Here is a 225,682-nt window from a genome sequence, read left to right as displayed (position 1 = left end):
TGTTTGGCGCTAGCGTGTGGTTAGAGTTGCCGCTGTGACTAACGAGCATTATGGCAACGACCGTCGCCCCCGCGGGGAGCAGACGGGATCCACGCGATACTCCAAGTACTCCGCCGGCGACGGTGGCGCCTCGGATGCCGGTTACGACGGTGCCGGTTACGACGGTGCCGGTTACGACGAACCCCTCGACGCCGAGATCGTCGAGGACGATCGCACCGCCGACCTCTACGCGTCGGACCGCGCCGCTGACCGGTACGCGGACGGCGCGGCGACCGACCCGGGCTACCGCGGCGCCCACCGTCGCGACGACGACGCCGAATACGACGACGCCGACCACACCGAGTACCTCGACCGCGATTACCGCGACGAGCGTGGTTACCGCGACGGCCGTGACGGCGCCGCTGCCGTGTCCGGGTCCGAGCGCGTGGCTGCCGGCGAGGCAGGCGCGGCCGGCGGGTCCAGCGCTGCCGGCGCAGCCGAGGGCGGCCTGCCGAAGCGCGGACTCGCCATGATCCTCATCGCCGTCGCCGCACTCCTCGCGCTGTGGGGCATCTGGAAGATGACGCAGAACGGCGACGACGACAACGCCGCGGCCCCGACCTCCGCCACCCTCTCGGCGTCCGCGCCGGCGTCGGCACCCGCGGCGCCCGCAGCACCGGCGGGCCAGCAGGATCCGGCGGCGCAGGGGTCGGCCGCGCAGGGTTCGGCCGCGCAGGGTTCGGCCGCGCAGGGTTCGGCCGCGCAGGGCTCGCCGGCGCAAAACACCGCAGCACCCGCTGGCCAGGGCGCTGGCCAGGGCGCTGGCACTCCGAACTCGGCCGCGCCTAGCACTGCGGCGCAAGACCCTGCGAGCCAGTCGGCCGCTCCGAACGCGCAGAACGGACAACAGGGCCAGCCGGCTCCGGCGGGCGCGCCCATCGACAACAGCTCGGCGCAGGTCTTCGTCTACAACAACTCGGGTGTGCCGGACCTCGCCAGCCGCACCGCAGACCAGCTCAAGGGCCAGTACAACGTCGTGAACAACTCGCCGGACTCCGCGGTGATGAACATGCCGGAGCAGCAGTACGGCGTATTCGACGGTACCTACGTCTTCTACGACCCGTCCGTGCCTGGCGCGGAGAAGGTCGCCACCGACCTTGCCCGTCGCGTCGGGGGCACCGCCCGCGTCAAGGGCGACATCCCGCAGGGTGCGGTGAGCTTGCCGGAGCAGGCTGCGAAGGATCGCAGCGCTGTGGCGGTCGTCCTCGCCGGCTAGGCCCGGCGGGGCACACCAACTCTCGACGCAAAAACCGGCTACCTCGAACCGGCTATCGGGCCTAAAGGGAGCGCGGACAAAAAGTTGGAGTGTTGGGGGCTGGAAGGTATTCCAATGCCCGCAGGGTTTCCATCTGATATCCGCGATGGTGCGGTTGAGAGGTTTTTGGCTGGGGCGTCTGCCCGTGAGGTCTGCGACTGGGCTGAAGACGTATGTGGTCGCCGACCATCAGTGGACACGGTCGGCAACTGGGTTGCGGCCAAACGCCGCGGCCAGTCCTTTGATGGCACGCGACGCGCCTACGACGCTGAGACCATCGCGAAGGTTGTAGCACGCAGGTTGACCTCGCAGGCGACGGTGCGTGAGATTGCCGTGGAGTTCGATGTCAACGACACCGCAGCACTGACCTGGACGAAGCGGTACTGGCCAGACGATGACGACCGCGATTCGGCAGCGTCGATGACCTTCGACGAGGCGTTTGCGGCGACAATGGAACGCGTGAGCAAACACCGCAAAGTCCAACGCAACCATCAACAGCAGCGAGTCGATGAAGCAGCCGATGCGAAAAGGCCACCCCGGCCAGTCAACGAGTGGCTGCCAGGGCCTGGACCGATAGACGACATCGCTGATTTACCCAGTGACATGGACGAGCTGAAAAAGCTCGTTGTCGAGATGCGCGACCGGGAAACAGTCAAAGACGCCATTATCCAAGTGCTCATGAGCGACGGTGAGCCGCAGGGAAAAGGCAACGTCCGTGGCGGTGAGTCGCGGGGAAAAGACGACGTCCGTGACGGGGAACTGTCCACCGCGGCGAAAGCCGCAGTGGTGGTTGCCCTCACGGACGCCCACGGGTTTTCCATCGCCAAAGCATGCGCGGTTGTCGGGATTGCGCAGTCGACGTTTTACTACCACCGACACACCCACACGAAGGTGGTGCACCAGCGCGAACAGCGCCGCGCTGCACTCAAACCGCTGATCTTGCAGGCAGCAGCCGAATCCGGGCAAAGCTACGGCTACCGGCGCATCCACGCCTGGCTGAAGATCATGGGGCATACAGTGTCGGAAAAGATCGTGCGTACCCTCATGGAAGAGCTTGGGTGCCGCCCGCCGGCGAAAGCGTCGGGCAAATACTCCTCCTACACCGGTGAAACCGACCACAAACCCGCGAACCTGCTGCTGATCGCCCCAACCGACAACAGTGACGATGATGGGGATGCGGATGTGGATGTGGCCCGGCCGGTTGTTGCACCGTCGCAGTACTTCATCGACCACGCCGACGCTCAGGGGCTGACCCACGATTTCCACGCGGATGCCCCGTGGGAGAAAATCGGCACCGACGTCACCGAAATCCACTGCCCAGACGGCAAATTGTTTCTGTCGGCAGCGATCGATTTCTACGACGGGATGCCGATTGCGGTGACCATGTCAACATCACCGAACCACGACTTGGTCGCCGAGATGATCGCGCGAATCGACGAGGTAAAACCCGACGAGGCACAACCGATCATCCATTCCGATCGTGGTGGGCTCTACCGCAGTGAACGCTGGGTCAGTCTGATTACCGACCACACCCACAACATCTTGGATTGCCCCGACTGCCAGGCCGATACATGGTGCGGCAACCGGTGGCGATACATCCCGTCACTGTCGCGCAAAGCCACCAGCGGCGACAACGCGCGCACCGAAGGCTTCTTCGGCACGATGAAACAAGAACTGCTCAAAGGCAGGCCTGTGGTGTCGACGATGACGGTGGCGCAAATGCGCGACTATATTGATTCCTACATCGACTTCTACATCAACACACGATTGAAGTCGACACTCGGCGAGGGCTACACCACCATCGCCGAGCACCGCAAGGCACTGAGTGCATAACAACGAGACAAAGTCCCCCAAAACGCACTCCAACAAAAAGACCGCATCCCCAAAAGCGCCCCTTAGCCGGATCCAGGTAGCCGGTTTCGCTGTAAGGGGGGGGCGTTGGCGGCCCGCAGGGTGCGGTGAGCTTGCCGGAGCAGGCTGCGAAGGATCGCAGCGCTGTGGCGGTCGTCCTCGCCGGCTAGGCCCGGCGGGGCACACCGCTTCTCGACGCAAAAACCGGCTACCTCGAACCGGCTATCGGGCCTAAAAGCGCCCCTTAGCCGGATCCCGGTAGCCGGTTTTGCTGTAAGGGGGGGGCGTTGGCGGCCCGCAGGGTGCGGTGAGCTTGCCGGAGCAGCCGGTTTCGCCGTAAAGGGGGGCCGGCCGGGCGCGGTCGGAGGCTGGCCCACGCGCATAAAAACCGCCCGCCGGGGCCAAACCCGGCCCGCGCACGAGATAGGCTCGGGAACCATGGATCCATTCCGCGACTTTGCCAGGTCGAAGGACAACACTCTCGGCGTCGAGTGGGAGATCGCCCTCGTCGACCCGGTAACGCGCGACCTCGTGCCCCGCGCCGCCGAGGTCATCGACGAGGTGCACGCCCGCCACCCCGACATCCACCTCGAGCGCGAGTTCCTCCAGAACACGATTGAGCTGGTCACGCCCGTCTGCGTCAACACCAAGCAGGCCACGCAGGCCCTCCAGCGCAACCTCGACGCCATCAAGGAGGTCGCGGACGAGAAGGGCCTCAAGCTCTGGGCGAGTGGCGGCCACCCGTTCTCGGACTTCCGCACGAACCCGCTGAGCCCGAAGCACACGTACGAGGAGATCGTCAACCGCACCCAGTACTGGGGCCAGCACATGCTGCTCTGGGGCATTCACTGCCACGTCGGCATCAGTCATGAAGACAAGGTCTGGCCGATCATCAACGCGGTGATGACGAAGTACCCGCACCTGCTCGCCATCTCCGCGAGCAGTCCGGGCTGGGACGGCATCGATACGGGTTACGCGTCCAACCGCACCATGCTTTACCAGCAGCTTCCCACCGCAGGCATGCCGTACCAGTTCCAGAACTGGGACGAGTGGGTCGGCTTCATGCGCGACCAGCAGACGTCGGGCGTGATCAACCACACGGGCTCCATGCATTTCGACGTCCGCCCGGCCGCGAAGTGGGGCACCATCGAGGTCCGCATCTCTGACGCGACGAGCAACCTGCGCGAGCTCGCGGCCGTCGTGGCGCTCACGCACTGCCTCATCGTCCACTACGACCAGATGCTCGAGCGCGGCGAGCAACTGCCCACCCTCCAGCAGTGGCACGTCGCCGAGAACAAGTGGCGCGGCGCCCGCTACGGCATGGAGGCGCTCGTGATCACCAGCCGCGAGACGGACGAGGATTGGGTGACCAACGAGCTCAGATTGCTTATCGACGAGCTGACGCCCACCGCCGCCGACCTCGATTGCCTGGGCGAGCTGCGCCTGGTCGAGGAAATCATCGAGCGGGGCGCGGGCTACCAGCGCCAGCGCGCCATCTACGAGCGCACCGGGGACTGGAAGGACGTCGTCGACGCGACCTGCGCGGAGATGTGGGATCTCACCCTTTAGCGAGACCCCCTAGCGAGGTTATCCCGCGCGTCGTCAAGAAGCCGACCAATTTCGCTCGGCGGATGCGCGAATCTCACACCGACACCACCATTGATCAGCTCGAATTGCCGATGTTGTGCCACCGCGCTCACCGCGGGGACGGCGTAGGTGAGGAGGAACTGCGATAGCTGGTCTGCTGTAAGCGATGCCCAAAACGACTCGTCTGCATCTTTCGCCCACTGCGCCTCGCAAGTCACTTCCAATTGCCATGTTCGCTCGATTTCGGCGGTCAGACTGATCCGGGCGTATAGGTACGAGGACGTCCGGATGTCCTCGATGTCTGGAACCGAAAGTGAGGTTGTCCCTTCGAGGGTGTTCGAGGGCTCAGTTTCGTCCCCGGAAAGTTCGGAGAGTTGCTGATGGGGGAAGAAATATCGCGCGTTGGTGAGGTGGGAAAGCACACGAGCATTCGTGGTGAGGTCGATCATCGGGTCACCGCACGAACTTCAAACGTGTGGGAGTAACGGCGCGCCGAATACACATCACCCGGTTCCGGTGCGCTGGTGCATACGAAGTCATGACTGAACTTTGAGACGAGGTCGGTCGCCGGGGTGTCCTCCTCCTTCGACACATCAAAGCGAAGAAACCCGCGGACGGCGGAAAGGTAGTCAGCGACAAAGTCGAGGTTCACTACCCCGAGGTGGGCGTCGCTTTCAAACCGGACAATATCCTTCGCTGAGCACCCGAGTGCTTCTGCGAGCTCTCCGACGTCCATGCCCCGACTTATCCGAAGCGTTCGCAACTGCTCGATGAGGCGGAGGATCTCGACCTGCTGATTGACTTCGAGGGCGTCTTCCCCGATGAGTTCTTCCAAGCTGGACATACTTAAACCTCCTTCGTTTGCGATGGCACGTAAGAGTAATCGTCTCGGAGTCTAAACGGCACGCTAGTTGCCCGGCAATAGCCCGCCACGGACACCATCGTTCTCCCGATTGCGTCGGTCTGTTGGCGAGATGTGCTCCGAGCGGTTTTGATGCTGCCTCCCCCAGCAATCATCCGATAGTGAGGCTCACCGGCGCAATTAGCAACGTCGCCGAAGTAGAGGCGGTAACCCTCTGAGCTTGACACAGTGACAACTAGTTCGCCCAACCATGGTCGGCCATCCGGGGGAACGTCGCGGTCAGGAACGTGGTCGCCGACGGGTTCCTTGAATCCTTCCGTGCTATAGGCGTCGTTGTCTTCGAGGCGCAAGCCGTGGCTCTCTGCACGCCGGGCCAGACCGAGCAATTTTAACCGACTCCTGTTCGATTGCTTGCCGACCCGCTCGAGGAACGCTTCAGCTTCGCCGGTGAATATCCAACGCTGCGCGCCGTCATCCGCAGGCCGGGGCGGATGGTAGCAGTGTGGCAGCCGATCGAAACTGCCATCACATTCGGGCATGCCTTCCCCCTTGTCGTCGACAAGACAGTATACGACCTCACCCCTTAGGGTTCATGCGGCGCGGGTGGTAGCTGGCCGGGCGGTCGTTGCGGGTGAGCTGCTCCTCCCCGCCGTAGAGGCCCTCGCGCCGGGCAATGCGGCCGAGGCGCTGGGCGGTGACCGGGCTGGTCATGAGGGCGAAGACGACAAGCAGCAGCATCATGCCCATGTCGCCTTTTTCGTGCACGCCGAACCCGTCGGATGTGGTGACGCGGATGATGGTGCCGGTGATCATGAGCACCAGGCCGGTGGTCTGGGGCTTCGTGATGGCGTGGATGCGGTTGAGCGTGGAGTTGAAGCGGGCGGTGCCCACGGCGGCCGAGAAAACCATGAAGGCGCCGGGGAGGATGAACAGTAGGGAGAGGATGTCGGCGATCACAGGGAACCGTCCCTCTTGCGGAAGCGGGCGACGGACAGGGTAGCGATGAAGCCGAGGAGCGCGATGACGATCATGACGTTGACCACCGTGGTGTCCAGGCTCCAGCAGATGTAGAGCGCGAGGGCGCACTGCAGCGAGGCGGTGATGCCGTCGTTGGCCAGGACGCGGTCCATCGAGTCGGGCCCGACGACGACGCGCCAGGCGAAGATGAAGAACCCGGCGGCGAGCATCACCGCGGCGATGGTGAGGAAGACGGTGTAGACGGTGGCGTTCATGTCAGCGCCCTCCCTCGAAGATGTCGATCATTTGTCGCTCCAGTTTCTGCACGTTGGCGATTTCGCGTTCGATGTCGGCGTCGGTGTCGGCGTCGAGGACGTGGATGGTCCATTCGCGGTTGGCCAGGTCCAGATCCGTGACGGCGCCGCCCGGCTGCAGGTTGTAGGCGCAGGTGGCGAGATAGAGCACGAGCTCGTTGTCTAGGCGCATGGGCACCCGGAGGATGGCGTTCTTCGGCGGGTCGGCCCGGCGCAGCGACAGCCACGCCACCTTTGCCGACGCGGCAAGGAGGTCCCAGGTCCACTCGCCGAGGAAGCCGAGGAGCTTCCACCAGTTGACGCGGTTGCCGCTGCGCGGCACGCGTGGCAGGGGCAGCCCGAGCACGATGACGAGGCCGAGTAGCACGCCGGCGAGCGCGTTGCCCCAGGTGAGCTCGCCCATGAGGAGGACCCACATGAACGCCAGCCAGGCGACGGTGAGCGGGCGGAAACGGTGGGAGAATCCGGAGAACATTACTTGTCCACCTCGTTCGATTCGGCGTCCGCGGGGGCGGGGACGCGCTCGGTGGTCACGCCGGTGGTGGCGGGGCCGGTGGGGCGGTGGTTGTTGTCGCGGTGCTCGAGGGCGTCGCGGCCGCCGCCGGCGTCGTCCGGGCGGGTGAAGGCGTCGAGGTTTCGGGTGGGCTCCCGTTGGTCGTCGCCAAGCACTGCCGCCCTGTAGATGGAAAGATCCTGGGCGGACTGTGCGGCGCGGTCCGTGACGTTGGAGATCGGGCCGGCGAGGAAGGTGATGGAGGTGGACGCGGCGACGAGGAACGCCGTGGCGAGGAACATGCCGGCGGGGATGCGGCCGACGTCGGTGCGCTCCTCGACGGCGACGGTCTCGTCACGGGCGGCGAGGTTCGCGGGCCGCGCCTGGACGACGTTGCCCTCCGGCGCGTCGGCGCGGTCGCGGAGGAAGGCGTTGGACCAGACGTTCATCATCGCGTAGAGGGTGAGCAGCGAGGTGACCACGGCGCCGCCGATGAGCACCCACGCCAGCCACGAGCCGTCCTCGGCGCCGGCCTGGATGAGCATGACCTTGCCCAAAAAGCCCGACAGCGGCGGGATTCCACCGAGGTTGAGCGCGGGCACGAGGTAGAGCAGGCCGATCACCGGCGCGGTGTAGAGCAGCGAGCCGAGGCGGCGCAGCTGCGCGGAGCCGGCCTGGCGCTCCACGAGGCCCACGACGAGGAAGAGCGAGGTCTGCACGAGGATGTGGTGCACGGCGTAGAAAATCGCGCCGGACAGGCCCGCCACCGAGCCGAGGGCGACGCCGAAGATCATGTAGCCGATGTGGCTGACCAGGGTGAAGGACATCAGGCGCTTGATGTCGTTCTGCGCGATGGCGCCCATCACGCCGACGACCATGGTAAATAGCGCCACCCACATGAGCATCGAGTCGAGCGAGCCGTCCGTGAACACCGTGGAGCGCACGCGGATGATGGCGTAGACGCCCACCTTGGTCAGCAGCCCGGCGAAGACGGCGGTGACGATGGAGGCGGCGGTGGGGTAGGAGTCCGGCAGCCACGCGTCGAGCGGGAACACCGCCGCCTTGATGCCGAAGGCGACGAGGAAGGTGGCGAAGATCGCGGCGCGGGTACCGGTGGGCAGCTCCTCCATGCGGATGCCGGCCTGCGCCATGTTCATCGTGCCCACCGACGCGTACACGAGCGCGAGGGCGAAGAGGAACACCATCGACGACGCCATGGAGACCATGACGTAGCCGATGCCGGAGCGCACGCGCTGGGGCGACGCGCCGAGGGTGAGCAGGACGTAGGAGGCGACGAGGAACACCTCGAACCCGACGTAGAGGTTGAACAGGTCACCGGCGAGGAACGACAGGTTCACGCCCATGGTGAGCAGCATGTAGGTGGGCAGGAAGACGGCGACCGGGTCGTCCTCGTCGCCGTCGCGTAGCCCCTGCGAGATGCCGTACCACATCACCGCGAACAGGACGATCGAGGAGACGAACAGCATGATCGAGCTGAGCCGGTCCGCCACGAGCGTGATGCCCACCGGCGCGTCCCACCCGCCCATCTGCACGGTCTGGATGCCGTGCGTGTCCGCCACGACGATCATGGCCGCGGAGATCACGGTGAGCGCCGCGAGCGTGGTCAGGGCGACGGCGCGCTGCAGGTTCACCCCGCGAAGGAGGAAGATGAGCCCGGCCGCGGCGGCGGGCAGGATGAGCGGCAGGACGGTGAGGTAGGGCATGGCGGGCAGGGCCCACTCGGCGAAGCTCATGGCGCTAGTTCGCATCGTCGGCCTCCTTCACGGGCTCCTCGAACGCGGGCGGGCCGAACTGGTCGCCGGTCGAGCTCGCCTTGCCGGGCACCGGGTCGTCCGACTTGTCGCGCTCGGGCGCGGCCTCCGGGGTGGCGGGCCGCGCGGCGACGGCGCGATCCTCCTCGTCGCGCTCCACGACGTCGTCGGTGCGGTAGCGGTACTGCCGGTACGCGAGGGCGACGAGGAAGCCCACCATGGCCATCGAGATCACGATGGCGGTGAGGATCATCGCCTGCGCGAGCGGGTCCGCGGCCTGGTCGGCGGCCTCCGACTCGCGCCCGAGGATCGGCGGCGAGCCGGCCGGGCCGCCCGACTGCAGCAGCAGGAGGTTCGCGCCGTTGCCGATGAGGGTCACGCCGAGGATCATGCGCGTCATCGCCCGGTCGAGCATGAGGTACACCCCGCACGCGATGAGCACGCCCGCGCCGATGAGTAGGAACAAGTTGGCTTCCATTTATTCGCCCCTTTCGCGCGAGTTGCGTATCGACGAACCGGAGGCGGCGACGGCGGAACGTTCGTCGTAACGCTGTCTGCGCCCCTGCTCCTGCGACCTGCGGCGCCGCTCGTTCTTGGCCTGGAGCTCGCGCGCGCGGTCGCGGGCGCGCTGCTTGCGGGTGTCCTCCTCGCGGTCGAGGTAGGCGCCCATCGAGCCGATGACGTGCATGATGAGGCCGACGACGATGATGTACACGCCCGCGTCGAAGACGAGCGCGGACGGCGCCGAGACCTCGCCGATGAGCGGGAGTTCGACGTCGAGGTACCCGGAGGTCAGCGGCGGGTAGCCGAGGAACATGGGCACCACCGCGGCGGTGCAGGTGAGCAGGATGCCCACACCGAGGACCCGCCCCGGGTGCACCGGCAGCGTCTCCTCGGCCTCCATGCGCCCGCCCGCGAGGTAGCGCAGCGTGAACGCGAGCGCGGCGACGAGACCGCCCGCGAAGCCGCCGCCGGGGGCGTTGTGGCCGGAGAAGAAGAAGTAGGCGGAGAGCAGCATCATCGACGGGAAGAGCAGGCGGGTGACCACCTCGACGAGGATGGAGCGGTTCTGCACCGTCTCCGTATCCACGCCGGAGGCGAGCCAGCGCGCCTTCGTGGTGGACAGGGTGGGGCGGCGCGAGTCGCGCTCGAACCTGCCGGTGCCGTAGATGAGGCTGGCCACGCCGGTGGCGGCGATGACGAGCACGAGCGTCTCGCCGAACGTGTCGCCCGCGCGCAGGTCCACGAGCAGCACGTTGACGGTGTTGCGGCCGTGGCCGATCTCGTACGCGAGCTCGGGCATCTTCGTCGAGATCGGCTCGGCGACGCGCGCCGACATCGCCGTCATGGCGACGGTGACCACCGACACGCCCGTGCCGATGGAGAGCCAGGCGCGCAGGCGGTTGTCCTCGCCGCGGTGCTCGGTCTCCGTGGGCATCTTGCGCAGCACGAGCATGAACACGACCATGACGATCGTTTCCACGAGGGCCTGCGTGAGCGCGAGGTCGGGCGCGCCGTGGAGGACGAAGATGAACGCCATGCAGTAGCCGGTCAGCCCCACCATGATCACGGCGGAGAGGCGGTTGCGCTGCAGGGTGGCGAAGTAGGCGATGCCGGCCATGAGGGTGACGGTCAGGCCCTGCCAGACGTTGTCCCAGACCACCATGCGGATGTTGTTGGAGTCGCCAAGGATGAGCGCCGCAAGGGGCACGACGGCGAGCACAGCGAAGATAACGGCGAGGTTGATCACGAGCGAGCCGCGCTGCGTCGACGCCGTGAGCTTGAGCGACCAGCGGTGCAGGGTGCCCAGGATGGTGTCCCACACCGCGTTCGCGTCGCCGAGGGCCGGGCGCTCGAACTGCGCCTTGGCCACGACGTCGCGCTGCCAGAACATGATCGCGCCCGCGCCGATGATCACCGCGGAGAGGGCGAGCGGGACAGTGAAGCCGTGCCACAGTTCGAGCGGGGCGCCCTCGACGTCCGGGAAGCGCACGTCGAGGTACTCGTTGATGGGCTGGGAGAGCACGCCCGGTACGAGGCCGAACGCGACGGTGCCCGCGGTGAGCACGGCGGGGGAGCACCACAGCGTGGGCCCGACGTGGTGCATCTCCCGCACGGCCTTCGACTCGCCACCCTTGTTGGCGAACGCCCCGTAGAGGAAGTACAGCGAGTACGCCATCGTGAGGATGGAGCCCGCGACGAGCACGACGAGCGTGATGTTGCCGGGCATGCCGGTGAGCAGCTCCTCGTGCAGGATCGCCTCGAGCGCCGTCTCCTTGGCCACGAAGCCGAACAGGGGCGGGATGCCGGCCATCGACGCCGCCGAGACCACCGCGAGCGTCGTAAGCCACGGCTGCTTCCGGCCCAGCCCCGACAGCTCGTGCGCGTCGCGGGTGCCGGTGGTGTGGTCGATCGCGCCGACGATCATGAACAGCGTCGCCTTGAACAGAGAGTGCGCGAACGTGATGGCCAAGCCCGCCATCGTCGCCGCGCGAGAGCCGACGCCGATGACGGTGATGATGAAGCCGAGCTGGCTCACCGTGCCGTAGGCGAGGATGAGCTTGAGGTCGCGCTGCTTGAGCGCCATCCACCCGCCGAGCAGCATGGTGAACCCGCCGGTGGAGAGCACGACGAGGTGCCACGTGGTCACCGCGGAGAGGTCGGGCGCGAGCCTGGCGACGAGGTAGATGCCCGCCTTCACCATCGCCGCCGAGTGGAGGTAGGCCGAGACCGGGGTCGGCGCCGCCATCGCGCCGGGCAGCCAGAAGTGCCATGGCGCCTGCGCGGACTTGGTCAGGGCGCCGAGCATGATGAGCACGATCGCCGCGGAGATTGCCGGGGTGTTCTCAATGTCGGTGATCTGGGAGACCTCGGAGAGCTTCCAGATCCCAGCCTTGAACCCAAGCAGGTTGATGCCCACGAGCATGGCGAGCCCGCCCATGGTGGTCACCATGAGCGCCTGCATGGCGGCGCGTCGAGACGAAGCCCGCTCCCCGTAGTACGACACCAGCATGTACGACAGCACCGAGGTGAGCTCCCAGAACACGTACATGAGCAGGAAGTTGTCGGCGATGACAAGGCCGTACATCGTGGTGGCGAAGAACGTCAGCTCGAACCCGAACTTGGCTAGGCGGCGCGGGTTTGAGTCGAAGTAGCCCCAGCAGTAGAACAGCACGAGCGCGCCGACGCCGAGGATGATGAGGCTGAACAGGCCCGAGAGGGCGTCGAGGCGGAACTCGAGGTTGAGGTTGACCGAGGGCATCCACCCGAACGACGCCTTCACCTCGCCGCCGTGGCGGAACACCCCGGTGTGGAACAGGCGCGCGACCCAGACGAACCCCGCCAGGGGGACGAGGGCCGTGAGCGCGAAGGCCGGGCGCCCGATGATCCGCAGCAGCACCGGGGCGGCGAGCGTGGCTGCGGTGAGCGCAATGAGCAGAATGAGCACGGGGTGGGCAGCCCTCCTCGGACGGGTCGGGTACGTGTCGTGCCGCGCCGGGGGCGGGGGAGCTCATTGAGTTCACACAAAAATACGTGTCAACCGGTGGCGCAGCCGTCTCGAAATGTAACTGTACAGTTATTTACTGTACCGCTGCAGAAATGCCGCCTCCGCTGCTGCGATGCGTTCGATCTCGGCCGGGTCCACCGACTCGTCGACGCCGTGGATGCCGCACAGCGGCTCTTCGACGCCGAACAGCGCGATCTCCGCGTCCGGGAACTGCTCCTGCAGCGTGATGGTGAGCGGGATCGAGCCGCCGGAGCCGATCACGGCGAGCTCGTCGGCGCCGTACGCCTCTTTGAGGCATTGCCCCAGCGTGGCGACGGCTGGCGCCTCCGGATCCGTCGCAAAGGGTTCGTTGACCCCGCTCACCTCGACCGAGACTTTCGCGCCCCACGGCGTGTGTGCCTTGATGTGCTCAACCATCTTGTCCGCGATCTCGGCGGCGTTCTGCCCCGCCGGGACGCGCAGGTTGAACTGGGCCTCGGCGCGCGGGTTCACCGCGTTCATCGCCTCGGCGACCGGGGTGGAGGTGAAGCCGATCATGGTCACGGACGGGCGCGCCCAGACGAGGTCCGCCGGCTCGTCGTCGACGGTGCCGAGCAGCTGCACGCCCTCGAGCACCGTCGCGTCGGCGCGGAACGCCTCGCGGTCGTACGGGTCGCCGTCCCACTTCGCGGTGGTGTCCACGCCGTCGATCGTCGTGCGGCCGTGCTCGTCGAACAGCGAGTTCGCGATGGCCACGAGCGCGTGCGCGGCGTCGGGCGCCCCGCCGCCGAAGCTGCCGGAGTGCACCGGGCCCCGCAGCGTCTCCACCGTGACGTTGATTTGGGCACCGCCGCGTAGCGACGTCGTCACCGTCGGCACCCCAGCCGCCACATTGCCCGAGTCCGCGATGAGGATCGCGTCGGCCGCGAACAACTCCGGCTTCTCTTCGATGAGCTTGCCCAGCCCGTCCTCGCCGCCGAGCTCCTCGGAACCCTCAACCACGACCCTGAGGCCCAGGTCGGTGCCGCCGTGCTCTTCGATGAGGCGCAGGGCCTCGAGGTGCATCGCGAGGTTGCCCTTGCAGTCGGCGGCGCCGCGGCCGTACCAGCGACCCTCGCGCTCGGTGAGCTCGAACGGGTTGTTCGTCCACGCCTCCGGGTTGTTCGCCGGGACGACGTCGTAGTGCGCGTAGAGCAGCACCGTCGGGGCGCCGTTCGCGGGCGCCTTCGTGGCGATGATCGTGTCCGCGTCGTCGACGGTCGCGTGCCTGGTGACGTCGAGGCCCCGCTCCTTCAGGGCGTTGACCGTCCAGGCGCAGGCGGCCTCGTGCTGGTCCGCGAGCTCCGGGGTGGAGTGCGGGGAGTTGAACGAGACCAGCGTGGACAGGTCGGCGAAGATGCGGTCGCGTTGCGGCTGGTAGCTCTGGGCGTCATTTGGTGTAGTCATGGCCCCACGCTAGCAGCAGCGCAGGGGCCTGATGGCCGGCTTGGTGGGTGGCGCGGGGGACAGCCTTGCGCTCCTTGCACTCAACCCCCATGAGTGCTAAACATGGAGCTGGCACTCATGTAAACCGAGTGCCAGATAAACGAAGAAGAGCGGGTGAGGCTGAGACCACTCGTCAGCCGTGCCGTCGCGGGCGCCTGCTTGCACCGACGACCTGAGTGATCGTCCACAAACCTATTCAATAAGGAGTGACACACTCGCATGGCAAAGATGATTGCATTCGACGAGGAAGCGCGCCGCAGCCTCGAAAACGGCCTGAACACGCTGGCTGACGCGGTCAAGGTCACGCTCGGCCCCAAGGGCCGCAACGTGGTGCTGGAGAAGTCCTGGGGCGCCCCGACGATCACCAACGACGGCGTGACCATCGCCAAGGAGATCGACCTCGAGGATCCGTACGAGAAGATCGGCGCCGAGCTGGTCAAGGAAGTTGCGAAGAAGACTGACGACGTCGCCGGCGACGGCACCACCACCGCCACCGTCCTCGCTCAGGCGCTCGTGCGCGAGGGCTTGCGCAACGTCGCGGCCGGCTCCAACCCGATGGGCATCAAGCGCGGCATCCAGGCCGCCACCGACAAGGTCTCCCAGTACCTCCTCGACAACGCCAAGGAGGTGGAGACCCAGGAGGAGATCGCCTCCACTGCGGGCATCTCCGCGTCCGACCCGGAGATTGGCAAGAAGATCGCCGAGGCGATGTACGCCGTGGGCAACGGCACCGTGAACAAGGAGTCCGTGATCACGGTCGAGGAGTCCAACACCTTCGGTGTCGACCTCGAGGTCACCGAGGGCATGCGCTTTGACAAGGGCTTCATCTCCGCCTACTTCGCCACCGACATGGAGCGTGGCGAGGCCGTGCTCGAGGATCCGTACATCCTGCTGGTCTCCGGCAAGATCTCCAACGTTAAGGAGCTCGTGCCGGTGCTCGAGCAGGTGATGCAGTCCGGCAAGCCGCTGCTCATCATCGCCGAGGACGTCGAGGGCGAGGCACTGTCCACCCTCGTGGTGAACAAGATCCGCGGCACCTTCAAGTCCGTCGCCGTGAAGGCCCCGGGCTTCGGCGACCGCCGCAAGGCAATGCTGCAGGACCTGGCCATCCTCACCGGCGGCCAGGTCATCTCCGAGGAGGTCGGCCTCTCCCTCGAGACCGCCGGCATCGAGCTGCTCGGCCAGGCCCGCAAGGTCGTGGTGACCAAGGACGAGACCACCATCGTCCAGGGCGCCGGCGACCAGGCCCAGATCGACGGCCGCGTGAAGCAGATCCGCGCCGAGATCGAGAACTCCGACTCCGACTACGACCGCGAGAAGCTGCAGGAGCGCCTGGCCAAGCTGGCCGGCGGCGTTGCGGTGATCAAGGTCGGCGCGGCCACCGAGGTGGAGCTCAAGGAGCAGAAGCTGCGCATCGAGGACGCCGTGCGCAACGCAAAGGCTGCCGTTGAGGAGGGCATCGTCGCCGGTGGCGGCGTCGCGCTCCTGCAGGCCGCGCACGAGCTCGAGAGCGACCTCGGCCTCGAGGGCGACGAGGCGACCGGCGTGAAGATCGTCCGCGAGGCGCTGTCCGCCCCGCTCAAGCAGATCGCGCTCAACGCCGGCCTTGAGCCGGGCGTCGTCGCCGACAAGGTGGCCAACCTGCCCGAGGGCCAGGGCCTCAACGCCGCCACCGGCGAGTACGTGGACATGCTGGCCAACGGCATCGCCGACCCGGCCAAGGTTACCCGCTCCGCACTGCAGAACGCGGCCTCCATCGCCGCGCTCTTCCTCACCACCGAGGCTGTCGTCGCGGACAAGCCGGAGCCGGCCGGCGCTGCCCCGGCCATGGATCCGGATGCCATGGGCATGATGTAAATCGGCCCTGAGCTGGAAGCGCGCCCTTCGGGGTGCGCTTTTTTGTTGCGCTTTCCCGTATCGACGTCCACCTCCGGCCCACCCCCGAATTAGTGTAAATCCGACGTGGCTGGCTGGCCACGTGGGCGTGTACAGATCGTTCTCGGAGGCGGATGAGTTACACACCTGCACGGCAATTCAGATGACGTTTACTTTTCCGTGACAATTTGGGCAGGTGACGCTGTCGGGCCCAAAAAGGTTACGTGTTGGTGAACAGACACCGCCTGTGAGCGCGCTGAACGCCATGAAGCTCATTTTGAGATTCCCCTTGACCTGAGACGTCGGTGTGGCAAAATAACCGCTGTGACGCCCGCAGGGTGTCAGTACCTGTCAAGTATTGCCAGACAAACACTGGCACCTGATCGAATAGGGGAAAAACTATGCCCGTGGATCTCAAGGCTGTGAAGAAGGCTCTCGGCGACTTCTCCACCTTCGCAAAGAACATCGTTGGCCTCTTCCAGGACCTGCCGAAGGGCCTGCTGGACTTCGCTACCAAGATCAAGTAAGTCCCCCAACTCCACCCACACCTAGAAGAAGGAAAAGAACATGGAATTCCTGACCAACTGGAACGCACTTTCCTCCGGCAACGGCGCTAACGGCGTCACCAAAATTCCGGGCGCTCTCCTCGGCCTGCTGAAGACCCTCGGCGGCCTCGCTGAGAACCTGCAGAAGCTCATCGGCCTCGTCGCCTAGTCTTCTCGCAGCAACAAGCCCTGTCGCGCGAACGCGGCGGGGCTTTTCGCATGCCTGGGGGTGCCTCGCGAGGGAATGAGGACACATCTGTCCTCATTCCCTCTTTCGCCTCCCCCCGCCCGCCCCGCAGCCACCCGGCGCGCCCCCAGAATCCCGAATACACTGGTGCGCATGGCTGACAATAACGACGAACTGCCGATGATCGACCTCGCCCAGACCGAGGGCTGGGTTGTAGACGACTCCGATGAAGACGACCCGGTTCTGCTCATGCCGGACGGCACCGCCATCCAGACCTGGCGCGAGAACTACCCCTACGACGAGCGCCTCTCCCGCGACGAGTACGAGAAGGAAAAGCGCGCCCTGCAGATCGAGCTGCTGAAGTGGCAGAACTGGACCAAGGACACCGGCCAGCGCCACATCATCCTCTTCGAGGGCCGCGACGCCGCCGGCAAGGGCGGCACGATCAAGCGCTTCAACGAGCACCTCAACCCGCGTGGTGCTCGGACGGTGGCGTTGGAAAAGCCGTCGCCACGCGAGAGCACCTCCTGGTATTTCCAGCGCTACATTGAGCACTTCCCGGCCGCCGGCGAGATCGTCTTCTTCGACCGCTCCTGGTACAACCGCTCCGGCGTGGAGCGCGTCATGGGCTTCTGCACCGAGAGCCAGCACGCCGAGTTCCTCCGCGAGGTGCCCATGCTGGAGAACATGATCCTCGGCTCCGGCATCTCCCTGACCAAGTTCTGGTTCTCCGTGACGCAAAAGGAGCAGCGCACCCGCTTTGCCATCCGCCAGGTGGACCCGGTGCGCCAGTGGAAGCTCTCGCCCATGGACCTCGCCTCCCTGGACAAGTGGGACGACTACACCCGCGCCAAGGAGGAGCAGTTCCGCTACACGGATACCGACGAGTCCCCCTGGATCACCATCAAGTCCAACGACAAGAAGCGCGCCCGCCTCAATGCGATGCGCTACATCCTGTCGAAGTTCGAGTACACGAACAAGGACCACGAGGTGGTTGGGGAGCCCGACCCGCTCATTGTGAAGCGCGGGCGCGACCAGATCGGGGACTAGGGCTCTTCGCTTATCGACGCCCCTTCGGCCCCCTCCGTCTCCCGCTTTGCCCGGGAGCGGAGGGGGCCGCTTGCGTGACATATAAACATGTGTTAATCCATTCTCTGTATAGTTGAAAACTGATCCGGAAAGGGGATCGCATGACCCGCACCGTTTCCAGCCGCGTGGCTGGTGTGTCCCTCGCCATTGTCCTTGCGGCGGGTGCCGCAGCCCCCGCGCCGTTCGCGCGCGCCGCCGATGCGGGCACGGACTTCGCCAACGCCACGACGACCATCACGAACACGGATGTGCAGCAGCTCATCGCCAACGTGGCTTCCCAGGGTGAAAACCCGGTGACCCTGAACCTGCACAAGTACATCGGCGACCCGGTGGCCACCCAGCCGGAGTACACCGGCGGCCAGGCCAATAACGCGGCGGATGGGCTGACCCCGGCAAACGGGGTGCAGTTCAGCGTGCGCCGCGTGAACAACATCGACCTCACCACCGTGGCGGGCTGGCAGCAGTACTCGCAGCTGCGTAATGCTCAGCGTCCCGATCCGGCAAACCTTGGTCCGGCAACCACGCTGACCACGGCGGACGGCACGGCAACTGGCAGCTTCCCTGTCGGCGTGTACTACGTGGAGGAGACGGTCACGCCGGCGGGTGCCACCGCCGTGGCGCCGTTCTACATCGCGCTGCCGCTTCCGCTCACCAGTGGGTCTGGGGCGGAACGGGTGGTCACCGGCTGGAACCGCGACGTGCACGTGTACCCCAAGAACCAACAGGTCACCGGTGAGAAGACGGTGGATGATTCGCGCGTGTACGCGGGCGAGAACATCAAGTACACCGTGAGCGGCTCCGTTCCGGCTGTGCCGGCAACCAACACGTTCGACGGCTACGACATCGTGGACGATTTCGACGAGACCCGCCTCGACGTTGTGGACAGGACCATTTCGGTCACGCTCACCGGCGGCACCACGCTGGTCAACGGCACCGATTACCAGGCGGACAAGGGTGCCGGGAAGTTTGGCGTGTCGCTGACCAAGAGTGGCCTGGACAAGCTGGTCGCCGCGCGCAAGGCAAACGGGGAGCAGACCCGCGTGGTGCTCACCTACCAGGCGAAGCTGAAGGATGGGGCGACCCCGGGCGAGGCGACCAACTCCGCGCAGCTCTTCCCGCCGAACACCGCGAACACGGACGCGGATTTCACCCGCCAGCCAATCAACGTGGACAACCCGGACCGTAACGTCACCCCGGTCGACGTGCCGGCGGTGAAGACGGTGCTGGGCCAGATCACCATCAACAAGGTGGGCGAGAACGACGCCGCGCTGTCCGGTGCGAAGTTCCAGCTCTACCGCTGCGCCCCCGGCACGACCCAGACTAACGCGGGCCCGATCACGGTCAACGGCACCGACACGTGGACCACCGGCAACGACGGCTCGGTCACGCTGCCGGCGATCCAGGTGGAGGACTTCTACAACAACGCCGCGCAGCAGGACAGCTTCGACTACTGCGTGGTGGAGACCCAAGCGCCGCGCGGGTACGCGTTGAACCCGCAGCCGGTGGCGGCCTCCATCACGAACGCCAACCGCACGAACGCGGTGAAAATCACCAACGTGAAGGACAACACGGCCATCAACCTGCCCATCACGGGTGCGCGCGGCACCTTGTTCGCGGTCATTGGCGGTGGCCTTCTCGCACTGCTGGCCGCGCTGTACTTCGCACGCCGTAACCGCACGGCGTAGGCCGGTCGGGTGAGGAGGGCCGTGGCGGGGGAACCGGAGGTCGTCGAGAAGCAAAAGCGCTCCTGGAAAGACGCGTTCTGGGCACTGGCGCTGATCCTCGGCCTTTTGGGGATGCTGTACCCGGTGACCTCGACGCTGGTGAACAACCGCTACCACGCGATCATCGCGGAACGCACCCGCGCGGAGACGGCGCAACTGCCGGATCAGGAACGCGACGGGCTTTGGGAGGCGATGCTGGCGTACAACCGGGACATCACCGCACAGCCGGTCTCGGAGTTGAGCATCGGCGGCGACCACTCCTCACCCGACTACCGCCGCTACCTGGGGACCGGTCTGGCGCCAGGCCAAGACCAGCTCGCGCAGATAGTCATCCCCTCTGTCGGGATCGCGCTGCCGGTGTACCACGGCACGTCCGATCGCGTGCTGGCGAAGGGTGCGGGCCACCTGTTCGGCACCACCTTTCCCACGGGAGGGGAGGGGTCGAACACGGCGATCTCCGCGCACACGGGGCTGGTCAACGCGTCGATGTTCGACAACCTGCCAAAACTGAAGAAGGGCGAGGACATCTACATCCACGTCCTCGGGCGCACGCTGCGTTACCAAATGGTTGGCTCGAAGGTGGTGCCGCCCGACTCGCTGGATGCGATCCCGCTCCCCGGCGAGCCCGGCGACCACCTCTACCTGATCACCTGCACGCCGTACGGGCTGAACTTCAACCGGCTCGTGGTCGACGCGGTCCGCGTGCCCATGGATGAAGAGGCGCCGAGCCCGCAGACTTCGAACACGATCATCGGCTGGCAGTGGTGGATGTGGCTCTCCGTGGGATTTGCCCTGCTTGTTCTGCTGCTACTACTTATTCCGCTGCTTCTGCGGCGCAGGAAGGATGAAGAGCATGAGGATGATTAAGCGCCTCGCATCCGCGCTCACCGCCGCGGCGCTTCTCACCGTGCCCGCGTTCGCGTCCGCGCAGACCACCACTCCGCAGCCGGAGCCTTCGCGTATCGACGCCTCCGTAACCACCCCTCCCTCAACCACCACCGCCCCGGTCAGCACGCCGGCGACCACGCCGACCACTGTTGCGACCACGCCGACCACCTCGCGCCAGATCACGCCCTTCGCCGCGCTCACCCCGCAGCCGGCCCAGATTGTGACCAAGTGCGACTACCGCTCCGGCGCGTCCACCGAGCAGGGGCCGTACGCGAACAACATCTGCTGGCTGGACTTCGGGCCGATCTTCAGCGGCGCCGCGACCAGTGGCAACGCCCAGGCCGGCGGCACCCGTCTGCCGGATCTCGCGCCCGCTGCGACGTCTGCCGGTCAGCCGGTCTTGGTTAACGTCGGCGGCCCCCGCAATGTGCAGCTCACGTTCAACCTGAAGGTGCAGACGGTCCCTGCGACCCCCGCGAATAAGCAGCAGCTTGCCGACGGCACCACGTTCACCCGCGACACCCTCACCCGCATCGGCGCGTACTCCAACGTGATGTGGAAACAGCAGTTCTGGGGCAACCCCGAGAAGAACCCGGGGTATTACTTGGCAACGGACCCGAGTGCGCAGTCGGCGCGCCCGATCATCGGAGCGTCCAAGATCAACGAACCCGTGGTGTTCCGCTTCGACAACATCACCATCTACGAAGACGGGGTGCCGCTTACCCGCGACTATTCCTTCGTGATGGCGGATGCGGAGTCCGTGAACGCTAACGAGGAGATCGGCATGGTGGCTGACACCGCCGTCAGCTCGCTTGCCCTGGTTAACCCGGCGGGAAGCAACCGCGCGTGCTCCGGTTCGGCGACGCAGTTTGGCACTAGCCCCACCGGCGGCTACTTCAACTGCGTAGGCGGCGGCAGTAGCGCGTCCGCGTTCTACGTCGCCCAGGCGCTTTCCCCCAAAACGGTCGAGGCGGCGATCTGGCGCACGAACGGCGCGCAAGGCTTCGCCGTTGGGTTGGGCACCAGCGCGGTGGAGGAACAGCAGAAGGTCGAGGCCGTTACCCTCCCGGACACCGGCGCGCGCGACGACACCACCTTCACCATGAACGTACAGCGCGCCGAGCTAAACGGCACGGCGGCACAGGAAGCGCCGTTGATCACCGCCACCCAGCAGGCGAATCAGCCCGTGGAGACCAAGAAGAGCACCTACCTTTACGACGGCTCTTCGCCCGTCCTCCGCTTCACCTCCCGCATCGACGCGGGGCCCGACCTGCTCAACCGCGCCGCCCGCTACGGCGAGCCGCAGTGGACCTGTTATAGCCAGGCGGGTGCCACACGCACCCCGATCACGCCCACCGTCACGCGCGAGGGCGCAGGCGGGCTCACCACCGGCTCCGTCGCCGCCATCACCACCACCGGACCGGGCGACTACCACTGCGAAGTGAAGTGGCCGGTGTGGCAGACGATCGGCCAGGTGAACGTGGCAAAGCAATTGCTTGGCGACGCCTCCGGCCCCCTCACCCAAACCCCCTTCACCATCAACACCGTGTGCACGCTTCCTCCGGGCGCTGACCCCCGGCGGTACACCCAAGCGTTCGGCGTGCCCGTCGACGCGCAGAATCGCGTCTCGGTGCCCGTAACCGTGCGGGCAGGGCAGGCGGCCGTGCCCGTATACGCGCCGGTGGGGAGCAACTGCACCTTCTCGGAAGCCCCCGCCGTACAACCAGGCACGACACACACGCTGAGCTGGCGTGTGGACTCCGGCGCCGCGACCGCAGGCCCCACCGTGACGGTGCAGCCGGCCGCCGCGCCGAAGACCGTCACGGCGATCAACACTTATGCCCCGATCCTCACCTCGGCCTCGGTGCGCCGGAACGTGGTCGCCCCTGCCGATGCCGCCGGCCTCGCCGGCGCGTCTAGCCCCGTCGCGTTCGACTGCGGCACCCGCACCATCGGCGGGACGACGGTGAGGCTGACCGGCGTGGTGAATGCCGGGTCCGCCGCAACTGCGCTTCCCGCCTCCGCCGTTGCGCCCCCAGCAGGCGTGACTGCAGCCCAGCTCAGCCTCCCCGGCAACCCCGGCGTGCTAGCCATCCCCGCGGGCAACACGTGCACCTTCAGCGAGACCGCGAACACGGTGCCCGCGCCGGGTAAGTACGAGTGGACGTTCGCCGGCGCAACCGTCACCGCTACCGAGGGCCAGCGTGCCGACGCCGCAGTGACCCTCACCGCGGTCGGTGCCTCCCAGGTGATCAAGATGCTTCCCCTGCCCGCGACCGGAAGCAGGCCTTACCTTGTGCTAGTCACCTTGCTCAGCGCAGCGTTGCTGCTGGCCGTCGTAGTGCGGAACTTTCGGCGGTAGGGGAGCGGAACTGAGGTCTCAGCGGGATAGCTCCGACAGTAGTACCCCCGCGGAAAGACAAGCTGAGAAGGTATGATCTTCAGCTCGCTCAGCGGCTTCTTAGGCGGTCTATGGCATCCGCCACAATCTTGGAAAAGTAGCGAGGTGGTGGCGCTCCCTCTTCCTGAGTTTTTGTTTATCGTCACTCCTCAGATTCCGGACCCCCGCGCCGTTCCTAAGAACCTGCAAGCTGGTTAGCAGTATCTATGGACAATCGCATAAGGCGCCAATTATTTTCAGAGGTGGCGCCCAAGCTGGGCCCAGAGGCCATCGAATGCGGGGGTAGGCCCCTCCTGGCTTCTCTGACCTCTACTCGCTGACCACATCACGGGCCCAGCGAACACCGAATCTCCGAAAGGATTTCCCATGGCAGTTGCCATCAAGAAGACCGCCGCGATCGCCATCGCTGCGGGCCTGACCTTCGCCGGCTCGGCCGGCATCGCTGCGCAGGACGCGCTGGCGCAGACCCGCAACACAACCGCGGTGACCACTGCCGCCGGTGTACCGGACGCGAGCACCATCAACTTCACCGACGCGAAGCTCACCATCAACAAGCTTGTCAACCCGACGGAACTGCGACCTGCCTCAGGTGCGACCGACGAGGGTGCCACCGGCGCACCTCTGGCAGGTGTGAAGTTCAATGTGACCCGCATCAAAGGCGATATCACGGACCAGGCTATCTTCAATACCATCGCGCAGTTTGCGAATGAACGCGACGTCGAGGGTGCCAAAGGCCTTGGCACCGGTGATACCGTCGAGCTGACCACCGACGAAAACGGTCAGGCATCCACGAGTCTCCCGGTCGGTGCTTATATCGTTGAAGAAATCTCGGCTCCGGCCCCGGCTACGACTGAAACCTACGTCTTGGCAGAACCGTTCATTGTGTTCTTGCCGATGACCAACTCCCAGGGCACCGGCTGGAATCGTGACGTGCAGGTCTACCCGAAGAACTCGATGGCCAAGGTGACCAAGACGGTCGCTGATGCGGACAAGAACACGCTGAGCAACGGCCAGGGTAACGAGAATGAGCCTGGATACCTTGGGCCACGCCCTGCGGACAACTCCGTGGTGAGCTACACCCTCGACGGTGTCGTTCCTGCTGCTCCGGAAGGCCGCGAGCTCAAGACTCTGACCCTGACCGATGCTTCCAAGAAGGAAGAATTGCAATGGGGCGACAACTTCGTCGAGGGCGTTTACGTTGTCCGTGAAGGCAAAGAGGTCGCGATTGACACAGCGAACTACACCGTGAACAAGGCAGCCGCTGTTCCTACCACCAATGTTGCGGGCCTTGCCGCGGGCGCCAACCAGGCATTCACCGTGGCAGTGGATGCACAAAAAGCAGGTTTGAAGCCGGGCGAGACTGTTCGCGTCAAGGTCAAAGCCACCATGCTGAAGGATGATGCTACTTCTAAGGGCGTCGAGAACTCCGTCCGCGAGTCCTTTGTGTTCCGCAATCCGTCCACGGACACGGACGACGCGCCTAAGGAAACCCCGGATGACAAGGTCGTCACCTACGTGGGTGACATCAAGATCTACAAGCGCGGCGAGAACAATGCTGCTCTTGCCGGCGCGGAATTCCAGGTCGGTAAGTGCAACACCGCAAAGGACGGTTTTGAAGGCGGCGTCATCCAGACCGGTGTGACCGACAATGAGGGCAACCTAACCTTCCCGGGTCTGCACGTCACCGACTACGTCAACGACGCAGAAGTCACGGACACGGTTGCGAACTACTGCGTGAAGGAGACGAAGGCTCCGGCAGGCTACGCGCTCCCGACCGGTGCGAATGCTGTTCGCGAAATTCCGTTGACTCGGTCCACCACCAACGCGCTCAACACAGAGAAGACCGCTTTCGAGGCGGTGGTTAACTCCAACGTCATCGCCAACGGTGAAGTGATCGACAACGTGAAGAAGACCACGCCGACTCTCCCCGCAACTGGTGGCATGGGTATCTTGATCGTCGCCCTCGCGGGTCTGGCCATCATCGGCGGCGGTGTCTACGCGGCACGTCGCAACTCCCAGTCCGCATAAGCGCACTCGCGTAGACGGACACACGGTTCAGCGCGCATAACGCCGCGTTGAGTCGGGCGCTGCCCCGGTGAACAACCGGGGCGCGCACGCCCGCCGGCAGGAGGGCGAAAAATTCCTGCCCCAGTTTGAAACCGGAGGACGTCGATAGGCGACGGCCCTAAAGAAAGGACCAGTTAGGTGACTACGGCAGTGAAGGCGAAGCATCGGCGGCAGCCGGCGCAAAAGTCGTTCTTCCAGCGTGTTGGCCTACCGGTCCTGATCATTCTCGTTGGGCTGCTGGTGCTGATGTACCCGGTGATTTCCACGCAGTGGAACAACCGCGTGCAGGAGCAGGTGGCCAAGCAGTACGAAGAGCAGCTGTCGGTCGCGCCGCCGGAGCAGATCAACCGCGCGTATGAGGCGGCAGTGGAGTACAACCGCACGCACACGGACGGTCCGATTCTGGACCCGTGGCTGGCGCGCATCAGCGAGGACAACGCCGAGTACAAGGAGTACGAGCGCCACCTTTCTGGTGTGTCGGCGATGTCGCAGCTGGCCATCCCCTCGATCGGTGTCCGTCTGCCCGTGTACCACGGCACCAGCGACAACACGCTGCAGAAGGGCTTGGGTCACCTGTACGGCTCGGCGCTGCCGACCGGCGGCAAGGGCTTCCACTCCGTGATTACGGGCCATACTGGGCTCACCACAGCGACGCTTTTCGACGACCTGATCGACGTTGAAGTCGGCGACGCGATCTATATCTCCACCTTCGGCGAGCGGCTGAAGTACCAGGTGTACGACATCGACATTGTGCTGCCGGACGAGACCGACAGCCTGCGAGCCGAGGCGAACCGCGACCTGCTCACGCTGGTGACCTGCACCCCGTACGGCATTAACACCCACCGCCTGCTGGTGCACGCGGAGCGTGTGCCCATGGATCCGGACGAGGCGCAGGTGCTCGACGAGTCCACCTCCACCCTCCAGTGGTGGATGTGGGTCCTCGGCGGCGTGGCGCTGCTGGTGCTGTTGACCCTGATCTGGTGGCTCATCCGCGAGAAGAAGAAAAGCGACCGCAAGGACGCCATGAATAGAGAGGCCCTGTCCTAATGCGCACTTCGAAGTTTGTAGCGGCACTCGGCGCGGCGTCGGTGCTGGTGTACGGGCTTGGCGGGTTTACCGCAGACGCCAAGGTGATCAGCGGCAACGACCGCAACATCCCGGCCGCAAGCGTGGATTCCGCCCGACCGATCTCGCTAGTAGTGAAGAAGACCGCCGCCAACCCCTTCGACGACGTACCGGCAGGGGAGAAGCCCCCGGCAGTCGCCGGCGCGACCTTCACGTTGTCACAGGTGAAGGGTATCGACGTCACCACAGACGAAGGCCGCGAGGGGGCAAAGCAGTTGTCGCTTGCCGACGCTAAAGCCAAAGGCCTTACCCGAGTAGCCACCGCTACTACAGGCGAGACCGGCACAGCAGGTTTTGACGACCTCAAGCCCGGCCTATACGTGCTGGAGGAAAGTGCGCCGAACGACGGCCGCGAGTACCACGTGTCGAGCCCCCAGCTGATCATCCTCCCGCTGGCGGACGTGCGCGGCATCGAGTTCAAGTACGACAACGTCGTGGTGACGAAGTGGGGTGGCGGTGAAGGTCATGAACCTCCGACATCCACCCCGACCCCTCCGCCGTCCACCTCCACGAGCACGGAGCGCACGACCGAGCGCACCACGGACAGGACGACAGAGCGCACAACCGACAGGACCACGGAAACGTCCTCGGAGCGCACGACGGTGTTCACCCCGGTGGAGTCCACCATCACCTCCACGATGCCCAACGGCTCGACCACGGTGATCACCACCCGGCCGTCCACCTACGTGACTACGCAGCCCAACGGCTCTGTCACCACGGTGACGCAGCCGCCGTCAGATAAACAACGCAGCGGCGACCTGGCCTCCACCGGCGCGAATGTCCTGTGGGCGGCAGGCCTGGGCGGCCTGCTGATCCTGGTCGGGTTCTTCCTGGCCCGACGCAGCAAAAACGAAGAGCAATCACGGTAAGACAGCGGATTTAGGAAAACGATTATGCGAAACATTTTGAAGCCTGCAGCGCGAACTGCGAGCTCGCGCGCACGTCGCTCGGTCCGCGGCGTCGCTGCCGTGGTTGCCTCCGTGGCACTCGCCGCCGGTCTGGGTTCGTACCCGGTGGACGCGCAGGAGACCAGCGCCGAAACCACGACGAGTGCGACGGCCGAGACCGTAGCTTCCACCACGACTGCGGCAGAGACAGCTACTTCTTCTCAAACGTCTTCCGAGGTGCCTAAGCCGGTCGTGGTTGAGCCGAACTCTGTGACGGTTGAGCGTGAAGACGATGTCGACCACATCACCATCCGCGACACCGACGACAACCCCTGGGACTCCGGCCGCAAGGCTTCCGACGAGTACATCTGGGGCGTGAAGCGCACCGGCGACGGCGACATAACCCGCATCGTGAAAGTTGTCGCTGACGGCGAAGAGCTGGACCCGCAGTACTTCGGCTACGTCAACGGCGAGGACTTTGACGTCATCGGTATCGACGAGGACGCTTTCTGGACAATTCCGCCGATGAAGCTCGAGATCGAGGTCGAAACCACCGAGGCCGGCGAGTATGCGATTGCAGAACCGGAAGAGGTGCCGACGGCACGCGAACTTTCGGAAACCGGGTACGGCCGCACCGACCAGGCCGCCGCCACCGTGAATCCGGAGGGCGTGGGCATGGCGCGTGCCGCGGCACCTGGAAACATTCCTGGGGTTCCGGGTGAACAAGATCAGGAGCTGAACCTGTCGTCTCCGAAAGCGGAGTGGGTCAATAGCAATCCACAGCTTCAGTTCAAGGTGAACGAGAGCGGATCTTGGCGGATGACCAGGTTTGCCATCAAGAAAGACAAGAATGACACGAACTCGAAGGATATTACGGGGCCTGTTCGCATTCAGGTGATCCGTGATGGAGCTGTTGTCTCCGACCGCACAATCGATCCGGAAAAAATCTTTTGGGGGAAAAATGCGAAAGGAAAGTCATACGACACAGAGTTTCAGTTGATCCCCGACACGATGGATCTGTTCGTTCAGGGAGGTGACACTGTCATTCTTAACCCCGTTGGCCCGCCAAACGGAACTTACCGGGTCCAAATGTGGGGGCAGGACTTGGACAATGAGCCACAAGACCATGATGTAACTGTGATCGGAGAGGGCATTCCGGTCTCTGATCCGAAGACGGTTGGTTCCAATCCGTACGAGACAACTTTCAACATCGGGTCGCGATCCAACTTCTCGAGCGCGAAGGTCACGTTAAGCCCCTCTGTTCGTCTCGAGGACGTGTTTCTCTCTGTGCCGATTGAAGCAGCAGACGGCGTTCGACTCGAGCACGAGGTCAAAACGTTTTCGGATCGTGTGGAGATCACGTGGTATCCCACTAAAAACGGGGTGCGTGTCGATTCGGTCGTCGTGCCGGCTGGATCGACTGCAACACTTCGTACCTCGTACAGGTCCCAGCCCACGAGGGAAGAGCTCCTAGCGCTGAAAGGCAGTGCCGCAGACCCAATTGAAACTGGTTCGCGCCTGCCGATTGCCCCAATTGAGGAAAGCGACGTACCTCCTATCACTAGCCCGGGGGATCGTTGTGTACACCGCGACACTAGCCCAGTGCAGCGTAAGCCTCGTCGAGAACTTACTCAGGCCGAGGAGGATTACGGGTTTAGACGCTATATCGTTGCCAGCCCAGTAAGTACGGGGTCGCGAATCTCATCTCAGCTCTATCTGTTGGTAGATGGCGAGGACGGACGAATGCAAACGCATGAGGTCGGTCCGAAGTCGGGCTGGGTGTACAACGCCCTAGCTTTCAATAAAAACGACAATTATCTCTACGCGATCAGTGAGCCCCGCTACTACACCAACAATGGCTATGTTGATGATCCCTGTTTCCGGGCGGGCCACTTGCTGCAGATTGATCCCTACACTGGTGAAGTATTCGACTTGGGTAAAGTCAGCGGTTTCCAAGGGCAATTACCAGAGAATAAGAACTCCAATGTTGCGAATGACCTCGGCAGTGGTGTGAACTCTGGTTCCTTCGATGAAGGAGGAAACTATTGGGTCTCTGCCTCGTCGAATTGGGGCACTGGCATGCTTTACCGGATTGACCTCGACAGGAAAACAGCTTCCACAAATGCGAAGCTCCAGAATGCAGATTCAAGCCAGCCATTTGCGGAAAAGACCCCGTATCGCACCGTTTCTGAGGATCTAGTCAGCTTGCCAGGTGCTCCGGGGTACCTCTGGGGGTTGCAGAGTAGTTGGGCAAACCCGAGTGAGCCGGGCCGAGTATTCCTCGAGCGGGTCAGCACTAACGGTGAATCGGCTGTCAGGATAGATATAACCAATATGCTAGTACCGGGCACGCAGCAGACCGTAGGCGAGTTCATGGGCGCTGCACCCAACAAGTTTCATGTGTTTGGGCAGGCGTGGTTGGAGAAGGACGGGTCGATGGCTTTTGGCCTAGGTGGAGGATCGGTAAGCGCTGGCACACATGAAGCACAGGTTCTAAAGCTTAAGGTTGAAAACGCTTCGGCATCCTATTCTGACCGCAAGAAGATCGCGGTCAAGATAACTGGAACCTCCTGGGGTCCAGTTTCGTACAACACAGATGGCACGTCAGCCCAAGCTATCGAGAACCCTCGTCCGCCGGTTGAGCCGAACATCACTAAGCGAGCAATTGGAGCGGCAGAAAAGCTCAATGACGGCACGTACCGAGTCAAATACTTGGTGGAGGTTCAAAACCCAGACACTTCTCGTGACGCTACCTACCGGCGAGTAATTGACCAACCTGCAGTTCCATCGGGTGTTTCGATTTTGAAGGCATCGTGGGTAAAAACTGACGAGTTTGGTTCTGAAGGTCGAAGGATCCAGCAAAGCGGAAGCGGGCCGTTTGTGCTTTCCGAGCAAGACATCATTCGTCCTCGAGGAGCGACAGAAGCCGGTCGCTCTAGCAGTGGATCTCACTCGTTTGAACTGGAAATGATCGTGGCTATTGAAGATTCGGTCACCGCTCCAGAGAGTGAGGTATGTAGTGTTAATTCAGGATTTATTTTTAACGCTGCAACCGTCGGCTCGAAGACTGCTACCGCGTGCGTGCCTCCTCCAGAAAATGCGTCTGAAACCGTAAAGCTCCATCTCGTAAAGGTGTCGAAGGATACGTTTGATCACGGAGACATTGCTGGCGCTCTGATTGAGGGTGCTGAGTTTGAGCTTCACGAGGTCTCGGATGTATCTGAGCAAACCGGTGAGTCAACGGTTCTGCAGTTTGACCCAGAATCAAACAAATTCTCTACGGAAGAGCTGACACCAGGGCGGTATCGTCTGGTCGAAACGAAGGCGCCGAAAGATGTAGACGGCCGGTCATACAGCCTTCTTGTTGCACCGATTGAGTTCGAGATAAGGATTGTGAAGGAAAACGGTCACTCCAAAGTTCAGGTCGATTTTGATAGCGGAGAGATAATGGCTCGCCAGATTCCGACTGAAGATTCACCTGGGCAGTGGAATTTGAGCTCATCAGATGCCGTCATTGCGGTTGCCAACGTCCGTCAGGGCGATCTGCCGAAGACCGGTGGCATGGGTGTCCAGCTCCCGATCCTGTTCGGCAGCGCGCTCATCGCCGCGGGTGCGCTGATGGGCAGGCGCAAGGTCGCAGCCTAAGCGCTGGAGCTCGCTCTAAACGCGCACCGAAAGGGCCCGGCTCAATCGAGATCGATTGGGACGGGTCCTTTTGTTGCGCGAGACCTTTGTTAGCAGCGGCCCGGGACGAGTTCGCGCTGCGGGATCTCTCAGGTGGCGCTAATTTTTGACGCATGATGTCCCGCCGCGCACTCGCCGTCACCACCGCTGCCCTCCTCGCCACAGCCACCACCGTCGCCGTTCCCGCGGGCGCTGCCCAGCCGGAGGCGTTCCCCGAATCCACCCGCCCGTACCTGTACTTCCAGAGCTTCGACGGGGTGGACAACCCCGCCCACTTCACGCACGACCTGCCTAAAGGCTGGTCGCAGGACGTCGACGGCGTGACCTCGGGCGAGGCCCGCTGGAACGGCTGGACCATCTCGGACGTGCGCCACTGGACCTGGGCAGCCGGCACCGACCAGCGCCACTACTTCACTCAGGGGCACGACCAGTTTGCCATCATCGATTCGAAGCAGCAGCGCCTTGCCGAGCGTGACTCCATGGACGCGCGCATGACCACCGAACCGATCGACATCGCCGGCCAGAGCAAGGTCGCCCTCGAGTTCGACCAGCACTACCGGCAGGGCAAGAAGGGGCAAACCGCACAGGTTGCGGTGGGGTTCGATGGTGGGGAACCGGAGGTCGTCGATAGGCTAGCTAGCAACCGCTACTCCTCCCACGAGTACTTCGAGCTCGACGTGCCGGAAGGCGCCAAGACGATGCAGGTGACGTTTAGCTACCTCGGCGGCAACGACGACTACTGGTGGGCCGTGGACAACGTCGCGGTGCGCGCGCCGTTCACCCAGGCCGCGGAGAAGCCGGAAACCGTCATTGATGTCATCTCCGATACGCAGGACGACCCGGAAGACTTCAAGCTGGCCGTGCGGCGCCTCAACGCCATGCAGGAGAAGGCAAGCGCGCTGGTGATCAACGGCGATCTGGTGGATAACGGCAGCCAGGAGCAGTGGGACAAGTTCCTCGCCGCGCGCAAGGAGGTCCCGCATGATTCGGGCGTGGAGCTGTGGACCATCGGTAACCACGAGATGTACGGCAAGGAAACCTCGGAGGTGCACATGCAGCGCTTCCTCAAATACTCCGGGCAAGACAAACCGTGGAACGAGGTAGTGGTGGACGGCACGCCGCTGATCTCCATCAACACGGAGTACTACTCGGACGTTGACCGCGACGGCAAGGAGCCGTTCCAGCGCATCTCCGCCGAGCAGCTGCAGTGGCTGGACGAGCGCCTCGCGCACTGGGACAAGCAAGGCGTGACCGCGCTGGTGTTTACGCACCCGCTGCTGCCGGGGACGGTGTCCATGAGCCATTCCGCCTGGTACCAGAACGATTTCGAGGACGAGCAGGCCATCTCGGATGTGCTGTCCAAGTACAACGACATCGTGGCGTTTACCAGCCACTCGCATTCCTCGCTGAAGCAGAACAACTGGTGGGGCACCAGGCGTTACGACGGCACCCCGCAAGGCGCCATCGGCTTCCCCGTGGTGAACACCGGCGCGATCCTCAACGAGTACCTGCCGGACGGTGACCACGACGAGGAGATCGTGGCCCGGCCAACCCCGGGGGGAGGCGAAGATGCTCAAGTACCAGGACTTTGCCAAGCAGCACCGCCTGTCGACGCCTCCGGTACAGTCCCCATCAGATCCCACCCCGGAGGCAGAAGCTGATTCCGTTTCGGTGGGCGAGGACAGGCGCGTGTCGACGCAAATAAAAAGCCCGCCTCCGAAGAGGACGGGGGAATTATATGGCCTATTTTACCTGTCGGCGGCAGTTTGTCAACACTAAAGCTCAGCGCCGTCGGGGTCGCTTTCACCAAAGGGCGGGTTTCGAAGCAGTCCCAACGGTTGTAGGCATCTGAGACCGGCTGAAAAGCGTTTGGTTCAAAAAGCTGAACCAGTCTCCTTTACTCGGGTCGTTGCCTTTCGTTAACGAATAGTGCGGCCGGGTAGGGAAGGGGTTCACTACACCAATCGGAATTTTTCCGCGCGCAACCTCCACCGGTAGCGACAAGTCCGAGTCGTTAGAGAAAACGATTGCTCCATCGATCCGGCCCTCGAAAGTGTCTTTGAGGAGGTGCGTAGCCAGGTTGACGTCGCTCCCCTTTTCTTCACTATGGAAATGAGAAACCATGAATCGAGCCGATGGAACTGGGTTTCCTAGTTGGTCTTGAATCATGAGTGGCCACTGGGAAGTTACAACCTCCGGGCTTCCAGAAGCGCCAATGGTAGCGAGTGGGGACTGCTTAACACGAGCAACGTAGTGGCCGAGCTCTAGAAGATCGATGTGGTTGCCTCCGTCAATGGCATTGATGAAAGCCAGCTGGTCGTAATACGCCTGATGGTCTCTGTCTTGCGAAATTTTCGCCGTGCAGAACACCACGCGATCGATGGAACAACCCTCCCAAATCGATTGGATATCTGGTGTCGCGTGTGGCCCCGACAAGAAAGCTTGCAGCGTGTTAGTAGCCAGGTTCCGTGGCGAAAACCACTTCCAACCAGCAGCACCCGGTCCGAACTGCTTCTTCCCTCCGTAATAGACGTTAAAGCCATCGAAGTAGACACCAACCGATAAGCCAGCCATTTCATCCCCCTCAATTAGAGCTAGTGCCGAACATCATAGCTGCTGAAAGTGGTTTTCGGTGGTGGGTGCCTAAAATACCAGCTGGTCCAGGAAACGCAGCGCACGTTCCGACTTCGGCGCGGCGAAGAACTCATCCGGCGGGGCGATCTCAACAATCCTGCCGGCGCCCATGAATGCAACCCGGTCGGCGACCGCGCGGGCGAACGCCATCTCGTGGGTGACCACCAGCATGGTCATGCCGTCCTCAGCCAGCCCAACCACCACCTCCAGGACTTGGGAGGTCCGTCGCCCCATCCAACCGGGAGGGGTACGACGTAGCATCACATTCTGGGCGGTCCGTGGTTGGGCCTTTGGTCGTTGTCAGACTTGTGACTCTTGGGTGGGTGTTGTAGACCGGCAAAGATCAGCCGACGACGAGCACGCGCCCGAGAGGATACCTGTCCGAGGTTAAGAACTGGATGCCCCTCGATCAAGTGCATTGGGATCATCCTGGCTCGCAAGGCGGGTTGTATTTCTCCCTACCGAATCCGGGGCGTACCGTTGAATAATGTCTATGACCGAGTCGCACTATCGAGCACAGCGAGAGCGCCGTACTTGCGCGTGCTTGCCGTTGGTGCGATCGCTGGGGCGTTCATGCAGCTCGTAGCCTTGCTCGTCACCCCGGGGGTGGAAGAGGCGGCGCCGGTGGGCGTCGAGAAGCCAGCGCCCGCTCCCGCGCCGGACGGGCAGATCATTGTCCCGGATGGGCGACCGGTGGAAATGTACATACCGGCCATCGGGCTAGTTGCCGGGTTCGAGCAGGGGGAGCTGCAGGCTTGTTGATGGCCTGCTAGACCCCGCGACTCTGAACCTAGCCTGCGCTTACACTGCGCCGGATCGCCCCTACCGCCTGCCCGGATCAAACGACGAAGGTATCGTTGTCATCGCGGGACACGCGGGTGCCGGGACTGACGCGGTTTTCGACCCGTTGTATAACCAGACGCGGATCACCACAATGTTCAAGTTGGTGACGTGATGTAAATCCGCACGGAGACGTCCGGGGAACACTGGCTCAAGTACACCGTGAGCGATTTGCATAGCCCGGAGAAGGCACGCCTGTCTCAGGACGTCTCGATCTGAGGCGAGGGCCCCAACCCGGGTCGGTTGCTCACGATCAGCTGCATTCAACCTGCGTTTGCGCCGTCTGTAAGAAATGCGGTGGTGGGTGGCAATTTGCTGGCGTCGCGGGGCCAGGCGCGGAACTACCGGCTCCTCTATTACCGCCAGAGAATTGAATTCGTAAAGGCGGGTAGCTGCGTCCCGATGTAGTACTGCTCACTGTTATCGACGTGCTGGACGAGCGGCTCGCGCACTGGGATAAGCAAGGCGTGACCGCGCTGGTGTTCACGCACCCGCTGCTGCCGGGGACCGTATCCATGAGCCATTCCGCCTGGTACCAGAACGATTTCGAGGACGAGCAGGCCATCTCCGACGTGCTGTCGAAGTACAACGACGTAGTCGCGTTCACCAGTCACTCGCATTCCTCGCTGAAGCAGAACAACTGGTGGGGCACCAGGCGTTGCGACGGCACCCCGCAAGGCGCCATCGGCTTGCCCGTAGTCAACACCGGCGCGATCCTCAACGAGTACCTGCCGGACGGCGACCACGACGAGGAGATCGTGGACGACAAGGCTGCCACGGGTCTGCGCGTGAAGGTCTACGACGACCGCATCCGCGTCGAGGCCTGGGACTTCAAGGACGGCCACGGTCCGGCCAACCCCGAGGGGGAGGCGAAAATGATCAAGTACCAGGACTTAGCCAAGCAGTACCGCCTATCAACGCCTACGGTGCAGCCCCCGGCAGAGCCCACCCCGGAGACAGATGCTGATTCAGTTTCGGCGGAGGGATCCTCTGCCGGAGCGAAGGCCGCCCTGGTCATCGGCATCGTGGCCGCGCTCGGCGGCGCCTTCGCGTTTATCGCCTCGCAGTTTGGCGACCAGCTGCGCGGGTTGCTCCCGGCTCCGATCGCGGGGCTCCGGTAGCGCTGAGTTAGAATACACGGCTGCGCGTCGACGCCGCGTTTGTTAGGGTTTGACCCGACATCAAGGGGGAATGGTGGGGAAACGGAAACGGTTGAAAATGCGCGAAGTGTCTACACCGCGGCTTTCGTCCGACGCATCGCACTCGGTCGAGTTCTTCATGCGTCCGAACAACGGTGCAGTTCCATCACTTGAAACGTTTGCTACCTGGCCAAATAAAGCAGCGAGGAAGCTCTTACCTGTCCTCGCTGCTGTAGCAGAGGCTCCTCCGACAAAGTTCGCTGGTGGTGGCAAGTGGGAAGCAATGCATGGCACCTGCACTGGGATGTACGAGGTGAGGGCGAGGATCGACGGTGTGCACTACCGATTGTTCTGCGTGTTAGATGTGTTTGCGGAGAACGTAGACCGGCCACTGTTAACAGTTATCGACGCAGATTCGAAGCCGAATGGCGAGGTATTCGCGGAGAGCCGTTATGTGGAATTAAGTGCACTTCGCGACGAATACTTCAGGCCCGACGATTACGGTCGGCCAGTCCGATCTCTTGCCCCAGCAAGCCTGGTTGCGCGCTATATCTCGCGGACCTAAACCTACGAATTTGTTTCTAAGCGTTCAATATCAGGTTCTAGCGTGAGACGTAGATTGACAGACGCTGCCAAGTCCGCGAGCGTACCAACAGTTGGATTCACTTCGCGTCCAGACGAGGTAAGCAATCGGCGAACGGAAGAGTACGGGATGCCGGAAACCTGAGCCATGCGCTTTTTGGTGAGTCCCAGATTTTCGCGGTGCTCCTCAATCGTGTTGACGATCCGGTCGTAGGTTTGGATCCGTTTCAGCTCACGCTCATAAGCTTCAGCGAACGCTGGGTCCTTCTCTGTTTGTGCCCGCAGCAGTGCGTTGAATGTATCGCTCACAGGACTCCCCCTTCTTGTCACGGTTTGTATCATTTATGGTACAGAAGTTGACGGTCTAGGGCAACGGCTTGGCATGCTTCGGGCCGGCACTGACGCGCCCACGCTCGAGCCTCCCACCGCCGAGGCCCCGCGCCGGACCGCTTGATTCCGCTGTGGGTGCAGCAGTGGGGACTAGAAAGGCGCAGCGGCGTGTACCCCGGGCTACATCAGGTCGCATCTGCGTTGGACGGTGAGGACTGGTTGCTCGTAGGCGGGGCAATGACCCAGCTGCATTGCACCTTAAATGATGTTGGCTACGGAAGATCCACGGAAGACGTGGACGTCGTCGTTGATCCGATGAACCATTCGACGCTGGTCGGCGTGGCGGAAGCGGTCAGCGCGGCACATACGGTCAGGTTGCCTAACGTCTGGTCCGCCCTTGCGATGAAGGGCCATGCCCTTCGGCTCCCCGATGCGAACCGGGAGCGCCATGTCCAAGATGCGCTCGCCTTACTCGCGTGCGCGGATAGAACTGAGGCGAAACGAGAGCTGACAAAATCTGAACGCGCTGGGGTAAACAAGATCCTCTCCAGCTCGTACCTGTCCGCGGTTGAGAATTGGATGCCCCTTGATCAGACGCATTGGGGCGAGGCGCTGCAAGAGATGAGACGATTACGGCCCCAGGGGGTCATCCCGGTACCACCGCTGCTCCAGACCGAGATGCCACTCGGACGATGAAGAAAACACAACCGCCCTAGGTTTCCGGCCTCTCACCCCGCGCACTACGATCGCACCCACACCGAACCGGGAAGGAGGCCTGTCATGGCGGCTCGCCATTCCCACGCGCCACGGCGCGGCGGGTCCGTGGTTGGACCTTTGGTCGTCGTTACGCTGGCTGCACTTGGGTGGGTGCTCTGGACCGACAACCAACCCGACGAGCCCCCGACTCCGCCGCCCGCCGCCGAGGCCCCCGCGCCCGCGCCGCAGGCGGATCCGCCGTATATCGCGGCGAGCCGCCCGGTGGAGATGTACATCCCCTCGATTGGTCTGGACGCGGGGTTCGAGCCGAACGACTGCCGCGCGATTGACGGTGCGATCAACCCCGCGACGCTCAACCTTGCGTGCGCGTACACCGCGCCGGACCGCCCGTACTCGCTGCCGGGCTCGAACGCGGAGGACATCGTGGTCATCGCGGGCCATACGGGCTCGGGGGTGGAGGCGGTCTTTGACAAGCTTTACGACGGCTCCGCCGACCACCACAACGTCCGCATCGGCGACGTGCTGTACCTGCGCACGGAGACCTCCGGCGAGGCGTGGCTGAAGTACACGGCGACGGATTTGCATGACCCGGTGAAGGCGGCGCTGAGCAGTGATACCTCGATCTGGGGGGAGGGGGCGACGCCTGGGAGGTTGTTAACGATTAGCTGCATCCAGCCGCCGTTCTATCAGCAGTCGGTGCGAAATGCCGTCGTGGGCTGGCAATTCCAGGGGGTCGTGGGGCCGATCGAGGGGGCGATGGGGCCCGCGCCCGCGGTTCCTCGGGGCTGAGAAAGGTGCCCCTATAAGCGGGGATTGTTGTAACACAAGTTACGTAAGGGGTGGATGTTACATACGCTCGCAGGTGCTGCGAAGCACGTAGTTGTAACGTGGCCCCGTCCCTATGGCGATCTGTCATAAGGGTGGGGCAAACCGAGAACGCGAAAGTGAAGGAGCAGAACAATGCGTATGAACAAGACTGCAATCGCACTGACCACCGCGGCGGCCCTGGGTGTGGGTATCATGCCGGCCGCGAACGCGCAGGAGGGATCGCGCGTGAACGACCCGTCGATCCAGCGCGCGGGCGACTCCGCGAACGACGCCGGCACCAGCATCTTCGGTAACGGCACGGGTGAAGGCGAAGCGAACGTGCCGGGCAACCGGCCGGCGGATCCGGTCGAGGGTGTCTTCCCGGGCCAGCCTCAGCCGGGCTCTGAGCCGACCCAGTCCAACTCGTTCGGCACGAAGGAACCGTCGTCGCCGGTAGAGTCGCCGAAGCCGTCCTCGACTAAGACGCCGGAGACGAACACTCACACCACGACCACGACCTCGACGGCCCCGGCAACGAACACGGCCACGGCCACCACCACCTCCACCATGGACCCGGAAAAGAAGCGCGCCATCATCCTCGGCTCACTCGGTGCGGTTGCGGGCCTGGGCCTGATCATCGCGGGCGTGCGCTACTTCGTGAACAAGGACGGCGACCTGGTCAAGGACCAGAACCGCGTGAACGAGCCGGCCTCCCCGGAGGAGAAGGCCGAGTCCGACCGTCTGAAGCGCGAGCACGGCGACGAGATCGCTAACCAGGTCGCGGCCAAGGGCGGCGTGAACAACGCGGGCACCGGCAACGCTGGCACGGCCGGTACCGGTAACGCTGCCGCCAACAACGGCACCGCCGCCAATGGCGAGCGTGGCATGAGCGCCTCCACCGGCGTGACCAAGCTGCCGGCCGGCCTGGTCGCCCTGCTCATCCTCTCGATCGTCGGCGCCGCGGGCTACGCCTTCACCCGCCGCCAGACGGTCTAGTTCGGGCCTGCCCTAGCAACTTCAGTCGGCCCCGCTCTGCGATTCGTCGCAGGGCGGGCTTTCCATTTGCGCCGAGACGATATGTGTGTACACTGTGCGTACAAACTAGAGGGGAGTGTCAACGTGACAGTGAAAGACCGCCGACTGAATCTGCGGACCACGGCGCTGCAGGATGATCGGCTGCGGCAAGCAGCAGAGGCGATGAACAAATCCGTTTCAGAGTTCGTGCTGGAGAGTGCGGTGGAGCGGGCGGAAATGGTGCTCGCTGATCAGCGCTGGTTTGTTCTGAGTGAGGAGAATTTCTCGCGGGTCGAGCAGTTGCTGGAGCGCCCGGCGGATCTGGCCAAGCTTGCTGAACTGTTTGCCGCGGATAGCCCGTTTGGAAAGGAATTCGACTTTGGCCGGTGACGGTGTCCTCAAGGCACCGAGAAAACTGGAGAGGGTCGACGAACGGGCGTCGTTTCGGTGTGGAGTCGACTCGTTGGATGTCTGGTTTCACCGGTATGCCCTGCAAAACCAACGAGTGAAAAATTGCGTCGTGTACGTCTCCACGTGGAACGAGCGAGTGGCCGGCTACTACGCAATCTGCACGGGGGGTTTGGACAAGCTTACCGCGCCGGGCAGCTTTGCGCATCGGCGTCCGGACCCGATTCCGGTGATTATCCTCGCTCGTCTTGCCGTGGACGGGAACGCCCAAGGCCGGGGAGTGGGCAAGGCGCTTCTGCGGGACGCGTTGGCGCGGTGTTTTACGGCTGCGGAGGTAATCGGCGTAGCTGCAGTCGTAGTCCACGCTTTGGACCAGCAGGCGAAAGACTTCTACCTTCGGCACGCCGACTTTCAGGAGCTGCCAGGAGAGCCATTGCACTTGCTACTGCCGATGAAAGGGATCGAGCGGTTTGTACGCGAGTAGCCCCTACCGCGGCTCCACGGGGTTGCCCTGCCACACTGTCATCGCCGGCACCTCGTCGCCACGCATGACCAGCGAGCCCGGTCCGACGGTCGCGCCGGCGCCGATCACGGAGCCTGGCAGCGACACCGAGTGCGGCCCCAGGGTGGCGGACTCGAGTATGCGCACCGTGTCCAGGGACATCACGCGGTCCTGGAACAGGTGCGTCTGCACCACCGTGCCTGGGCCCACAGAGGCCCCGCGGCCCACCACGCACAGGTCCGTTTCCGGGAACCAGTAGGACTCGATCCACGCGCCGCGGCCGACGCACACACCGAGCGCGCGCAGCGCCAGGTTCATCTCCCCCGCGCCGGACGCCCAGTTGAAGAACCACGGCGCGGCCACGACCTCGATGAACTGGTCCTGCAGTTCGTTGAGCCACACGAACCAGGAGTACAGCGGGTGCTCGCCCGCGCGGTGCCGGCCCACGAGCACCCACTTCGCCACCACGGCGGACAGCACGGCGAGCACGCCCACCGCCATCCAGACCAGGCCGCCGAGCAGGTACGCCCAGAAGCCGACGCGCTGCAACAGCGAAACCACAGCAGCCGCGAACACCGCCGCCAGCACCGCCTGCGTCATCGGAGCGAGCAGGCGCAGGGTCTCCACGAGGCCGCGCTTGCGCATGAGCGCGCGCGAGGGGGCGTAGGTCGCCTCGCCAGCGGCCTCGACCTCGACGCGGCGCATGCGCTCCGGCGGCGAGCCCCACCAGTTCGACCCGGCCTTCGACTTCTTCGGGCTTGCGGAGAGCACCGCCACCAGCGACTGCTTCGCCAGCTTGCGCCCGGGCGCGACCATGCCGGAGTTGCCCACGAAGCTGCGTTTGCCCACCACGGAGCGGTCGGTACGGATCCAGCCGCCGCCGAGTTCGTAGGTGGCCACCATGGTGTCGTCGGCAAGAAACGCCCCGTCGCGCACCTCCGTGAGCTTCGGCACCATCACGGCCGTGGACACCTCCGCGCGCTCGCCGATGGTCGCGCCCAGCGAGCGCAGCCACACCGGCGTGGCCAGCCCGGCGTAGATGGGGAAGTAGCGGGTGCGGGCGTCGTCCATGAGCCGCGTGACCGTCCATAGGCCCCAGCCGCGCACGCTGCGCACGGGGAACACGCCGGGCTTCACGCTTATCGACGCCACCCTCACGGCCACCCACGTCAACCCCAGACCGATCCCGAAGTACACCAGCCCGCCCACCGGCGCGAACACGAGCAGGCCCCAGACCGACGACGTGTGCGCGAGCGGCGCGAGCCCGAGCGCCGCCGCCGCGCCCGCGATCGCCGCCACGGCCGGCAGCAGCGCCAGGACCAGCGACGTCAGGCCGTAGCCCAACGCCCAGAGCGGACGGCGCGGCGGGCGCTCGTCGGGGAAGCGGTGCTTCGAACGGCCCACCTTGCGCGCGGGGGAGCCGGCCCAGCGCGCGCCCTTCTTCACCGGCTTGTCGCCGGTAACCGTGGAGCCGGCCTCCACGTGCGCGCCGGCGCGGATCTCCGTGCCGGGCATGAGCGTGGAGCGCGCGCCGACTCGGGCGTCCTCGCCGATGACCACGGTGCCCACGTGGAGCTCGTCGCCGTCGAGCCACGCGCCGGCAAGGTCCACGCCCGGCTCGATCGCCGCGCCCTCGCCCACGGTGAGCAGGCCGGTGACTGGCGCGAACGTGTGCATGTCCACGCCCCGCGCCACGGTGTTGCCCAGCAGGCGCGCGGTCACCTTCGCCGCGTTGGCGCTGGAGATGTTTAGCGCGCCGGACGCGGCCAACCAGCGCTCGGCTGCCCACAGGCGCAGGTGCTTCATGCCGCCGCGCTTGTACACCCCGGGGGCCACGCGCCCGCGGATCGCCCGCGCGCCGAGCGCCCCAATGGGGATGCGCCCGAGCGGGGTGCACAGGACGACGAACGCCACCGCCAGCCACGCCCAGTTCAGCTGCGTCAGCCCGAGCACGTTCGCGGCCACGGCCACCCAGGTCACCGCGGTGGCGGCCTTGAGCGTCATCACCGGCACCATAAGTAAGGTCTGGGCGATTCTCGTGCCGGCGCGCACGGGCCGGACGGTGCGGTCGCGGGTGGTGGTGCGGTTGGTGAGCGTGAGCTCGTCGATAAGCGAGGCGAGCGTCTCCAACCTGGGGTGGTCGTAGAGGTCGCGCACCGCGATGGTGGGGACGCGCTCGCGCAGGCGCGTGACCAGCGACGCTGCGGCGAGCGAGGATCCGCCGAGCTCGAAGAAGTCCGCGTCCTTGCCCGGCACGTCGAGGCCGAGGACGGCGACCCACTGCTCGGCGACCCACGTTTCGGTTGGCGTGAGCCCGACCGCGTCGATGCTGGCGGGCAGTGGCCACGGCAGCGCCTTTTTGTCCACCTTGCCGGACGTGCGGATGGGCAGCTCGTCCATGACGTGCAGTCGCGGGACGAGCGCGGCCGGCATGACCTCCGCGAGGCGCTCGCGCATCTGCTGGACGTCGAGGTCCGCGCCGTCGTTGGGCGAGACGTAGCCGACTAGGACCTTGTCGCCGGCGGGCAGCGTCTGCACCGCGACGGCGGAGTTGTACACCCCGTCGAGCGCCGCGACGTTCGCCTCGACCTCGCCGAGCTCGATGCGGCGCCCGCCGATCTTCACCTGGTCGTCCGCGCGGCCGACGAAGGCGAGGCCCTGGTCGGTGAGCTTGACGTGGTCGCCGGTGCGGTAGGCGCGCTGCCAGTCGCCGCGCGGGGCGTACTTCTCCCTGTCCTTCTCGGGGTCGAGGTAGCGCGCGAGGCCGACGCCGCCGATGATGAGCTCTCCTTGCTCTTCCTCGCTGTTGCTTGCAACGGCGAGATCCCAGCCGTCGAGCGGCCAGCCGATGGTCACCGGCTCGCCGGGTTTGAGCCGCTTCGCGCTGGCCACGACGGTCGCCTCCGTCGGCCCGTACGTGTTCCACATCTCGCGCCCGTCGGCGAGGCGGTCCGTGAGCTCCTGCGAGCAGGCCTCACCGCCCACGATGAGCAGGCGAATGTTGTCCAGCGCCTCCTTCGGCCACAGCCCGGCGAGTGTCGGCACGGTGGAGACGACCGTGATGTCGCGGCGGATCAGCCACGGGCCCAGGTCCTGGCCGCTGCGCACGAGTGCGCGCGGCGCCGGCACGAGGCACGCGCCGTGGCGCCACGCCAGCCACATCTCCTCGCAGCTCGCGTCGAACGCCACGGACAGGCCCGCCAGCACGCGGTCCTCCGGGCCGAGCGGGTTGTCCTGGCAGAACAGGCGCGCCTCCGCGTCCACGAACGCCGCCGCCGAACGGTGCGTCACCGCCACGCCCTTCGGCTTGCCCGTCGAGCCCGAGGTGAAGATGATCCAGCAGTCGTGGTCCGGCGTGACCTCGCCGAGCTGGGTTGGCGCCGCCGGCTTGAGCACCCGCAGCCCGTCGTCGGTCCAGATCGCGTCGACGTCCGCCTCGCCGAAGACGGTCTCGGCGCGCTCGTCTGGGTCGTCCGCGTCCACCGGCACGTACGCGCAGCCCGCGCGCATCGTGGACAGGATGGCGAGGTAGAGCTCCTTGCTTCCCGACGTCATCCTGACCCCCACGCGCCCCCCATCCGGCACGCCCTGGGCGCGCATGTCCGCGGCGCGACGTTCGATCTCGTCCACGAGCTCCGCGTAGGTGAGCACGCCGTCCTCGGTGTCGCCCGCGCTGGCGCTTGTGCCTGCGCTTGCGCCGCCGTCGTCGATCGCCGCCGCGTCGGGGTGGGCGGCGGCGGTGGCCCGGAGGACGTCGATAAGCGTCCGCTCGGGCGGGGCGAGATGGCTGCGTAGCAGGGGGTGGGTGCGTGTGTCTGGCGTGGGCTGAGACATGCCGATAAGGCTAGCGAGCTGCGCCGTCGACGCAAATCGTGGGCGGTTCCAACGGTTTGTGCGCGCCCAGCATTGCCGCTTGGACGCGTTGCCAGCTGGAAATAGCTCGAAAGGGCAGGGCCGGGGGTCGGGGCAGGGGCGCCGACGCCACAGTTACCGAGCGGGCGCGGCCAAACGCTGCTACGGTAGCCACGACGCTTCGGGGGAGGCGACAGAACAGGGGGAATAATGGATCAGGCAGGGCTGGTTGGGCTGTTGGTGGGCCGTGGGGACGTCGAGAAGCAGGCGTGCCTCAAGCTCTCCGCGACGCGGTTCATCCCGGTGGAGGCGTGGGCGGGGCTGCAGCGCCACGAGCAGGAGTTTTTGCGCTGCTACGCCGCGGGAGTGGCCGCGCACAAGTCGGTGCTCGTGGGGCGCTCGGCGGCGCGCGCGACCGGGATGTGGGTGCTGCGCAAGGAGCCGGAGCTCGTCGAGCTCGCGCAGCGCGGCGGCCACCCGCCGTCGAAGTCGCAGTGGCCCGACGGGGTGGTCTACCGCAACGTGCCGGTCCCGGACATCGACGTCTTGGAGGCGGAGCTCGCAGGGCACCTTCGCTTCACGACGCCCTCCCGGACCGCCATCGACATCGCCCGATTCCACGGCGTGCGCGACGGCGTCGTGGCGATGGACGGTCTGTTTCATGGGAAGACGCCCATCGCCCAGCACACAGCGCGGGCCGGCCTCGCCGAGACAATGGAGCGCCTCGCCGGCAAGAACGGCATCGGGCTGGCGCGCCGGGCGTTCGAGCTGTGTTCCGAGAAATCCGAGTCGCCCTTTGAGACGCTCTTCCGCATCATCCTGGCAGAGCACGGGATTGTGGTGCTGGAGCAGATGTGGATCGGGAAACGGTTCCGCGTGGATCTGCTGTGGGGGACGCTGGTCATCGAGATCGACGGGTACATCAAGTTCGAGGACATGCCCCACGCCGAGGTGATGAAGATGACCCGGCGCGAGAACTGGATCAAGGAGCAGGGCTACGAGGTGCTGCACCTGTTTCCCATCGAGATCCTCACCGACGAGGCGGAGTGCGTGCGCCGCGTTCGCGCCGCCAAGGCCCGGGCGGATAACCGCGGGCCGGTGGCGGTGCCGGCGACGTCGCGCCGCCCGTAGCTGGCGCTGGCGCGGGCGCTGGCGGCGGGGTGGCGCTGGCGCTGGCGGCCCAGGCTGCTCGGACGGCCCAAACGGCCAAATCCAGCTACTAAGACCCAGCTAATCGCGTCAGGGGGGATGCGGTCTTTTTGTTGGAGTGCGTTTTGGGGGACTTTGTCTCGTTGTTATGCACTCAGTGCCTTGCGGTGCTCGGCGATGGTGGTGTAGCCCTCGCCGAGTGTCGACTTCAATCGTGTGTTGATGTAGAAGTCGATGTAGGAATCAATATAGTCGCGCATTTGCGCCACCGTCATCGTCGACACCACAGGCCTGCCTTTGAGCAGTTCTTGTTTCATCGTGCCGAAGAAGCCTTCGGTGCGCGCGTTGTCGCCGCTGGTGGCTTTGCGCGACAGTGACGGGATGTATCGCCACCGGTTGCCGCACCATGTATCGGCCTGGCAGTCGGGGCAATCCAAGATGTTGTGGGTGTGGTCGGTAATCAGACTGACCCAGCGTTCACTGCGGTAGAGCCCACCACGATCGGAATGGATGATCGGTTGTGCCTCGTCGGGTTTTACCTCGTCGATTCGCGCGATCATCTCGGCGACCAAGTCGTGGTTCGGTGATGTTGACATGGTCACCGCAATCGGCATCCCGTCGTAGAAATCGATCGCTGCCGACAGAAACAATTTGCCGTCTGGGCAGTGGATTTCGGTGACGTCGGTGCCGATTTTCTCCCACGGGGCATCCGCGTGGAAATCGTGGGTCAGCCCCTGAGCGTCGGCGTGGTCGATGAAGTACTGCGACGGTGCAACAACCGGCCGGGCCACATCCACATCCGCATCCCCATCATCGTCACTGTTGTCGGTTGGGGCGATCAGCAGCAGGTTCGCGGGTTTGTGGTCGGTTTCACCGGTGTAGGAGGAGTATTTGCCCGACGCTTTCGCCGGCGGGCGGCACCCAAGCTCTTCCATGAGGGTACGCACGATCTTTTCCGACACTGTATGCCCCATGATCTTCAGCCAGGCGTGGATGCGCCGGTAGCCGTAGCTTTGCCCGGATTCGGCTGCTGCCTGCAAGATCAGCGGTTTGAGTGCAGCGCGGCGCTGTTCGCGCTGGTGCACCACCTTCGTGTGGGTGTGTCGGTGGTAGTAAAACGTCGACTGCGCAATCCCGACAACCGCGCATGCTTTGGCGATGGAAAACCCGTGGGCGTCCGTGAGGGCAACCACCACTGCGGCTTTCGCCGCGGTGGACAGTTCCCCGTCACGGACGTCGTCTTTTCCCCGCGACTCACCGCCACGGACGTTGCCTTTTCCCTGCGGCTCACCGTCGCTCATGAGCACTTGGATAATGGCGTCTTTGACTGTTTCCCGGTCGCGCATCTCGACAACGAGCTTTTTCAGCTCGTCCATGTCACTGGGTAAATCAGCGATGTCGTCTATCGGTCCAGGCCCTGGCAGCCACTCGTTGACTGGCCGGGGTGGCCTTTTCGCATCGGCTGCTTCATCGACTCGCTGCTGTTGATGGTTGCGTTGGACTTTGCGGTGTTTGCTCACGCGTTCCATTGTCGCCGCAAACGCCTCGTCGAAGGTCATCGACGCTGCCGAATCGCGGTCGTCATCGTCTGGCCAGTACCGCTTCGTCCAGGTCAGTGCTGCGGTGTCGTTGACATCGAACTCCACGGCAATCTCACGCACCGTCGCCTGCGAGGTCAACCTGCGTGCTACAACCTTCGCGATGGTCTCAGCGTCGTAGGCGCGTCGCGTGCCATCAAAGGACTGGCCGCGGCGTTTGGCCGCAACCCAGTTGCCGACCGTGTCCACTGATGGTCGGCGACCACATACGTCTTCAGCCCAGTCGCAGACCTCACGGGCAGACGCCCCAGCCAAAAACCTCTCAACCGCACCATCGCGGATATCAGATGGAAACCCTGCGGGCATTGGAATACCTTCCAGCCCCCAACACTCCAACTTTTTGTCCGCGCTCCCGGAGGCCGATTAGCTGGGTCTTAGTAGCTGGATCTGCGGAAGAAGGGGCGGAGAAGGGGCGGAAGAAGGGGCGGTAGAGGGGCGGGAAAGGCGGGATAGAGGCGAAAAACGCGCACCAGGCACCCCACCCCCGCCCTAGTCCTCGCCCTCGAGCGCCTGGGACAGCTTCTTCAGGCTCTTGAGCTGCTTGTTCGAGGACGCCTCGAGTGCGCGGCTCTCGGCGTTCGCGACGTCCTCGGCGAGTTTGGTCAGCGCCTTCGAGCCTTTCTTCGTCGCGGCGACGATCTGGCGGCGGCGGTCGTCGGGGTCGCGCTCGCGGGTGACCCACCCGTGCTTCTCCAGGGAGTCGATGATGCGGACCATGTCGGAGGCGTCGATGAGCAGGAGCTCGGACAGCTGCCGCTGCGACATCGGTTCGCCGTCCACGCAGGTGAGGATCCAGAACTCGCGCATCGTGGAGTCCTGCTTCGCTAGCGTCCGCTCGACCTCGTCCTTCGTGTGCCGGCGGACGCGCTCGATCTGGAAGTGGGGCGACTTCGCCAGCGCGCTGGGCAGTTCGGGAAGCGTCGACATACGGCCCATCTTACGTACCTGCGGTCGCCCAACTGTTGGGGCGTCCTATTTTTCGTGCGGCAGGCCCGCCTCCACCCACGCGGTGGTACCCCCGGTCACGTTGTGCACCCCGTCCCAGCCGTGCGCCTGCTCGAGGTACTCGCCGGCCTGGGCGCTGCGCCCGCCGGACTTGCAGATGAGGTAAATGTCCTGGTCGGGATCGATTTCGCCGGCCCGGGCCACGAACTCGGACAGCGGGATGTTCGTCGCGCCGGCCGCGCGGACGGCGGCGTACTCGTCGGGCTCGCGGACGTCGATGAGCTGGGCGCCGGCGGGGACTTCGGTAACGGAGACGTGCTTCATGGCTCGTATGATAACCGCCGTGAAGTACCACATCCGCCGCATTGTGGCGCTGCTGCTCATCGTCCTGCTTCTTCGCGCGTTGCTTCACGACGACCATTCGGCCCCCTCCGAGCCAGAAACCCCGACGGGGGAAACGACGTCGGCGCAGGCGGAGCCCCGTCGTCACGCTGCTGCAACTATCGGCGCCTCGCGCCCGGAGGAGATGGTGGTGCCCGCGATCGGGCTGCGGGCGACGTTCGAGGGCGCCGACTGCCGTGTGGTCAACGGCGCGATCGACCCGAAGACGATGGATAAGGCGTGCGCGCTCACCGGCGAGGGCTACCCGTACTCGCTGCCCGGCACTGACGCGCAGGACATCGTGGTGGTGGCGGGGCATACGGGCGCGGGGGTGAGCGCGGTATTTAACAAGCTTTACGACGGCAAGAACGAACGCCACAACATCGGCATCGGCGAGCACCTTTACCTGCGCACCGCGTCCTCCGGCGACGACTGGCTGCAGTACCGCGCGACCGACCTGCACGACCCGCAGAAGGGGACGCTGGCGGCGGACACCTCAATCTGGGGCACCGGGCCGATGCCGGGGCGGCTGCTGACCATCAGCTGCATCCAGCCGGCCAACCCGCTCGCGGACTCCGTGCGCAACGCCGTGGTGGGCTGGCAGCTCGTGGGCACGGTGACGGGGGAGCAGGTGGAGAAGGCGTTCCAGCCGCGCTAGCTGCGCGTTTGCTGATTCGTGGCAGGAGTTTTCCAAAAAGTCTCAAGTTTTTCTTGAGACTTGTGTGAATCGTGTCTACTGTTGTGGCGTAACCTTCCACCTGAGGTTGAGACTTTTCCCGATTGGAGCCCCACATGAAGCGCACCACCCGTTCCCTGACCGCCGCCGTCATGGCCGGCGCCATCGCCCTCGCCGCAACCCCGGCCGCCCACGCGGAGACCCTCCCGCCGGAGGTCAGCGCCGCGTGGAAGGGTGACCTCCCGGCCGCGTACACCGACGCCGCGGGCAACTACTTCGTCCTGCGCGGCACCGAGTACGTGAAGAAGGAGCTGCCCGCCACCACCGCCGAGATCGAGGCCGCGCCGCGCCTGGTGCAGAGGGAGGACGGCACGTACGCCCTCGAGGTCGGCGTCAACGCGCAGCCGGCCAACCCGGCCGAGGCCACCGCGATCTCCGACCTCACCGGTAACTCCACTGCGAGCGTCACCGTCGATACGTCCGGCAACCTCCCGGTCGATGTGACGATCAAGCAGACCGGCGAGACCAACACCGGCACCGCGGCCCAGGCCCCGGTGCGCGACGCGAAGTGCGTTGACAAGGCCCAGGGCGACCAGGCCCGGAAGGAAACGACCTGGTACGCCACGAAGGATGGCAAGCACTACGTTTCGGACAAGGCGCTTGTCGACGCCGAAACGTTGCCGAACGACCCGGCCAAGGTGCGCACCCTCGAGTCCGTGCAGCAGGACTGCGTCTTCGTCGAGGGTGCCGCCGGCAAGAACGGTGCCGCGGCCACGGCCACCACGACCGCCGAGGCCGCCGCGCAGCTCTCCGGCGGCGCCATCGCCGCGATCGCCGCTGCCGCCGTCGGCTTGCCGATCGTGCTCGCCGGCGTGACCTACTTCCTTAACCAGGACGGCCAGACCCTCGTGGGCTCCTCGGACCGCGTCCACCAGGAGCCGACGCAGCAGGAGAAGGCCGAGTCTGACCGCCTGCGCGCGCAGCACGCCGACGAGATCGCCGCCCAGGAGGCCGCCGCGGCCACCCGCGGTGTCGAGGCGGAGACCGGCTCGAACACCCTGGCCCGCACCCTCTTCGCGCTCGTGCTCGCGCTCGCCCTGGGCGCCGCCGCGTTCGTCGCTGGCCGCCGTTTCCTCGTCTAAGCCTGAGCGCTTGCCCTTCGCCCTCCCCGCCGCACGCGCGGGGAGGGCGTTTCTTGTGCAGAAACTTGCGTGACTTAAGTGAACATTGTGCAGGAAGTGTGTAGACTCTCAACCAGTACTCGAGACTTCCTTTACCGAGCGTCCCAGGAGGCCGCCATGAACCGCCGCATCGCACACGCCGCCGTTGCCGCTACCGCCGCCGTCGCGCTGACCGCCGCGCCGGCCGTCACCGCTTCCGCGCAGGAGAGCCTGCCCGCGCAGACGCAGGACTCGCGCGGCGACACCTACTACCTCAACCAGGAGGGCACCTACTACGTTCGCACCCTGCAGGAGGCGGCCAAGCCCTACGCGCAGCTCGACTCCGCGCAGCAGGAAAAGGCCGTCGCCGTGCTGGACGCCGCCGTGGCAGGGTTGATCGGCACGGGCGTCATCCGCGACCAGCCCGCCGACCAGCCGACGGGCGCAACGCCGGCACCGGCCACGACCACCGCGACCGCGACCACCGCGACCGCGACCACCGCCACCACCGCCAGCCCCGACCCGGCGACGACGGCGAAGGCCCCCGAGCAGGCCGTCGGCACCTCGGACGTCGACCCCTCTAACCCGGCGCCGGTGGCCGCCGGCCTGGTGAAGTTCCCGCCGGTTCTCGTGCTCGCGGGCACCACGTACTACCTGAACAAGGACGGCCACACCTTCGTTGCCGACATCTCGCGGGTGAACGCGGATGTCACGCCGGAGGAGACCGCGCAGTCCGAGGCGCTCGTGCAGGCCAACGCGGGTGAGGTGGGCAAGCAGGGGCTTGAGGCGGCGCGTGCTGGGGGCGAAGCTGACGTCGCTACGCCGTATGCCGCCGCTCGTGGCCTCGAGGCCGAGACCGGCTCCAACACGCTCGTCCGCGCGCTGTTCGCGCTTGTGCTGGCCGGCGCGCTCGGGGCGGCATTCTTCGGCTTCGCGCGCCGCCGCCTCGTGTAGCGAGCGCGGGCTGGGGGAATGGTAATCTCTCCGTCCGTGAACGCTCGTAATCTCATTGCAACCGCCTGCGCAGCCGCTGTCGCCGCGGGCTCCCTCGTCGCCCCGGCGCAGGCCGAGACGCGCGTCGACCCGATTGGCAAGGAGTGCAAGGCGGCTACCGCCGCGGCGCGCCTGGGACAGCCGATCCCGAACCTGGGCAACTACGTGTTCTCCAGCAACTACAACGCCCTCGACGGCAACACGCTGCGTCTCTACAGCCCGGAGAAGTACAAGCCGTACGTGGCGCAGGCCATGGATGAGTGGGTCCAGGCGACCGGCGGGCTCGTACGCTACGAGTTTGTCAGCCAACCGGGCTACAAGGTGGTCACGGTCGAGGAAGCGAACCTGGGCACGTACATCGTGGGCCGGGTGACCGGCAATGTGAACACCATGAAGCTGCTGCTCAACCCGGACATCCTGCGCAACGGCTACGTCAGCAGTCTCGTCATGACCTCGGCGCACGAGCTCGGCCACGCCATGGGCCTGGCCCACTCCTGCGACGGTGCGCTGATGAAGGACGGCACGAGCCGCGGCAAGGGCGCGAATTCGCCGCAGGCGCTTGACGTCCAGGTGCTCATCCAGGCGAACAACCTGCGCGAGGTGGCGAGCCGCCCGACGCCGACGTCGAAGCCCGCCGGCAGCAACGTCATCGAGGTCGCCGGCGACCACAACGCCACCACCGTCGTCCTCCAGCCCACCGTGGCCACAACGACCACGGCGACCACCCAGGCGCCGCAGCCGGAGTTCACCATCGTGTGGCCGCCGCGCGAGCAGCCCACCCCCATCGACACCACCATCTCCGTGGCGCCGAAGCCGGCGGAGCCGACGCCCGAGCAGCCGAAGCGCGTCAACCCGCTCGCGGTGATCCTGCCCATCGCTGTGTTCGGGCTCTCCGTGCTCGGCGCGGCGGGGTGGGCGTACCTCAACCACCTGGTGTAGGTGAAATGGATTGAGGTCAGATTTGTCCTCAATCCTTTTTGGGCACACCCACCCCCAAAACACCACAAGCCGGGCCCGCTATCCACAGCGGCCCGGCTTGAGTCGTCGAGAAGCGAATTAGTTCTCGGTCTTCGTTTCCTTCTCCTCGGTGAGGCCCTCGCGGGAGTTGTCGCCCACGCGCTCAAACGCGTCGAGGGAGGCCTGGAGGATGGCCTCCGCCTCGGCCTTGTCGCCCCAGCCGGAGCCGGTCACGGACTTGCCAGGCTCGAGGTCCTTGTAGTGGACGAAGAAGTGCTCGATCTCGTCCTTGACAAAGTCTGAGACGTCGGAGATGTCCTGGTAGGACTCGTAGCGCACGTCGTCGATGACGCAGAGCAGCTTGTCGTCGCCGCCGGCCTCGTCGGTCATCTTGAACACGCCGATCGGGCGCGCGATCACGGTCACGCCCGGGAAGACGGGCTCCGGGGTGATCACGAGCGCGTCGAGCGGGTCGCCGTCGTCGGCGAGGGTGTTGTCGATGAAGCCGTAGTCCGCCGGGTACGCCATCGGGGTGAACAGGTAGCGGTCGAGGAAGACCTTGCCGGTCTCGTGGTCGACCTCGTACTTGTTGCGCGAGCCCTTCGGGATCTCGATGATGACCTCAATAGCCATTGCTGCTCCTTTGATCGGTTGTTGTCCGCCAAACATCATACGTGGGCTACCATTTTGGCCGATGAAGGTATGGACATGGGCCGCAGGCGCGCTCGCCCTCGCGGCGGTCGGCGGCGTCGCGGGCTTCGGCATCGCCGCGCACGAGCAGCTCGGCGAGATCACGCACGCCCCGCCGTTCGAGCTCCAGGCCGCGCCGTCCGCGCTCGTCCCCGCGGAGCCGTCGCGTATCGACGACACTTCGCTCACCAACGCCCTCACCACCCTCGGCGCGAACCCCGCTCTGGGCACGTACGGCGCCCGCGTGTCGCGGGCGAGCGACGGCGCGACCGTCTTCGAGCACGCCCCCGGCGATGCGCTGCGCCCGGCGAGCGTGACCAAGGTGCTTACCGCATCGGCGGCCCTGCTCTCGCTCGGCGCGCAGGACCGCGTGACCACGCAGGTGGTGCGCGGCGCGGATCCGGCCGAGGTGACCATCAAGGCCGCCGGCGACGTCTGGCTCGACGCCGACGCCCTCGACGACCTGGCGACGCAGATCGGCCATGCTGACCGCGTACTCATCGACACGTCCGTCTGGGATGGCATGGAGGAGATGCTGCCGGGCTGGAACCCGCTCGACATCGACGGCGGCTTCGTCGCGCCCCTCCAGCCCGCGATGCTCTCGGGCGGGCGCCTCAACGGGGAGACCACAGGCGACGTGCCCCGCTCCCACACCCCGGCACTCGACGTGGCGCAGGCGCTCGCGAACCGCGTCGGCGCCACCGAGGTAGGCGTGGGCACCGCGCCCGCGGACGGCCAGGTCGCCGCCGCCGTGGAATCGCCGACGCTCGCCGAGCGCCTGGAAATGATGATGAAGCACTCCGACAACGTCTACGCCGAGGCGATCGGGCGCGAGGTGGCGCTCAAACGCGGGACGAAGGACGCCCCGGGCGCGGCCCTGTCCGTGCTCGCCGAGCGCGGCTTCGACACCGCCGGCGTCACCCTCGTGGACAACTCCGGCCTGTCCACCGACGACCGCATCCCCGCCCAGCTCCTCGACGCGCTCATGCTCGACGCCACCACGAAGCCCGAGCTGCGCCCGCTGCTCGCCGCCCTGCCCGTCGCCGCCGCCGACGGCACGCTCGCGGACCGCTACGGGGACCTCCCCGGCCGCGGCTGGGTGCGCGCGAAGACGGGCACCCTCGACAACACCGCCTCGCTCGCCGGCACCGTGACCAGCGTGAACGGGAACGTCTACACGTTCGCGGTGATCTGCAACGACGCCGACGTGCTCGCCGCGCGCCGGGCCATGGACGAGCTCACCTCCGCACTGCGCGACTACTGATGGACCCGTTCTGGCCCCGCCGCTCCCCGCACTTTCTTGCTTGTCGACGAGCCGTCCGGTCCTTCAACGGCCCAGCAGTGGTTGGCCTCTCAGGCGGGCCCGACTCCTTGGTGCTGGCAGCCGCGGCCGCCGCCGAGGGGAAGGACGCGCTCTGCGTGGTGGTGGACCACGGGCTGCAACCTGGTTCGGCCGAGGTTGCCGAGCGGGCGGCACAGGCAGCTACATCGTTCGGGCTGGCCGCGGAGGTGGTCCGTGTCGAGGTCGGCGCCGGCAACGTGGAGGCCGCCGCCCGCAGCGCCAGGTACGACGCGCTGCTCGCGTACGGGCGAGACGTGTGGGTCGCCCACACTGCCGACGACCAGGCCGAGACGCTCCTCCTCGGCGCCCTGCGCGGCAACCCGTCCGGGATGAGCGCGAGAAATGGCAGAATCGTCCGGCCGTTCTTGGGCATCCGCCGCGCCGACACTGTGGGCGCGTGCGAGGAGCTGGGGTTAGAACCCTGGCACGACCCGATGAACGCCGACCCCACCTTCCGGCGTGTGGCACTACGGAAGCAGGTGGTGCCCCTGCTCAGCGAGCTGCTCGGCGGCGACGCCGTTCCCGCCCTCGCCGCCACCGCGGACCGGATTGCGGCGGACCAGGCGTTGATTGCGTCGCTGACGGACCTGGCGCCGACCACCTCCTGCGCGGAGCTTGAGGGGGATGCGGGGCCGGTCCGGAGGCGTCGATTAGCAGCGTGGCTCCTGAGCGAGGGCGTGCCGGTGCAAGGCGACCAGCTCGACGCGGTGGAAGCCTTGGTCGTCGATTGGCATGGGCAAGGGCCCGTCGCCGCCGCGGGCGGGCGGGCCGTGGTGCGCGAGGGCGAACGACTGGCTATTTTAAGACCCTAGGTGCGAGAAGTTGGGAGCAAAATGACTCAGGGGGAGATCCGGTATCCGGATTACATGAAGTTCAAGCAGCAACGCCAAGAGATAAATACTGCGATGATGGCTTTGCTCGCCGGGTCGCAACTTGCGGCTAATACACTTACCCTCACTGCGGGGGCGGATCGGACGCTCAGAGAAATTTTCCCGCGCGTAAGTCACATCGAGAGATTCAACCTTCGATCCGATGTCGCGCAACTGAACCTCCAACAGGCGGAAGCTCACCTTGCACACATCGGAATTCCGTATGTGCTCGCACTGCAGGAGGCGTACGTCAAATCCGTCCTCGATCTGCTTCGGCAGGACGGGAGGACGATTACCGATTCGAGTGGAGCTGTCGACCCACCCGTGAAGATGGTCAACATGCACGAGGTTTTTATGGCTTCGTGTGGAATCAGTTCCCTTCCGGGGCCATTGGGCATGTTAGAACTGTTTCACGTTCTACGCCTTATTCGAAATTGCATCATTCACAGCAACGGAAGCTTCAACCAGACACTGCAAAGCGCCTTGAACGGGTTGTCGACGGAGGCGGCGAACTATTGGGAGAAAGTGACCGGACAACAGCCAGCCAGTGTTTTAGGGGTAAACGGTGAATTGGCGCTTAACTCTGGGGAACTCGTATTGAGTTTTGGTGTGAATAAGTCGCTGGCTCTTAGTCTCAATTCGTCTTTAGCCACTGCGTTATCCGCCGGAAAATGGGCAGAAATCGCAGTAGAGCATTTCCAAGGAACTTCCACCGCGGCTAAAAATTCAAGTAGCTGGGCTCGTTCGTTGCGTGGATTCGCGCGCCACAACTACGGGCCAGTGCAGCTCTCTTCAGAACAGCTGCACATCGCTGCGATGAATCTCGGCTACTGGACGATTTCGTATTGGGAATAGCAAAGAGGGGCTCTGCCACTGAGCTACACCACTTTCGTGGGCCGGGAATCGAACCCGAGTCTCCCTCTTTCGTGGAAATCTTGGTCACGAACCATCGGAGTCTGTCTCGGAAATCCTAGGGCCTATCCTCGCACGTTATTACAAACTTTGCAATAACAGAATCGAGAACTGCCCAAACCCCGCAGGTGGTTGTACCTTCTCGCGGGCAGGTGGCAAGATGTGGAAGTTACGCGCACGTGAAGGCGAATCTTAGGCGAGAGGGAAGGGCCAGCCCATGACCGAGTTGCACGACACCAAGGACTTCAACGTTCCGCCGCACCGCTATGGCGACGACGTGGAAGCGATTCTGATCAGTGAAGATGAGCTGCAGAACCGCATCCAGGAGCTGGCGGACATGGTCTCGGAGAAGTACCGGGACACGGAGGAAGACCTCATCTTGGTGTGCGTGCTCAAGGGCGCGGTGTTCTTCCTCACCGACTTCGCCCGCAAGCTGTCCATCCCGGCGGAGATGGAATTCATGGCGGTGTCGTCGTACGGCAACTCCACGACGAGCTCCGGGGTAGTGCGCATCCTGAAAGACCTGGACAAGGAGATCGCCGGCCGCGACGTGCTCGTCGTCGAGGACATCATCGATTCGGGCCTGACGCTGTCCTGGCTGCTGCGCAACCTGCGGAACCGGAACCCGAAGAGCCTCGAGGTCGTTACCCTTCTGCGTAAACCGGACGTGCAGACCGCGCAGATCGAGCTCCTCGACATCGGCTTCGACATCCCGAACGAGTTCGTCATCGGCTACGGCCTGGACTACGCGGAGCGCTACCGGGATCTGCCGTACGTGGGCACGCTCCACCCGCGCGTGTACACGGAAGCCGAGTAAATAGAACACAGGTTTATGAGCAAAAATAAAAACGTCATGCGGTGGGGCCTCATCGGCGCCATCGCACTCATCGTCCTCTACCTGCTCACGCTGATCGGGGACGATTCCCGCGCCTACCAGAGCGTGGACACCTCCGTGGCTATGGAGCAGCTGCACAACCACAACGCGAAGGAAGTGCAGATCGACGACCGCGAGCAGCGGGTCCGCATCGACCTGCGCGAGCCGATCTCCGTCGACGAGCGCGAAAACATCGAGTCCATCTCGGCGCAGTACCCCGCGCGGACCGCGCCGGAGATTTTCGACGCCGTCCGGGAAGCCGAGCCGGACAAGTACAAGACGAACGTGACGCAGGACTCGTTCCTCATGTCGATGCTCGGCTTCATGCTGCCGATGATCCTGGTCTTCGGCCTGCTGTCCTACTTCATGTACCGCATGCAGACCAGCGGCGGCGGCCCGTTCGGCATCGGCGGGTCGAGGGCGAAGCAGCTGACCAAGGACAACCCGACGAACACGTTCGCCGACGTCGCCGGCGCCGACGAGGCGGTGGACGAGCTGCAGGAGGTCGTCGACTTCCTCACCGACCCGGGCATCTACGAGAAACTCGGCGCGAAGATCCCGCGCGGCGTGCTGCTCTACGGCCCGCCCGGCACCGGTAAGACGCTGCTCGCGCGCGCCGTCGCGGGCGAGGCGGGCGTGCCGTTCTACTCCATCTCCGGCTCGGACTTCGTGGAGATGTTCGTCGGCGTCGGCGCCTCCCGCGTGCGCGACCTGTTCAAGCAGGCCCGCGAGAACAGCCCCTGCATCATCTTCGTCGACGAGATCGACGCCGTGGGCCGCCAGCGCGGCTCCGGCATGGGCGGCGGCCACGACGAGCGCGAGCAGACCCTCAACCAGCTCCTCGTGGAGATGGACGGCTTCACTGGCCGCGAGGGCGTGATCCTCATCGCGGCGACAAACCGCCCGGACATCCTCGACCCGGCGCTGCTGCGCCCCGGCCGCTTCGACCGCCAGATCCCGGTGACCAACCCGGACCTCGCCGGCCGCGCCCAGATTCTCAAGGTCCACGCGAAGGACAAGCCGCTGGCAAAGGACGTCTCGCTCGACTCCCTGGCCAAGCGCACCGCCGGCATGTCCGGCGCAGACCTCGCCAACGTGCTCAACGAGGCGGCGCTGCTCACCGCCCGCATCGGCGGCAACGTCATCACCGCGGACGCGCTCGAGGAGGCGACGGACCGCGTCATCGGCGGCCCGCGCCGCTCCACGAAGATCATCTCCGAGCACGAGAAGAAGGTCACCGCCTACCACGAGGGTGGCCACACCCTGGCTGCCTGGGCGCTCAAGGACATCGAGCGCGTGTACAAGGTGACCATCCTCGCGCGCGGGCGCACCGGCGGCTTCTCCATGACCGCCGACGAGGACGACAAGGGCATGTACACCCGCGACGAGCTCTTCGCGCGCATGGTCTTCGCCATGGGCGGGCGCTCGGCGGAGGAGCTCGTCTTCGGCGCGCCGACCACCGGCGCGTCCAACGACATCGAGCAGGCGACGAAGATCGCCCGCGCTATGGTCACCGAGTACGGCATGACCTCCTCGCTCGGCCCCGTGAAGTACGGCCAGGAGCAAGGCGACCCGTTCGCCGGCATGGGCGGCGGCGGCACGCTCGAGTACTCGCCGGCCGTCGCGGCGAAAATTGACGAGGAAATGCAGCTGCTTCTCGACGAAGCCCACAAGGTCGCCTACGCCACCCTCGAGAAGTACCGCGACCAGCTCGACCTGCTCGCCTCGAAGCTGCTGGAAAAGGAGACGCTGCGCCGCGGCGACCTCGAAGCGATCTTCGAGGGCGTCGAGCCGGAGCGCCCGGCGCTGCCCGCGCACGACGCCCGCTTCCACCGCCAAGACGGCCGCGAGCCGGTGAAGACGCCGGTGGAGCTGGCCAAGGAGCGCGGTGAGGAGCCGCCGAAGCACTTCTCCATCCTCGAGGCGTCGAAAGCCACGCGCGAGCGCCGCCGCCGGGAGCGCGAGGGCAACCAGAACCAGCCGGGGTCGTCGCGCTGGCAGCCGCCGGCGGGTTCGGCCCCGCAGTACGGCGGGCCGAAGCCGCCGGAGGGCTGGACCTACACGGGCGGGCCCGCCGGCCAGACGCAGCCCGCACAGCCCCCGCAGCCCGCGCAGCCGCAGCCCCAGCAGCCCCAGCAGCACCCGGGCGCGCAGCACTACCCGGCGCAGCCCCCGGCGGGCCAGACCGAGGAGATCGGCTTCCGCCTGCCCGAAAACGAGCGCCCGGACCACCCGGCGCGCGGCGACGAGCCGGAGACGACGCCGGCGAACCCGGAATCGGAGACGACGCAGCTGCCACGCGAGCCGCGGGAGCCGAGGCATAGGAGGGGCGAGGATGACTAACGCGAGCTTCGACCGCGAGCGCGCCGAGGCCGCCGTGCGCGAGCTGCTCATCGCGGTGGGCGAGGACCCGGACCGTGAGGGGCTCGTCGAGACGCCGGCGCGCGTCGCACGGGCCTACGAGGAGGTCTTCGCGGGCCTGCGGGAGGACCCGAAGCTGCACCTGGAAAAGTCGTTCGCGGAGAACCACCGCGAGCTCGTGCTCGTGCGCGACATCCCGATCTACTCCACGTGCGAGCACCACCTCGTGCCGTTCTACGGGGTGGCGCATATCGGCTACATCCCGGGGCCGGAGGGCAAGGTGACCGGCCTGTCAAAGCTGGCGCGGCTCGCCGACATGTACGCGAAGCGCCCGCAGGTCCAGGAGCGGTTGACGGCGCAGATTGCGGACGCGATCGTCGAGAAGCTGGATGCGTCTGCGGTTATCGTGGTCATCGAGTGCGAGCACCTGTGCATGGCGATGCGCGGGATCCGCAAGCCCGGCGCGACGACGACGACGTCGGCGGTGCGCGGCGGGTTCGAGCGGAACGCGGCTTCGCGCGCGGAAGTCCTCAGCCTGATTAGGGGGTAGCGATGACGACGGTGGCCGATCTGACGGTGCCCGGCCGCACGGCCGTGATGGGCATTGTCAACGTCACGGAGGATTCTTTCTCGGACGGCGGGAAGTGGCTCGCGGCCGACGACGCGATCGCGCACGCCCACGAGCTCGTGCGCCTCGGCGCGGACATCATCGACGTCGGCGCCGAGTCGACCCGCCCGGGCGCCACGCGGGTGCCGGCGGAGCTTGAAGCCGAGCGCATCCGCCCGGTCATCCGGGCGCTGCACGCCGACGGCATCCGCACCTCTGTGGACACGATGCGCGCGTCGACGGCGCTCGCTGCGGCGGAGGAAGGCGTGGACCTCATCAACGACGTCTCGGGCGGCCTCGCCGACCCGGACATGTACCGCGTGATGGCGCAGACCGGGCTGCCGGTGTGCCTCATGCACTGGCGGACGACGGCGTTCGGCGACGCGGCGGGCGCGGCCGATCACGGCGGCGACGTCGTGCGCGACGTGCACGAGGTGCTGGGGGCGCTCGTGGACAACGCGCTCGCTGCGGGCGTGGCGCACGACCAGATCACGCTCGACCCGGGCCTCGGCTTCGCCAAGACCGCGGCCGACAACTGGGCGCTGCTCAACGCGCTGCCGGAGTTTATCGGCGGGGAGTTCCCGGTGCTCGTGGGCGCGAGCCGCAAGCGCTTCCTCACCGAGATCCGCGCGGACCGCGGGCTCGAGCACTCGCCGCTCGACGCTGACCCGGCGACCGCCGCCGTCACCGCGCTGTCCGCCCACCTGGGCGCCTGGTGCGTGCGGGTGCACGAGGTGGCCGTCTCGCGCGACGCGGTGGACGTCGCGCAGCGGTGGAGGGCCGGGCGCGATGGCTGACCGCATCGAGCTCAAGGGGCTCGCCTTCCACGCGAACCACGGCGTGCTCCCGCACGAGACGGAGTACGGCCAGGCGTTCTCGCTGGACATCACGTGCTGGCTCGAGTTCCCCGGCGACGACGACCTCGCGGGCACCGTGAACTACGCTGAGCTCGCCGAGCTGGCCCTCGGAATCGCCACCGGCACGCCGCGCCAGCTCATTGAGACGGTCGCGTCCGAGATCGCCGAGGCCGCGATGGTCGCCTACAGTCTGCTCCACGCCGTGGAGGTCACCTTGCACAAGCCGCACGCCCCGATCCCGGCCGTGTTCGAGGACGTCGCCGTGGTGGCGCGGCGCTCGAGGAAGCGGGGGTAGGCGATGCGCGCGGTGCTCTCGGCAGGCTCGAACATGGGCGACGCGCGCGCCCACCTGCGCAGCGTCGTCGACGAGTTCGCGGGCGAGACCGTCGCCGTGAGCTCGGTCTACGCCACCGCGCCGTGGGGCAAGACGGACCAGCCGGACTTTCTCAACCAGAGCTTGCTTGTCGACGTCGACGCGTCCCCGCACGAGCTCCTCGCCCGGTGCCAGCGCCTAGAGCAGGCCGCCCACCGCGTGCGCGAGGAGCGCTGGGGTCCGCGCACCCTCGACGTGGACGTCGTCTGGATCGACGGCTACACCTCCGACGACCCGGAGCTCACCGTGCCGCACCCGCGGGCGCACCTGCGCAGGTTCGTGCTCGAGCCGTGGCTGGAGATGGACCCGGGCGCGGAGCTCCGTGGGGCGTCGATACGCAACCTGCTCGCGGACCTCGACGGCCAGGGGGTGCGCAAGCTGTGAGGCGCACGCCGATCGACGGGCTCATCGCCGCCGCCGGGTTCAGCGCCGCGGCCGCGCTCATCCTCGTGCGCCGCTTCTACGGCGCGCTCGCGTCGCTGGATCTCGTGGTGCCGCTGTCGCTGTGGGTGATCGCGGTGGTGGCCGGGTGGATCGCCTGGGTGGTCAAGCGGCGCCGCGAGGAGGGGCGCGTGGGGCTGGACCGCAGCCAGCTCAACCCGGTGACGGTGGCGAACTGCATGGTCTTCGGCAAGGCGTGCGCGTGGGCGGGCGCGGTGTGCGGCGGCGCGTACGCCGGCGCGCTCATGTACACCCTGCGCAAACTGCACGTCCTCGACGCCGCGGCGGGCGACGTCGGGCCGCTCACCGCGGGCGCGCTCGGGGGGCTCGCGCTGTGCGTGGCGGGGCTGGTGCTGGAGAAGATGTGCGAAGTGTCGCCACCGAATGAGGGGCAGGGTGTTAGCTAGAGTGTTGGGCATGAGTGCCCAGAAACCGTCCCGTGACACCGCAAACCTGTGGGTTTACGTGCCGTTTGTCGCGGCGGTGATCGGCACCGTGGTCATGCTGTTCACCAACTCCGCCAACGCGCTGAAGGTCGCGCTCATCTTTGCGCTCTGGGCGGGCGCGGCCGGCATCCTTCTCAACTCGAAGGTGCGCCGGGACCGCGACGCCGCCGAGGACGAGGCGCGGGCGGCCGAGCAGCGCGCCCGAGAGCAGGAGGAGCGCCACCGCGCCGAGCTGCAGGCGGCCCCCGCGGCGCCGGCCGCCCCGGCGGTGGACGTCGAGGCGCTGCGCGAGCTGCAGGACCAGATCCAGGCGCTGCGCAACCAGCTCGAGGAGCTCTCCGGCCGCGTCTTCGAGTACGAGCCGGCCGCCGTGCGCGCGTCGGCCCGGCGCATCTCGGAGCTCGAGGCGGTGCAGGAACCGAAGCAGGAGCCGGCGCCGGCACCCGAACCGGCCCCGGAACCCGAACCCGCGCAGCCTGAACCGAAGCCCGCCACGGAGTCCGCGCCCGCCCCGAAGCCGGGCCCGTCCTCCGACGACACCGTCGTGATCACCAGGGTGCGCCCCGCCCGCCCGACCGGCGCGCCGAGCTCCGACGCGATCGCCGGCCGCATTGGCGCGCAGCCGTCGTCGCGCCCGGCGCGCAACCCGCTGTCCGACCTCATCAGCGAGCGGGAGGCGGAGAAGAACCGCGCGCCGGAACCGGCCCCGGCTCCGGAACCCGCGCAGGCCCACGGGGAACACGAGGCCCCCGACGCCCCGCGCTCGGGCCGCCGCCGCCGCGACGAGCGCGGCGAGACGAGCGTCTCCGTTGCCGAGCTCCTCGCGCGCCAGGGGAAGTAGATGGCCCCGCGCCTTGCCGTGGGCGCGGTGTTCGGCCCGACGCCGCTCGCGCTCGAGTTCGAGCGCGCCGGCCACATCGTCCGCCCGGTGGACGCGGAAGCCGACCCCGGCGCGATCGCCCAAGTCGACCTCGTCCTGCTCGACGCCCCCGCCGACCAAGTGCGCCTCGCCGCCGGGCTGCTCGCGAGCCACGCCCGGCCCCGCCAGATGTTCCTCCACACCGTGCTCGAAGAGGGGCCGCAGCTCCTCGACGACGTCGAGACCGCCCAGGCGATCGTCATGTGCGCCCACAACGTCTTCGCCGACGTGTGGGTCACCTCCGCCGCGGACGAGCTCGGCGAGACGGTCGTCGGTCTCCTCGTCGCGGAGGTCGGCGGGGTGAGCATGCGTATCGACGACACCTCCCGGCCCGTCATCGCCGCCGCCCAGGAGCTGCGCGCACTGGAGAGCGTCGTCCGCGGCGACGCGTTCGAGCTCCTCGTCCAGGCCGTGCCGGACATGGAGGCCGTCGCCGCGCAGTTCCGCGACGCCCCCGCGGGCGCGCCCCGCGCCGCGACCCCGGCGCAGCTCGACGTGCTCGCGGACGCGCTGCCGGAGCCGGGCGTGCGACGCCTGCTCGTCGACCTCGAGCGCAGGCGCGGGCAGCAGCTGGGCGATACTGACACGGAACTCTGGGCGATGCAGAAGTACGAGGGAGGATAGATGGCGTTCGAACCAGGCCAGGCCGTGGTGGTCACCGACGAGGCGCTTTTGGCCACGTACGGCCGCGCGTTCCGCAAGATCGGCAAGTCCGTGGTGGTGGTGCCGCTGGGCACCGACCTCCACGCCGGGCACGTCGAGCTCATCCGGGCGGCGAAGTCGCTGCTTGGCGCGTACGTCGTGGTCACCTACTCCGGCGCGGAAGTGCCGGATGTCTTCGCCCGCGAGCACGTCGACGTCGTCTTCCACGGCGCCTTGGAGACGCGGGTGGGCGTCGACGCGGGCGTGGACCCGCTCGAGCCGGCGGAGGAGACGCAGCGCGCCGTCGCCACGATCCTCGCCGCCATCAACGCGTCGCACGCCACCGACGTCGTGCTCGGCGAGAAGGACTTTGAGGTGCTCGTGGCCGCGCAGTACGCGGTCTCCGGCCTGCGGATGGAGTGCAAGCTCCACAGCGTGCCCACGGTGCGCACCCCCGACGGCATCCCGGTGTCGAACAGGAACGCGCGTGTCGCCGTCGAGAAGCGGGAGGCCGCCCTCGCCCTGTCCGCGGCGCTCACAGCCGGGGCGCACGCCGCCGAGCGCGGGCGCGACGCCGTCCTCGAGACGGTGCGCGGGGTGCTCGCCGCCGCCGGCGTGGAGCCGGAGTACGTCGAGCTGCGCGACCTCGCCATGCGCCCCGCCCCGGACGAGGGGGACGCGCGCCTGCTCGCGGCGGTGGACCTCGGCGGGGTGCGGCTCATCGACAACGTGGGGCTCCCCCTGGGCGTCGGGTTCAAAAACATAGACAGCGAGTAGTCGGTAGACTTTCGCGCATGTCCAACGCCAACATCGCCGGAATCCTCGCCGACCGCTTCGGCTTCACCTTCACGCCTGAGCAGGTCGCAGAGACGGGGCGCACCGAGACGTCCACGCTCTACACCGCGACGGACGACACCGGCCACGGCGTCGAGGTCGAGGTCTTCTACGATGCCGTCGGCGCGCAGCTCGGCGACGAGGTGAACACGCTCAACAGCCGGCTCGCGCTCGCCGCGCACCCGGGCGCGTTTCAGCCGCGCAGCGTGGGCACCACCGACGATGGCAAGCTCTTCGTTTTGCGCGAGGCGCCGAGCGGCACCCCGCTGTCGGACCTCATCGCGGAGAAGGGCGCGACGTTCACCCCGCAGGAGGTGCGCGACCTGCTCGGCCCCGTCGCCGAGGCGATCGACGACTATGACCTCAAGGGACTGTCCGGCTTCGTCGCCCGCTCCATTACTCCGGAGCGCCTCCTCGTCCAGCCGCAGTGGTCGACCACACCGGTGAAGCTCACCCTCGTCGGCCCGTCGACGGACCCGGCTGGCACCGACGAGGAGGCGGCGAAGGCGAACGTGGAGAAGTTCGCCAACGTCGTCGCGCTCATGACCGGCGAGCAGCCCCGCGAGGGCGCTCGCACCTGCGCCGGCGTGCTCGAGACCGCCCCGGCGGAGCAGGTGGAGATGCAGCAGTCGAACGAGTCGGTCGCCCCGCGCCCGCAGGACGGCTACCGCAAGCCGCCGGAGCCCTACGCGTACAGCGCGGATGGCACCTACGCGCGCCCGGCTGAGCCGAAGAAGAAAAAGAGCCCGTGGCCGTGGATCATCGCGATCCTCGCGCTGCTGCTCGTCGCCCTCGGCGCGCTCTGGTACTGGAGCACCCACCGCGGTGAGGAGTGGGCCGGCGCGGAGGCCGAGATCGCCGAGGCCTACCCGAAGGTCGTCTCCGAGCGCTCCGGGCAGAAGGGCTGGAAGGACCTCAAGTGCGAGTCCGAGCCGACCGAGGGCGACCAGGAGGGCAAGATCCGCTGCGCGGACGAGAACCTCGGCGTGTCGGTGGTGAAGTACGCCGACGAGTTCGACCGCGACGACGCGGTACCGGACCCGAGCGAGGCGGTCGTCCTCGGCTCCGGAGAGTGCACCATCAACTCCTACGAGCTGCCGGACGCGAACCCGCAGGCGTTCGTGATGACGCCGAAGGACAAGCCCGAGTACCTCTTCATCATCAACGGCTCCGACGCGGAGTCCCAGCGCCTCGATCTCCCCGTCTGCGAATAAGCTACGATTATTCGCCGTGAGTACGCAGGATCTTTCAGAGCAGCAGCAAATCCGCCGGGAGAAGAGGCAGAGGCTTCTCGACGAAGGGCGCGACGCCTACCCCGTCGAAGTCGACCGCACGACGTCGCTGAAGGACCTGCGCGCGAAGTACGACGGCACGCTCGAGCCGGGTGAGGAGACCCAGGACGTTGTCGCCGTCGCCGGGCGCATCATGTTCCAGCGCAACACCGGCAAGCTCTGCTTCGCCACCCTGCAGGAGGGCGACGGCACCCAGCTGCAGGTCATGCTCTCCTTCGCCGAGGTGGGCGAGGAGACGCTGGCGCAGTGGAAGGCCGATACCGACCTCGGCGACATCGTGTCGGTGCGTGGGCGCGTCATCGCGTCGAAACGCGGTGAGCTCTCCGTGATGGCCCAGTCGTGGCACATGGCGTCGAAGGCGCTGCGCCCGCTGCCGGTGGCGTTCGCGGACATGAACGAGGAGCAGCGGGTCCGCCGTCGCTACACCGACCTCATCATGCGCGAGGACGCGCGCGTCAACGCCATGACCCGCATCAAGGTCATCGCCGCGGTGCGCAAGTACCTCACGGGCCTGGACTTCGTGGAGATTGAGACCCCGATGCTGCAGACCCTGCACGGCGGCGCCGCCGCCCGGCCGTTCATCACCCGCTCGAACGCGCTGGACATCGACCTCTACCTGCGCATCGCGCCGGAGCTGTACCTCAAGCGCGCGGTGGTCGGCGGCATCGAGCGCGTCTTCGAGATCAACAGGAACTTCCGAAACGAGGGCGTCGATTCCTCGCACTCGCCGGAGTTCACCATGCTGGAGACCTACCAGGCGTGGGGCACCTATAAAGACGGCGCGAAGACGATCAAGGGCCTCGTGCAGTTCTGCGCGGAGGAGGTCTTCGGCTCCCAGAAAGTCACGCTCGCCGACGGCACGGAGTACGACTTCTCCGGCGAGTGGAAGGTGCTGGAGATGTACCCGAGCCTGAACGAGGCGCTGCAGCGCAAGTTCCCGGGCCAGCCCGAGGTCACCGTCGATTCCTCCGTCGAGGAGCTCAAGGGCATCGCCGAGGTCATCGGGCTCAAGGTGCCGGAGAACGCGGGCTGGCTGCACGGCAAGCTCGTCGAGGAGGTCTGGGAGGAGCTCTGCTCCGACCAGCTCTACGAGCCGACGTTCGTGGTGAACTTCCCGGTGGAGACTTCCCCGCTCACGCGCGACCACCGCGAGAAGCCCGGCGTGACTGAGAAGTGGGACCTCTACGTGCGCGGTTTCGAGCTGGCCACCGGCTACTCCGAGCTGGTGGACCCGGTGATCCAGCGTGAGCGCTTCGAGGATCAGGCGCGCCTGGCCAACGCCGGCGACGACGAGGCGATGGTGCTCGACGAGGACTTCCTCGCCGCGATGGAGCAGGGCATGCCGCCGACAGCCGGCACCGGCATGGGCGTCGACCGCCTGCTCATGGCCCTGACCGGCCTGGGCATCCGCGAGACGGTGCTCTTCCCGATGGTGAAGCCGGAGGTGTAGCCGCCATGCGCCGCGCCCTGCCCCTTGCCGCCGTGGTCGTGCTGGCGCTCGCGGGTTGTGCCTCCGAGCCCGAGGTGGTCGAGGTGACCCAGACGTCGTGGGTGGCGCCGACCGAGGGGTCGGCGACTGCAACGACGGAGTCTGCTACGGAGTCTTCCGCGGAGTCAGCCCCTGGGGCGTCGACAAGCAACGGCTCCACCTCCGCCGCGGCGGCCCCGCCGGACTGCTCTGACGCCGCCCTGCAGCGCTCCCCGGGGTACGAGGACTTCGAGATGCGCGGCGAGTGCGAGGGCGGGTTCGCGCGGCCCGGCGTGCCGAACTCCGACGTGATCAAACTCGTGCAGTGGGACGGCAGCATCTGGCGCCGGGTGCCCGCGGACGGGGAGTGGGACGGGCTCGGGATGAGCGCGCCGTGCTACAACCCGGGCCGCCTCGAGGAGCTCGGGGTGCCGGAGCGCTTCGCCAACAAAGAGAAGCAGTGCGGGGTGTACGGGCCGGGCGAGACCCCGCCGAACAAGGTGAGCGCGGCGCCGGCGGGCGCAGGATACATCCCGTACGTGGGGCTGGGGGAGTCGACGCCGAAGTACGCGTCGCAGCCGGCGTGCGACGGGCGCGGCATCCTCATCGTGGACTCGATCGTGGACTACGGCGACCGGGACGACACGCAGCGGCGCATCGCGTTCGAGGCGTTGACGGCGGACCCGTCCGGCAAGACCCGGGAGTACACGTTCCCGGGGCAGTGCCCGTCGCTACGCAAGCAGCTCGACGGCCACGACATCTACCCCGTCTACCTCGACTACGGCTCGGACACCGACGCGCTGTGCCGGGCGAAGGCGAACTACGGCGGCAACGCGCGCGTGCTGTCCAACCGCGAGGAGTACGTCGACCCCTGCTAGCCCTCAGCGGGGTGTATGCACAATCGAACTGGGGATTCGCGGGCCCGGGTGACGCCGATGCGCGCTGAGAGCTAGCGGGGGGATATGCGCAGGTGAGAATTGTGTCCGGTGGTTATAACCAACTACAGTTCGAGGCGAATGCACTGCGGTTGGAAGGAGCACCGGAATGTCAACCACCAAGGCGAGCCTGCAGGACCAGGCCGCCGACATCCTCGCCGGGGTCGGAGGGCCCGGCAACATCGCCTCGATGACGCACTGCGCCACGCGCTTGCGCTTCGAGCTTAACGACGCCTCCCTCGCGGACAAGGAACGCCTCGAGGCGAACCCCAAGGTGATGGGCGCCGTCCCGCAGGGCGGCAACCACTACCAGGTCATCGTCGGCGGCGACGTGGCCACGGTGTACAACGCCATCAACAAGCTGCCCGAGATGGCGGATCGCAGCGTGTCTAACGAGGAGCTGAAGAAGCAGCAGCGCGACAAGACGAAGGGCAAGATGCCCTGGCTCGACGCGTTCTTCGAGTACCTCTCGGACTCGTTCCGCCCGATCCTCGGCGTGCTGCTCGGCGCGTCGCTCATCATCGCGTTCACCGCGGTGCTCGACGCGTTCAACATCGTCGACTTCCGCGCTGACGTGAAGTCGCCGGGCTGGCAGTTCGTTGACGCCATGTGGCGCTCGGTGTTCTACTTCCTGCCGGTGGCGGTGGCCTACAACGCGGGCAAGAAGCTCGACATCGACCCGTGGGTGCCCGCCTCGATCATGCTGGCGCTGTTCACCCCCGAATTCCTCGGGCTGGCCACGCACCCAGACGTGCGCGTCATCGACAACTCGGTGCTGGGCACGCAGACGAACATCATCGACGTGTTTGGCCTGCCGATGGTGCTCAACGACTACGGCGGGAACGTCTTCGTCCCGCTCATCATGGCCGCCATTACCGCGCTGGTGTACAAGGGCTTCCAGAAACTCATCCCGTCCTCGGTGCACATGGTGTTCGTGCCCTTCCTCACCCTGCTCGTGATGATCCCGCTGACGGCCTTCCTCATCGGCCCGTTCGGCTACCTGCTCGGCGCCTGGATCGGCTCCGGCCTCGCGTGGATGAACGACAACGCGCCGTTCATCTTCGCGCTGCTCATCCCGATGCTCTACCCGTTCCTCGTGCCGCTCGGCCTGCACTGGCCGCTCAACGCGCTCATGCTGGTGAACATCAACACCCTCGGCTACGACTTCATCCAGGGCCCGATGGGCGCGTGGAACTTCGCCTGCTTCGGCGCCACCGCCGCGGTGCTGGCCATCTCCGTGCGTGACCACGACCCGCTCATGCGTCAGACCTCTGGCTCCGCGCTCGCCGCGGGTCTGCTCGGCGGCATCTCGGAGCCGAGCCTCTACGGCATCCACCTGCGCTACAAGAAGATCTACCCGCGCATGCTCGTCGGCTGCTTCGCTGGCGGCCTCACCATCGCGATCCTGGGCACCCCGTTCGGTGGCGTGAAGACGGACGCGTTCGTGTTCACCTCCATCCCGACAATCTTCGTGTTCGACCCGATGTGGGTCTACATCGTCGCCATCACGGTGGCGTTTGTCACCTCCTTCCTCATCATCTTCATCACCGACTACCGCACGCCGGAGGAGAAGGCGGAGGCGCTCGCCCGGGCGGCCGCCGCGCGCGAGGAGGAGGGTGCTCCGGTAGCGGCTGAGTCTGTTGAGCCGGTTGCGGCCGCTCCGGCTGCTCCCACTGCAACCGCCGCTGCAACCGCAACGGCGGTGGCCACCGCTACCAAGACTGAGGTGCTTGCCCCCATCGCTGGCGAGGTGGTCGCGATGGAAGCGCTCGCAGATGCAGCTTTCGCCTCCGGTGCGCTCGGCCAAGCTGTGGGCGTGAAGCCGGCGAATGCAACCGCCACCGTGGTCGCGCCGGCATCCGGCAAGGTCATCTCGGTGGCCAAGACCAACCACGCGTACGGCATCAAGACTGACGGGGGCGTGGAACTGCTGGTGCACATTGGCATCGACACGGTGAAGTTGGGCGGTGAGGGGTTCACGCCGCTCGTCGAGAAGAAGCAAATGGTGCAGGCGGGCGAGCCGCTCGCGGAGGTGGACTTCGCCTCCATCGACGCAGCTGGCGTCGACACCACCGTGATCACGTCCGTGGTCAACTCGAAGAAACTCGCATCGGTCACCGATGTTGCGCAGGGGTCCGTCGGCCCCGGCGACCCGATCATGGAAGCAACGAAGGAGCAGAAGGATGACTGACCGTCGCGTTTTGCACGGAATTGGAGTGTCGGCGGGGACGGCGTCGGGACCTGTGGCCGTCGTCACGCAAGCTGTCGGCATTGATGAGCACGAGGCTGCCTCCGTCGACCCTGCAGCCGACGGCGAGCGCGTGCGCGAGGTGCTCGAGGGCGTCGCTGCGTCGCTCAGAGAGCGCGCAGAGCGCGCGAACTCCGAGTCGTCGAAGGCCGTGTTGGAGGCGACGGCCGTCTTGGCCACAGATAAGGGGCTCATCCGCGGCATTGACAAGGAGCTGAAGAAGGGCGCGGGCGTGACCAAAGCTATCCACGACGCCGTCGAGGTGTACGCGGGCAAGCTGCGCAAACTCGGCGGCTACATGGCCGAGCGCGTCACCGACCTCTACGACATCCGCGACCGCGCCACCGCCCGCGTCCGCGGCCTGCCCGAACCCGGCGTGCCCGCGCTGTCGCAGCCGTCCATCCTGGTGGCCGAGGACCTCGCTCCCGCCGAGACCGCGACGCTCGACCCGGAGCAGGTCCTGGGCATTATCACCGAAGCCGGCGGCGCGACGTCGCACACCGCGATCCTCGCGGCGCAGCTGGGCATCCCCGCCGCAGTGCAGGTCAAGGGCATTGCCGAAGCGATTATCGACGGCCCCGTGGTCGCCCTCGACGGCGGCGTCGGCGAAGTGATCGTTGCCCCCACCGACTCCGACGCGACCGAGCTCGCGGAGCGTTCCCGCCGCCGCGCCGCGGCTCTAGCCGGGTCCTCCGGCGAGGGGGCGACGCGCGACGGCTCCCGGGTGAAACTGCTGGCCAACATCGGTACTGCGGAAGACGCGGAGAAGGCGGCGAAGTATGACCTGGAAGGCTCCGGCCTCTTCCGCTCCGAATTCCTCTTCCTCGACCGCGATTCCGCGCCGTCGCTCGAGGAGCAGACGGAGACCTACACCGCGGTGCTTCGCGCCTTCGGCGAGCGACGTGTCGTTGTGCGCACCCTCGACGCGGGTGCAGACAAGCCGCTCTCCTTCGCTGACCTGGGGGAAGAGGAGAACCCCGCACTCGGACGCCGCGGCCTGCGCCTTTCGCAAGCCAGGGAGGACCTGCTGGATACGCAGCTTGAGGCGTTGGCGCAGGCGCACCGCGCGGTGCCCGAATCCGAGCTGTGGGTCATGGCGCCCATGGTTGCCACCGTGGAGGAAGCCCGCTGGTTCGCCGCCCGCGCCCGCGCCACCGGCCTGCCCAAGGTTGGCGTGATGGTGGAAACCCCCGCCGCCGCGATCCGCTCCGCCCACGTGCTGGAGGAGGTCGACTTCGCCTCCATCGGCACCAACGACCTCTCCCAGTACACGATGGCCGCCGACCGCATGCAGGGCGAGCTCGCCGAACTGCTGTCCCCCTGGCAACCCGCCCTGCTGGCGATGATCCGCGAGACCTGCCGCGGAGGCGAAGCCACCGGCAAACCCATTGGCGTGTGCGGCGAGGCGGGCGGCGATCCGCTCATGGCTCTCGTGCTCGTCGGCCTGGGTGTGAAGTCCCTGTCCATGGCGCCGGGCAAGGTCCGCGCTGTCCGCGCCGCCCTACGCATGCACGATTTCGACACCTGCCGCCAGATGGCCAACTACGCCGTCGATGCGCGAACTGCCCGCGACGCCCGCGAGGCCGTGCTGGCCATCGCGGACCCGGTGCTGCGAGATCTGCTGTAGGGCTGGTTTGTGGCCCACCACTCGGCATGCAAATGGAATCCGAACCGTGCGGTTCGTTTTTCACTCAAACCTGAGTTGGATCATTTTAGTGCGGAAGTCAGGGTTCGGTGATGGCGTGGATGAGGTTTTGCACTTCGGCTGGTAGTGGCGTGGCCGCGTGGATTGTTGTGTCTTCGACTCTGAGTTCAAAACTGCGATACTTTTTGAAAGTTCGCACGAGTCGTTTAATGCTTCGTCCGGTTGCTGATTCCATCATTCGACTTACTGCGAGTGTTGCCATGACGATATTGAGGTGCGCATTAATCGAGCCCTCGGTTCGGGCATAAATTGGTCGCGCCTTGAGATCGGATTTCGACATCCGATTGCCCGCGTGTTCGTTCGTGACTACCTGGACAGCTGTAGCCCCAGAAGCAGTCGTCACAGTACGGATAGACGGGCTCACAAAAGATCACACTACCGTCCGCCCCCCACCCCACCCCTTAGTGCGGAAAAATACCCAACCCCAACACCAAACCAGCAGGTCTACGCGTCAAGAGTTAAGTCGGTCACACCATAGTGAGCCAAGTCAGGTTATAATGCAAGTGTATTGGTATTATAATACAAATTTATTGGTAAGGTGATAGCTCATGGCCCTGGTCGGGAAAAGGGTCCTGAAGGTGGCGGGACTTATCGTGACGGCAATCGTTGCACTTGCGGCAGCCGGTGCTGGCGGTTGGGCATGGTACACAACCACGTATCACTCGCGTCTTGTGAGATCCCTGGAAAAGGCTGGCTATCAAGAGCACCGGGTGAGCGTGGATCATGTGAAGCTCAATGTAGGGGTAAGCGAGCCAAGGGACGGTTCCCCTATTGTCCTTATCCATGGTCAAGCGAGCGGATGGCGCCAGTACGGTTACGCTTTACGTGACCTCAGCAAGGATCGCCAAGTGTATGCCATCGACGTTCCAGGGCATGGCAAGTCTGATCGCCTTGAATCTTATCGAGCGGTGGAGGTCGCAGACGTCCTATCTCGTTATATAGAGACAATTGGCCAACCCGTCGTATTAAGTGGGCATTCGTCTGGGGGTCAATTGGCCGCGTTGATTGCTGCGCGTCATCCAGAACTGGTTAGCTTCCTGGTGTTAGAAGATCCGCCGCTATTTGCCACAGAGCTGCCTGAGGCGCGCAATACGTGGAATTATCAGGACCTAGCTGTCAGCGCTCATGAGTTCTTGTCTTCAGGAGAGACCGACTGGCAGGCTTATCAGTGGCGCAGCCAAAAAATGTGGCAATACTTTGGGGACTCTGCTCAGGGGTTCATCGGTGATGGACTCGCATATCACTGTCGGCATCCGGGCGCCCCGATAGCTCTGTGGACCATGCCTCCCGAGATGAATGAGGCACAGGTGTACATCATGGATTATGACCCAGCGTTTGGTGATGCCTTCTTTACGGGTCTCTGGAACGAAGGGTTTGATCAAGAAGCAACACTTGCGGCGATTCAAGCGCCAGTTACCTATATTCATTGTCAAGCGCGATACGACGGGGAAGTCCTTCAAGCTGCGGCCAGTGATGAGGACGCCGCCAGGGCCATGGATTCTCTTCCCGCCGGTGCCGTTAAAGTCGAGGCTGACTCGGGCCACAACTTCCATGTAGAAAAGCGCAAGGAGTTCGTAGGAATTCTGCTGGCCGGCGTAGGTTAATCCGCGTGCGCTTCTCCTGAGTTGGATCATTTTAGTGCGGAAGTCAGGGTTCGGTGATGGCGTGGACGAGGTTTTGCACTTCGGCTGGTAGTGGCGTGGCCGCGTGGATTGTTGTGTCTTCGACTCTGAGTTCAAAACTGCGATACTTTTTGAAAGTTCGCACGAGTCGTTTAATGCTTCGTCCGGTTGCTGATTCCATCATTCGACTTACTGCGAGTGTTGCCATGACGATATTGAGGTGCGCATTAATCAAGCCCTCGGTTCGGGCATAAATTGGTCGCGCCTTGAGATCGGATTTCGACATCCGATTGCCCGCGTGTTCGCTCGTGACTACCTGGACAGCTGTAGCCCCAGAAGCAGTCTGTTGCGCGGTCGTATCTAGTAACACCGTGGTGAGTATCGAGTAACGCATTGGTGAGCATCCAGTAACGGTCCGGGGGAGGATTCTGGTGACCGCGTGACTTCAGGGCACGCGGCGTTACCAGAGGAGTCTGATTGTGACCGACTACCGGGCGGTAATGGATCGAGTGCTGAAAGGCTGGTCTGTCCGCCAAATCTGTTCAAATGAGCGGTGCTCGCACACCACCGTGCAAAAAGCCCGCGATGCGCTGGTGGAACACCACATCACAACGCGTGAGCAACTTCGCGGGGTTGCAGATCATGAGCTGGCGGACTGGTTCGTCGACTGTCGACGGGCGCAGCCATGCTCAGGGCGATTTCGTCCCGATCGATTTCGACGCAGTTGCCAAGGCGCGCACCGGGCGTAACAAGGTGACCCTGCAGGTGCTGTGGGGCCGCTACACCGCACAGCCTGCGGGCACAGGCCAGCGGTATTACAGCTACGAGCGGTTTCGCCAACTTGTGGCCCAACACGTTGATGCAGCCGGGCTGACCGCCAGGATCACCCACGCCCCGGGCCATACGATGCAGGTGGACTGGGCAGGCACGAAGATGCGGCTGTGTGATCCCACCGGCGGGCAAGGGACGAAGGTCAGCATCTTTGTCGCCTCGCTGCCGTATTCAGGGATGGTGTTCGCCTGCGCGTGCGTGGATGAGCGCCAGGACGCGTGGCTTGCAGCTCATATCCGCGCGTTCGAGTACTTCGGCGGGGTCGCCGAGGTTATTGTGCCGGATAACGCCTCGACAGCCTCGAACGCGATTAGTGCCGCGGATAAAAATCGCCGGGTCAACTCCACCTACGAGGAGTTTTTAGAGCATTACAACACCGCTGCGTTGCCGGCTCGGGCGAAACGGCCCAAAGACAAGGCCAGCGTCGAAGCCGCAGTCAAGATCGTCACCCAAAACGTCATCCACGCACTCGACGGCCACCAGTGCGTCGGGATAGACGAGCTCAACGCGAAAATCACCGATCTGGTCGATGGGATTAACGCTGCCACGCCGTTTCGCGGCAATGCGACAAGCAGGCGCGCATTGTTTGATCAGTTCGAACGCGACGTGCTTACCGCGCTGCCTGCAACACCGTGGCAGCGCACCGAATGGAAACGCGCCAAAGTCGCGCCCAATTTCCACATCAGAGTGCACAACGCGCATTACTCGGTACCGCACCAGCTGGTGGGCCGCACCGTGGATGTGCGTATCACCGGTGACAGCCTCGCCGTCTTCGACGCCGGGCAGCGTGTGGCCACCCACCAACTCGCACGTGCCCGCGGGGTGTACGTCACCGACACCGACCACATCCCGGCGAACATGGGTGATACCCGTGGGTTGTGGACAAGCGAGTTCTTCCTGCGCGAAGCCGCCAAAATCGGGCCGGCCACCCGCCAGGTGATTGCCGAGCTCATCGAAGCCAAAGCGATCCCTGCCCAGGCGTACCAAGCGTGACGCAACGTGCTCAACATGGGCAAACACGCCAACAAGCCAATCCTCGAAGAAGCCTGCCGGCGTCTGGTGTCCACCGACGGCGCCAGGCGTGCCGTGTCGTATACCGCGGTGAAAAACATGATGGCCGCCGTGCGCAAAGACACCTCCACACGACCCACCGGCACTGACCTGCCAACCGATCAACTAACCGGCAGACCAGCTGACGGTGCGCCTGCCCCGACAGCGCGTGACACTCGCGGCGCCTACCTCGGTGGTGCTGCTCAGTTCAGCCTCGAAAACCTCACCAAGAAAGGATCTGCATAACCCATGGACCACCCACAGCCAGCATCAGCATCCGCCCGCTTCCTCGACGAATCAGTCCTGCCGATCTTTACCGATCTACGCATGACCGCCTTCGGACAAAGCGTCATCGACATCGCCGCCGATCCCGCATTCGACGATTGGAGCTTTTCCGGCAAAGTCCTCTACGCACTCGATAAAGAGGTAGCGGCCAAGCGTGAGAGGCGAGTCAACAAACTGCTCAAAGCATCCCGATCGCCAAATCCCGATGCTTGCATCGAAGACATCACCTACACGCCCGGCCGCACCATCAACAAAGAGCAAATCACCCGACTCGCTCACTGCCAATGGTGCCAAAGCGCGCAAAACATCGTCATCCTGGGCAAATCCTCCGTCGGCAAAACCTACCTCGCCCAAGCACTACTCACAGCGGCGTGCAGAAACGACTACTCCGCACGCTTCTTCCGCACCGACACACTCGCCAACCACCTCGCCGTGCTCAAACACGACGACCCAGCCCGCATTACATTCCTCGAAGACCTCCACAACACAGACGTGTTAGTCCTCGACGACTTCCTCACCACCCCAATCGATGCCGCTACCGCACACCAACTGCTCAATATCCTCGCAGAACGCGAACCCCGCGGATCGACCATCGTGACATCCCAGTTCACACCCGACGAGTGGTACAAATCCATCCCCGACGCCGTCATCGCCGAATCCATCCTCAACCGACTCGTCGCCGGCGCCGAAATCATCACACTCGAAGGCACCAACATGCGACTGACCCAATAACCCCACCGAAACCCTAAAACGCCCGGGTGACTTTCCGGTAGCGCTTCAGTGGGTTTCCGGTAGCGCGTTGGTCGGTGTTGCATGACGCTTTCTGGTGGCCGCATCAAAAGGGTGCGGTCGATTACCGGCAGGAGTCCGCCGTTGACGGATTACTGAGCGTGAAGGCTGCGGAGCAGCCATCGTGACATCGCAGTTCACCCCGGACGAGTGGTACAAGTCCATCCCGAATGCCGTCATCGCCGAATCCATCCTCAACCGCCTCGTCGCCGGCGCCGAAATTATCACCATCGAAGGAGAAACCTTGCGACTGACCCCCAGCCAATAGATCAACATCCCGCGGGGGCACCGTTACCACAAACCCACGCGGGCGCTACCGGAAAGCCACCACACCGCTACCATTTACGTGGTCTAAACAAACCGGGCGGTCTTATCACGACCGATGTCCCAGCCAGCGCGCTGCATGGCCTTCCACATCTTGCGCACCCTGTAGACGCTGAAGTTGTCCTCGTAGACCTTCGCGAGTTCGGGGATGAGCATCGCATCCGTAAGGCTCCTAGCTGACGGGGGCTCGTGTTTTCGCTGCCCGATAGCCCCGAGAAGTGATAAACTCACACTCTGTCTGCCTCAAGGCGCGACAGATGGCCTCGACCCCGAAGCGATCGCGATACGTATCGATGTATTCGATCATCTTCTGGTGGGACGGTCGAGTTCCGCTGCAAAAAAGCCGACGCGGTCTTTAGAATCTCGTTCGCCCTGCGCAGCTCTTTCGTCTCTCGCCGCAGACGCTTCAGTTCATCGTCCACTAACTCGCCGGAGCTGACCTCGACGCCGTGTGACGGCCCTGAAGGCTTCAACCAATTATTAAGCGGCTCTTCGTGTTTTAGAGTGCGTTGATCTTGGGTTGGAGGCCGCCGGAGTGAATCAGGCAACGCAAGATGTAGTGGTTGATGTTGCGGAACCCTAGCGCGATGCCGCGGAGGTGTTCGAGACGGCCGTTGATGGCTTCGACCGGCCCGTTGGAGGCGCCGATATCGAAGAACGCGAGGATGTCGGTGCGGCGTTTGTGCAGGCTTCGCCCGAGTTGGGTCAGCTCTTGAAGCCCGGCCTGACGAAGCCCGCGGAGCCGGTTGATCAGCCTGCGCATCTTCGTTTTCGCACGGCGCTTGTTGGGGTCTTCGTAGCAGTCGATGATCTCCTGGTACACCAGCCATGTCTCTTGCAGCACCGCGTAGTCATCGTCGTAGTTGAACAACACATCCAAGCGGTGCTGCTGCTCGCCATTAAGCAGACCGGTGCGGGTGAGCATGGTGCGACGGTTTTTATATAACGGGTCGTTGGTCCTGCCGCGCCTGCCGTAGGTTTCACGCTGCAGCCTCTGACGGCACGCGGTGACTTTGTCGCCGGCAAGACGCACCACGTGAAACGGGTCCATCACCCGGGTTGCGTGAGGAAGCGCCTCGTCAGCTGCGGTGGCGTAGCCCTGGAACCCATCCATGGTGACCACTTCCACCTCGTCGCGAAATGCTTTCGGCTGTTGGTTGATCCAGCATGTGAGCACGTTCGCGCTTCTTCCCGGAATGACATCGAGCAACCTCGCTGGTTGGCCTGTGTGGTGGCGGGTCATATCCACGATCACGGTGACGAACCCGCCGCCGGCCGCACGTCGATCGTGGGCCCATTTGTGCTCATCAACCCCGATAATGCGCACCCCGGCCAAGTGGTCGGGGTCGGCGACGAGTTCCCTGGCCATGGACAATGCGAGATCGCATGTCAGCTGCCAGCTGATCCCGAGTGCTTTGGCGGTGGCGGCGATACTCATCCGGTCAATCGCTAAACGCTGCAAGATCCAGCGCACCACCCGATGCGTGACCTTCGAGCGATCGTCAGCACATGCCAGGCCAGCCCGGAAGATCTTCTGCGAACAGAGGCGGTTCACACACCGAAAGCGCGGCAGACGCACCCGTAACCGGGTGGGAAACCCGACAACAGGAAGATCCACCAACTCCCGGCAGACGTGGTCACGCAGCACACCTGGCTGTCCACACGATGGGCAGGAGTTGATCGGGTCGAGCGCTTCACAGTCGATGACGGTGAGCGTGTCGTTGTGGGCGGCATTCGTAATCGCCAACCCAAGCTCCGCGGTGCGGCAAATGGTATCGGCGACAATGTTGGAACTAGGCTGCATTACAGGGTCCTTGTTGAGTTCGGATTGGCTTGAACACCTAAATCCTTAACCCAGCAAGGACCCCCACATCTTGTGCCACACCCAAGCACCCCGAAAAACGACCCACGCACTCCCAAACACGAAGAGCCTATTAAGCGTGTGCGCGGAGGCGCCGAGCTTGTCACCGATCTCAACCGCCGCACCCCACTTCGAGCACCCTTCGAGCTCAACAAGTTCCTCAGCCAGACGCACCGCCTTGGCCTTGAACTCATCACTGAACTTCCTTGGCATGATCCCAATCCTTCTCTAGAATCGATCGGAACCAAACCCAGGACGCTTCAACCTCGCCCAAGCCAGATAAGGGACGCGGTTGGTCGCTTAGGCCCGAGGGTGGGTGGCCGATGGCGTGCCCAAGGCAGAGGCGGCCCGTCGGCTCGGGATCAGGCGGACCACCTTGTATAAAATACCTCGCGGGAAGCGCAGGATAAACACCTTCTCCTAACGACCGCTCCTACTCCCGCGCTTCGCTGGGGCCATCCGCAATACTGCGCCACAGAAAACTTATGATGACTGCGGTAATTAGGTAACCGCTGACCGCATAATTGAAAAGGCCGCTACACATCTCATCGCTGAGTATGTCGTAGATCAGAAAAACGGGTGCTAGTAAAACCATCACGACTAAGAAACGGTATGGAGAAAGCACCTTCCGCTTAGCTGAAAGGTGGACTAGGTACCCCATTGCCATGATGCATAAGGAGATGAATAGCGCGACTACAGCACCCAAAACCACATAGATCATGTTTCTCTCTGAATTCTTTTAGGGGGTGGCCACGACATCCGTTGCGCTTGATCTCATTCTGGAGCCTCGGTTCCCTGTGTTGCCTGACTGGGATTCGGCTGACTATCGGTCGTGGTGTCGCTTGGTGTGGGGGACTCTCCTTCTCGGATTGCTGGAAGTGAAGTGGGCATGCTACCACCCTTCAGTGCCGCTTCAATTTCCTCCGAGGATGTTCCTGCCGGGAAAAGCGGGACGAGATCCATACTTTCGCTCAACTGGTAGTTTGTCGTGTCAACCACTTCAGCATCCGCAAGGGCAGATGCGGCGTCCGAATTGCGGACACTAAACGTTCTAACGGAGGGAGTGTTCTTATCTGCGGTGATGTAAGTGGCTGATGCAGTCGAGGTTCGCTTCCGCAGATTGTCTGCCAGTCGGGACCATGAATACCGAGCGACAGTCTGAGTGTTCAATGGACCTAAGAGAGATCCATTTGAAACGGGCCCCCATGCTTGCACATTCAATCTGATGGTAGTGATCCCTGTGACGGTAGTCGGGACAAATCTAAAGTTGATCAACCGGCCGGCACCTTCGGGGTGTCCCTCCAGGGATTTAAGGGTGAAACCATCTGGAGAGATGGCCTCTACTCGTACTGGGTCATCCAGTCCTACTGCCGTCTCAAGATTGCAAGTATCTCCTACGCGGAGAGTGTCGGGGCAGCCCGTGAAAGTGAAGTACTGATTAAAGTGGGTGGTCAACTCTCGATTTAGGGCCTGCGGGGTCCACTGCTCACTGATATTGAAAATATCGTAAAACTGGTTATAGCTACCATATGCGGAGTCGTAGGTTGGTAGGGATGCGGGCTTAAAAGGAACCCATTGAAGGGCATGGCCTTGGAATTCTTGTTGAACTGCGCCGTCGTTCAAACGTCGTTCCTCGGATACGGGAAAACCGAATCTACTCTTTTCCCACCCGTTCTTACCCCAATAGTTTCTAATTCCACCTAGCACTTTATGCGCACCGGTGGACGGGCTCCAATAGATCGAGCCTCCTTGGAAGTGATTGAACTTCCCTTCTCCGCCAGGAGTGTTGATCTCGTCAGTCGTAGGAAAGCCAAGTGGGCCCATTTCTCAGTCGCTCAAACCCCATTGCTTTTTAATCTCGCCTTGGACATTATGCGCGCCGGTGGACGGGCTCCAATAGATCGAGCCTCCTTGGAAGTGATTGAATCGCCCTCCTGGCTGCCGAGTGGGAAGTTCATCTGTGGCGGGATAACCGAGATACTCCCGTTCCCACCCCAGCTCCGCCCATTTGTCCCTGATTGCCCCTCCAACTTGGTGGGCGGTTCCGCCATCGACGTTCGGGTGCCAATAAATAGAGGACCCGCGAGCGAAAACCTGAAAACGGCCATTCCGCGCCGCCACACTTTCGGGGGTCAAGGCATCCCCAAATGTGGGCCAGCCGCCGAGGCGCTGATACGTTTCTTCAATTCGGCCTCCGATCCAATACCTATGAAAGACATCGGCGGTAGCTGTGGCCGTACCTAAACTGCACGCGATAAGAAATGCGGTGGCCGAAGAGAGAATTCGATTACTATACTTCAATTTTGCCTTTACTTAGCGGGGGGAAATCGTCTTTCTCGTGAGAGTAACTTATCGCCTTAGCCTTTGTAGGACTTTCGAACATCCGATATTGGGGCAGATGAATCTCTATCGCGCATGCAGCTCTGCGACTTACAATCCCGCCAACTAACTCGAAGTAAGGACGAAATAAAAGGGCGATCCCAAGAGCAGTAACCGCCAGCAGGTTTCACTGACTGTGTGGGTCTCGGGTTTTGTCTCGCTCTTAGCGATCGCCTTCCCTTATCTCTTTCCTTCCATCTTCCCGGACGGGACGTTGCCGTACTACATGATCACTATCTCCTTGGGGATCGCGGCGGGGATTTTTGCGTACCGTGCGGGTAGTGGATGGCTCATTACCCCAGCTGGTATTGTGGCCCTCTCACCACTACTCGCGATGGGGGCGGTGTGGGGAGCGCTGCGCACGAAAAGTTCAAGTCCCGTGTAGTGGTGTAGCCGTTGGTGCTTTCGGCTCGGTATGAAGTTGGGGGTTTGTTAGGCGGTTAGCTGGTGGTAGTCACCATGGTGGTCTCCTGTGCGGTGCATGAGGTGTTTGGTCTGTTCGAGTGCGGACAGTGACATGTAGCGTTTTTGTTGGATCCAATCGTCGTGCTGCTCGGCAAGCACCGCCCCGACAAGCCGGATGATCGATTCCCTATTCGGGAAGATGCCCACGACATCGGTGTGCCGGCGGATCTCCCGGTTTAACCGCTCGGTGGGGTTATTGGACCAGACTTTCGTCCAGACCGGTTTCGGCGCTGCGGTAAACGCCAGCACCTCATCGAGTGATTCCTCCAGATACGCCGCAACCTGCGGGAACTTCGGCTCCAACAGGTCAACGACTTCGTGGGCTTGAGCCCAGGTGGATTGGGCGTCGGGTTGTTGGAAGATCGTCTGGAACATCGCAGAGACCATCGGCCACTGTGTCTTCGGGACCTTCTCGTAGAGGTTCTTCGCGAAGTGGGTGCGGCACCGCTGCCACGACGCATCGGGCAGCACTTCGGATATCGCGTGCTGGATGCCCTCATGAGCATCACTGGTGATAAGGAATACACCGCGAAGTCCGCGGGCCTTGAGGTCTTGGAAGAAGCCTTTCCACGATGCGTTGGATTCCGCGGTGGCGGCATGCATGCCGAGCATTTCCCGGTAGCCGTCGGCGTTGACCCCGGTGGCAAGTAGCACCGAGCATTTGACCACCCGGCCGCCTTCGCGGACTTTGATCGTGAGCGCGTCGCACGACAGGTAGGCATGCCCGCCGGGGTCGAGTGGGCGGTTTCTGAAGTCGGCGACCATCTCGTCGAGTTCTTCCGACATGCGCGAAACTTGCGATTTCGACAGGTTAGAAATCCCAAGGGTTGCCACCAGATCGTTCATTCTGCGGGTGGAGACCCCCTTGAGGTAGCACGTGGCAATCACAGTCGATAGTGCGCGTTCTGCTCGTGAGCGGCGCTCTAGCAGCCAGTCCGGGAAGAACGCGTGCGTGGCGCAGCTTCGGCACCGCGACATCGATCGTGCCGACACGGGTGTCGAGGTCGCGGTGGCGATACCCGTTGCGGTGGTTGACCCGCTGTTCAGAAGAGACGCCGTATTCGGCGCCGCAGACGGTGTCGGCCTGGGCGGAGAGGATCTGGTTGATAAACCCTTGCAGCATCTGCCGCATCAGGTCAGGGGAGGCCTGAGCGAGCAGATCATCCAAGTACGTTGCAGGGTCGATAGAATGCGGTGCAGCGGTCATCGTCATGTGCCTTTCGGTGAGATGTGGTAGTTGAGTCGAAAGGTTACCGACGGTGGCCGCCCCTGTATTTCCCAGGGCCCACCATCAGCAAGCGTTACACCACACTAAGGGACGCAACCGCGGGGTTTTGGTGGTCTGCAAATGTCGATAACAAGATGCCGATATCAGGATGCCGAGTTGGTTGGATATTGGTCATCAACTCGGCGTCGGGGTATCGGCATTTGGGTCTCGTCGGGTTTGGTCAATTAGTTGGTGTGGACCCAGTTGTCCGCAATGCGGAGTAAAGCCCGAGCGGCAACAAAGGCGGAAAGTGGTGTTCGCTACCGGTGAACATCCCTTTTGAACTGGGGAAATCATGAATTCCCGCGAAAACGAAAGAAAACGCGGGAAGAGACGGGAAACCCCGGCGTTATGGTGGGGGACAACAAAAGTGAGGTTTAGGAAGGGGTCCCCCAACCATGTTCGAGCGGTTTACGGACAGGGCACGCCGCGTCATCGTGTTGGCGCAGGAAGAGGCGCGCGAGCTCAACCACAACTACATGGGTACCGAGCACATTCTGCTTGGCCTCATTAAGGAAGGCGAGGGCGTGGCCGCGAAGGCCCTGGAGTCCATGGGCATCAACCTCGAGGACGTGCGCCGCGAGGTCATCGACATCATCGGCCACGGCACCCAGCCGGTGACCGGGCACATCCCGTTCACCCCGCGCGCGAAGAAGGTGCTCGAGCTGTCCCTGCGCGAGGGCCTGCAGATGGGCCACAAGTACATCGGCACCGAGTTCCTGCTGCTCGGCCTCATCCGCGAGGGCGAGGGCGTGGCCGCGCAGGTGCTGATCAAGCTGGGCGCCGACCTGCCACGCGTGCGCCAGCAAGTGATCCAGCTGCTCTCCGGCTACGAGGGCGGCGAGGGCGAGAACCCGGAGCTGCCGCAGCAGGGCAGCCAGCCCGGTTTCGCCGGCGCGGGCGCCGGGGCCGCGCGCAGCGGTGGTGGCCCGCAGGGCGGTGAGCGCTCCAACTCGCTCGTGCTCGACCAGTTCGGCCGCAACCTCACCGCCGCGGCCCGCGAGGGCAAGCTCGACCCGGTGGTCGGCCGCGACAAGGAAATCGAGCGCGTCATGCAGGTGCTCTCGCGCCGCACGAAGAACAACCCGGTGCTCATCGGCGAACCGGGCGTGGGCAAGACCGCCGTCGTGGAGGGACTCGCCCTCGACATCGCCAACGGCAAGGTGCCGGAGACGCTCAAGGACAAGCAGGTTTACTCCCTCGACCTCGGTTCGCTCGTCGCGGGCTCGCGCTACCGCGGTGACTTCGAGGAGCGCCTGAAGAAGGTGCTCAAGGAGATCAACCAGCGCGGCGACATCATCCTGTTCATCGACGAGATCCACACCCTCGTCGGCGCGGGCGCCGCAGAGGGCGCCATCGACGCCGCCAGCCTGCTCAAGCCGAAGCTGGCGCGCGGCGAGCTGCAGACCATCGGCGCGACCACGCTGGATGAGTACCGCAAGCACATCGAGAAGGACGCCGCCCTCGAGCGCCGCTTCCAGCCCGTCCAGGTGGACGAGCCGAGCGTGGACGACACCGTCCAGATCCTCAAGGGCCTGCGCGACCGCTACGAGGCGCACCACCGCGTCTCCTACACCGACGACGCGCTGCGCGCGGCGGCCACGCTGTCGGATCGCTATATCAACGACCGCTTCCTGCCGGACAAGGCCGTCGACCTCCTCGACGAGGCCGGCGCCCGCATGCGTATCAAGCGCATGACCGCGCCGGAGGAGCTGCGCGAGGTGGACGACCGCATCGCCGAGGTGCGCAAGGAGAAGGAAGCGGCGATCGACGCCCAAGACTTCGAGAAGGCCGCCGGGCTGCGCGACACCGAGCGCAAGCTCGGCGAGGAGCGCTCCGCGAAGGAGAAAAAGTGGCGCTCCGACGACCTCGAGGACATAGCGGAGGTCGGCGAGGACCAGATCGCGGACGTGCTGGCGAACTGGACCGGCATCCCGGTGTTCAAGCTCACCGAGAGCGAATCCTCCCGCCTCCTGCACATGGAGGACGAGCTGCACAAGCGCATCATCGGCCAGGACGAGGCTGTCAAGGCCGTTTCCCGCTCCATCCGCCGCACGCGCGCCGGCCTCAAGGACCCGAACCGCCCATCCGGCTCGTTCATCTTCGCCGGCCCGTCCGGCGTGGGCAAGACCGAGCTGTCGAAGGCGCTCGCGGAGTTCCTCTTCGGCGACCAGGATTCGCTCATCCAGGTGGACATGGGCGAGTTCCACGACCGCTTCACCGCCTCGCGCCTCTTCGGTGCCCCTCCGGGGTACGTCGGTTACGAGGAGGGCGGCCAGCTCACCGAGAAGGTGCGCCGCAAGCCGTTCTCCGTCGTGCTCTTCGACGAGATTGAGAAGGCGCACAAGGAGATCTACAACACGCTGCTCCAGGTGCTCGAGGAGGGCCACGTCACCGACGGCCAGGGCCGCAACGTGGACTTCAAGAACACGGTGCTCATCTTCACCTCGAACCTGGGCACCTCCGACATCTCGAAGCCGGTCGGCCTGGGCTTCTCCGGCGACGGCGCGGTCGACTCCGAGGCGCAGTACGAGCGCATGAAGGGCAAGGTTCACGACGAGCTGAAGAAGCACTTCCGCCCCGAGTTCCTCAACCGCATCGACGAGATCGTGGTGTTCAAGCAGCTCACGCAGGACGAGATCGTCCAGATGGTGGATCTGCTCATCGGCCGCGTGGACAAGAACCTCGAGGCGCAGGACATGGGCATCGAGCTCACCGAGAAGGCGAAGAGCCTCCTCGCGGTCCGCGGTTTCGACCCGGTGCTCGGCGCCCGCCCGCTGCGCCGCACCATCCAGCGCGAGATCGAGGACGTGCTGTCGGAGAAGATCCTCTTCGGCGAGATCGGCGCCGGCGAGATCATCACCGTCGACGTCGAGGGCTGGGACGGCGACGTGGAGGCGGCGCGCAAGGAGCGCGGCAAGGCCGCCCCGGACGCCACGTTCACCTTCACGCCGCGCCCGAAGCCGCTGCCGGCCGAGACGCTCGACGTCGAGCCCGAGGACGAGGTGCGCGACATCGAGCCGCAGCGCACCGAGCCGGAGACGCAGGCCTCCGAGTTCCCGGACGAGCGCGAGACCGACCCGGAGCAGCCCGAGAACCCCGAGCAGGGCAACGAGGGCAACGGGCCGGAGCCGGTCTAGAGCTGCAGCTGCGGAAGGTAGGGCGCGACCAGCGGGTAGGCCCACCACGCCGCGGCCCCGGCGGCGCCGAGCACCGCGAGCACGAGCGCGGTGATCTCGACGGCGTTGAGCCCCTCCACGACCTGGTAGTCAGGGACGTCGGAGGGGCACACCTGTGTCATGGGCTTGCCCGCGAAGCGGTCGTCCATCCACTCGATGGCGTTGCCGGTCTGGAGCACGAGCGGCACCGCGTGCCCGGAGCCGGGGGACTTCGGGGTGAGTTCGACCTTGCCTCTTGCCAGCGGCTGGGTCGGCGAGCCCGGGATGACCACGCGGCGGTACTCCACCGGGGCGCCGACCTTGCAGTAGTCGGCGGCGAGCTGGGTGGCCTGCGGCTCCGGCACGAGGTCGTCGTCGAGGTTGGTGAGCACCATGATCGGCGCGGAGGTGGGCACCTTGCCCAGCTTGTTGCGCTCGAGGTATTTGCCGATCCGCTCGTCCTCCTCCGCAATCTCCGCGAAGGACTTCCCGTCCTTGAACAGGGTGGCAAAGCTGGTGGGGGACTTCAGCGATGCGTCGACGACGCAAGCCGTCTTCAGCCCCTCGAGCCACGTCTTGCCCTCGTCGGTGAGGTGCTCGTCGAGCGCCTCCTTGAACTCGGGGTAGGTCTCCGCGTAGCTCGCGGCGGCGAAGCCCGCGACGGCGGTGAGCATCGGGGCGCTGCCCTGCTGCAGCACGCCGAGCGGGTCGGCCGGGGGAGCGCCGGCGAACGTGCCCACCACGTTGAGTTCCGGGGCGTAGTCGGCGACGAGCTCCGCGGCCGCAGCCGCCGCGCCGCCGCCCTGCGAGTAGCCCCAGAACGCGACATTCTCGTGCGGCTTGGCGGTGGCGCGAGCGGCGTCGATAAGCGCGTGCCCCTGGTCCACACGGTTGAGGTAGGTGTGCAGGCCCTCGGTGCCCAGGCCGATGTAGTCGGTGACCACGACGCGGTAGCCGGCGTCGAGCAGCATCTGCACCATCGGCGCCTCGTAGTTGACGTTGAGCGTGGTGCCCGGGCCGACGGAGGAGAGCATCGAGGACCCGGCCGAGGGCGCGCACTGGTCGCCGAGGCCGCGGGTGCCGGGGGCGAGGACGACGAGGCCCTTCGCGAACGGCCGGTTGTACAGCGCGCCGGTGACGGGGACCTTCTCGCCCTGCTCGTTCACGGAGGTGTAGCGGATGCGCTTGCCCTGGGAGCCGGGGACGCGGCGCTTCGCGTCGAGCTCGCCCGCAGTCGCGCCGGCGCTGCCGCGCAGCGCGTGCGAGGACAGCTCGGGCAGGGAGGAGAGCGATGAGGCGTCGTCGACAACCTCGTGGGTCGCGGAGCCGACCTCGGCGAGCGAGGACAGTGACTCCGCGCTGAGGTCCTCCGCATGCGCGCAGGGGGCTAACAGGACGGAGACAGCCAACAGACACCATCGTTTACGCATACGTGGCAGTGTAGGCTCCGTGCCATGGGTATCGAGTACCGAAAGCGCCAGAAGATCAGCGACGACAGCTGGCTGAACTACTCCAAGTCCGGCGTTTCCGCATCGAAGAAGATCGGCCCGGTGACGTTCAACTCGCGCGGCGGCGTCTACGTCAAGCTCCCGGGCGGGCTGAACTACCGCGGCAGGTGGAAGTAGCCCCGCTCGTCCTGCTCGGCAAGACCGTCGTCGAGCAGTGAGAACAGGGCGCGGGAGCGCTGGGCGGGGTCGGGCCAGAGGGCGTCGATACGCGACTGCTCGACGGGGGACTCCGATTCGCGCAGCAGCCGCATGATCTTGCCGCGGACCTGCCGGTCGGTGCCCGCGAACGTCTGCGTGCGGGGGCGCGCTACTGGGGCGGGCCTGCCGGCGGCGAGCCACGCGCAGCGGGCGGCGATGGGGCACGCCTCGCACGCGGGCGCTTTCGACGTGCACACGAGCGCGCCGAACTCCATGAGCCCCGCGGAGAACGCAGGCCCGCCGCGCCGGGGCAATAGGTCCGCGACCTCGGCGAGCTCCTTCTTCCCCGGCGTGCCCAGCGCGCGGCCGTGCTCCGCGCGCGCCACCACGCGCCGCACGTTCGTATCCACGACCGGCACGTTCTTCCCGTACGCGAAGCACGCCACGGCCCGCGCTGTGTAGTCGCCGATGCCGGGCAGGGCGAGGAGCTCGTCGACATCGTCGGGCACGACGCCGCCATGCTTCTCGACGATCGCCAGCGAACACTCCCGCAGCCGCAGCGCGCGGCGCGGGTAGCCGAGGTTGCCCCAGGCGCGGAGCACGTCGCTCGTCGGTGCCTTGGCGAACGCCTCCGGGGTGGGCCAGCGCTCGATCCACTCCCGCCAGACCGGAGCGACGCGTTCGACCTGGGTCTGGTGGCTCATCACCTCGCTGAGCAGCACGCCCCACGCGGTGGTCCCGGGCGCGCGCCACGGCAGGTCGCGGGCGTTGGCGCGGTACCAGGCGATGATCTTGTCAGGGGGGATGTTCGTCACAATGCGTGCCAGAATAGTGGGCATGACGAATGCAACTGATTTGAAGTCCGCCGGCTCCCCGCGCGAGGTGTGGGAGCGACTGCGCGAAGGCAACGAGCGCTTCGCCGCAGGCAACGCTGAAGCCCCCCACCGCGACGCCGCGACCCGGGAGGCGCTCACGTCCGGCCAGCAGCCCGCCGTGTGCGTCGTGGGCTGCTCCGACTCGCGCGTGCCGGTGGAGCTGCTGTTCGACGCGGGGTTCGGCGACATCTTCGTCGTCCGCACCGCCGGCGGCTGCGTCGACGCCGCCGTCGCCGCCTCCGTCGAGTACGCCGTGGCCGGACTCGGCGTCAGCCTCCTGGTGTTCCTGTCCCACGAGAAGTGCGGCGCCGTCGGCGCGGCCGCGGGCGCGTTCGAGTCCGCCGAGATCCCGACCGGTTTGACCAGGGAGTTCGTGGAGAAGATCGCGCCGTCCGTCATCGAGGCGAAGGCGCGCGGCGAGCAGGTCGAGCAGGCCCACGCCCGCAACGGCGCGGAGCTCCTCGCCTCGCGCGTCCCCGCGGTCGCCGCCGCGCTGGGCGACGGCACCCTCGGCGTGGTCGGCGCCCGCTACCGGCTGTCCGACGGCCGTGTCGAGACCACCTACGAAAACTTCGGTGGCTAAGTTATAGGCATGTCGAACCAGCGCCCGTTGCCTCCGGAGATCTACATGCGCCGCCGCGTGGCGGCACTCGTCATCCTCCTGCTGGTTGTGGCACTGCTGGTGTGGGCGCTCACGGCTGCGGCGCGCGGGGGCCGCGGCGACGGGGGCTCGAGCGAGACCGAGACGGCGGAGTCCACGCCCACGACGACCCTGGTCACCGAGCCGACCGTGACGGTGCCGGGGGAGAGCGAATCCGCGACTGCCCCCTCGACGGCCCCCACGACGGCCACCGCCACGACGCAGGTCACCGTGGGGGCAACCGCGTCGGCGACCTCCGCCGTCGCCGCCCCCGCCCGCACCGGCGCGTGCGAGCTGAAGGACCTGGTGATCACCGCGATCACGGCGCAGCCGAGCTACGCGGCCGGCGTCCAGCCGGTGTTCCAGATGGAGGTGGACAACCCCACCGACACCGAGTGCGTCATCGACCTGAACAAGAACCTCCTGCGCTTCGAGGTCTACGACATGGGCACGAACGAGCGCATCTGGTCCGACACCGACTGCTACGAGCCGGTGGCGACCGGTATCCAGAACTTCCCGCCCGGCGCGAAGCAGCGCTGGGAGGCGCGCTGGTCCGTGACCGCGTCCCAGCCGGGGCAGTGCTCCAACCGCCCCGCGGTGAAGCCGGGCGCGTATTTCCTCCACGCCGTGATCGGTGACAACGCCTCCGAGGCGACACCGTTCAACATCACCTAGACACCAGCGCGATGGCCTCCCCGAGGGTTGCGGCGGGGTGGACCGCCAGGCCGTCGATACGCAGGCGCTCCCCGGCGGGGACGATGGCGCGCTCGTAGCCGAGGCGCGCGGCCTCCTGCACGCGGCGCCCGAGGTTGGGCACGCGCCGCAGCTCGCCGGCGAGGCCGACCTCCCCGATGACCACCGTCTTTGGCGGGAGCGGCTGCTCGTGGAGGCTCGACCACGTGGCGAGCGCGACGGCGAGGTCCGTCGCCGTTTCCGTCACGCGCATCCCGCCGACCGTGGCCACGTATGCGTCCTTGTCGTTCGTGCGCTCGCCGCAGCGCGCCTGCAGCACCGCGAGCACCATGGGCACGCGGTTGAAGTCGAGGCCCGTGACCACGCGGCGCGGGCTTTTGTTCACCGGGTCGACCGTGAGCGACTGCACCTCCGCGAGGATGGGGCGCACCCCGTCCATCGCCACGGTCACCGCGGACCCGTCCGGCGTCTTCCCGCGGTGCGAGAGGAACAGCCCCGACGGGTCGGGCACCTCCCGGATGCCGTCCGCGGTCTGCTCGAAGCAGCCCACCTCGTCCGTCGCGCCGAAGCGGTTTTTGATGCCGCGCAGCATGCGTAGCGACGACTGCCGGTCGCCCTCGAAATTCAGCACGACGTCGACGAGGTGCTCGAGCACGCGCGGGCCCGCGACGTTGCCGTCCTTGGTCACGTGGCCGACGAGCAGGACGGGCATGTTCGTCGTCTTCGCCAGCGTGGTCAGCGCGGCCGTGACCGCCCGGGACTGCGCGACGCCGCCGGCGACGCCCTCGACCCCGGCGGCGTGCATAGTCTGCACCGAGTCGACGATGAGCAGCGAGGGCTTGAGCTGCTCGACGTGGCCGAAGACGACGTCGAGGTTGGACTCGGCGGCGAGGTAGAGCGACTCCTTGAGCGCGCCGGTGCGCTCGGCGCGCGCCCGCACCTGGCCGGCGGACTCCTCCGCGGTGACGTAGAGCGCGGTTCGACCCAGCCCGGCCCAGCGCGAGGCGACCTCGAGGAGCAGGGTGGACTTGCCCACGCCCGGCTCACCCGCCATGAGCACGACGGAGCCGGGCACCACGCCCGAGCCGAGCACGCGGTCGAGCTCACCGATGCCGGAGGCGACGGTGTGCGTGGCCGCCGCGTCGATCTTCGTGATCGGGGTGGCGGGGGAGGTGGGCGTGAGCGCCGCCGCCCGCACCGGGCCGGCGGCGGCCGCGACCGGCGCCTCCTCCTGCAACGTGCCCCACGACCCGCACTCGGGGCAGCGGCCGAGCCACTTGGGGGAGAAGTAGCCACACTCGGAGCAGGTGTGGATCACGCGTGGTTTCTTTGCCATGCCGGACACCGTATAACACGCCGCCGACACGGCCCTCGAACACGAAAAAACCGCTGGCCAAGGCCAGCGGCTGCGCGGGGCGGTTCGTGCTCCGGAAGCTTAGTGCTCCGGGCCGCCCTCGCTCGGGTCGCGGTCGAACTGGCCGGACGCCAGGGTTGGCGCGCCCACGGTCGCCTGGACCTCGATTGAGCCCGAGTCGAAGTTGAACTTCACCGGGAGGGTGCCGCCGTACGCGAAGCTGTCGTTGTTCAGCGAGGTGGCGGTGTAGTTGATGCAGTTGTCCGAGTCCTGCGGCATGCGCTTGATGCCGTTCGCCGAGTCGGCCACGAGCACGCAGTTGTAGCCGATCTTCGCCTCATTCGCGATGGTGACCGGCTTGCCGTCGACGGTGACGGACTTCAGCTCGTGCTCCTTCATGGAGGTGTCTTGGTTGGTGGCGGAAAACTTCACCGCAGCGGAGCCGTCCTCGTCGAGGACGACCGTGACGTCCCGGACAGCGAGCCCGCCGTCCTCGGTGGCGCCGCTCGCGCCGTCGACGGCCGCGACCTGGCTGGAGGTCTGGGTGATCTGGCCGGCGGAGCAGCCGGCGAGGGCCAGGGTGGCACCGGCGACGGCGACGACAGCGGCGCGGTTCAGGGACTTCACGGGAGTGTCCTCCATCATTTCAACTCATTCGAGGGATTTCTCCGCCTAACCATAGCGCTAGCACAGCTACTTTTCCCACTTTCTCCCCCTATTCGGAGAGAAAGCCTTGGGTCGTCGATACGCAAATGCCCGGTGGTAGGGTGATGTGGTTCGAACGACGCCGAGTGTGAAGGAGCCGCAATGGAATTCAAGGTCGGAGAAGTGGTCGTGTACCCGCACCACGGCGCGGCCCGCATCGCCGACATTGAGCAGCGCGAGATGCGCGGCGAGACGCTCGATTACCTGGTGCTGCAGATCCTCCACTCCGACCTCGAGGTTCGCGTGCCGGTGAAGAACTCCGAGCTCGTCGGCGTGCGCGACGTGGTCAACGAGGAGGGGCTGCAGAAAGTCTTCTCCGTGCTGCGCGAGACCGACGTCGAGGAGGCCGGCAACTGGTCGCGGCGCTACAAGGCGAACCAGGAGCGGCTCGCGTCCGGTGACATCAACAAGGTGGCCGAGGTTGTGCGCGACCTGTGGCGCCGCGACCAGGGCAAGGGCCTGTCCGCCGGCGAGAAGCGCATGCTGGGCAAGGCCCGCCAGATCCTCGTCGGCGAGCTCGCGCTGGCCGAGCCGGTCGACGAGAAGAAGGTCGAGGAGATGGAGGCCGAGATCCAGCGCATCATCGACGAGCAGGTCAAGGCGGGTATCTCCGAGGAGCCGGGCCAGATCGACGACGATGACGACGTGGATCTCGACGAGCTGTCCTTCGACGACGAGGGCGACGACGAAGGCGACAACGAGGACTAATTGGGCCGCGAAGTAGTCGCGGTCGTCGCGGCCGCGGGGCAGGGCACGCGCCTCGGTGCCGACGTGCCGAAGGCCTACGTCGAGCTGCGGAGGCGCACGCTGGTGGAGCGCTCCGTCGCGGCGATGGAGGCGGCCGGGATCGGGCGCGTCGTCGTCGTGGTCAGCCCGCCCATGGAACCCGAGGCGCGGCGCATCCTCGCCGGCCACGACGTGCAGTTCGTCCACGGGGGCGCGGAGCGCGCCGACTCCATCCTCGCCGCGCTCGAGGCGATTTCGCTTGACGACGGCTGCGTGCTCGTCCACGACGCCGCCCGAGCGCTCACCCCGCCCGCGATGATCGAGCGGGTGGTGGGCGCGGTCCTGGGCGGGGCGGAGGCCGTCGTGCCGGTCGTGCCGGTGGCGGACACCGTGAAGCGCGTCTCGGGGAGCGACATCGAGGAGACCCTCGACCGCTCGGTGCTGCGCGCGGCCCAGACGCCGCAGGGCTTCGACCTGCGCCTGCTGCGCGAGGCGAACGAGAGCTACTTCTCCACCGCCCCGGACTTCGTGGCCACCGACGACGCCTCGCTCATGGAGTGGTTTGGCGTGCCGGTGGTGGCGGTCGAGGGAGACCCGCTGGCCTTCAAGATCACGACGCCGCTGGATCTGCGCCTCGCCGAGGCCGTGGTGGACGGGGTGGCCGTGGTGGACGGGGTCGACGGGGTGGACGGGGTCGACGGGGGTGCGGGGCGCTAGGCGTTCCCGTACCGTCGGGGGCATGACGAACCTGCGCGTAGGCACCGCGTTCGACGCCCACCAGATCCAAGCCGGCAAGGACTGCTGGATCGCCGGCATCCTCCACGAGGGTCAAGACGGCTGCGAGGGCCACTCCGACGGCGACGTGGTCAGCCACGCCATCGTCGACGCGGTGCTTTCCGCCGCGGGGCTCGGCGACCTCGGCTCGTTCGTCGGCGTCGACCGGCCCGAGTATGACGGCGTGCGCGGCGTTGAGCTCCTGGGCGAGCTGCGGGAGCTTCTCGACGCCCACGGGCACGCCGTCGTCAATGTCTCGGCCCAGCTCATCGGCCAGACGCCGAAGATGGGCCCGGTGCGCGAGGAGGCGGAGCGGGTGCTCTCCGAGGCGCTCGGCGCCCCGGTGTCGGTCTCGGCGACGACGACGGACCACATGGGGTTCACAGGCAGCGGGGAGGGCCGCGCGGCGGTGGCGACCGCGCTGGTGGAGCTCAAGAAGGTCTAGCGCGGGCGTTCCGCCTGGTGAGACGGCATCCTGGAGATTTGTACGCGCGTCCAGGCGTTTCTTACGTTATTGTGATCATATGCACACCAGGACAAAAGCGATTTTCGCCGCGGTGACGGCGGTGGCGGTGGCCCACGCGCCCGTCGCCGCCGCCGTCCCCGCCATGCCCCAGGGATACCCGATTGAGCGCCTGGACACGGCGTGCGAGGTGGAGGCGAACCCCGACTGGCACTACGGGGAAATTGCCCGCCGCTACCTCCCTGACGGCTCCCTCCAGTTCACCAACCGCACGAACCAGACGGTGCCGTACACGGCGACGGTGGAAACGGGCACCAACCGCAAGATCGAGGCGAACTCGAAGGCCGCGCTGCCGAGCGGGTGGGACACCACCGCGAAGGCGGAGATCGGCCTGAAGGAGTCAAACGGGTGGATCGAGGGCGAGACCTTCGGCCCGATCAAGCTCGGCCCTGGCGAGTCCTTCCGCGTGGACTACGGCGTGGTGGAGAAGGACTTCATCGCCATGTTCCTCAACTGCGACAACGGGGTGCTGCGCAACGCGCCCGGCTCGAGCATCATCCGCGGCACGGGCCCGGCGGAGCGCTACGCGTTCGCCTACATCATCAAGGCCGACGGCACCGTGTCCGACCTCGCGCTTGAGATCCCGACGCGGGGTCAGGGCGCGAACTCGAAGCCGAGCGACGACCAGACCTACACGGCGACGTCGGGCCCGAGCCTGGAGAAGGTCGCGAGCGAGCGCGACGTCGCGGTCAAGCCCGACGCGAGCTACCAGCGCAGCCCCGAGTGGCCCGAGCTCAACCAGCCGGCGCGCCGCGGCGACAAGTCCTACTACCCGTACGACATCGAGGCGGTGGCGCCGACGTACCGCAAGCCGGGGTACTCCCAGGACTTCCTCAACTGGACGAAGGGCGACTACACGTTCACGCCGCTGACGGACTACATCGTCGGCGCCGAGAACAACCAGTACCTCAACTGGATGGGCAACGACGGCAGGCTGCCGGACGGCTGGCTCACCTCGGTCGGCGCCGTGAAGCGGGCGTACATGCCGGTGGGCACGAAGCTGAAACCCATCGACCTCAAGCCGGGAGAGCGCGTCCACGTTGAGTACGGCACCACGATGACGCGAATCAACTACCGCGAGATCTCCGCCGGGCGCGACGGTAAGTACTCGCGCGTGACCGCGCAGCCGCAGTCCAGCGCCCCGAGCGGGTTCTGGGCAGAGGCCGTGATCACTGGCAAGGACGGGGCGAAGCGCACCGTCGACGTCACGCCGGACCGCTACCGCACTCTGCCGGTTCCCACCCAGACCTACCTGTAACCCCAACACTGCAAAGGACTCACCCATGAAGCGCACCATCGCTGCCCTCACCGCCGCTGCCACCCTCGCTCTCGCCCCCGCCGCGAACGCCCTGCCGCAGCGCACGTACACCGCCACCAACCCGACGACCATCGGCGCGAGCTGCGCCAACCCGGGCGACCGCGGCCAGACCGTGGACATCGTCCGCAGCTACTTCGACGGCTCTGCCGGGACCTGGACCGTCTCCAACTACAACGACGAGCCGCTCCCGCTCACCCGCACCATCAAGGAAACCAAGACCAAGACGTGGAACGTCACCGCGGGCCTGAGCTTCGACGTGGCAAAGCTCGTCCAGTTCACGTTCTCCACCAGCTACACCAACGAGCAGTCCTACGAGGTGGGCGAGCAGATCGGGCCGTACAATGTCGCGCCGGGCAAGACCGCCGTGATGCAGGCCGGCTGGATCGTCTCCGACTTCGAGGGCCAAGAGACCGTCTGCGGCGCCGACCACACCTGGCAGGGCGCGGGCAACACCTTCACTGCCACGATGCCCAAGGAGCGCCACGTGCGCGTGAGCACCCGCGACAACATCGACTGGGGCGCGTAGATGAAGAAAGTCACCGCCGCGCTCGTCGCCGCGGCTGTCGCCCTCGCCCCGACGGCGCGCGCGGACAGCTACGACTTCGAGCTCCCGCAGCGCTGGAGCGACGACCTCGCGCCGGGTAGCCACTGCGCCACGCCGGGCCGGAAGGACACCTACGTCGAGGCCACCCGCCGCTGGTTCAAGCAGACCGACGCCACGAGCGTCGCCAACGACACCGAGGAAGCGGTGCCGGTTACGCACACGGTGAAGGAGAAGCGGGTGCAGACGCTCGAGGTCTCCGGGACGGTCACGCCGAAGGGAGACCTAGTGAAGAACGTCTCGCGCGCCTACGGGTGGAAATACGTCCACCAGGTGAGCTGGGCTGTGAACCAGAAAGTCGGGCCGTACACCCTCGAGCCGGGCACGTGGGGGCGGCTGGTCTGGGGCTTCACCATGCTCGATGGCGACGCGCAGGACGTGAAGTGCAGCCCGCAACAGACCTGGGAGGCGGTGGGCAAGCCCTACACGTTCACCGTCCCCGAGGCCCGCTACTCGGAGCTGAGGGTAGAGAACCCGCAGCTGTAGACTGCGGTGTTGTGAACCAACGCATCTACGACACTAAGACCCGCACGCTGCGCGACTTCGAGCCGGTCACCCCCGGCCACGTCTCGATCTACCTGTGCGGGGCGACCCCGCAGGCGAAGCCGCACATCGGCCACCTGCGCTCCGGTGTCGCGTTCGACATCGTGCGCCGCTGGTTCGCGGCCAACGGCAATGACGTCGCCTTCGTGCGCAACGTCACGGACATCGACGACAAGATCCTCACCAAGGCGAAGGAGCACGGCCGCCCCTGGTGGGAGTGGGTGTCCACGTACGAGCGCGAGTTCACCCGCGCCTACGACACGCTCGGCGTGCTCCCCCCGTCGGTCGAGCCGCGCGCGACCGGCCACGTCACCCAGATGGTCGACTATATGCAGCGGCTCATCGACGCCGGCTTCGCCTACCCCCGCGAAGGCTCCGTCTACTTCGACGTCAAGGCTTGGGTGCGCGCGGGCGGGGACTACGGGTCGCTCTCCGGCAACCGCCTCGAGGACATGGCGGGCGAGGATCCCGACTTCGCGCTGTGGAAGGCCGCGAAGCCGGGCGAGCCGAGCTGGCCCACCCCGTGGGGGCCGGGCCGCCCGGGGTGGCACCTCGAGTGCTCGGCGATGTCCACGTGGTACCTGGGCGACACGTTCGACATCCACGGCGGCGGGCTTGACCTGCAGTTCCCGCACCACGAGAACGAACAGGCGCAGTCCCACGCGGCCGGCGACGGGTTTGCCCGGTACTGGATGCACAACCACTGGGTGACCATGGCGGGCGAGAAGATGTCGAAGTCGCTCGGCAACGTGCTCTCCATCGACAACATGCTCGAGCAGGTCCGCCCGGTGGAGCTGCGCTACTACCTCGGCAGTGCGCACTATCGCAGCGTGCTCGAGTACTCGCCGGAGGCGCTGCAGGAGGCGGCGGCCGGCTACCGGCGCATCGAGGAGTTTGTCAAACGCGCCGGGATGCCCGAGCCTACGACGTGGACGGAGGGCTTCGAGCAGGCGCTTGACGACGACTTCGCCGTGCCCAAGGCGCTGGCCGAGATCCACACCCTGGTTCGCGAGGGCAACAAGGCCGCGGACCCGAAGCCGTTCGCGGCCCAGGTGCGCGCGATGGCGGCCGTGCTCGGGATTGATCCGGGGGCGTGGGGGACCGAACGGGCGCAGTCAAGCAATCATGCCCTCGACGTCCTCGTGGCCGCCGAGCTCGAGCGGCGCGCGACCGCGCGCGCGGAGAAGGACTGGGCGACCGCCGACGAGGTGCGCGACAGGCTCGCCGCAGCCGGCATCGAGGTGACGGATACGGCCGACGGGCCGCAGTGGCAGGTGAAGGAGTAGATCATGGCGAAACCGTACGAGCGGCCCGACAAGCAGAAGAAGAACAAGAAGGGCCCGACGAAGGGCTCCGGCGGCCAGCGCCGTCGCGGCCTGCGCGGCAAGGGTGCGACCCCGAAGGCGGAGGACCGCGTCTACCACGCGGCGCACAAGCGCAAGCTGGAGCAGCAGCGTCGGGCGCAGGGCCGCCACGACCGAGAGGTCGCCGACATGGTGGTGGGCCGCAACCCCGTCATCGAGTGCCTCAAGGCGAAGGTTCCGGCGGAGGCGCTCTACGTTGCGCAGGGCACGGGCCACGACGAGCGGCTCAGCGAGGCGGTCGGTCTGGCCAACTCGAAGAACATCCCGGTGCACGAGGTGCCGCGCCCGCAGCTCGATGCCATGACGGGCAACGGCATGCACCAGGGCATCGGGCTGAAGATCCAGCCGTACCAGTACGCGGACTTCGACGAGCTGCTCGAGTCCGTCGACGGGCCCGGCATGTTCGTCGTGCTGGACAACATCACGGACCCGCGCAACCTCGGCGCCGTCATTCGCTCGACCGCGGCGTTCGGCGGCAACGGCGTGATCATCCCGGAGCGCCGCTCCGCGCAGGTCACGGGCGTGGCGTGGCGCACCTCGGCGGGCACGGCGGCGCGGCTGCCGGTGGCGCGGGTGACCAACGTGACGCGCACCGTGAAGCAGTTCCAGGACAACGGCTACACCGTCGTCGGACTCGACGCGGGCGGGGAGCACACCCTGGACACGTTCGACCAGGCGACGGGCCCGGTGGTCATCGTCGTCGGCAGCGAGGGCAAGGGCATCTCCCGGCTGGTACGCGAGAACTGCGACGTCATCATGTCGGTGCCGATGGAGGACTGGGTGGAGTCCCTCAACGCCTCCGTGGCGGCGGGCGTGGTCTTAAGCGAGTTCGCTAGGCAAAGAAGAATTCGCTGAGGAGCTCCCCGCCCGTCGGGGCCTGCGGGTTGGGGCCGAGTCGCGCGTCGAGCTCCTTGCGCACCGGCACAAGGTGCCCGGCGCCCTCGAGGGTGACCAGGCGGACGGAGTGCTCGCCGGCCCAGTCGTCGACGCGGACGCCGCCTCGCTGCTGCGTCTCGCGGCCCGCGCACCCGTTCAACCCGGCGAAGAACGCGGCGGAGTCCACGGCGCTGCGAGTTTCTCCCCGGTTGGCGCCCCCGATGCCGGCCTCGCCGCCCTCGTAGGGCACGAGCGGGTCAGCGGTGCCCTGCACGGAGAGGAGCTTCGTCGGGCGGTAGTTGCCAGTCGGAACCATGGTGTTGTCCGGCGTGGGCATCGACGCGCCGAACGTGGCGGCGCCGGCAAGCAGGCCCGGGGCGTCGAACAGCAGGCGCAGCACCATCTGCCCGCCGTTGGAGAAACCGCAGCCGATGGTGGGCATGGCGTAGCGCTCGACGATTGCGGTGAGGAACCCGACGTCGTCCACCTTGAGGCGGCGCGCGTCCTCGTTGAAGCCGGTGCGCAGGTCGTTGAAGTGGTGCTTCACGCCGTCCGGGTAGACGACGGTGGGCCCGAGGCCCTCAAAGGTGCGGTCGGTGAAGTTGCGCATGACGCTGCCGGACTGCAGCGAGCCGTGGAGGACGAGCAGGAGGGTGCCGGAATCCCCCGGGACCTCAATCCAGCGGCGCTCCCGCCCCTGGTGGACTAGCGTGTGGCGCTCCATGCCTGCCTTTCGTCTGCGAGTTGGGTGAGGAAGTCCGCCATCGCGTCGACATCCGCGAGGCGCAGCGCGGCGGCGGACGGCTTGTCGCCCACCTTGATGCCCAGGTCGCCCGGGCCGAGGACGGCGAGCGCGGTCTCGTCCGTGTCGTCGTCGCCCGCGAAGACGGTGGCGTCGAAGGCGCGTTTGTGCTCGGCCAGCCACGTCCCCTTCGTGATGTCCACGGCGGAGAACTCGAGGACGTTCTTGCCCTCGGTGACCGTGCGCGCGTCGAGGCGCCGCGCCCCGTCGAGGATCGCCCGCGCCTGCTCCGCGTCCTCGACCGGTGCGACGTGGAGCACCCGCTGGTAGGGCTTAACCTCCACGTAGGCGGGCGGCGCCGCGATGGCGTGCAGCTCGCGCTCGATCCTCTCGAGGTAGCGCTGATCCGCGGGGGAGAGCTCCGGACCCGGCTCCGCCCCGTGCGAGCCGACGAGGGTGGCGGGCAGGTCCGGGGGCAGGACGCGCCGAATGCCGGCGAGGTGGCGCCCGGTGAGCACGGCCACCTCCGTGCCCGGCAGCGCGGCGAGGCGGCGGATGGCGTCCTCCGCGCCCGGGTGCAGGCGCACGGCGTACGGGTCCGGGTCGAGCTCGGCGAGGGTGCCGTCGAAGTCGAGGCAGACGAGGAGCGTGGCGGCGCGGGCGATCATTCCTGCATCAGCCTCACGGTCTCGCCGAGATCCCCGACAAGCACGATCTCGAAATCGGAGGGGTGCCGCATGCGAAACGTCGCCCCGTCGACGATGAGCGGCGCGAGCTGGTCGTGGGTGTGGCGCGCCCAGCCGGTGCAGTCGCCCGGGTCGCCGAGTGCGACGTCGCGCAGCGTGATCGTGTCACCCCCGTCGGAACCGCCGTCGGAACCGCCGTCGAACTCGCCCGCGACGTCGGCGCAGCCGGTGGTGCCGGAGAACCTGTGGTCGTCGATACGCAGGCGCGACAGGCCCGTCTCCGTGGCGGGGTCTGCGGAGGTGCGCACCGAGACCACCTGCCACACTGGCGCGGGCGAGCAGGCGGCGAGGGCGAGGGCGGGCAGGATGATGAGGACGCGCTTCACAGCGCCTCCAGGAACGCGCGCGCCCAGGCGGCGACGTCGTGCTCGACCACCCAGTCGTGCATCTGGCGCATGCGCGCCGGGTCGGGCTCGGTGGCAGCCATGATGGCGTCCTTGACGGATTCGAGGTCGAACGGGTTGCACAGGTACGCCTGGTGGAGCTCGACGGCGGCGCCGGCGAACTCGGAGAGCACGAGCGCCCCGTCCCCGCCCGGGTGGGCGGCGACGTACTCCTTGGCCACGAGGTTCATCCCGTCCTTGAACGGGGTGACCAGCATGATATCGGCGGCGGCGTAGTACGTGCCCAGCTGCTCCCTCGGGATGCTGCGGTGGACGTAGTGCACCACCGGCCGGCCCACGTCGCCGAAGCGGCCGTTGATCCGCCCGATCGCCTCCTCGACCTCGCGGCGCGTGGTGCGGTAGTGCTCGATGCGCTCGCGCGACGGGGTGGCCAGCTGGATGAACGCGATGTCGTCGAGCTTGCCCTCCTCGAGCAGCGACTCGATCGCGAGCAGCCGCTGGAGGATCCCCTTCGTGTAGTCGAGCCGGTCCACGCCCAGCAGGAGGTGTTCCGGGTCGCCGACGCGTTCGCGCAGGTTGCGTATCGACGCCTCCGGCGCCGCCTCGATCTCCCCAAGATCAATCGAAATGGGGAAGGTGCCCGTGCGGATCTCCGTGGTGAGCAGCCGGAAGTTGTCCTCGTCCGCGTGGCGCTGGAACCCGATGAGGTCGCAGCCCTTCAGCCCCTCGAGCACCTCGTTGCGCCACGGCAGCTGCTGGAACAGCGCGGGCGCGGGGAAGGGGATGTGGAGGAAGAACCCGATGGTGAGGTCGGGCCGCAGCGCCTTGAGCATCCCCGGCACGAGCTGGAGCTGGTAATCCTGCACCCAGACGGTCGCGCCGTGGGCGGCGGCGCCGGCCGCGGCCCGGGCGAACTTCTCGTTCACCGCGACGTAGCGCTCCCACCACTCCTGCTTGTACTCGGGGGTGACAATGAGGTCGTGGTAGAGCGGCCACAGCGTGGAGTTGGAAAAGCCCTCGTAGAAGCCCTCGAAGTCCTCTTGGTCCAGGGCAACGGGCACGAGCGAAATCCCGTTGAACATGAACGGCTCGAGCTCCACCCCGACGTCGCCGGGCCAGCCCACCCAGCACCCCTCCCGGGAGCGCAGTACCGGCGCGAGCGCGGCCACGAGGCCACCGGGTGAGACCTCATAGCGCCCGCCCACGCGGTCCACCGGCAGGCGGTTGGCCACGACGACGAACGCGTTGTCCCCCATCAGGCCTTCTTGGCGGTCTTCTTCGTGGACTTCTTGGTCGCTTTCTTCGTGGCCTTCTTGGCGGCCTTCTTCGTCGCCTTCTTCTTGGTCGCCTTCTTCTTCGTGGCCTTCTTGGTGGCCTTCTTCGGCGCTTCCTCTTCCTTCTCCAGGTCTTCGACGTAGCGCTTATAGACGAAGCCCTTCGGGGCAACCCCGAGCATGGACATCAGCGTCACGCCGTCGAGGAAGTCCTCGGCGTAGGTGGCCACGATCCGACGGGCGCCCGAGGCCGTCTGCTCCTCGACGGCGTGCGTCGCTTCGGCGTTGGGGCGCGAATCGGTGATCTTCGGTGGCACTACGGGTTCCTCCCTGGGGTGAAGCGTCCTGTTATTCCAAGGCCTCCGAGTTTACGCGATCGCGCTACCGGCGTCCGCGCACCCTCCGCAGCTGCTCGAAGGTGGAACGGCCCGCGCGCTTGAAGGCTTGGTAGGGGACGTAGAGCTGCGGGGCGCGGATGCGGCGGGCGATCCACTCGCCGAACACCACGCCGCCGGCCAGCGCCAGGCAGGTGCCGATGGCGGTGAAGAGGTTCATCATGCCGAGCAGGATCTGCTCGTTCATCAGCGCGTACATGCCGCGGTAGATCCACGAGCCCGGCAAGAACGGGGTCACGCCCGCGACCGCGGTGATCACCGGGTTGATGAGGAAGCGGCGGGCGATGAGGCCGCCGGCGAGGCCGACGGCGATGGCGCAGGCCGCCGTGGCCATGAGCCGGCCCGCGCCGAGCGGCGTGAGCACGATGTAATACATCGCCGAACCGATGGCGGCGGTGACGAACGAGAGGAAGATCGCCGGGCGCTCGGCGAAGCAGGTTACGGCGAACGACGCCGCCGCCATGCCGCCGCCGAGGACGGTGAGCAGGCTGCTCGAGTAGGCGGCGGCGCCGGGGAGCAGCTCGACCGGCGGCAGCGGCATGCCCACCACCTCGGAGGCGACGAGGCCGGTGGCGACTCCTGCGACGATGCCGCCGGTGTTGAGCATGGCCGAGAAGAAGCGGGCCGAGGCGTTGAGGGGGGACCCGGTCACGCCGTCGAGAAGCGACTGCACGAGCGTGAGGCCCGCGAGCAGCACGATGATGCCCGTCGCGATGAGCTGGCTGGGCACGATCGTGCGGCCGGCGGTGGCGGAGAAGTCGTAGAAGATCGCCGCCGGCACCGTGGCCAGGAATCCGCCGATGACGTTGTGGAAGAACGCGGGCAGGCCGCCGCGGGAGAGGAGCTTGTTGAAGCCCATGATGAGGAAGGCGGTGAGGCCGCCGATGACCATCATGAGCAGGTCGCCGCCGAGGAGCATGGCGACGAAGAAGCCCATGACCGTCCAGCCCAGCAGGTTGCGGGAGTTGCGGTGGGGGATGGGGGAGGTGTCGATGTCGTTGAGGATCTTCTCCGCGAGCTCCGGCGGGGTGGCGCCCGAGCGGATGGAGCGGATGAGGCGGTCGACCTCCTGCAGCTTGTGGTAGTTCTCGCTGATCATGGTGACCACGCGGAACACGTTCACCGGGGTGCGCTTTTCCACGCCGATGATGGTGTTGAGCGTGATGGTGTTCACCGTGATGGAGACGTGCACGTAGTGCAGGCCATAGGAGGAACACACGGTCTGGATCTGCTTGATCGCGTCGGAGCACGTCGTCGCGTTGGCGATGAGGATCTCACCGATGCGCGCCGCGATGTTCATCACCGCGGCGACCTCCGCCGGATCAGCCAGGTTTACCGGGGCGAGGACGGATGGCGGCGGCGAGGTGCGCGCCTCGTCGATCGTTGCCACGCGCTGCCGCGAGCCGGAGATCCTCTCCCACAGTGTGTTCCCGTTTGCCACACCGCTCACAGTAACGGTTAGGGAGTTGTCGCGCAGTCGCGGGCCGTGTGTAAGATTCTGCGCATTGCTGGAGTGGCGCAATTGGTAGCGCAACGGTCTTGTAAACCGTAGGTTGCGGGTTCAAGTCCCGTCTCCAGCTCCACTTTTTTGCTCGCACCGTTTTCGGGGCAACGCCGTCGGGGGAATACAGCGCACGTACAGCAAACGCTCAGTAAGGTGAGGTTAGATCGCTTGAGTAATGCTTGGGCGCGACTGATGCTCGGGCCAGAAAACCTGTTGAAACGGAGTGCAGACCATGACTGAGACCGCCCAGAACCTCAAGGTGCTCGTCGTCGACGACGAACCGAACATTGTGGAGCTGCTGACCGTCTCCCTGAAGTTCCAAGGCTTCGAGGTGGAAAGCGCCAACTCGGGTTCGGCCGCCCTCGAGCTTGCGCGGACGTGGAAGCCGGACGCCTACATCCTCGACGTGATGATGCCGGAGATGGACGGGTTCGAGCTGCTGAGCAAGCTGCGCGCGGAGGGCCTCGACGCGCCGGTGCTGTTCCTCACCGCGAAGGACGCGGTGGAGGACCGCATCCACGGCCTGACCATCGGCGCGGACGACTACGTGACCAAGCCGTTCTCCCTCGAGGAGGTGGTCACCCGCCTGCGCGTGATCCTGCGCCGCGGCAACGTTACGGACGAGGGCGAGGGCGATTCGACGCTGCGCTACGCCGACCTCACGCTCAACGACGACACGCACGAGGTGACCAAGGCCGGCGAGATCGTGGAACTCTCGCCCACCGAGTTCAACCTGCTGCGCTACCTCATGCTCAACGCGGAGGTGGTCGTGTCCAAGGCGAAGATCCTGGACAACGTCTGGCACTACGACTTCGGCGGCGACGGCAACGTCGTGGAGTCATACATCTCCTACCTGCGCCGCAAGGTGGACACCGGCGACGTGCAGCTCATCCACACCGTCCGCGGTGTCGGCTACGTGCTGCGCACCCCGCGCCAGTAGCCGCCCATGGGGTACTCCGTACTGACGGCGACGTCCAAGAAGCCGCTCAAGCGCCAGCTGGTCACGGCGGTGATGGCGGTCTCCGTCATCGGCACCGCCCTGAGCTCCCTGCTCACGTTCTACGTCATGCGCCACCTGCTCATTGGCCGCGCCGACGACCAGCTCGAGGAGGGGTTGAGCACGTGGGCCCTGCAGAGCGCGGGGTGGCAGTTCAACTTCGGCTCGCTGCCGAGCGAATTCAACCAGGCGACGCAGTACCCCGGCATGAGCGACCGGATCCCGCGCCGCGGCGAGTCGAGTCCGCCCGACTACGACCAGCTCACGGCCCTGGACACGCCGCAGACCGTGACCTCGCTGCCGGGTTCTGAGCAGCCGCAGAAGCGGTGGCGCGCCGTCGCGCACATGGAAACCAACGGCACCATCCAGTACGTGGCCAAGTCCCTCGAGCCGGAGTCGCGCATGCTACGCGCGCTCGCGTGGGTCGAGGGCAGCGTCGGTGTGCTCGCGCTGTGCGGCATCGGCGTGGGGTCGTACCTCCTCGTCGCCCGGGCGCTCGCGCCGCTGAAGACGGTGGAGGACACCGCGCTGGCTATCGCCAACGGCGACCACGACCGCCGCGTGCCCGCCTGGCCGAAGGACACGGAGGTGGGCAAGCTCTCCTACGCCATGAACACGATGGTGAGCAGGCTGCAGGAGTCCCTGGAGAACGCGCAGACGCAGGAGGAGCAGATGCGTCGGTTCGTCGGCGACGCCTCCCACGAGCTGCGCACCCCGCTGACGAGCATCCGCGGCTACGCGGAGCTCTACCGCATGGGCGGCGACCCAGAGATGGTGCTGTCAAAGATCGACGAGGAGTCCGCCCGCATGCAGCTGCTCGTCGAGGACCTGCTCGCCCTCACCCGCGCAGAGGGCGCGCGCCTGAACAAGAAACCTGTCGACGTGCTCGAGCTGGTCATGTCGGTGAAAGACACCGCGCGCGGCGCGTTCCCGGACCGGAAGCTCGAGGTCGTGGCGGACACGCCGGAGGTCGCCATGGTCAACGGCGACCCGGACCGGCTCTACCAGGTGCTGCTCAACCTGGTTACCAACGCGTTCAAGCACGGCGGGCCGGAGGCGGAGGTGACCGTCACGGTGCGCCACAACCTCGACCGCGTGGTCATCGACGTCGCCGACAACGGCCGCGGCATGGAGGCGAAGGACGCGGAGCACATCTTCGAGCGCTTCTACCGCGCCGACACCTCGCGCACCCGCTCCACGGGCGGCTCGGGGCTGGGACTGGCCATCACCAAGTCCCTCGTGGAGGCTCACGGCGGCACGATCAGGGTGGAAACCGCGCCGGGCCAGGGCTCGACGTTTACTATTTCGCTGCCGTCTGCTGCGTAAGCCCCTCGCGGATGGCTTCGGCGGCGGCGTCCATTTTCGCGTCGTCCGTTTCGTCGTGACGCATCGCGCTCGAAAGGTTGTAGCCCGACATGTCGTCGGCGGGGAAGACGTGGATGTGCGCGTGCGGCACCTCGAAGCCGGCGATGAGGTAGCCGGCGCGCTCGGCGTCGAACTTCTCCACGATCACCTTGCCGACGTTCTGCGCGACCTCGTTCATATGCGCCCAGAGGCCGGCCGGGATGTCGGTCCACTTGTCGATCTCCTCGACCGGGGCGATGAGCGTGTGGCCGTACGCCACCGGCTCGATGGTGAGGAACGCGGCGACCGTGTCGTCCTTGTACACGATGCGCCCCGGGATGTCGCCTGCGATGATCTTGCTGAATACGGTGCTCATGTGTTCTGACGGTACCGGTAAATTGGGGGACATGCGCATCCTTGTCATCGGCTCGGGCGGCCGCGAACACGCCCTGTTGCACGCAATGCACGGACACGAGCTCACGGTCGCGCCGGGCAACGCGGGCATGGCTCGCTTGGCGACGGTCCGTCCGGTGGACGTCGCCTCCCCGGAAGCCATCGTGGAGCTGGCCCGCGACGTCGCCGCGGAGCTCGTCGTTATCGGCCCCGAGGTACCGCTCGTGGCGGGCGCCGCGGACGCGCTCGCCGAGGCTGGGATTCCCGTGTTTGGCCCCACCAAGGCGGCCGCGCAGCTCGAGGGTTCCAAGGCGTTTGCGAAAGACGTCATGGCCGCCGCCGGCGTGCGCACCGCGGCGGCGACGCGCGTCGAGTCCGCCGACGACCTCGCGGCGGCGCTGGACGAGTACGGCCCGCGCTACGTGGTCAAGGACGACGGGCTCGCCGGCGGCAAGGGTGTCGTGGTCACCGAGGACCGCGCAGAGGCGCGCGCCCACGCCGAGGCCGTGCTGAACGCCGGCAACCCGGTGCTGTTCGAGAGCTTCCTCGAGGGCCCGGAGGTCTCCCTGTTCTGCCTGGTGGACGGGGAGACGGTCGTACCGCTCAAGCCCGCGCAGGACCACAAGCGCGCCTATGACAACGACGAGGGCCCGAACACCGGTGGCATGGGCGCCTACGCCCCGCTGCCGTGGCTGCCGGAGGACGGGGTGCAGACGATCGTGGACGAGATCGCCCACCCCGTCGCCGCCGAGATGGTGCGCCGCGGCACCCCGTACCAGGGGCTGCTCTACATCGGCGCCGCGTGGGGGCCGGAGGGCCCGGCGGTGGTGGAGTTCAACGCCCGCTTCGGGGACCCGGAGACCCAAGCGGTGCTCTCGCTGCTGGAAACCCCGCTCGCGGACGTGCTGCTCGCCGTCGCCGAGGGGCGTCTGGGCGAGGTTGGCCCGCTGGAGTGGAAGGACGGCTACGCCGCCCTCGTCGTGCTCGCCGCGGAGGGCTACCCGCAGGCGGCGAAGACCGGCGGCGTGATCACCGGCGACGCGCTCGACGACGCCTCGAAGGTGCTCCACGCGGGCACGGCACTCGAGGGCGGGCTCGAGGGCGGGAACTACCTCGCGTCCGGCGGCCGGGTGCTCGGCGCGGTCGGCCACGGCGCGACCCTCGAGGAGGCGGTAGCGGACGCGTACGAGGTCATCGGCGGCATCGAGCTGCCGGGCTCGTTCTACCGCAAGGACATCGCCCGCCCCGCGATCGAGGGGGCCATCTCCCTATGATGAAGCCCGTGAAACCGAACAACGCAAACGTCCTGAGCAACCGCTACGCCTCGCCGGAGATGGCGACGATCTGGGCGCCGGAGCACAAGATCGTGCTCGAGCGCCAGCTGTGGATCGCGGTGCTCAAGGCACAAAAGGAGCTCGGGGTCGAGGTGGCCGAGGGCGCCATCGAGGACTACGAGCGGGTCATTGACCACGTGGATGTGGCGTCGATAAGCGAGCGCGAAAAGGTGACCCGCCACGACGTGAAGGCGCGCATCGAGGAGTTCAACTCGCTCGCGGGGCACGAGGAGATCCACAAGGGAATGACCTCGCGCGACCTCACCGAGAACGTGGAGCAGCTGCAAATCCGGCAGTCGCTCGAGCTCACGCGCGACAAGGCGGTCGCGCTGCTCAAGGCCGTGGGCAACCGCGCAGGGGAGTACAAGAGCCTGGTCATGGCGGGGCGCTCCCACAACGTGGCGGCGCAGGCGACGACGCTGGGCAAGCGCTTCGCCTCCGCCGCGGACGAGATCCTCGTCGCGGTCGAGCGCATCGAGGAGCTCCTGGAGCGCTACCCGCTGCGCGGCATCAAGGGTCCGATGGGTACCGCGCAGGACATGCTCGACCTCATGGGTGGGGACGAGGCAAAGCTTGCGGAGCTGGAGCACGGCATCGCGGACGGCCTCGGGTTTGACCGGATCTTCGACTCCGTCGGGCAGGTCTACCCGCGCTCGCTCGACTTCGACGTCGTGTCCGCGCTCGTGCAGCTCGGCGCGGGCCCGTCGTCGCTGGCCACCACGATCCGGCTCATGGCCGGCAACGAGACGGTCACCGAGGGTTTCAAGGAGGGCCAGGTCGGCTCCTCCGCCATGCCGCACAAGATGAACGCGCGCTCCTGCGAGCGCGTCTGCGGCTTCCAGGTGATCCTGCGCGGCTACCTCACCATGGTCGCGGATCTCGCCGGCCAGCAGTGGAACGAGGGCGACGTGTTCTGCTCCGTCGTGCGCCGCGTGGCGCTGCCGGACGCGTTCTTCGCCATCGACGGCCAGCTGGAGACCATGCTCACCGTCCTCGACGAGTTCGGCGCGTTCCCCGCGATGATCAACCGCGAGCTCGACCGCTACCTGCCGTTTTTGGCCACCACGCGCATCCTCATGGCGTCGGTGCGCGCGGGCGTCGGGCGCGAAACGGCGCACGAGGTGATCAAGGAGAACGCCGTCGCGATGGCGCTCGACATGCGCGAGCACGGCGCGGAGCAGAACCTCGTCGAGCGCCTCGCCGCCGACGAGCGCCTCCCGCTCGATCAGGCCCAGCTCGAGGCGGCGCTCGCCGACCGCCACGCGTTCATCGGGGCGGCGGAGTCCCAGGTGGACCGGGTGCTCGCGCGGGTGCAGTCGCGTATCGACGCCCATCCGGAGGCCGCCGCCTACACCCCCGGCGACATCCTGTAGCGCCTGGTTCCGGCGCCTACTTCCAGGTGAGCGTGGTCTCCGGCGTGGACAGCTCGACGCCGGAGCCCACGATCCCGCGGTCGGCGGTGCCCGACCACGACGCGACGTAGCCCGTGTAGTGCTCCCCGGCCTTGAGGTCGGGCGTGTAGCCGGAGATGTCGGACTCGCCGCAGTAGGCCGGGTCGGCCTCGTTCGCGGCGAGGTCGCCGTCGATAGGCGAAAGCTTCGGCAGGGCGACGGTGACGTCGACGGGGAAGTCCCCGACCGCGACCGGGGTGAACGTGACGGGGAAGCAGACGATGTCCATTGCTTCCTTCGCGCTGCGGGGTGCGCGCTCGGAGTCGGGCGAGTCGACCGTAATTTCCCACTGGACGGGGACGTGGTAGCGGACGTCTTCCGTGACCACCTTCGCGGTCTGCCCGAAGCGGAAGGTCGCCCCGTCGCGCGAGGCGGTGAAGTCCGGCATCTCGCCGTCGAACGCCGAAGGCGCAGCGCACGCGACCAGCGCGAGGGGGAGCAGGACTGCGGTCGCGCGTTTTATCACGCCGAATATACTAACGCGCATGCGTCCAGAGCTTTCCGATTACGCACACATCTCCGGCGGCAAGGTCCGCGAAATCTACGAGGTGGATGACCAGACCCTGCTCATGGTGGCCACCGACCGCATTTCGGCGTTCGACTTCTCCCTCGAGCCAGCGATCCCGGACAAGGGCCGGATCCTCACCGCCACCTCGATGTTCTTCTTCGACCTGCTGTCGGACGTGCCGAACCACCTGGCCGGCCCCATCGACGACGAGCGCATCCCGGAGGACGTGCTCGGCCGCGCGATGGTGGTGAAGAAGCTGGACATGGTGCCGTTCGAGTGCGTCGCCCGCGGCTACCTCACCGGCTCCGGGAAGAAGGAGTACGACGCCACCGGCCGCATCTGCGGCGTGAAGCTGCCCGAGGGGCTGAAAGAAGCATCCAAGCTGGACGAGCCGATCTTCACCCCGGCGACGAAGGCGGAGCAGGGCGAGCACGATGTCAACGTGACGTTCGAGCACGTCGCCAGCAAGCTCGGCGCGGACCTCGCCGGCCGCCTGCGCGACGCGACGCTGGACATCTACACCCGCGCCGCCGAGTACGCGGAGTCGAAGGGCATCATCCTCGCGGACACGAAGTTCGAGTTCGGCCTCGACGGGGACGGCCAGCTCGTGCTCGCCGACGAGGTGCTCACCCCGGATTCCTCCCGCTACTGGCCGGCAGACGGCTACGAGGAGGGCAAGGACCAGCCCAGCTTTGACAAGCAGTACGTGCGCAACTGGCTCACCGGGCCGAAGTCCGGGTGGGACCGCTCGGACGGCAGCATGCCGCCGGAGCTGCCCGGATCCGTGGTGGAGGCGACCCGCGACCGCTACATCGAGGCGTACGAGCGTCTCAGCGGCCGCCGCTTCTCCGAGTGGCCGGGGCAGGCCGCGTGAGGGAACCACAGGCAGCGAAGCACCCCATCACCAGGACGTTCCACGGCCGCGAGTTCGTGGACGACTACGAGTGGCTGAGGGATAAGGACAACCCCGAGGTCATCGAGTACCTCGAGGCGGAAAACGCGTACACCGAGTCCCGGACCGCAGCCTGGTCCGGGCTCGTGGACGACGTCTACGGCGAGATCAAGTCCCGCATCAAGGAAACGGACATGTCCGTGCCGCAGCGCCAGGGTGACTGGTGGTACTACGGCCGCACCCTCGAGGGCAAGGACTACGGCATCTCGTGCCGCGTGCCGGTCGCGGGCGACCCGTGGACCCCGCCCGAAGTCGGCGAGGAGATGCCGGGTGAGCAGGTGCTTCTCGACGTCAACACGCTCGCCGCGGGCCACGAGTTCTTCTCCCTCGGCGCGTCCTCGGTGTCCACGTCGGGCCGGCTGCTCGCCTACTCCTACGACACCGCGGGCGACGAGCGCTTCACGCTGCGGATCAAGGACCTCGAGACCGGCGAGCTGCTCGAGGACCGGCTCGAGGGCGTGTTCTACGGCGCGACCTGGGCGGGGGAGGACTACCTGTTCTACGTGCGCGTCGACGACGCCTGGCGGCCGTACCAGGTGTGGCGCCACCAGGTGGGCACGGACGCCGCCGAGGACGTGCTGGTCTACGAGGAGGCGGACGAGAAGTTCGGCGTCGGCGTCGGCGCCGACCGCGCGGAGCGCTACCTGTGCATCGCCGCGTCCTCCTCGCTGACCTCGGAATACCGCGTGCTGCCGATGTCCGACCCGGCCGGGGAGTTCAAGGTGATGTGGCCGCGCGAGGAGGGCGTCGAGTACCACCCGGACCTCGCCGTCGTCGCGGGCCGCGAGCACTGGGTGGTCACCCACAACGCGCACGGGGCGAACTTCTGCGTGGCTACCGTGCCCGTCGGCGCGTACCCGCCGCTGCGCGAGCTCGACGTGCTGGTGGAGCACTCCGACAGCGTGCGCATCGAGGGCGTGGACACCTACCGCGACTTCATGTTCATGGGGTACCGCCGCGGCGGCATCCCGCGGCTCGCCGTCGCGATGCTTGGCGACGCCTTCGGGGACTTCACCGAGCTCGAGTTTTCCGAGGAGCTCTACACCGTGGGCCTGGGCGGAAACCCGGAGTGGGACGCGCCCGTCGTGCGCATCGGCTACTCCTCCTTCACCCAACCGTCGCAGGTGCTGGACTACACGGTGGCCTCCGGGGAGATGACGCTGCTCAAGGAGAAGGAGGTCGAGGGCGGCTACAACGCGGACGACTACGAGGCGTTCCGGGTGTGGGCGCGGGCCGAGGACGGCGCGGAGATTCCGGTGAGCGTGGTGCGCCGAAAGGGCGTCGATACGCCAGCGCCGACCCTGCTCTACGGCTACGGCTCGTACGAGTCTTCGACCGACCCGGGGTTCTCCGTGTCGCGGCTGTCGCTGCTGGACCGCGGCATGATTTGGGCCTGCGCCCACGTGCGCGGCGGCGGCGAGATGGGCCGCGCGTGGTACGACAACGGCAAGATGCTGCACAAGGCGAACACGTTCACCGACTTCATCGCCTGCGCCGACGCGCTCGTGGAGCAGGGATACACCACCTACGACCACATGGTGGCCGAGGGCGGGTCCGCGGGTGGGCTGCTCATGGGCGCGGTGGCGAACATGGCGCCGGAGAAGTTCGCCGGGATCCAGGCGATCGTGCCGTTCGTCGACCCACTGACCTCCATCTTGAAGCCGGAGCTCCCGCTCACCGTCGGCGAGTGGGAGGAGTGGGGCGACCCGTACCACGATCCCGAGGTGTACGACTACATGGCGGCGTATGCCCCGTACGAGAACGTCGTGGCGCAGGACTACCCGGACATCCTCGCCGTGACCAGCCTGAACGACACGCGCGTGCTGTTCGTGGAGCCGGCGAAGTGGGTGGCGAAGCTCCGCGAGGTGGCCACCGGCGGCGAGGTGCTGCTGAAAACGGAGATGTCCGCAGGGCACGGCGGCGTGTCCGGCCGCTACGCGAAGTGGAAGCAGACCGCGTTTGAGTACGCGTGGACGCTGGTGAAATCCGGGGCGGTGGAGGCGTAGCCGCTCGCCGACAACCGCGCGCGCGACCCCGCTCTGTGCGATAATTTCCCTTATGCCCGGCCGCCTGCTTGTCTCCATTTCCTCCATCTTCGACGCGACGCTGAAGGACGTGGCGGGTTTGGTCCGCGACCTCGACCGCGAGGAGGTGCCGGTGTCGCTGCTGGTGGCGCCGCATATCGACAAGAAGTGGCACCTGGCCAAGGACACGACCACCCGCGGGTGGCTCACCGAGCAACGCGCCGGGCGCGCTTTGCTGCTCAACGGCTTCGACCAGCCCGTGCAGGGGCGCCGCTCCGAGTTCGCGAACCTCGGTGCCCACGAGGCGCGGCTGCGGCTCAAGGGCGCGACCCGTCAGATGTCGGCCCTCGGCTTCGACCTCGACATGTTCGCGCCGCCGCGCTGGCGCATGTCCGACGGCACGCTCGAGGTGCTGCCGGAATTTGACTTCTCCGTGGCGGCGTCCACACGCGGCATCTACAGCCTGGACACCGGCGGGTTCGCGCGAGCCCGCAACCTGTCGGTGGGCGAGGGCTACGGCGCCGCGAAGTGGTGGCGCCGCAACGTGATCAAGGCCGCCGAGCGCGGCGCCGCGAAGGGCAACACGATCCGCTTGTCCGTCTCCGGCCGCGAGCTGGGGGAGAAGAAGGTGCGCCGCGACTTCCTCGCCGCGGCCGTCGCCGCCGTGGGGGCGGGCGCGCAGCCTGCGGACTACCGCGACTTCAGGTAGCCGATCACCCGGGAGACGAGGTAGATCCCGAACGAGAGAAACGCGACGAACACGCTCACCGGCACGCCAGGGGCGAGGGAGAGGACCACGCCGCCGACCGCGGCCACCTCGGCGAAAAGCACCGACAGCCACACCGCGCGCACCGGGTTCGCCGTCACCTGGGCGGCGGCCGCTCCGGGCGTGATCAGCAGCGACATCACCAGCAGCGCGCCGACGATCTGCACCGACTGCGCCGAGGCGATGCCCACGAGCATGGCGAACAGTAGCGCCATCGCGCGCACCGGAACCCCGCACGCGGCGGCCATGACCGGGTCCGCGGACGAGAACAGCAGCGGCCGCCACAACGCCAGGACGACGCCCACCACGAGCGCCGTGGTCACCCCGAGCAGCACGACGTTCTGCCCGGACACGCCCACGACCTGGCCGGTGAGCAGCGCCAGCGCGCGGTTCGAGTTGCCCGGGTAGAGGTGGATGAACAGCACGGACAGCGCCATGCCGAAGCTCATGGCCACGCCCACCGCGGAGTCCTGCTGCCCCTTCAGCCCGAGGGCCGCCAGCATGAGCGCCGCGACCACTGCGCCCGCCACCGCCCCGAAGCCGACGTTGAGCCCGAACAACAGCGCCGCGGAGGCGCCCATCAGTGCCAGCTCGCTCGTCGCGTGCACCGAGAACGACATCTGCCGGAGCACGATCAGCGGCGCCATCACGCCGGAGAGGATCCCCAGCAGCGCGCACGCGAGGAGCGTCGTCTGCACGAACCCCTGACTGAGTAGGTAGGACGTATCCGCCCAGAATGCGCTCACAGGACCACCATCCTTCCGTCGACCTCGAGCACGTCCACGCGTGTGCCGTAGAGCTCGCTGAGCACCTCGGAGCGCATCACCTCGCCCACGCTGCCCACCACGTGCCCCTCCGGGCCGATGTAGAGGACGCGGTCGACCACGCCGAGCACCGGGTTGATCGAGTGGGTGACGCACACGACCGCTGCGGGGTGCTCGCTCAGCCGGGCTACGGTCTCGCGCGCGCGGGCGGGGTCGAGGGAGAGCAGGGGCTCGTCGCAAAGCAACAGCTCCGGATCCTGCGAAAACGCCTGCGCCTGGCGGATGAGCTGCTGTTGGCCGCCCGAGAGCAGCCCCGCGCGGCGGTCGGCGAAGGCCTTAGCGCCCACGGAGGCGAGTTGCTTATCGACGTCCTCCGGCCGCGCCCGCCGCCCCATCGCCAGTGAGACGAGGTCGCGCCCGCGCACCGGTAAGTCTTTCGGGAACATGTGCTGCTGCGGGATGAAACCGACGCGGCCGCGGACGCTCACGGACCCGCCGGTGAGCTTGCGCGTGCCCATCATCGTGCCCAGCAGCGTTGATTTGCCCACGCCGTTCGGGCCGAGGACCGCGAGGAATTCGCCCGGCTCCACGGCGAGGTCAATGCCGTGCCAGAGCGGGTCGACGGAGGCGCTGCGAAGCTCAGCGATCAAGGGGGCCTGCCTAGTGGTCGTGGTGGCCGCTCGGCTCGGCGTGCGCGGCGATGTCCGCGATCTGGTCCACGATCTGCTCGAAGTAGTCGAGGAAGTTTTGGCCGGCCGGGGGCGTCTCCCGGATTTCAACAACGGGAACATTATGCTCCCGCGCGGCGTCGGCGAGCCGCTGGGTCGCGCTGTTCGTGCTCTGGGGGTTGACAAAGAGCATGTCCACCTCACCGTTTTCCAGCTGCTCGAGGAAGGCGGCGACGGCCGCGGCGGATGGCTCCTGGTGGTTCAGGCTCGCCTTGAGGTAGTCCTCGGGCGTGATGTCGTGCAGCTCGGTGCCCCAGATCAGGCCGCCAGCGATCGGTTCCGTCATCGCGACGTGCACGTGCGGCAAGCTCTTCAGCTTGGCCTCCGCATCGCGCATTCGCGTATCGACGCCTCCGGCATCCCCACCCGCCTTCTCCGCCACGCCGTCAGCGACCTCGCGCACCTTCTCCGGCGAGAACCAGGCGTGCTCCAGCTCGTCGAGCGAGTCGGGGAGGTGGTCGCCGTGGTCGTGCTCGTGGTCGTGCTCGTGGTCGTGGGCCTCTTCAGCGTCGAGAAGCGGAATGGCGTGGACGATGCGGTCCTGCTCCGCGACGGTGTACAGGGAGGCGTCGTAGGCGCCGCCGTTGGCCACGACGGTGCCCGCGTCGCGGATGCGGGCGAGGTCCTTGGCGGACGGCTCGAAGTGGTGCGGGTCCACCGCGTCCCCGGTGATGATCGCTTCCACGTCCTTGCCCGTCACCGCCGAGGCGACGTCGGCCCAGACGTTCGTGGTGGCGACGATGTCCGCGGCGCCGGAGGGGTCGTTGCCATCGCTTGTCGACGAGCACGCGGCAACCGAAGCACCAGCCAGCGCAAGGGCGGCTGTGAGGGTAATGGGACGGAAATGAAAACGATTTCGCATAAGGAAGAGTTAAGCATTAATGGAAATAGTTTTCAATTCGCGCGCGGGTAAAGCAAAACCCCGCCCCGGAAGCCCGGGGTGGGGTTGCGTTAGGTGGGGCTACTTAGAGGAGCCGCTGTTCGGGTTGCAGATCGCCGCGAGGGCCGCGATCGCCGCAATGGCGAGCGCCGTACCTGCAACGCCGCCAGCCATCTGCTGCGTCTCCTCGGAGATGTTCAGCTGCTCGCGCACCGAGGCACCGGCGCGGTCGAGCTGCTCCTTCACCGGGGCGAGCTCCGGGATGTCCATCGTGGTGGCGAGGCCGAGCGGGATGAGCGCCAGCAGCGGCAGGGCCATGAGGCCGACTGCCGGGAGACAACGGTCGCTCACGCTGGAGCCGTCTGCGGCCGGGGCGTTAGCGCCGTCCTTGCCATCGGCACCGTTCTTTCCGTCCTTGCCGTTTTGGCCGTTCTTGCCGTCGGCACCCTTCTCGCCGTCCTTGCCATTGCGGCCGTCCGCACCTGCGACGCGGCCGAGGTTCTGGGTCTCGCCGTCGGTGAAAGTGAGGACGAGCTCGCCGTTCTCGTTGACAGCAGCTTCAGCGATGCCGCGACCGTCCTTGCCGTCCTTGCCGTCCTTGCCGTCGGTGCCAGGCTTGCCCTGCTGGCCCTTCTCACCGCGCTGGCCGTCCTTGCCGTCGGTGCCATTAACTGCGTCGCCGGTGACCTTACCCAGGTCAGCGGTCGTGTCGTCGGTGTAGGTGACGACCAGGTGACCCTCGTCGTTGACCTCGAACGCCTTCACACCGCGGCCGTCCTTGCCGTCGGCACCCTTGTCGCCCTTGTCGCCCTTCGGGCCTTGGGCGCCGTCCTTGCCGTCCTTGCCGTCGTCGCCCTTGTCGCCCTTGTCGCCCTTCGGGCCTTGGGCGCCGTCCTTGCCGTCCTTGCCGTCGGCACCCTTGTCGCCCTTGTCGCCCTTCGGGCCTTGGGCGCCGTCCTTGCCGTCCTTGCCGTCGTCGCCCTTGTCGCCCTTGTCGCCCTTCGGGCCTTGGGCGCCGTCCTTGCCGGCGTCGCCCTTGTCGCCCTTGTCGCCCTTCGGGCCTTGGGCACCGTCCTTGCCGTCCTTGCCGGCGTCGCCCTTGTCGCCCTTGTCGCCCTTCGGGCCTTGGGCACCGTCCTTGCCGTCCTTGCCGGCGTCGCCCTTGTCGCCCTTGTCGCCCTTCGGGCCTTGGGCACCGTCCTTGCCGTCCTTGCCGGCGTCGCCCTTGTCGCCCTTGTCGCCCTTCGGGCCTTGGGCGCCGTCCTTGCCGTCCTTGCCGGCGTCGCCCTTGTCGCCCTTGTCGCCCTTCGGGCCTTGGGCGTCGCCCTTGTCGCCCTTGTCGCCCTTGTCGCCCTTGTCGCCCTTCGGGCCTTGGGCACCGTCCTTGCCGTCCTTGCCGTCGTCGCCCTTGTCGCCCTTGTCGCCCTTCGGGCCTTGGGCGCCGTCCTTGCCGTCCTTGCCGGCGTCGCCCTTGTCGCCCTTCGGGCCTTGGGCGCCGTCCTTGCCGTCCTTGCCGGCGTCGCCCTTGTCGCCCTTGTCGCCCTTCGGGCCTTGGGCACCGTCCTTGCCGTCGGCGCCCTTGTCGCCCTTGTCGCCCTTGGGGCCTTGGGCACCGTCCTTGCCGTCGGCGCCCTTGTCGCCCTTGGGGCCTTGGGCGCCGTCCTTGCCGTCGTCGCCCTTGTCGCCCTTGTCGCCCTTCGGGCCTTGGGCGCCGTCCTTGCCGTCGTTGCCGTCGGCACCCTTGTCGCCCTTCGGGCCCTGGGCGCCGTCCGCGCCAGTGACCTTGCCGAGGTTTTCCTCGCGTCCGTTGTCGTAGGTGACAACGAGCTCGCCCTCGTCGTTGATCGCTGCCTTCACAATGAAGCGCGCCTTCGGCTTCACATTCACGACGACATCGACGGTGTCGGTGCTCTTGTCCGGGTATGTGACGGTCACCTTGCCCTTCTGGCCATCACCAATCGTATCGGTGTTCTCCGGAGCAGCCCACTCAAACGTGGTGCCTGCCGGTAGTTTGTCCGCGTCCTTGACAGCAGACTTGGCATCGGGCAGTGCGTCACCCTGATCAACTGTGACTTCGTCGCCGGCCTGCGGATCGTACTTCTGCGCATCCGTTTGATCGAGCTTCGCGCTGAAGCCGACCTTCACCGGGTCGTGGTCGGAGGAACGGAACGGGTTGCCGTAGCCGTAAAGCTTCGAATCCGAAATGTTCAGCGGGTCGATGAAGTCCTGGGCATTGTAGTTGCGACGGGAGTACTCGAAGGCGGCCGACTCGTCGCCGTTGATGTTCCACACGGCGGAATCTTGCACCAACCCCCTGGCTGCCTCGTTTGCAAAAACGTGGTCGAGGGTGCCCAGCTGGCCCCCGTACTGGTAGGACTCCTGCGGGAAGTCCTTCTCGCTGCGCACCGAGGTGAAGCCGCCGCCCTCGATCGTGCTCAGCGAGTTCTCCATGGTGTAGCTGTTGAAGTCGCCGATGAGGAACGTCGGCTTACCGGTCCAATCGTCCTGCTTTTCCAAGTGGTCCAGCAGTGCCTGGGCCTGTGCGGCGCGAAGGTTTGCTCCGCCGCCCTGACCATCGCCTCCGTCTGGGTCGCTGTCGATCGCGCGCTTGGACTTGAAGTGGTTGACCACGGCGACGAAGTTGTCATCGTCGTCTCGGTCGACGGTGTCGAATTCCTGGGCCAGCGGCTGGCGCGCGACACCCGTAAAAGCGGAGTCGTCAAAAATACGGGATTCGCCAACCGGCTTCACCTTCGCCGGCTGATAGATAAACGCGACGCGGATAACGTCCTCATCGGTGCCGAGCTGCGTCGGGGACTTGACGTAGTCCCACTTATTAGTGCCCGCAGCTGCATTCAGGGCGTCGACAAGCTTCTTCAGCGAATCGTCGCGCTTGGAGACGTCGCCCGTGACGGACGCGTCGTTTTCAATCTCGGACAGGCCAAGCACTTTGGCGTCGAGCTTGTTGATGGCGGTGACGATCTTTGCCTTTTGGTCGTTGAACGCCTCTTGGGAATACGCACCGCGAACCGTGCAGTTATTCGTGCCGACTGGGGTGCCGTTCTTGTCCGTGTAGGATTTGCAGCCGGATTCGTCCTTGCCCAGCGAGGTGAAGAAGTTGAGGACGTTGAAGAAGCCGATGCTGTAATCGCCCTTCACCTGGTCCGGTACGTCGTACGACGCAGCGCGCGAATCTTCCCACGTGATCGGCAGCTCACCCGCGGTGTTCTTGCCAGTGATCGGCTGGAGCGGCTGGAAGCGCCAGTGGTCGAAGGAGTAGTCCACGACGACGTCCGTCTGGAAGTCGACTTGGTCGCCGGTGCGGATGGACTTCACGCCACCGTCGGAGGTGACGAGGTACGGCAGCGGAGTGTTCTTGTCCGTTCGGAAGTAGTTGCGCGTGCGCCCGTCGTCGAGGTACACAACCTCGGCCTGCTGCTTCGCGTTCATGGCGGCGACGTTGTCGACGTCGGGATTGATCACGTCGGTGGGGTTGCGGTGCGCTTGCGTCCCGGGGGCCAGCCCGAGGTCGCCGGTGGTGTTGAGCTGGTAGTTGTCGGTGACCGTGTACGGGCCCTTGACGCGGACAAGCATGCCCTCGTACGGCTCGCGTGCCTCGTCCCCGGCGGGCAGGGTGTCGATCTCGACGGCCTTCGGCGCCGCGAAGGGCTGCGCAAGCACGGTCTTCGAGGCCTGCGTGATCTGCGTCTGCGAGAAAAACTCGCTCACCTTGCCCGTCACCTGCAGGGACTCGCCGCGTTTCGGATAATCCCCAGGGGCAGGATCCTTGCCCAAATAGACGAAGATGCCGTCCGAGGCATCCCCCGGGTTCTTCGCCGTGCCGGTGCCGCCGGTCTGGAGGAAGTAGCCGTTCTTGCCACCCTCGTCGTACACCGCCGTGACGACGCCTTCGGTGGTCACCGTCTTACCCTGCAGCGGCGACTCGGCACCGGTGCCCTGGATCTCGGCGATCGGGGTGATCTCGGACTGCGGCTTCGGGTCAGCCGGCTGCGGGTCCGTGGTCGGATCGGTGGGGGTCGGGTCGCCAGACTTGCGACGCTCCTTCGGGGTCGGGGCAGCGACCTCAAAATCCGCACTGTTGTCGTCGGTGTCCTTGCCGTCTTCCTTACGCTGAACGGAGGTTGTGTTGTCCGTCGCTCCTGCTGGTTTAGTCTCGGAATTCGCATCGGTTGCGCCACCCCAGGCGACGCGGTCAACCTCGCCCGCTGGGCTAGTCAGGACAGCGATGGCTCCCTTCGCCCCGAAATCCATTCTCGCATTTTCGGCTTCCGCATCGGGCAGATCGCCTGTGCTGTTTGCACCGGCTTTTCCCTTAATCAGGTAGTACCCGCCAGCTGGTACGGCACCATTCAACGACGTCGTCGACCCCGATTTACCCGTAGTGGACTGCTGGTCGAGAACCCACCCGGTGACGTCGATGTCGTGGTCGGTCGGGTTGTACAGCTCGACGAAGTCGTTGGAGTAGGCCGAGCCCGAGTTACCGCCGCCGCCGTAGACCTCGTTGATGACGACGTTGTCGCCTGCCGGGGTAGCGGACGCGGAGGGTGCTGCGACAGTGACCGTGCCGGCAGCGAGGGCAACGATAAACGCCGAGCTCAGCGCTCGGCGGTTGGATGCGCGCATGAAAAGTCCTTTCGGAGGAAAGAATCGGAGAATCCGGAGAACGGAGTGCCGATAAGGTAGCGCCAAAACTGAGAATGCGCTCGGCCAGAAAACAGGGTTTTCTAAGAATTCACCTGCCGTTTACTTTTCGCCGGTCGGCGAGGTTTTCTGGCGGTGTCGGGGCGTCCGATATACTGACGGCCGTACGACAAAGGTCGTTCAACCTCCCGAAACGTGAAGGATTCTCATGGCGCGAGTCGTTGTCAATGTCATGCCCAAGGCCGAAATTCTTGATCCGCAGGGTCAGGCGGTGCTGCGTGCACTGGGCCGGATCGGGGTCGAGGGGGTGACCGACGTCCGCCAGGGCAAGCGGTTCGAGATCGAGGTGGACGATTCCGTCTCGGACGCCGAGCTGCGGCGCATGGCTGAGACGCTGCTGACCAACACCGTGATCGAGGACTTCGAGGTTGTGCGATGAGCGCGACCATCGGAGTCATTACTTTTCCGGGCACGCTTGACGACGTTGACGCGCTCCGCGCCGTCCGCGTCGCCGGCGCCGAGCCACGCCAGCTCTGGCACGCGGACGACGACCTTGCCGGCGTGGACGCGGTCGTCGTGCCGGGCGGGTTCTCCTACGGGGACTACCTGCGCTCCGGGGCGATCGCTGCGCAGGCACCCATGATGGGCGCGGTTGTAGAGGCCGCGAAGAAGGGCATGCCGGTTCTGGGCATCTGCAACGGGTTCCAGATCCTCACCGAGGCCGGACTGCTGCCGGGCGCGCTGACGCGGAACCAGAACCTGAACTTCCACTGCGTGGACACCTACCTCGAGGTGGTGAACACGAACACCGCGTGGACGAGCCAGCTCGGCGAGCGCATTTACGTTCCTGCAAAGCACGGCGAAGGCCGCTTCCAGGCGGCGCCGGAAACCATCGAGGCGCTGGAGAAGGAGGGCCGCGTGGTTTTCCGCTACACGGACAACTTCAACGGCTCCATCAACGCCATCGCCGGCGTGACCAATGAGACCGGCCGCGTCGTCGGCCTCATGCCCCACCCGGAGCACGCCATCGAGGCGCTCACCGGCCCGTCCACCGACGGGCTCGGCCTGTTCACGTCCGCCATCGACGCCATCTCGAAGATCGGAGCGTAACCCGACATGACCGTGCACAACGACACCGTTCAGAACGCCTTCGACACCCCGGACCTCGAGCAGCCGTACGCCGAGCTGGGCCTGAAGGACGACGAGTACGCCAAGATCAAGGCCATCCTCGGCCGACGTCCGACGGACGCGGAGCTCACCCTCTACTCCGTGATGTGGTCGGAGCACTGCTCCTACAAGTCCTCCAAGACCCACCTGCGCTACTTCGGCCAGACCATGACGGAGGAGATGGCCTCGAAGATCCTCGCCGGCATCGGCGAAAACGCCGGCGTGGTGGACATCGGCGGCGGCGACGCCGTGACGTTCCGCGTGGAAAGCCACAACCACCCCTCCTTCGTGGAGCCCTACCAGGGCGCCGCCACCGGCGTCGGAGGCATCGTCCGCGACATCATGGCCATGGGCGCGCGCCCGATCGCGGTGATGGACCAGCTGCGTTTCGGCCCGCTCGACGCGGACGACACGAAGCGCGTGCTACCGGGCGTGGTCCACGGCGTCGGCGGTTACGGCAACTGCCTGGGCTTGCCTAACATCGGCGGCGAGACCGTCTTCGACGCCGCTTACGCCGGCAACCCGTTGGTCAACGCCCTGTGTGTCGGCACGCTCAAGGTGGAAGACCTCCACCTCGCGTTCGCGTCCGGCACGGGCAACAAGGTCATCCTCTTTGGCTCCCGCACGGGCCTCGACGGCATCGGCGGCGTGTCCGTGCTCGGCTCCGCCACGTTCGAGGAGGGCGAGGAGCGCAAGCTGCCCGCCGTCCAGGTCGGCGACCCGTTCGCCGAGAAGGTGCTCATCGAGTGCTGCCTCGAGCTCTACGCCGCCGGCGTGGTCGAAGGCATCCAGGACCTCGGCGGCGGCGGGCTGTCCTGCGCCACCTCGGAGCTCGCGGCGTCCGGCGACGGCGGCATGACCGTCAACCTCGACAACGTGCCGCTGCGCGCGGAAAACATGTCCGCGGCCGAGATCCTCGCCTCCGAGTCCCAGGAGCGCATGTGCGCCGTCGTCGCCCCAGAGGACGTGGACAAGTTCATGGACATCTGCGCGAAGTGGGAGGTCGGCGCGGCGGTGATCGGCGAGGTGACCTCCGACAAGGACCGTCTGCAGGTGTTCCACAACGGCGAGCTCGTCGTGGACGCCCCGCCCTCAACTATCGACGAGGGCCCGGTCTACGAGCGTCCCTACGAGCGCCCGGGCTGGATGGACGAGGTGCGGGCCGGAGGTGACGTCGAGAAGCAAAGCGACATCAAGGACGCATGGCTCAAGATGGTCGCCTCGCCGGCGCTGTGCTCGCGCGACTTCATCACCGAGCAGTACGACCGCTACGTGCGTGGCAACACCGTGCAGGCGAAGTACGCGGACTCGGGCGTGCTGCGCATCAATGAGGAGACGCGCCGCGGCGTGGCCGTCTCCGCCGATGCGTCGGGACGCTACACCTACCTCGACCCGAACATGGGCGCGCGCCTGGCGCTCGCGGAGGCGTACCGCAACGTCGCCGTCACCGGCGCGACGCCGGTCGCGGTGACCAACTGCCTGAACTTCGGCTCCCCCGAGGACCCGGGCGTGATGTGGCAGTTCCGCGAGGCCGTGCACGGGCTCGCGGACGGCGCCGCGGAGCTGGGCATCCCGGTCTCCGGCGGCAACGTGTCGTTCTACAACCAGACGGGCGAGACGCCCATCCTGCCCACCCCGGTCGTCGGCGTGCTCGGCGTGATCGAGGACGTCGAGCAGACCGTCCCGCACGCGCTGACCTCGACGGAGGAGGACTACACGCTGCTCCTTCTCGGCGAGACGAAGGACGAGTTCGGCGGCTCGGTGTGGCAGGACATCTCCGGTGCGGGCCTGTCCGGTCTGCCGCCGCAGGTGGACCTGGCCAACGAGGCGCGCCTCGCCGAGTTCTTCGCCGGCAACGCCGCCGGGTTCGCGGCCGCGCACGACCTATCCGAGGGCGGCCTGTCCCAGGCGCTCTTCGAGCTGCTCCTCGGCTCCGACAAGGGCGCCGAGCTGAGCCTCGAGGCGGTCCACGAGGACGCGTTCACCGCGCTGTTCTCCGAGTCCGCCTCGCGCGTGCTCGCCGCCGTGACGCGCGACCGCGCCGCGTCCGCCGTCGAGCAGGCCACCGCCGCCGGCATCCCGGTCGCGGTGCTCGGCACCACCACCAACGATGGCATCGTGCGTATCGACGGCTCCGCCGAGCTCACCATGACCGAACTCGCCGGCGCGTGGGCCGCGACCATGCCGTCGCACTTCGCCGCTGCGACCGCCCCGAACGCGGCGGTCTAGGTGGTGTAGGGCCCGAAGGGATTGAGGACAAAACTGTCCTCATTCCCTCTCGCACCACCCCCGACCCCCAAAAAGCGCTAAAACGTGCGCTGCACGGCCGGGGCCGGCTCGACGAGCGGCTCCGGCTCGTACTGCCCGCGCAGGTCTTTGAGCGTCTGGGTGTGTTCCCAGAGGCGCTTGTCCTCGTCGGTGACGGGGACGAACTTGCGCGCCGGCAGCGGGTTGCCGTCGATGTCGATGCCGATGTAGGTGAACGTGGCGTGGATCGCGTCGACAAGCGAGTCCCGCCCGCCCCGCGGGTCGCCCGCGCGTAGGTGCACGGAAGTGTGGATCGAGCGCGAGTCGGTGCGCGTGATGCGCGCGTCCACCTCGATGAGGTCGCCGATGTGCACTGGGTGGTAGAAGCGAATGCCACCGGCGTAGACCGCGACGGTGCGCTCCCCGGACCACTCCATCGTGCAGGCAAGGCCGGCCTCGTCGATCCACTCCATCGCGGTGCCGCCGTGGACGTTGCCGCCCCAGTTCACGTCGGTGGGCTTGGCCATGAAACGGTGCACGATGCGCGGCGCGGTGGAGTTGTCGGTGTAGGTCTGGGCCTCCATCTCCGCCTCGATGGCCTTGCGCAGGTCGATGCGGGACTCGGCGGCCTTGGCCACGCGGCGCTCCTCGTCGTTCGTGGGCACGAACGTGGGCACCGGCATGGACTTGCCGGTGTCCGGGTCCTTGGCCACGAACACGACGAGGCAGTCGCAGGCGCGGGTGAACACACCCTCGCGCGGGTCGGCGGAGAGCACCTCGTTGACGATATGCATCGAGGATCGGCCCGTCATGGCGATGCGGGAGCGGACCTCGACGATGTGGCCGGACGGGATCGGGCGGGTGAAGTGGATGTGGCCCACGTAGGCGGTAACGCAGTAGGTGGCGGACCACTGCGCCGCGCAGGCGTAGGCGGCTTTGTCGATCCACTCCAGCACGCGCCCGCCGGAGACACCCTGCGCGCCGTGGTGCAGGACGTCGGTGGGCGATGCCATGAAACGGAGGGTGACGCGCGGGGAGCGCTCTGTGGCGACGGGGGTATTGGGCATGCCGACACCTTAATATGGGCCACCATGGTGCAGAAACAGGACCCGGTGCTCACGCGCGAGGCCGTCCAGGCCGTGGCGGGGTGGTTGGACGGTGGGGAAGCGGAGCCGTCGAGAAGCGAGCTTGCGAACGCCTGCCGCCGCACCGCCCGCACGCTGGCCGAGGAGCTGCCCGGGCACTCCGTGGAGCTGCGCGTGCCGCCGTTCGTGGCGGTGCAGTGCGTCGAAGGACCCAGGCACACGCGCGGCACCCCGCCGAACGTCGTGGAGATGGACGCGCGCACGTGGCTGCGCCTGGCCACCGGGCTGACCACGCTCGACGACGAGCTGAAGCTGGGTACCGTCGACGCCTCCGGTTCCCGCGCAGCCGAGATCGCCGCCGGCCTTCCCGTGATTGCGCTGCACTGACGTGACTCGGATACAGTGAGGGGCGTGCTTACGGAGAGCCCTATGGAAAGTCAGGATCTCGACCCCGCACCGCGCGAGGAGTGCGGCGTCTTCGGCGTGTGGGCGCCGGGTGAGGACGTGGCGAAGCTGAGCTACTTCGGCCTGTTCGCGCTGCAGCACCGCGGCCAGGAGGGCGCCGGCATCGCGGTGGGCGAGCGCGACAAGGTCGTCGTGTTCAAGGACACCGGGCTGGTCAGCCAGGTCTTCGACGAGCCGGTGCTCGAGGCGCTGCAGGGCGACGTCGCCATCGGCCACACCCGCTACTCCACCGCGGGAGGCAACTCGTGGGAGAACGTCCAGCCGATGTTCCGCACCTCGCCGAACGGCACGGACATCGCGCTCGCCCACAACGGCAACCTCATCAACTACATGGAGCTGCAGGCCGAGGCGATCGAGCGCAAGCTCATCCCCGCCTCCGGCGTGAATGGGCAGGGCTCCTCCTCCGACACCGCGGTGGTCTCCGCACTGCTCGCGGACCGGGTCACGGAGGACAAGTCGCTTCTCGACGCCTGCCGGGAGCTCCTGCCCCGCGTCAAGGGCGCGTTCTGCTTCATGATCACGGACGGCCACACCCTCTACGCCGCCCGCGACCCGCACGGCGTGCGCCCGCTTTCCCTCGGCCGGCTCGACGGCGGCTGGGTCGTCGCCTCGGAGACGTGCGCCCTCGACATCGTCGGCGCGTCCTTCGTGCGCGACATCGAGCCCGGCGAGCTTGTGGCCATCGATGACTCGGGCATCCACTCCGAGCGCTTCGCCGAGACCCCGAAGGCACACTGCGTGTTCGAGTACGTCTACGTCGCGCGGCCCGACTCCGTCATCGAGGGCCGGTCCGTGAACTCCTCGCGCATGGAAATCGGGCGGCGCCTCGCCCGCGTGAACCCGGTCGAGGCGGACCTGGTCATGCCCGTGCCGGAATCCGGCACGCCCGCCGCGATCGGGTACGCGGAGGAGTCCGGTATCCCGTTCAAGCAGGGCATGATGAAAAACGCGTACGTGGGCCGCACGTTCATCCAACCCTCGGACACGCTGCGCCAGCTCGGCCTGCGGCTCAAGCTCAACCCGGTGCGCGAGGTGATCGAGGGCAAGAAGCTCGTCGTCGTGGACGATTCGATCGTGCGCGGCAATACCCAGCGCAAGCTCATCCGCATGCTGCGCGAGGCCGGCGCAGCCGAGGTGCACGTGCGCATCGCCGCGCCACCGGTGAAGTGGCCGTGCTTCTACGGCATCGACTTCGCCAGCCCCGGCGAACTCATCGCCAACCACGGCCGCACCGACAGCGACGAGGCGATCGCCGAGTCCATCCGCACCGTCATCGGCGCGGACTCGCTCGCGTTCGTGCCCATCGATGACATGATCGCAGCCTCGAACCAGCCGGAAGAAAACCTCTGCGCGGCCTGTTTCACCGGCCACTACCCGCTCGGCCTGCCCGAGGGGAACGACAACGCCGACCTTGTCCGTCGCATCCAGAAAGGCGCTGAAGCGTAAATGACTACCGAAGACCAGCAGGTTTCCTACGAAGCGGCCGGCGTGTCCATAGAGGCAGGCGACAAGGCTGTCGAGCTGTTCGCCCCGCACGCGAAGCGCGCCTCCCGCCCCGAAGTCCGCGGCGGCCTCGGCGGGTTCGCCGGCTTGTTCGCGCTGGGCAAGTACAAGGAGCCGCTGCTCGCGGCCGGCTCCGACGGCGTGGGCACGAAGCTCGCCGTCGCCCAGGCGATGGACAAGCACGACACCATCGGCATCGACCTCGTGGCCATGTGCGTCGACGACCTCGTCGTGTGCGGGGCGGAGCCGCTGTTCCTGCAGGACTACATCGCCATCGGCAAGGTCGTGCCGGAGAAGGTCGCGGAGATCGTCGCCGGCATCGCCGAGGGCTGTGTGCAGGCCGGCTGCGCCCTGCTCGGCGGCGAGACGGCGGAGCACCCGGGCGTGATGGATCCGGACGAGTACGACGTCTCCGCCACCGCAGTCGGCGTCGTCGAGGCGGCGGACCTGCTCGGCCCGGATAAGGTGCGCGAGGGCGACGCCATCATCGCGATGGCGTCTTCCGGCCTCCACTCCAACGGCTACTCGTTGGCCCGCCACGTCCTGCTCGAGCGCGCCGGGCTGCCGCTGAACGCCGAGATGGAGGAGCTGGGGCGCACGCTCGGGGAGGAGTTGCTCGAGCCGACCCGCATCTACGCCCTCGACTGCCTCGAACTGGCCGCGGAGTGCGACGTGCGCACGTTCTGCCACGTCACCGGCGGCGGGCTCGCCGACAATATGGAACGCATCATCCCCGAGGGCCTCGTCGCGGAGATGCGCCGCGGCACGTGGGCCCCGGGCGCGATCTTCCGCACCATCAAGTCCGTCGGCCATGTGCCGGACGCCGAGATGGAGAAGACGTTCAACATGGGTGTGGGCATGGTGGCCGTGGTCAGCCCGCAGGACCGCGACCGCGCGCTGGCCATCCTCGCCGCCCGCCACATCGAGGCGTGGGAGCTCGGCGAGGTGCGCGCCGCCGCGGCGGGGGAGACCTCCCGCGCGGTGCTCACCGGCTCGCATCCGCAGTACTAGGGCCGCGCGGGACGCGAAAAAGGCACCCCGCAAGGTGCCTTCGTGCGCGCAACTTCGCTAGCGGCGCGCGTCGTCTTCCTCGTCCTCGTCCCAGTCGGCGTAGTCCGAGTACTGGTCGTCCACCTCGGGCTCGTCGTCGTCCCAGTTGCGCTGGGGCGCCTGACCGGACAGTTCCCGCTGCAGGGAATCGAGGTCCATTTCAGGAGTGTTGTACTTCAGCTGGCGAGCAACCTTGGTCTGCTTGGCTTTCGCGCGTCCGCGGCCCATGGCGTGACCCCCTTGAGGTGGTTAGGGCGGCCTGCAAAAAGAGGCGGCCTCATACTTTTTATCGTTATTTTCCTGTAGGACACTATAGCCTGCGCCAACGAAAAATGCGCTTTAGGCCCCTACGCTGCGCCTATGCGCGCCCACAGTTGGCCTACAGTTTTCCGCGTAGCGTATCGACGGCCCTCCGGCCCGCGTGCTCGCCCTCGTCCGCCGGCAGCGACGACGCGTCCACCGACGCGGCCACCCCGCCGGCGTCGAGCGGGGCCTCGAGTGCGGAGCGCTTGACCAGCGCGAGGGCGACAGGCCCCTCGTCCGCGTCGTGCACGACGGTGCCCAGCCTGCCCACGGCGCGCCCGCCGGCGGTAAGCGTGGTGCCCGGGGTCGGCTCGGTGGGGGCGGACCCGTCGAGCTGGAGCTTCACCAGCAGGCGGGGGGAGCGCCCGAGGTTTTCCACGCGGGCGACCGTCTCCTGCCCCCGGTAGCAGCCCTTGGCCAGGTGCACGGCGCGCACGGCGCCGCCCCGATTGATGAGGGAGGGCGCCTCGTGGGGGATCGACTTCTCGTCGAGGTCGGCGCGCAGCTCCGGCTCCCCGGCGGCGACGCGGAAGGCGGTGAACGCCATGAGGCCGGCGAGCGGGAACGCGCGCGCGGCTTCGCCGAGGCGCTCGCGCGGCACCGCGATGTCGGTCCGGCCGATGGCGCCCCAGCCCGGCAGGCGCCGCGTGAACGCCTGCCCGAGCGCGAGCTCGCCCGGCTCCCCGAGGACGGTGAGCAGCGCGAGACCGGTCTCCTCGACGGTCACGTCGGACCAGAACACCATCCTGCGCAGGTAGTCGGCCAAGGAGTCGCGCTGATACGAGGGCACGTCGAGGTAGAACACGCGGTCGACGAACGCGACGTCCGCGTGGTGCAGGATCCGGCCCTGGGCGTCGAGGTCGAGGGCCGCGGCGGCGAACCCGGAGGTGACGTCGTCAAGCTTCTGCGAAAGGAGGTTGTTGAGGAAGGCGGGGGCGTCGGGCCCGGCGACGGCGAGAACGGCGCGGTGCGAGCGGTCGATGAGCGTCGGCTCGGCGATGCGCTGCTCGCCGAGGGGGTCGCCGTAGTGCCAGGCCACCCCTTCGGCGTCGAGAAGCGAGGACCCCTCCAACGCGGCGGCCCCAGGCTGCGAAAGTAGCTCGGATGCGTAACCCATGAGCGCCTATCATAGGGGCATGTCGGAATCCTCCCTGCTCCCGCCCGCGCCCGTCATCTACCTGGTGGAGCCGTTCGGCGGCTCGGTGCGGCGGCAGAACCCGAACATGCCGCACGTGTTCTGGGACGACGCGGCGGTCACGCGCGGAGACGGGATCTTCGAGACCGTCCTCGTGCGCGGCGGGGAGGCGAAGAACCTGGACAAGCACCTCGACCGCTTCGCGCGCTCGGCACGGCTCATGGGGCTGCCGGAGCCGGTGCGCGAGCAGTGGGCTCGCGCGACACGCGAGGCGGTGGCGGACTACTGCGGGGAGCGCGGCGGGGACGCGGGCGACGTCGAGGCGCGCTGCGTGTGGACGTTTACCCGCGGCCGCGAAACCACCGGCGTGCCCACCGCCTGGCTCACCGTCCGCCCGATCGCCGACGAGGTGCTCGACCAGCGCGAGCACGGCGTCGCGGCGGTGACCACCCCGCGCGGCTACAGCATCGACCCGGACGTGCCCTGGCTGGGCGTCGGCGCGAAGACGCTCAACTACGCGCTCACGATGGCGGCGCTGCGCTGGGCGAAAGAGCAGGGCGCGGACGACGTCATCTACGTCGAGCCGGACACGGGCCGCGTGCTCGAGGGGGCGACGAGCTCCGTGCTCATGGTGAAAAAGGGCGGGCGCCTGCGCACCCCCGCGCCAGGCCCGGGGGTGCTCGCCGGCACGACGCAGGCCGCGATCTTCGAGCACGCGGAGCGGCTCGGCTGGAAGTGCAAGGCGAAGAACATCTACGTCGGGGAGCTGTTCAAGGCGGAATCCGTCTGGCTCGTCAGCTCGACGCGCATCGCCACGCGCGTGAAGCGCCTCGACGGCACGAAGCTCGCCGCCCCGGACAACGAGGCCGAGATCCGGCAGCTCATCGCCGACGCCGTCGCGTGACGGCGTTTGGCCGTGACGGCGCTTGTCCGTAACCGCGCCGGTACCGTCTAGCCGGCGACCCGCTTGAGCTCGGCGGACATGTACGGCACCATCTCGCCGTCCACGGCGCGCTCGTCCACCCAGCCGAGGTTGTTGTTCGGCATGAGGCCGTAGAGGCGCTTGCCCGGGCCGTGGCTCGCCGGGCCGGTCTCGGTGGCGATGGTGGAGGCGCTGGTGAGCTGCCACGCGCGCTCGTTCACCGGCTCGCCGTACATGATTTCCACGAGGCCGCGGGAATTCGTGAGCGTCACCTCGATCTCGTCCTTGAGCGAGATGCGCCAGAACCCGACTTCACGCTGGTCGGCCCCGGTGGCGTTGCCCTCCGCGTCGAGGCGCCAGATGCGGGACTCGAAGCGCAGGTAGTTCTCCCCATCGTGGGAAACGACGAGCTGCTGGCCGAACGCGTACTCGTCGCCGTTGTCGTTCGCCTGGCCCGAGCCGGACCACACGCCGACGAGCGGCAGGAGGGCGAGCAGGCCGTCGTGCAGGCTCGGGCCGTAGCGCAGGTTCGCGGTGTCGGCGGCGAGGGGCATGTCCTCGAACCCGAGCTCCGGGATGTTGCGGTGCGCGGTCTCCTTGGACTGCTCCGCGGCGAGGTTGACGGCGTCGTTGCCGTTGAGCGGTGCGCTGTTGTCAGCAGTGTTCTCAGTCATGCTGCCCCAGGGTAGACGCTCCGGCGCGCGGCTCGAGGTCCGCCGCCTCAACGCGGGTGTTCACCCGGTCGCGGGAGAACTCGATGGACCCGCCGTTGAGTTGCACGAGATCCGCCGGCCCGTCGAGCGGGAGCTCGCGCGTGTCCAGGTCGAGCGTGAAGCCGGCGAGGACGGCGTCCTGCTCGCCGGAAGGGACGTCGAGAAGCTGGCTCGGGCGCATGTGGAACACGCCGTCCTCGAGGCGGAGGGTGACCACCGCGGTGGCCGGTTCGCTCGCTCCCGGCACGGTGCCGGTGAGGCGCGCTTCACTGGCGACGCCGCCGGAGGGGGAGATGTCGTACGGGTTGGCCATGTCCAGGTCGGTGATGTCGAGCAGCTTGCCGAAGCCGACTCCGTCGAGGCGCACGCGGCGGCGCACCACGCGCGCGTCCGCCCCGACGAAATCCCCGCGCAGCGCCGCGCGCGGGTCGGCGAGCTCGAGGTTGAACAGCTCGACGCTCACCGTGCCCACGCCGGGTCCCGGGATGTCCTCGTCAATGCGCTGCACCGCCACGCGAGGCACCCGCCCGGTCAGCGCCGACGCCGCGTAGGGGAACCCGGCGACGGTCGCATCCGCGCCGGGCGGGGCGATGCCGCGCTCGACGTGGGAGGCGAGCGCGGTGTCGCCGAGAGCGAGCGCGCCGAGCAGCGCGGCGGCGGCCGCGAGGGCGGGAACGTAACGTGGTGCCATGACTGCCGACATCCTAAGCGCACATCTGCCCGGTGAGCGCGTGCGACCCCTCCTCGCCGCCGCCGCGGAGCACGACGGCATCGCCGCGTTTTCCGAGGCGTTCGAGCTGGGCCTCGACGACGCCCGCGCGGGGCACACCCACCTCACCGTCGAGGACAGCGGCGGCAAGGGCGCGGTGATCGCGTGCGCCGCCCTCGCCCCGGACGGGTCGTGCGAGCTCGTGGTGGACCCGCGGCGCCGGCGCGAGGGGCTGGGGACGGCGCTGGCGGAGGCGGTGCGCAGGCGCGACGGCGGCGCCGGCTTCTGGGCGCACGGTGACCTCCCCGCGGCCCGCGCGCTCGCGGCCGAGCTCGGGCTCACGCCGCAGCGGGAGCTGCTGGTCATGGGGGTCGACGCCGCCGAGCTGGGCCAGCTGCCCGCGATCCCGGACGGGTTCGAAGCGCTGAGCTACCCCGAGGCGGCGCGCCGGTTCGGGCGCGAGCGAGTGGAGGAGCAGTGGCTCGAGGTGAACAACGAGGCGTTCTCCTGGCACCCGGAGCAGGGCGGGTGGGACCTCGACCGCCTGCACCGCGGGATGGAGGCGGAGTGGTTCGACCCGGACGGGGTGCGTTTGCTTTACGACGGCGCCACGCTGGCGGGATTCCACTGGACGAAGCGCCACCCAGACGGGACGGGCGAGGTGTACGTCGTGGGGCTCGCGTCGCGTTACCGGGGGGAGGGAATGGGGGGACCGCTGATGCGGGTGGGGTTGGAGTACCTCATTGGGGTGGGATCACCGCAGGTCATCCTCTATGTGGAGGCCGACAACGAGCCCGCCGTGAAGCGTTACCGGCAGCTCGGCTTCGCTGTGCGGGAGCGGCACGTCGTGTACAAGTAAATGGCGTCTGACGTGCGCGAACACTGCGCTTCCAAGAAGTTAACCCATTATTCACTTAACCGGTTACCAAGGATTAACCAGGATTCCGTAGGTTTGCAATCGTGAGTAATCGGACAGTTGTGCCGATGCTCGACATTGAACTGTTAAGCACCGGAAAGGTATCCCGTGATCCGTAACTTCAAGCGCACCGCCGCGATCGTCGGCGTCGTTGCAGCATCTTCCGTTTCCCTCGTCGCTTGTGGCGATTCCGACGACGACAACGCGTCGTCGACCTCCGTCGAGTCCAACACGGAGACCTCCACCGCGACCGAGACCTCCACCTCCGGCAACAAGGACGACAAGAAGTCCGGCGCGTACGAGCTCTCCGGCCAGACCGGCACCCTCGTCGCTGAGGGCGCTTCCTCTCAGCAGAACGCGATGGACTACTTCGCTTCCGTCTACTCCTCCGAGGTTCCGGGTGCTCAGCTCGCTTACACCCCGTCCGGCTCCGGCTCCGGCCAGAAGAACTTCATCGCCAACCAGGCTGTGTTCGCTGGCTCTGACTCCCCGCTGAAGGACGACCAGATCCAGGCTGCTGCCGACCGTTGCGGTGGCAACGAGGCTTGGCACCTGCCGTTCGTCATCGGCCCGGTCGCCGTCGCCTACAACCTCAAGGGTGTGGACAAGCTCAACCTGACCGTCGACAACATCGTCGAGATCTTCCAGGGCGTCATCACCACCTGGAACGACCCGAAGATCGCCGAGGCGAACCCGGGCGTGAACCTCCCGGACGAGCCGATCAACGTCTTCTACCGCTCCGACGAGTCCGGCACCTCCGACAACTTCCAGAAGTTCCTGGCTGCCGCCTCCAACGGCAAGTGGGAGTCCACCGGCAAGGCGTTCCCGAACGCTGTGGGCACCGGCGCCAACGGCTCCTCCGGCGTTGCCCAGGAGGTTAAGGCGACCGAGGGTGCTATCACCTACGTCGAGGCTGGCTTCGCGGACAAGAAGGCGAACATCGACTTCGGCAACGGCCCGGTCGAGCTCACCAACGAGACCGTTGGCAAGGTTCTGGACGACCTCGCCTTCAAGACCGACGGCCACAACATGGTTGTCGATTCCGACAAGCTGTTCAAGACCAACACCGCTGGCGCGTACCCGCTGGTGCTGACGACCTACGAGATCGTCTGCTCCGCTGGCTACGACAAGGAGACCTCCAACATGGTGAAGGACTTCCTCAACGTCGCTCTCGATCACCAGGATCAGGAGCTCGCTGACGAGGGCTTCATCCCGGTCACCGGCGCTCACGCTGACCGCCTGCGCGAGGCGATCAACGCCATCCAGTAACGCCGCAGCGCGTTTGGTCCTCCGGCCGTAGACCGGAGGGCGGACCGACCCCCCACTGATTCCGATCGATCTGCGGGGGGTCTACGTATGCGGGTACCAGGTCGCCGACCTCGGTTAACCCCCACCTCCAACCGTTTTATTCTCAAAGGATTCGAGCATATGGCTGACAACGAACTGCCGGCTACCGAGCACGACGACCGCGGCGCAGGGCCCGCGACGAAAACCGATCCGGTGGTCCAGTCCTCCACGGGCCGCCCAGTGCGCAAGGGCCAGGACCCGGCGACCGAGGGCACCCCGATCGCCGGCGAGCCCTCCGGCTCCGCGACCGGCGCGGGCGTGAAGCGCCCGGGCGACCGCGTCTTCGAGTTTTTCTCCACCGCCTCCGCGGTGCTCATCACCGTCCTCGTCGCCGCGATCGGCATCTTCCTGCTCATTCAGGCGATGCCCCCGCTCGTGCGTAACGACGGCGGCTTCCTCGGCTTCCTCACCTACGGCGGCGACTGGCAGACCTCCAACCTCGACGCGATGAAGTTCGGTATCCCGAACCTCTTCTTCTCCACGCTGACCATCTCGTTGATCGCGCTGATCATCGCCATGCCGATCGCGCTCGGCGTCGCGCTGTTCCTCTCGAACTACTGCCCGCCGCAGCTCGTTCGCCCGCTGGGCACCCTCGTGGACATGCTCGCGGCCGTGCCGTCGATCGTCTACGGCCTGTGGGGCGCGCAGGTGCTCGGCCCGCTGCTGGGCGACTTCTACAAGTGGGTCAACGGCTGGGGCGGCGACTTCTTCCTGTTCGCCACCTACCAGAACTCCCCGCCGTTCTCCACGGCCCGCAACATGATGACCGGCGGCATCGTGCTCGCGATCATGATCCTGCCGATCATCGCCGCGACCGCCCGCGAGATCTTCGTGCAGACGCCTCCCGGCCAGATCGAGTCCGCACTTGCGCTCGGCGCGACGCGCTGGGAAGTCATCCGCATGACGGTCATCCCGTTCGGCCTCTCCGGCTTCATCGCCGGCGCCATGCTCGGCCTCGGCCGCGCGCTGGGCGAGACCATGGCGCTCTACATGGCCGTGGCCCCGGCGAACGACTTCCGCGGCTCCCTGTTCGACGGTGGCACCACCTTCGCTACCGCGATCGCGAACGCCGCCGCAGAGTTCAACAACCCGGTCTCCGCGGGCGCCTACATCGCCGCCGGCCTGGTGCTGTTCCTACTGACCTTCGTTGTCAACTCGATCGCCCGCGCGATCGTCAACAAGTAAGGGAGCGAAGCAGATATGTCTACTGCAGTTCCGAACAACGGCGCCGCCAACGGCGCTTCGCGCGTCGCAACGCAGGCGACGGGCACCTCGCAGGTGGCCACCGCCGCCACCGACTCGCGCCCCGCGCGCCGCGGCGACAACCCGTTCACCGACATCGCGTCGGGCCGCAAGACCACGAACGCCATCATGGGCGGCCTCATGTGGCTGTGCATGATCCTCGCGCTCATCCCGCTGCTGTGGCTGCTCATCACCGTGATCTCCCGCGGCTGGGGCGCCGTGATCGACCCCGACTGGTGGACGAAGGACATGGTCGGCGTCCGCGCCGCGAAGGAGGGCGGCGGCGCCGCGCACGCGATCGCCGGCACCCTCATGCAGACGTTCATCGCGTCCCTGTTCTCCATCCCGATCGGCATCTTCACCGCCATCTACCTGGTGGAGTACTCCAACGGCAACAAGCTGGGCAAGCTCACCACCTTCATGGTGGACATTCTCTCCGGTGTGCCGTCGATCGTCGCCGCGCTGTTCGTCTACGCCCTGTGGATCACCATCCTCGGCCAGCAGCGCTCCGGCTTCGCGGTGTCGCTCTCTCTCATCCTGCTCATGATCCCGGTCGTGGTGCGCAACACCGAGGAGATGCTCCGCGTCGTGCCGATGGATCTGCGCGAGGCCTCCTACGCCCTCGGTGTGCCGAAGTGGAAGACCATTGTGCGCATCGTGCTGCCTACGGCGCTGTCCGGCATCGTCACCGGCATCATGCTCGCCATCGCCCGCGTGATGGGCGAGTCCGCCCCGGTGCTCATCCTCGTCGGCTCCACCCCGGCCACGAACTGGTTCGACATGTTCGACAAGCCGCAGTCCTCGCTGCCGCTGTTCATGCTCGACATGTGGAAGTCCGGTGCGGTCGGTCCGGCGAACGACCGTCTTTGGGGCGCAGCGCTGACGCTCGTCATCCTCGTCGTCACCTTGAACCTGCTCGCCCGCTTTGTGGCGAAGCGCTACTCGGTCAAGAAGTAACCCACCCCGCGTTTCCCACACCATCCAGGAGAAAACCCAGATGTCTACCAAGCTCGAACTCAACGACGTCAACATCTACTACGGCGATTTCCACGCCGTGCAGAACGTCAACATGCAGATCCCGGCGAAGGCGGTCACCGCGTTCATCGGCCCGTCCGGCTGCGGCAAGTCCACCGTGCTGCGCACCATCAACCGTATGCACGAGGTCATCCCCGGCGCGTCCGTGAAGGGCCAGATCCTCCTCGACGGCCACGACATTTACGGCAAGAACGTCGACCCGGTGGCCGTGCGCAACACCATCGGCATGGTGTTCCAGAAGGCGAACCCGTTCCCGACCATGTCCATCGAGGACAACGTCGTCGCCGGCCTCAAGCTCGCCGGCGAGAAGGACAAGAAGAAGCTCAAGGAGGTCGCCGAGCAGTCCCTGCGCGGCGCGAACCTCTGGGACGAGGTGAAGGACCGCCTGGACAAGCCGGGCGGCGGCCTCTCCGGCGGTCAGCAGCAGCGCCTCTGCATCGCCCGCGCGATCGCGGTGCGCCCCGAGGTGCTCCTCATGGACGAGCCCTGCTCGGCTCTCGACCCGATCTCGACCCTGGCCGTGGAGGACCTCATCCATGAGCTCAAGGACGAGTACACCATCGTCATCGTGACGCACAACATGCAGCAGGCTGCGCGCGTGTCCGACAAGACCGCGTTCTTCTCCCTCGAGGCCACCGGCAAGCCGGGCCACCTCGTGGAGTTCAACGACACGACGACCATCTTCGAGAACCCTTCTCAGAAGGAGACGGAGGACTACATCTCCGGCCGCTTCGGCTAGAGCACTCCCGCTTCTCGACGCCCTCCCGGTGCCGCCCGCAGCAGGCACTGGGAGGGCGCGCGCGTTTAGCCCTCGACGCGGAACTTGCGCTCGATGGTGGCGAACTTCTCGTCCGGGTTGTAGTCCGGTTCGTCGCGGCGCAGCAGGTACGCCTCGGGTTTCAGCCCGGTGATGAGGAAGACCATGCGCCCGGCCACGCCGACGCAGCGGTCCGCGTAGCGCTCGTAGTAGCGGGCGAGCATGGACAGGTCGACGGCCTCGCGGGTGGAGTACTCCCACTCCCGGTCGGAAACCAAACTGCACAGGTAGGCGCGCATGTCGTCGACGCCCTCGTCGATCGTGTGCAGCTCCACCGCGGCGTCGGCGTCCGGCTCGACGAGGAGGTTGCGGGTGGCGGCGCCCATGTCGTCGACAAGCCGCGCGAGCTCCTCGACGTAGCCGTGCAGCGGGGCGGGGTAGACCGGCTCCGGGTAGCGCTGGCGCGCGAGCAGGGCGATGTTGCGGGCGAGCGAGCCCATGCGCTCGAAGTGCTCGACGATGTAGATGGCGGAGAGCACCTGGCGCAGGTCGCTGGCGACGGGGTTCTGCAGCGCGAGGAGGCGCATGCTGCGTTCCTCGCAGCGGTCGCTGATCTCCTGCAGGCTGTCGGCCTCGGTGAGGGCGGTTTCAGCGTCGTCGAGCGACTGCTCGAGCAGCGCCGCGTTCGCGTGCGAGGCGATGCTGCGCACGGTGTCGCACATCTCGAGAAGGTCCCGGTTAAAGGCCTTGAGGTGTTCGCGGTACTGGACGCGGAGCATGTGCTTCACGCTACCCGCGGGCTCGTGGCTATCCTCCGTTATTTTCAATCTCTGCTCCTTCCGGTACGGCCTCGTCCTCCGGGTCGTCGAGCCAGCCCTCGGGCAGGGCGATCTTGCCCGCCGAGCCCTGGCGGCCGCGGGCGTCGTCGGCGTGCTCGGCCCTCTCGTCCGAGTCGGCGATGGGGGCGAGGCGTTCGCGCAGCTCGGCGAGCGAGGTGACCTGGGCGAGCGACTTGCGGAACTCCCCGCCGACGGGGAACCCGCGCAGGTACCAGCCGGTGTGCTTGCGGATGTCGCGGCACGCGTGCTCCTCGCCGTCGTGCGCGGCGAGCAGCTCCGCGTGGCGGTAGATGATGCGCGCGACCTGGCCCAGGGTCGGTTCGGGCGGGATCGCGTCGCCACGCAGCTGCGCCCCGAGCTGGGCGAACAGCCACGGGCGACCGAGGCAGCCGCGGCCGACCTCAACGCCGTGGCAGCCGGTCTGTGCCATCATCTTCGCGGCGTCGTCGGCGGCGAAGATGTCGCCGTTGCCGATGACGGGCACGCCCGTGCCCTCCATGTGCTCGACGAGGCGGCCGATCTCGTCCCAGTGCGCCTCGCCCGAGTAGCGCTCGGCGCCGGTGCGCGCGTGGAGGGCGACGGCGGACGCGCCGGACTCGGCGGCGATGCGCCCGGCGTCGAGGTGCGTGTGGTGCTCGCCGTCGATACCGATGCGGAACTTCACCGTAATTGGCACGCCAGAGCCCTCGGCGGCGCGCACGGCGGCCTCGACGATGTTGCCGTAGAGGCGTCGCTTGTACGGGATCGCGCAGCCGCCGCCCTTGCGCGTGACCTTGGGCACCGGGCAGCCGAAGTTCATGTCCACGTGGTCCGCGATGTTCTCCTCGACGATCATGCGCACCGCCTCGTACGTGAACTTCGGGTCGACGGTGTAGAGCTGCATCGAGCGCGGCGTCTCTACGTCAGCGAACGTGGTCATGTGCAGGGTCTTCTCGTTGCGCGCCACCATCGCGCGCGCCGTGATCATCTCGCAGACGTACAGCCCAGACGCGGTGTCGGTGAGCTCCTCCTCGATCTCGCGGCACAGGACGCGAAACGGCATGTTGGTCACCCCGGCCATCGGCGCGAGGATGACGGGGGAGTTGAGGTCGATGCCGCCGATGGTGAGGGCGGGTTGCTGGGCGGACGCGGCTGTCGTCATAGTGCGCTCCATTCTTCCCGCGGTCCCGCCCGCGCGTCCAATCGCGGCGGCTACGCCCTTTCGGGGGTACCCCAGCCCCGGTATGCAGTTGCTTTACGACGCGTCCCGCACACTTCGTGGCAGTGGGTCCTACGTCACAATAGGGTGGGGTCTGTTATCTACTCGAACGAACAGATATAGGGAGCATCATGAGCGATCGCATCGCCAACCCCCAGCTGCGCGACAAGGTCATGACGGCCGAGGAAGCAGTCCAGTTTGTCAACCACGGCGACAAGGTCGGCACCTCCGGCTTCACCGGCGCCGGCTACCCGAAGGCCATGCCGGCAGCCATCGCGGAAAAGGCGAAGGCGGCCCACGAGAAGGGCCAAGACTTCTCCATTGACATGTACACCGGCGCCTCCACCGCCCCGGAGTGCGACGGTGTGCTCGCCGAGGCTGGCGCGCTGCGCTACCGCATGCCGTACCAGTCCGATCCGACCATGCGTAACAAGATCAACGCCGGCGAGATGAAGTTCCAGGACATTCACCTGTCCCACTCCGGCATGATGGTCGAGGAGGGCTTCTTCGGCGACGTCGACCTCGCCATCGTCGAGGCCGTGCGCATCACCGAGGAGGGCAACATCGTCCCGTCCTCGTCCGTGGGTAACTCCGTGGAGTTCCTCAACGCCGCGAAGAAGATCATCATCGAGGTCAACGAGTGGCAGTCCGAGGAGCTCGAGGGCATGCACGACATCTGGACCGTGCCGCCGCTGCCGAACCGCGTGCCCATCCCGATCACCAAGTGCGGCGACCGCATCGGCAAGACCTACATCGAGATCGACCCGGAGAAGGTCGTTGCCGTGGTCAAGACCGACGCCCCGGACCGCAACGCCCCGTTCAAGGCGCCGGACGAGATCTCCGAGCAGATCGCCGGCAACTTCCTCGACTTCCTGGAGCACGAGGTCAAGGCCGGCCGTCTCGCCTACGACGGCTACGTCATGCAGTCCGGCGTGGGCAACGTGCCCAACGCCGTGATGTCCGGCCTCATGGAGTCGAAGTTCGAGAGCATCCAGGCCTACACCGAGGTGATCCAGGACGGCATGGTGGACCTCATCGACGCCGGCAAGATGACCGTCGCATCCGCCACCTCGTTCTCGCTGTCGCCGGAGTACGCGGACAAGATGAACACCGAGGCCTCGCGCTACCGCGAGTCCATCATCCTGCGCCCGCAGTCCATCTCCAACCACCCCGAGGTCATCCGCCGCACGGGCCTTATTGCGTCGAACGGCATGATCGAGGCGGACATCTACGGCAACGCCAACTCCACCCACATCAACGGCTCGCGCCTCATGAACGCCCTGGGCGGCTCCGGCGACTTCACCCGCAACGCCTACATCTCCACGTTCATCTCCCCGTCCGTGGCCAAGGACGGCGCCATCTCCGCGATCGTGCCGTTCGCCTCGCACATCGACCACAACGAGCACGACGCCATGGTCTTCATCACCGAGTACGGCGTCGCCGACCTGCGCGGCCTCGCCCCGCGTGACCGTCCGGCGAAGATGATCTCCATCGCGCACCCGTCCTACCGCCCGCTGCTCGAGGAGTACGTCGAGCTGGCCTCCAAGTGCAAGTACCAGGCGACGCCGCACGACCTGCGCCACGCCTTCGACTTCCACATCCGCATGGAGGAGACCGGCACGATGATGAAGGGCGAGTAGGCCCTTCGGGGCGCGGCCGCTGCCGCCGCCTCGCCGCTCTGCTCTGAAAGTCGAGTTCGGGAGGTCGAGTTCACCGCGTTTTCCGGCCGGACTCGACCTCCCGGACTCGACTTTTGCGGTGTGGGCCCCGTCCCGCGCCCCGATTACCGCGGCCCAGCCCGCGCGGGCTACCATGATTCCCTGCGGGCCTTTAGCTCAGTTGGTAGAGCTACGGACTTTTAATCCGCAGGTCGTGGGTTCGAGCCCCACAGGGCCCACCGCATGCCTCGGCTTCGGCCGGGGCGTTTCGCGTCTCGACGACCCACAGGAGCACCACCCATGAATGTCGCCATCGCGTTCGGGATGACCCTGCTCGCCGGGCTCTCGACCGGCCTCGGCGGCCTGCTCGTCGCGCTCAAGCGCAGCCCCGGCGATAGGTTCCTCGCCGCGTCCCTCGGGTTCTCTGCCGGGGTGATGGTGTACATCTCGCTGGTGGAGTTGCTGCCGGAGGGCGTCGATACGCTGGCCGGCGAGGGGGCGGACGGCGAGCTGTGGGGGACCGTCGCGTTCTTCGCCGGCATCGCCGTGATCGCGCTCATCGACCGGTTCGTGCCCGAGGGCGTCAACCCGCACGAGGACCATTCCGGGGGAAGCATGGGCCGCGTCGGGGTGGTCACCGGGCTCGCGATCGCGGTGCACAACTTCCCCGAGGGCTTTGCCACCTTCATTTCCGCGCTGGAGGACCCGGTGATGGGCGTGCCCATCGCGATCGCGATCGCCATCCACAACATCCCGGAGGGCATCGCCGTCGCGGTGCCGCTGCGCGAGGCGACCGGTTCGAAGTGGAAAGCCGCCGGCTGGGCGACGCTCTCCGGCCTGGCGGAACCGCTCGGGGCGCTCATCGGCTACCTGCTCCTGCGCTCGTTCCTTGGGCCCGTCACGCTCGGCGCGGCGTACGCGGCGATCGCGGGCGTCATGGTGTTCGTCAGTCTGGACAAGCTGCTGCCCACCGCGATCCAGACGGGCCGGCACCACACCGCGATCTACGGCATGGTCGCTGGCATGGCGGTGATGGCGGTGAGCCTGCTGCTTCTGCCGAATTAGCAGCGTGTTTGTCGCGCCGCGAACGCCCGGTTTATGATCGAACGGCTGTCTTTCAGCGCCCCCATCGTCTAGCGGCCTAGGACCCCGCCCTTTCACGGCGGTAGCACGGGTTCGAATCCCGTTGGGGGTACGGCCCTGTGGCGCAGTTGGTTAGCGCGCCGCCCTGTCACGGCGGAGGTCGCGGGTTCAAGTCCCGTCAGGGTCGCCATCACGCCTCGAGGTTCGCCTCGGGGCGTTGTGCGTATCGACGGCTACGCTTTCGCGGGGGTGGAGGCGCCGCAGGTGGGGCCCCTGGTGGCGTCGATACGCGAGGCGCTCGAGAACTTCGCCGCCATCGGGCTGGGCTACCTCACCCTCGACCGCCCGAGCTCGACGCTCTCGGGCGGCGAGGTGCAGCGCGTGAAGATGATCCGCCACCTCGGCTCCGCGCTCACGGACGTGACCTACGTCTTCGACGAGCCGACCGCGGGCCTGCACGCCGCCGACATCGACCGGCTCAACGCGCTGCTTGCCGCGCTGCGTGACAAGGGCAACACCGTGCTCGTCGTGGAGCACCGCCCGCAGACCATCGCGATCGCGGACTACGTCATCGACCTCGGCCCGGGCGCCGGGTCCGCCGGCGGGCAGGTCGTGGCCACGGGCTCGCCCACCGAGCTTGTGGCGTCTGCCGGCGAAACCGGCTCGGCGACGGGTCGCTACCTTGCGTACGCAGGCGATTTGGCTGCGCGCGAGGGGTCTGTGTAAGGTAACAACTCGTGCAAAGCGCACGAAAAACAACAGAATATGGCCCTGTGGCGCAGTTGGTTAGCGCGCCGCCCTGTCACGGCGGAGGTCGCGGGTTCAAGTCCCGTCAGGGTCGCCGAACAGCTTGTACAAGCCGTTCTGGCTAGATAGCTCAGTCGGTAGAGCACACGCCTGAAAAGTGTGGGGTCGCCAGTTCGATCCTGGCTCTAGCCACACTCTCGCGAGGCCCCTCCCTCCGTCCGCACAGGATGGTGAGAGGGGCTTCGCATTGTATAGTCGTGGCCATGTCTACATCCCCGTCTGCAACCCCCGAAGTCTCAGTGCGTACCAACGAGGCAGAGCACCAGTACGAGATCCTCGTCGGCGGCGAGGTGGCCGGCCTCGCCACCTACACCGACCGCGACGGCGCGCGCGAGCTGCCGCACACCGTGGTGGACCCGAAGTACCGCGGCCAGGGCCTGTCCAAGCCGCTCATCCAGCACGCGCTCGACGACGCGCAGGCGAACGGTCTCCGCGTCATCCCCACCTGCCCGGCGGTGGAGCGCTTCATCGAGCAGCACCCGGAGTACAAGGGCCTCGTCGGCTAGATGATGTAGGAGCCCGGATCCACGTAGTTGTCCGGGTCGACGAGCCGGATGCACTCGTCCGTCTTGCGCGGGCGGGACTTCGCGGGGATGCCCACCGCGATCGAGTTTTCCGGCACGTCCTTGGTCACCACCGCGTTCGCGCCGATGGCGGAGCCGGAGCCGATGGTGATCGGCCCGAGGATTTTCGCGCCCGCGCCGATGGTGACGTTGTCGCCCACGGTGGGGTGGCGCTTCGTCTGGGTGAGCACCTGCCCGCCGAGCGTCACGCCGTGGTAGAGCATGACGCCCTCACCGATCTCGGCGGTCTCGCCGATGACGATGCCCATGCCGTGGTCGATGAAAAAGCGTCGCCCGATGGTCGCACCCGGGTGGATCTCGATGCCGGTGAAGAACCGGTTGGCCTGCGCGAGGATGCGCGCCGGCCCCTTCCAGCCCCGCTCCCACATGGCGTGGCAGATTCGGTGCACCCAGATTGCGTGGAGGCCGGAGTACACGACGGCGTTCTCGAGGTCGCCGCGCGCCGCTGGGTCGTGCTCGCGGGCGTTCGCCAGGTCTTCGCGGATGGTGCTCACGACGGTGGTGGCCAGGGAAAGCATGGGGCGAAGTGTACCAATCTGTTCGTTTTGGGCGGGCAAAAAATTCCCCCGCGCAGCCGGAGGGGTGCGCGGGGGAGTGGCGGAGCTCGCTGCCAAGCAGCCGCTTAGTCGCGGATGTCCTCGTAGAGGATGGTGGAGACGTAGCGCTCGCCGAAGTCCGGGATGATAACGACGATGGTCTTGCCCTCGTTCTCGTCGCGGGCGGCGAGGTCGAGCGCGGCCTTCACGTTCGCGCCGGCGGAGATGCCGCCGAGGATCGCGTCCTTGACCGCGAGCTCACGCGAGGTGGCCACGGCGTCCTCGTTGGAGACGGCGATGATCTCGTCGAGAAGGGCGCGGTCGAGGGTGCCCGGGATGAAGTTCGCGCCGAGGCCCTGGATCTTGTGCGGGCCGGCCTCGCCCTTGGACAGCAGCGGCGACGCGGCCGGCTCGACGGCGACGGCCTTGACCTCGGGCTTCTGCTCCTTGAGGTACTTACCGGCGCCCGAGATGGTGCCGCCGGTGCCCACGCCGGCGACGAGGATGTCCACCTCGCCGTCAGTGTCGTTCCAGATCTCCGGGCCGGTGGTGGTGTAGTGGATCTTCGGGTTGGCCTCGTTCTCGAACTGGCGGGCCAGGACCGCGCCCTCGTTCTCGGCGACGATCTCGTTGGCCTTCTCCACCGCGCCCTTCATGCCAGCCGCGCCCGGGGTGAGCACGATCTCGGCGCCGTAGGCGCGCAGCAGCACGCGGCGCTCGGTGGACATGGTCTCCGGCATGGTGAGGATGACCTTGTAGCCCTTCGCCGCACCCGCGAGCGCCAGGGCGATGCCGGTGTTGCCCGAGGTGGCCTCGACGATGGTGCCGCCCGGCTTGAGTTCGCCGGACGCCTCGGCGGCCTCGACGATGGCCTTGCCGATGCGGTCCTTCACGGAGTTCGCCGGGTTGTAGAACTCCAGCTTGGCCAGCACGCGCGCCTTCGCTTCGTGGGCCTCGGTGATGTCGTGCAGCTCGACGAGCGGGGTGCCGCCGATGAGCTCGAGTACGTTGTTCGCGATATTCGCCATGATGATCCTTCTCCTTGTCGGTGACGTGTCCGGCGCCCATTGTACACCCGCCAGTAGACCGTGCGGTTTGGGCGAAACAGACAGGGTGGTTCGGCAGGGGCGGGCCGGAGGGTCGTCGATACGCAACATGCCCGGGCGTGTGGCACGCGGGTGAGCGGGGCTAAATTTGGCTACCCCCGTTCGGGCGATATGATGAAACCGTTTTGGAGTCCTGTTCAGCTCCGGGTGTGCCCGCACGGGGATGCCGGAACGGTGGAAGGCGACAAGTATGACGATGGATGCGCAGCGCATCAAATACGACGATGACGCGATCCGCGCGGCGTTGACGGCGCTGAAGACCGCCACGGGGATCCCTGTGGCGATGTACGGCACGCTGCTCGCGGACAACCGGCTGCAGATCACCCAGTGGATCGGGCTTCGCACCCCGGCCCTGCAGAACCTCACCATCGACGCCGGGGCGGGCGTCGGCGGGCGCGTGGTGAACACCCGCCGGGCCGCCGGCATCTCGGACTACACCCGCGCGAACACCATCTCCCACGAGTACGACAAGCAGATCCAGGACGAGGGCCTGCACTCGCTCGTCGCCGTGCCCGTCATCGTGCGTCGCGAGATTAGGGGCGTGCTCTACGTCGGCGTGCACTCGCCGGTGCGCCTCGGCGACAAGGTGATCGAGGAGGTCACCATGACTGCCCGCACCCTCGAGCAGGACCTCGCGGTCAACGCGGCGATGCGCTCCGCGGACGGCGAGCGAGCCGGGGCGAAGAGCGGGCACTCGATGAACAGCGCCGAGTGGGAGCAGGTCCGCTCGACGCACTCGAAGCTGCGCATGCTCACGAACAAGGTGGAGGACGAGGAGCTGCGCAAGGAGCTCGAGCAGATCTGCGAGCAGATGGTTTCGCCCGTGGCCGTGAAGCAGACGACGAAGCTGTCCGCCCGCGAGCTCGACGTGCTCTCCTGCGTCGCACTCGGCCACACGAACGTCGAGGCCGCCGCCGAGATGGGCATCGGCGCAGAGACCGTGAAGTCCTACCTGCGCAGCGTGATGCGCAAGCTCGGCGCCCACACCCGCTACGAGGCGGTCAACGCCGCCCGCCGCATCGGCGCGCTGCCCTAAGCGGTTGCGTATCGACGCCTCCTTCGGTTCTGTACCCTGGCTGGTGTGAAAGAACGCTTTTTGGTCACCGGCGGCTCGCGCCTTGAGGGCGTCGTGCGCGTCGGCGGCGCGAAGAACAGTGTCCTGAAACTCATGGCGGCCGCGCTGCTCGCCGAGGGGACGACGACCCTGCGCAACTGCCCAGAGATCCTCGACGTGCCGCTCATGCGCGAGGTGCTCATCGGCCTCGGCTGCGAGGTGGACATCGAGGGCGACGTCGTGCGCATCCACACCCCGGCGGAGGTGTCCCCGCACGCCGACTTCGACGCGGTGCGCCAGTTCCGCGCCTCGGTCGCCGTGCTCGGCCCGCTCGTCGCCCGCTGCACCGAGGCCTACGTGGCGCTGCCCGGCGGCGACGCCATCGGTTCGCGCCCCCTCGACATGCACCAGTCCGGCCTCGAGAAGCTCGGCGCGACTACGCACATCCAGCACGGCGCCGTCGTCGCCCGCGCGGACAAGCTCACCGGCGCCGACATCAAGCTCGACTTCCCGTCCGTCGGCGCCACCGAGAACATCGTCACTGCCGCCGTCCTGGCGGAGGGGCGAACGGTGTTGGACAACGCCGCGCGCGAGCCGGAAATCGTCGACCTGTGCTCGATGCTCAACTCGATGGGCGCGCGCATCGAGGGCGCCGGCACCTCGTGCATCACCGTCGACGGTGTGGACAAGCTTTACCCGACGGAGCACACCGTCGTGGGCGACCGCATCGTCGCCGGCACCTGGGCGTACGCCGCCGCGATGACGCAGGGTGACATCACCGTCACCGGGGCCGCGCCGGGGCACCTCCACCTCGCGTTGTCGAAGCTCAAACTCGCCGGGGCGGAGATTGAGACGTACGACAACGGCTTCCGTGTCCGCATGGACCAGCGCCCGCGGGCCGTGGACTACCAAACGCTGCCGTACCCCGGCTTTCCGACGGACCTGCAGCCCATGGCCATCGCGCTCTCCGCGATTGCCGACGGCGTGTCCGTGATCACCGAGAACGTCTTCGAGGCCCGCTTCCGCTTCGTCGACGAGATGCTGCGCCTCGGCGCCGACGCGAACGTCGACGGCCACCACGTCATGCTACGTGGCGTGGACACGCTGTCCTCCACGGACGTGTGGAGCTCCGACATCCGCGCCGGCGCCGGCCTCGTGCTCGCCGGCCTGGTCGCCGACGGCGTGACCACCGTCCACGGGGTGCACCACATCGACCGCGGATACCCCGCTTTCGTCGAGCAGCTCAACGAGTTAGGCGCCGATGTACGACGCGTAAGTGAGTAGATTTTCGCGTTCTGGCCTGCGGGTTTGTGTTGTTGTTGGGGTGTGTGTAACTTATATCAAGTCAGCGAGACCGACAACGCCCCGCCGGTGAGTGAGATTCTCCTGGTTTGTGTGGCGGGCAGGAAAACGATCGTTGGCGGATTCCAAAGTCACTTGAGGCTGGCTCGCGTTGTGTGGGTTGGTTTGGGTGTGCTGGTGTTGTTTGAGAACTCGATAGTGTGCCAATGTACTTTTGTTGCGTGGGTTGTTTGCCTGCCTTGTGTGCACTGTGTTTTGCATCCTTTGTGTTTGTTTGGGTGTGTGCCGGTGGTGGTGTGGTTGAATCCATTGATGGATCATGCTGCTGTTTGGTTTGGTGTGCGCGGGTTGGTTGATTTTCTCGCGTATTTTTGCTGACCCCTGTTTTTCCCTGTCGGGTGGGGGTTGGTTGTTGAACCTTTGTAATTTTTGGATTTTTTGCCAGGTCTGATGCCGCTGCTTTTGGTGGTGGTGTTGGTTTGGTTTGTTTTTTGGTTGGGTTTTGGGCTTTTCACGGCCTGTTTCACTGGTTTTGTTGAAACGTTTTGTGGAGAGTTTGATCCTGGCTCAGGATGAACGCTGGCGGCGTGCTTAACACATGCAAGTCGAACGGAAAGGCCAGTGCTTGCACTGGTACTCGAGTGGCGAACGGGTGAGTAACACGTGGGTGATCTGCCCTGCACTTCGGGATAAGCTTGGGAAACTGGGTCTAATACCGGATAGGACCGCATTTTGGATGGTGTGGTGGAAAGTTTTTTCGGTGTGGGATGAGCTCGCGGCCTATCAGCTTGTTGGTGGGGTAATGGCCTACCAAGGCGTCGACGGGTAGCCGGCCTGAGAGGGTGTACGGCCACATTGGGACTGAGATACGGCCCAGACTCCTACGGGAGGCAGCAGTGGGGAATATTGCACAATGGGCGCAAGCCTGATGCAGCGACGCCGCGTGGGGGATGACGGCCTTCGGGTTGTAAACTCCTTTCGCTAGGGACGAAGAGGAATTGACGGTACCTGGAGAAGAAGCACCGGCTAACTACGTGCCAGCAGCCGCGGTAATACGTAGGGTGCGAGCGTTGTCCGGAATTACTGGGCGTAAAGAGCTCGTAGGTGGTTTGTCGCGTCGTTTGTGTAAGTCCGCAGCTTAACTGCGGGACTGCAGGCGATACGGGCATAACTTGAGTGCTGTAGGGGAGACTGGAATTCCTGGTGTAGCGGTGGAATGCGCAGATATCAGGAGGAACACCGATGGCGAAGGCAGGTCTCTGGGCAGTAACTGACGCTGAGGAGCGAAAGCATGGGGAGCGAACAGGATTAGATACCCTGGTAGTCCATGCCGTAAACGGTGGGCGCTAGGTGTGAGTCCCTTCCACGGGGTTCGTGCCGTAGCTAACGCATTAAGCGCCCCGCCTGGGGAGTACGGCCGCAAGGCTAAAACTCAAAGGAATTGACGGGGGCCCGCACAAGCGGCGGAGCATGTGGATTAATTCGATGCAACGCGAAGAACCTTACCTGGGCTTGACATACACTGAATCGCTGCAGAGATGTAGTTTCCCTTGTGGTTGGTGTACAGGTGGTGCATGGTTGTCGTCAGCTCGTGTCGTGAGATGTTGGGTTAAGTCCCGCAACGAGCGCAACCCTTGTCTTATGTTGCCAGCGGTTCGGCCGGGGACTCATGAGAGACTGCCGGGGTTAACTCGGAGGAAGGTGGGGATGACGTCAAATCATCATGCCCCTTATGTCCAGGGCTTCACACATGCTACAATGGTCGGTACAACGCGTCCGCGAGCCTGTGAGGGTGAGCTAACCGCTGAAAGCCGGCCTTAGTTCGGATTGGGGTCTGCAACTCGACCCCATGAAGTCGGAGTCGCTAGTAATCGCAGATCAGCAACGCTGCGGTGAATACGTTCCCGGGCCTTGTACACACCGCCCGTCACGTCATGAAAGTTGGTAACACCCGAAGCCAGTGGCCTGTGAAAGGGAGCTGTCGAAGGTGGGATCGGCGATTGGGACGAAGTCGTAACAAGGTAGCCGTACCGGAAGGTGCGGCTGGATCACCTCCTTTCTAAGGAGCTTTATGTTTGCCCGCAGTTGTGGGTGTGGTGGTTGATGTCACCGAGTGTGTGACTGCCACCTGTATTTTGAGAAATCCGGAGTGGATGCGCACCTGCCTCATTGTGTGTGGGGTGGATAGGGAGCAACCACAAAGGGGTTGCGCGTGAACACGGTGTGTGTGTGGTGGGTTGAGTGACCTGGTTGCGTGGCAAAAGTGGTTTGTTGGTGCACTGTTGGGTGTCTGGGGCAGCACGAGTGTGTGTGTTCCTGATTGTGCCCCTGTCGTGGGTGTGCTGCTGCTGTGTTGGTGGTGGTGTGCTTGTGGGGGGTGGTGTTGTGTGAGAACTGTATAGTGGACGCGAGCATTATTTTTCTTTCTTTTTTTGTGTTTTAGTGTTTTGTGCGCTGATTGTGTGTCCGTGTGTTTTGTTACGGGCGTATGGTGGATGCCTTGGCATGCTGAGCCGATGAAGGACGTGTGAGGCTGCGTTATGCCTCGGGGAGTTGCCAACAAAGCGTTGATCCGAGGATGTCCGAATGGGGAAACCCAGCACCAGTTGTGTGGTGTTACCTGCAGGTGAATGCATAGCCTGTGTGGGGGTTGACGCGGGGAAGTGAAACATCTCAGTACCCGTAGGAGAAGAAAACAATTGTGATTCCGTGTGTAGTGGCGAGCGATAGCGGATGGTGGCTAAACCGTGTGCGTGTGATACCTGGCAGGGGTTGCGTGTGCGGTGTTGTGGGGCATGAATGTCGCAGGCTGTCAACTGTGAGCATGATGCGCGTGTGTCAGCGGAAGCATCTGGGATGGTGCACCGGAGTGGGTGATAAGTCCCGTACGTGAAGGCATGTGTGGTTGTGTTGTTTGTGTTCCCGAGTAGCAGCGGGCTCGTGGAATCTGCTGTGAATCTGCCGGGACCACCCGGTAAGCCTGAATACTCAGTGTGACCGATAGTGAATGAAGTACCGTGAGGGAATGGTGAAAAGTACCCCGGGAGGGGAGTGAAAGAGTTCCTGAAACCATGCGCTTACAATCCGTCAGAGCACCTGTATGTGTGTGATGGCGTGCCTTTTGAAGAATGAGCCTGCGAGTCAGCGGCATGTCGCGAGGTTAACCCGTGTGGGGTAGTCGTAGCGAAAGCGAATCCGAATAGGGTGTTGTTAGTGGCATGTCCTGGACCCGAAGCGGGGTGATCTACCCATGGCCAGTGTGAAGCAGCTGTAAGAGGTTGTGGAGGCGCGAACCCACTTAGGTTGAAAACTGAGGGGATGAGTTGTGGGTAGGGGTGAAAGGCCAATCAAACTCCGTGATAGCTGGTTCTCCCCGAAATGCATTTAGGTGCAGCGTGATGTGAGCTTGCCGGAGGTAGAGCTACTGGTTGGTTGAGCGGGACTATCATCTTAGCGACGTCAGCCAAACTCCGAATGCCGGTTGAAGTGGTGCATTGCAGTGAGACTGTGGGGGATAAGCTTCATAGTCGAGAGGGAAACAGCCCAGATCGCCGGTTAAGGCCCCTAAGGGTGTGCTAAGTGGAAAAGGATGTGGGATCGCGATGACAGCCAGGAGGTTGGCTTAGAAGCAGCCACCCTTGAAAGAGTGCGTAATAGCTCACTGGTCGAGTGGTTCCGCGCCGACAATGTAGTGGGGCTCAAGCACACCGCCGAAGCCGCGGCAACAATGTTTTGTTGGGTAGGGGAGCGTCGTGTGTGGGGTGAAGCCGTATCGTAAGGCGCGGTGGACTGCACGCGAGTGAGAATGCAGGCATGAGTAACGAATGGCAAGTGAGAATCTTGCCCGCCGGATGACTAAGGGTTCCTGGGTCAAGTTCGTCTTCCCAGGGTGAGTCGGGTCCTAAGGCGAGGCCGACAGGCGTAGTCGATGGTCAACGGGTTGATATTCCCGTACCCGTATACGCGCGCCCAGTATCGAAGCGGTGATACTAACCACCCTGACCCTCCGGCATGATCATCATTGATGATCAGTTGGTGGTAACGCGTGGGGCCTGATCCGTGGTAGGTCAGTGATGGGGTGACGCAGTGAGGTAGCCGAGCCGCTTATTGGATTGCGGTGCAAGCGTGTGGCACGACAGCATGTCAAATGCGGCTGTCAATAAGTGTGAGGCGTGATGCGTAGCCCAAACGTTGGGTGATGTTGGTGATCCTGGACTGCCGAGAAAAGCCTCTAGCGATGTGCGTGTACGGCCCGTACCCTAAACCGACACAGGTGGTCAGGTAGAGAATACTAAGGCGCTCGGGTGAACTGTGGTTAAGGAACTCGGCAAAATGCCCCCGTAACTTCGGGAGAAGGGGGACCACACTCGGTGGCACCACACACGTGGTGGAAGCTGAGGGTGGTCGCAGAGAAGAGAGGGGAGCGACTGTTTATCAAAAACACAGGTCCGTGCGAAGACGATGAAGTTGATGTATACGGACTGACGCCTGCCCGGTGCTGGAAGGTTAAGAGGACCTGTTAGACCCCTTGTTGGGTCGAAGCGGAGAATTTAAGCCCCAGTAAACGGCGGTGGTAACTATAACCATCCTAAGGTAGCGAAATTCCTTGTCGGGTAAGTTCCGACCTGCACGAATGGCGTAACGACTCCCCTGCTGTCTCAACCACAGGCCCGGTGAAATTGCAGTACGAGTAAAGATGCTCGTTTCGCGCGGCAGGACGAAAAGACCCCGGGACCTTCACTATAGCTTGGTATTGGCATTCGGTGCGGTTTGTGTAGGATAGGTGGGAGACTGTGAAACCGTCACGCTAGTGGTGGTGGAGTCGTTGTTGAAATACCACTCTGACCGTAGTGGATATCTAACCTTGGCCCATGATCTGGGTTGGGGACAGTGCCTGGTGGGTAGTTTAACTGGGGCGGTTGCCTCCCAAAATGTAACGGAGGCGCCCAAAGGTTCCCTCAGCCTGGTTGGCAATCAGGTGCAAGAGTGTAAGTGCACAAGGGAGCTTGACTGCGAGACTTACCAGTCGAGCAGGGACGAAAGTCGGGACTAGTGATCCGGCACCTACTTGTGGATGTGGTGTCGCTCAACGGATAAAAGGTACCCCGGGGATAACAGGCTGATCTTCCCCAAGAGTCCATATCGACGGGATGGTTTGGCACCTCGATGTCGGCTCGTCGCATCCTGGGGCTGGAGTAGGTCCCAAGGGTTGGGCTGTTCGCCCATTAAAGCGGCACGCGAGCTGGGTTCAGAACGTCGTGAGACAGTTCGGTCTCTATCCGCCGCGCGCGTTGAAACTTGAAAAAGGCTGTCCCTAGTACGAGAGGACCGGGACGGACGTACCTCTAGTGTGCCAGTTGTTCCGCCAGGAGCATCGCTGGTTGGCTACGTACGGGAGGGATAACCGCTGAAAGCATCTAAGCGGGAAGCCTGTTTTAAGATGAGGTTTCATTCGAGGTTCCCAGCAGACTACTGGGTTGATAGGCCGGAACTGGAAGCACCGCAAGGTGTGGAGGCGACCGGTACTAATACACCAATAAACACACCAACACGCTCAACCAGGTGTGCAAAACACCAAACAACCAAACACGAAACAAGACAAGAAAACAATCCACCGCGTCCACTGTGCAGTCACTGACACAACACCAACACAATCACACAACCAAATACACACAGACATATCGTGTACACCCCTCATGGATGTGTCGGTGGTTGATAGCGGCGGGGAAACGCCCGGTCCCATTCCGAACCCGGAAGCTAAGCCCGCCCGCGCCGATGGTACTGCCCCCGGGAGGAGGTGGGAGAGTAGGTTACCGCCGACCCAACAACTTCACACCAGCACCCGCCACACACCAACCCTAATGGTGTACGGCGGGTGTTTCTTATACCCAACCCCCAGCACACACCACGCACGCGCATCGCGGACACCGCATTGCAGACACTGCAGCCACCTACACACTCCGCAACGCAGGCTCTCCGGTGGGCAGGGCAGCTCAGCCCCGTTGCGGACAACACCGGTAACGCATTGCGGACACCGCGACCCCGCATTGCAGACACCGCAGGCACCTACACACTCCACAAGGCAGACTTGGTTCGCAGTGGGGGAAGATACTTCGGCCTCATTGCGGACACCGCAGCTCCGCATTGCAGACACTGCAGGTACCTACGCACTCCGCTACGCGGACTTCCCGGCGTGCAAGACGGCTCAACCCGGTTGCGGAGAACAGCGGTAACGCGTTGCGGACCCCGCGACTCCGCATTGCAGACACTGCAGGTACCTGCACACTCCACAACGCGGACTCCACATGCCATAGTGACAGAGTGTGGCCCGCCCCCGTTGCGGACTCCGCGGCTCCACATTGCAGACAACGAAGGTACCTACACACTCCACAACGCGGACTTGCCGGCGGGGAGGCGGCTTTCGGACAACACCGGTAACGCATTGCGGACTCCGCGGCTCCACATTGCAGACAACGAAGGTACCTACACACTCCACAATGCAGCCCCGTAGGCAGATAGGCGAGGCGTGGACTCATTGCGGACGCCCCGCGGACGTAAAAGCCCGCCAGCATTGCGGACGCGTCTCTGCATTGCAGACAATGCAGGTCCCTACACACTCCGCAATGCAGGTTTGTCGTGGCTGCGCAGTCTCCATGCTGCTAGCCCTCAGGGAGTGCGTCGCCACATGAGCAACACGGCTCCTGGCAAAACATCTGGCGAACTACGCTGAGGGCTAGCAATACGAACGCCACTAGCCCTCAGCGCGGAAACCACCACACTAGTCACACGCCACCTGGGCAAACCTGCAGTGCACCACGCTGAGGGCTAGCAACACTGACGCCACTAGCCCTCAGTGCAGAAACCACCACACCAGTCACACACCACCAGGGCAAACGTGCAACGCACCACGCTGAGGGCTAGCAACACTGACGCCACTAGCCCTCAGTGCAGAAACCACCACACCAGTCAAACGCCACCAGGGCAAACCTGCAACGCACCACGCTGAGGGCTAGCACGGGCACCAGCTCACTAGCCCTCAACGACAAAACCGTCACACGAGTAACAGGCCACCAGGGGAAACGCGTGGGCCACAACGCTGCGGGCTAGCAATGCGCCCGCGCAGGAGCACCACTACGTCCGGGCGCCAGGCCGCCGAAGTGCCCAGAACGCACGGAGAAGGCGGCGTCGGGCACGGCGGTATAGTCACGCAAGAACACAGCGCGCTCGGCGAGCAAGAACCGGGTGCGCGGAGCGGAAAGGAATGAGGGGTCGATGGGCGACGGAGGAGCTGCTGCGCGCGCGGCGAACCTGGTCAAGACGTACGGCCGGGGCGAGGCGGAGGTCGTGGCGCTTGACGGGGTGGATGTCGAGTTCGCTCGCAACGAGTTCACCGCGATTATGGGACCGTCGGGGTCCGGCAAGTCGACGCTGATGCACGTGATGGCGGGGCTGGACACGGCGACGAGCGGGTCGGCCTACATCGGCGAGACGGACCTCTCCAAGCTCAACGACAAGGAGCTCACCGCGCTGCGACGCGACCGGCTGGGGTTCATCTTCCAGTCGTTCAACCTCGTGCCCACGCTCACCGCGGCGGAGAACATCGCGCTGCCGACAGACATCGCGGGGCGGAAGGTGGACCAAGCCTGGTTCGACGAGGTTACGCGCCGGCTTGGCTTGGAAAAGCGCCTCACGCACCGCCCCGCGGAGCTGTCGGGCGGGCAGCAGCAGCGCGTCGCCTGCGCCCGCGCCCTCGTCTCCCGCCCGGAGATCATTTTCGGCGACGAGCCGACGGGCAACCTCGACTCGAACGCGTCGCGCGAGGTCCTTGACATCCTCCGCACGGCGGTGGACGAGGACGGGCAGACGGTGGTCATCGTCACACACGACGCGAAGGCGGCGTCGTACGCGGACCGCGTCATCTTCCTGCGCGACGGCAACATCGTCGACGAGCTGCGCAACCCCGATATGGACACGATCCTGCGCGTCATGTCCGGCATGGAGGACTAATGGCCGCGCCCCTGACCAAGGTGTCGCTGCGCAACGTCGCGGCGCACAAGGTGCGTCTCGCGCTCACCGTCGTCGCGGTCGTACTCGGCACCGCGTTCCTCTCGGGCGCGCTCATGTTCACCAATATGCTTTCCTCGACGTTCGATTCGGCGGTGGACACCGCGCTCGGCGACGTGGACGCGGTCGTGCGCCCGGGCGAGGGCGATGGCTCGATCGCGCGGGACGAGGTCGACGCGATCAGGGCGGACGGGGACGCCGCGCGGGTGAATTTGTACGCGGAGCTGCCTGTGGTCGTCGCTACGCAAGACGAAGTCGCGATCCAGACCCAGCGCGGCACCTCGCGCCTCGGCCTGTACTACGGCGAGGGGGAGGCTGTTGGCAGGGCGCCTTCGCTTATCGACGGCTCCGCCCCGCACGCCCCCGACGACATCGCCGTGAACGCGAACGGGGCCGCGCGCTACGGCATCGGCCTCGGCGACAGGCTCATCGTCGTGGACAAGGACGGCCGCCACGAGTTCACCGTGACGGGGCTCTACGACGACCCGCTCGCGCAGGAGACGTCGCTCATGCTGCGCGTGGGCGAGGACGCCTACATAACGGACTACACGAACGGGGAAAGGCTGCCCGCCGTGACGGTGCGGGCGCGGGATGGCGTGGGGGCGCCGGAGGTCGTCGAGAAGCTGAAGGGCGCGCACCCGGACCTGGAGATCCGGACGGGCGCGGACGTGGCCGAAGAGACGTCGAAGCAGATCCGCGAGGCGCTCAGCTTTGTCAGCTACTTCCTCGTCGCGTTCGGGCTGGTCGGGCTGCTGGTGGGGACGTTCCTCATCGCGAACACGTTCTCGATGATCGTGGCGCAGCGGACGAAGGAGTTCGCGCTGCTGCGTGCGCTCGGCGCGTCGAAGGGCCAGATCACGCGGTCGGTGTGCCTGGAGTCCGCGCTCGTCGGGCTGGTGGGCTCGGCGCTCGGCGTCGTTGGCGGGGTGGGGCTCGTCGCGGCGATTCGCGTGGCCATGAACTCGTACGGGATGCCGCTGCCGGACGCGGGGACCGGGCTGTCGGCGCGCGCCGTGGCGGTGCCGCTCGTGGTGGGCACCGCAGTCACGGTGCTCTCCGCGCTGGCGCCGGCCATGCGCGCCGGTCGCGTGCGCCCGGTGGAGGCGATGCGGGCGAGCGAGTCCGCCGCGCCGCAGCCGTTGCGCGGGCGCACGATCGCGGGCGCGGTCCTCGTCGCGGCGGGGCTCGCGGCGGCCGGGGCGGCGATGGCGTGGGACGGCGCCGCCACCGGGCGGCGCGCGGGGCTCGTTGGGCTGGCGGCGCTCGCGGCGGTGACGGGCCTCTTCCTCGCCGGGCCGGCGCTGAGCCTGCCGGTCGTCCCGCCGTTCGGCAGGCTCATCGGCGCGCCGTTCGGGGCGGTGGGCCGCCTCGCCTCGACGAACACGAGGCGCAACCCCCGGCGCACGGCCACGACGGCGTTCGCGCTCATGCTCGGCATTGCGCTGGTGACTGTGATCGGGATGCTCGGCGCGTCCATGAAGCAGTCCGTCGACAACGTGGCCACGAGCGAGGTGAGCGCGCAGTACGTGCTCACCGGGCCGGACAACGGGGCGATTCCGCTTCCCGACGACCTCCCGGACCGCGCCGCCGGCGTCGAGGGCGTCGGCGAGGTGGTCAGCTACCTCCAAGCACCCGTCACCGTGGACGGCGAGTACGGCCACCAATTCGGCTCCGTGGGCACGACCGACGTGCTGCGCGGCAACCCGGCGGACCTCATCTCGCTGCACATGGTCGACGGCAGCCCGGCCCTCGACGGCGACACCATCATCGCCCCGGCCGACGTGGCGCAGGAGCGCGGCTGGCACGTCGGGGAGACGGTGCAGGTCGCGGCGCCGGGGCTGAACGACAGTACCGTCGAGGCCACGGTCGGCGGCATCTTCGACGGCTCGAACATCTTCACGACGTTCGTGGTGTCGGGGCAGGTGGCGGCGGAGCTGACGTCGTCAAGCACGGCCCGGCTGCTCATGGTCGGGGTGAACGGCGACGGCAGCGTCGACGACGAGACGCTGCGCGCGAACCTCGAGCGCGAGGTGCGCCACGACATCGTGGTGCAGGTGCGCTCGACCGACGACATGAGCGGCGAGGTCGCCGCGCTCATCGACCAGATGCTGTTCATCCTCTACGCGCTGCTCTCGCTTGCTGTGGTGGTGGCGGTGCTGGGCATCGTGAACACGCTGACGCTCTCCGTCATCGAGCGGCGCCAGGAGATCGGGATGCTGCGCGCGGTGGGCACGCAGCGCCGGCAGGTGCGCACGATGATCGTGCTCGAGTCGGTACAGATGACGGTGTACGGCGCGGTGCTGGGCATCCTCCTCGGGCTCGGGCTCGGGTGGGCGTTCCTCGACGTGCTGAAAGCGAAAGGCTTGACGACGGTCGCCGTGCCCTGGGACATGATCGGCATCGTGCTCGCCGGGTCCTTCGTGGTCGGGCTGGCCGCCGCGGTGGGGCCGGCGGCGCGGGCCGCGAGGACGCCGCCGCTCGACGCGATCGCGGAGTAGCTACCCGAACGCCCGCACGCCCCACGCCAGCCCGAACCAGGCGCCCGTGATACCGAGCAGCGCGGTGTAGAGCGCGTGGCGGGCGGCCTCGCCGCGCCGGCGCGCCTTCATGAGCTCGCCGAGCTCGCGGGCGAACGTGGACCACGTGGACAGCGCGCCCGCGAAGCCGACGCCGAGCCCGGTCTGCCACGCGTCGGGGGCGGCGGCCACGAAGCCGATGATCATCGACGCGGCGATGTTCGCGGCGAAGGTGGCGGCGCGGGCGTCGCGGATGAGCCGGGTGAGGGCGTAGCGCGCCGCGCCGCCGCAGAATCCGCCGGCGAAGACGAGGGCAACCGCGGTGAGGCTAAGCATGGCGGCGCTCCCGCAGCGCGTCGCCCGCGAACCAGGCCCCGACGGACGTGGCGTAGCTGAGCACGATGATGATGAGCGCGGTGAGCGCCTGGGACTGCATCGCGGCGAGCGAGATCGCGGAGTAGGTGGTCAGCCCGCCGAGAAAGCCGGTACCCCACAGTGGCCCCGGCTTCCACAGGCCCATGGCGAAGCAGCCGGCGATGTTGACAGCGAAGGTGAGCGCGAGCGCCGCCGTGGTCCCCGGCTCGGCGGCGAGGAGGACGAGCTGGCGCGCGACCGCGCCGAGGCCCGCGCCCAGGCCGACGGCGAGGGCGGTTGCGAAAGCGTCGTTGTGCACGGGCGCGAGTCTATCGCGGCGCTAGTGCCAGTCCATGTGCTGCCGCTCCACGAAGTCCGCGACCTCCTCCGGCGACTTCTTCAGGTACGGGTCGAAGGCGAGGTACTCCCGCGTCTCCCGCGTGACGAGCCCGGACAGCATGAGCAGGCCGATGAGGTTCGGGATGGCCATGAGCCCGTTGGAGAGGTCGGAGAACGTCCACACGAGCTCGAGCGAGGTGACGGCGCCGACGAGCGAGAGGATGGTGAAGAACATCCGGTAGGGCACCGACGCCCAGTTGCCCAGCAGCGAGACGATGGCGCGCTCGCCGTAGTAGGACCAGCCGAGGATGGTGGAGAACGCGAAGAAGATGAGCGAGACGGAGACGATGAGCCCGCCCCACTGCCCGGGCAGCGCCTGCTCGAACGCCGCGGCCGTCATCGTCGCGGCCTCCTCGCGGCCCATGTCCCACGTGCCGGCGGTGACGATGACAAGGCCGGTGATGGTGACCACGACGATGGTGTCGATGAAGGTCTGCGTCATGGACACGAGCGCCTGGCGCGCCGGGTGCTGCGTCTTCGCCGCGGCGGCGGCGATGGCCGCGGAGCCCATGCCGGACTCGTTGGAGAAGATGCCGCGGGCCACGCCGAACTGGATGGCGAGCATGATGCCCGAGCCGACGAACCCGCCGGTGGCCGCGGTGCCGGTGAACGCGTCGTGGAAGATCGTGGCGAAGGCCCCCGGTACCCGGTCCGCCATGAGCGCCAGCGCGGTGATGCCGCCGCCGACGTAGACGACGATCATGAGCGGCACGAACGCCGCGGTGATCTTGCCGATGCCCTCGATGCCGCCGAGCACCGCGGCGCCGACGGCGAAGAAGATGATGAGGCCCGCGACGGTGGAGTCGAGCCCGAACGCGTCCTGCATGCCCGCGGCGATGGAGTTGCCCTGCGCGAGGTTGCCGATGCCGAAGGACGCGAAGATGGTGAACAGCGTGAACGCCGCCGCGAGCACCTTGCCGAACGTGCCCGGGATGCCGCGCTTGAGGTACTCCTGCGGGCCGCCCTGCTGCTTGCCCTTTGCGTCGGTGGTGCGGAAGCGCACGCCGAGGTACGCCTCGGTGTACTTCGAGGCCATGCCGACGATGCCGGTGAGCCAGATCCAGAACAGCGCGCCGGGCCCGCCGATCGAGATCGCGGTGGCGACGCCGACGATGTTGCCGGTGCCCACCGTCGCCGCGAGGGCGGTGGTGAGCGCCTGGTAGTTCGACATGTCGCCGGCGCCGTCCTCGGAGTGGTCGATGAACGCGTGGCGGGTGGCCCGCCCGAGCGTGCGGAACTGGATGCCGCGCAGCCGCACGGTGAGGTACAGGCCGGTGCCCAGCAGGAGGGGGATGAGGAGGAACGGGCCCCACACGAACGTGGACACCGCACTCAAGGCGTCGTTCAGCGAATTCATAGGATGAGTAAACCACGCCTGGTTTCTATAGAAAAATAGGTAGCGGGGGCGCGCGCCGCGGGCGATGATGGAGGCGTCACACCAGCCACCCCGAAGGAGCGCCCCATGGCACACGAACGCGCAGGACAGCCCGCCCGAGACGAGGACCTCATCGACATCGCGGAGGTCGTCGCCGCCTACTACACCCGTGACATCGACCCGGACGACCCGGACCAGCAGGTCGTCTTCGGCACTTCGGGCCACCGCGGCTCCTCGCTGGATAACGCGTTCAACGAGGCGCACATCCTGGCCACCACCCAGGCGATCGTGGACTACCGCCGCGGCGAGGGCATCGACGGGCCGGTCTACCTCGGCCGCGACACGCACGCGCTCTCGGAGCCGGCGATGCTCTCCGCGCTCGAGGTCCTCATTGCCAACGAGGTGCCGGTGCGTGTCGACGCCTCCGGCCGCTACACTCCGACCCCCGCCGTCTCCCACGCGATCCTCACCCACGCCGGCGGTACGGCCGACGGCATCGTGGTCACCCCCTCGCACAATCCGCCGCGCGACGGCGGCTTCAAGTACAACCCGCCGACCGGCGGCCCGGCCCCTGCAGAGGCCACGGACTGGATCGCGGAGCGGGCGAACGCGACCATCAAGGCCGGGCTCGAGGGGGTCCGGAGGACGTCGGTACGCGGGGTGCTCGACGAGCGGGCCGAGCGGTTCGACTTCCTCGACCAATACGTCGCCGACCTGGGCAACGTCGTCGACCTCGACGCGATCAAGGGCTCCGGCCTGCGCATCGGGGCGGACCCGATGGGCGGGGCGAGCGTGGACTACTGGGGTGCGATCGGGGAGCGCTACGGGCTCAACCTCACCGTGGTCAACCCGCACGTGGACGCCACCTGGCGGTTTATGACCCTGGACACCGACGGCAGGATCCGCATGGACTGCTCGAGCCCGAACTCCATGGCCTCGCTCGTGCACAACCGCGACAAGTACGACCTGGCCACGGGCAACGACGCGGACGCGGACCGCCACGGCATTGTCACCCCCGACGCCGGGCTGATGAACCCGAACCACTACCTCGCCGTGGCCATCGAGTACCTGTTCAGCCACCGCGACGGCTGGGCGGAGGGCACCGCGGTGGGCAAGACGCTCGTGTCGTCGTCGATGATCGACCGCGTCGTCGCCTCGCTCGGCCGCGAGCTCGTCGAGGTGCCGGTCGGGTTCAAGTGGTTCGTGCCCGGGCTGATCGACGGCACCATCGGCTTCGGCGGCGAGGAATCCGCGGGCGCGTCCTTCCTGCGCAAGGACGGCACCGTCTGGTCCACGGACAAGGACGGCCTCATCATGGACTTGCTCGCCGCCGAGATCACCGCTGTGACGGGCAAGACCCCCTCGCAGCGCTACGCGGAGCTGGAAGCGGAGTACGGCTCGCCGGTTTACGCGCGCATCGACGCCCCGGCCGGGCGCGAGGAAAAAGCGAAGCTCAAGGCGCTGTCTGCCGAGCAGGTCTCGGCGGAGACGCTGGCGGGCGAAGCTATCGTCGATAAGCTGACGAAGGCCCCGGGCAACGGCGCGGCGATCGGCGGACTGAAGGTGACCACGGAGCACGCGTGGTTCGCGGCGCGGCCGTCCGGCACCGAGGACAAGTACAAGATCTACGCCGAGTCGTTCAAGGGCGAGGAACACCTCAAGCAAGTGCAGGAGGAGGCGAAGGCGCTCGTCGCGGACGTGCTGGGGAACTAGCCGGGAAGTAGTTGAAAACACACTGGCACCGCGTGTGTGCCGGCTGGACGGTGCGCTAAGGTGCCTTTGGTGAGCACATCAACAACCGCGGAACCGACGCGGAACACGAAGTCGCTGGTGCTGGACGTCCTGTCCGCGCTGGCGCGGTTTTACATGGCGTACATCTGGATCTCCGCGGGGTGGTCGAAGATCGGCGTGCACCTCGACGTGACCAAGACGATCGAGGCGTACCAGATCTTCACCCCCGACTGGTCGGATCTGCTCGCCCACATCATTGGCCCGCTCGAGATCGCCGGCGGCCTGCTCCTGCTGCTGGGCATCAAGCTGCGCTGGTCCGGCAAGGTGTCCATCATCGTGCTCAGCTTGTTCATCATCGGCATGCTCTCGGCGTGGCAGCGCGGGCTCGTCATCGACTGCGGCTGCTTCGACCCGTCCGCGGCGGGCGAGGGGGAGACCAACCTGCTGGTCACCGTGGCCCGCGACGTGCTCTACATCGCCATCACCGCGTTCATGATGTGGCGTCCGTTTAAAAAGTTTGCCATCTACCCCTAAACTCTTGCGGGTACGCAAGACCCCCGTCCAACAGTTCGCGCTGTGAAGCGCCCGATCCAGGAGACTTTAGTGACCACTCGCAAAGTGCAGAACCCGAACAAGAAGGGCAACAGCGCGTTCATCTGGGCCGTCGTCGCGGTTATCGCGATCGCCCTGCTCGTGATCGGCCTGATCATCTACAACGGCCGCAACAACCGCAGCGCCTCGATGCGCGAGAGCCTCATGGACGTCACCGGCCTCAACGTGTCCTGGAACGAGGACGAGGACATCATCCACATCACCGGCGACAATAAGGACGCGAACAAGGCCGAGCTGTTCGAGGACTTCTCCTGCTCCCACTGCGCGGATCTATACAAGGTCGCCGAGGACTCGATGATGGACAAGCTCAAGGCCGGCGAGATCGCCGTCGACCTGCGCCCGATGACCGCGCTGGACAACGGCCAGATCGGCCACTCCACGAACGCGCTGGCCGCCGAGCTCGCGCTCTTCGCGCACAACGACATCGCCCAGGCGTTCACCATGCGCGACTACCTCTTCCGCGAGCAGCAGACCGCGTACAACAAGTACGACAACGACGGCTTCGCCGACCTCGTCGCCGGCTACGGCGCGTCCAAGGAGGCAGTCCAGGACATCCGCGACGGCAAGTACACCGACACCGCGAAGCGCATGGGCGACAACAACCGCAAGTACCAGGAGGACAAGACCGGCGAGGCCTGGACCCCGCGCGTCCTCGTCGACGGCAAGGACATTGAGAAGATCCAGGGCAACCGCGACGACTGGCCGGAGACCCTCTCCCAGCTCTAAGCCGCCGCACCCCCGACCGCTTTCCGCCGTGATTGGCGGGAAGCGGTGTTGTATCGGGGCAACCTGGGGGTTTGGAGGCCCGCGAGCCCGGCTGTATATTTACGTGAGTTATCCAACGGGGCTATGGCGCAGCTGGTAGCGCACCACACTGGCAGTGTGGGGGTCACGGGTTCGAATCCCGTTAGCTCCACTTCACAACTTCATACGCATTGGGGCTATGGCGCAGCTGGTAGCGCACCACACTGGCAGTGTGGGGGTCACGGGTTCGAATCCCGTTAGCTCCACCGAGAAAACACTGCCCGGCACACCGCCGGGCAGTGTTCGTATTGTGGGGTGCATGGACACGCCGATTGGACCCCTTCGCTTCGCCGCCGGCGAGGCGGGCGTATCTCGAGTGTGCTTCGAGCACGAGCGTATCGACGCACCTTCGGACCCGCCCCTCGCCACCCAGCAGCTCGCCGAGTACTTCGCCGGCGCGCGCCGGGAGTTCTCCGTCCCCCTCGATCTGCGCGGCGTCACCGACTTCCGCGCGGCGGTGCTGCGCGAGCTGATGCAGGTGCCGTACGGCGAGACCGCGACCTACCGCGAACTCGCGCGCGCGGTGGGCAACCCGAACGCGGTGCGCGCGGTCGGCGGCGCCTGCGCGAACAACCCGCTGCCGCTGTTCATCCCGTGCCACCGCGTGCTGCGCAGCGACGGGGCCGTCGGCGGCTACCGCGGCGGCGCGGACGCGAAACGGTTCCTACTTGCATTGGAGGGCATTGATGTCTGACGGTGTTGGACAACGTGGATTTGTCAAGCACGGCAGCGCACCGGGCGCCGCCGCCGCGGAGGCGGCGTACCTGCGCTGGCTGCGGGAGGGCTCCGCCGCGGTGGTGGAGGTCCTCGACCTCGACGAGGAGGCGAACACGCTCACCATCGAGCGGGTGGACAGCGCGCGGCCCACCGTCGACGCCGCCCGCCAGGCCGGGCGCGAGCTCGCGGCCATCCACGCGATGGGGGCGGACGCGTTCGGCGCGCCGGCGGACGGGTGGGACGGCCCGAACTTCATCGGCACGCGCGCGCAGACCTGCGAGCCGACGCAGCGGTGGGCCCGGTTCTACGTGGAGCAGCGGGTGCTGCCCTTCGCGGAGCACGCCGAGAAGGCCGGCAACCTCGGTCGCGGCGGGATCGACGTCGTCAAGCAGGCGTGTGATGCGCTCCTCGCCGAGGACGAGGACGCCCCCCTTGCGCGCCTCCACGGCGACCTGTGGGCGGGCAACCTGCTGTTCTCGCCCGAGGGGCCGCGGTTCATCGACCCTGCGGCGCACGGTGGGCACCCGCTCACGGACATCGCGATGCTCGAGCTGTTCGGCGCGCCGCACTTCGACGCGATCGTGGACGGGTACGTGGCCGCGGGCGGCGAGCTCGGGCGCGACTGGCAGCGGCGCATCCCGGTGCACCAGCTGCACCCGCTCGCGGTGCACGCGTGGACGCACGGCCCGGCGTACGGCTCGGCGCTTGTGCGCGCGGCGGAGGAGACGCTGCGGGTCGTGGGCTAGGCGCGCTTGCGCCACCACTCGTCATTCGGCCCCGGGGGCAGGTGGCGCTTGTGCTGGCCGACGCGCCAGAGGTGCTCGAGGCGGTCGGCGGCTGCCTGCGGGACGTCCTTGCCCTCGAGGTAGTCGTCGATCTGGGCGTAGGTGACGCCGAGCGCCTCCTCGTCGGGCAGCGCCGGGCGGTCCTCCTCGAGGTCCGCGGTGGGCACCTTCTCCCACAGCCGCTTGTCGGCCCCGAGGTGCTCGAGCAGTGCGGCACCCTGGCGCTTGTTCAGCCCGGCGAGCGGCACGAGGTCGGCGGCGCCGTCGCCGTGTTTGGTGAAGAAGCCGGTGACGTTCTCCGCCGCGTGATCCGTGCCCACCACGAGCAGGCCGCGCTCGCCCGCGATGGCGTACTGGGCGATCATGCGCATCCGCGCCTTGACGTTGCCCTTGTTGAAGTCGCCCAGGCCGCCCAGCCCGAGCGCCTCGGCGACGGCGGCGGACATGGCGGTGGTGGCCGGCTCGATGTTCACGTTCGCGGTCTCGTCGGGGCGGATGAACCTGAGCGCGAGCTGGGCGTCGTCCTCGTCGGCCTGCACGCCGTGGGGGAGGCGCACCGCGACGAAGGTGGCGTCCCGGCCGGCGGCGCGCTGCCGCTCCGCCGCGAGCTGCGCGAGCCTGCCCGCGAGCGTCGAGTCCTGGCCGCCGGAGATGCCGAGCACGAACCCCTTCGCGCCGGTGGCGTCGAGGTAGTCTGCGAGGAACGCGACGCGGCGCTCGATTTCGGCTGCCGGGTCGACGGTCGGGGAGACGCCGAGAGCGGCGATGATCTCGGATTGCAGCTCGGAGTGCATGGCGCTCATCGTAGGCTGTTTTCGATCTGTTTTTGATTCAGGGCGGTCGATGTGTAACATTTGTCCCCGTGTTGCGACCCGGCAGCCCGCCGCGCGTCGCTAATTGCAGGTATTCCGAGCAGAAAGGAGCGCCCGATGAAGGTCCGCAAGTCGCTTCGGTCGCTGAAGAACAAGCCGGGCGCTCAGGTTGTGCGCCGCCACGGCAAGGTTTACGTGATCAACAAGAAGGATCCCCGCTTCAAGGCTCGCCAGGGCTAGTCGCGCCGATCCAGGCCCCGTCACCGCGTGGTGGCGGGGCCTTTTGCGTATCGACGCGCACCTGTCGGCCAAAAATTTTCCTAAGAATTACACGCGTGGGAGCATGCGGGCGTCCAGGTTTGGGGCAGTTGTGAACTACATGTGGGTGATTCGCTCCCCCTATCCTGGGAATACCACCCCTGTAACTACTATATGTAGTGGTGGTTGCCGAACTTTCCCCCAAGGTATAGTGTCTTCTGGTGTTGCCCCGGGGGAGCCGGGGAAGTCGCAGAAACTCACCCCCGATGCCCGTTTGAGACCGTAGAAAGAGCCCGAGAATCATGGCGATCACCGTTTACAGTAAGCCGGCCTGCATGCAGTGCAAGGCAACCGAGAAGGCCCTCACCAGAGCCGGCCTGGAGTTCACCACGGTGGACATCTCCATGGACGACGAGGCCCGCGACTACGTCATGGCCCTCGGCTACGTCCAGGCCCCGGTCGTCGAGGCGAATGGCGAGCACTGGTCGGGCTTCCGTCCGGACCGCATCAAGGGGCTCGCGGCGTCCGTCGCGTAGGCGGCTGGCCCGGCCTGTCCCCTTCATCCCAGCTCTCTCTCCATTCCGCGGATCCAGCTAGTAAGAACCAGCTAACCGCCCAAAATCCGGCGAATAGCTGGGTCCTAGTAGCTGGATTTGGGCCCAGGGGCGGGCCACGAGCGGGCTGGGCGGGCCCAACAATCAACGAAAGGCGGCGGCCATGCTGGTGGTCTACTTCTCCTCCGCGACGGAGAACACGAAGCGGTTCGTGGAGAAGCTCGGCCTCCCCGCCCAGCGCATCCCGCTGCGCAAGGCCGACCCCGACCTCACGGTGGACGAGCCGTATGTGCTCGTCTGCCCCACCTACGGGGGAGGGGCGAGCGTGGCCGGCGGGTCCGCGACGAACTCGCGGCCGGTGCCGGGGCAGGTCGTCCGCTTCCTCAACCACGAGGGCAACCGGGGGCTCATCCGCGGGGTCATCGCGGCGGGGAACTCGAACTTCGGGGCGGATTACTGTCTCGCCGGGAAGGTTATCGCCGACAAATGTAAGGTCCCGTACCTGTACAGGTTTGAGCTCATGGGCTCGGCCGAGGACGTTGCGAACGTACGCGGCCAACTCATCCAGCACGCTGGGCGGTTGGGGTTGCGTGGGGGGCCGGAGGTCGTCGATACGCAATGTGCCTCGGATGAGTCCGGGCGACTCGCGGCCTTGCGCGAGAAATACGCAGGAAAATACAACAGATCGAAGGACGAGAAGTGAGCACCCCGACCCCTGAGAAGCTGGGCAAGAACGTCCCGGAGCCGGTGAACGAGCACGACCAGCTGGACTACCACGCGCTCAACGCGCTGCTGAATCTGTACGACGAGAACGGGCAGATCCAGTTCGACAAAGACCGCGAGGCGGCGAACCAGTTCTTCCTGCAACACGTCAACCAGAACACGGTCTACTTCCACGACCTGGAAGAGAAGATCGATTATCTCGTGGAGCACAAGTACTACGAGCCGGAGACGATTGCGAAGTACGAGTGGTCCTTTATTAAGGACACGTTCAAGCGCGCGTACTCCTACAAGTTCCGCTTCAAGTCTTTCCTCGGCGCGTACAAGTACTACACGTCCTACACGCTGAAGACGTTCGACGGGCGCCGCTACCTCGAGCGCTTCGAGGACCGCGTGGCCATGACGTCGCTCTTCCTCGCCGACGGCAACGAGGACCTCGCGAGCGCGCTCGTCGACGAGATCATGACCGGCCGCTTCCAGCCAGCGACCCCGACGTTCCTCAACGCCGGCAAGGCGCAGCGCGGCGAGCTCGTGAGCTGCTTCCTGCTGCGCGTCGAGGACAACATGGAGTCCATCGGCCGCGCCATCAACTCCTCGCTGCAGCTGTCAAAGCGCGGCGGTGGCGTGGCGTTGCTGCTGTCCAACATCCGCGAGTCGGGCGCGCCGATTAAGCACATCGAGAACCAGTCGTCCGGCGTCATCCCGGTGATGAAGCTGCTCGAGGACTCGTTCTCCTACGCCAACCAGCTCGGCGCGCGCCAGGGCGCGGGCGCGGTGTACCTCAACGCCCACCACCCGGACATCATGCGCTTCTTGGACACGAAGCGCGAGAACGCGGACGAGAAGGTGCGCATCAAGACGCTCTCGCTCGGCGTGGTCATCCCGGACATCACCTTCGAGCTCGCGAAGCGTAACGACGACATGTACCTGTTCTCCCCATACGACGTCGAGCGGGTCTACGGCGTGCCGTTCGCGGACATCTCCATCACGGAGAAGTACGCCGAGATGGTGGAGGACCCGCGCATCCGCAAGTCGAAGATCAACGCCCGCGTGTTCTTCCAGACCATCGCGGAGATCCAGTTCGAGTCCGGCTACCCGTACATCATGTTCGAGGACACGGCGAACCGCGCGAACCCGGTGAAGACGGGCCGGATCAACATGTCCAACCTGTGCTCGGAGATCCTGCAGGTCAACTCCCCGTCGACGCTCAACGAGGACCTCACCTACGCCGAGGTTGGCCACGACATCTCCTGCAACCTGGGCTCGCTGAACATCGCGATGACGATGGATTCGGACAACTTCGCCCGCACGGTGGAGACGGCCATCCGCGCGTTGACCTCGGTAGCGGACAAGACCTCCATCGAGTCGGTGCCCCCGGTGCGCGACGGCAACGACGCATCCCACGCCATCGGGCTGGGGCAGATGAACTTGCATGGCTACCTCGGCCGCGAGCACATCGAGTACGGCTCGGAGGAGGGCCTCGACTTCACCAACGCCTACTTCGCCGCGGTGATGTACCAGTGCATCCGCGCCTCCCACGCGATCGCGGTGGAGAAAGGCCGGGCGTTCGCCGACTTTGACAAGTCCGAGTACGCCAGCGGCGAGTTCTTCGACCGCTACGACGCGGCGGACTTCCAGCCGAAGACGGAGAAGGTCAAGGCGCTGTTCGACGCCGCCGACATCGCGGTGCCGACGGCGGAGGAGTGGGCGCAGCTCAAGGCGGACGTCGCCCGCGACGGCATCTACAACCGCTACCTCCAGGCGGTGCCGCCGACCGGCTCGATCAGCTACATCAACAACTCGACGTCCTCGATCCACCCGATCGCCTCGAAGATCGAGATCCGCAAGGAAGGCAAGATCGGCCGCGTCTACTACCCGGCGCCGCACATGGACAACGAGAACATCGAGTACTTCAAGGACGCCTACGAGATCGGCTACGAGAAGATCATCGACACCTACGCCGTGGCCACGCGCTACGTCGACCAGGGCCTGTCGCTCACCCTCTTTTTCAAGGACACGGTGACCACCCGCGACATCAACAAGGCGCAGATCTACGCGTGGAAGAAGGGCGTGAAGACGCTCTACTACATCCGCCTGCGCCAGATGGCGCTCGAGGGCACGGAGATCGAGGGCTGCGTGTCCTGCATGCTCTAGCGGGCCTAGATCTCCATGAAGTCGTTCACGCCGCGCAGGAGGCGTCGGGAGGCGTCCTCCGCGCGGTTCGCATCGTGCTTGACGACGGCGTCCGCCAGCTCGGCGTGGATCTTCATCGTGTCCACGTGCGGGTCGTCCGGCATGATCCCGTAGAGCGCGCGGCCGCGCATGATGTCCATGATCGGCTCGGTGAGCTGCTCGAACATCTCGTTGCGCGAGGCGCGCAGCACGAGCGCGTGGAACGCGAGGTCCGCCTCCTGGAAGGCGTCCGAGTTGCCCTGGTCTTCGCCGGCGAGCTCGACGATGCGCTGGGCCAGGCCGACAAGCTCGCGGGCCTCCGCATCGGTGGCGTTCGTCGCCGCGAGGCGGGCGGCGCCGGGCTCGATGGCGTCGCGCAGCTCCCTGAGGGAAGCGAGTTGGGCGGGACGTTGCTCGTCGCTACGCAAACGCCACGAGATGACGGAGTGGTCGAAGACGTTCCACTCGCTCTGCGGCAGCACGCGCAGCCCGACGCGGCGGGAGGAAGAGACGAGGCCAAGCTGCTCGAGCGCGCGCATGGCCTCGCGCGCGACGGTGCGGGAGATGTCGAAGCGCTCGGACAGGTCGTGCAAGGTAAATGTGTGGCCCTCCGGCATCTCGCCCGAGACGATTTCTTCGCCAAGGGTGTCCAGGATGGACGACAAGAGCGGTTGGGAAGAGCGCTCGCCACTTGCAGCCACTAGGGCTACCTCCTTCGCCGGGCGTTCCTACGGCATCGGGGACACGTGATTCCCGAGTAGTGTAGGCCATGCTCACGCCGGCTCCAACGAGGAGCGTTACTATGGTCGCCATGACTCACCTGAACGCGCCCGTGAAAGCGATCAACTGGAATAGCGTCGCGGACGACAAAGATCTCGAGGTGTGGGACCGCCTGACCGGCAACTTCTGGCTGCCGGAGAAGATCCCGGTGTCCAACGACATCCCGAGCTGGAACACGCTCAAGGACGAAGAAAAGCAGGCCACGATGCGCGTGTTCACCGGCCTCACGCTGCTGGACACCATCCAGGGCACGGTCGGCGCGATCTCGCTGCTGCCAGACGCGACGTCGCTGCACGAGGAGGCGGTGCTCACCAACATCGCGTTCATGGAGTCCGTGCACGCGAAGAGCTACTCCAACATCTTTATGACGCTCGCGGACACCCCGGCGATTAACGACGCGTTCCGCTGGTCCGAGGAAAACGAGTACTTGCAGCGCAAGGCGAAGATCATCCTCGGCTACTACGAGGGCGAGGACCCGCTCAAGCGCAAGATCGCCTCCGTGATGCTCGAGTCCTTCCTCTTCTACTCCGGCTTCTACCTCCCGCTCAACTGGTCAGTGCACTCGAAGCTCACCAACACCGCGGACATCATCCGCCTCATCATCCGCGACGAGGCGGTGCACGGCTACTACATCGGCTACAAGTACCAGGTGGGCCTGCGCGGCGAGAGCGAAGAGCGCAAGGAGGAGCTCAAGGACTACGCGTTCGAGTTGCTCTACGACCTCTATGAGAACGAGAACCAGTACACCGAGGACATCTACGACGGGCTCGGCTGGACCGAGGACGTGAAGCGCTTCCTGCGCTACAACGCGAATAAGGCGCTGAACAACCTCGGCTACGAGGGCCTGTTCCCGGCGGATGAGACGAAGGTCTCCCCGGCGATCCTCGCGTCGCTCTCGCCGAACGCGGACGAGAACCACGACTTCTTCTCCGGCTCCGGCTCCTCCTACGTCATCGGCCGCGCCGAGGATACGCAGGACGAGGACTGGGACTTCTAGGCAGTCGCGTATCGACGAACCTCCGGTTCCCCACGCGCCACATCCGTGTGGCGCTTTTTCAGTTTCACCCCGCACGGGGGCAGCATCCGGGGAGGCTGGAAAAACAATGTGGGGAACGTTATGCTGATCCGGTATCACTCGTGGCAACTGGGTCAGTTTCGGTGAGAACCGAGGTGGCGCGGCTGCTGTAGTCAGGAGGATTCGATGACCGCTGTGGCACCGCGGCTGGACAATTACGTCCCGCCAACACGCCCCGAGCCCACGGGCAACGCCCGCAAGGGTTCGAAGATTTACAAGCTTCTCACCACCACCGACCACAAAGAACTGGGCATCATGTACATCATCATGTCCTTCACCTGGTTCTTCGTGGCCGGTTTGATGGCGCTGCTCATCCGCGCCGAGCTGTTCAGCCCGGGCCTGCAGTTCCTGTCCAATGAGCAGTTCAACCAGCTGTTCACCATGCACGGCACCGTGATGCTGCTCGCGTTCGGTACCCCGATCGTGTGGGGCTTCGCCAACTACGTCCTGCCGCTGCAGATCGGCGCCCCGGACGTGGCCTTCCCGCGTCTCAATGCGTTCGGCTTCTGGGTCACCACCATCGGCGTCGTGGCGATGCTCCTCGGCTTTGTCACCCCGGGCGGTGCGGCCGACTTCGGCTGGACCATGTACATGCCGCTCGCTGACGCGGTGCACACCCCGTCCGTCTCCGCGAACCTCTGGGTCGTCGGCGTCGGCGCCACCGGCGTGGGCACCATCGCCTCCGCCGTGAACATGCTCACCACCGTGCTCACCATGCGCGCGCCGGGCATGACCATGTTCCGCCTCCCGGTGTTCACCTGGACCGTCTTCGTCACCTCGATCATCGCGCTCATGATCTTCCCGCTGCTCACCGCCGCGGCTATGGGTGTGCTTTACGACCGCCTGCTCGGTGGCCACATCTACGACACCGCCAACGGCGGCACCATCCTGTGGCAGCACCTGTTCTGGTTCTTCGGCCACCCCGAGGTGTACGTCCTGGCCCTGCCGTTCTTCGGCGTGATCTCCGAGATCGTCCCGGTCTTCTCCCGTAAGCCGATCTTCGGCTACATCGGCCTCGTCTTCGCCACCCTGGCCATCGCTGGCCTGTCCATGGCGGTGTGGGCGCACCACATGTTCGCCACCGGCGCGATCCTGCTGCCGTTCTTCTCCTTCATGACGTTCCTCATCGCGGTGCCGACCGGCGTGAAGTTCTTCAACTGGCTGGGCACGATGTGGAACGGCCACCTCACCTTCGAGACCCCGATGCTGTGGGCGACGGGCTTCCTGTTCACCTTCCTCTTCGGTGGCCTCACCGGCATCATGCTCGCGTCCCCGCCGCTGGACTTCCACCTGCACGACACCTACTTCGTGGTCGCGCACTTCCACTACACACTGTTCGGCACCGTCGTGTTCGCCTCGACCGCCGGCGTGTATTACTGGTTCCCGAAGATGACGGGCCGCATGCTCGACGAGAAGCTGGGCAAGATCCACTTCTGGTTCACCGTCGTCGGCTTCAACATGACCTTCCTGGTCCAGCACTGGCTGGGCAACATGGGCATGCCGCGCCGCTACGCCGACTACCTCGACACCGACGGCTTCACCACCCTGAACCAGGTGTCCACCATCGGCGCCTTCATCCTGGGCATCGGCATGCTGCCGTTCATCTGGAACGTGTTCAAGTCCTGGCGCTACGGCGAGATCGTCACCGTCGACGATCCGTGGGGCTACGGCAACTCGCTCGAGTGGGCCACCTCCTGCCCGCCGCCGCGCCACAACTTCACCTCCCTGCCGCGTATCCGCTCCGAGCGCCCGGCGTTCGAGCTGCACTACCCGCACATGGTGGAGACCCTGCGCCGCGAGGCCCACACCGGCCACAGTGACACCCGCAAGCCGGATAACCACGAGTTCGTCGAGACCGAGGGCTACGCCAACGCCGCGTCCAACTAACCGGCACCGTCACCCCGGGCTTCGAGCCTCCTGAACGCAAACCCCCGCTCCGGCGGGGGTTTCGTCGTGCTTGCGGCCGCGCACCCGCGGGGTAGCGTGGTGGCGGTGACTTCCCCCGCAATCGAATCCGCCCACGACCTGCTCCGGCGCCGCCTCGCCGACGACGCCCGCGAGCGCGCGAAAGACACCGAGGACCCGGCGGACTCCTCCACCGTCCAGGCGATGCAGCTGGCCATCAACCTGCCGAAGCAGGACTCGCCGAGCCGGAACCAGGTGCTCAATGACGCGGCCCGCGCCGCCGTCGCCGTCTGCCTCGACCCCCGCGCGGGTGAGGACGGCTTTTGGCGCGACGGGCTCGACAACTGGTACTCCCGCCGCATCCGCAAAGTCGTCCGCCGCGCGCGCAACAAGGCGTGGGACGACGTGCAGGCGCTGCCCGGCATCACGGTCGGGGCAGTGCGCGCGTTCGTGCCGTCGGCGGTGGGGGAGGTGCCCCACGCCATCGCCAAGCTCCAGATCAAGGGGACCGACATCGAGCCCGGCCCGGAGCTCCCCTCACAGCCGGGCGCACCGCTCATCGCGGTCGACGCGTCGCTGGGCATGACGGCGGGCAAGGCGGCGGCACAGGTCGGCCACGCCTCGATGCTCCTCGCCGCGGCGCGTGACGCCGCCTGGGCGCTGGCCTGGGCAGCGGCGGGCTTCCCCCTCACCGTGCGCGAGGTGCCCCGCGCCGAGTTCGCCGAGCTGTGCCGCACCCCCGGCGCCGTGCCCGTGCGTGACGCGGGCTTCACCGAGGTCGCCCCCGGCTCCACAACCGTCGTCGCTATTGCGTAGCGACGAGCCTCCGGAGTGCCCCGCGCACCACCTCCGGGTCGGTGGTGTCCCAGAACGCGGGGAGGCTGCGGCGGATGTACGCGCCATAGCGCTTTGTCTTCAGGCGGTTGTCCAGCACGGCCACCACCCCGCGGTCGTCGACGGAGCGCAGCAGCCGCCCCGCCCCCTGCGCCATGAGCAGCGACGCGTGGGTGGCGGAGACCTCCATGAACCCGGAGCGCCCGGCGGCGTCCGCCGCGTTCGCGCGCGCCTGCAGCAGCGGGTCGTCGGGGCGGGGGAACGGGATGCGGTCGATGATGACGAGTGAGCACGCGCTGCCGGGCACGTCCACGCCTTGCCAGAGCGTAAGGGTGCCGAAGAGGCAGGCGTTCTCGTTCTTCGCGAACTGGTCCACGAGCACGCCCGTCGAGTCCTCGCCCTGGAGGAGGATGTCGAAGGGCAGGCGCGCCCGCATCGCCTCGGCGGCCTGCTCGGCGGCGCGGCGCGAGGAGAACAGGCCGAGGGTGCGCCCGCCCGCGGCGGTGATGAGCTCGGCGATCTCGTCGAGGGTCTCGCGCGAGAGACCGTCGCGGCCCGGGGCGGGCAGGTGCGTCGCGGTGTAGAGGATGCCGGACTTGCGCGGGTCGAAGGGCGTGCCGGCGTCGAGGCTGTCCCACGTGCCCTTCGGCAGGCCCCAGGCGGCGGCCATGGCGTCGAAGTTGCCGCCGACGGTGAGCGTCGCGGAGGTGAGCACGACGGTGGTCTCGCCGAAGAGCCGGTCGTGGAGCAGCCCGGCGACGGACAGCGGGGCCACCGAGACGGAGTCGCCGGCGCGGTCGGAGCGGGTGAGCCAGACGACGTCGACGTGCTTGGCCGGGTCCGGCTCGTCGAACACGTCGAGGATGCGCACGACGGCGTCGTGGAGGTCCTCGAGGTGGTTCTTGAGGTTGCCGCGCTCGGCGAAGGTCTCGGGGTCGTTGTCCGCCTCGCCCTCGGGCGAGTCCGCGATGCCGCTGCGCGTCTTCCACAGCGCGTCGCGCAGGGCGGCGAACGCGGCGCGGGCGGGATCCGAGATGGTCTCCCACCGGCCCGGCTCCTCGAGGTCGATGGCCGCGGTGAAGTCGTCGATCACCTCCTCGAGGGCATCCCGCGAGCCGCCGAGCTTGCTGGCGCGGCGCGCGGCCATGGACAACGCGCGGGCGGAGATCTCGGAGGTGGCTACGGAGGTGATGCGCCCGTCGAGCTCGTGGGCCTCGTCGATGATCACGGCGTCGTGCTCGGGCAGGACCGCGATGTCGGAGAGCGCGTCGATGGCGAGCAGCGCGTGGTTGGTCACCACGATGTCGACGTCTTTCGTGCGCTCGCGGGCGAGCTCGGCGAAGCAGTCCGCGCCGTGCGGGCAGCGGGTGGCGCCGAGGCACTCGTTCGAGGTCACCGACACCTGGCGCCAGGCCTGGTCCGGCACGCCGGGCACGAGGTCGTCCCGGTCGCCGGTCTCGGTGTCCTGCGCCCACTCGGCGACGCGCTTGACGTGCTTGCCCACCCAGGAGAGGTCCTCGTCGTCGAGGAGCGGGGCCGAAGGTGCGTCGTCAAGCATGAGCTTGTGGAGGCACACGTAGTTGTTGCGGCCCTTCTGGATGGCAAAGGTGGGGCGGTGCGACAGGAGCGGCTCGAGGGCGTCGGCGAGGCGCGGCAGGTCGCGCTCGACGAGCTGGCGCTGCAGCGCGATGGTGGCGGTGGAGACGACGACGGTGGTCTCGTTCGCCTGGGCGTAGCGGATCGCGGGCACGAGGTAGGCCAGCGACTTGCCGGTGCCGGTGCCGGCTTGGACGGCGAGGTGGCGCTCGGAGTCCAGCGCCCGGGTCACCGCCTGCGCCATCTTCACCTGGCCGGAACGCTCGGCGCCGCCGAGGGCCGCGACGGCAGCCTCGAGGAGCTCCTCGGTGCTGTGGTCGCCCGTGTGCTCGTCTGCCACGCCTTACTCCGGCTCGGGGAAACCGATGAACTTCGTCGGGATGGCCACCTCGCCGCGCGACAGGGCCAGGCCCTCCCACGGGAGGGTGCCGCGGGCGGTGGCGTGCAGCTCGCGGATCTCCTCGATGCTCGGTTGGTTGTCCACGATTTCGCCGTCGCGGATGAGCGGCACGGTCATCTCGCGGTACTCCAGGTTCGGCTTGCGGCGAATGTCCGCGCCGAGCGGGTGGACGATCTCGGCGACGGCGACGCCGGAGGAGCGGTAGGCGCGCAGGGCCGACTTGCCGCCACCGTAGGTGACCTTGCCGGAGGAGCGCTTCGCCACCGCGTGGCCCTCCACCTCCACGAGCTTGTACACCAGGCCCGCGGTCGGCGCGCCGGAGCCGGTGACCACGGAGGTGCCCACGCCAAAGCCGTCGACCGGGTCGCCGCGCAGGCCGGCGATGGCGAACTCATCGAGGTCGGAGGAGACGATGATGCGGGTGTTGAACGCGCCGGCGGCGTCGAGCTGCTTGCGCACGCGGCGCGAGACGATGCCGAGGTCGCCCGAGTCGATGCGCACCGCGCCGAGCTCCGTGCCCGCGACCTCGAGGGCGTTGTCCACGCCCTTCGTGATGTCGAAGGTGTCCACGAGGAGAGTGGTGTCCAGGCCGAGGGAGGCGATCTGCGCCTTGAAGGCGGCCTTCTCGTCGGGCTGGCCCTGGTCGTCGACATGCAGCAGCGTCCACGAGTGCGCCGCCGTGCCCGACGGCGGGATGCCGTAGCGCAGGGAGGCCTCCATGTTGGAGGTGGCGTTGAAGCCGGCGATGTACGTCGCGCGGGCGGAAGCGACCGCCGCCTGCTCGTTCGTGCGGCGCGAGCCCATCTCGATGATCGGGCGGCCGTCCGCGGCGGAGACCATGCGCGAGGCGGCGGAGGCCACCGCGGAGTCCGAGTTGAGGATGGAGAGGATGACCGTCTCCAGGATGACGCACTCCGCGAACGTGCCGCGCACCGTCATGATGGGGGAGTACGGGAAGTACAGCTCGCCCTCGCGGTAGCCGTCGACCTGGCCGGAGAAGCGATAGTTGGCGAGGTACTCGCGGCACTGCGGGGAGAGGAAGTCAGCGGTGGCGAGCTGGTCCTCGGTGAAGCGGAACTTGGTAATCGCGTCGAGGACGCGCTCGGTGCCGGCGACAACGCCGTAGCGGCGCTCGTTGGGCAGGCGGCGGCCAAATACCTCGAAGATGCAGTCTCGCTCCGCAGTGCCGTCCTTAATGGCGGCGTCGAGCATCGTCAGCTCGTACATGTCCGTGAGGAAGGCGGTGGAGCCCTCCGCCTCGGAGGAGTGGCGCTGTGCGTCGTTCATGCTCAGCCAGCGTACCCTCCCGGCACGAGAAGGTAAGGTGATTCACATGTGTGTGTCAGCCGTTTTTCCGACTCCAGCCCGCGCGGCGCAGGCGGGGTCCCCGCTTGCCACCCCGGAGCTGGACGAGGCCGTGGACGTGGACGTGGCCACGAGCGAGAACCTGCCCTGGCTGTGCATCGTGTGGGATGACCCGGTCAACCTGATGAGCTACGTCACCTACGTGTTCCAGACCGTGCTCGGCTACGACCGCAAGCGCGCCACCGAGCTCATGATGCAGGTGCACACCGAGGGCAAGGCCGTCGTTTCCTCGGGGGAGAAGGACAAGGTGGAAACCGACGTGAAGAAGCTGCACACCGCCGGCCTGTGGGCGACGATGCAGCAGGCAGGGTAGGGCAGTTATGCAGCCGTGGCGCAAGAAGAAGGGGCTCATGCGCTCCACCGCCAAGTTCACCACCGTGTTTGACCCGATGGAGCGCGAGGTGATCGGGGATCTCACCGCCACCGTCTCCGAGGCGCTCATCGCCCGCGCCCAGTCCGCGCCGAAGGACGAGTTCGCTGAGATGCTCGGCGTCTCCACCGGCCACACCGAGGCGCCGGCGGATCCCCGGCTCGCCCGCCTCCTGCCCGACTTCGAGCGCGAGGGCGACGAGGAGTTCGACGGCGACAACGGCCTGCTGCGCAGCCTCCACGAGAACGACATCATCCGCGCGAAGCTGACGAACCTGCAGGTGGTTAATGCCGCGCTCGGGCCGACCGGCGGCGTCGAGGTGACCATCGAGGAAGGTGAGGCCCACCAGTTCATCGCCGCGCTCAACGACATGCGCCTCTACGCCTCCGCCGACGATTCCGGCAGCGAGGCCGCCCGAGAGAACCGCCAGACGCTCATCGACTGGCTCGCGTACTGCCAGGACTCCCTCCTCCAGGCCCTCATGGACTAATGCGTATCGACGCACCTTCGGCCATCACCGGCCACACCTCCCTCGGCGACACCGGTGTGACGGCGCTCGTTGCCGCCGACCCGGACGGCATGGCGGCCGCGGTGGACGTGCGCGGCGGCGGCCCGGGCACCCGCGAGACGGACCTGCTCGAGCCGCATAACACCGTCGAGCGCGTCCACGCGATCCTGCTCTGCGGCGGCTCCGCGTTTGGGCTCGCGGCCGCGGACGGCGCGATGGCCGAGCTGGAGCGCCGCGGCCGGGGCTTCCCCGTCTTCGGCGAGGGCGCGCCGGGCCCGCGCGTGCCCATCGTCCCGGCGGCGGTGATCTTTGACCTCGTGGTGGGCGACCCGGCGCACCGGCCCACCGCCGCCGACGGCGCCGCCGCCGTGGCTGCAGCGCTCGACGGCGGCGGTGGGTTGGTTGAGTCTGGGTCTGTCGGCGCGGGCTGCGGCGCCACCGCCGGGGTGCTACGCGGCGGCTTCGGCCACGCCCGCGCGCGGGCCGCCGGCTACACGGTCGAGGCGTTCGTGGTGGCCAACCCGGTGGGCTCGGTGGTGGATCCGGCGACCGGGCTGCTCTACGGCGACCCGGCCCAGCCGGCGGTGGACCTGGAGGCGTTCGCCCAGCTCGAGCGCCCCACACCAAAGCTGAACACCACCATCGGGGTCATTGCCACGGACGCGCCGCTGACGAAGGCCCAGCTCAAGCGCGTTGCCATGACGGGCCACGACGGCATCGCCCGCGCCGTACGCCCCGCCCACTCGCCGCTCGACGGCGACACGCTCTTCGCAGTTTCCACCGCGCCCGCGGGCGCCGCGCCGGTGCGCGACGTTGAGGCGCTCGCCCAGCTCGGCCAGGTGGGCGCCGGGGTGATTCAGGCCGCGATCGTCGACGCGGTGGTGAGCGCCGAGTCCGCGTACGGCGTCACCGCGTGGCGCGACATCGCGATCGTGTAAAAATCCACACCGCCCGAGAACCACCCTGGCACTAAGGGGATCGTGCGGATTTTTACAACGCCTGCCGCCTCGACGCCGCCGGGCCCCGCCCTGGCAGACCCGCTAAGCTTCAGCCTTGATGAGCAACCAACACCACGTTCCAGAGGGCTGGGGCTATGGCCAGACCGGCCAGCCCGGCTATGGCAAGCCGTTCCAGCGCCCGTTCTCGCACCCGGAGTCGCAGCCGCCCGCGTTCGGCGATCCGCGGGGGCCGTACAACCCGTACGCGACGCCCCAGCAGCAGGGCCAGCAACAGGCCCAGCAGCAGTACGGGCTGCGCCCCCAGTACCAGCCCCAGTACCAGCCCCAGCAGCCCGGCTACCCGCAGTACCGGCAGCCGAAGGAGCGGGGCCGAAGGTCGCAGAAACGCAAGCAGCAGCGCAACTCGGGCCTGCGCTTCGCCATCGGCTTCCTCGTCGTGATCTGGGTCGTGTTCGTGCTCGAGCAGGTGTTCCCGGACATCGTCGCACTCGGTGTGCACCCGCTCGACCCGCTCGGGCTGCCGCTCATTTTCACCTCGCCGCTGCTGCACGCGAACCTGGAGCACATCGTGTCCAACTCGCTGCCGGGCGCGCTGTTCGCGTACCTCGTCGGGTACTCCGGCAAGCGCGTGTTCTGGGAGGTGACCACGTTCGTTGTCATCATCGGCGGGCTCGGCGTGTGGCTGTTCGGTGGGGTGGGTACGAACCACATCGGTGCGTCCGGTCTCGTGTACGGGTGGCTCGTGTACCTGCTCGTCCGCGGCTTCTTCAACCGCTCGCTCGAGCAGATCCTCACCGGCTTGGTCCTCGGCTTCTTCTACTCGGGTCTCATCTACGGCGTGCTGCCCGGCACGGAGGGCGTGAGCTGGCAGGCGCACCTCTTCGGCTCGATCGGCGGCTTCGTCGCGGGCATGGTGATCACGTCGGACGACCCGCCGGAGCTCGCGGCGAAGAAGCAGGCCAAAGCGCTTGAGAAGCAGGCCCGCCGGCAGGGATAGGATGGCCGGCGTGAGCAACGACGCCGGCAACAACGCACCCATCGGACTGTTCGACTCGGGCGTGGGGGGACTCACCGTCGCCCGCGCAGTGATGGATCAGCTGCCCGGCGAATCCCTCATCTACATCGGCGACACCGCGCATGGGCCGTACGGGCCGCAGCCGATCGCGGATGTGCGCGCGCACTCGCAGCGCATCGCCGACGAGCTCGTGGAGCGCGGCTGCAAAATGCTCGTCATCGCGTGCAACACCGCCACCGCCGCGTTCCTCCACGACGCGCGCGAGCGCTACGACATCCCCGTCATCGAGGTGATTCAGCCGGCGGTGCGCCGCGCCATCGCGACGACGCGCAACAACAAGGTCGGCGTGATCGGCACCCAGGGCACCGTGAACTCCGGCGCGTACCAGGACCTTTTCTCCATCCACCCGGGGCTCGAGGTCACCGCCGTGGCCTGCCCGCAGTTCGTCCCGCTTGTGGAGCAGGGGGTGACCTCCGGCAAGGAAGTTTTGGATGTGGCCCGGGGGTATGTCGGGCCGCTGCGGGCCGCGGGCGTCGATACGCTTGTGCTCGGATGCACCCACTACCCGCTGCTCTCCGGCGTGATCCAGCTCGCGGTGGGCGACGAGGTCACCCTCGTCTCCTCGGCCGAGGAGACGTCGAAGGACGTGCTCAGGGTGCTCACCGAGGGCGACATGCTTCACGACGCCGTCACCGCCCCCACCCACATCTTCGAGTCCACCGGCGACCCCGAGCGCTTCGACGCCCTCGCCCGGCGCTTCCTCGCACCCCCGGTGCACGCGGTGGGGCGCGACTAGGGCTTGACAGACCGTCAGAGTGCGACTTTAATTAGTGGCAATAGTTCAGCCCGCCTTCCAGCTTGCAAAGTTGGTTGAGTGGGCTGGATCTCTAATTGGGGGATGGCTAGAAGAATAAGATCTTGCTCAAACCTGCGCTTACGACGAGCCAGCACATTGCACTTTTGAGGCAAAGGGGGATGGTGGTCGATTCAGCTCAGGCGGAACAGTGGCTTAATAGCGTCGGGTACTACCGACTGTCAGCGTATTGGTACCCGGCACGGCAGGTAGATCCATCTCCGACAGGCAGGCGGCTCGATCAGTTCGTACCTGGCACAGATTTCGCTAACGTTGCCGAACTTTACGAAGCTGATCGAAAGCTCCGTACGTTAGTGCATGACGGTATGGAGCGGATTGAAGTTGCAGTTCGCACGCAGGTGGTGGAGATTTTGTGTGCACAGCATCCCTCTAACCCTGCCTTCTACCTAAGCTCGGATAGTTTCCGCTCCAAGTTCGCTCATCTTCAGTGGCTCCAAACTGCGTACAGCCGACTAGCACGGGCGGGATCGAAAAGTGATTCAGTCAAACATCACGCAAAACATTATTCGGGAATGTTCCCATTTTGGGCTGTCGCGGAGGTTCTGGATTTCCGCGATGTCTCCGTTTTGTACTCCGGCCTTAAATCCCGAGATCAACGGGCAGTTGCGGAAAACCTGGATATCTTCATCGACTTCAATGTCCTTAGTGACAACCAGAAGTCACAGGTCCAAAAGAGTCACCCTTTCGCAAGCTGGTTAGAGCAGTTAGTGTTGATTCGGAATGTTTGCGCTCATCACAGCCGGTTGTGGAATCGAACATTCAATCCTGCATCGACAAGTTTTATCAGGACAAATGGAAATCTCTCTCCTTCCACCGGGCCAGAATGAACGGTTGTTTGGGGCACTCCAACTCATGTCACACATTCTGCGAAAAGTCGCTTCGGGCACGACCTGGCCGTTGAAAATCCTCGACTTGGTAAACAATGCTTTCCTCCCCAATCCCCTTGTAAGCCCTCCTAGCTTGGGTATCCCGGCGTCGTGGGACGCGAGAACAATCTGACGCCCCGTTCGCACTTGCACGCCGTGGGCGGCGATTCGCACCTCACAACTAGGAGAATTTAAGGATTCACTAGGAAAATGTGCCCCATTCATGGCAGAGTATGTCCATGCAGTTGACCATCCTCGGGTGCTCCGGGAGCCTGGCCGCGCCCGGTAACCCAGCTTCCTCCTACGTCATCTCCGTGCCTGGTGAAACGGATGTGGTGATGGACTTCGGTCCGGGAGCGCTCGCCGCCATGCAGGAGCGGTTCGACCCGTCTGCGGCGCACGTCATCTTCAGTCATCTTCATGCCGACCACTGCTCGGACTTCCCGTCGCTTTTGGTCTGGCGTCGCTACCACCCCACGGCCCCTGCGGAGCAGCGCCACCGCCTGATCGGCCCCTCGTACGCGCCGGAGCACTTGGGGCGCATGAGCGCGGACGCGCCGGGGGAGCAGGATGATTTCACCGACACCTTCGAGTTCACCACTTGGCGCGCCGGGCAGCCGGAGCAGCTCAGTGGGCTGACGATCACCCCGTTCGACGTGGTCCACCCGGCTCAGGAGTCGCATGCGCTGCGCATCGAGGACGCTGCTGGCAAGGTCATCACGTTCTCCGGCGACTCCGGATCCACGCCAACGCTCATCGACGCAGCGCGTGACGCTGATTTATTCCTCTGCGAAGCCGCGTGGGGCGCTACCTCCGAGGGTAAGGCAGAGGGCATGCATCTATCCGGCAAGGAAGCCGGCAGCATCGCTCGCGAAGCCGGTGTGAAGACCCTGGTGTTAGTGCACATCCAGCCGTGGACGGACCCGGAAGACGTCCTCGCTGCCGCTCGCACCGAGTTCGACGGGGAGATCATCCTGGGCAAAGCCGGGGCCACCTTCGAGCCGTAATCCCCTGCGTTCCGCTCGACTACTTCGCGTAGTCAGCCCAGGGCCGGTTTTCAAATACTTGGGGATCCACCGTTAGCCAGCGACACACCCACGCTAAAGCACGCGACTCGAGTGTCACTCGAGAGCACCCTGCTTTTGAGGCGCGGCCCTAGAAGTCGAAATCCAAGATCTTTTGAATATCCATGTGTTTGTTGGTTGCGTCTGGATCGCGACCGGGCTGCCACTGGTCAAGTCCCGTGTAGTGGTGTAGCCGTTGGTGCTTTCGGCTCGGTATGAAGTTCGGGATTGACCGTGTAGCAGTCCGAGGAATCGACACCGCCGAACTGCGTTACGCTTGGACGCATGACTGATTTCTCGCGCCTCGACGGCCGCGCGGTAGACGAGATGCGCCCGGTGCGCATCACCCGCGGCTTCACCTCCAACCCGGCGGGCAGCGTGCTCGTGGAGTTCGGCAACACCCGCGTTATGTGCACCGCCTCCGTGGAGGAGGGCGTGCCCCGCTTTAAGAAGGACTCCGGCGAGGGCTGGCTCACCGCCGAGTACGCGATGCTGCCCTCGGCGACGCACGAGCGAATGGCGCGCGAGTCCATGAAGGGCAAGGTGAAGGGCCGCACGCACGAGATCTCCCGCCTCGTGGGCCGCTCGCTGCGCGCCGCGGTGGACCTTTCCCAGCTCGGGGAGAACACGATCCAGCTCGACTGCGACGTGCTGCAGGCGGACGGCGGCACCCGGACGGCGTCGATCACCGGCGCGTACGTCGCCCTCGCCGACGCGATCACGGTGCTCAAGGAGCGCGGCGTGGTGCCGGGCGAGCCGCTGCTCGCGCCGGTGGCCGCCGTTTCCGCCGGCATCATCGACGGCCACGTCTGTCTCGACCTGCCCTACGAGGAGGACTCGCGCGCGGAGGTGGATCTCAACGTGGTCATGCAGGAAGGCGGCAACTTCGTGGAGATCCAGGGCACCGGCGAGCACGGCCTGTTCGGCCGCGAGCAGCTTGGGCAGATGCTGGACGTGGCACAGCAGGGCTGCGAGGAGCTCATCGCGGCGCAGAAGGCGGCGCTGGGATGGTAAAGGTCCTCGTCGCGTCCCGGAACCAGGGCAAGGTCCGCGAGCTCGAGCAGGTGCTGCGCGAGCTCGCCATCGAAGGCGTGGAGCTCGTTTCGCTTATCGACGCGCCAGCGTACCCCGACCCCGTCGAAGACGGCCTGTCGTTCGAGGAAAACGCGCTGCTCAAGGCCCGTGCGGGCGCGAAGGCGACCGGCCTGCCGTGCGTGGCGGACGACTCGGGGCTGACGGTCGAGGCGCTCAACGGCATGCCGGGCATCCTCTCCGCGCGCTGGTCCGGCAACCACGGCGACGACCAGGCCAACAACGACCTGCTGCTCGCCCAGATGGCGGACATCAACGAGCGCGCCGCCGCGTTTGTGTCCTGCTGCGCCCTGGCCTCCCCGGACGGGCAGGAGTTCACAGCCGAGGGCCGCTGGGAGGGCGAGCTGCTGCGCGAGCCCCGCGGCGAGAACGGCTTCGGCTACGACCCGCTTTTCCTGCCCGACGACGCCGATGGGCGCTCCTCCGCCGAGCTCACCGCCGAGGAGAAGAACGCCCGCTCGCACCGCGGCAAGGCCCTGCGGGCGCTCGCCCCGCACCTCGCGGCGCTGAAGTGACGCAATTCGTTACAGTGGAAGCATGAAGAAATCCATTGCACTCGCAGCAACTGTCCTCGCCTCCGGCGCGCTCTTGACCGCCTGCGGCCAGAAGGGCGACTTCGACGGCACCTGGTCCGGCGACGTCACCGCCACCCAGGAAGGCAAGGGCGGCGGCCACGCCACCGTGACCATCGACGGCAAGGACTGCTCCTGGGAGATGACCGAGACCTCGGGCGAGAAGAACGAGGCAAAGTGCAAGCGCGACGATAAGAGCTTCAAGCTCGAGGACCCGCTGACGCACCAGGACCTCAAGTACGACGCGGAGCGCTCCGGCGACACGCTCACCTTCAGCCCGAAGAACGACCAGGCCGAGAAGGTCGGCGTCATGGTGCTGTCCAAGACGAGCGACAAGTAGGACGGCAATACAGAAGGCCCGGCGGGTACTCCCACCGGGCCTTTTATTATTCCCGCGCTAGTTGAGCTGGAACTTCTCTTTCACTTCCTTGCGCCGCTTCGCCTCCACGACGAAGGACATGAACGGCACCACGCCGGAGATCGCGGTGGTGAACCACTCGAGAGCGGACCAGCGCGCCTTCGACCCCAGGTTCAGCGAGGCGAGCAGGAACGCCATGAACGCGAAGCCGTGCACGCGCGCCACCCAAGACAGGTAGTGCACGTCCATGTGCATCCCGTACTGCATGATCATGCGCGCACACAGGAGCAACAGCAGGGTACCGGTGATCCAGGCGGCGACGGAGAACAACGTGAGCGCCTGCTGTACGCGGCGCTGCCGTTCCGGGTGGATGCGCGGCTGCTGCGCTTGCTGGGTCGGTTGCGTCATGCTGATTTCCCTTCACCTTCGTGTTGGCGCTCGCGGTGCGGCGCCACGAGCTCGTTGTATTCTTCGACGTTCAGCTTCGGCCTGGCGGGCAGGAAATCCTCGTCGATCTGCGTCGGCTGCTTCGACGCGCTGCCGTACTTCGCCTCGTCCGCCTCGTAGAGGTCGTCCATGGTCAGGCCGGCGTTCTCGGCGTCGATCTTCTCGTTCTCCATCCGCATCCCAGCGCGGTACGCGTAGACGAAGAACGCCGCGAAGCACGGCCATTGCAGCGCGTAGCCCAGGTTCTGGAACGTGCCGGAGCCGGACTGGTAGCGGTGCCACTGCCAGCGCGCGAGCAGCAGGCAGGTCACGGCCGCCGCGACGAGCAGCACGATGTGCCACCAACGCACCTTCACGCGCTCGCGTTGCGACGACCCTCCGGCCCCCTCCTGCTTTTCCTCGCTCACACCGGCAGAGTTTACCCGCCTCCGCCCGCAGACCAAACGAAAGTTTGATGCGCCGAACGGTTATTGGCGGCGCGGCGGCGGCGTGTAACATCCTTCGACGACGCGCCCGTGGCGGAATTGGCAGACGCGCTGGATTTAGGTTCCAGTGCCTTATGGCGTGGGAGTTCAAGTCTCCCCGGGCGCACTGTTGCTAAAAGCCTCAGCTAAATGTCCCAGTCGCGCAGGATGCGACTGACGTGGCCGGTGGCCTTGACGTTGTACTGGGCCTGCTCGATGGTGCCGGCGCCGTGCTCGTCGACGTTGACGAGGAACGTCGAGCGGATGACGCCCTGGATCACCTTGCCGTAGTTCTTCTTCTCCCCGTACGCGCCGTAGGCCTCGAGGGTGGCCTTCGACGGGTCGGAGAGCAGCTCCACCGACAGGTCGTGGTCGGCGCGGAACTTCGCCAGGGCCTCGGGTGCGTCGGGGCTGATGCCGAGCACCTTCACACCGGCGCCGTCAAACTGGTCGAAGTTCTCGGTGAAGTCGCACGCCTCGGTGGTGCAGCCCGGCGTGTTGGCCTTGGGGTAGAAGTAGACGACCACCCGGGAGCCGGCGAAGTCGGCGAGCGAAACGGTCTCGCCGCGGTCGTTGGACAGTTCGAATGCGGGGGCGGCATCGCCCGCCTGGAGGTGCGTGGAATCGGTCATACCATCCCGTTTTACACTAGGCTGGGAGCTTGGCGGCGGAAACGCCGAGCAACGAAACTTCACCCAATTAGAGGAGCTAGATCACCCATGGCACGTGACATCCACGACATCGAACGCGACCTCGAGCGCACCCGCGGCCAGCTCGCTTCCACGCTTGACGAGCTCGCGGACCGCACCAACCCGTCCACCCTCGCCGACAACGCGAAGAACCAGGCCCAGGACTGGCTGCAGGATGAGACCGTGCAGAAGGTTTTCGCCGGCATCGGCATCGGCATCGCCGCGCTCATTGGCATCAAGGTCTACAACGGCCGCAAGCGCAAGCACGAGCTCAAGGAGCTGCAGAAGCTCCTCTCCCGTCGCTAACCCGGCAGCGCTACACGATCTCGGCGCCGGCGTCCATCATTGCTTGAAGGGCGTCGGCGCCACCTTTGTCGTCGACAGGCGAGCACATGCCGCGCAGCACGCGCACCTCGAAGCCCTCCTTGAGCGCGTCGAGCACCGTGGCGCGCACGCAGTAGTCGGTGGCGATGCCGCAGACGTCGAGGTGCGTCACGCCCTGCTCGCGCAGCCAGTCGCCCAACAGCGCGCCGTCGGCATTCTTCCCCTCGAAGCCGGAGTACGCGGCGGAGTATTCGCCCTTCTTGAAGAACTGGTCGATGAGGTCCCGCCTCACCGGGCCGCGGATCTCCGCGCCGTACGTGTCCGCGACGCAGTGCACGGGCCAGGAGTCGACGAAGTCCGGCTTCTCCGAGAAGTGCGCGCCCGGGTCGATGTGCCAGTCCTGCGTGGCCACCGTCGCAACGTAGTCGCGGGTGCGGCTGTCCGGGGTGGAGATGAGCTCGGCAATTTTCGACGCGACCTCGTCGCCGCGCGCCGTGGCGAGGTTGCCGCCGGGGCAGAAGTCGTTCTGGACGTCAACGAGCAGGAGAGCGGTCTTCATACGTTTCAGCATACTCTCAGGTGCGCGATGCCCGGGCCGCCGATCCTCGGAACGTGGGAAAAGAAAAAGGCCAGCAGGAAATCCCCGCTGGCCTTTCAATTACTGTGCGCCATCAGGGAATCGAACCCCGAACCCACTGATTAAGAGTCAGTTGCTCTACCAATTGAGCTAATGGCGCGTATTCTATTTTGCTCTGCTGCCTCGGCGTCACGCGCTCTCGGCAACGAAGAGAAACTGTAGCACCGTCGCCCGCAGGCATGAAATCGGCAGGTCAGACCGTTGGTTTCGTCGATACGCGAGAGCCCAACACACGGGCCCGGCGGATAGTGGAATTCTCGGGCGGAGCGGTTAGAGTAGTGGAGATTTATTTGTTCGTCATGTGAGGGGGAGCCAGTGGGTCACCTTCGAATGGTGCGTGGCACCGCCGCGATCGCGCTCGCGGCGGCGTTAGCGTCGTGCACGATCGGGGAGGAGCACCGCCTCGAGCCCGTCGCGCACACCACCGACGCGGCGGGTGTGGAAAAGACCACGGAGAAGGCCTCCCCGCGCCCGCCGAAGGTGTCCGTCGCCAACGGCGCAACGGGCGTCGAGCCGGGGGAGCCGGTGAAGGTGAGCTCGGCTGCCGGGCTGTCCGCGGTGAGCATGAAGAACGAGGACGGCAAGGAAGTGCTCGCCGAGTTCAACGAGGACAAGTCTGGGTGGGCCACCACCGAGGCGCTGGGCTACGGCCGCAAGTACACGGTAGAGGCGCGCGACACCGAGGGGCAGAAGGTCGTGAGCACCTTCACCACCGCGACGCCGAGCACCACGCTCAACGCCTACGTCGGTCCGCTCGACGGCTCGACGGTGGGCGTGGCGCAGGCAGTGACCATCCGGTTCGACGCCCCCGTCAAGGACACCAAGGCGGTGGAGAAGCTGATCAAGGTGCAGACGTCGAACGACACCGACGGCGCCTTCTTCTGGCTCGACCCCTACGAGCTGCGGTGGCGCCCGAAGGAGTACTGGGAGCCGGGCACCGAGGTCAAGGTCGACGTGGGCATGTACGGGCACAAGCTTGGCGACGGCGTCTACGGCGGCGACGACACCCACATCGGGTTCACCATCGGCGACAAGGTGGAGACCGTCGTGGACAATTACGACAAGATGCTGCGCGTCTACAACAACGGCGCGCTGGTGAAAGAGTTCCCGGTCTCGCTGGGCACCGACAACAAGAACGACACGCCCAATGGCACGTACGTCGTCGGCGACGAGAACGAGAAGCTCACCATGGACTCGCGCACGTACGGCCTCGCGCTTGACGCGGGCGGCTACGTCACGGGCGTGGACTACGCGACGCAGCTGTCGTACTCGGGCATCTACGTCCACTCCGCGCCGTGGGCGATCGGCGCGCTCGGCAGCTACAACCAGTCGCACGGCTGCATCAACGCCTCCTACGACAACGCGAAGTGGTACCAGAGCTACGTCAAGCGCGGGGACCCAGTAGTAGTAAAGAACACCGCCGGCGGCACGCTCACCCCGTACGACGGGCTCGGGTACTGGAACCTCGACTGGGAGCAGCGCTCCGGCGGCTCCGAAGCGCCGCTGTACGAGTAGGGGGCGTTCGGCTACCGCGTGTAAAAGGGGTAGTCGGTGTAGCCCTTCTCCCCGCCGGTGTAGAAGGTTGATTCGTCCGGTGCGGCCACCGGCAGCTCCTCCTTCCAGCGGCGCACTAAGTCCGGGTTGGAAATGGCCAACCGGCCCACCACGGCAGCATCCGCCTGCTGTAAGAGCCGCTCGGCCGCGTCATGGTCGGTCAGCTGACCGAACCCGGAGTTGAGGAAGACGCAGGTGCGGCCGTTCTCGCGGGCACGCGCGATCAGTTCGGCCACCAGCTCACCTGCGGGATCCGCGTGCATGATTGAGACGTAGGCGAGGCCGAGGTCAGCGGTGGCGCGCAGAAGCCCGCCGTAGGTGGCCAGCACGTCGGCCTCATCCAGCTCTTCGATGCCCTGAATGTTGTTCTGCGGCGACAAGCGGATAGCCACCCGGTCAGCCCCGATTTCATTCGACACCGCGCGCAGGATCTCCTCGACGAGCCGGAACCGGTTCTCCGGGGATCCGCCGTAGGCGTCCTCGCGCAAGTTGGAATTCGGCGAGAGGAACTGGTGCAGCAGGTAGCCGTTGGCGCCGTGGATCTCCACGCCGTCCATGCCGGCGTCGATGGCGTTTCGTGCGGCGTGGCGGAACTCGTCGACGATGCCCGGCAGCTCAGCGGTGTCCAACGCGCGGGGGATTGGGCAGTCCTTGCGGGACTCGAAGTCTCGAACCGCAGTGCCGGAGGCTATTGCGGACGGCGCGACCGGCTCCGTGCCCTCCTGCAGGCTGGCGTGGGAGAGTCGTCCGCCGTTCATCACCTGCATGAAGATGTGCCCGTCGGCCTCGTGGACGGCGTCGGCGACGCGGCGCCACCCTGCGATCTGCTCAGCGGTGTCGATGCCGGGCTGGCCCGGAAAAGTCCGACGGCTGACCGTGGGGAAGACGCCTTCGGTGACGATGAGCCCAAAGGAGGCGCGCTGCGTGTAGTAGGTCTCGTGCAGCGAAGTAGGCACGCCGTCGCGCCCCGCGCGCGAGCGCGTCAGCGGAGCCATGATGATGCGGTTTGGCAGGGTCATTCGACCCACGTCGAGGGAATCAAAAAGTGAGGTCATGCGCTCCTCAACGCGTACATGGCAACGGCTATTCCGTGCCCGTGCGTACCTCGGAGGGGGCCACGGCCATCGGCTCAGGGGATTAAACGCCCAGGTGGTTGGGGAGTGAAGCATCCGCATGGGAAATGGCCGGGAGACCCGCTGTTCAGAAGAGACGCCGTATTCGGCGCCGCAGACGGTGTCGGCCTGGGCGGAGAGGATCTGGTTGATAAACCCTTGCAGCATCTGGCGCATCAGATCCGGCGAGGCTTGGGCCAGCAGTTCATCCAGATAGGTTGTCGGGTCGATAGAATGCGGTGCAGCGGTCATCGTCATGTGCCTTTCGGTGAGATGTGGTAGTTGAGTCGAAAGGTTACTGACGATGGCCGCCCCACTATTTTCAAGGGCCCACCACCAGCAAGCGTTACACCACACTAAGGGACGCAACCTTTTGATTTCCTCGAACAGCGCGTTATGGACGATGAATTTCGGCAATTCCAGCGTTCGGAGTTTGACGGTACTGACGCTGAGTACTTCGAGCATTTGCTCGCTGACGATGATGCGCTCGCCCTCGACCACGCCGCATACGCGAAGCCTCGCACCCGACTGGTTAAACCGGTAGGCGGTCAACGCGATCGGCTGCTGCGTACTGTCGGCGAGAACCAGCGGCGACTCGATGCGCTGCGTCGCGCCACGGCACGGCGGAGACAACAACAGCAGCAACAGCAACAGCCTTGCCGGGAAGGCGATCGAGATGGTGGCGATGACTAGCGCCTGAGGGTTAAGTAGCAAAAAGTGTGTCTGCTATCGGCGTGTCGGAGGGTTAGATGTGGCCCTTTTGTCGCGCTTTCCGCGGGACCGGAGGGTGTCAGGAAGTTTGTGTGTGAGGCTCTGATCTGAAGGAGTTTCACCGATAATGACTACGGTGTCACCGAAGAAAAGCCATGACCCGGCGAGGGTCAATGCGATTAGCGAGAAGCTGATGGATAACCCCGAGCTCGCAAGGCTCATCGGGGAGCTGTCCACCTCCACCGACGACGCCAGCGAGCTGGTCAAGGGGCTTTTACAGGCGTCGATCAACGCCGGCCTGCAGGCGGAGATGGATGCCCATTTGGGCTATAGCCACTCCGACCGCAAAGCGAAAGCCCAGGTGGAAACCGGGCGGGGCAGCAATCACCGCAACGGGTCGTACACCAAGACCGTCGATTCCGGCTACGGCCCAATCGAAGTGACCATGCCGAGGGATCGTGCGGGAACGTTTCGCCCGCAGATGGTGCCCAAAGGCTCCCGTCGGCTCACAGAGCTCGACGACATGATCATCTCGCTGTACGCCGGCGGGATGACGGTGCGAGATATTCAGCACCACCTTGCCACCACTCTGGGGGTGGATATGAGCCCAGATACGATCAGCACCATTACTGATGCGGTCTTAGACGAGGTCATGATCTGGCAAAACCGCCAGCTCGACGAGTTTTACCCAGTGATCTTCCTCGACGCGCTACGCGTGAAAATCCGTGACGGCCACCGCGTGGTCAATAAGGCCTGCTATATGGCTGTCGGTGTGGACATCGACGGCATCAAGCACATCTTGGGATTGTGGATCGCTGACAATGAAGGTGCCGCATTTTGGGCATCAGTCTGCGCAGATCTGGCCAACCGCGGTGTCCAGGACGTGTTCATTGTCTGCTGCGACGGGCTCAAAGGCCTGCCAGAAGCCGTGGAGGCAACCTGGCCGAACTCTATGGTGCAGACCTGTATTGTGCACCTGATTCGGGCTGCGAACCGGTGGGTGTCGTATCAGGACCGCAAAGGCGTCTCCCGCGCGCTGCGTGAGGTCTACACCGCTCCCAATGAGGAGACGGCACGCGCCAGCCTGGATGCTTTCGAGGCCAGTGAGCTGGGCCTAAAATGCCCCCAGTCGGTCAAAGTCTGGCGCGACGCTTGGGAGCGGTTCGTGCCGTTTCTGCAGTTCCCACCGGCAGCCCGCCGGGTGCTCTACACCACCAATTCGATCGAGTCGCTGAATGCTGAACTGCGGAAAGCCACCCGTAACCGGGGACAATTCCCGAACGATACCGCGGCGCTGAAGACGCTGTGGTTGATGATCTGCAACATCGAGGACAAGCGCGCTGCGCAGCGGGCGAAGAAAGCCAAGCGCGACGTTGAGTGCAACGGCTATATTGAAGGAGCGAAAGCCACCGGGTGGAAACAAGCCATCAATCAACTAGCCGTGGCTTACCCCGACCGATTCGCGGACTACTTGTAAACCAAGCCCCCGCACACAAAGAATCGGACACCCTCCGGGACCGCACATGCAGTAGATACGCCAACGGTCCTACCACGGGTATGAACACCAGAAAGAGCACGATCCAGACATCCGACCATCGTCTGTTAGGTTGCCTGAAAAATACAATGATACTGGCAACTAATAGCACCACAGCCGCCAACGTGAGCAGCATAAAAACGTAATCGACCGGAGATGGTTCTAATGGAGAAACTCCATTGCCTTGCAAAGCGGTTAACTGCATTTGTGAAATTTCCATCACCCCTGGTTCATCACATTGCTTCTGACACGGTGTTTTCGCCCAGGATCCTAACAGGCAGCCACCCTCCGCCATCCCGCGTTAACGCTGTCGCAACACGCCTTCCTGGACACTGAGGTGGTTCAGTCCGTACACACACTCCGAGGAGGAAAAATCATGACCAGCACCACCACCCGTATCGCCGCGTACGCAACCGCAGCAACGCTCGCACTCGGCGCTGTCGCCGCGACCCCGGCGAACGCCGCTACCGTCGCAGCAAAGGGCAAGGACGGCGTGTGCGCCGTGAAGCTTGCGCCGGCCGAGAAGCGTTTCATCGAGTCGTGGTTCGACGAGTCCAAGGCGATCGGTGACTACGAGCAGGCTCGCGACCTCATCGCGGCGATTGAGCAGGTCTACCCGGGCGTTGTCGCGGAGAACGAGAAGGCGCTCAAGGGTGAGAAGGCGGAGTTTGGCAAGTTGTTGCCGGAGGGGCTCGTCGCAAAGTATGCGGATGCGCAGAAGACGATGAAGGAGTCGGAGCCGACGGTGCATCGCACGCTGGAGGCGATTGACACGGATTCGTGGCGCGTTGACCCGGACACGAAGCGCATGGAGACGCCGCTGACCGCGAAGGATGGCGACGTGTACAAGGCGTGGGCGGAAACCCCGTCCGGCAAGGTTGCTGCGAAGCGCATGCTTATCGACGACGCCGACGCCACCGCCGCCGAAACCTGCACCAAGGGCATGCGGGCGAATGTGAAATACCCCACCGCCGAGGCTGACGTAAACGTGCCAGCCATTGTCGGTGGGGTGGTTGCGGCGCTGCTGGTCATCGCAGGCCTGTTCTTTGCGCTGCCCCACTTCGGCATCAAACTGCCGATGTTGGGCATGTAGTTCTGGCTAGAACTTAGCGATCGGGCCGAGGGCACGGTCCACAGCGAACGGTGCCAGCAGGGCAATCAAGGAGATCAGACCCGCGATGCCTGCGATGGCCAGGGTGGCGATGAGGGGTTAAGTAGCAAAATGTGTGTCCGTTCGGTGTGTCGCCGGGCGGACACTTTGCTTGCTATTTCATGGGGCGTTTCCTAATTCCTATCGAGTGGTTGTATTCGGTTGGGATAGCGTTGTCGTAGAAGGCTGGTCGTCCTGTTTCTTGGTCGGCTTTGTTGTGGTCTTCTTCGGCAAGATCGTTAACTTTGGCGAGTTGGTCTTGTCCGAAATTGCACTGACTGGCGATTTTGAGTGGATCGTCTGGATTGAACGCGAATCGGGCGTATATAAGGTTCCGCACCTTATATACGCCCGATTTATGCTGCCTGATCAGTGATAACCCCGAAAATCAGACACACTTTCTGCTACTTAACCCGCGCCTGATTTCTAGAATCTTTAACGTACTCTTTAACGTACCCGGCGATTAAAGCAATTTGCCCCGTAACCTGTTTATGCAGGTCACGGGGTATCTTTGGGGTGGCTGACGGGACTCGAACCCGCGACACCTAGGATCACAACCTAGTGCTCTACCAGCTGAACTACAGCCACCATCGCTGTTTTGCAGCGAGATTTACTGTAGTCCCTCACCGTGTTTTCACAAAAACGGCTGGTACGCGTCGGTTGCGCCCGCGGCCGCCACCGTGGCGGCGTCGGCATCAGGACCGGGTGCCGCCACGAACACCGCGCGACGGTAGTAGTCGAGCTCGCGGATGGACTCGACGATGTCTGCGAGCGCCCGGTGCGCCATGCCCTTTTCCGGCTGGTTGTAGTAGGCCTTCGGGAACCAGCGGCGGGTGAGCTCCTTGATCGTGGAGACGTCGATCATGCGGTAGTGCAGCGCCGCGTCCAGCCGCGGCATCTGCGCGCGGATGAACGTGCGGTCGGTCGCGATCGAGTTGCCCGCCAGCGGCGCGGGGTGCGCCGGGTCGCAGTGCTTTGCCACGAGCTCGAGCACCGCATCCTCCGCCTCCGCGAGGGAGACCGTGGAGGCCTTGATGTCGTCGAGGAGCCCGTTGCCGGAGTGCATCTCGGTGACGAAGTCGTCCATCTCGGCGAGCTGCGCGTCGGTGGCGTGCACGACCAGGTCCACGCCCTCGTCGATGATGTTCAGCTCCGCGTCGGTGACCAGGGCCGCGACCTCGACGATGACGTGGCGGGCGGGGTCCAGCCCCGTCATCTCCAGATCGACCCAGACGATGCGGTTGTCCTTCGCGGCGGTCTCCATCTATTCCTCTCCCATCTGTGCGTAGAACTTGCCCATGATCGGCGGAAGCCACCCGCGCGGGGCGTAGTTGGACACCACGTCCATGGCCTTGGACAGTGGGCCGGGCACAATGCGGCGGCGATTCGCTTTCATGGCGCGGATGGTGTCGGCGGCGCAGGACTCGTAGGTGGTCCACAAAAAATCCGGCACGACCTTGTCCACAATGGTCTGCTCTTCCTCCGGGATGTACGCTTCGCGCACCGGGCCGGGGGCGAGGAGGGTGACGTGCACGCCGGAGTCCTTGAGCTCGTAGTGCAGCGCCTCGGTGAACATGTTCACGCCGGCCTTGGTGAACACGTAGGTGGCGTTGTTCGGGATGGGCAGGTTGCCGGCCGCGGAGCCGACGTTGCACAGCGCGCCCTCGCCGCGCGGCACCATCTGGTCCAGCACGGCCTTGGTGATGCGGAACACCGCGGTGGCGTTCAGGTTGAACTGGTTCGTCTCATACTCCCAGTCCTGGGCCATGAACGGGCCGAAGCTGGCAATGCCTGCCGAGTTCACGCAGATGGAGATGGTGCGGTTGCCAATGTGCCGGATCAGGGCGTCCACGTCGCGCTGCTTGGACAAATCGCCGGCGAAGATTTCGATGTCGACGCCGTGGGTGAGCGAGAGCTCGTCGCCAAGCTGCTGCAGCACGTCCTGGCGCCTCGCAGCGAGGATGAGGTTGTGGCCTTCGGCCGCGAGCTGGCGCGCGATCGCCTCGCCGATGCCTTGGCTCGCGCCGGTGATCAGCGCGAACGAGTCGGGTGCGGGTGCGGGAAAACTCATGGGGACGAATCTACCCGCCGGCGATCTCGCGGAGTGCGGCCGTATGGTTCTCAAAGGCCCGCGCGCCGGCCGCGGTAAGCGTGACCCACACGGTGTCTTTCGCCCTGCTTGAGCCGTACTCGCGGAAGCGCGTGACGTATCCGTGCTCCTCCAGCGTGGCCAGCTGCTTCGACAGCGCAGAATCCGACAGGTCAGCTTGGGCTTTCAGTGCGCTGAATCGCATCTCGTGCCGGGACGAAAGCTTCTCGACGGCGCCAGCGTGATACAACGCAGCACAGATCTTGAGCCTAGCCAGGGGGTGAATGACAGGGTCGATGGCAGGGGCGTTCATCGGTTCTTCTCCGAGTAGACCATCACGGCCGTGAACACGACAGCGGTGACCACGCCGGCGATGATTCCGCCGACCACGCTGCCCTCAGGGACGAGCCAGGTCAGCGGCATGACGATGAGTGGGGCGAGAGCGGCGGCCCAGTTCGTCTGCGGGTCCTCCTGGATCGGCTGCTTCATGCTCGGGCGCACGTTGCGGTTGCTGTCCCAGATCGCCAGCGCGATGCAGGCGACGACGATGAGCAGGAACAGCACCCACCAGTACTTCCAGCCGATGATCGTGCCGGCGATCGTGATGCCGAAACTCGTGCCGAGGATGGCGTAGACCAACGTCGGGATGTGTTTGCGCTGGGTGTCGTGCTCGATGCCGTCGATCTGCTCGAGGGCGGCGCGGGCTTCTTCTTGGGAGATCTGGGTATGCGGTGTGTTGGGCTGCGGTGCGTTGCTTTCCATGTTCGCAAGCATGTCACTTGCTAGACCGGAAAGCAAGGGTTTTCGGAGGGGATGTATGCGCGTTTGGCGGCCTCAGCAAAAACCCGAACTCGCAGCGGCAGTGGTTGGGGGTGGCGTGGGGAACCTTTGGTCGTCGATAGGCAAAAGCTCCCTGAGTTCAGGTTGAAGTGGCTAACCCGAACTCAGCGGGCGGTTGGTGGGGTGGTGGCATGAAAAAGGGCGGCCAAAGCCGCCCGAGTTCAGGTTTTGGCCGACGCGCTAAATTTCGTGCATCTCCTGGTGCTTTGTCTCCGGCGCGGAAATGATGGCGATCAGCGAGATCGCGGTGACGACCACCAAGTAGTAGCCCACGGCCTTCGGGCCGTACTGGGCGTTGAGCGCGGTGGCGATGAACGGGGCGATGGCCGCGCCCAAAATGGAGGAGACGTTGTAGGCGATGCCGGAGCCGGTGTAGCGCACGTTGGAGGGGAACAGCTCCGGCAGGATCGCGGACATCGGGCCGAAGATGAAGCCCATGAGGATCATGCCGATGAACAGGAAGATGCCCAGCGAGAGCATGGTGAACGTGTCCGGGTTGAGCAGCCACTTGAAGCACAGTCCGTAGACGATGATCGCCGCGGACGTCAGGCCCAGCACCGGGCGGCGTCCGTACGTGTCGGCGAGGTGCGCGGACACCGGGATGCCCAGCATGAAGCCGAAGATACAGACGAGCTGCAGCTTGAGGAAGGTCGGGTACGCGATACCCAGGCCGACGCCCTCCTCGGCGGAGCCGATGCCGTAGGAGAGGAACCACGTGGTCACGATGTAGAACAGCGTGTAGCAGCCGACCATGATGAAGGTGCCCTGGATCAGCGGCTTCCACGCCGTCTTGAGCACCTCCGCGAGCGGGGAGGCGGCCTTCTTGTCGTTGGCCTCAACCTGCTGGAACACCGGCGTCTCCTCAACCTGCAGGCGAACCCACAGGCCGATCATCACCATGACGATGGAGAGTAGGAACGGGATGCGCCAGCCCCAGCGCATGAACGCGCCCTCGAAGTCGCCGGAGGTGTGCCCCAGCACGGTGACCAGGATGAGGAACAGGCCGTTGGCCAGGAAGAACCCGAACGGCGCGCCGAGCTGCGGCCACATTCCGGCCCAGGCGCGGCGGCCCTTCGCGGCGGTCTCGGTGGACAGCAGCGCCGCGCCGGACCACTCGCCGCCGAGGCCGAGGCCCTGGCAGAAGCGCAGGATCGCGAGCAGCGCGGGGGCCCAGATGCCGGCCTGCGCGTAGGTGGGCAGCAGGCCGATGGTGAAGGTGGCCAGGCCCATCGTCAGCAGCGCGCCGACGAGGGTGGCCTTGCGGCCGACCTTGTCGCCGAAGTGGCCGAAGAGGATCGAGCCGAGCGGGCGGGCGATGAACGCCAGGCCGAACGTGGCGAACGACGACAGCAGCGCCACCGTGCTCGACTCTGCTTTGGGGAAGAAGAGGAACGGGAAGACGGCGACCGCGGCGGTGGCGTACGCGTAGAAGTCGTAGAACTCGATCGTCGTGCCGATCGTGGAGGCCAGCTTGACGCGGCGCCGCTCCTCGGGCGTGGTCTCGCGGAGCTCGATCGGGTGCGCGTTGTTGGTGTCGGCTGGCGGTGCTGGGTGTTCGACGCTCGCTGTCATGTCCCGGCCTTTCATTCCACTATGCAAGACAATGTCCTAACGGATGGAATGACTGTATCACAGTGTGGGAAGCGCGTTCCGAAGTGGGGTTGGGCTTGCCGGGCTGGCGGACGGCGTTTGTAAAAATCCGCAGTCTGGACGGGTGTCCAGAACTAAACATGTCGGTCAGGAGGATATCGCTGGCGGCGCGCTTTGTGTCAAGTGGTTGTGAACAGTTTCTGGTTTAGGCGACGGTAAGTGTGGGTGGCTGTGGGCGGGTTTTGGTGGTTGTGCGGATGATGGTGACCTCCTTGGGTAGTCCGGTCGGTGTTTTTGGCATAGCGGTGATGAGTCCGGCTTCGAGTGCGGCGCGTGCTGCGTTGATGCGGTTGGTTTCGTATTGTCTCCAGGTGCCGTCGAGCACGCTTTGCGGGGTGTAGCCGTTGATGCCGCTGTGGGGCCGGTTGTTGTAGTGCCTGGTAAACCGGGCTACCCATTGGGTGGCGGCGTCGATGTCGGCGAAGACTTTCGGGTAGTACGCAAATCCCTTCATGGTGTGAAACAGCGATTCCATTTGGGGGTTGTCGTTGCTGATGGCCGGCCGACTAAACGATGCGGTGACGTCGTGTTTGGCGAACACACGCTTTAAGGCGTTGCTTCGCATAGCTGCCCCGTTGTCGGAGTGCACGGTTTGCACTGTGGGGTAGCGCGTCAAGATGTCGTCGAAGAGTTTGGATACACCGCGCGCGTCTTCGCGGTGGGTGACCAGCGTGCCAATCACGGCGCGTGAGTACAGGTCGATAATGGTGTGGCAGGCGTAGGTTTCGTTGACGAACGGGCCGGGCAGGAATGTGATGTCCCAGCACAGCACTTGTGCTGGTGCAGTAGCGACGACATGTGGTGGCTGGTTGTTGCCGCGTTTCGACCTGCGTTTGGTGCTTGTGCAGTTGCGGTGTTTCAACAGTCTGTTGTGCTTGCGGGCGATGCGGTAGAAACTGCTCAAACTGGCGATGTAAGCGCCGTGGTTGTAGGCGTTGTAGAACACATCGTCCACGCTGGACTGCGGATTGGCGTCCAGCTGGGCGAGGATCTGGTCGATGTGTTCTTGTGTGAGCCGGGGGATGTTGCGTTCGTGGTGGGCAATCGGGTTGGCGGTTTTCGGCCGTGGGTTGGATTCGTAGTAGATCCGGCTGCGGCTGACTCTCAGCAACACACACGCCCGGGTTGTGGAGTGGCCTAATCCGACAAGTGCGTCGATGAGTCGTTGTTCTTCTTGTCGACCAGCTTCATAGCGTCGCGTTTCGTCTTCGGATAGGCGTTTTCCTCCGCGTCGTAGTCCACGCCAGGAAGATCGGGCATGGACGCTAAAGCTTTTCCCAACACATCACTGGTTTTGACCCATTTATCCAGTTCTTGTTCTTGCCGGGTGAGTTTGCGGTTGGCTTTGGCGAGTTCTTTTTTCAACCGGTCGTTTTCTCGAATCATCGCCTCAACCTGGCGCCGTGACTGCGTAAGGTCATCGGAGGTGTGTTTTCCCACTGTTCCTGCCTTTCGTGTATGCGTGTAATGCGCGATCGATCCGTCTGCAACCATGGTGGCCCACCGCAGCACTGTCCGGTGGCACAGATCATGCTTGGCTAAAAACGCCTCCTTTTCACCGTAAGGAAGTGCAAGGTAGCGCTGCGCCAGCGACGTCACCGCCGCAGCGTCAAGCACCGCTGGTAGTTCCTCGTCGCCGACCGACGCTGCTTTTTGCTGCGCGCAGGTCAAAAGCCCAAGCTGTTGGCCCCACCGAAAGATCTTGACTCCATACAGCCCATGGCGATCAAGCCAGATACCTTTCGCCCCGTAGGGCAACTGGCGATAGATCGTGACCATCTGCCGCTTCTGAGTGGCAGTAAAATCCAACCCCCGCGAATACGGCTCACACGCTCTAAACACAACCGCGCCAGCCTGCGGCATGACCAGGTCATCCTCGTCGAGGACCTCGCCAGGAGACAGCACCGTCACAGCAAGGGACAACACATCATCAGCACAAAGCCTCCGCCTGGGCAGGCGACCGCTTCGAACCTGTTGACCACCGACCGAAGCTGCCTCGGACAGCGCGTCCGGCTCCGGGATCAACACTGGAACATCGAGCAAAGTCATGAACAAAACCTCCTACGGATCGTTGTTCACAACCAGCCTGACAGAGAGGGGCGCATGTGAATTTTTACAAGGGGAAGGGCACGATAAAACCGGCCCTCCCGGAAACGGGAAGGCCGGTGGCGGCGGGGAGCGACGCTACTCGCCGGCGACGGCGTCGTCAGAGACGCCGCGCTCGACCTGCTCGGTGCGCTCCTCGGTGTTCGGGTGCTCCGCCAGGTGGCCGGAGCCAGTTTCGCGGGTCTCGTTCTCCGCGTTCTCGAAATCGTCCACCGAGCTGAAGTTGGTGGGGGCGTTGCCGATGCGGGTCGTGCTGGCGTCGAGAAGCTTGTCCAGCTCCGATGCCTCGCTGCCGTCGAGGTGAGGGTCCTTGTCAGCCATTAGTTGCGACCGTCCTTTTCAAAGTCGTCATCGTCGCCGGTCTCCTGGATGGAGGCGTCGGCGTCCGGATCGGAGAGGTTGTTGATGCTGTCCTCATTGACTGGAGAGTTCTTCTCGTCAGCCATGTCGTGGCCTCCTTGTGCGATAGGCAATCGTGCCACGCCGATGGTAGCGCTGAACGGCGGGGTGCCGGAGGGAAACGTCGATACGCAGGCGAAAGAAAGCGCCCCCAGCAGGATTCGAACCCGCGACCAGCCGGGTAGAAACCGGATGCTCTAATCCACTGAGCTATGGAGGCAATGCGCGCAATTGTAGTTATGGCCGAGGCCAAGGCGAAAGTAGGGTGATGACCATGACCGAGACTCGCACCCGCACCGTCGCGCCCGCGTGGCCGCTCTACCTCGCCGCGGCGGTGGTCGCCGCCGTCATCGCGGGCGCGGTGGCGCAGTCGTTCTCGGGCGGGTCGCTCGCGGCGCTCGGCATCCCGGACCCCGGCCCGGCGACGACGTTCGGGCTGCCGGCGCTGCGCGGCGCCGCGTGGATCCTCATGAGCCTGGCTACCGGGTCGTTCCTGCTCGCCGCGTTCCTCGTCCCGCCGCGCATGACGGGCGAGGACCTCAACGGTGCGCGGCTGACTGTCGACGGCCACCTCGCGGCCCGCACCGGCGCCCACGCGAGCGCCGGCGTCGCGCTCATCGGGCTCGCGATGATCCCGCTCGTGCTCTCGGACGTCTCCGGCCAGCCGCTGCGCACCGTCTTCTTCGAGGCGGCGGCCTGGTCCCAGGCCCTGGACCAGGTGGCGGACGCCCGCGTGTGGCTCATCGTGGCGGTGCTCGCGGCGGCGGTGGCCGGGTTCGCGTACGCGGCGTCGAGCTGGTGGTCGCAGGTGGCGGCCTTCCTCGGCTCGATCTGCGTGGTCATGCCGCTCGCGCTCACGGGCCACTCCGCGTCCGGCGGCGCGCACGACTTCGGCACCAACTCGCTCATCTGGCACCTCGTGGCCATGCTGCTGTGGGTTGGCGGGCTCATGGCGCTCACGGCGCACGCGATGCGGCGCGGCCCGCACCTGCCGGAAGCGACGCGGCGCTACTCGCGCATCGCGCTGTTCGCGATCGCCGTCATGGCCGTCTCGGGCGTGGTCAACGCGCTCATCCGCGTGCGGCTCGCCGACCTCACGCAGTACAGCTACGGCAACGTGCTCATCCTGAAGACGGTGGGCATCGTCGTGCTCGGGTTCATCGGCTTCGTCCACCGCGAGCGCACGATCCCGCGGCTCGAGGCGGAGCCGCAGGCGTTTCGACGCCTCGCGGCCGTCGAGGTGACCATCATGGCCGCCGTCGCCGGGCTGGCCGTCACGCTCGGGCGCACCCCGCCACCGCCCCCGCTCGACCCGAACCTCACCCGCATGCAGGTGCAGATGGGCTACAACCTCGACGGGCCGCTCACCTGGGGCAACTGGCTCACGCAGTGGCGCCCGGAGCTGCTGTTCAGCGTCATCGCCGTGCTGCTCGCCGTCTACTACGTCCACCTCGCGCGCCGCGTCGACGGCTGGCAGGCCAGCCGCACGGCGTGGTGGCTGGCGGGGTGCGCCTTGGTCGTCGTCACGCTGTGTTCCGGGCTGGGAATGCACATGCCCGCCTCCTACTCCGCGCACATGACGGTGCACATGATTCTCTCGATGGGGGTGCCGGTGCTGCTCGTGCTCGGCGCGCCGCTCACCCTCGTGCGCGCCGCGTACCCGGCCGGCGAGTTCAACCCGCGGCTGTGGGCGGAGAGCTTCCAGCGCTCGAGCTTCGTGCGGTGGATCTCCCACCCGGCGGTATCCACCATCCAGTTCCTCGTGCTGTTCTATGTGCTTTACGTCGTCGAGCCGCTCTATGACCTCATGATTTCCGAGCACGCCGGCCACGTCATCATGAACGCCGTGTTCCTGCTGTCCGGCTACTTCTATTTCTGGGAGCTCATCGGCCCGGACGAGATCGTCGGCCGCGCGAGCGCGAAGGTGCGCTTGGCGTGGCTCTGGATCTCCATGCCGTTCCACCTGTTCATGGGTGTCTACCTCATGCAGCTCGGCGCGGTGATGGGCGAGGAGTTCTACCGCTCGCTCGAGCTGCCGTGGCACCCGGACCTGTTGCGCGTGCAGAAGGACGGCGGCGGCATCGCGTGGGCGGCCGGGTCGTTCCCGCTTGTCATCGTCTTCGGCGAGCTGTTCCGCCAGTGGCTCAAGGAGGACCGCGCCGAGACTGCGGAGTCGGACCGCCGCGCGGAGGAATCCGACGACGAGGAGTGGCGCCGCTACAACGAGATGCTCGCGCGGTTCGAGGGTCACTAGCTGGGGATTGGGGAATTCTCAGGAAAAGTTATCCACAATTCGGGCGAACCCTTTTCAATTCGCTTGTTGCGTGCGATTCTGGTTGCGCAGGGGGCAGTTGCGTATCGACGAAACCCTCGCACCACCAATCCACGCAAGAAAAGGGGACAACGTCCATGAGTAACACCGTCAACACCTACTGCGGCAACCTCGTCGCGGAACCGTACTTCAAGCGCATCGGCAAGGACAACGCGGTGGCGCGCCTGCGCATCGCCTGCTCCGACAGCCGCAAGACCGACGACACCGTCGAGGGCAAGCCCGTCTGGCAGGACTACAACAACCTCTACCTCGACGTGGAGTGCTGGGGGCAGCTCGCCATCAACGCGGCCGCCTCGCTGTGCAAGGGCTTCCCGGTCGTAGTGGTGGGCAAGCTGGTCACCGATACCTGGGAGACGCAGTCGGACGGCAGCGAGGAGACCGTGACGCGCTCGCGGCTCAAGGTGAAGGCCCACGCCGTTGCGTTCGACCTCGCGCGCTTCCAGGTCAACTCCGTGCGCACCTCCAACGCCGGCAACACGCTCGAGGGGCACACGCCCGCGCAGCCGATGGACGCCGACGCGCTCGACCGCAAGCTCAACGGCGAGGGGACGCAGGGCATGGAGGAGCGCCACCTGAGCGCCGAGGACGTCATTTCGCCGTCGTTCGCCGGTGCGCCGGGCGGAGACGCTTCGGGCGCGCCGGGCGGGGAAGCTTCGAGCGCTGACGCGCTTGTCGGCGCTGCCGCGGGGGATGGCCCGGCGCCGTTCTAACCTGCCGCTCGCACCCCCTGCCGCTACCCGAGCGCCCCACCGCTCCAACCGCGGTGGGGCGCGCGGCCCGTGATGTACGCTGAGTGCTGCATTGACGTCCACACACACCAAAAAGGGGAAATGTAGTGGCTGAGTTCATCTACACGATGAAAAACGTCCGCCGGGCCATCGGCGACAAGGTCATCCTGGACAACGTGACCATGGCGTTCTACCCGGGCGCGAAGATCGGCGTCGTGGGCCCGAACGGCGCCGGCAAGTCGTCGCTGCTGAAGATCATGGCCGGCATCGACCAGCCGAACAACGGCGAGGCGTTCCTTCAGCCGGGCGCGACCGTGGGCATCCTGCTGCAGGAGCCGCCGCTCAACGAGGAGAAGACGGTGCGCGGCAACGTCGAGGAGGGCCTGGGAGACCTCTTTGACAAGAAGGCCCGCTTCGAGCAGATCGCCGAGGAGATGGCCACCAATTACTCCGACGAGCTCATGGAGGAGATGGGCAAGCTCCAGGAGGAGCTCGACGCCGCCGACGCGTGGGAGATCGACTCGAAGATCGAGCAGGCCATGGAGGCGCTGCGCTGCCCGCCGTCCGATTCGCCGGTGACGAACCTGTCCGGTGGCGAGCGCCGCCGCGTGGCGCTCGCGAAGCTGCTGCTCTCCGAGCCGGACCTCCTGCTGCTCGACGAGCCGACGAACCACCTCGACGCCGAGAGCGTGCTCTGGCTGGAGAAGCACCTGCAGACCTACCCGGGCGCCGTGCTCGCCGTGACCCACGACCGCTACTTCCTCGACAACGTCGCGGAGTGGATCTGCGAGGTGGACCGCGGCAAGCTTTACCCGTACGAGGGCAACTACTCCACCTACCTGGAGAAGAAGGCGGAGCGCCTCGAGGTCGCCGGCAAGAAGGACCAGAAGCTGCAGAAGCGGCTCAAGCAGGAGCTCGACTGGGTCCGCTCCTCGCCGAAGGCGCGCCAGGCGAAGAACAAGGCCCGCCTCGAGCGCTACGAGGAGATGGCGGCCGAGGCCGAGCAGTACAAGAAGCTCGACTTCGAGGAGATTCAGATCCCGACCCCGCCGCGCCTGGGCAACAAGGTCGTCGAGGTGAAGGACCTGGACAAGGGCTTCGACGGGCGCGTGCTTATCGACGACCTCTCGTTCACCCTGCCGCGCAACGGCATCGTCGGCGTCATCGGCCCGAACGGCGTGGGCAAGTCCACGCTGTTCAAGACCATCGTGGGCTTCGAGGAGCCGGACGACGGGTCCGTCGAGGTCGGCGAGACCGTGAAGATCTCCTACGTGGACCAAAACCGCGAGAACATCGACCCGGAGAAGACGGTGTGGGAGGTCGTCTCCGACGGGCTCGACTACATCCACGTCGGCCAGAACGAAATGCCGTCTCGCGCGTACCTCTCCGCGTTCGGCTTCAAGGGGCCGGACCAGCAGAAGCCGTCGAAGGTGCTCTCCGGCGGCGAGCGCAACCGTCTCAACCTCGCGCTCACGCTCAAGCAGGGCGGCAACCTCATCCTGCTCGACGAGCCGACGAACGACCTCGACGTGGAAACGCTCGGTTCGCTGGAAAACGCGCTGCAGAACTTCCCGGGCTGCGCCGTCGTCATCTCGCACGACCGCTGGTTCCTCGACCGCACCTGCACGCACATTCTCGCCTGGGAGGGCAACATCGAGGAGGGCAAGTGGTTCTGGTTCGAGGGTAACTTCGGGGACTACGAGAAGAACAAGGTGGAGCGCCTCGGTGAGGAGGCCGCGAAGCCGTCTCGCGTCACCCACCGCAAGCTCACCCGATAGGAACCCACCATGGCTGATACCAGCAACGTCCACGTCCACACGATCCCGGTGCGCTGGGGCGACTTCGACCGCTACGGCCACGTCACCAACTCCGCCTACATCGAGCTCGCGCAGGAGGCCCGCCTCGCCTTCGCGCAGGAGTTCTTCTTCTCGCAGGGCCACGAGTTCGTCGTGTTCGTGCGCCGCCTCGAGGTGGACTACGTCCGCCCGATCCTGCCGAACACGACGCAGGTGACGGTGGAGACGCAGGTGGCCAAGGTGGGCAACACCTCGTTTACCACCCGCCAGGAGATCAAGGACGCCCAGGGCAAGGTCTGCTGCGTCGTCGACTGCGTGCAGGTCGCGGTGGACACGGCGACGACGTCGCCACGCGAGATCACGCAGAAGGAGATCGGCATCCTCTCGCAGGCCGCCGACGCGTAGGTGGTCACCTTCCGCATCGAGTCCGGCGCCCGCGGGCTGACCACGCTCGTGGGGCGCGCCGTCGCGCTCGACCCGCAGGCCGCCGCCCGCGCGCAGCAGGTGCCGGGCGGCGTCGACGTCTTCGTCACCACCCCCTTCGACGCCATTGCCTCTCGACGAGCCTCCGGCACCATCGCCCCCGACCGCTCCGCGATGGCCGCGAAGGACCTGCTCGTCGCGCTGCAGTCCGGAAGCGTTGAGGTCGGCCCGGCCCGCCCCGCCGCGTGGCCCGGCGCGCTTCCGCCGGCGGACGGGTTCGTGCTGCGCGAGGAGGTGCCTGTCGGCGTGGCGCGGCGCCTCGCCGACGAGGGCCGCACCCTCGCCCGCCAGTTTGCCGGTCCGGCCGGCCCGCCGCGCTCGCTGCTCGACTCGGTCGTGCTCACCGCGGACGCGGAGGGCGCGGACCCGGTGGACGTCCCGATGCGCATGATTTTCGCCTGCACCGCGCTCGGGCTCGTCCCGGGCTTCGAGGCGCCCGCGGAGATCCCGCGCCACCTGCGCATTTCCACGTGCGGGGGCTGGACGCGCCTGGACGCGCCGTTCGGCTCCGTCTACCGCAACACCCGGCCGAACCTCCTGTTCTAGTAGGCCCTCGGGCCCTGGTTGATCATCATGTACGCCACGCGCTGCATGTGGTTCCACATCTCGGCGCGGTAGGGCGGCGGCAGCTCGTCGTCAGTGAACTGCGCCATCGAGTTGCTCATGAGCGTCAGCCACCGCTCCGCCTCGGGCTCGCCGATGGGGAAGGGGAAGTGGCGCCGGCGCAGCATCGGGTTGCCGCGCTTCTCCTGGTACTCGCGCGGCCCGCCCCAGTACTGGACCAAAAACCAGCGCAGGCGGTTCTCGGCGCCCTCGAAGTCCTGCTCCGGGTACATCGGGCCGATGAGGTCGTCCTCTTTCACCTGCGAGTAAAAGCCGTGGACAAGGCGGTGGAAGAAGGGGTCGCCGCCGACGGCGTCGTAAAGCGTCTGCTCCTGCTTCGGGCTAATGTCCATGGTTCTCCTTGTGTTCGACGAGCACCGAATCCATCGGCGTGAGCACGACGTGCTGCTTGTGCAGGTCCGCGAGGATGCGCTGGTTGAGGTGGCGGGCCACGGCCCACTGCTCGCCGGGGAACGTCTTCACCGTGAGGCGGAAGGAGACGTAGTTGGGGGCGAACTCGCTCGGGCCGAGCATCTGCGGCGGAGCCATGACCTTGTCGCGGATCTCCGGGTCCTTGATCGCGGCCCGGGCGGACTCCTCGATGACGCGCGAGACCTTGTCCGGGTCCGCCATGAGCGAGACGGGGATCTGCAGCCGGGCCGTGGAGAAGCGCACGGAGTGGTTGCCCACCTGGTCGATGTCGCCGTTGCGGATGTACCACAGCGCGCCGTCGATGTCGCGCAGCGTGGTGATGCGCAGCGTCATGTCCTCCACCTCGCCGGTGACGCCGTTGACCTCGATGGTGTCTCCGACGCCGTACTGGTTCTCGAGCAGGATGAACATGCCGGAGAAGAAGTCCTTCACCAGCGATTGCGCGCCGAAGCCGATGGCCACGCCGACGACGCCGGCCGAGGCGATGAGCGGGGCGACGTTGACGCCGAGCTGGTCCAGGATCGCGAGCGCGGCCCACGTCCAGATGATGATCGCGGCGACGGAGCGGCCGACGTTCGACAGCGTCTTCATGCGCTGCTGGCGCCGCGCCTCTCGGGTGCGGATCTGGGGGGAGTCGACCGGGCCGGAGCGCTCCAGGATCGCCTTCTGGCTCTCGATGCCGCGCTTGGTGGCGCGGGTGATGATGCGCTTGGCCAGGCGGCTGAGCACGATGGCGATGACGAGGATGAGCAGGATCTTCAGCGGGCGCGTGACCAGCATCTCGTGGGTGGCGGGGTCGTTCCACCAGGTGGTCACGCCGTTGACGGCGTCGTCGACGTCAGTGCTGACTTTTTCTGTCGCGTCTTGGGCGGTGTACGTTTCCATCGGGGCACGAGTCTAGTGCATAAAAATAACGCGAAAATGAACCGCTTGGTCTAGTGTCTGTGGGCATGAGCGCTAACGGATTCTCCACCGATGCCATCCACGCTGGCTACGAGCCGGACGGCCTGTACGGGCCGATCAACACCCCCATCTACGCGTCGACCACGTTCGCCCAGGACGGGCTCGCCGAGCTGCGCGGCGGGTACGAGTACACCCGCGTGGGTAACCCCACCGTGACGGCGCTGGAGAAGGCCGTCGCTGCGCTCGAGGGCGCCGAGTACGCGGTGGCGTACTCCTCGGGCATGGCGGCTATCGACGTCATCCTGCGCGTCCTGCTCAAGCCGGGCGACCACGTCGTCGTCTCCAACGACGCCTACGGCGGCACCTATCGCCTCATCCAGCAGGTGTTCACGCAGTGGGGCATCGCCAACACGGTGGTGGACATGACCACCCCCGACGAGGTCGCCGCCGCGGTGCAGGACAACACGAAGGTGATCTGGGTGGAAACGCCGACGAACCCGCTGCTCGGCATCGTCGACATCGCGGCGATCGCGGCCGTGAAGCGGCACGCCACGCTCGTGGTGGACAACACGTTTGCCTCGCCCTACCTGCAGAAGCCGTTCGAGCTCGGCGCGGACGTCGTGGTCCACTCCACCACGAAGTACATCGGCGGGCACTCCGACGTCGTCGGCGGCATCGTCTGTGGCGACGACGCCCGCGTCCCCGGCTTCCAGGAGCAGCTGCGTTTCTTCTTCGGCTGGGTCGGCGCGAACCCCTCGCCCTTTGACACCTACCTCACCGGCCGCGGCCTGAAGACCCTCGCCGTGCGCATGGACAAGCACTGCGACAACGCCGAGGCCGTCTCCGAGTTCCTCGAGGCCCAGCCGCAGGTCGCGCGCGTGTGCTACCCGGGCCTGGAGTCCCACCCCGGCCACGAGGTTGCCAAACGCCAGATGCGACGCTTCGGCGGCATGGTCTCGGTGCTCTTCCAGACCACGGAGCAGGCGAAGGCGTTCTGTACGTCCACGAAGCTGTTCTGCCTCGCGGAGTCCCTCGGCGGCGTGGAGAGCCTCATCGAGCACCCCGCCACCATGACCCACGTCTCCGTCGCCGGCTCCGCGCTCGAGGTGCCGGGCGAGCTCGTACGCATCTCGGTGGGCATCGAGGACGAGGCCGACCTCATCGCCGACCTCGAACAGGCGCTGGCCCGGATCTAGCTAGGCCCTAGCAGTCTGATTATTCAGCCTTGTGAACCCACGAGCGTTCCCTCGTTGAATGCGGAAAGATCGACACTCATGCGAGCGCTAAGCCACGAAACCCTGGTACAAGATATTGAGAAGTACTGGGAGGAGTTCTTCGCCAAGGAAATAGCGGAGGCCGAAAGCGAATGTCAGAGGCGGCGAGAAGATGCAGACATCGCACGCCAGCGTCTGGAGCGAGACCAGCAGAAAAAAGACGATTTGGAGCAACAAATACGCTGGAAAGTTGGCGAACAGACGAGATGTCAGCAGCGAAGGCGTACGCACTCTGAACGTGTCCAGGAGAATATGCGCCAACTCGCTGATACAGAGCGTCAGGTAGAAGACGCACTCCTCAGGGTCAACAGGGCCGAAGATGAGGTTACGTACACCAGGCGACGATGCACAGATCTCGAGAGCTCGGCACCGATTGAAACCTCCAACTACGAGGCTGAGTTGGAGGCCTACAACGAATACATATCGATTCTGGATAACAAAATTGAGGAGCTTGAGGCGCAGCTCAAGCGAGTAGAAAAGAGCGCGGATGATGGCCCGGGCAAGTCTGCAGACGTCCAGCGACTCAAACATTTGATTGAGGAAGTGCAACTCAAACGCGACTTGGAAAAGCGGCCGCGTGAAGATCGGGCCTTTCTTGAACAGCGAGAACGATTCGAGAAGACTCTCGCTGACGCGAGAAATGATTATGCCGCTGCGTGCACAGCGCGTGACCAAGCTAAGTCGGAGCTAGACGACGTTCGATCGGATTTGGACTACTACCAAGACCAGGCGGGAGAGCTAGCAAGCGAGCCTGAACGCGACGCGGAGGTTGAAAAGCGAGCCGAGGAAGACGAGCTGGAACTTAGAGCCCTACTCGATTCCATCCAACTCACGCTGACTTCCGAAGAACAGCAGCTCTTGCGTGCCGAGGAAGCGGCGATGAGACACCTCCAAACGGTCAAGGCCACGGTGGGGGAGCGCGTCAAAAGCTCGGTGGCCCGGTTGGACCAAAGCGCCATGTCTCGGAACGGTCATCTTTCTGAACTAGAAACTTTGACAGGTGAGAGGGAATTGGCGCGTGGCCTCTGGGACAGGGCAGTTCAGCAGGAAGAAGCACGGATCCTGCTCGAAGTGTCACCGAATCTGCCTTCCCTCCGTGAGGATCTCGAGTCAGCCGAACGAGAGCTCAAGGCAGTCCGGGCGAACATCACCAACCAATTCGATAACTTCGAGTTGTCCAGTGACGAAGAACGGATCCTCACCGAGACGTTCACTCCCGATCAAGAAGATGTTCTTGATCACGGTGGCGAGCTAACGTACTACTTGGAAACCAGTATCACTGAAAAGCTGCTCTACGCCTTTACCGCAGTGGTTCTCATTCTGGGCGCACCGATAGTGCTGAAGAATGTTTACGCCCCCGACAGCGATTGGGTATGGGCGGGCAGGCTTTCGATCATTTTCGGTGTCGTTCTAGGGTTTATCGGAACTCTTTCGCTCATCGCATTTCGAGAGAGTAAGAGACCCATCCAAACGGTCTCTCGCAGCGCCAGCAAAGATGGTTTCACCAGATTTCGAGATAGCGGCGGAAAGTATAAGCCGTACAAGCTAGCGCTCAAGCACCGGGAGTTGAAGTTGCGTTACGACGAGCTCGAAACACACACTTCGCGCCTCCGCCAGTCCTATGGTGCTGCTCAACAGCGTGGTAATGAGAAGCTGGCCGAGTGGCTCCCCGCAGACGCACTCGGATACCCAATCCTTTCCGATGAAGAACTAGCCCCTGTGGTCGACGATCTTCGCGGACGAATAGTGGCGGCGAGCGTAGACCCAGGCCAATGGCCTGTAGCTGACCTGCGGCCAATGCAGGCACGCTACAAACCGAATGTCAAGGGATACGACGACGTATGGGACACGTGGTCCGCGATGCTTGAGCAAGAACGTCTGACGGCGTTCCTCCCCGGAGTTAACTCGTAGCCCCGTCGACGGTGCGGTTGCGCAGCGCCCGCGCCGCGCGGTCCTGGCCCTCGGACACCACGCGCTTCAACCCCGCGGGCACATCGGCGTTGAGCAGCGAGTTCGCGGACTCGATCGCCTCGGCAGTGACGTCCCAGCGCGGGTACATGCCCTCGAGGGTGCGCTGCGCCATCTCGTTGGTCAGCCGCTCCCACAGGCCGGGCGCTTCGCGGAAGTACTCGTCGGTGAGCCCCTCCAGCCCGTCGTAGGTGAACGTCAGGCCGTCCATGAGGTAGCGGGCCTCGAGGTTGGTCAGGTCGTCTTCGACGAGCTTCTTCCAAGCCCACCGCTTATCGACGACAGCTCTCGCCCGCAACCTCGAAATCGCGCCCTCCGACGTGTTGTCCTGCTCCTCGTCCGCGGCGTCGAGTGGCAGCGCGCCTGCGGCGATGAGGTTGGTCAGGGCCAGCCAGCGCACCTCCTGATTGTCGGAGTGGCCCAGCAGGTCTTGGAAGTACGCGACCGTCTCCTCGGTGGGGGTGAGGCGGGCCAGCGCACGGTCGAAGATGGCGGCCGGCTCGGCGCCGCGGAAGGCGGTGTTGAGCAGGTCCATGCCCTCGCCCTCCCAGGCGGGGTCGACGTACTGGCGCACCGCCTGGGTGGCCTGGGCGAGCAGGCGCTCCTGCACGCTCGGGTGGGTCTCGGCGGCGGCGTGGGCAGCCACGAGCTTCACAAACTCGCGGGCCGGCAGCTCGCCGTCGCGCACGGACTCCCACAGCGAGGACCACACGAGCGTGCGCGCGAGCGAATCCTCAATCTCGCCGAGGTGCTCGACGGCGAAGCGCTGGTGCTCCGGGGTGAGGCGCATCTTGCAGTACGTGAGGTCGTCGTCGTTGACCAGGGCGAGGTCGTGCTCGACGCCGGCGAGCTCGGGGATTTCGGTGCGCTCGCCGTCGACGTCGGTTTCGATTTGCTTGATGCGCCGGACGGTGCCGTCGATAAGCGAGTAGAGCCCCACGCGCACGCGGTGGGGGCGCGGATCCTCCTGGAGCACTGCGAAGGTCTCGCCGATCTCCGGGCGCAAGGTGGAGACGCCGGTGGTGCGCAGCCACTGCTCGGCCCAGTCCGCGAGGTCGCGGCCCGAGGCCTGCTCGAGCGCGCCGAGGAGGTCGGCAAAGGTCGCGTTGGAGTAGGCGTGGTTGTCGAAGTGGGTGCGCACGCCCGCGAAAAACTCCTCGTAGCCCACGTACGCCTGCAGCTGCTTGAGCACGGAAGCGCCCTTCGCGTACGTGATGCCGTCGAAGTTCTGCTCCGCGGTCTCGATGTCGGGGGCGTCCGCGGCGATCGGGTGCGTCGTGGGCAGCTGGTCCTGCTGGTACGCCCACGCCTTCTCGACGGACGCGAACGTCGTCCACGCATCCGCGTACTCGCCGATCGCGGTCTGCGCGGTGGCGGCGGACCAGGTGGCGAAGGACTCGTTGAGCCACAGGTCGTCCCACCACTGCATGGTCACCAGGTCGCCGAACCACATGTGCGCCATCTCGTGCAGGATCGTGTCGTTGCGACGCTCGAGGCGGTACGGGGTGGGCTCGGAGGTGAAGATGTACTCGTCGCGGTACGTCACGCAGCCGACGTGCTCCATCGCGCCCATGTTGTACTCGGGGCAGAAGATCTGGTCGTACTTGTCGCCGAACGGGTAGGTGCGGCCGAAGTTGGCGTGGTAGAAGTCGAAGCCCTCCTTGGTCTGGCGGAAGATGCGCTCCGCATCCAGGTGGGGGATGAGGCTCGCGCGGGCGTAGAGACCGAGCTCAATCGTGCGCTCGGCGCCGTCGTCGCCGGTGCAGCGGTAGGTGTCGGAGACGCGCTCGAACTCGCCGGCGCAGATGCAGATGAGGTACGTCGAGAGCGGGGTGTCGATGGTGGTGGTCCACGTCTTGGTGCCGTCGCCGTTGTCGGTCGCGGTGACCGCCTCGTTGAGGATGACGGTGTAGCGCTCCGGGGCCGTCACGCTCACCGTGTAGGTGGCCTTGAGGTCGGGCTGGTCGAAGCCGGCGAACACCTTCATCGCCATCGCGGGCTCGAACTGGGTGTACAGGTAGTCCTTGCCGTCGACGGGGTCGGTGAACTTGTGCAGGCCCTCGCCGGTGCGGTTGTACGCGTCGTGGGAGGTGACGGTGAGCACGTGCGCGCCGTCGCCAAGCGAAAGCTCCTGCCCGGTCGCCTCGCCGTCGAGGGTGGCCTCGAAGCCGGCGGCGACCAGGTCGAAGTGGGTCTCGCCGGCCTTCGAGTCGAACTCGACGGTGCTCACAGTGGTGAACTCGTCAGCGTCGGTGATGTCCACCTTGATGTCGTAGCGGACGTTCGAAATGAGGGCTGCGCGCGCCTGCGCGTCGTTGCGAGTGAGATTGGTCTTCATGTGTCGCAGCTTACAACGGCACAAATTCGCTATCGTGGACACCATGACTGAACAGGTGACATTCTGGTTCGACGTGGCGTGCCCGTTCTGCTGGCAGACGTCGCGTTGGATGAAGGAAGTGCAAAAGGTTCGCGACATCGACGTCGAGTGGGTGCCCATGTCGCTCGCAGTGCTTAACGACGGGAGGGACCTGCCGGCCGACTACGCCGCCGCGATGGAGGCGAACTGGGGCCCGGCGCGCGTCTTCGCGAAGGTGAAGGAGGAACGCCCGGACCAGGTCGACGCGCTCTACACCGCGATGGGCACGCTCGTGCACCCGGGCGGGGAGGGCCACAAGCAGGGCTACGGCGCGTACGACGAGATCATCGCGAAGGCGCTCGCCGAGGTCGGCCTGCCCGAGCACTTCGCCGAGGTGGCCAACACCACCGAGTGCGACGACCTGCTGCGCGGCTTCCACGCGAAGGCCATCGAGGCCGTCGGCGACGACGTGGGCACACCGGTGGTGGCGCTCAACGGCACCGCGTTCTTCGGCCCCGTGATCACCCGCGTGCCGGAGGGCGAGGAGGCGGGCGAGCTGTTCGACCACGCCGTGGGACTCGCGAGCTACCCGTACTTCTTCGAACTCAAGCGCACCCGCACCGAAGACCCGCAAGTACGCTAGGGCCCATGCGTATTTACCTTGGAGCAGACCACGCCGGATTCGAGCGGAAGAACCAGATCAAGGCCCACCTCGAGGCGCAGGGCTTCGACGTGACCGACTGCGGCGCGCACGAGTTCGACGCCGCCGACGACTACCCGGCGTACTGCATCGCCGCGGCGGAGGCTGTTGTGAAGGACCCGGGCTCGCTCGGCATCGTGCTCGGCGGCTCCGGCAACGGCGAGCAGATCGCGGCGAACAAGGTGAAGGGTGCGCGCTGCGCGCTCGCGTGGTCCGAGGAGACCGCGAAGCTCGCGCGCGAGCACAACAACGCGCAGCTCATCGGCATCGGCGGGCGCTTGCACACGGAGGAGGAGGCGCTCGCGATCGTCGACGCTTTTGTGTCCCAGCCGTGGAGCGGGGAGGAGCGCCACCAGCGCCGCATCGACATCCTCGCCGAGTACGAGCGCACCGGCATCGCGCCGGCGCTGCCCGCGGAGTAGGCGCGATTTACGATCACGATCGTAAATCCTCCCCGCTTCCGCAGCATTTACGATTACGATCGTAAATCGTGAACATTCTTCCCCGGCCCCAGTACCTCGCCGAGCTTCGCGCCGTCGAGGGAAACGACCTCGTCCGGCTACTCACGGGGGTACGGCGAAGCGGCAAATCGACGCTGCTTGAGCTGTACCGCCATGAGCTCGTGGCGGATGGCGTCGACCCGGACGCCATCCTCACCATCAATTTCGAGGATCTGGCCTACGATCCCCTGCGCGACGCCGCCGCGTTCCACGCGCACGTCCGCGACAGCGTCGAGCGGGGTGTCACGCACCTCCACGTCGACGAGGTACAAGAACTCGACCAGTGGGCGAGAGTGATCAACTCGCTGCGCGCGTCGGGCGACCTCGAAATCTGCGTCACCGGATCCAACGCGTCGATGTTCGCGGGGGAGGGGCTGACGTACCTGGCCGGGCGATACGTCACCGTCGAGGTCTTCCCGCTTTCGCTCGCCGAGTTCCGTCTCTTCACCTCCGCGGAAGACGGGGAGAGTGCGGAACCCGTCGAGGAGTCCTACCAGAAATGGATGACGGTCGGCGGGTTCGCGCGCAGCGTCCTCGCAGAGTCGCCCGACATGACCCGCCAGCTGAACCGGGATCTGTTCGACTCCATCTTCACCCGCGACATTGCCATCCGCGGAGGCGTGCGAGACACCTCCGTGTTTCTCAAGGTCGCCGCCTTCGTCATGGATAACGCGGGCTCGCCGCTCTCCGCGAACAAGGTGGCCAACACGCTGACGTCGCAGGGGCACAAGGTCAGTACCGACACCGTCGACCGCTACCTCGCGCTCATGGTCGACGCCCACCTTGTCTACCCGTGCCACCGGTACGACACCCGCGGCAGAGGGTGGCTCAAGTCCACGCCGAAGTACTACTGGGTGGACGCTGGGCTGCGCGACGCGCTGACGGGCCGCCGCGGCTCCAACACCGGGCACGACCTAGAAAACCAGGTCTACCTCGAGCTCCTGCGGCAGCGCTTCGAGCTCTTCACCGGCGTTGGCCCGGGCGGAGAGATCGATTTCCTCGCGCGCAAGGGCGACGAGACGCGCTTCATCCAGGTTGCGCTGTCGGCGCTGGACGAGTCCGTGCTGCAGCGCGAACTCGCCTCGTTCCGCGGCCTTCCCCCCGGGGCGAACTGCGTACTGCTCACCGGCGAACGAATCCCGCTGGCGACCGGGCAGGTGACCCACGTCAACGCGTTCGACTTCCTCGCGCGCCGCGCGGCGCTGTAGCTACCAGCCGGCGAAGTAGCGCTCGAGCTGGAGCGGCCCCTGCACCGGCGTGAGCCCGATGTCCTCGGGGTTCGCGGCCGCCGGCTCGAGCCCGAGCGCCCCGGCGCGCGCGGTGCGCACCATCGTCCCGTCGGGGCAGAGGACGTACTCCTGCGCCAGCAGCGTATCGACGTCCTGCGGCGCCCACCCCGCACCCACCGCCACGTTCACCCGCGCCGCCACGTCCGCGGTGCCCACGCGCGGGTCAGCGCGGAACAGCTGCGGCACCTCGCCGACGCGCACGTACGCGCCGACCTTGAGCCACTCCGCGATGACGAAGTCGCGCACGCCCTCGCCCTCGAGCTCGGGCACCTCGACCTGCATATCGAACGTGTCGAAGATGACGCCCTCCGGCCGCGCGAGCGGGTGCGTGACGCGCCGGGCGAGCGCGAGCGACTCGGCGTTTTTGACGGCGATGGCGTCCGCAGGGTCGTCGAAACGCATGCCGAAGTCCTCCGCCGGGTGGTGCGCGACGGCGTTCGGCTCGTGGACGAACGTCGCGCCGGCGTTCCAGGCGCGGAAGCCGAACTCCCAGTCCTCGCCGCCGTAGCCGACGAACGAGCCGTCGAAGCCGCCGACCTGCTCGAAGAACGCGCGCGAGCACGTGAGCACCGCGGAGATGATGTAGCGCCACGAGGCGTGGTTGGCGTGGCGGAGGTTGGCGGTGGCGTCCCAGGCGTCGAGAAGCCACTGCGGCTCGGTGCCCGCCGCGCCCGTGCGGCGCGACCCGACGACGACGGCGCGCTCGTCGCCCACGATGTGCGGCACCACCGCGGAGAGGTAGCCGGGCTCTGGCACGGTGTCGGCGTCGAGGAACGCGAGCACCTCGCCGGTGGCGGCGGCGGCGCCGAGGTTGCGCGCGGCGGCGGCGCGGAAGCCCTCGTCCGCCTGCCGCACGACGCGCACGCCGTCGATCGCGGGCGGTTCGGCGGAGCCGTCGTCGGCGACGACGATCTCCACCGCGCCCGCGTAGTCCTGCGCGCGCACGGCGTGCACGACCCGCTCCAGCGAGGCGGGGTCGTTGTAGTGCGGGATGACCACGCTTACGTCAGGCCAGCGAAACGCCATTGTTCCTCCCATTGTTCGGCAACCTCGGCCCACCCGTACGCCGGCGGCGCCACCCGCCGGGGCTCATGCGTATCGACGGCGTCCCGCCACCCACCGCCACCCACCAGCGTGAGCCGCCCAGGCAGCCAGGCGTCGATCTCGCGGGCGTAGTCGGAGTCGGTGACTAACACGGCGCGGCCCGCGCCGAGCCACGTCATGAGCGAGCCTGAGGCGGAGAAGTGCCGGTGCGGGCAGGCCGGCACGGCGATGCGCCCCATCTCGCGGGCGAGCTCGGCGTCGGTAAGCCAGCCGGTGATCTCCGCGCTGAGCGTCGCGGCCCACGCCTCGTGGCCTGCTGAGACCGCGCCGAGGAAGCGCAGGCGGCGCTCCGGCAGCGCGGCGATGAGGTCCTCGTGGCCCTTGCCGGGGTAGAGGAAGCCGAGGACGCCGATGGTGCCGGGCTCCGGGTTGAAAGGGGAGTCGATGACCGGGATGGGCAGGTAGATGGACGGGACTGCGCCGCCGAAGAAGCGCGCCTCGTGGCGGGAGTTCACCACGGCAAGCGCGGCGGCGTCGGCGAGCTCGCGGTAGATCTCGGCGCGGCGCTCGTAGCGCTCGCGCCCCTCCTCGGGCTGCGGGATGTCGTGCAGGCTCACCGAGAACGGCCGCGGCCCGAGGCGCTCCAGCAGCGTCTTTGCGGTGTCGCCGAAGAGGTGGTCGGTAAAGGTGACGTGGATGGGCTCGTCGGGAAGCGGGGCGTCGGTGAACGCCTCTTCGCGGATGACGTCGGCGCCGGTGGCGCGCGCGAGCCCGAGCGCGTACTCGGTCACGCCGTGGCCGTCGGGGCCGACGATCAAATGCTTCATGGCAGCAACCCTAGTTTGGCGATGCGCTCCGCGTGGCGCGCAAGCCCGTGCGCGACGAGCGCGGGGCGCTGCCGGTAGAACTCGAGCTGCGCGGCGGCGATCTCGGCGGCGTCGATGGGGCCGGCCTTGCGGTCGCGCCACTCGCCGCGGCCGGCGACGTCCACGCCGAGCGCCGCGGCCGCCGCCGGGTCGACGGGCGCGTCGAGCCCGCCGAGCATCTCGTAGTCCGGCGGCACCGGCTCGCCCGGCAGCCCGAGCGCCTGGAGCACGCGCGCTGCCATGGCCGTAAGCGTCGCGTTGTCCGGGTGGTTCACGGTGTGCCAGACGGGGCTACGTTCCAGGTAGTCCGACACCACGACGGTGCCGTGGGCGCGCTCGCGCACGCGGATCTGCTCGACGGACATGGCCGCCGCGCGCCGCAGGGCGTCGCGCGAAGGCGCGGGGGCCGGGGCGGCGCCGGCGGCGAGGCAGAGCGTGCGCAGGTCGTGGTACGGCACCACCGGCGGGTTGAGCGACGGCTCGTCCGGGTCGCGGATGATGGCCTGGTAGGGCATGAGGCCGTCGAAACGCAGCACCGGCACGACGACGTGGCGCGCCCCGCGGCGCAGCAGCGCGCGCAGCTGGCCGGTGCCCACGGGCAGGCCCCGGTAGCCGTCGCGGATCGGCTGGGTGACCAGCACGTCGGCTCGGGCCACGAGGTCGAGGAACCACCCCATGTCGGGCGCCTCGAGCTCGTGCACCGGCGCGATCCGCTCGCCGGAAAAGTGGCCGGTGGACATGAGCAGCTTGCGGGTGGACTCCGCCTGGCAGTTGCCGACGACGACGAGCAAAGACATACCCTCACAGTATGCGAGAAGGTTTATATTAGGAGAATGCGCGTACTCTCCATCCCCGCCGACCACCCGTACACACGGGCGATCCGCCCCGCGGGCGTGGAGTACCTGCCAGACCCGGACATCGACGGGCACTGGTGGCCGCACCCCGCGCTCGAGCCGGAGTACTGGACGCAGCCGCGCGATGTCGACCTCGTCCACCTCCACTTCGGCTTCGAGCACCGCACTCCGGCTCAGATCGCCGAGCTGTGCGCCGCGCTGCCCGTCCCGCTCGTGCTCACGGTCCACGACCTCGACAACCCACACCTTTCCGACCAGGCCCCTCACCACGAGCGGTTGCAGTTGCTTATCGACGAAGCTTGCGCCCTCATCACGCTCACCGACCAAGCCGCCGCGGTTCTCGCCCGCGACTACGGCGCGAACGACGTCCACGTGCTGCCGCACCCGAGCATCGTCGGGGCCGCGCGCGAGCCGCAGACGGGCGGGCGGGCCGCGGTGTTCCTCAAGTCCCTGCGCTCGAACGTCGTCGCGGACCCGGGGTTCTACGCCGCGGTGGCCGGCGAGGTGCCGCTCGACGTGTATGTGCATGAGGGGGCGGAGCTCGCGTCGATACGCAATGCGAACGTCATCGTCCACGAGCCGATGGATGACGCTGCGCTCTACGCCGCCGTCGGGCGCGCGGGCGCGTGCATCCTGCCGTACACTCGGGGCACCCATTCCGGGTGGCTGGAGATGTGCCGCGACCTGGGAGTTCCCGTCGCCGTGCCGGACGTCGGGTGCTACGCGGGCCAGGCCGACACGCCGGCGGCCGTGGCGGTCTACCGCGCCGGCGACGGGGCGTCTGCGGGCCGGGCGGCGGCCGCGCTCGCCGCGCGCGGGCCGGTGCCCTACGCCGGGGACCGCGCGGCACAGCTCGAACGGGTGCGCCGGGCGCACGAGGAGATCTACAGGAAGGCGGTGGGCGCGTGACGGTCGCTGCGCAACCCCAGACGCGCGCCCCGCGCACCCGGAAGCTACGCATCGCGCTCGTCGGCCCGGCGCGCTACCCCGTGCGCGAGCCGTACGCCGGCGGGCTCGAGGCGTTTTGCCACACGATGGTCGCCGCGCTGCGCGAGGACGGGCACGAGGTGGACTTCTTCGCCGCCGAGGGCTCCGACGGCAACGTGAAGGACTTCGAGCTGCCCGGGGTCGACTGGGGCGAGCGCACCGACGAGGCCACCGACACGAGCTACCCGCCGGGCGGGCGCGAGCGCGAGGACGCGGCGTTTACTGAGCTGCGGCGCCTGCTCGTCGCGCGCGACTACGACGTGGTGCACAACAACAGTCTCAACCCGCGCATGTTCCCGTCGGCGGCGAGCCCGGAGCCGATGCCGATGCTCACCACGCTGCACTGCCCCGCGGTGCCCGAGATGCAGGACGCGATCACCGCCACGGGCCTGCGCGCCGGGCGCTTCGCCGCCGTGAGCCGCACGACCGCGAGCAACTGGCGCCTGCCGAGCGAACCCGTGATCATCCCGAACGGCGTCAACGTGCGCCGCTGGCAGCCCGGCCCGGGCGGCGACACCGCCGTGTGGTTCGGCCGCCTCGTGCCGGAGAAGGGACCGCACCTCGCCATCGACGCCTGCCGCGCCGCCGGCATGCCGCTCGTGCTCGCCGGGCGCAACGGGGACCGCCGTTACTTCCGCGACGAGATCGCGCCGCGCCTCGGCGACGGCGTCGAGTGGATCGGCGAGCTCTCCCACGCCGAACTGCGGGGGCTCGTGGGGCAGTGCGCCGTCGCCGTCGCCACGCCGCGCTGGGAGGAGCCGTTCGGGCTCGTCGCGTTCGAGGCCATGGCGTGCGGAACGCCGGTCGCCGCCTTCCGCCGCGGCGGCATGGGCGAGCTGCTGTGCGACGCGCCGGCGTGCCTTGCGCCGGGGGACGACGTGGGGGCGCTGGCGGCGTCGATACGAAAGGCGCAGACGCTCGACCGCGCAGTGGTGCGCGAATGGGTGGTGCGCAACCACTCGCTCACCCAGACGGCGCGGCGCTACGCCGAGGTGTACCGCCAGGTCGCGGCGTTCAACCGGGTGGTCGGCGCGTGATCGGCATCTACGCCCACCACCACGGCGCCGGGCACATGCACCGAGCCCGCGAGATCCAGCGCGAGCTGCGCGCGATGGGCCGCGAGGCGGCGATCCTCTCGACGGCCGAGGGCGCGGACGTCCCCCTCGTTGACGACGCCGGCGGAGCCTCCCACGGCCGCGCCATGACCGCCGGCGGCACCCTGCACTACGCGCCCACCGGCCTGCCGGCGCTGCAGGAGCGGTTCGCGCAGATCGCGTCGTGGGTGGCGGCGCACCACCCGGACGCGTTCTACGTCGACGTGTCCTGCGAGGTCGCGCTGTTCGTCCGCGCGATGGGTGTGCCGGTCGTCGTGCACGCGATGCCGGGCCACCGCGGGGACGCCGCGCACCAGCTCGCCTACGCGCAGGCCGACGCGATCGTCGCCGCGTGGCCGGACTGGGTGGAGGTGCCCGCCCACCTGCGCGCGCACGCCGACCGGCTCCACGCCGTCGGCGGGATCTCGCGGCTCGTGCCCCGCGCGGGCGTCGAGCGCGACCCGCGCCACGTCGTGGTCATGGCGGGCCACGGCGGCTCGACGTGGTCGCGGGAGGACTGGGCGGCGGTCGAGCGCGTCTGCCCCGACTACCGCTTCACGTTCCTCGGCGGCGCGCGGCGCGTCGCGGACCCGACCGTGCTGCTCCAGTCCGCCGGCGTCGCGGTGACGGCGGGCGGGCAGAACTCGATCGCGGACCTCGCCGCGACGGACACCCCGGCAATCGTCCTGCCGCAGCCGCGCCCGTTCGCCGAACAGGTCGCGGGGGCGCGCGCACTCGCCGGCTTAGCGACGGTCCGCACCGCCTTCCCCGCCCCCGACGAGTGGCCCGCGCTGCTCGAGCGGCGCGAGACGCACTGGCAGCGCTGGCAGACCGACGGCGCGGCGCGCCGGGCCGCCGAGGTCATCGCGGGCGTGGCAGCGCACCCGGACGGGCCGCGCACCTGCGTGATCACGCTCGCCGACGCGAACCGCCTCGACCACCTGGTCAACCAGGTTGGTCTCATGCCGCTCGGCGTCGACCACGTCACGGTCGCGCTCGCCGACGCCGACGCGCTGGAACGGGCGGTGCCGCGCAGCCACGTCGTCGCCGCGCCCGCGCGCAACCTCGCCGCCGCGCGCAACCTCGGCGCGCGCACGGCCATCGAGCGCGGCGCGAAAGCGCTGATTTTCCTCGACGCGGACTGCCTCGCTTCCGACGCCCTCGTGCCACGCTACCTTGCCGCGCTCGCGCGGCGCCCGGACGCCGTGGTCGCCGGGCCGGTGACGTACATGCAGGAGGGAGAGCTGCGCGTCACCGCCCCCGACCCGCACCCCGCGCGCCCCGATCCGGCCCCCGGCGAGCTCGTCGACGCCGAGGACTACAACCTGTTCTGGTCCCTGTCGTTCGCGCTCACCGCGCGGACGTGGCAGCGTATCGACGCCACCTTCGGCGCCTTCGACCCGACCTACGAGGGCTACGGCGGGGAGGACACCGACTTCGCCCGCGAGCTCGAGCGCCACGGCATTCCGCTCGTGTGGGTCGGCGGGGCGCACGCATTCCACCAGTGGCACCCGGTGTCGTCGCCGCCGTGGGAGCACCTCGAGGACATCGTCGCCAACGCGAACCGGTTTTACGCGAAGTGGGGGAGTTTTCCCATGCAAGGGTGGCTGGATGCGTTTGTGGCCGAAGGTGCCGTCGTCAAGCAGGATGCCCCCGAGCGCTATACGATCCGGAACCATGAACTTCGCCGTCCATGAGGGCAGCGCGGACTGCCCCGTGATCATGCACGTGCCGCACGCCTCGCGCGAGATCCCGGCGGAGGTGGCGGCCGATTTCATCGCGACCGACGAGCAGGTGGCGCAGGAGCTCGACCGCGTCACCGACGACCACACCGACACGCTCGCCGCCGCTGCCGCGGAGCAGTCCGGGTGCGCGCCGTGGATGATTGTGAACAACCTTTCGCGGCTGGTCGCGGACCCGGGGCGGTTCTCCAACGAGCGCGAGTCGATGGACTCGACGGGGCGTGGCGCGATCTTTACCAAACTCGCCGACGGGAACCCGCTGCGGCCGCTGGACATGAACGTCGCGGACCTCAAGGCGCAGTACTACTTCCCGTACGCCGACGCGGTGTCGAAGCTGGTGGGCGAGCGGCTGCGGGACTGCGGCTGTGCCGTGATCGTGGACATCCACTCGTACAACAACCAGCCCGAGGAGTACCGCATCCACCCCGGCAAGCTGCTACCGGACGTGTGCATCGGCACGCACTCCGTGCACACGCCGGCCGTGCTCGCCGACGAGGCGGACCGCGCGTTCACCGCCGCCGGGTTCAACGTCGAGCGCAACACGCCGTTCGCCGGCGCCTACGTGCCGGTTGACTACGCGAAGAACGCGAGCGTGCTCGCCGTGATGTTCGAGGTGCGCAAGGACCTGCTCGAGAACGACGAGTCACGCCCGCGCGTCGAGGCGGCGCTCGCCGAGGTGGTGCGCAAGGCCGTGGAGATCTCGCGCACGGACATGGGCCGCCCGCAGTAGTCGGTTTCGGGCGCGCCGAATTGCCCGCCCTGTTGGGCGGGTTTGGGGTGGGGTGGGGGTTAGTCGAAGAGCAGCTCCATGGCGCCGGGGGTGGTCATGGGTACTTCGGCCCCGTTGGGGGCGATCCAGTAGATCCGCCCGCCGCGGGTATCGATGTGGCCGCGCCACGCGCGTTCCCGGTCATCGTCGTTGGCCCCGTTGTGGTGGGGGCACAGTTGCACGAGGTTGTTCATGTTGGTCATGCCCCCGTGTTTCCACGCCCGCATGTGGTGTGTTTGGGTGGTTTCGGCCGAGTGGCGGCAGTCCGGGAACGCGCACGCGGGGCTGAGCAGTTTCGACAAGGTGCGCTGCTTGCCGTTGGCGAGCCGGCTCGTGCGGTAGAGGTTCACCGCCCCTGCCTGCGGGTGGAACGCCGCGACCTCGAGTGTGGCCCCGTACTCCTGTCGCAGAAACTCCGCCCCACTCATCGTCGTGCCGTCCGTGAGCGTCAGCGTGATGTCGTCCCCGGTACCGGAGGTGATGCGCAGGTAGTCCGGGATGGGCACCAACACGATGGGCCGGGGTGCGGCGTTCGGGACGGCAGCCCCGTCGTGCAACAAGGCGCGCAGGGCGTGGGCGAGATCCGCGGCACCGGGGATGTCGGATTCGGCCATGCGTCGTAGCAGGTGTTCGAGGTCGGCGATGTCGCGCTCGTTGTAGGTCCAGATCATGGTGCGCATCCCTGCGACGGACTGAGTAAAGCGGCAGGCGGGTTGCGGTGCGCGCACCGGAATCTTCACCAACCGGGTGATGCGCTTGGACAGGGCGCGATACGAGCCGCGGTGGCGCACGAGGTCGAGGCGGATGCGCCACCGTTCGGCAGCATCGGATACCACCCGCAGTTTCTTCTCGATGAGCACTAACTGGTCGAGGGGCATCCCCGCCGCGAACACGAGCGCATCAGCCTGTTTGCGGGTGAACTTCGTCGGCCCGTAGTAGGCCTCCCACACCCGCCCCAGGTCGCGCACCCGGGTCGTCGACAGCCCGGCGGCCAGGGCGGCGTCGTGGGAGAAACCGGCGAGCACCTCGACACCGGCTTCGCAAAATTCGTTGAACATCATGGCAGCGACGTTAAACGCCGCCTATCCGCAATGGCAAGACCTTGGCCGAAATGTGGATAACGTTTCCTGAGAATCCCACAACCCGCAGCTCAGCGAGCCGGAGGTCGTCGTTACGCGAAGAGCCCTTCGCCGATGTAGCCGTCGTCCCCAACGCCGGGCGGGACGAGGTAGGTGCCCGTGTTGGTGGTCTTGAGGTACTCGGTGAACATCTCGTCGCGCGACATCGACTTGTGCACGCGCGCGAAACGCTCCGGCGTCTGCGTGAACGCGATGAAGAACAGACCCGCGTTCATGCGGCCCTGCTCGTTCGTGCCGTCGACGTAGTTGAAGGGGCGGCGCAGCATGCGGATGCCGTCGTTTTGCGCCGGGTGCACGTTGAACAGGTGGGACGCGCGGTCGATCTTCGGGTTGCCGCGCTCGTTGACCGCCTCGAAATCGGGCTCGGTGAACTCGTCGCCGCCGGACAGCGGCGCGCCGACCGGCTTGTCGCGGCCGGTCACGCGCTCCTGCTCGCGCAGCTGCAGCGTGTCCCACACCTCGATGTTCATGGCGATGCGGCGCACCGTCATGTACGTCCCGCCCGCGGCCCACGGCTGGGAGCTGTCGGCGGGGATCCACACGTGCTCCGCCAGCTCCGCGTCCTCGTCGGCGCGGATGTTGGCGGTGCCGTCCTTCTGGCCGAACAGGTTGCGCGGTGTCGGCTGTTCGGTGCCGGTTGCGCCCGCGCGCCCGAAGCCGAGCTGGGTCCAGCGCAGCGTCGCGGTGGGCACGGCGAGGCGGGTGAGGTTGCGAATCGCGTGGCTTGCCACCTGCGGGTCGTTCGCGCACGCCTGGATGCAGATGTCGCCCTCGGAGAACTCGGGGCGCAAAAAGTCGTTGGTCATCGTGGGCATCTCGGTGAACTCGGCGGGGAGTTTACCGGCGGTGCCCAGCTGATCGCGGAAGAAGGAGCGGCCGAAGCCGAAGGTGAGCGTGAGCCCGGAGGGGCCGTGGTCGACCGCCTCGCCCGAGTCGTCCGCCGGGAACTTCTCCCCGCCGCCGAATGCGCCCTTCGCGCTCACCTCGCCGCCGAGCACGAGCCGGCGGGCAGCGGCGGTCCAGCGCGTGAGCAGGTCGACGACGGCCTCGCGGTCCGCCTTCGGGTCCACGTCGAACGCCGCGAAGTGCAGGTTGTTCTGCATCGGCGTGATAATGCCGGCCTGGTGCTCGCCGGCGAAGTCGACCACGCGCTCCTCGATGTCGTCGGAACCCTGCTTCGACGACGCGCCGTCGCCGCACGCCGCCAGCGTCGCGCCCGCCGCGCCGAGCCCGCCGAGGGCGAGCAGCTGCCGCCTGTTGATCGTCACCGCCGCGCCCCCTTAGCCCAGGCCCAGCACGGTACCGGTGAGCTGCGACAGCGGCTCGCGCAGCGCGTCAAGGGAGCGGGTCAGCTCGGCCTGCTGGGACGCGTCCACCTGGTCGTAGTCGACGAAGCCGCTCTCGAGCGAGCCATACTTCGCCAGCAGCTTCTCGACGTCGTCGTAGCGCGCATTGATGTCGTCGACAAGCTTCTGCCCCTCCTCGCCACGGTCCTTCGCAATCGGGGCGACGAGGTCGAAGGCGATGCGCGAGCCCTGCAGGTTCGCGGCGAAGTCGGAGAGGTCCTTGTGGCTCCACCAATTTTCCTCGCCGGTGACCTTGTTGGTGGCGATCTCCTCGAGCAGCGAGATCGCGCCGTTGGACACCGAGTCGATGGTGATCTGCTGGTCGTCGACGAAGTTCGGGTCGTTCACGAGCGACTCGAGGTCCTTCACGTCCGCGACGAGCTGGTCCGCGAGCTGCTTGCGCTTCGCCGGGTCCGAGGGCTGCCAATCCTGCCAGGCGTCGGCGCCGTCGGCGTTCTTCGCGCCCTTGTCCGGCACCCACAGGTCCTTCTCCATGCGGTGGAAGCCGCGCCACTCGGTGAAGTTCGGGTCCTCCTTCGCGAGCTCGTCGGCCTCGGCGAGGTAGTCGATCTCGCGGTAGTCGATCTTCGGATCGAGGATGCCCAGCGCCTCCGTGATCGGCTCGATGCGCTCGTAGTGCACGCGGGTGGCGGGGTAGAGCTGGCGCGCCTGCTCGTCGTCGCCTGCGGCGTAGGCGGCGGCAAACCTCTCCACCGCGGGCACGAGCTCGCCGACCTCGTTCTTGGTGAAGTTGACGTAGGAGGCCACGGCGTCGTCGAAACGCTGCTGATCGCTCTCGTCCACCGCGACGGCCTCACCGGTGACGGTAAACGGGGCCTGGCCGACGTTCGGCCCGCGCAGGCCCGGCTTGCAGGCGGTGTAGTAGTCGCCCGGCATGAGCGTGACGGTGAGGTCCGCGGTCTCGCCCGGGGCGATGTTTTCGCGCTCGGCG

205 protein-coding genes, 12 tRNA genes, 3 rRNA genes and 7 pseudogenes (1 of these 227 running past the window's edge) are annotated in these 225,682 nt (G+C 66.2%); 141 read left to right on the top strand and 86 right to left on the bottom strand.

Going from position 1 to position 225,682, the window contains the following annotated elements:
- Window positions 1-34 precede the first annotated feature (34 nt).
- The 3 genes from CJEDD_RS10705 (at window position 35) to CJEDD_RS10695 (ending at window position 4,714) form a co-directional block, all read left to right on the top strand.
- A complete protein-coding gene (locus CJEDD_RS10705; RefSeq protein ID WP_042409127.1) occupies window positions 35-1,255 on the top strand; it encodes a LytR C-terminal domain-containing protein in 1,221 nt (406 codons plus the stop codon).
- Window positions 1,256-1,369: 114 nt separating this feature from the next.
- Window positions 1,370-3,127 carry an IS3 family transposase gene (locus CJEDD_RS10700; protein ID WP_273657480.1) on the top strand — a complete coding sequence of 586 codons (1,758 nt, stop codon included), beginning with the start codon at window positions 1,370-1,372 and terminating at the stop codon, window positions 3,125-3,127.
- Between the two features lie 456 nt (window positions 3,128-3,583).
- Complete coding sequence (locus CJEDD_RS10695) at window positions 3,584-4,714, top strand: glutamate--cysteine ligase (RefSeq protein WP_042410313.1); 1,131 nt, start codon at window positions 3,584-3,586, stop codon at window positions 4,712-4,714.
- Here the strand turns inward: CJEDD_RS10695 and CJEDD_RS10690 are convergent.
- The 9 genes from CJEDD_RS10690 to CJEDD_RS10650 form a co-directional block, all read right to left on the bottom strand.
- Window positions 4,711-5,181, bottom strand: coding sequence for a hypothetical protein (locus tag CJEDD_RS10690; RefSeq protein WP_042410317.1), 471 nt, complete (start codon window positions 5,179-5,181; stop codon window positions 4,711-4,713). The two genes, CJEDD_RS10695 and CJEDD_RS10690, sit on opposite strands and share 4 nt — an antisense overlap.
- Entirely contained in the window at window positions 5,178-5,576 is a 399-nt protein-coding gene (locus tag CJEDD_RS10685; protein ID WP_042410321.1) for a helix-turn-helix domain-containing protein, read from the bottom strand. Before CJEDD_RS10685 ends, CJEDD_RS10690 begins: the two co-directional genes overlap by 4 nt.
- Window positions 5,577-6,170: 594 nt before the next feature.
- A complete protein-coding gene (locus CJEDD_RS10680; protein WP_273657715.1) occupies window positions 6,171-6,503 on the bottom strand; it encodes a monovalent cation/H(+) antiporter subunit G in 333 nt (110 codons plus the stop codon).
- Between the two features lie 44 nt (window positions 6,504-6,547).
- On the bottom strand, window positions 6,548-6,826 hold the full coding sequence (locus tag CJEDD_RS10675; RefSeq protein ID WP_042410556.1) for a monovalent cation/H+ antiporter complex subunit F: 279 nt from the start codon (window positions 6,824-6,826) through the stop codon (window positions 6,548-6,550).
- Window position 6,827: 1 nt separating this feature from the next.
- Complete coding sequence (locus CJEDD_RS10670; protein ID WP_042410559.1) at window positions 6,828-7,340, bottom strand: Na+/H+ antiporter subunit E; 513 nt, start codon at window positions 7,338-7,340, stop codon at window positions 6,828-6,830.
- Window positions 7,340-9,127 (bottom strand): Na+/H+ antiporter subunit D, encoded by a 1,788-nt coding sequence (locus CJEDD_RS10665; RefSeq protein WP_273657519.1) that lies wholly within the window; start codon window positions 9,125-9,127, stop codon window positions 7,340-7,342. Before CJEDD_RS10665 ends, CJEDD_RS10670 begins: the two co-directional genes overlap by 1 nt.
- Window positions 9,117-9,608 (bottom strand): Na(+)/H(+) antiporter subunit C, encoded by a 492-nt coding sequence (locus CJEDD_RS10660; RefSeq protein WP_042408993.1) that lies wholly within the window; start codon window positions 9,606-9,608, stop codon window positions 9,117-9,119. The genes CJEDD_RS10665 and CJEDD_RS10660 overlap by 11 nt, the downstream gene beginning before the upstream one ends.
- Window positions 9,609-12,578, bottom strand: coding sequence for a Na+/H+ antiporter subunit A (locus tag CJEDD_RS10655; protein WP_042408996.1), 2,970 nt, complete (start codon window positions 12,576-12,578; stop codon window positions 9,609-9,611). It lies immediately after the preceding gene.
- Window positions 12,579-12,707: 129 nt separating this feature from the next.
- Entirely contained in the window at window positions 12,708-14,063 is a 1,356-nt protein-coding gene (locus CJEDD_RS10650) for a dipeptidase (protein WP_042408999.1), read from the bottom strand.
- 258 nt (window positions 14,064-14,321) lie between these two features.
- Here CJEDD_RS10650 and groL point away from each other — a divergent pair, with 258 nt between their 5' ends.
- The 11 genes from groL (at window position 14,322) to CJEDD_RS10595 (ending at window position 32,235) form a co-directional block, all read left to right on the top strand.
- The gene (gene groL, locus CJEDD_RS10645) at window positions 14,322-15,959 is read left to right on the top strand and encodes a chaperonin GroEL (protein ID WP_042409002.1); all 1,638 of its coding nucleotides are present in this window, start codon (window positions 14,322-14,324) and stop codon (window positions 15,957-15,959) included.
- 585 nt (window positions 15,960-16,544) lie between these two features.
- Window positions 16,545-16,691, top strand: coding sequence for a hypothetical protein (locus tag CJEDD_RS10640; RefSeq protein WP_157034516.1), 147 nt, complete (start codon window positions 16,545-16,547; stop codon window positions 16,689-16,691).
- A 171-nt stretch (window positions 16,692-16,862) separates the two neighbouring features.
- Window positions 16,863-17,759, top strand: coding sequence for a polyphosphate kinase 2 (ppk2, locus tag CJEDD_RS10635; protein ID WP_042410584.1), 897 nt, complete (start codon window positions 16,863-16,865; stop codon window positions 17,757-17,759).
- Window positions 17,760-17,899: 140 nt separating this feature from the next.
- Window positions 17,900-19,483: a SpaH/EbpB family LPXTG-anchored major pilin gene (locus CJEDD_RS10630; RefSeq protein WP_273657518.1), complete on the top strand. Its 1,584-nt coding sequence runs from the start codon at window positions 17,900-17,902 to the stop codon at window positions 19,481-19,483.
- A 21-nt stretch (window positions 19,484-19,504) separates the two neighbouring features.
- On the top strand, window positions 19,505-20,389 hold the full coding sequence (locus CJEDD_RS10625) for a class C sortase (RefSeq protein WP_052333742.1): 885 nt from the start codon (window positions 19,505-19,507) through the stop codon (window positions 20,387-20,389).
- Entirely contained in the window at window positions 20,376-22,772 is a 2,397-nt protein-coding gene (locus tag CJEDD_RS10620) for a DUF5979 domain-containing protein (protein WP_157034426.1), read from the top strand. Before CJEDD_RS10625 ends, CJEDD_RS10620 begins: the two co-directional genes overlap by 14 nt.
- A 405-nt stretch (window positions 22,773-23,177) precedes the next feature.
- Entirely contained in the window at window positions 23,178-24,839 is a 1,662-nt protein-coding gene (locus CJEDD_RS10615) for a SpaH/EbpB family LPXTG-anchored major pilin (RefSeq protein ID WP_042406036.1), read from the top strand.
- 177 nt (window positions 24,840-25,016) lie between these two features.
- The gene (locus tag CJEDD_RS10610; protein WP_042406039.1) at window positions 25,017-25,925 is read left to right on the top strand and encodes a class C sortase; all 909 of its coding nucleotides are present in this window, start codon (window positions 25,017-25,019) and stop codon (window positions 25,923-25,925) included.
- Entirely contained in the window at window positions 25,925-26,872 is a 948-nt protein-coding gene (locus CJEDD_RS10605) for a SpaA isopeptide-forming pilin-related protein (RefSeq protein WP_052333743.1), read from the top strand. Before CJEDD_RS10610 ends, CJEDD_RS10605 begins: the two co-directional genes overlap by 1 nt.
- Window positions 26,873-26,983: 111 nt before the next feature.
- A complete protein-coding gene (locus CJEDD_RS10600; protein ID WP_198132970.1) occupies window positions 26,984-30,535 on the top strand; it encodes a DUF6923 family protein in 3,552 nt (1,183 codons plus the stop codon).
- A gap of 152 nt (window positions 30,536-30,687) precedes the next feature.
- Window positions 30,688-32,235 (top strand): metallophosphoesterase family protein, encoded by a 1,548-nt coding sequence (locus CJEDD_RS10595; RefSeq protein ID WP_052333744.1) that lies wholly within the window; start codon window positions 30,688-30,690, stop codon window positions 32,233-32,235.
- Between the two features lie 142 nt (window positions 32,236-32,377).
- Here the strand turns inward: CJEDD_RS10595 and CJEDD_RS10590 are convergent, their stop codons facing one another.
- Together CJEDD_RS10590 and CJEDD_RS10585 are read right to left on the bottom strand one after the other, a co-directional pair.
- The gene (locus CJEDD_RS10590; protein ID WP_074432491.1) at window positions 32,378-33,148 is read right to left on the bottom strand and encodes a PIN domain-containing protein; all 771 of its coding nucleotides are present in this window, start codon (window positions 33,146-33,148) and stop codon (window positions 32,378-32,380) included.
- Between the two features lie 69 nt (window positions 33,149-33,217).
- Window positions 33,218-33,442, bottom strand: coding sequence for an ATP-binding cassette domain-containing protein (locus CJEDD_RS10585; RefSeq protein ID WP_042406045.1), 225 nt, complete (start codon window positions 33,440-33,442; stop codon window positions 33,218-33,220).
- Between the two features lie 1,034 nt (window positions 33,443-34,476).
- Here CJEDD_RS10585 and CJEDD_RS10580 point away from each other — a divergent pair.
- A complete protein-coding gene (locus CJEDD_RS10580; protein WP_042406048.1) occupies window positions 34,477-35,169 on the top strand; it encodes a hypothetical protein in 693 nt (230 codons plus the stop codon).
- Window positions 35,170-35,754: 585 nt separating this feature from the next.
- On the opposite strand, the gene CJEDD_RS10575 is transcribed toward CJEDD_RS10580, so the two are convergent.
- Window positions 35,755-36,078: a helix-turn-helix domain-containing protein gene (locus tag CJEDD_RS10575; RefSeq protein ID WP_074432493.1), complete on the bottom strand. Its 324-nt coding sequence runs from the start codon at window positions 36,076-36,078 to the stop codon at window positions 35,755-35,757.
- 258 nt (window positions 36,079-36,336) lie between these two features.
- Between CJEDD_RS10575 and CJEDD_RS10570 the strand changes: the two genes are divergently transcribed.
- From CJEDD_RS10570 to CJEDD_RS10550, 5 genes are all read left to right on the top strand, one after another.
- Window positions 36,337-36,795, top strand: coding sequence for a hypothetical protein (locus CJEDD_RS10570; protein ID WP_157034427.1), 459 nt, complete (start codon window positions 36,337-36,339; stop codon window positions 36,793-36,795).
- Window positions 36,796-36,879: 84 nt separating this feature from the next.
- Window positions 36,880-37,605, top strand: coding sequence for a sortase family protein (locus CJEDD_RS10565; protein WP_273657517.1), 726 nt, complete (start codon window positions 36,880-36,882; stop codon window positions 37,603-37,605).
- Between the two features lie 177 nt (window positions 37,606-37,782).
- Window positions 37,783-38,619 carry a hypothetical protein gene (locus CJEDD_RS10560; protein WP_042406052.1) on the top strand — a complete coding sequence of 279 codons (837 nt, stop codon included), beginning with the start codon at window positions 37,783-37,785 and terminating at the stop codon, window positions 38,617-38,619.
- 123 nt (window positions 38,620-38,742) lie between these two features.
- Window positions 38,743-39,027, top strand: a complete 285-nt coding sequence (locus CJEDD_RS10555) for a type II toxin-antitoxin system TacA family antitoxin (protein ID WP_198132971.1) — start codon at window positions 38,743-38,745, stop codon at window positions 39,025-39,027.
- 73 nt (window positions 39,028-39,100) lie between these two features.
- Window positions 39,101-39,529 (top strand): GNAT family N-acetyltransferase, encoded by a 429-nt coding sequence (locus CJEDD_RS10550; protein WP_198132972.1) that lies wholly within the window; start codon window positions 39,101-39,103, stop codon window positions 39,527-39,529.
- A 3-nt stretch (window positions 39,530-39,532) separates the two neighbouring features.
- Here CJEDD_RS10550 and CJEDD_RS10545 read toward each other — a convergent pair whose 3' ends face one another.
- Window positions 39,533-43,381, bottom strand: coding sequence for a Pls/PosA family non-ribosomal peptide synthetase (locus CJEDD_RS10545; protein ID WP_273657516.1), 3,849 nt, complete (start codon window positions 43,379-43,381; stop codon window positions 39,533-39,535).
- 228 nt (window positions 43,382-43,609) lie between these two features.
- Here CJEDD_RS10545 and CJEDD_RS10540 point away from each other — a divergent pair, with 228 nt between their 5' ends.
- Window positions 43,610-44,530: a PDDEXK family nuclease gene (locus CJEDD_RS10540; protein ID WP_042410047.1), complete on the top strand. Its 921-nt coding sequence runs from the start codon at window positions 43,610-43,612 to the stop codon at window positions 44,528-44,530.
- A gap of 164 nt (window positions 44,531-44,694) precedes the next feature.
- Here CJEDD_RS10540 and CJEDD_RS10535 read toward each other — a convergent pair whose 3' ends face one another.
- From CJEDD_RS10535 to CJEDD_RS10525, 3 genes are all read right to left on the bottom strand, one after another.
- Entirely contained in the window at window positions 44,695-46,452 is a 1,758-nt protein-coding gene (locus CJEDD_RS10535; protein WP_273657480.1) for an IS3 family transposase, read from the bottom strand.
- Window positions 46,453-46,635: 183 nt separating this feature from the next.
- The gene (locus tag CJEDD_RS10530; protein WP_042407415.1) at window positions 46,636-47,073 is read right to left on the bottom strand and encodes a MarR family winged helix-turn-helix transcriptional regulator; all 438 of its coding nucleotides are present in this window, start codon (window positions 47,071-47,073) and stop codon (window positions 46,636-46,638) included.
- Between the two features lie 45 nt (window positions 47,074-47,118).
- Window positions 47,119-47,415 carry a rhodanese-like domain-containing protein gene (locus CJEDD_RS10525; RefSeq protein WP_042407418.1) on the bottom strand — a complete coding sequence of 99 codons (297 nt, stop codon included), beginning with the start codon at window positions 47,413-47,415 and terminating at the stop codon, window positions 47,119-47,121.
- Between the two features lie 19 nt (window positions 47,416-47,434).
- Between CJEDD_RS10525 and CJEDD_RS10520 the strand changes: the two genes are divergently transcribed.
- The 4 genes from CJEDD_RS10520 (at window position 47,435) to CJEDD_RS10505 (ending at window position 51,240) form a co-directional block, all read left to right on the top strand.
- The gene (locus tag CJEDD_RS10520) at window positions 47,435-48,130 is read left to right on the top strand and encodes a sortase family protein (RefSeq protein ID WP_157034474.1); all 696 of its coding nucleotides are present in this window, start codon (window positions 47,435-47,437) and stop codon (window positions 48,128-48,130) included.
- Between the two features lie 134 nt (window positions 48,131-48,264).
- Complete coding sequence (locus CJEDD_RS10515; RefSeq protein ID WP_052333795.1) at window positions 48,265-49,290, top strand: hypothetical protein; 1,026 nt, start codon at window positions 48,265-48,267, stop codon at window positions 49,288-49,290.
- Window positions 49,291-49,446: 156 nt separating this feature from the next.
- Complete coding sequence (locus tag CJEDD_RS10510; RefSeq protein WP_052333796.1) at window positions 49,447-50,262, top strand: hypothetical protein; 816 nt, start codon at window positions 49,447-49,449, stop codon at window positions 50,260-50,262.
- Window positions 50,263-50,298: 36 nt separating this feature from the next.
- Window positions 50,299-51,240 carry a zinc metalloprotease gene (locus CJEDD_RS10505; RefSeq protein WP_042407421.1) on the top strand — a complete coding sequence of 314 codons (942 nt, stop codon included), beginning with the start codon at window positions 50,299-50,301 and terminating at the stop codon, window positions 51,238-51,240.
- Between the two features lie 117 nt (window positions 51,241-51,357).
- On the opposite strand, the gene CJEDD_RS10500 is transcribed toward CJEDD_RS10505, so the two are convergent.
- The gene (locus CJEDD_RS10500) at window positions 51,358-51,891 is read right to left on the bottom strand and encodes an inorganic diphosphatase (protein ID WP_042407423.1); all 534 of its coding nucleotides are present in this window, start codon (window positions 51,889-51,891) and stop codon (window positions 51,358-51,360) included.
- 61 nt (window positions 51,892-51,952) lie between these two features.
- Between CJEDD_RS10500 and dacB the strand changes: the two genes are divergently transcribed.
- From dacB to ptsP, 18 genes are all read left to right on the top strand, one after another.
- Window positions 51,953-53,212, top strand: coding sequence for a D-alanyl-D-alanine carboxypeptidase/D-alanyl-D-alanine endopeptidase (gene dacB, locus CJEDD_RS10495; RefSeq protein WP_042407426.1), 1,260 nt, complete (start codon window positions 51,953-51,955; stop codon window positions 53,210-53,212).
- Window positions 53,212-54,102 (top strand): tRNA lysidine(34) synthetase TilS, encoded by an 891-nt coding sequence (gene tilS / locus CJEDD_RS10490; RefSeq protein WP_042407429.1) that lies wholly within the window; start codon window positions 53,212-53,214, stop codon window positions 54,100-54,102. Before dacB ends, tilS begins: the two co-directional genes overlap by 1 nt.
- Window positions 54,103-54,123: 21 nt before the next feature.
- Window positions 54,124-55,014, top strand: coding sequence for a hypothetical protein (locus CJEDD_RS10485; RefSeq protein WP_042407431.1), 891 nt, complete (start codon window positions 54,124-54,126; stop codon window positions 55,012-55,014).
- Window positions 55,015-55,288: 274 nt separating this feature from the next.
- Entirely contained in the window at window positions 55,289-55,888 is a 600-nt protein-coding gene (gene hpt, locus CJEDD_RS10480) for a hypoxanthine phosphoribosyltransferase (RefSeq protein WP_042407433.1), read from the top strand.
- 15 nt (window positions 55,889-55,903) lie between these two features.
- A complete protein-coding gene (gene ftsH, locus CJEDD_RS10475) occupies window positions 55,904-58,288 on the top strand; it encodes an ATP-dependent zinc metalloprotease FtsH (RefSeq protein ID WP_042407436.1) in 2,385 nt (794 codons plus the stop codon).
- A complete protein-coding gene (gene folE / locus CJEDD_RS10470; protein WP_042407439.1) occupies window positions 58,281-58,856 on the top strand; it encodes a GTP cyclohydrolase I FolE in 576 nt (191 codons plus the stop codon). Before ftsH ends, folE begins: the two co-directional genes overlap by 8 nt.
- Window positions 58,857-58,858: 2 nt before the next feature.
- A complete protein-coding gene (folP, locus tag CJEDD_RS10465; protein WP_042407440.1) occupies window positions 58,859-59,710 on the top strand; it encodes a dihydropteroate synthase in 852 nt (283 codons plus the stop codon).
- Window positions 59,703-60,065 carry a dihydroneopterin aldolase gene (folB, locus tag CJEDD_RS10460; RefSeq protein WP_042407441.1) on the top strand — a complete coding sequence of 121 codons (363 nt, stop codon included), beginning with the start codon at window positions 59,703-59,705 and terminating at the stop codon, window positions 60,063-60,065. The genes folP and folB overlap by 8 nt, the downstream gene beginning before the upstream one ends.
- Window positions 60,066-60,068: 3 nt before the next feature.
- Complete coding sequence (gene folK / locus CJEDD_RS10455) at window positions 60,069-60,527, top strand: 2-amino-4-hydroxy-6-hydroxymethyldihydropteridine diphosphokinase (RefSeq protein WP_042407444.1); 459 nt, start codon at window positions 60,069-60,071, stop codon at window positions 60,525-60,527.
- A complete protein-coding gene (locus CJEDD_RS10450; RefSeq protein ID WP_042407446.1) occupies window positions 60,524-60,991 on the top strand; it encodes a DUF3180 domain-containing protein in 468 nt (155 codons plus the stop codon). The genes folK and CJEDD_RS10450 overlap by 4 nt, the downstream gene beginning before the upstream one ends.
- Window positions 60,992-61,001: 10 nt before the next feature.
- A complete protein-coding gene (locus CJEDD_RS10445) occupies window positions 61,002-61,871 on the top strand; it encodes a DUF6779 domain-containing protein (RefSeq protein ID WP_273657512.1) in 870 nt (289 codons plus the stop codon).
- The gene (locus CJEDD_RS10440; protein WP_052333814.1) at window positions 61,872-62,573 is read left to right on the top strand and encodes a 6PGD fold domain-containing protein; all 702 of its coding nucleotides are present in this window, start codon (window positions 61,872-61,874) and stop codon (window positions 62,571-62,573) included.
- Window positions 62,574-63,368, top strand: a complete 795-nt coding sequence (locus tag CJEDD_RS10435) for a pantoate--beta-alanine ligase (protein ID WP_042407702.1) — start codon at window positions 62,574-62,576, stop codon at window positions 63,366-63,368. It begins immediately after the preceding gene.
- A gap of 17 nt (window positions 63,369-63,385) precedes the next feature.
- Complete coding sequence (locus tag CJEDD_RS10430; protein WP_042407704.1) at window positions 63,386-64,639, top strand: protein kinase family protein; 1,254 nt, start codon at window positions 63,386-63,388, stop codon at window positions 64,637-64,639.
- A 16-nt stretch (window positions 64,640-64,655) separates the two neighbouring features.
- A complete protein-coding gene (gene lysS, locus CJEDD_RS10425) occupies window positions 64,656-66,167 on the top strand; it encodes a lysine--tRNA ligase (protein WP_042407709.1) in 1,512 nt (503 codons plus the stop codon).
- Between the two features lie 5 nt (window positions 66,168-66,172).
- Entirely contained in the window at window positions 66,173-67,063 is an 891-nt protein-coding gene (locus CJEDD_RS10420) for a hypothetical protein (protein ID WP_052333815.1), read from the top strand.
- Between the two features lie 166 nt (window positions 67,064-67,229).
- The gene (locus tag CJEDD_RS10415) at window positions 67,230-69,311 is read left to right on the top strand and encodes a glucose PTS transporter subunit IIA (RefSeq protein WP_042407711.1); all 2,082 of its coding nucleotides are present in this window, start codon (window positions 67,230-67,232) and stop codon (window positions 69,309-69,311) included.
- A complete protein-coding gene (gene ptsP / locus CJEDD_RS10410) occupies window positions 69,304-70,995 on the top strand; it encodes a phosphoenolpyruvate--protein phosphotransferase (RefSeq protein ID WP_042407713.1) in 1,692 nt (563 codons plus the stop codon). The genes CJEDD_RS10415 and ptsP overlap by 8 nt, the downstream gene beginning before the upstream one ends.
- 97 nt (window positions 70,996-71,092) lie before the next feature.
- On the opposite strand, the pseudogene CJEDD_RS10405 reads toward ptsP, so the two are convergent.
- A pseudogene (locus CJEDD_RS10405) lies at window positions 71,093-71,356 on the bottom strand (IS1634 family transposase); the annotation flags it as partial.
- A gap of 265 nt (window positions 71,357-71,621) precedes the next feature.
- On the opposite strand from CJEDD_RS10405, the gene CJEDD_RS10400 reads away from it, so the two are divergent.
- Complete coding sequence (locus CJEDD_RS10400) at window positions 71,622-72,677, top strand: alpha/beta fold hydrolase (protein ID WP_074432534.1); 1,056 nt, start codon at window positions 71,622-71,624, stop codon at window positions 72,675-72,677.
- A gap of 43 nt (window positions 72,678-72,720) precedes the next feature.
- On the opposite strand, the pseudogene CJEDD_RS12385 reads toward CJEDD_RS10400, so the two are convergent.
- Window positions 72,721-72,984: pseudogene (locus CJEDD_RS12385) on the bottom strand (IS1634 family transposase); the annotation flags it as partial.
- A 326-nt stretch (window positions 72,985-73,310) separates the two neighbouring features.
- On the opposite strand from CJEDD_RS12385, the gene istA reads away from it, so the two are divergent.
- From istA to CJEDD_RS10380, 4 genes are all read left to right on the top strand, one after another.
- Window positions 73,311-74,519: an IS21 family transposase gene (gene istA / locus CJEDD_RS10395; protein WP_232297720.1), complete on the top strand. Its 1,209-nt coding sequence runs from the start codon at window positions 73,311-73,313 to the stop codon at window positions 74,517-74,519.
- A 15-nt stretch (window positions 74,520-74,534) separates the two neighbouring features.
- Entirely contained in the window at window positions 74,535-74,822 is a 288-nt protein-coding gene (locus CJEDD_RS10390) for a hypothetical protein (RefSeq protein ID WP_232297721.1), read from the top strand.
- Window positions 74,823-74,825: 3 nt separating this feature from the next.
- Window positions 74,826-75,593 (top strand): ATP-binding protein, encoded by a 768-nt coding sequence (locus CJEDD_RS10385; RefSeq protein WP_042407720.1) that lies wholly within the window; start codon window positions 74,826-74,828, stop codon window positions 75,591-75,593.
- Window positions 75,594-75,774: 181 nt separating this feature from the next.
- Window positions 75,775-75,918, top strand: coding sequence for an ATP-binding protein (locus CJEDD_RS10380; protein WP_232297722.1), 144 nt, complete (start codon window positions 75,775-75,777; stop codon window positions 75,916-75,918).
- A gap of 86 nt (window positions 75,919-76,004) precedes the next feature.
- On the opposite strand, the pseudogene CJEDD_RS12380 reads toward CJEDD_RS10380, so the two are convergent.
- From CJEDD_RS12380 to CJEDD_RS10365, 3 genes and pseudogenes are all read right to left on the bottom strand, one after another.
- A pseudogene (locus tag CJEDD_RS12380) lies at window positions 76,005-76,396 on the bottom strand (IS3-like element IS3501 family transposase); the annotation flags it as partial.
- A 77-nt stretch (window positions 76,397-76,473) separates the two neighbouring features.
- Window positions 76,474-77,778, bottom strand: coding sequence for an ISL3 family transposase (locus CJEDD_RS10370; RefSeq protein ID WP_273657482.1), 1,305 nt, complete (start codon window positions 77,776-77,778; stop codon window positions 76,474-76,476).
- 45 nt (window positions 77,779-77,823) lie between these two features.
- A complete protein-coding gene (locus CJEDD_RS10365; protein WP_273657511.1) occupies window positions 77,824-78,048 on the bottom strand; it encodes a hypothetical protein in 225 nt (74 codons plus the stop codon).
- 103 nt (window positions 78,049-78,151) lie between these two features.
- On the opposite strand from CJEDD_RS10365, the gene CJEDD_RS12375 reads away from it, so the two are divergent.
- Window positions 78,152-78,259: a helix-turn-helix domain-containing protein gene (locus CJEDD_RS12375; protein WP_081764545.1), complete on the top strand. Its 108-nt coding sequence runs from the start codon at window positions 78,152-78,154 to the stop codon at window positions 78,257-78,259.
- Between the two features lie 350 nt (window positions 78,260-78,609).
- Here the strand turns inward: CJEDD_RS12375 and CJEDD_RS12370 are convergent, their stop codons facing one another.
- The 3 genes and pseudogenes from CJEDD_RS12370 to CJEDD_RS10360 all read right to left on the bottom strand — a co-directional run bounded on the left by CJEDD_RS12370 (window position 78,610) and on the right by CJEDD_RS10360 (window position 81,886).
- A complete protein-coding gene (locus CJEDD_RS12370) occupies window positions 78,610-79,659 on the bottom strand; it encodes an LGFP repeat-containing protein (RefSeq protein WP_074432535.1) in 1,050 nt (349 codons plus the stop codon).
- Between the two features lie 3 nt (window positions 79,660-79,662).
- Window positions 79,663-79,956 (bottom strand): LGFP repeat-containing protein, encoded by a 294-nt coding sequence (locus CJEDD_RS12365; RefSeq protein WP_420536348.1) that lies wholly within the window; start codon window positions 79,954-79,956, stop codon window positions 79,663-79,665.
- Window positions 79,957-80,646: 690 nt separating this feature from the next.
- A pseudogene (locus CJEDD_RS10360) lies at window positions 80,647-81,886 on the bottom strand (IS256 family transposase).
- A 458-nt stretch (window positions 81,887-82,344) separates the two neighbouring features.
- On the opposite strand from CJEDD_RS10360, the gene CJEDD_RS10355 reads away from it, so the two are divergent.
- Complete coding sequence (locus CJEDD_RS10355; protein ID WP_042407770.1) at window positions 82,345-85,086, top strand: ATP-dependent Clp protease ATP-binding subunit; 2,742 nt, start codon at window positions 82,345-82,347, stop codon at window positions 85,084-85,086.
- Here CJEDD_RS10355 and CJEDD_RS10350 read toward each other — a convergent pair.
- On the bottom strand, window positions 85,083-86,534 hold the full coding sequence (locus CJEDD_RS10350; protein ID WP_081764547.1) for an alpha/beta fold hydrolase: 1,452 nt from the start codon (window positions 86,532-86,534) through the stop codon (window positions 85,083-85,085). The genes CJEDD_RS10355 and CJEDD_RS10350 overlap by 4 nt on opposite strands.
- A gap of 24 nt (window positions 86,535-86,558) precedes the next feature.
- On the opposite strand from CJEDD_RS10350, the gene CJEDD_RS10345 reads away from it, so the two are divergent.
- A complete protein-coding gene (locus CJEDD_RS10345) occupies window positions 86,559-86,729 on the top strand; it encodes a DUF4236 domain-containing protein (protein ID WP_074432537.1) in 171 nt (56 codons plus the stop codon).
- Here CJEDD_RS10345 and CJEDD_RS10340 read toward each other — a convergent pair.
- Complete coding sequence (locus CJEDD_RS10340; RefSeq protein ID WP_042407773.1) at window positions 86,708-87,589, bottom strand: HhH-GPD family protein; 882 nt, start codon at window positions 87,587-87,589, stop codon at window positions 86,708-86,710. The genes CJEDD_RS10345 and CJEDD_RS10340 overlap by 22 nt on opposite strands.
- Here CJEDD_RS10340 and CJEDD_RS10335 point away from each other — a divergent pair.
- Both CJEDD_RS10335 and CJEDD_RS10330 read left to right on the top strand, forming a co-directional pair.
- A complete protein-coding gene (locus CJEDD_RS10335) occupies window positions 87,588-88,208 on the top strand; it encodes a carbonic anhydrase (protein ID WP_042407776.1) in 621 nt (206 codons plus the stop codon). The two genes, CJEDD_RS10340 and CJEDD_RS10335, sit on opposite strands and share 2 nt — an antisense overlap.
- A gap of 9 nt (window positions 88,209-88,217) precedes the next feature.
- Complete coding sequence (locus tag CJEDD_RS10330) at window positions 88,218-88,940, top strand: hypothetical protein (RefSeq protein WP_042407779.1); 723 nt, start codon at window positions 88,218-88,220, stop codon at window positions 88,938-88,940.
- Here the strand turns inward: CJEDD_RS10330 and radA are convergent.
- Window positions 88,933-90,294: a DNA repair protein RadA gene (gene radA, locus CJEDD_RS10325; protein ID WP_042407782.1), complete on the bottom strand. Its 1,362-nt coding sequence runs from the start codon at window positions 90,292-90,294 to the stop codon at window positions 88,933-88,935. The two genes, CJEDD_RS10330 and radA, sit on opposite strands and share 8 nt — an antisense overlap.
- A gap of 99 nt (window positions 90,295-90,393) precedes the next feature.
- Window positions 90,394-90,954 (bottom strand): hypothetical protein, encoded by a 561-nt coding sequence (locus CJEDD_RS10320; protein ID WP_042407792.1) that lies wholly within the window; start codon window positions 90,952-90,954, stop codon window positions 90,394-90,396.
- Between the two features lie 165 nt (window positions 90,955-91,119).
- Here CJEDD_RS10320 and CJEDD_RS10315 point away from each other — a divergent pair, with 165 nt between their 5' ends.
- The 8 genes from CJEDD_RS10315 to rlmB all read left to right on the top strand — a co-directional run bounded on the left by CJEDD_RS10315 (window position 91,120) and on the right by rlmB (window position 97,721).
- The gene (locus CJEDD_RS10315; RefSeq protein WP_042407784.1) at window positions 91,120-91,725 is read left to right on the top strand and encodes a CarD family transcriptional regulator; all 606 of its coding nucleotides are present in this window, start codon (window positions 91,120-91,122) and stop codon (window positions 91,723-91,725) included.
- Entirely contained in the window at window positions 91,726-92,460 is a 735-nt protein-coding gene (gene ispD / locus CJEDD_RS10310) for a 2-C-methyl-D-erythritol 4-phosphate cytidylyltransferase (RefSeq protein WP_420536339.1), read from the top strand.
- A gap of 22 nt (window positions 92,461-92,482) precedes the next feature.
- Window positions 92,483-92,962 carry a 2-C-methyl-D-erythritol 2,4-cyclodiphosphate synthase gene (ispF, locus tag CJEDD_RS10305; RefSeq protein ID WP_042410444.1) on the top strand — a complete coding sequence of 160 codons (480 nt, stop codon included), beginning with the start codon at window positions 92,483-92,485 and terminating at the stop codon, window positions 92,960-92,962.
- 79 nt (window positions 92,963-93,041) lie between these two features.
- Window positions 93,042-94,298: a hypothetical protein gene (locus CJEDD_RS10300; RefSeq protein ID WP_042410441.1), complete on the top strand. Its 1,257-nt coding sequence runs from the start codon at window positions 93,042-93,044 to the stop codon at window positions 94,296-94,298.
- A gap of 25 nt (window positions 94,299-94,323) precedes the next feature.
- A complete protein-coding gene (locus CJEDD_RS10295) occupies window positions 94,324-94,884 on the top strand; it encodes a hypothetical protein (RefSeq protein WP_273657510.1) in 561 nt (186 codons plus the stop codon).
- Window positions 94,885-95,445, top strand: coding sequence for a hypothetical protein (locus CJEDD_RS10290; protein WP_042407053.1), 561 nt, complete (start codon window positions 94,885-94,887; stop codon window positions 95,443-95,445).
- Between the two features lie 11 nt (window positions 95,446-95,456).
- On the top strand, window positions 95,457-96,788 hold the full coding sequence (gene cysS / locus CJEDD_RS10285) for a cysteine--tRNA ligase (RefSeq protein ID WP_042407056.1): 1,332 nt from the start codon (window positions 95,457-95,459) through the stop codon (window positions 96,786-96,788).
- Between the two features lie 3 nt (window positions 96,789-96,791).
- Window positions 96,792-97,721 carry a 23S rRNA (guanosine(2251)-2'-O)-methyltransferase RlmB gene (gene rlmB, locus CJEDD_RS10280; protein ID WP_042407059.1) on the top strand — a complete coding sequence of 310 codons (930 nt, stop codon included), beginning with the start codon at window positions 96,792-96,794 and terminating at the stop codon, window positions 97,719-97,721.
- Here rlmB and CJEDD_RS10275 read toward each other — a convergent pair.
- The 6 genes from CJEDD_RS10275 to thrE all read right to left on the bottom strand — a co-directional run bounded on the left by CJEDD_RS10275 (window position 97,699) and on the right by thrE (window position 102,684).
- Window positions 97,699-98,466 carry a CE1 family esterase gene (locus CJEDD_RS10275; RefSeq protein ID WP_042407062.1) on the bottom strand — a complete coding sequence of 256 codons (768 nt, stop codon included), beginning with the start codon at window positions 98,464-98,466 and terminating at the stop codon, window positions 97,699-97,701. The genes rlmB and CJEDD_RS10275 overlap by 23 nt on opposite strands.
- Window positions 98,448-99,152 carry a trehalose-phosphatase gene (locus CJEDD_RS10270; protein ID WP_042407064.1) on the bottom strand — a complete coding sequence of 235 codons (705 nt, stop codon included), beginning with the start codon at window positions 99,150-99,152 and terminating at the stop codon, window positions 98,448-98,450. The genes CJEDD_RS10275 and CJEDD_RS10270 overlap by 19 nt, the downstream gene beginning before the upstream one ends.
- Entirely contained in the window at window positions 99,149-99,556 is a 408-nt protein-coding gene (locus tag CJEDD_RS10265) for a hypothetical protein (RefSeq protein WP_052333777.1), read from the bottom strand. Before CJEDD_RS10265 ends, CJEDD_RS10270 begins: the two co-directional genes overlap by 4 nt.
- The gene (locus CJEDD_RS10260; RefSeq protein WP_042407067.1) at window positions 99,553-100,830 is read right to left on the bottom strand and encodes an alpha,alpha-trehalose-phosphate synthase (UDP-forming); all 1,278 of its coding nucleotides are present in this window, start codon (window positions 100,828-100,830) and stop codon (window positions 99,553-99,555) included. The genes CJEDD_RS10265 and CJEDD_RS10260 overlap by 4 nt, the downstream gene beginning before the upstream one ends.
- Complete coding sequence (locus CJEDD_RS10255; protein ID WP_042407070.1) at window positions 100,830-101,165, bottom strand: hypothetical protein; 336 nt, start codon at window positions 101,163-101,165, stop codon at window positions 100,830-100,832. The genes CJEDD_RS10260 and CJEDD_RS10255 overlap by 1 nt, the downstream gene beginning before the upstream one ends.
- Before the next feature lie 64 nt (window positions 101,166-101,229).
- A complete protein-coding gene (gene thrE / locus CJEDD_RS10250; protein ID WP_232297707.1) occupies window positions 101,230-102,684 on the bottom strand; it encodes a threonine/serine exporter ThrE in 1,455 nt (484 codons plus the stop codon).
- Window positions 102,685-102,750: 66 nt separating this feature from the next.
- Here thrE and CJEDD_RS10245 point away from each other — a divergent pair.
- The 3 genes from CJEDD_RS10245 to CJEDD_RS10235 all read left to right on the top strand — a co-directional run bounded on the left by CJEDD_RS10245 (window position 102,751) and on the right by CJEDD_RS10235 (window position 105,070).
- A tRNA-Thr gene (locus CJEDD_RS10245) sits at window positions 102,751-102,826 on the top strand.
- A 153-nt stretch (window positions 102,827-102,979) separates the two neighbouring features.
- Window positions 102,980-103,687, top strand: a complete 708-nt coding sequence (locus tag CJEDD_RS10240) for a response regulator transcription factor (RefSeq protein WP_042407074.1) — start codon at window positions 102,980-102,982, stop codon at window positions 103,685-103,687.
- Between the two features lie 6 nt (window positions 103,688-103,693).
- Window positions 103,694-105,070: a sensor histidine kinase gene (locus tag CJEDD_RS10235; protein ID WP_042407076.1), complete on the top strand. Its 1,377-nt coding sequence runs from the start codon at window positions 103,694-103,696 to the stop codon at window positions 105,068-105,070.
- Here CJEDD_RS10235 and CJEDD_RS10230 read toward each other — a convergent pair.
- A complete protein-coding gene (locus tag CJEDD_RS10230) occupies window positions 105,045-105,464 on the bottom strand; it encodes an HIT family protein (RefSeq protein ID WP_042407079.1) in 420 nt (139 codons plus the stop codon). The two genes, CJEDD_RS10235 and CJEDD_RS10230, sit on opposite strands and share 26 nt — an antisense overlap.
- A gap of 31 nt (window positions 105,465-105,495) precedes the next feature.
- Here CJEDD_RS10230 and purD point away from each other — a divergent pair, with 31 nt between their 5' ends.
- Together purD and purB are read left to right on the top strand one after the other, a co-directional pair.
- Window positions 105,496-106,755: a phosphoribosylamine--glycine ligase gene (gene purD, locus CJEDD_RS10225; protein WP_042407082.1), complete on the top strand. Its 1,260-nt coding sequence runs from the start codon at window positions 105,496-105,498 to the stop codon at window positions 106,753-106,755.
- A gap of 59 nt (window positions 106,756-106,814) precedes the next feature.
- Window positions 106,815-108,188 (top strand): adenylosuccinate lyase, encoded by a 1,374-nt coding sequence (purB, locus tag CJEDD_RS10220; RefSeq protein ID WP_420536347.1) that lies wholly within the window; start codon window positions 106,815-106,817, stop codon window positions 108,186-108,188.
- A 16-nt stretch (window positions 108,189-108,204) separates the two neighbouring features.
- Here the strand turns inward: purB and CJEDD_RS10215 are convergent, their stop codons facing one another.
- Window positions 108,205-108,732, bottom strand: a complete 528-nt coding sequence (locus CJEDD_RS10215; RefSeq protein WP_042407083.1) for a hypothetical protein — start codon at window positions 108,730-108,732, stop codon at window positions 108,205-108,207.
- Window positions 108,733-108,751: 19 nt separating this feature from the next.
- Here CJEDD_RS10215 and CJEDD_RS10210 point away from each other — a divergent pair, with 19 nt between their 5' ends.
- Genes CJEDD_RS10210 through CJEDD_RS10200 form a run of 3 tightly spaced genes read left to right on the top strand, consistent with a single transcriptional unit; the run spans window position 108,752 to window position 112,459 of the window.
- Entirely contained in the window at window positions 108,752-109,648 is an 897-nt protein-coding gene (locus CJEDD_RS10210) for a phosphoribosylaminoimidazolesuccinocarboxamide synthase (RefSeq protein ID WP_042407085.1), read from the top strand.
- Window positions 109,645-111,732, top strand: a complete 2,088-nt coding sequence (locus tag CJEDD_RS10205) for a S9 family peptidase (protein WP_273657509.1) — start codon at window positions 109,645-109,647, stop codon at window positions 111,730-111,732. Before CJEDD_RS10210 ends, CJEDD_RS10205 begins: the two co-directional genes overlap by 4 nt.
- Before the next feature lie 52 nt (window positions 111,733-111,784).
- The gene (locus CJEDD_RS10200; RefSeq protein ID WP_042409933.1) at window positions 111,785-112,459 is read left to right on the top strand and encodes a DUF2334 domain-containing protein; all 675 of its coding nucleotides are present in this window, start codon (window positions 111,785-111,787) and stop codon (window positions 112,457-112,459) included.
- Here the strand turns inward: CJEDD_RS10200 and CJEDD_RS10195 are convergent.
- The 4 genes from CJEDD_RS10195 to CJEDD_RS10180 all read right to left on the bottom strand — a co-directional run bounded on the left by CJEDD_RS10195 (window position 112,441) and on the right by CJEDD_RS10180 (window position 119,532).
- Window positions 112,441-113,262: a metal ABC transporter permease gene (locus CJEDD_RS10195; protein ID WP_042409936.1), complete on the bottom strand. Its 822-nt coding sequence runs from the start codon at window positions 113,260-113,262 to the stop codon at window positions 112,441-112,443. The genes CJEDD_RS10200 and CJEDD_RS10195 overlap by 19 nt on opposite strands.
- Window positions 113,259-113,930, bottom strand: coding sequence for a metal ABC transporter ATP-binding protein (locus CJEDD_RS10190; protein WP_042409938.1), 672 nt, complete (start codon window positions 113,928-113,930; stop codon window positions 113,259-113,261). Before CJEDD_RS10190 ends, CJEDD_RS10195 begins: the two co-directional genes overlap by 4 nt.
- A gap of 10 nt (window positions 113,931-113,940) precedes the next feature.
- Window positions 113,941-114,870 carry a metal ABC transporter solute-binding protein, Zn/Mn family gene (locus CJEDD_RS10185; protein ID WP_042409941.1) on the bottom strand — a complete coding sequence of 310 codons (930 nt, stop codon included), beginning with the start codon at window positions 114,868-114,870 and terminating at the stop codon, window positions 113,941-113,943.
- Window positions 114,871-114,969: 99 nt separating this feature from the next.
- A complete protein-coding gene (locus CJEDD_RS10180; protein ID WP_273657508.1) occupies window positions 114,970-119,532 on the bottom strand; it encodes an ExeM/NucH family extracellular endonuclease in 4,563 nt (1,520 codons plus the stop codon).
- A 226-nt stretch (window positions 119,533-119,758) separates the two neighbouring features.
- Here CJEDD_RS10180 and purS point away from each other — a divergent pair, with 226 nt between their 5' ends.
- Genes purS through purL form a run of 3 tightly spaced genes read left to right on the top strand, consistent with a single transcriptional unit; the run spans window position 119,759 to window position 122,946 of the window.
- On the top strand, window positions 119,759-119,989 hold the full coding sequence (purS, locus tag CJEDD_RS10175; RefSeq protein ID WP_074432530.1) for a phosphoribosylformylglycinamidine synthase subunit PurS: 231 nt from the start codon (window positions 119,759-119,761) through the stop codon (window positions 119,987-119,989).
- Window positions 119,986-120,660, top strand: coding sequence for a phosphoribosylformylglycinamidine synthase subunit PurQ (purQ, locus tag CJEDD_RS10170; protein ID WP_042407565.1), 675 nt, complete (start codon window positions 119,986-119,988; stop codon window positions 120,658-120,660). The genes purS and purQ overlap by 4 nt, the downstream gene beginning before the upstream one ends.
- 6 nt (window positions 120,661-120,666) lie before the next feature.
- Window positions 120,667-122,946 (top strand): phosphoribosylformylglycinamidine synthase subunit PurL, encoded by a 2,280-nt coding sequence (gene purL / locus CJEDD_RS10165; RefSeq protein WP_042407569.1) that lies wholly within the window; start codon window positions 120,667-120,669, stop codon window positions 122,944-122,946.
- 77 nt (window positions 122,947-123,023) lie between these two features.
- On the opposite strand, the gene CJEDD_RS10160 is transcribed toward purL, so the two are convergent.
- The gene (locus tag CJEDD_RS10160; protein WP_042407572.1) at window positions 123,024-124,031 is read right to left on the bottom strand and encodes an acyl-CoA thioesterase; all 1,008 of its coding nucleotides are present in this window, start codon (window positions 124,029-124,031) and stop codon (window positions 123,024-123,026) included.
- A gap of 24 nt (window positions 124,032-124,055) precedes the next feature.
- Between CJEDD_RS10160 and CJEDD_RS10155 the strand changes: the two genes are divergently transcribed.
- Genes CJEDD_RS10155 through purM form a run of 3 tightly spaced genes read left to right on the top strand, consistent with a single transcriptional unit; the run spans window position 124,056 to window position 127,028 of the window.
- Complete coding sequence (locus tag CJEDD_RS10155; protein WP_042407575.1) at window positions 124,056-124,436, top strand: sterol carrier family protein; 381 nt, start codon at window positions 124,056-124,058, stop codon at window positions 124,434-124,436.
- A 42-nt stretch (window positions 124,437-124,478) separates the two neighbouring features.
- Entirely contained in the window at window positions 124,479-125,960 is a 1,482-nt protein-coding gene (gene purF, locus CJEDD_RS10150) for an amidophosphoribosyltransferase (protein ID WP_042407579.1), read from the top strand.
- Window positions 125,961-127,028, top strand: a complete 1,068-nt coding sequence (gene purM / locus CJEDD_RS10145) for a phosphoribosylformylglycinamidine cyclo-ligase (RefSeq protein ID WP_042407582.1) — start codon at window positions 125,961-125,963, stop codon at window positions 127,026-127,028.
- A gap of 57 nt (window positions 127,029-127,085) precedes the next feature.
- Here the strand turns inward: purM and CJEDD_RS10140 are convergent, their stop codons facing one another.
- Both CJEDD_RS10140 and ygfZ read right to left on the bottom strand, forming a co-directional pair.
- Window positions 127,086-127,295, bottom strand: coding sequence for a DUF3073 domain-containing protein (locus CJEDD_RS10140; RefSeq protein ID WP_042407583.1), 210 nt, complete (start codon window positions 127,293-127,295; stop codon window positions 127,086-127,088).
- Window positions 127,296-127,446: 151 nt separating this feature from the next.
- Complete coding sequence (gene ygfZ, locus CJEDD_RS10135; RefSeq protein WP_042407586.1) at window positions 127,447-128,487, bottom strand: CAF17-like 4Fe-4S cluster assembly/insertion protein YgfZ; 1,041 nt, start codon at window positions 128,485-128,487, stop codon at window positions 127,447-127,449.
- 19 nt (window positions 128,488-128,506) lie between these two features.
- On the opposite strand from ygfZ, the gene CJEDD_RS10130 reads away from it, so the two are divergent.
- On the top strand, window positions 128,507-129,409 hold the full coding sequence (locus CJEDD_RS10130) for an aminodeoxychorismate lyase (protein ID WP_042407589.1): 903 nt from the start codon (window positions 128,507-128,509) through the stop codon (window positions 129,407-129,409).
- Between the two features lie 47 nt (window positions 129,410-129,456).
- Here CJEDD_RS10130 and CJEDD_RS10125 read toward each other — a convergent pair whose 3' ends face one another.
- The gene (locus CJEDD_RS10125) at window positions 129,457-130,101 is read right to left on the bottom strand and encodes a heme-binding beta-barrel domain-containing protein (RefSeq protein ID WP_042407591.1); all 645 of its coding nucleotides are present in this window, start codon (window positions 130,099-130,101) and stop codon (window positions 129,457-129,459) included.
- Entirely contained in the window at window positions 130,094-130,831 is a 738-nt protein-coding gene (locus CJEDD_RS10120) for an LmeA family phospholipid-binding protein (protein WP_198132999.1), read from the bottom strand. Before CJEDD_RS10120 ends, CJEDD_RS10125 begins: the two co-directional genes overlap by 8 nt.
- On the opposite strand from CJEDD_RS10120, the gene mshD reads away from it, so the two are divergent.
- The 5 genes from mshD (at window position 130,830) to pstB (ending at window position 136,128) form a co-directional block, all read left to right on the top strand.
- A complete protein-coding gene (gene mshD, locus CJEDD_RS10115; RefSeq protein ID WP_273657506.1) occupies window positions 130,830-131,708 on the top strand; it encodes a mycothiol synthase in 879 nt (292 codons plus the stop codon). The two genes, CJEDD_RS10120 and mshD, sit on opposite strands and share 2 nt — an antisense overlap.
- A gap of 165 nt (window positions 131,709-131,873) precedes the next feature.
- On the top strand, window positions 131,874-133,034 hold the full coding sequence (gene pstS, locus CJEDD_RS10110) for a phosphate ABC transporter substrate-binding protein PstS (RefSeq protein WP_042408966.1): 1,161 nt from the start codon (window positions 131,874-131,876) through the stop codon (window positions 133,032-133,034).
- A 159-nt stretch (window positions 133,035-133,193) separates the two neighbouring features.
- Entirely contained in the window at window positions 133,194-134,297 is a 1,104-nt protein-coding gene (gene pstC, locus CJEDD_RS10105) for a phosphate ABC transporter permease subunit PstC (protein ID WP_042408970.1), read from the top strand.
- A 15-nt stretch (window positions 134,298-134,312) separates the two neighbouring features.
- Complete coding sequence (gene pstA, locus CJEDD_RS10100) at window positions 134,313-135,311, top strand: phosphate ABC transporter permease PstA (protein WP_081764582.1); 999 nt, start codon at window positions 134,313-134,315, stop codon at window positions 135,309-135,311.
- Window positions 135,312-135,351: 40 nt separating this feature from the next.
- Complete coding sequence (gene pstB, locus CJEDD_RS10095) at window positions 135,352-136,128, top strand: phosphate ABC transporter ATP-binding protein PstB (RefSeq protein WP_042408973.1); 777 nt, start codon at window positions 135,352-135,354, stop codon at window positions 136,126-136,128.
- Between the two features lie 65 nt (window positions 136,129-136,193).
- Here the strand turns inward: pstB and CJEDD_RS10090 are convergent, their stop codons facing one another.
- Window positions 136,194-136,925, bottom strand: a complete 732-nt coding sequence (locus CJEDD_RS10090) for a phosphate signaling complex PhoU family protein (RefSeq protein ID WP_042408986.1) — start codon at window positions 136,923-136,925, stop codon at window positions 136,194-136,196.
- A gap of 28 nt (window positions 136,926-136,953) precedes the next feature.
- Window positions 136,954-138,126, bottom strand: coding sequence for a tRNA dihydrouridine synthase DusB (gene dusB / locus CJEDD_RS10085; RefSeq protein WP_042408976.1), 1,173 nt, complete (start codon window positions 138,124-138,126; stop codon window positions 136,954-136,956).
- A 188-nt stretch (window positions 138,127-138,314) separates the two neighbouring features.
- Between dusB and CJEDD_RS10080 the strand changes: the two genes are divergently transcribed.
- The 9 genes from CJEDD_RS10080 to CJEDD_RS10040 all read left to right on the top strand — a co-directional run bounded on the left by CJEDD_RS10080 (window position 138,315) and on the right by CJEDD_RS10040 (window position 142,237).
- A complete protein-coding gene (locus tag CJEDD_RS10080) occupies window positions 138,315-139,823 on the top strand; it encodes an acetyl-CoA hydrolase/transferase family protein (RefSeq protein WP_042408979.1) in 1,509 nt (502 codons plus the stop codon).
- A gap of 184 nt (window positions 139,824-140,007) precedes the next feature.
- Window positions 140,008-140,080, top strand: a tRNA-Lys gene (locus tag CJEDD_RS10075).
- Window positions 140,081-140,141: 61 nt separating this feature from the next.
- Window positions 140,142-140,906 carry a zinc transporter ZupT gene (gene zupT, locus CJEDD_RS10070; RefSeq protein ID WP_042408980.1) on the top strand — a complete coding sequence of 255 codons (765 nt, stop codon included), beginning with the start codon at window positions 140,142-140,144 and terminating at the stop codon, window positions 140,904-140,906.
- A 57-nt stretch (window positions 140,907-140,963) separates the two neighbouring features.
- Window positions 140,964-141,036 (top strand) — tRNA-Glu (locus CJEDD_RS10065).
- A 1-nt stretch (window position 141,037) separates the two neighbouring features.
- Window positions 141,038-141,114, top strand: a tRNA-Asp gene (locus tag CJEDD_RS10060).
- A 29-nt stretch (window positions 141,115-141,143) separates the two neighbouring features.
- Window positions 141,144-141,650, top strand: coding sequence for a hypothetical protein (locus tag CJEDD_RS10055; RefSeq protein ID WP_042409923.1), 507 nt, complete (start codon window positions 141,144-141,146; stop codon window positions 141,648-141,650).
- A gap of 41 nt (window positions 141,651-141,691) precedes the next feature.
- Window positions 141,692-141,765, top strand: a tRNA-Asp gene (locus tag CJEDD_RS10050).
- Between the two features lie 25 nt (window positions 141,766-141,790).
- Window positions 141,791-141,863, top strand: a tRNA-Phe gene (locus tag CJEDD_RS10045).
- Window positions 141,864-141,934: 71 nt separating this feature from the next.
- The gene (locus CJEDD_RS10040) at window positions 141,935-142,237 is read left to right on the top strand and encodes a GNAT family N-acetyltransferase (RefSeq protein ID WP_042409921.1); all 303 of its coding nucleotides are present in this window, start codon (window positions 141,935-141,937) and stop codon (window positions 142,235-142,237) included.
- Here the strand turns inward: CJEDD_RS10040 and epsC are convergent.
- Together epsC and cysK are read right to left on the bottom strand one after the other, a co-directional pair.
- The gene (gene epsC / locus CJEDD_RS10035; RefSeq protein WP_042409917.1) at window positions 142,234-142,833 is read right to left on the bottom strand and encodes a serine O-acetyltransferase EpsC; all 600 of its coding nucleotides are present in this window, start codon (window positions 142,831-142,833) and stop codon (window positions 142,234-142,236) included. The genes CJEDD_RS10040 and epsC overlap by 4 nt on opposite strands.
- Window positions 142,834-142,937: 104 nt before the next feature.
- Entirely contained in the window at window positions 142,938-143,879 is a 942-nt protein-coding gene (cysK, locus tag CJEDD_RS10030; RefSeq protein ID WP_042409915.1) for a cysteine synthase A, read from the bottom strand.
- A 274-nt stretch (window positions 143,880-144,153) separates the two neighbouring features.
- On the opposite strand from cysK, the gene ramA reads away from it, so the two are divergent.
- Both ramA and murA read left to right on the top strand, forming a co-directional pair.
- On the top strand, window positions 144,154-144,993 hold the full coding sequence (gene ramA / locus CJEDD_RS10025; RefSeq protein WP_042409925.1) for an acetate metabolism transcriptional regulator RamA: 840 nt from the start codon (window positions 144,154-144,156) through the stop codon (window positions 144,991-144,993).
- A gap of 45 nt (window positions 144,994-145,038) precedes the next feature.
- Window positions 145,039-146,295: a UDP-N-acetylglucosamine 1-carboxyvinyltransferase gene (gene murA / locus CJEDD_RS10020; protein WP_042409912.1), complete on the top strand. Its 1,257-nt coding sequence runs from the start codon at window positions 145,039-145,041 to the stop codon at window positions 146,293-146,295.
- Window positions 146,296-146,630: 335 nt separating this feature from the next.
- On the opposite strand, the gene CJEDD_RS10015 is transcribed toward murA, so the two are convergent.
- Complete coding sequence (locus CJEDD_RS10015) at window positions 146,631-146,840, bottom strand: hypothetical protein (protein ID WP_157034549.1); 210 nt, start codon at window positions 146,838-146,840, stop codon at window positions 146,631-146,633.
- 17 nt (window positions 146,841-146,857) lie between these two features.
- Between CJEDD_RS10015 and CJEDD_RS10010 the strand changes: the two genes are divergently transcribed.
- The 5 genes from CJEDD_RS10010 to CJEDD_RS09990 all read left to right on the top strand — a co-directional run bounded on the left by CJEDD_RS10010 (window position 146,858) and on the right by CJEDD_RS09990 (window position 156,875).
- Window positions 146,858-148,372 (top strand): 16S ribosomal RNA (locus CJEDD_RS10010).
- Between the two features lie 409 nt (window positions 148,373-148,781).
- Window positions 148,782-151,861, top strand: a 23S ribosomal RNA gene (locus CJEDD_RS10005).
- Between the two features lie 156 nt (window positions 151,862-152,017).
- Window positions 152,018-152,135, top strand: a 5S ribosomal RNA gene (gene rrf / locus CJEDD_RS10000).
- The 16S, 23S and 5S rRNA genes sit together here, the layout of an rRNA operon.
- Window positions 152,136-153,585: 1,450 nt before the next feature.
- The gene (locus CJEDD_RS09995; RefSeq protein WP_042404909.1) at window positions 153,586-154,320 is read left to right on the top strand and encodes an ABC transporter ATP-binding protein; all 735 of its coding nucleotides are present in this window, start codon (window positions 153,586-153,588) and stop codon (window positions 154,318-154,320) included.
- Complete coding sequence (locus CJEDD_RS09990; protein WP_042404911.1) at window positions 154,320-156,875, top strand: ABC transporter permease; 2,556 nt, start codon at window positions 154,320-154,322, stop codon at window positions 156,873-156,875. Before CJEDD_RS09995 ends, CJEDD_RS09990 begins: the two co-directional genes overlap by 1 nt.
- On the opposite strand, the gene CJEDD_RS09985 is transcribed toward CJEDD_RS09990, so the two are convergent.
- The 3 genes from CJEDD_RS09985 to CJEDD_RS09975 are packed head-to-tail and all read right to left on the bottom strand — an operon-like array spanning window position 156,876 to window position 159,003.
- Window positions 156,876-157,229 carry a fluoride efflux transporter FluC gene (locus CJEDD_RS09985; protein ID WP_042404913.1) on the bottom strand — a complete coding sequence of 118 codons (354 nt, stop codon included), beginning with the start codon at window positions 157,227-157,229 and terminating at the stop codon, window positions 156,876-156,878. It abuts the gene before it with no gap.
- Window positions 157,222-157,566 (bottom strand): CrcB family protein, encoded by a 345-nt coding sequence (locus CJEDD_RS09980; protein WP_042404915.1) that lies wholly within the window; start codon window positions 157,564-157,566, stop codon window positions 157,222-157,224. Before CJEDD_RS09980 ends, CJEDD_RS09985 begins: the two co-directional genes overlap by 8 nt.
- A gap of 21 nt (window positions 157,567-157,587) precedes the next feature.
- A complete protein-coding gene (locus tag CJEDD_RS09975; protein ID WP_042404917.1) occupies window positions 157,588-159,003 on the bottom strand; it encodes an alanine/glycine:cation symporter family protein in 1,416 nt (471 codons plus the stop codon).
- A 105-nt stretch (window positions 159,004-159,108) separates the two neighbouring features.
- On the opposite strand from CJEDD_RS09975, the gene pgm reads away from it, so the two are divergent.
- The 7 genes from pgm (at window position 159,109) to CJEDD_RS09940 (ending at window position 163,631) form a co-directional block, all read left to right on the top strand.
- Window positions 159,109-160,734, top strand: a complete 1,626-nt coding sequence (pgm, locus tag CJEDD_RS09970) for a phosphoglucomutase (alpha-D-glucose-1,6-bisphosphate-dependent) (RefSeq protein WP_042404919.1) — start codon at window positions 159,109-159,111, stop codon at window positions 160,732-160,734.
- Window positions 160,735-160,803: 69 nt separating this feature from the next.
- Entirely contained in the window at window positions 160,804-161,286 is a 483-nt protein-coding gene (locus CJEDD_RS09965; protein ID WP_052333692.1) for a MauE/DoxX family redox-associated membrane protein, read from the top strand.
- A gap of 69 nt (window positions 161,287-161,355) precedes the next feature.
- Window positions 161,356-162,090, top strand: coding sequence for a DsbA family protein (locus CJEDD_RS09960; RefSeq protein WP_042404967.1), 735 nt, complete (start codon window positions 161,356-161,358; stop codon window positions 162,088-162,090).
- Window positions 162,091-162,207: 117 nt separating this feature from the next.
- Window positions 162,208-162,280 (top strand) — tRNA-Ala (locus tag CJEDD_RS09955).
- Between the two features lie 21 nt (window positions 162,281-162,301).
- Window positions 162,302-162,374 (top strand) — tRNA-Ala (locus CJEDD_RS09950).
- Window positions 162,375-162,427: 53 nt separating this feature from the next.
- Window positions 162,428-162,862, top strand: a complete 435-nt coding sequence (locus CJEDD_RS09945; RefSeq protein ID WP_042404924.1) for a methylated-DNA--[protein]-cysteine S-methyltransferase — start codon at window positions 162,428-162,430, stop codon at window positions 162,860-162,862.
- The gene (locus CJEDD_RS09940) at window positions 162,855-163,631 is read left to right on the top strand and encodes a fructosamine kinase family protein (protein ID WP_042404926.1); all 777 of its coding nucleotides are present in this window, start codon (window positions 162,855-162,857) and stop codon (window positions 163,629-163,631) included. Before CJEDD_RS09945 ends, CJEDD_RS09940 begins: the two co-directional genes overlap by 8 nt.
- Here the strand turns inward: CJEDD_RS09940 and nadE are convergent.
- A complete protein-coding gene (gene nadE, locus CJEDD_RS09935; protein WP_042404927.1) occupies window positions 163,628-164,473 on the bottom strand; it encodes an ammonia-dependent NAD(+) synthetase in 846 nt (281 codons plus the stop codon). The two genes, CJEDD_RS09940 and nadE, sit on opposite strands and share 4 nt — an antisense overlap.
- A gap of 126 nt (window positions 164,474-164,599) precedes the next feature.
- Here nadE and ykgO point away from each other — a divergent pair, with 126 nt between their 5' ends.
- From ykgO to nrdE, 4 genes and pseudogenes are all read left to right on the top strand, one after another.
- On the top strand, window positions 164,600-164,722 hold the full coding sequence (ykgO, locus tag CJEDD_RS09930; RefSeq protein ID WP_005288826.1) for a type B 50S ribosomal protein L36: 123 nt from the start codon (window positions 164,600-164,602) through the stop codon (window positions 164,720-164,722).
- Window positions 164,723-165,042: 320 nt separating this feature from the next.
- The gene (nrdH, locus tag CJEDD_RS09925; protein WP_042404930.1) at window positions 165,043-165,276 is read left to right on the top strand and encodes a glutaredoxin-like protein NrdH; all 234 of its coding nucleotides are present in this window, start codon (window positions 165,043-165,045) and stop codon (window positions 165,274-165,276) included.
- Window positions 165,277-165,457: 181 nt separating this feature from the next.
- Window positions 165,458-165,895, top strand: a pseudogene (nrdI, locus tag CJEDD_RS09920) (class Ib ribonucleoside-diphosphate reductase assembly flavoprotein NrdI); the annotation flags it as partial.
- Window positions 165,896-166,017: 122 nt separating this feature from the next.
- Window positions 166,018-168,168: a class 1b ribonucleoside-diphosphate reductase subunit alpha gene (gene nrdE, locus CJEDD_RS09915; protein WP_074432465.1), complete on the top strand. Its 2,151-nt coding sequence runs from the start codon at window positions 166,018-166,020 to the stop codon at window positions 168,166-168,168.
- 5 nt (window positions 168,169-168,173) lie between these two features.
- Here the strand turns inward: nrdE and CJEDD_RS09910 are convergent, their stop codons facing one another.
- The gene (locus CJEDD_RS09910; RefSeq protein WP_042404934.1) at window positions 168,174-168,887 is read right to left on the bottom strand and encodes a FadR/GntR family transcriptional regulator; all 714 of its coding nucleotides are present in this window, start codon (window positions 168,885-168,887) and stop codon (window positions 168,174-168,176) included.
- Between the two features lie 110 nt (window positions 168,888-168,997).
- On the opposite strand from CJEDD_RS09910, the gene nrdF reads away from it, so the two are divergent.
- The 3 genes from nrdF to CJEDD_RS09895 all read left to right on the top strand — a co-directional run bounded on the left by nrdF (window position 168,998) and on the right by CJEDD_RS09895 (window position 172,762).
- A complete protein-coding gene (nrdF, locus tag CJEDD_RS09905; protein ID WP_042404969.1) occupies window positions 168,998-169,963 on the top strand; it encodes a class 1b ribonucleoside-diphosphate reductase subunit beta in 966 nt (321 codons plus the stop codon).
- 204 nt (window positions 169,964-170,167) lie between these two features.
- Window positions 170,168-171,928 carry an aa3-type cytochrome oxidase subunit I gene (ctaD, locus tag CJEDD_RS09900; RefSeq protein WP_042404936.1) on the top strand — a complete coding sequence of 587 codons (1,761 nt, stop codon included), beginning with the start codon at window positions 170,168-170,170 and terminating at the stop codon, window positions 171,926-171,928.
- 105 nt (window positions 171,929-172,033) lie between these two features.
- Window positions 172,034-172,762 carry a peptidyl-tRNA hydrolase gene (locus CJEDD_RS09895; protein WP_415857845.1) on the top strand — a complete coding sequence of 243 codons (729 nt, stop codon included), beginning with the start codon at window positions 172,034-172,036 and terminating at the stop codon, window positions 172,760-172,762.
- On the opposite strand, the gene CJEDD_RS09890 is transcribed toward CJEDD_RS09895, so the two are convergent.
- Both CJEDD_RS09890 and CJEDD_RS09885 read right to left on the bottom strand, forming a co-directional pair.
- Entirely contained in the window at window positions 172,752-174,716 is a 1,965-nt protein-coding gene (locus CJEDD_RS09890; protein ID WP_042404937.1) for an ATP-dependent DNA helicase, read from the bottom strand. The two genes, CJEDD_RS09895 and CJEDD_RS09890, sit on opposite strands and share 11 nt — an antisense overlap.
- A gap of 3 nt (window positions 174,717-174,719) precedes the next feature.
- Window positions 174,720-176,063 (bottom strand): nicotinate phosphoribosyltransferase, encoded by a 1,344-nt coding sequence (locus CJEDD_RS09885; RefSeq protein WP_042404939.1) that lies wholly within the window; start codon window positions 176,061-176,063, stop codon window positions 174,720-174,722.
- A 52-nt stretch (window positions 176,064-176,115) separates the two neighbouring features.
- On the opposite strand from CJEDD_RS09885, the gene clpS reads away from it, so the two are divergent.
- From clpS to lptM, 10 genes are all read left to right on the top strand, one after another.
- The gene (clpS, locus tag CJEDD_RS09880; RefSeq protein WP_232297650.1) at window positions 176,116-176,454 is read left to right on the top strand and encodes an ATP-dependent Clp protease adapter ClpS; all 339 of its coding nucleotides are present in this window, start codon (window positions 176,116-176,118) and stop codon (window positions 176,452-176,454) included.
- 7 nt (window positions 176,455-176,461) lie between these two features.
- Complete coding sequence (locus CJEDD_RS09875) at window positions 176,462-177,001, top strand: DUF2017 domain-containing protein (protein ID WP_042404942.1); 540 nt, start codon at window positions 176,462-176,464, stop codon at window positions 176,999-177,001.
- Window positions 177,001-177,957: a P1 family peptidase gene (locus CJEDD_RS09870; RefSeq protein WP_042404944.1), complete on the top strand. Its 957-nt coding sequence runs from the start codon at window positions 177,001-177,003 to the stop codon at window positions 177,955-177,957. The genes CJEDD_RS09875 and CJEDD_RS09870 overlap by 1 nt, the downstream gene beginning before the upstream one ends.
- Window positions 177,958-178,075: 118 nt before the next feature.
- Window positions 178,076-178,975: a rhomboid family intramembrane serine protease gene (locus CJEDD_RS09865; protein ID WP_081764453.1), complete on the top strand. Its 900-nt coding sequence runs from the start codon at window positions 178,076-178,078 to the stop codon at window positions 178,973-178,975.
- Window positions 178,976-178,985: 10 nt separating this feature from the next.
- Window positions 178,986-179,789, top strand: a complete 804-nt coding sequence (gene murI / locus CJEDD_RS09860) for a glutamate racemase (protein ID WP_232297651.1) — start codon at window positions 178,986-178,988, stop codon at window positions 179,787-179,789.
- Window positions 179,790-179,911: 122 nt separating this feature from the next.
- Window positions 179,912-180,694, top strand: coding sequence for an Abi family protein (locus CJEDD_RS09855; protein ID WP_273657504.1), 783 nt, complete (start codon window positions 179,912-179,914; stop codon window positions 180,692-180,694).
- Between the two features lie 278 nt (window positions 180,695-180,972).
- Entirely contained in the window at window positions 180,973-181,740 is a 768-nt protein-coding gene (locus CJEDD_RS09850) for an MBL fold metallo-hydrolase (protein ID WP_042404972.1), read from the top strand.
- A gap of 342 nt (window positions 181,741-182,082) precedes the next feature.
- A complete protein-coding gene (gene rph, locus CJEDD_RS09845; RefSeq protein ID WP_042404949.1) occupies window positions 182,083-182,811 on the top strand; it encodes a ribonuclease PH in 729 nt (242 codons plus the stop codon).
- Window positions 182,805-183,404: an RdgB/HAM1 family non-canonical purine NTP pyrophosphatase gene (gene rdgB / locus CJEDD_RS09840; RefSeq protein ID WP_042404951.1), complete on the top strand. Its 600-nt coding sequence runs from the start codon at window positions 182,805-182,807 to the stop codon at window positions 183,402-183,404. The genes rph and rdgB overlap by 7 nt, the downstream gene beginning before the upstream one ends.
- 22 nt (window positions 183,405-183,426) lie before the next feature.
- A complete protein-coding gene (gene lptM / locus CJEDD_RS09835) occupies window positions 183,427-183,801 on the top strand; it encodes an LPS translocon maturation chaperone LptM (RefSeq protein WP_042404952.1) in 375 nt (124 codons plus the stop codon).
- Window positions 183,802-183,858: 57 nt separating this feature from the next.
- Here the strand turns inward: lptM and CJEDD_RS09830 are convergent, their stop codons facing one another.
- Both CJEDD_RS09830 and CJEDD_RS09825 read right to left on the bottom strand, forming a co-directional pair.
- Window positions 183,859-184,227: a DUF3817 domain-containing protein gene (locus CJEDD_RS09830; protein ID WP_042404954.1), complete on the bottom strand. Its 369-nt coding sequence runs from the start codon at window positions 184,225-184,227 to the stop codon at window positions 183,859-183,861.
- A complete protein-coding gene (locus CJEDD_RS09825; RefSeq protein ID WP_042404955.1) occupies window positions 184,224-184,673 on the bottom strand; it encodes a hypothetical protein in 450 nt (149 codons plus the stop codon). The genes CJEDD_RS09830 and CJEDD_RS09825 overlap by 4 nt, the downstream gene beginning before the upstream one ends.
- Window positions 184,674-184,775: 102 nt before the next feature.
- Between CJEDD_RS09825 and CJEDD_RS09820 the strand changes: the two genes are divergently transcribed.
- Window positions 184,776-184,857 (top strand) — tRNA-Leu (locus CJEDD_RS09820).
- Window positions 184,858-184,876: 19 nt separating this feature from the next.
- Here CJEDD_RS09820 and bcp read toward each other — a convergent pair.
- Entirely contained in the window at window positions 184,877-185,362 is a 486-nt protein-coding gene (gene bcp / locus CJEDD_RS09815) for a thioredoxin-dependent thiol peroxidase (protein ID WP_042404957.1), read from the bottom strand.
- A gap of 87 nt (window positions 185,363-185,449) precedes the next feature.
- Here bcp and CJEDD_RS09810 point away from each other — a divergent pair, with 87 nt between their 5' ends.
- Window positions 185,450-185,725: a DUF3618 domain-containing protein gene (locus tag CJEDD_RS09810; RefSeq protein ID WP_042404959.1), complete on the top strand. Its 276-nt coding sequence runs from the start codon at window positions 185,450-185,452 to the stop codon at window positions 185,723-185,725.
- 10 nt (window positions 185,726-185,735) lie between these two features.
- On the opposite strand, the gene CJEDD_RS09805 is transcribed toward CJEDD_RS09810, so the two are convergent.
- The gene (locus tag CJEDD_RS09805; RefSeq protein WP_042404973.1) at window positions 185,736-186,302 is read right to left on the bottom strand and encodes an isochorismatase family protein; all 567 of its coding nucleotides are present in this window, start codon (window positions 186,300-186,302) and stop codon (window positions 185,736-185,738) included.
- 105 nt (window positions 186,303-186,407) lie between these two features.
- Window positions 186,408-186,480 (bottom strand) — tRNA-Lys (locus CJEDD_RS09800).
- Between the two features lie 215 nt (window positions 186,481-186,695).
- Between CJEDD_RS09800 and CJEDD_RS09795 the strand changes: the two genes are divergently transcribed.
- The gene (locus CJEDD_RS09795; protein ID WP_232297653.1) at window positions 186,696-187,895 is read left to right on the top strand and encodes a L,D-transpeptidase; all 1,200 of its coding nucleotides are present in this window, start codon (window positions 186,696-186,698) and stop codon (window positions 187,893-187,895) included.
- Between the two features lie 11 nt (window positions 187,896-187,906).
- Here the strand turns inward: CJEDD_RS09795 and CJEDD_RS09790 are convergent, their stop codons facing one another.
- Both CJEDD_RS09790 and CJEDD_RS09785 read right to left on the bottom strand, forming a co-directional pair.
- Window positions 187,907-188,989 carry an alkene reductase gene (locus CJEDD_RS09790; protein ID WP_074432466.1) on the bottom strand — a complete coding sequence of 361 codons (1,083 nt, stop codon included), beginning with the start codon at window positions 188,987-188,989 and terminating at the stop codon, window positions 187,907-187,909.
- A 132-nt stretch (window positions 188,990-189,121) separates the two neighbouring features.
- Window positions 189,122-189,298, bottom strand: a pseudogene (locus CJEDD_RS09785) (IS256 family transposase); the annotation flags it as partial.
- Between the two features lie 144 nt (window positions 189,299-189,442).
- On the opposite strand from CJEDD_RS09785, the gene CJEDD_RS09780 reads away from it, so the two are divergent.
- From CJEDD_RS09780 to CJEDD_RS09770, 3 genes are all read left to right on the top strand, one after another.
- A complete protein-coding gene (locus CJEDD_RS09780) occupies window positions 189,443-189,739 on the top strand; it encodes a hypothetical protein (RefSeq protein WP_042404963.1) in 297 nt (98 codons plus the stop codon).
- A 145-nt stretch (window positions 189,740-189,884) separates the two neighbouring features.
- On the top strand, window positions 189,885-191,234 hold the full coding sequence (locus tag CJEDD_RS09775; RefSeq protein ID WP_042404964.1) for an IS256 family transposase: 1,350 nt from the start codon (window positions 189,885-189,887) through the stop codon (window positions 191,232-191,234).
- A 433-nt stretch (window positions 191,235-191,667) separates the two neighbouring features.
- A complete protein-coding gene (locus CJEDD_RS09770; RefSeq protein ID WP_042404965.1) occupies window positions 191,668-192,384 on the top strand; it encodes a hypothetical protein in 717 nt (238 codons plus the stop codon).
- A 172-nt stretch (window positions 192,385-192,556) separates the two neighbouring features.
- Here CJEDD_RS09770 and CJEDD_RS09765 read toward each other — a convergent pair.
- The 12 genes and pseudogenes from CJEDD_RS09765 to CJEDD_RS09710 form a co-directional block, all read right to left on the bottom strand.
- Window positions 192,557-192,745: pseudogene (locus CJEDD_RS09765) on the bottom strand (IS1249 family transposase); the annotation flags it as partial.
- 208 nt (window positions 192,746-192,953) lie between these two features.
- Window positions 192,954-193,029 (bottom strand) — tRNA-His (locus CJEDD_RS09760).
- Window positions 193,030-193,075: 46 nt separating this feature from the next.
- Window positions 193,076-193,705, bottom strand: a complete 630-nt coding sequence (gene orn, locus CJEDD_RS09755) for an oligoribonuclease (RefSeq protein ID WP_273657503.1) — start codon at window positions 193,703-193,705, stop codon at window positions 193,076-193,078.
- Window positions 193,706-194,512 (bottom strand): mycolate reductase, encoded by an 807-nt coding sequence (gene cmrA, locus CJEDD_RS09750; RefSeq protein WP_042410226.1) that lies wholly within the window; start codon window positions 194,510-194,512, stop codon window positions 193,706-193,708.
- A 10-nt stretch (window positions 194,513-194,522) separates the two neighbouring features.
- Window positions 194,523-194,843: a transcriptional regulator gene (locus CJEDD_RS09745; RefSeq protein ID WP_042410229.1), complete on the bottom strand. Its 321-nt coding sequence runs from the start codon at window positions 194,841-194,843 to the stop codon at window positions 194,523-194,525.
- Entirely contained in the window at window positions 194,840-195,292 is a 453-nt protein-coding gene (locus CJEDD_RS09740) for a hypothetical protein (protein ID WP_157034547.1), read from the bottom strand. Before CJEDD_RS09740 ends, CJEDD_RS09745 begins: the two co-directional genes overlap by 4 nt.
- Window positions 195,293-195,550: 258 nt before the next feature.
- Complete coding sequence (locus tag CJEDD_RS09735) at window positions 195,551-196,942, bottom strand: MFS transporter (protein WP_081764621.1); 1,392 nt, start codon at window positions 196,940-196,942, stop codon at window positions 195,551-195,553.
- A 223-nt stretch (window positions 196,943-197,165) separates the two neighbouring features.
- Window positions 197,166-198,134, bottom strand: a complete 969-nt coding sequence (locus CJEDD_RS09730; protein ID WP_074432590.1) for a DDE-type integrase/transposase/recombinase — start codon at window positions 198,132-198,134, stop codon at window positions 197,166-197,168.
- A 23-nt stretch (window positions 198,135-198,157) separates the two neighbouring features.
- A complete protein-coding gene (locus CJEDD_RS09725) occupies window positions 198,158-199,069 on the bottom strand; it encodes a hypothetical protein (RefSeq protein WP_273657502.1) in 912 nt (303 codons plus the stop codon).
- 135 nt (window positions 199,070-199,204) lie between these two features.
- The gene (locus tag CJEDD_RS09720) at window positions 199,205-199,447 is read right to left on the bottom strand and encodes a hypothetical protein (protein ID WP_042409861.1); all 243 of its coding nucleotides are present in this window, start codon (window positions 199,445-199,447) and stop codon (window positions 199,205-199,207) included.
- Complete coding sequence (locus tag CJEDD_RS09715; RefSeq protein WP_269745007.1) at window positions 199,447-199,572, bottom strand: hypothetical protein; 126 nt, start codon at window positions 199,570-199,572, stop codon at window positions 199,447-199,449. Before CJEDD_RS09715 ends, CJEDD_RS09720 begins: the two co-directional genes overlap by 1 nt.
- Window positions 199,573-199,671: 99 nt before the next feature.
- Window positions 199,672-199,745 (bottom strand) — tRNA-Arg (locus CJEDD_RS09710).
- Window positions 199,746-199,799: 54 nt separating this feature from the next.
- Here CJEDD_RS09710 and CJEDD_RS09705 point away from each other — a divergent pair.
- The 5 genes from CJEDD_RS09705 (at window position 199,800) to CJEDD_RS09685 (ending at window position 205,410) form a co-directional block, all read left to right on the top strand.
- Window positions 199,800-201,779, top strand: coding sequence for a bifunctional copper resistance protein CopD/cytochrome c oxidase assembly protein (locus CJEDD_RS09705; protein WP_198133027.1), 1,980 nt, complete (start codon window positions 199,800-199,802; stop codon window positions 201,777-201,779).
- Between the two features lie 155 nt (window positions 201,780-201,934).
- A complete protein-coding gene (locus tag CJEDD_RS09700; protein ID WP_052333873.1) occupies window positions 201,935-202,567 on the top strand; it encodes a single-stranded DNA-binding protein in 633 nt (210 codons plus the stop codon).
- A 125-nt stretch (window positions 202,568-202,692) separates the two neighbouring features.
- Window positions 202,693-204,363: an energy-dependent translational throttle protein EttA gene (gene ettA, locus CJEDD_RS09695; protein WP_042409854.1), complete on the top strand. Its 1,671-nt coding sequence runs from the start codon at window positions 202,693-202,695 to the stop codon at window positions 204,361-204,363.
- Between the two features lie 9 nt (window positions 204,364-204,372).
- The gene (locus CJEDD_RS09690; RefSeq protein WP_273657500.1) at window positions 204,373-204,786 is read left to right on the top strand and encodes an acyl-CoA thioesterase; all 414 of its coding nucleotides are present in this window, start codon (window positions 204,373-204,375) and stop codon (window positions 204,784-204,786) included.
- Window positions 204,787-205,410 (top strand): DUF8185 domain-containing protein, encoded by a 624-nt coding sequence (locus CJEDD_RS09685; protein WP_042406811.1) that lies wholly within the window; start codon window positions 204,787-204,789, stop codon window positions 205,408-205,410. It begins immediately after the preceding gene.
- Here CJEDD_RS09685 and CJEDD_RS09680 read toward each other — a convergent pair.
- A complete protein-coding gene (locus tag CJEDD_RS09680; protein ID WP_042406813.1) occupies window positions 205,407-205,820 on the bottom strand; it encodes a globin in 414 nt (137 codons plus the stop codon). The two genes, CJEDD_RS09685 and CJEDD_RS09680, sit on opposite strands and share 4 nt — an antisense overlap.
- Complete coding sequence (locus CJEDD_RS09675) at window positions 205,810-206,784, bottom strand: mechanosensitive ion channel family protein (RefSeq protein ID WP_273657499.1); 975 nt, start codon at window positions 206,782-206,784, stop codon at window positions 205,810-205,812. Before CJEDD_RS09675 ends, CJEDD_RS09680 begins: the two co-directional genes overlap by 11 nt.
- A gap of 53 nt (window positions 206,785-206,837) precedes the next feature.
- Between CJEDD_RS09675 and CJEDD_RS09670 the strand changes: the two genes are divergently transcribed.
- On the top strand, window positions 206,838-207,998 hold the full coding sequence (locus CJEDD_RS09670; RefSeq protein WP_415857853.1) for a cystathionine gamma-synthase: 1,161 nt from the start codon (window positions 206,838-206,840) through the stop codon (window positions 207,996-207,998).
- 78 nt (window positions 207,999-208,076) lie between these two features.
- Window positions 208,077-209,987, top strand: coding sequence for a coiled-coil domain-containing protein (locus CJEDD_RS09665; protein WP_157034456.1), 1,911 nt, complete (start codon window positions 208,077-208,079; stop codon window positions 209,985-209,987).
- On the opposite strand, the gene pepN is transcribed toward CJEDD_RS09665, so the two are convergent.
- The gene (gene pepN / locus CJEDD_RS09660; RefSeq protein WP_042406841.1) at window positions 209,977-212,382 is read right to left on the bottom strand and encodes an aminopeptidase N; all 2,406 of its coding nucleotides are present in this window, start codon (window positions 212,380-212,382) and stop codon (window positions 209,977-209,979) included. The two genes, CJEDD_RS09665 and pepN, sit on opposite strands and share 11 nt — an antisense overlap.
- A 43-nt stretch (window positions 212,383-212,425) precedes the next feature.
- On the opposite strand from pepN, the gene CJEDD_RS09655 reads away from it, so the two are divergent.
- The 3 genes from CJEDD_RS09655 (at window position 212,426) to CJEDD_RS09645 (ending at window position 214,808) form a co-directional block, all read left to right on the top strand.
- The gene (locus tag CJEDD_RS09655) at window positions 212,426-213,043 is read left to right on the top strand and encodes a mycothiol-dependent nitroreductase Rv2466c family protein (RefSeq protein ID WP_042406860.1); all 618 of its coding nucleotides are present in this window, start codon (window positions 212,426-212,428) and stop codon (window positions 213,041-213,043) included.
- A gap of 5 nt (window positions 213,044-213,048) precedes the next feature.
- On the top strand, window positions 213,049-213,522 hold the full coding sequence (locus CJEDD_RS09650; RefSeq protein WP_042406844.1) for a ribose-5-phosphate isomerase: 474 nt from the start codon (window positions 213,049-213,051) through the stop codon (window positions 213,520-213,522).
- Between the two features lie 68 nt (window positions 213,523-213,590).
- Entirely contained in the window at window positions 213,591-214,808 is a 1,218-nt protein-coding gene (locus tag CJEDD_RS09645) for an ATP-binding protein (protein ID WP_081764519.1), read from the top strand.
- Here CJEDD_RS09645 and CJEDD_RS09640 read toward each other — a convergent pair whose 3' ends face one another.
- From CJEDD_RS09640 to CJEDD_RS09630, 3 genes are read right to left on the bottom strand one after another with little or no spacing between them, the layout of a single operon-like run.
- Window positions 214,809-215,915 (bottom strand): glycosyltransferase family 2 protein, encoded by a 1,107-nt coding sequence (locus CJEDD_RS09640; protein WP_157034457.1) that lies wholly within the window; start codon window positions 215,913-215,915, stop codon window positions 214,809-214,811. It lies immediately after the preceding gene.
- Entirely contained in the window at window positions 215,891-216,760 is an 870-nt protein-coding gene (locus tag CJEDD_RS09635) for a glycosyltransferase family protein (RefSeq protein ID WP_042406851.1), read from the bottom strand. The genes CJEDD_RS09640 and CJEDD_RS09635 overlap by 25 nt, the downstream gene beginning before the upstream one ends.
- Window positions 216,757-217,596: a WcbI family polysaccharide biosynthesis putative acetyltransferase gene (locus CJEDD_RS09630; RefSeq protein WP_042406854.1), complete on the bottom strand. Its 840-nt coding sequence runs from the start codon at window positions 217,594-217,596 to the stop codon at window positions 216,757-216,759. The genes CJEDD_RS09635 and CJEDD_RS09630 overlap by 4 nt, the downstream gene beginning before the upstream one ends.
- Window positions 217,597-217,632: 36 nt before the next feature.
- On the opposite strand from CJEDD_RS09630, the gene CJEDD_RS09625 reads away from it, so the two are divergent.
- Genes CJEDD_RS09625 through CJEDD_RS09610 form a run of 4 tightly spaced genes read left to right on the top strand, consistent with a single transcriptional unit; the run spans window position 217,633 to window position 222,206 of the window.
- The gene (locus CJEDD_RS09625) at window positions 217,633-218,562 is read left to right on the top strand and encodes a glycosyltransferase (RefSeq protein ID WP_042406857.1); all 930 of its coding nucleotides are present in this window, start codon (window positions 217,633-217,635) and stop codon (window positions 218,560-218,562) included.
- A complete protein-coding gene (locus tag CJEDD_RS09620; RefSeq protein WP_042406859.1) occupies window positions 218,559-219,677 on the top strand; it encodes a glycosyltransferase family 4 protein in 1,119 nt (372 codons plus the stop codon). The genes CJEDD_RS09625 and CJEDD_RS09620 overlap by 4 nt, the downstream gene beginning before the upstream one ends.
- Complete coding sequence (locus CJEDD_RS09615) at window positions 219,674-221,431, top strand: glycosyltransferase (protein ID WP_273657498.1); 1,758 nt, start codon at window positions 219,674-219,676, stop codon at window positions 221,429-221,431. The genes CJEDD_RS09620 and CJEDD_RS09615 overlap by 4 nt, the downstream gene beginning before the upstream one ends.
- Window positions 221,412-222,206, top strand: coding sequence for an N-formylglutamate amidohydrolase (locus CJEDD_RS09610; protein WP_042410522.1), 795 nt, complete (start codon window positions 221,412-221,414; stop codon window positions 222,204-222,206). Before CJEDD_RS09615 ends, CJEDD_RS09610 begins: the two co-directional genes overlap by 20 nt.
- A 59-nt stretch (window positions 222,207-222,265) precedes the next feature.
- Here CJEDD_RS09610 and CJEDD_RS09605 read toward each other — a convergent pair whose 3' ends face one another.
- The 3 genes from CJEDD_RS09605 to efeO all read right to left on the bottom strand — a co-directional run.
- Window positions 222,266-223,306 carry an HNH endonuclease signature motif containing protein gene (locus CJEDD_RS09605; protein ID WP_273657497.1) on the bottom strand — a complete coding sequence of 347 codons (1,041 nt, stop codon included), beginning with the start codon at window positions 223,304-223,306 and terminating at the stop codon, window positions 222,266-222,268.
- 110 nt (window positions 223,307-223,416) lie between these two features.
- Entirely contained in the window at window positions 223,417-224,652 is a 1,236-nt protein-coding gene (locus CJEDD_RS09600; RefSeq protein WP_042409765.1) for a Dyp-type peroxidase, read from the bottom strand.
- 12 nt (window positions 224,653-224,664) lie between these two features.
- Window positions 224,665-225,682, bottom strand: the 3' portion of a protein-coding gene (efeO, locus tag CJEDD_RS09595; RefSeq protein WP_042409762.1) for an iron uptake system protein EfeO. It continues 233 nt past the right edge of the window; only the last 1,018 of its 1,251 coding nucleotides appear in the window; the start codon falls outside the window, past its right edge; its stop codon occupies window positions 224,665-224,667.

Origin of the sequence: Corynebacterium jeddahense (assembly GCF_028609865.1) — a bacterium.
Taxonomy (GTDB): Bacteria; Actinomycetota; Actinomycetes; order Mycobacteriales; family Mycobacteriaceae; genus Corynebacterium; species Corynebacterium jeddahense.
This window is presented reverse-complemented; position numbering and strand designations above follow the sequence as displayed.

What these genes read in the sequence shown, in the direction of transcription:
- CJEDD_RS10700 (WP_273657480.1), top strand. Translation starts at nt 1,370, where the DNA reads ATGCCCGCAGGGTTTCCATCTGATATCCGCGATGGTGCGGTTGAGAGG.
- CJEDD_RS10695 (WP_042410313.1), top strand. Translation starts at nt 3,584, where the DNA reads ATGGATCCATTCCGCGACTTTGCCAGGTCGAAGGACAACACTCTCGGC.
- CJEDD_RS10690 (WP_042410317.1), bottom strand. Translation starts at nt 5,181, where the DNA reads ATGATCGACCTCACCACGAATGCTCGTGTGCTTTCCCACCTCACCAAC.
- CJEDD_RS10685 (WP_042410321.1), bottom strand. Translation starts at nt 5,576, where the DNA reads ATGTCCAGCTTGGAAGAACTCATCGGGGAAGACGCCCTCGAAGTCAAT.
- CJEDD_RS10680 (WP_273657715.1), bottom strand. Translation starts at nt 6,503, where the DNA reads ATGGTTTTCTCGGCCGCCGTGGGCACCGCCCGCTTCAACTCCACGCTC.
- CJEDD_RS10675 (WP_042410556.1), bottom strand. Translation starts at nt 6,826, where the DNA reads ATGAACGCCACCGTCTACACCGTCTTCCTCACCATCGCCGCGGTGATG.
- CJEDD_RS10670 (WP_042410559.1), bottom strand. Translation starts at nt 7,340, where the DNA reads ATGTTCTCCGGATTCTCCCACCGTTTCCGCCCGCTCACCGTCGCCTGG.
- CJEDD_RS10665 (WP_273657519.1), bottom strand. Translation starts at nt 9,127, where the DNA reads ATGCGAACTAGCGCCATGAGCTTCGCCGAGTGGGCCCTGCCCGCCATG.
- CJEDD_RS10660 (WP_042408993.1), bottom strand. Translation starts at nt 9,608, where the DNA reads ATGGAAGCCAACTTGTTCCTACTCATCGGCGCGGGCGTGCTCATCGCG.
- CJEDD_RS10650 (WP_042408999.1), bottom strand. Translation starts at nt 14,063, where the DNA reads ATGACTACACCAAATGACGCCCAGAGCTACCAGCCGCAACGCGACCGC.
- groL (WP_042409002.1), top strand. Translation starts at nt 14,322, where the DNA reads ATGGCAAAGATGATTGCATTCGACGAGGAAGCGCGCCGCAGCCTCGAA.
- CJEDD_RS10640 (WP_157034516.1), top strand. Translation starts at nt 16,545, where the DNA reads ATGGAATTCCTGACCAACTGGAACGCACTTTCCTCCGGCAACGGCGCT.
- ppk2 (WP_042410584.1), top strand. Translation starts at nt 16,863, where the DNA reads ATGGCTGACAATAACGACGAACTGCCGATGATCGACCTCGCCCAGACC.
- CJEDD_RS10630 (WP_273657518.1), top strand. Translation starts at nt 17,900, where the DNA reads ATGACCCGCACCGTTTCCAGCCGCGTGGCTGGTGTGTCCCTCGCCATT.
- CJEDD_RS10620 (WP_157034426.1), top strand. Translation starts at nt 20,376, where the DNA reads ATGAGGATGATTAAGCGCCTCGCATCCGCGCTCACCGCCGCGGCGCTT.
- CJEDD_RS10615 (WP_042406036.1), top strand. Translation starts at nt 23,178, where the DNA reads ATGGCAGTTGCCATCAAGAAGACCGCCGCGATCGCCATCGCTGCGGGC.
- CJEDD_RS10605 (WP_052333743.1), top strand. Translation starts at nt 25,925, where the DNA reads ATGCGCACTTCGAAGTTTGTAGCGGCACTCGGCGCGGCGTCGGTGCTG.
- CJEDD_RS10595 (WP_052333744.1), top strand. Translation starts at nt 30,688, where the DNA reads ATGATGTCCCGCCGCGCACTCGCCGTCACCACCGCTGCCCTCCTCGCC.
- CJEDD_RS10590 (WP_074432491.1), bottom strand. Translation starts at nt 33,148, where the DNA reads ATGGCTGGCTTATCGGTTGGTGTCTACTTCGATGGCTTTAACGTCTAT.
- CJEDD_RS10585 (WP_042406045.1), bottom strand. Translation starts at nt 33,442, where the DNA reads ATGGGGCGACGGACCTCCCAAGTCCTGGAGGTGGTGGTTGGGCTGGCT.
- CJEDD_RS10570 (WP_157034427.1), top strand. Translation starts at nt 36,337, where the DNA reads ATGACCCAGCTGCATTGCACCTTAAATGATGTTGGCTACGGAAGATCC.
- CJEDD_RS10565 (WP_273657517.1), top strand. Translation starts at nt 36,880, where the DNA reads ATGGCGGCTCGCCATTCCCACGCGCCACGGCGCGGCGGGTCCGTGGTT.
- CJEDD_RS10560 (WP_042406052.1), top strand. Translation starts at nt 37,783, where the DNA reads ATGAACAAGACTGCAATCGCACTGACCACCGCGGCGGCCCTGGGTGTG.
- CJEDD_RS10545 (WP_273657516.1), bottom strand. Translation starts at nt 43,381, where the DNA reads ATGTCTCAGCCCACGCCAGACACACGCACCCACCCCCTGCTACGCAGC.
- CJEDD_RS10540 (WP_042410047.1), top strand. Translation starts at nt 43,610, where the DNA reads ATGGATCAGGCAGGGCTGGTTGGGCTGTTGGTGGGCCGTGGGGACGTC.
- CJEDD_RS10535 (WP_273657480.1), bottom strand. Translation starts at nt 46,452, where the DNA reads ATGCCCGCAGGGTTTCCATCTGATATCCGCGATGGTGCGGTTGAGAGG.
- CJEDD_RS10530 (WP_042407415.1), bottom strand. Translation starts at nt 47,073, where the DNA reads ATGTCGACGCTTCCCGAACTGCCCAGCGCGCTGGCGAAGTCGCCCCAC.
- CJEDD_RS10525 (WP_042407418.1), bottom strand. Translation starts at nt 47,415, where the DNA reads ATGAAGCACGTCTCCGTTACCGAAGTCCCCGCCGGCGCCCAGCTCATC.
- CJEDD_RS10515 (WP_052333795.1), top strand. Translation starts at nt 48,265, where the DNA reads ATGAAGCGCACCACCCGTTCCCTGACCGCCGCCGTCATGGCCGGCGCC.
- CJEDD_RS10510 (WP_052333796.1), top strand. Translation starts at nt 49,447, where the DNA reads ATGAACCGCCGCATCGCACACGCCGCCGTTGCCGCTACCGCCGCCGTC.
- CJEDD_RS10500 (WP_042407423.1), bottom strand. Translation starts at nt 51,891, where the DNA reads ATGGCTATTGAGGTCATCATCGAGATCCCGAAGGGCTCGCGCAACAAG.
- dacB (WP_042407426.1), top strand. Translation starts at nt 51,953, where the DNA reads ATGAAGGTATGGACATGGGCCGCAGGCGCGCTCGCCCTCGCGGCGGTC.
- tilS (WP_042407429.1), top strand. Translation starts at nt 53,212, where the DNA reads ATGGACCCGTTCTGGCCCCGCCGCTCCCCGCACTTTCTTGCTTGTCGA.
- CJEDD_RS10485 (WP_042407431.1), top strand. Translation starts at nt 54,124, where the DNA reads ATGACTCAGGGGGAGATCCGGTATCCGGATTACATGAAGTTCAAGCAG.
- hpt (WP_042407433.1), top strand. Translation starts at nt 55,289, where the DNA reads ATGACCGAGTTGCACGACACCAAGGACTTCAACGTTCCGCCGCACCGC.
- ftsH (WP_042407436.1), top strand. Translation starts at nt 55,904, where the DNA reads ATGAGCAAAAATAAAAACGTCATGCGGTGGGGCCTCATCGGCGCCATC.
- folE (WP_042407439.1), top strand. Translation starts at nt 58,281, where the DNA reads ATGACTAACGCGAGCTTCGACCGCGAGCGCGCCGAGGCCGCCGTGCGC.
- folP (WP_042407440.1), top strand. Translation starts at nt 58,859, where the DNA reads ATGACGACGGTGGCCGATCTGACGGTGCCCGGCCGCACGGCCGTGATG.
- folB (WP_042407441.1), top strand. Translation starts at nt 59,703, where the DNA reads ATGGCTGACCGCATCGAGCTCAAGGGGCTCGCCTTCCACGCGAACCAC.
- folK (WP_042407444.1), top strand. Translation starts at nt 60,069, where the DNA reads ATGCGCGCGGTGCTCTCGGCAGGCTCGAACATGGGCGACGCGCGCGCC.
- CJEDD_RS10445 (WP_273657512.1), top strand. Translation starts at nt 61,002, where the DNA reads ATGAGTGCCCAGAAACCGTCCCGTGACACCGCAAACCTGTGGGTTTAC.
- CJEDD_RS10440 (WP_052333814.1), top strand. Translation starts at nt 61,872, where the DNA reads ATGGCCCCGCGCCTTGCCGTGGGCGCGGTGTTCGGCCCGACGCCGCTC.
- CJEDD_RS10435 (WP_042407702.1), top strand. Translation starts at nt 62,574, where the DNA reads ATGGCGTTCGAACCAGGCCAGGCCGTGGTGGTCACCGACGAGGCGCTT.
- CJEDD_RS10430 (WP_042407704.1), top strand. Translation starts at nt 63,386, where the DNA reads ATGTCCAACGCCAACATCGCCGGAATCCTCGCCGACCGCTTCGGCTTC.
- CJEDD_RS10420 (WP_052333815.1), top strand. Translation starts at nt 66,173, where the DNA reads ATGCGCCGCGCCCTGCCCCTTGCCGCCGTGGTCGTGCTGGCGCTCGCG.
- CJEDD_RS10415 (WP_042407711.1), top strand. Translation starts at nt 67,230, where the DNA reads ATGTCAACCACCAAGGCGAGCCTGCAGGACCAGGCCGCCGACATCCTC.
- ptsP (WP_042407713.1), top strand. Translation starts at nt 69,304, where the DNA reads ATGACTGACCGTCGCGTTTTGCACGGAATTGGAGTGTCGGCGGGGACG.
- CJEDD_RS10400 (WP_074432534.1), top strand. Translation starts at nt 71,622, where the DNA reads ATGGCCCTGGTCGGGAAAAGGGTCCTGAAGGTGGCGGGACTTATCGTG.
- CJEDD_RS10390 (WP_232297721.1), top strand. Translation starts at nt 74,535, where the DNA reads ATGGGCAAACACGCCAACAAGCCAATCCTCGAAGAAGCCTGCCGGCGT.
- CJEDD_RS10385 (WP_042407720.1), top strand. Translation starts at nt 74,826, where the DNA reads ATGGACCACCCACAGCCAGCATCAGCATCCGCCCGCTTCCTCGACGAA.
- CJEDD_RS10370 (WP_273657482.1), bottom strand. Translation starts at nt 77,778, where the DNA reads ATGCAGCCTAGTTCCAACATTGTCGCCGATACCATTTGCCGCACCGCG.
- CJEDD_RS10365 (WP_273657511.1), bottom strand. Translation starts at nt 78,048, where the DNA reads ATGCCAAGGAAGTTCAGTGATGAGTTCAAGGCCAAGGCGGTGCGTCTG.
- CJEDD_RS12370 (WP_074432535.1), bottom strand. Translation starts at nt 79,659, where the DNA reads ATGGGCCCACTTGGCTTTCCTACGACTGACGAGATCAACACTCCTGGC.
- CJEDD_RS10355 (WP_042407770.1), top strand. Translation starts at nt 82,345, where the DNA reads ATGTTCGAGCGGTTTACGGACAGGGCACGCCGCGTCATCGTGTTGGCG.
- CJEDD_RS10350 (WP_081764547.1), bottom strand. Translation starts at nt 86,534, where the DNA reads ATGCGTAAACGATGGTGTCTGTTGGCTGTCTCCGTCCTGTTAGCCCCC.
- CJEDD_RS10345 (WP_074432537.1), top strand. Translation starts at nt 86,559, where the DNA reads ATGGGTATCGAGTACCGAAAGCGCCAGAAGATCAGCGACGACAGCTGG.
- CJEDD_RS10335 (WP_042407776.1), top strand. Translation starts at nt 87,588, where the DNA reads ATGACGAATGCAACTGATTTGAAGTCCGCCGGCTCCCCGCGCGAGGTG.
- CJEDD_RS10340 (WP_042407773.1), bottom strand. Translation starts at nt 87,589, where the DNA reads ATGCCCACTATTCTGGCACGCATTGTGACGAACATCCCCCCTGACAAG.
- CJEDD_RS10330 (WP_042407779.1), top strand. Translation starts at nt 88,218, where the DNA reads ATGTCGAACCAGCGCCCGTTGCCTCCGGAGATCTACATGCGCCGCCGC.
- radA (WP_042407782.1), bottom strand. Translation starts at nt 90,294, where the DNA reads ATGGCAAAGAAACCACGCGTGATCCACACCTGCTCCGAGTGTGGCTAC.
- CJEDD_RS10320 (WP_042407792.1), bottom strand. Translation starts at nt 90,954, where the DNA reads ATGGAGGACACTCCCGTGAAGTCCCTGAACCGCGCCGCTGTCGTCGCC.
- CJEDD_RS10315 (WP_042407784.1), top strand. Translation starts at nt 91,120, where the DNA reads ATGGAATTCAAGGTCGGAGAAGTGGTCGTGTACCCGCACCACGGCGCG.
- ispF (WP_042410444.1), top strand. Translation starts at nt 92,483, where the DNA reads ATGACGAACCTGCGCGTAGGCACCGCGTTCGACGCCCACCAGATCCAA.
- CJEDD_RS10300 (WP_042410441.1), top strand. Translation starts at nt 93,042, where the DNA reads ATGCACACCAGGACAAAAGCGATTTTCGCCGCGGTGACGGCGGTGGCG.
- CJEDD_RS10295 (WP_273657510.1), top strand. Translation starts at nt 94,324, where the DNA reads ATGAAGCGCACCATCGCTGCCCTCACCGCCGCTGCCACCCTCGCTCTC.
- CJEDD_RS10290 (WP_042407053.1), top strand. Translation starts at nt 94,885, where the DNA reads ATGAAGAAAGTCACCGCCGCGCTCGTCGCCGCGGCTGTCGCCCTCGCC.
- rlmB (WP_042407059.1), top strand. Translation starts at nt 96,792, where the DNA reads ATGGCGAAACCGTACGAGCGGCCCGACAAGCAGAAGAAGAACAAGAAG.
- CJEDD_RS10275 (WP_042407062.1), bottom strand. Translation starts at nt 98,466, where the DNA reads ATGGAGCGCCACACGCTAGTCCACCAGGGGCGGGAGCGCCGCTGGATT.
- CJEDD_RS10270 (WP_042407064.1), bottom strand. Translation starts at nt 99,152, where the DNA reads ATGATCGCCCGCGCCGCCACGCTCCTCGTCTGCCTCGACTTCGACGGC.
- CJEDD_RS10260 (WP_042407067.1), bottom strand. Translation starts at nt 100,830, where the DNA reads ATGGGGGACAACGCGTTCGTCGTCGTGGCCAACCGCCTGCCGGTGGAC.
- CJEDD_RS10240 (WP_042407074.1), top strand. Translation starts at nt 102,980, where the DNA reads ATGACTGAGACCGCCCAGAACCTCAAGGTGCTCGTCGTCGACGACGAA.
- CJEDD_RS10235 (WP_042407076.1), top strand. Translation starts at nt 103,694, where the DNA reads ATGGGGTACTCCGTACTGACGGCGACGTCCAAGAAGCCGCTCAAGCGC.
- CJEDD_RS10230 (WP_042407079.1), bottom strand. Translation starts at nt 105,464, where the DNA reads ATGAGCACCGTATTCAGCAAGATCATCGCAGGCGACATCCCGGGGCGC.
- purD (WP_042407082.1), top strand. Translation starts at nt 105,496, where the DNA reads ATGCGCATCCTTGTCATCGGCTCGGGCGGCCGCGAACACGCCCTGTTG.
- purB (WP_420536347.1), top strand. Translation starts at nt 106,815, where the DNA reads ATGGCGACGATCTGGGCGCCGGAGCACAAGATCGTGCTCGAGCGCCAG.
- CJEDD_RS10210 (WP_042407085.1), top strand. Translation starts at nt 108,752, where the DNA reads ATGCGTCCAGAGCTTTCCGATTACGCACACATCTCCGGCGGCAAGGTC.
- CJEDD_RS10200 (WP_042409933.1), top strand. Translation starts at nt 111,785, where the DNA reads ATGCCCGGCCGCCTGCTTGTCTCCATTTCCTCCATCTTCGACGCGACG.
- CJEDD_RS10185 (WP_042409941.1), bottom strand. Translation starts at nt 114,870, where the DNA reads ATGCGAAATCGTTTTCATTTCCGTCCCATTACCCTCACAGCCGCCCTT.
- CJEDD_RS10180 (WP_273657508.1), bottom strand. Translation starts at nt 119,532, where the DNA reads ATGCGCGCATCCAACCGCCGAGCGCTGAGCTCGGCGTTTATCGTTGCC.
- purS (WP_074432530.1), top strand. Translation starts at nt 119,759, where the DNA reads ATGGCGCGAGTCGTTGTCAATGTCATGCCCAAGGCCGAAATTCTTGAT.
- purQ (WP_042407565.1), top strand. Translation starts at nt 119,986, where the DNA reads ATGAGCGCGACCATCGGAGTCATTACTTTTCCGGGCACGCTTGACGAC.
- purL (WP_042407569.1), top strand. Translation starts at nt 120,667, where the DNA reads ATGACCGTGCACAACGACACCGTTCAGAACGCCTTCGACACCCCGGAC.
- CJEDD_RS10160 (WP_042407572.1), bottom strand. Translation starts at nt 124,031, where the DNA reads ATGCCCAATACCCCCGTCGCCACAGAGCGCTCCCCGCGCGTCACCCTC.
- CJEDD_RS10155 (WP_042407575.1), top strand. Translation starts at nt 124,056, where the DNA reads ATGGTGCAGAAACAGGACCCGGTGCTCACGCGCGAGGCCGTCCAGGCC.
- purF (WP_042407579.1), top strand. Translation starts at nt 124,479, where the DNA reads ATGGAAAGTCAGGATCTCGACCCCGCACCGCGCGAGGAGTGCGGCGTC.
- purM (WP_042407582.1), top strand. Translation starts at nt 125,961, where the DNA reads ATGACTACCGAAGACCAGCAGGTTTCCTACGAAGCGGCCGGCGTGTCC.
- CJEDD_RS10140 (WP_042407583.1), bottom strand. Translation starts at nt 127,295, where the DNA reads ATGGGCCGCGGACGCGCGAAAGCCAAGCAGACCAAGGTTGCTCGCCAG.
- ygfZ (WP_042407586.1), bottom strand. Translation starts at nt 128,487, where the DNA reads ATGGGTTACGCATCCGAGCTACTTTCGCAGCCTGGGGCCGCCGCGTTG.
- CJEDD_RS10130 (WP_042407589.1), top strand. Translation starts at nt 128,507, where the DNA reads ATGTCGGAATCCTCCCTGCTCCCGCCCGCGCCCGTCATCTACCTGGTG.
- CJEDD_RS10125 (WP_042407591.1), bottom strand. Translation starts at nt 130,101, where the DNA reads ATGACTGAGAACACTGCTGACAACAGCGCACCGCTCAACGGCAACGAC.
- mshD (WP_273657506.1), top strand. Translation starts at nt 130,830, where the DNA reads ATGACTGCCGACATCCTAAGCGCACATCTGCCCGGTGAGCGCGTGCGA.
- CJEDD_RS10120 (WP_198132999.1), bottom strand. Translation starts at nt 130,831, where the DNA reads ATGGCACCACGTTACGTTCCCGCCCTCGCGGCCGCCGCCGCGCTGCTC.
- pstC (WP_042408970.1), top strand. Translation starts at nt 133,194, where the DNA reads ATGGCTGACAACGAACTGCCGGCTACCGAGCACGACGACCGCGGCGCA.
- pstA (WP_081764582.1), top strand. Translation starts at nt 134,313, where the DNA reads ATGTCTACTGCAGTTCCGAACAACGGCGCCGCCAACGGCGCTTCGCGC.
- pstB (WP_042408973.1), top strand. Translation starts at nt 135,352, where the DNA reads ATGTCTACCAAGCTCGAACTCAACGACGTCAACATCTACTACGGCGAT.
- CJEDD_RS10090 (WP_042408986.1), bottom strand. Translation starts at nt 136,925, where the DNA reads ATGCTCCGCGTCCAGTACCGCGAACACCTCAAGGCCTTTAACCGGGAC.
- dusB (WP_042408976.1), bottom strand. Translation starts at nt 138,126, where the DNA reads ATGACGACAGCCGCGTCCGCCCAGCAACCCGCCCTCACCATCGGCGGC.
- CJEDD_RS10080 (WP_042408979.1), top strand. Translation starts at nt 138,315, where the DNA reads ATGAGCGATCGCATCGCCAACCCCCAGCTGCGCGACAAGGTCATGACG.
- zupT (WP_042408980.1), top strand. Translation starts at nt 140,142, where the DNA reads ATGAATGTCGCCATCGCGTTCGGGATGACCCTGCTCGCCGGGCTCTCG.
- CJEDD_RS10040 (WP_042409921.1), top strand. Translation starts at nt 141,935, where the DNA reads ATGTCTACATCCCCGTCTGCAACCCCCGAAGTCTCAGTGCGTACCAAC.
- epsC (WP_042409917.1), bottom strand. Translation starts at nt 142,833, where the DNA reads ATGCTTTCCCTGGCCACCACCGTCGTGAGCACCATCCGCGAAGACCTG.
- cysK (WP_042409915.1), bottom strand. Translation starts at nt 143,879, where the DNA reads ATGGCGAATATCGCGAACAACGTACTCGAGCTCATCGGCGGCACCCCG.
- ramA (WP_042409925.1), top strand. Translation starts at nt 144,154, where the DNA reads ATGGATGCGCAGCGCATCAAATACGACGATGACGCGATCCGCGCGGCG.
- CJEDD_RS09995 (WP_042404909.1), top strand. Translation starts at nt 153,586, where the DNA reads ATGGGCGACGGAGGAGCTGCTGCGCGCGCGGCGAACCTGGTCAAGACG.
- CJEDD_RS09990 (WP_042404911.1), top strand. Translation starts at nt 154,320, where the DNA reads ATGGCCGCGCCCCTGACCAAGGTGTCGCTGCGCAACGTCGCGGCGCAC.
- CJEDD_RS09985 (WP_042404913.1), bottom strand. Translation starts at nt 157,229, where the DNA reads ATGCTTAGCCTCACCGCGGTTGCCCTCGTCTTCGCCGGCGGATTCTGC.
- CJEDD_RS09975 (WP_042404917.1), bottom strand. Translation starts at nt 159,003, where the DNA reads ATGAATTCGCTGAACGACGCCTTGAGTGCGGTGTCCACGTTCGTGTGG.
- pgm (WP_042404919.1), top strand. Translation starts at nt 159,109, where the DNA reads ATGGCACACGAACGCGCAGGACAGCCCGCCCGAGACGAGGACCTCATC.
- CJEDD_RS09945 (WP_042404924.1), top strand. Translation starts at nt 162,428, where the DNA reads ATGGACACGCCGATTGGACCCCTTCGCTTCGCCGCCGGCGAGGCGGGC.
- CJEDD_RS09940 (WP_042404926.1), top strand. Translation starts at nt 162,855, where the DNA reads ATGTCTGACGGTGTTGGACAACGTGGATTTGTCAAGCACGGCAGCGCA.
- nadE (WP_042404927.1), bottom strand. Translation starts at nt 164,473, where the DNA reads ATGAGCGCCATGCACTCCGAGCTGCAATCCGAGATCATCGCCGCTCTC.
- ykgO (WP_005288826.1), top strand. Translation starts at nt 164,600, where the DNA reads ATGAAGGTCCGCAAGTCGCTTCGGTCGCTGAAGAACAAGCCGGGCGCT.
- nrdH (WP_042404930.1), top strand. Translation starts at nt 165,043, where the DNA reads ATGGCGATCACCGTTTACAGTAAGCCGGCCTGCATGCAGTGCAAGGCA.
- nrdF (WP_042404969.1), top strand. Translation starts at nt 168,998, where the DNA reads ATGACTCACCTGAACGCGCCCGTGAAAGCGATCAACTGGAATAGCGTC.
- ctaD (WP_042404936.1), top strand. Translation starts at nt 170,168, where the DNA reads ATGACCGCTGTGGCACCGCGGCTGGACAATTACGTCCCGCCAACACGC.
- CJEDD_RS09885 (WP_042404939.1), bottom strand. Translation starts at nt 176,063, where the DNA reads ATGAACGACGCACAGCGCCACTCCTCCGAGGCGGAGGGCTCCACCGCC.
- CJEDD_RS09875 (WP_042404942.1), top strand. Translation starts at nt 176,462, where the DNA reads ATGCAGCCGTGGCGCAAGAAGAAGGGGCTCATGCGCTCCACCGCCAAG.
- CJEDD_RS09870 (WP_042404944.1), top strand. Translation starts at nt 177,001, where the DNA reads ATGCGTATCGACGCACCTTCGGCCATCACCGGCCACACCTCCCTCGGC.
- CJEDD_RS09865 (WP_081764453.1), top strand. Translation starts at nt 178,076, where the DNA reads ATGAGCAACCAACACCACGTTCCAGAGGGCTGGGGCTATGGCCAGACC.
- CJEDD_RS09850 (WP_042404972.1), top strand. Translation starts at nt 180,973, where the DNA reads ATGCAGTTGACCATCCTCGGGTGCTCCGGGAGCCTGGCCGCGCCCGGT.
- rph (WP_042404949.1), top strand. Translation starts at nt 182,083, where the DNA reads ATGACTGATTTCTCGCGCCTCGACGGCCGCGCGGTAGACGAGATGCGC.
- rdgB (WP_042404951.1), top strand. Translation starts at nt 182,805, where the DNA reads ATGGTAAAGGTCCTCGTCGCGTCCCGGAACCAGGGCAAGGTCCGCGAG.
- lptM (WP_042404952.1), top strand. Translation starts at nt 183,427, where the DNA reads ATGAAGAAATCCATTGCACTCGCAGCAACTGTCCTCGCCTCCGGCGCG.
- CJEDD_RS09830 (WP_042404954.1), bottom strand. Translation starts at nt 184,227, where the DNA reads ATGACGCAACCGACCCAGCAAGCGCAGCAGCCGCGCATCCACCCGGAA.
- bcp (WP_042404957.1), bottom strand. Translation starts at nt 185,362, where the DNA reads ATGACCGATTCCACGCACCTCCAGGCGGGCGATGCCGCCCCCGCATTC.
- CJEDD_RS09810 (WP_042404959.1), top strand. Translation starts at nt 185,450, where the DNA reads ATGGCACGTGACATCCACGACATCGAACGCGACCTCGAGCGCACCCGC.
- CJEDD_RS09805 (WP_042404973.1), bottom strand. Translation starts at nt 186,302, where the DNA reads ATGAAGACCGCTCTCCTGCTCGTTGACGTCCAGAACGACTTCTGCCCC.
- CJEDD_RS09790 (WP_074432466.1), bottom strand. Translation starts at nt 188,989, where the DNA reads ATGACCTCACTTTTTGATTCCCTCGACGTGGGTCGAATGACCCTGCCA.
- CJEDD_RS09780 (WP_042404963.1), top strand. Translation starts at nt 189,443, where the DNA reads ATGGACGATGAATTTCGGCAATTCCAGCGTTCGGAGTTTGACGGTACT.
- CJEDD_RS09775 (WP_042404964.1), top strand. Translation starts at nt 189,885, where the DNA reads ATGACTACGGTGTCACCGAAGAAAAGCCATGACCCGGCGAGGGTCAAT.
- CJEDD_RS09770 (WP_042404965.1), top strand. Translation starts at nt 191,668, where the DNA reads ATGACCAGCACCACCACCCGTATCGCCGCGTACGCAACCGCAGCAACG.
- orn (WP_273657503.1), bottom strand. Translation starts at nt 193,705, where the DNA reads ATGGAGACCGCCGCGAAGGACAACCGCATCGTCTGGGTCGATCTGGAG.
- cmrA (WP_042410226.1), bottom strand. Translation starts at nt 194,512, where the DNA reads ATGAGTTTTCCCGCACCCGCACCCGACTCGTTCGCGCTGATCACCGGC.
- CJEDD_RS09745 (WP_042410229.1), bottom strand. Translation starts at nt 194,843, where the DNA reads ATGAACGCCCCTGCCATCGACCCTGTCATTCACCCCCTGGCTAGGCTC.
- CJEDD_RS09740 (WP_157034547.1), bottom strand. Translation starts at nt 195,292, where the DNA reads ATGGAAAGCAACGCACCGCAGCCCAACACACCGCATACCCAGATCTCC.
- CJEDD_RS09735 (WP_081764621.1), bottom strand. Translation starts at nt 196,942, where the DNA reads ATGACAGCGAGCGTCGAACACCCAGCACCGCCAGCCGACACCAACAAC.
- CJEDD_RS09725 (WP_273657502.1), bottom strand. Translation starts at nt 199,069, where the DNA reads ATGACTTTGCTCGATGTTCCAGTGTTGATCCCGGAGCCGGACGCGCTG.
- CJEDD_RS09720 (WP_042409861.1), bottom strand. Translation starts at nt 199,447, where the DNA reads ATGGCTGACAAGGACCCTCACCTCGACGGCAGCGAGGCATCGGAGCTG.
- CJEDD_RS09715 (WP_269745007.1), bottom strand. Translation starts at nt 199,572, where the DNA reads ATGGCTGACGAGAAGAACTCTCCAGTCAATGAGGACAGCATCAACAAC.
- CJEDD_RS09705 (WP_198133027.1), top strand. Translation starts at nt 199,800, where the DNA reads ATGACCGAGACTCGCACCCGCACCGTCGCGCCCGCGTGGCCGCTCTAC.
- CJEDD_RS09700 (WP_052333873.1), top strand. Translation starts at nt 201,935, where the DNA reads ATGAGTAACACCGTCAACACCTACTGCGGCAACCTCGTCGCGGAACCG.
- CJEDD_RS09690 (WP_273657500.1), top strand. Translation starts at nt 204,373, where the DNA reads ATGGCTGATACCAGCAACGTCCACGTCCACACGATCCCGGTGCGCTGG.
- CJEDD_RS09680 (WP_042406813.1), bottom strand. Translation starts at nt 205,820, where the DNA reads ATGGACATTAGCCCGAAGCAGGAGCAGACGCTTTACGACGCCGTCGGC.
- CJEDD_RS09675 (WP_273657499.1), bottom strand. Translation starts at nt 206,784, where the DNA reads ATGGAAACGTACACCGCCCAAGACGCGACAGAAAAAGTCAGCACTGAC.
- CJEDD_RS09665 (WP_157034456.1), top strand. Translation starts at nt 208,077, where the DNA reads ATGCGAGCGCTAAGCCACGAAACCCTGGTACAAGATATTGAGAAGTAC.
- pepN (WP_042406841.1), bottom strand. Translation starts at nt 212,382, where the DNA reads ATGAAGACCAATCTCACTCGCAACGACGCGCAGGCGCGCGCAGCCCTC.
- CJEDD_RS09655 (WP_042406860.1), top strand. Translation starts at nt 212,426, where the DNA reads ATGACTGAACAGGTGACATTCTGGTTCGACGTGGCGTGCCCGTTCTGC.
- CJEDD_RS09650 (WP_042406844.1), top strand. Translation starts at nt 213,049, where the DNA reads ATGCGTATTTACCTTGGAGCAGACCACGCCGGATTCGAGCGGAAGAAC.
- CJEDD_RS09640 (WP_157034457.1), bottom strand. Translation starts at nt 215,915, where the DNA reads ATGGCGTTTCGCTGGCCTGACGTAAGCGTGGTCATCCCGCACTACAAC.
- CJEDD_RS09635 (WP_042406851.1), bottom strand. Translation starts at nt 216,760, where the DNA reads ATGAAGCATTTGATCGTCGGCCCCGACGGCCACGGCGTGACCGAGTAC.
- CJEDD_RS09630 (WP_042406854.1), bottom strand. Translation starts at nt 217,596, where the DNA reads ATGTCTTTGCTCGTCGTCGTCGGCAACTGCCAGGCGGAGTCCACCCGC.
- CJEDD_RS09625 (WP_042406857.1), top strand. Translation starts at nt 217,633, where the DNA reads ATGCGCGTACTCTCCATCCCCGCCGACCACCCGTACACACGGGCGATC.
- CJEDD_RS09610 (WP_042410522.1), top strand. Translation starts at nt 221,412, where the DNA reads ATGAACTTCGCCGTCCATGAGGGCAGCGCGGACTGCCCCGTGATCATG.
- CJEDD_RS09605 (WP_273657497.1), bottom strand. Translation starts at nt 223,306, where the DNA reads ATGATGTTCAACGAATTTTGCGAAGCCGGTGTCGAGGTGCTCGCCGGT.